The 228,413-nt window shown below is 70.9% G+C and carries 195 protein-coding genes, 5 tRNA genes, 1 other RNA gene and 4 pseudogenes (1 of these 205 running past the window's edge); 113 read left to right on the forward strand and 92 right to left on the reverse strand.

Translation table 11 applies throughout. The annotated features are described in order from the left end of the window. On the reverse strand, positions 1 to 190 hold a 190-nt coding region (locus BMZ82_RS41630; RefSeq protein ID WP_256251788.1), incomplete at its 3' end, for a transposase. 160 nt (positions 191 to 350) lie between these two features. Then, the gene (locus BMZ82_RS06110; protein WP_093772920.1) at positions 351 to 1,202 is read right to left on the reverse strand and encodes a GNAT family N-acetyltransferase; all 852 of its coding nucleotides are present in this window, start codon (positions 1,200 to 1,202) and stop codon (positions 351 to 353) included. Positions 1,203 to 1,387: 185 nt separating this feature from the next. Here BMZ82_RS06110 and mtrA point away from each other — a divergent pair, with 185 nt between their 5' ends. From mtrA to BMZ82_RS06125, 3 genes are read left to right on the forward strand one after another with little or no spacing between them, the layout of a single operon-like run. Then, positions 1,388 to 2,077, forward strand: a complete 690-nt coding sequence (gene mtrA / locus BMZ82_RS06115; RefSeq protein WP_218159018.1) for a two-component system response regulator MtrA — start codon at positions 1,388 to 1,390, stop codon at positions 2,075 to 2,077. A 1-nt stretch (position 2,078) separates the two neighbouring features. Beyond that, positions 2,079 to 4,316: an MtrAB system histidine kinase MtrB gene (gene mtrB / locus BMZ82_RS06120; RefSeq protein WP_256251789.1), complete on the forward strand. Its 2,238-nt coding sequence runs from the start codon at positions 2,079 to 2,081 to the stop codon at positions 4,314 to 4,316. Continuing rightward, positions 4,306 to 6,201, forward strand: a complete 1,896-nt coding sequence (locus BMZ82_RS06125; RefSeq protein WP_256251790.1) for an LpqB family beta-propeller domain-containing protein — start codon at positions 4,306 to 4,308, stop codon at positions 6,199 to 6,201. Before mtrB ends, BMZ82_RS06125 begins: the two co-directional genes overlap by 11 nt. Before the next feature lie 62 nt (positions 6,202 to 6,263). Here BMZ82_RS06125 and BMZ82_RS06130 read toward each other — a convergent pair whose 3' ends face one another. After that, positions 6,264 to 7,409, reverse strand: coding sequence for an RNA polymerase sigma factor (locus BMZ82_RS06130; protein ID WP_093772922.1), 1,146 nt, complete (start codon positions 7,407 to 7,409; stop codon positions 6,264 to 6,266). Between the two features lie 14 nt (positions 7,410 to 7,423). After that, positions 7,424 to 7,831, reverse strand: a complete 408-nt coding sequence (locus BMZ82_RS06135; protein WP_093772511.1) for a YciI family protein — start codon at positions 7,829 to 7,831, stop codon at positions 7,424 to 7,426. 267 nt (positions 7,832 to 8,098) lie between these two features. Between BMZ82_RS06135 and BMZ82_RS40580 the strand changes: the two genes are divergently transcribed. The 3 genes from BMZ82_RS40580 (at position 8,099) to BMZ82_RS06155 (ending at position 11,203) form a co-directional block, all read left to right on the forward strand. Then, on the forward strand, positions 8,099 to 9,076 hold the full coding sequence (locus tag BMZ82_RS40580; protein ID WP_177244412.1) for a ComF family protein: 978 nt from the start codon (positions 8,099 to 8,101) through the stop codon (positions 9,074 to 9,076). Between the two features lie 314 nt (positions 9,077 to 9,390). Then, positions 9,391 to 10,083 carry a ribosome hibernation-promoting factor, HPF/YfiA family gene (gene hpf, locus BMZ82_RS06150; protein ID WP_093772517.1) on the forward strand — a complete coding sequence of 231 codons (693 nt, stop codon included), beginning with the start codon at positions 9,391 to 9,393 and terminating at the stop codon, positions 10,081 to 10,083. A 373-nt stretch (positions 10,084 to 10,456) separates the two neighbouring features. Continuing rightward, on the forward strand, positions 10,457 to 11,203 hold the full coding sequence (locus BMZ82_RS06155) for a response regulator (RefSeq protein WP_093772519.1): 747 nt from the start codon (positions 10,457 to 10,459) through the stop codon (positions 11,201 to 11,203). Positions 11,204 to 11,225: 22 nt separating this feature from the next. On the opposite strand, the gene BMZ82_RS06160 is transcribed toward BMZ82_RS06155, so the two are convergent. Together BMZ82_RS06160 and BMZ82_RS06165 are read right to left on the reverse strand one after the other, a co-directional pair. Beyond that, positions 11,226 to 12,398 carry a winged helix-turn-helix domain-containing protein gene (locus tag BMZ82_RS06160; RefSeq protein WP_093772521.1) on the reverse strand — a complete coding sequence of 391 codons (1,173 nt, stop codon included), beginning with the start codon at positions 12,396 to 12,398 and terminating at the stop codon, positions 11,226 to 11,228. Between the two features lie 123 nt (positions 12,399 to 12,521). Continuing rightward, the gene (locus BMZ82_RS06165; RefSeq protein WP_093772924.1) at positions 12,522 to 13,157 is read right to left on the reverse strand and encodes a GNAT family N-acetyltransferase; all 636 of its coding nucleotides are present in this window, start codon (positions 13,155 to 13,157) and stop codon (positions 12,522 to 12,524) included. A gap of 279 nt (positions 13,158 to 13,436) precedes the next feature. On the opposite strand from BMZ82_RS06165, the gene secA reads away from it, so the two are divergent. Continuing rightward, positions 13,437 to 16,256, forward strand: coding sequence for a preprotein translocase subunit SecA (gene secA, locus BMZ82_RS06170; RefSeq protein ID WP_093772523.1), 2,820 nt, complete (start codon positions 13,437 to 13,439; stop codon positions 16,254 to 16,256). A 185-nt stretch (positions 16,257 to 16,441) separates the two neighbouring features. Here secA and BMZ82_RS06175 read toward each other — a convergent pair whose 3' ends face one another. Continuing rightward, positions 16,442 to 16,966, reverse strand: coding sequence for an Rv3235 family protein (locus BMZ82_RS06175; RefSeq protein WP_093772525.1), 525 nt, complete (start codon positions 16,964 to 16,966; stop codon positions 16,442 to 16,444). Between the two features lie 336 nt (positions 16,967 to 17,302). On the opposite strand from BMZ82_RS06175, the gene BMZ82_RS06180 reads away from it, so the two are divergent. Continuing rightward, positions 17,303 to 17,818: a DUF6912 family protein gene (locus BMZ82_RS06180; protein WP_093772527.1), complete on the forward strand. Its 516-nt coding sequence runs from the start codon at positions 17,303 to 17,305 to the stop codon at positions 17,816 to 17,818. A 100-nt stretch (positions 17,819 to 17,918) separates the two neighbouring features. Then, positions 17,919 to 18,593 (forward strand): HAD family hydrolase, encoded by a 675-nt coding sequence (locus BMZ82_RS06185; protein WP_093772529.1) that lies wholly within the window; start codon positions 17,919 to 17,921, stop codon positions 18,591 to 18,593. A gap of 61 nt (positions 18,594 to 18,654) precedes the next feature. Here the strand turns inward: BMZ82_RS06185 and BMZ82_RS06190 are convergent, their stop codons facing one another. Next, positions 18,655 to 19,221 carry a DJ-1/PfpI family protein gene (locus BMZ82_RS06190; RefSeq protein ID WP_093772531.1) on the reverse strand — a complete coding sequence of 189 codons (567 nt, stop codon included), beginning with the start codon at positions 19,219 to 19,221 and terminating at the stop codon, positions 18,655 to 18,657. A 1,216-nt stretch (positions 19,222 to 20,437) separates the two neighbouring features. On the opposite strand from BMZ82_RS06190, the gene BMZ82_RS06195 reads away from it, so the two are divergent. Next, complete coding sequence (locus BMZ82_RS06195) at positions 20,438 to 25,411, forward strand: NAD-glutamate dehydrogenase (RefSeq protein WP_093772533.1); 4,974 nt, start codon at positions 20,438 to 20,440, stop codon at positions 25,409 to 25,411. 79 nt (positions 25,412 to 25,490) lie between these two features. On the opposite strand, the gene BMZ82_RS06200 is transcribed toward BMZ82_RS06195, so the two are convergent. Both BMZ82_RS06200 and BMZ82_RS06205 read right to left on the reverse strand, forming a co-directional pair. Further along, positions 25,491 to 26,321 (reverse strand): ABC transporter ATP-binding protein, encoded by an 831-nt coding sequence (locus BMZ82_RS06200; RefSeq protein WP_093772535.1) that lies wholly within the window; start codon positions 26,319 to 26,321, stop codon positions 25,491 to 25,493. Next, the gene (locus BMZ82_RS06205; protein ID WP_093772537.1) at positions 26,314 to 27,231 is read right to left on the reverse strand and encodes an ABC transporter permease; all 918 of its coding nucleotides are present in this window, start codon (positions 27,229 to 27,231) and stop codon (positions 26,314 to 26,316) included. The genes BMZ82_RS06200 and BMZ82_RS06205 overlap by 8 nt, the downstream gene beginning before the upstream one ends. 175 nt (positions 27,232 to 27,406) lie before the next feature. Between BMZ82_RS06205 and BMZ82_RS06210 the strand changes: the two genes are divergently transcribed. Continuing rightward, on the forward strand, positions 27,407 to 28,054 hold the full coding sequence (locus BMZ82_RS06210; protein WP_093772539.1) for a TetR/AcrR family transcriptional regulator: 648 nt from the start codon (positions 27,407 to 27,409) through the stop codon (positions 28,052 to 28,054). On the opposite strand, the gene BMZ82_RS06215 is transcribed toward BMZ82_RS06210, so the two are convergent. Next, positions 28,003 to 29,043, reverse strand: a complete 1,041-nt coding sequence (locus tag BMZ82_RS06215) for an ADP-ribosylglycohydrolase family protein (RefSeq protein WP_093772541.1) — start codon at positions 29,041 to 29,043, stop codon at positions 28,003 to 28,005. The genes BMZ82_RS06210 and BMZ82_RS06215 overlap by 52 nt on opposite strands. A gap of 72 nt (positions 29,044 to 29,115) precedes the next feature. On the opposite strand from BMZ82_RS06215, the gene BMZ82_RS06220 reads away from it, so the two are divergent. Beyond that, positions 29,116 to 30,648 (forward strand): glycosyltransferase family 39 protein, encoded by a 1,533-nt coding sequence (locus BMZ82_RS06220; RefSeq protein ID WP_371271158.1) that lies wholly within the window; start codon positions 29,116 to 29,118, stop codon positions 30,646 to 30,648. Positions 30,649 to 30,735: 87 nt separating this feature from the next. On the opposite strand, the gene BMZ82_RS06225 is transcribed toward BMZ82_RS06220, so the two are convergent. Then, a complete protein-coding gene (locus tag BMZ82_RS06225; protein ID WP_093772545.1) occupies positions 30,736 to 31,278 on the reverse strand; it encodes a MarR family winged helix-turn-helix transcriptional regulator in 543 nt (180 codons plus the stop codon). Positions 31,279 to 31,399: 121 nt separating this feature from the next. On the opposite strand from BMZ82_RS06225, the gene BMZ82_RS06230 reads away from it, so the two are divergent. Further along, on the forward strand, positions 31,400 to 31,813 hold the full coding sequence (locus tag BMZ82_RS06230; protein WP_093772547.1) for an organic hydroperoxide resistance protein: 414 nt from the start codon (positions 31,400 to 31,402) through the stop codon (positions 31,811 to 31,813). A 77-nt stretch (positions 31,814 to 31,890) separates the two neighbouring features. On the opposite strand, the gene BMZ82_RS06235 is transcribed toward BMZ82_RS06230, so the two are convergent. From BMZ82_RS06235 to BMZ82_RS06270, 8 genes are all read right to left on the reverse strand, one after another. Next, on the reverse strand, positions 31,891 to 32,619 hold the full coding sequence (locus BMZ82_RS06235) for a hypothetical protein (protein WP_093772549.1): 729 nt from the start codon (positions 32,617 to 32,619) through the stop codon (positions 31,891 to 31,893). A 30-nt stretch (positions 32,620 to 32,649) separates the two neighbouring features. Further along, positions 32,650 to 34,977: a bifunctional glycosyltransferase/CDP-glycerol:glycerophosphate glycerophosphotransferase gene (locus BMZ82_RS06240; protein WP_093772551.1), complete on the reverse strand. Its 2,328-nt coding sequence runs from the start codon at positions 34,975 to 34,977 to the stop codon at positions 32,650 to 32,652. Between the two features lie 5 nt (positions 34,978 to 34,982). Beyond that, on the reverse strand, positions 34,983 to 37,226 hold the full coding sequence (locus BMZ82_RS06245) for a bifunctional glycosyltransferase/CDP-glycerol:glycerophosphate glycerophosphotransferase (protein ID WP_093772553.1): 2,244 nt from the start codon (positions 37,224 to 37,226) through the stop codon (positions 34,983 to 34,985). Positions 37,227 to 37,278: 52 nt separating this feature from the next. Then, the gene (locus tag BMZ82_RS06250; protein WP_093772555.1) at positions 37,279 to 39,555 is read right to left on the reverse strand and encodes a bifunctional glycosyltransferase/CDP-glycerol:glycerophosphate glycerophosphotransferase; all 2,277 of its coding nucleotides are present in this window, start codon (positions 39,553 to 39,555) and stop codon (positions 37,279 to 37,281) included. A gap of 192 nt (positions 39,556 to 39,747) precedes the next feature. Further along, positions 39,748 to 40,599, reverse strand: a complete 852-nt coding sequence (locus tag BMZ82_RS06255; protein WP_256251791.1) for a carbohydrate ABC transporter permease — start codon at positions 40,597 to 40,599, stop codon at positions 39,748 to 39,750. Then, a complete protein-coding gene (locus BMZ82_RS06260; protein ID WP_177244413.1) occupies positions 40,596 to 41,888 on the reverse strand; it encodes a carbohydrate ABC transporter permease in 1,293 nt (430 codons plus the stop codon). The genes BMZ82_RS06255 and BMZ82_RS06260 overlap by 4 nt, the downstream gene beginning before the upstream one ends. A gap of 7 nt (positions 41,889 to 41,895) precedes the next feature. Next, complete coding sequence (locus tag BMZ82_RS06265; RefSeq protein ID WP_093772559.1) at positions 41,896 to 43,266, reverse strand: ABC transporter substrate-binding protein; 1,371 nt, start codon at positions 43,264 to 43,266, stop codon at positions 41,896 to 41,898. 309 nt (positions 43,267 to 43,575) lie between these two features. Continuing rightward, on the reverse strand, positions 43,576 to 47,097 hold the full coding sequence (locus BMZ82_RS06270; RefSeq protein ID WP_093772928.1) for an FHA domain-containing protein: 3,522 nt from the start codon (positions 47,095 to 47,097) through the stop codon (positions 43,576 to 43,578). Positions 47,098 to 47,496: 399 nt separating this feature from the next. Between BMZ82_RS06270 and BMZ82_RS06275 the strand changes: the two genes are divergently transcribed. From BMZ82_RS06275 to BMZ82_RS06290, 4 genes are all read left to right on the forward strand, one after another. Then, a complete protein-coding gene (locus tag BMZ82_RS06275) occupies positions 47,497 to 49,233 on the forward strand; it encodes a serine/threonine-protein kinase (protein ID WP_093772561.1) in 1,737 nt (578 codons plus the stop codon). Positions 49,234 to 49,357: 124 nt separating this feature from the next. Beyond that, entirely contained in the window at positions 49,358 to 50,611 is a 1,254-nt protein-coding gene (locus tag BMZ82_RS06280; protein WP_093772563.1) for a serine/threonine-protein kinase, read from the forward strand. Positions 50,612 to 50,725: 114 nt separating this feature from the next. Beyond that, positions 50,726 to 51,832 carry a peptide chain release factor 2 gene (gene prfB / locus BMZ82_RS06285; RefSeq protein ID WP_093772930.1) on the forward strand — a complete coding sequence of 369 codons (1,107 nt, stop codon included), beginning with the start codon at positions 50,726 to 50,728 and terminating at the stop codon, positions 51,830 to 51,832. A gap of 270 nt (positions 51,833 to 52,102) precedes the next feature. Next, the gene (locus BMZ82_RS06290) at positions 52,103 to 53,086 is read left to right on the forward strand and encodes a hypothetical protein (protein ID WP_093772565.1); all 984 of its coding nucleotides are present in this window, start codon (positions 52,103 to 52,105) and stop codon (positions 53,084 to 53,086) included. A gap of 116 nt (positions 53,087 to 53,202) precedes the next feature. On the opposite strand, the gene BMZ82_RS06295 is transcribed toward BMZ82_RS06290, so the two are convergent. Continuing rightward, the gene (locus BMZ82_RS06295; RefSeq protein WP_057574411.1) at positions 53,203 to 53,397 is read right to left on the reverse strand and encodes a hypothetical protein; all 195 of its coding nucleotides are present in this window, start codon (positions 53,395 to 53,397) and stop codon (positions 53,203 to 53,205) included. A 345-nt stretch (positions 53,398 to 53,742) separates the two neighbouring features. Here BMZ82_RS06295 and ftsE point away from each other — a divergent pair, with 345 nt between their 5' ends. The 5 genes from ftsE (at position 53,743) to ssrA (ending at position 57,783) form a co-directional block, all read left to right on the forward strand. After that, a complete protein-coding gene (gene ftsE, locus BMZ82_RS06300) occupies positions 53,743 to 54,432 on the forward strand; it encodes a cell division ATP-binding protein FtsE (protein ID WP_093772567.1) in 690 nt (229 codons plus the stop codon). Positions 54,433 to 54,492: 60 nt separating this feature from the next. Beyond that, positions 54,493 to 55,410, forward strand: coding sequence for a permease-like cell division protein FtsX (gene ftsX, locus BMZ82_RS06305; RefSeq protein ID WP_093772569.1), 918 nt, complete (start codon positions 54,493 to 54,495; stop codon positions 55,408 to 55,410). Positions 55,411 to 55,477: 67 nt separating this feature from the next. Beyond that, a complete protein-coding gene (locus BMZ82_RS06310; RefSeq protein WP_093772571.1) occupies positions 55,478 to 56,659 on the forward strand; it encodes a S41 family peptidase in 1,182 nt (393 codons plus the stop codon). Between the two features lie 57 nt (positions 56,660 to 56,716). Next, positions 56,717 to 57,253: an SsrA-binding protein SmpB gene (smpB, locus tag BMZ82_RS06315; RefSeq protein WP_177244417.1), complete on the forward strand. Its 537-nt coding sequence runs from the start codon at positions 56,717 to 56,719 to the stop codon at positions 57,251 to 57,253. 141 nt (positions 57,254 to 57,394) lie between these two features. Next, positions 57,395 to 57,783, forward strand: a transfer-messenger RNA (tmRNA) gene (gene ssrA, locus BMZ82_RS06320). 370 nt (positions 57,784 to 58,153) lie between these two features. Here ssrA and BMZ82_RS06325 read toward each other — a convergent pair. Continuing rightward, positions 58,154 to 59,164 (reverse strand): LacI family DNA-binding transcriptional regulator, encoded by a 1,011-nt coding sequence (locus tag BMZ82_RS06325; RefSeq protein WP_093772575.1) that lies wholly within the window; start codon positions 59,162 to 59,164, stop codon positions 58,154 to 58,156. Beyond that, the gene (gene yicI, locus BMZ82_RS06330; protein ID WP_093772577.1) at positions 59,158 to 61,464 is read right to left on the reverse strand and encodes an alpha-xylosidase; all 2,307 of its coding nucleotides are present in this window, start codon (positions 61,462 to 61,464) and stop codon (positions 59,158 to 59,160) included. The genes BMZ82_RS06325 and yicI overlap by 7 nt, the downstream gene beginning before the upstream one ends. A gap of 888 nt (positions 61,465 to 62,352) precedes the next feature. Here yicI and BMZ82_RS40585 point away from each other — a divergent pair. The 12 genes from BMZ82_RS40585 to BMZ82_RS06390 all read left to right on the forward strand — a co-directional run bounded on the left by BMZ82_RS40585 (position 62,353) and on the right by BMZ82_RS06390 (position 78,346). Continuing rightward, complete coding sequence (locus BMZ82_RS40585) at positions 62,353 to 63,186, forward strand: hypothetical protein (protein WP_177244414.1); 834 nt, start codon at positions 62,353 to 62,355, stop codon at positions 63,184 to 63,186. A gap of 725 nt (positions 63,187 to 63,911) precedes the next feature. Further along, entirely contained in the window at positions 63,912 to 65,990 is a 2,079-nt protein-coding gene (locus BMZ82_RS06340; protein WP_256251809.1) for a bifunctional polysaccharide deacetylase/glycosyltransferase family 2 protein, read from the forward strand. Next, positions 65,990 to 67,249 (forward strand): acyltransferase family protein, encoded by a 1,260-nt coding sequence (locus BMZ82_RS06345; protein WP_093772581.1) that lies wholly within the window; start codon positions 65,990 to 65,992, stop codon positions 67,247 to 67,249. The genes BMZ82_RS06340 and BMZ82_RS06345 overlap by 1 nt, the downstream gene beginning before the upstream one ends. Positions 67,250 to 67,356: 107 nt before the next feature. Beyond that, positions 67,357 to 68,178: a hypothetical protein gene (locus tag BMZ82_RS06350; protein ID WP_093772583.1), complete on the forward strand. Its 822-nt coding sequence runs from the start codon at positions 67,357 to 67,359 to the stop codon at positions 68,176 to 68,178. Positions 68,179 to 68,316: 138 nt separating this feature from the next. Then, on the forward strand, positions 68,317 to 69,726 hold the full coding sequence (locus tag BMZ82_RS06355) for a nitrate/nitrite transporter (RefSeq protein ID WP_093772585.1): 1,410 nt from the start codon (positions 68,317 to 68,319) through the stop codon (positions 69,724 to 69,726). A 106-nt stretch (positions 69,727 to 69,832) separates the two neighbouring features. Continuing rightward, positions 69,833 to 71,008 carry a uroporphyrinogen-III synthase gene (locus BMZ82_RS06360; protein WP_093772587.1) on the forward strand — a complete coding sequence of 392 codons (1,176 nt, stop codon included), beginning with the start codon at positions 69,833 to 69,835 and terminating at the stop codon, positions 71,006 to 71,008. Between the two features lie 173 nt (positions 71,009 to 71,181). Beyond that, positions 71,182 to 71,757 (forward strand): CGNR zinc finger domain-containing protein, encoded by a 576-nt coding sequence (locus BMZ82_RS06365; RefSeq protein WP_093772589.1) that lies wholly within the window; start codon positions 71,182 to 71,184, stop codon positions 71,755 to 71,757. Between the two features lie 354 nt (positions 71,758 to 72,111). After that, the gene (locus BMZ82_RS06370) at positions 72,112 to 72,633 is read left to right on the forward strand and encodes a sigma-70 family RNA polymerase sigma factor (protein WP_010039908.1); all 522 of its coding nucleotides are present in this window, start codon (positions 72,112 to 72,114) and stop codon (positions 72,631 to 72,633) included. 50 nt (positions 72,634 to 72,683) lie between these two features. Then, positions 72,684 to 73,466, forward strand: coding sequence for an anti-sigma factor family protein (locus BMZ82_RS06375; protein WP_093772591.1), 783 nt, complete (start codon positions 72,684 to 72,686; stop codon positions 73,464 to 73,466). Between the two features lie 60 nt (positions 73,467 to 73,526). Then, on the forward strand, positions 73,527 to 75,911 hold the full coding sequence (locus tag BMZ82_RS06380) for a HelD family protein (protein ID WP_093772593.1): 2,385 nt from the start codon (positions 73,527 to 73,529) through the stop codon (positions 75,909 to 75,911). A gap of 388 nt (positions 75,912 to 76,299) precedes the next feature. Beyond that, entirely contained in the window at positions 76,300 to 77,718 is a 1,419-nt protein-coding gene (locus BMZ82_RS06385) for an NAD-dependent malic enzyme (RefSeq protein ID WP_093772595.1), read from the forward strand. 346 nt (positions 77,719 to 78,064) lie between these two features. Beyond that, on the forward strand, positions 78,065 to 78,346 hold the full coding sequence (locus BMZ82_RS06390) for an HU family DNA-binding protein (protein WP_004000874.1): 282 nt from the start codon (positions 78,065 to 78,067) through the stop codon (positions 78,344 to 78,346). A 105-nt stretch (positions 78,347 to 78,451) separates the two neighbouring features. On the opposite strand, the gene murA is transcribed toward BMZ82_RS06390, so the two are convergent. Continuing rightward, a complete protein-coding gene (gene murA, locus BMZ82_RS06395; protein WP_093772597.1) occupies positions 78,452 to 79,798 on the reverse strand; it encodes a UDP-N-acetylglucosamine 1-carboxyvinyltransferase in 1,347 nt (448 codons plus the stop codon). 323 nt (positions 79,799 to 80,121) lie between these two features. Between murA and BMZ82_RS06400 the strand changes: the two genes are divergently transcribed. From BMZ82_RS06400 to BMZ82_RS06445, 11 genes are all read left to right on the forward strand, one after another. After that, on the forward strand, positions 80,122 to 80,694 hold the full coding sequence (locus BMZ82_RS06400) for a YqgE/AlgH family protein (RefSeq protein ID WP_093772599.1): 573 nt from the start codon (positions 80,122 to 80,124) through the stop codon (positions 80,692 to 80,694). 97 nt (positions 80,695 to 80,791) lie between these two features. Next, entirely contained in the window at positions 80,792 to 81,091 is a 300-nt protein-coding gene (locus BMZ82_RS06405) for a DUF3039 domain-containing protein (protein WP_093772932.1), read from the forward strand. Between the two features lie 227 nt (positions 81,092 to 81,318). Then, positions 81,319 to 82,626, forward strand: a complete 1,308-nt coding sequence (locus BMZ82_RS06410) for an extracellular solute-binding protein (RefSeq protein WP_093772601.1) — start codon at positions 81,319 to 81,321, stop codon at positions 82,624 to 82,626. Between the two features lie 38 nt (positions 82,627 to 82,664). Beyond that, positions 82,665 to 83,609 carry a carbohydrate ABC transporter permease gene (locus BMZ82_RS06415; protein WP_093772934.1) on the forward strand — a complete coding sequence of 315 codons (945 nt, stop codon included), beginning with the start codon at positions 82,665 to 82,667 and terminating at the stop codon, positions 83,607 to 83,609. Continuing rightward, the gene (locus BMZ82_RS06420) at positions 83,606 to 84,451 is read left to right on the forward strand and encodes a carbohydrate ABC transporter permease (RefSeq protein WP_093772603.1); all 846 of its coding nucleotides are present in this window, start codon (positions 83,606 to 83,608) and stop codon (positions 84,449 to 84,451) included. The genes BMZ82_RS06415 and BMZ82_RS06420 overlap by 4 nt, the downstream gene beginning before the upstream one ends. Before the next feature lie 2 nt (positions 84,452 to 84,453). Beyond that, complete coding sequence (locus BMZ82_RS06425) at positions 84,454 to 86,094, forward strand: beta-N-acetylhexosaminidase (RefSeq protein WP_093772605.1); 1,641 nt, start codon at positions 84,454 to 84,456, stop codon at positions 86,092 to 86,094. 259 nt (positions 86,095 to 86,353) lie between these two features. Then, the gene (locus tag BMZ82_RS06430; protein WP_093772607.1) at positions 86,354 to 87,247 is read left to right on the forward strand and encodes an FAD binding domain-containing protein; all 894 of its coding nucleotides are present in this window, start codon (positions 86,354 to 86,356) and stop codon (positions 87,245 to 87,247) included. Next, positions 87,244 to 88,977, forward strand: a complete 1,734-nt coding sequence (locus BMZ82_RS06435) for a 2Fe-2S iron-sulfur cluster-binding protein (RefSeq protein ID WP_093772609.1) — start codon at positions 87,244 to 87,246, stop codon at positions 88,975 to 88,977. The genes BMZ82_RS06430 and BMZ82_RS06435 overlap by 4 nt, the downstream gene beginning before the upstream one ends. After that, positions 88,974 to 91,283, forward strand: coding sequence for a xanthine dehydrogenase family protein molybdopterin-binding subunit (locus tag BMZ82_RS06440; RefSeq protein WP_093772611.1), 2,310 nt, complete (start codon positions 88,974 to 88,976; stop codon positions 91,281 to 91,283). Before BMZ82_RS06435 ends, BMZ82_RS06440 begins: the two co-directional genes overlap by 4 nt. Further along, positions 91,280 to 91,432, forward strand: coding sequence for a hypothetical protein (locus BMZ82_RS40590; RefSeq protein ID WP_177244415.1), 153 nt, complete (start codon positions 91,280 to 91,282; stop codon positions 91,430 to 91,432). The genes BMZ82_RS06440 and BMZ82_RS40590 overlap by 4 nt, the downstream gene beginning before the upstream one ends. Positions 91,433 to 91,548: 116 nt before the next feature. Continuing rightward, positions 91,549 to 92,841 (forward strand): SUKH-4 family immunity protein, encoded by a 1,293-nt coding sequence (locus BMZ82_RS06445; protein WP_093772613.1) that lies wholly within the window; start codon positions 91,549 to 91,551, stop codon positions 92,839 to 92,841. A 29-nt stretch (positions 92,842 to 92,870) separates the two neighbouring features. On the opposite strand, the gene BMZ82_RS06450 is transcribed toward BMZ82_RS06445, so the two are convergent. Then, positions 92,871 to 93,332 (reverse strand): pyridoxamine 5'-phosphate oxidase family protein, encoded by a 462-nt coding sequence (locus tag BMZ82_RS06450; RefSeq protein ID WP_093772615.1) that lies wholly within the window; start codon positions 93,330 to 93,332, stop codon positions 92,871 to 92,873. 217 nt (positions 93,333 to 93,549) lie between these two features. Between BMZ82_RS06450 and BMZ82_RS06455 the strand changes: the two genes are divergently transcribed. Continuing rightward, positions 93,550 to 94,002: a hypothetical protein gene (locus BMZ82_RS06455; RefSeq protein ID WP_256251792.1), complete on the forward strand. Its 453-nt coding sequence runs from the start codon at positions 93,550 to 93,552 to the stop codon at positions 94,000 to 94,002. Positions 94,003 to 94,025: 23 nt separating this feature from the next. On the opposite strand, the gene BMZ82_RS06460 is transcribed toward BMZ82_RS06455, so the two are convergent. Both BMZ82_RS06460 and BMZ82_RS06465 read right to left on the reverse strand, forming a co-directional pair. Continuing rightward, positions 94,026 to 94,751 carry a dienelactone hydrolase family protein gene (locus BMZ82_RS06460; protein ID WP_093772617.1) on the reverse strand — a complete coding sequence of 242 codons (726 nt, stop codon included), beginning with the start codon at positions 94,749 to 94,751 and terminating at the stop codon, positions 94,026 to 94,028. Positions 94,752 to 94,932: 181 nt separating this feature from the next. Then, a tRNA-Cys gene (locus BMZ82_RS06465) sits at positions 94,933 to 95,007 on the reverse strand. Between the two features lie 215 nt (positions 95,008 to 95,222). On the opposite strand from BMZ82_RS06465, the gene BMZ82_RS06470 reads away from it, so the two are divergent. The 5 genes from BMZ82_RS06470 to BMZ82_RS06490 all read left to right on the forward strand — a co-directional run bounded on the left by BMZ82_RS06470 (position 95,223) and on the right by BMZ82_RS06490 (position 99,693). Then, the gene (locus BMZ82_RS06470) at positions 95,223 to 95,438 is read left to right on the forward strand and encodes a hypothetical protein (RefSeq protein WP_093772619.1); all 216 of its coding nucleotides are present in this window, start codon (positions 95,223 to 95,225) and stop codon (positions 95,436 to 95,438) included. After that, positions 95,435 to 95,833, forward strand: a complete 399-nt coding sequence (locus BMZ82_RS06475; RefSeq protein WP_093772621.1) for a type II toxin-antitoxin system death-on-curing family toxin — start codon at positions 95,435 to 95,437, stop codon at positions 95,831 to 95,833. Before BMZ82_RS06470 ends, BMZ82_RS06475 begins: the two co-directional genes overlap by 4 nt. A gap of 113 nt (positions 95,834 to 95,946) precedes the next feature. After that, positions 95,947 to 97,746, forward strand: a complete 1,800-nt coding sequence (locus tag BMZ82_RS06480; protein WP_093772623.1) for a DEAD/DEAH box helicase — start codon at positions 95,947 to 95,949, stop codon at positions 97,744 to 97,746. Between the two features lie 340 nt (positions 97,747 to 98,086). After that, positions 98,087 to 98,728, forward strand: a complete 642-nt coding sequence (locus BMZ82_RS06485) for an IclR family transcriptional regulator (RefSeq protein WP_093772625.1) — start codon at positions 98,087 to 98,089, stop codon at positions 98,726 to 98,728. Between the two features lie 170 nt (positions 98,729 to 98,898). Next, positions 98,899 to 99,693 (forward strand): YlbL family protein, encoded by a 795-nt coding sequence (locus tag BMZ82_RS06490; RefSeq protein ID WP_093772627.1) that lies wholly within the window; start codon positions 98,899 to 98,901, stop codon positions 99,691 to 99,693. Positions 99,694 to 99,746: 53 nt separating this feature from the next. Here BMZ82_RS06490 and BMZ82_RS06495 read toward each other — a convergent pair whose 3' ends face one another. The 5 genes from BMZ82_RS06495 to BMZ82_RS06515 form a co-directional block, all read right to left on the reverse strand. Continuing rightward, a complete protein-coding gene (locus BMZ82_RS06495) occupies positions 99,747 to 100,628 on the reverse strand; it encodes a glycine betaine ABC transporter substrate-binding protein (protein ID WP_093772629.1) in 882 nt (293 codons plus the stop codon). Between the two features lie 77 nt (positions 100,629 to 100,705). After that, the gene (locus tag BMZ82_RS06500) at positions 100,706 to 101,461 is read right to left on the reverse strand and encodes an ABC transporter permease (protein WP_256251810.1); all 756 of its coding nucleotides are present in this window, start codon (positions 101,459 to 101,461) and stop codon (positions 100,706 to 100,708) included. 425 nt (positions 101,462 to 101,886) lie between these two features. Further along, a complete protein-coding gene (locus tag BMZ82_RS06505) occupies positions 101,887 to 103,134 on the reverse strand; it encodes an ABC transporter ATP-binding protein (protein WP_093772631.1) in 1,248 nt (415 codons plus the stop codon). Further along, a complete protein-coding gene (locus tag BMZ82_RS06510) occupies positions 103,127 to 103,774 on the reverse strand; it encodes an ABC transporter permease (protein ID WP_093772633.1) in 648 nt (215 codons plus the stop codon). The genes BMZ82_RS06505 and BMZ82_RS06510 overlap by 8 nt, the downstream gene beginning before the upstream one ends. A 6-nt stretch (positions 103,775 to 103,780) precedes the next feature. Beyond that, the gene (locus BMZ82_RS06515; RefSeq protein ID WP_093772635.1) at positions 103,781 to 104,287 is read right to left on the reverse strand and encodes an Lrp/AsnC family transcriptional regulator; all 507 of its coding nucleotides are present in this window, start codon (positions 104,285 to 104,287) and stop codon (positions 103,781 to 103,783) included. A gap of 124 nt (positions 104,288 to 104,411) precedes the next feature. Between BMZ82_RS06515 and hppD the strand changes: the two genes are divergently transcribed. Then, the gene (gene hppD / locus BMZ82_RS06520) at positions 104,412 to 105,557 is read left to right on the forward strand and encodes a 4-hydroxyphenylpyruvate dioxygenase (RefSeq protein WP_093772637.1); all 1,146 of its coding nucleotides are present in this window, start codon (positions 104,412 to 104,414) and stop codon (positions 105,555 to 105,557) included. Positions 105,558 to 105,586: 29 nt separating this feature from the next. On the opposite strand, the gene BMZ82_RS06525 is transcribed toward hppD, so the two are convergent. Next, positions 105,587 to 106,993 carry a tetratricopeptide repeat protein gene (locus tag BMZ82_RS06525; protein WP_093772639.1) on the reverse strand — a complete coding sequence of 469 codons (1,407 nt, stop codon included), beginning with the start codon at positions 106,991 to 106,993 and terminating at the stop codon, positions 105,587 to 105,589. A 92-nt stretch (positions 106,994 to 107,085) separates the two neighbouring features. Here BMZ82_RS06525 and BMZ82_RS06530 point away from each other — a divergent pair, with 92 nt between their 5' ends. Further along, positions 107,086 to 108,501 carry an FAD-binding oxidoreductase gene (locus BMZ82_RS06530; protein WP_371271159.1) on the forward strand — a complete coding sequence of 472 codons (1,416 nt, stop codon included), beginning with the start codon at positions 107,086 to 107,088 and terminating at the stop codon, positions 108,499 to 108,501. 52 nt (positions 108,502 to 108,553) lie between these two features. Here the strand turns inward: BMZ82_RS06530 and BMZ82_RS06535 are convergent, their stop codons facing one another. Continuing rightward, positions 108,554 to 109,030, reverse strand: coding sequence for an SsgA family sporulation/cell division regulator (locus tag BMZ82_RS06535; RefSeq protein ID WP_093772641.1), 477 nt, complete (start codon positions 109,028 to 109,030; stop codon positions 108,554 to 108,556). A gap of 274 nt (positions 109,031 to 109,304) precedes the next feature. On the opposite strand from BMZ82_RS06535, the gene BMZ82_RS06540 reads away from it, so the two are divergent. Together BMZ82_RS06540 and BMZ82_RS06545 are read left to right on the forward strand one after the other, a co-directional pair. Further along, complete coding sequence (locus BMZ82_RS06540) at positions 109,305 to 110,825, forward strand: RDD family protein (RefSeq protein ID WP_093772643.1); 1,521 nt, start codon at positions 109,305 to 109,307, stop codon at positions 110,823 to 110,825. Positions 110,826 to 110,939: 114 nt separating this feature from the next. Next, on the forward strand, positions 110,940 to 111,623 hold the full coding sequence (locus tag BMZ82_RS06545) for an RDD family protein (protein WP_093772645.1): 684 nt from the start codon (positions 110,940 to 110,942) through the stop codon (positions 111,621 to 111,623). 38 nt (positions 111,624 to 111,661) lie between these two features. Here BMZ82_RS06545 and BMZ82_RS06550 read toward each other — a convergent pair whose 3' ends face one another. Next, positions 111,662 to 112,024 (reverse strand): hypothetical protein, encoded by a 363-nt coding sequence (locus BMZ82_RS06550; protein WP_093772647.1) that lies wholly within the window; start codon positions 112,022 to 112,024, stop codon positions 111,662 to 111,664. A 383-nt stretch (positions 112,025 to 112,407) separates the two neighbouring features. Between BMZ82_RS06550 and BMZ82_RS06555 the strand changes: the two genes are divergently transcribed. Continuing rightward, a complete protein-coding gene (locus tag BMZ82_RS06555) occupies positions 112,408 to 114,762 on the forward strand; it encodes an immune inhibitor A domain-containing protein (RefSeq protein ID WP_093772649.1) in 2,355 nt (784 codons plus the stop codon). A 169-nt stretch (positions 114,763 to 114,931) separates the two neighbouring features. Further along, positions 114,932 to 115,297 (forward strand): hypothetical protein, encoded by a 366-nt coding sequence (locus tag BMZ82_RS06560; protein WP_093772651.1) that lies wholly within the window; start codon positions 114,932 to 114,934, stop codon positions 115,295 to 115,297. A 15-nt stretch (positions 115,298 to 115,312) separates the two neighbouring features. On the opposite strand, the gene BMZ82_RS06565 is transcribed toward BMZ82_RS06560, so the two are convergent. From BMZ82_RS06565 to clpS, 4 genes are all read right to left on the reverse strand, one after another. Next, positions 115,313 to 115,735 (reverse strand): M67 family metallopeptidase, encoded by a 423-nt coding sequence (locus BMZ82_RS06565; protein WP_093772653.1) that lies wholly within the window; start codon positions 115,733 to 115,735, stop codon positions 115,313 to 115,315. Between the two features lie 167 nt (positions 115,736 to 115,902). Beyond that, entirely contained in the window at positions 115,903 to 117,309 is a 1,407-nt protein-coding gene (locus BMZ82_RS06570; protein ID WP_093772655.1) for an amino acid permease, read from the reverse strand. A gap of 335 nt (positions 117,310 to 117,644) precedes the next feature. Continuing rightward, positions 117,645 to 118,265, reverse strand: a complete 621-nt coding sequence (locus tag BMZ82_RS06575; RefSeq protein ID WP_093772657.1) for a DUF2017 domain-containing protein — start codon at positions 118,263 to 118,265, stop codon at positions 117,645 to 117,647. A gap of 21 nt (positions 118,266 to 118,286) precedes the next feature. Continuing rightward, positions 118,287 to 118,604: an ATP-dependent Clp protease adapter ClpS gene (gene clpS, locus BMZ82_RS06580; protein WP_093772659.1), complete on the reverse strand. Its 318-nt coding sequence runs from the start codon at positions 118,602 to 118,604 to the stop codon at positions 118,287 to 118,289. 57 nt (positions 118,605 to 118,661) lie between these two features. Between clpS and BMZ82_RS06585 the strand changes: the two genes are divergently transcribed. Both BMZ82_RS06585 and BMZ82_RS06590 read left to right on the forward strand, forming a co-directional pair. After that, positions 118,662 to 120,008, forward strand: a complete 1,347-nt coding sequence (locus BMZ82_RS06585; RefSeq protein ID WP_093772661.1) for a nicotinate phosphoribosyltransferase — start codon at positions 118,662 to 118,664, stop codon at positions 120,006 to 120,008. An 86-nt stretch (positions 120,009 to 120,094) separates the two neighbouring features. After that, entirely contained in the window at positions 120,095 to 120,679 is a 585-nt protein-coding gene (locus tag BMZ82_RS06590) for a nicotinamidase (RefSeq protein WP_093772663.1), read from the forward strand. A 108-nt stretch (positions 120,680 to 120,787) separates the two neighbouring features. Here the strand turns inward: BMZ82_RS06590 and BMZ82_RS06595 are convergent, their stop codons facing one another. Beyond that, entirely contained in the window at positions 120,788 to 122,104 is a 1,317-nt protein-coding gene (locus BMZ82_RS06595; protein WP_093772665.1) for a helix-turn-helix domain-containing protein, read from the reverse strand. 457 nt (positions 122,105 to 122,561) lie between these two features. Here BMZ82_RS06595 and BMZ82_RS06600 point away from each other — a divergent pair, with 457 nt between their 5' ends. The 5 genes from BMZ82_RS06600 (at position 122,562) to BMZ82_RS06620 (ending at position 129,381) form a co-directional block, all read left to right on the forward strand. Continuing rightward, positions 122,562 to 123,638, forward strand: a complete 1,077-nt coding sequence (locus BMZ82_RS06600; RefSeq protein ID WP_143098833.1) for a cytochrome P450 — start codon at positions 122,562 to 122,564, stop codon at positions 123,636 to 123,638. A 61-nt stretch (positions 123,639 to 123,699) separates the two neighbouring features. Further along, positions 123,700 to 125,106: a preATP grasp domain-containing protein gene (locus tag BMZ82_RS06605; protein ID WP_093772669.1), complete on the forward strand. Its 1,407-nt coding sequence runs from the start codon at positions 123,700 to 123,702 to the stop codon at positions 125,104 to 125,106. Positions 125,107 to 125,121: 15 nt separating this feature from the next. Beyond that, positions 125,122 to 126,099 carry an aspartyl/asparaginyl beta-hydroxylase domain-containing protein gene (locus tag BMZ82_RS06610; protein WP_093772671.1) on the forward strand — a complete coding sequence of 326 codons (978 nt, stop codon included), beginning with the start codon at positions 125,122 to 125,124 and terminating at the stop codon, positions 126,097 to 126,099. Between the two features lie 34 nt (positions 126,100 to 126,133). After that, on the forward strand, positions 126,134 to 127,285 hold the full coding sequence (locus BMZ82_RS06615) for a glycine amidinotransferase (RefSeq protein ID WP_093772673.1): 1,152 nt from the start codon (positions 126,134 to 126,136) through the stop codon (positions 127,283 to 127,285). Continuing rightward, on the forward strand, positions 127,282 to 129,381 hold the full coding sequence (locus BMZ82_RS06620; protein WP_093772675.1) for a methyltransferase domain-containing protein: 2,100 nt from the start codon (positions 127,282 to 127,284) through the stop codon (positions 129,379 to 129,381). The genes BMZ82_RS06615 and BMZ82_RS06620 overlap by 4 nt, the downstream gene beginning before the upstream one ends. Positions 129,382 to 129,420: 39 nt before the next feature. Here BMZ82_RS06620 and BMZ82_RS06625 read toward each other — a convergent pair whose 3' ends face one another. From BMZ82_RS06625 to BMZ82_RS06635, 3 genes are read right to left on the reverse strand one after another with little or no spacing between them, the layout of a single operon-like run. Then, positions 129,421 to 130,407: a phosphotransferase family protein gene (locus tag BMZ82_RS06625; RefSeq protein WP_093772942.1), complete on the reverse strand. Its 987-nt coding sequence runs from the start codon at positions 130,405 to 130,407 to the stop codon at positions 129,421 to 129,423. A 56-nt stretch (positions 130,408 to 130,463) separates the two neighbouring features. Further along, positions 130,464 to 130,697 carry a DUF397 domain-containing protein gene (locus BMZ82_RS06630; protein WP_093772677.1) on the reverse strand — a complete coding sequence of 78 codons (234 nt, stop codon included), beginning with the start codon at positions 130,695 to 130,697 and terminating at the stop codon, positions 130,464 to 130,466. A 2-nt stretch (positions 130,698 to 130,699) separates the two neighbouring features. Continuing rightward, positions 130,700 to 131,581 (reverse strand): helix-turn-helix domain-containing protein, encoded by an 882-nt coding sequence (locus BMZ82_RS06635; RefSeq protein WP_093772679.1) that lies wholly within the window; start codon positions 131,579 to 131,581, stop codon positions 130,700 to 130,702. 202 nt (positions 131,582 to 131,783) lie between these two features. On the opposite strand from BMZ82_RS06635, the gene BMZ82_RS06640 reads away from it, so the two are divergent. From BMZ82_RS06640 to BMZ82_RS06670, 7 genes are all read left to right on the forward strand, one after another. Next, entirely contained in the window at positions 131,784 to 132,212 is a 429-nt protein-coding gene (locus BMZ82_RS06640) for an ATP-binding protein (protein WP_093772681.1), read from the forward strand. Positions 132,213 to 132,552: 340 nt separating this feature from the next. Next, positions 132,553 to 132,774, forward strand: a complete 222-nt coding sequence (locus BMZ82_RS06645) for a hypothetical protein (RefSeq protein ID WP_143098834.1) — start codon at positions 132,553 to 132,555, stop codon at positions 132,772 to 132,774. A gap of 24 nt (positions 132,775 to 132,798) precedes the next feature. After that, entirely contained in the window at positions 132,799 to 133,485 is a 687-nt protein-coding gene (locus tag BMZ82_RS06650) for a DUF899 family protein (RefSeq protein WP_093772685.1), read from the forward strand. A 63-nt stretch (positions 133,486 to 133,548) separates the two neighbouring features. Beyond that, complete coding sequence (locus BMZ82_RS06655; RefSeq protein WP_093772687.1) at positions 133,549 to 134,604, forward strand: LacI family DNA-binding transcriptional regulator; 1,056 nt, start codon at positions 133,549 to 133,551, stop codon at positions 134,602 to 134,604. 107 nt (positions 134,605 to 134,711) lie between these two features. Then, positions 134,712 to 134,807 carry a putative leader peptide gene (locus BMZ82_RS42645; protein ID WP_319180349.1) on the forward strand — a complete coding sequence of 32 codons (96 nt, stop codon included), beginning with the start codon at positions 134,712 to 134,714 and terminating at the stop codon, positions 134,805 to 134,807. Positions 134,808 to 134,963: 156 nt separating this feature from the next. Then, positions 134,964 to 135,242, forward strand: coding sequence for a MoaD/ThiS family protein (locus BMZ82_RS06665; RefSeq protein WP_057574449.1), 279 nt, complete (start codon positions 134,964 to 134,966; stop codon positions 135,240 to 135,242). Between the two features lie 15 nt (positions 135,243 to 135,257). Next, positions 135,258 to 136,208, forward strand: a complete 951-nt coding sequence (locus BMZ82_RS06670; RefSeq protein ID WP_093772691.1) for a PLP-dependent cysteine synthase family protein — start codon at positions 135,258 to 135,260, stop codon at positions 136,206 to 136,208. Positions 136,209 to 136,246: 38 nt separating this feature from the next. Here the strand turns inward: BMZ82_RS06670 and BMZ82_RS06675 are convergent, their stop codons facing one another. Then, the gene (locus BMZ82_RS06675; protein WP_093772693.1) at positions 136,247 to 136,729 is read right to left on the reverse strand and encodes a type II toxin-antitoxin system PemK/MazF family toxin; all 483 of its coding nucleotides are present in this window, start codon (positions 136,727 to 136,729) and stop codon (positions 136,247 to 136,249) included. Between the two features lie 282 nt (positions 136,730 to 137,011). Here BMZ82_RS06675 and BMZ82_RS06680 point away from each other — a divergent pair, with 282 nt between their 5' ends. Beyond that, positions 137,012 to 137,764 carry an MBL fold metallo-hydrolase gene (locus BMZ82_RS06680; protein WP_093772695.1) on the forward strand — a complete coding sequence of 251 codons (753 nt, stop codon included), beginning with the start codon at positions 137,012 to 137,014 and terminating at the stop codon, positions 137,762 to 137,764. A gap of 128 nt (positions 137,765 to 137,892) precedes the next feature. On the opposite strand, the gene BMZ82_RS06685 is transcribed toward BMZ82_RS06680, so the two are convergent. Beyond that, positions 137,893 to 139,146: a PTS transporter subunit EIIC gene (locus BMZ82_RS06685; protein ID WP_093772697.1), complete on the reverse strand. Its 1,254-nt coding sequence runs from the start codon at positions 139,144 to 139,146 to the stop codon at positions 137,893 to 137,895. 193 nt (positions 139,147 to 139,339) lie between these two features. Further along, positions 139,340 to 139,658, reverse strand: a pseudogene (locus tag BMZ82_RS06690) (hypothetical protein); the annotation flags it as partial. Between the two features lie 241 nt (positions 139,659 to 139,899). Here BMZ82_RS06690 and BMZ82_RS06695 point away from each other — a divergent pair. The 4 genes from BMZ82_RS06695 to rdgB all read left to right on the forward strand — a co-directional run bounded on the left by BMZ82_RS06695 (position 139,900) and on the right by rdgB (position 142,168). Continuing rightward, positions 139,900 to 140,133: a PTS sugar transporter subunit IIB gene (locus tag BMZ82_RS06695; protein ID WP_093772699.1), complete on the forward strand. Its 234-nt coding sequence runs from the start codon at positions 139,900 to 139,902 to the stop codon at positions 140,131 to 140,133. A gap of 88 nt (positions 140,134 to 140,221) precedes the next feature. After that, positions 140,222 to 140,959: a ribonuclease PH gene (gene rph, locus BMZ82_RS06700; RefSeq protein WP_093772701.1), complete on the forward strand. Its 738-nt coding sequence runs from the start codon at positions 140,222 to 140,224 to the stop codon at positions 140,957 to 140,959. A 133-nt stretch (positions 140,960 to 141,092) separates the two neighbouring features. Continuing rightward, positions 141,093 to 141,509, forward strand: a complete 417-nt coding sequence (locus BMZ82_RS06705) for a hypothetical protein (protein ID WP_093772703.1) — start codon at positions 141,093 to 141,095, stop codon at positions 141,507 to 141,509. Positions 141,510 to 141,565: 56 nt separating this feature from the next. Beyond that, positions 141,566 to 142,168, forward strand: a complete 603-nt coding sequence (rdgB, locus tag BMZ82_RS06710) for an RdgB/HAM1 family non-canonical purine NTP pyrophosphatase (RefSeq protein WP_093772705.1) — start codon at positions 141,566 to 141,568, stop codon at positions 142,166 to 142,168. Positions 142,169 to 142,221: 53 nt separating this feature from the next. Here the strand turns inward: rdgB and BMZ82_RS06715 are convergent. The 3 genes from BMZ82_RS06715 to bcp form a co-directional block, all read right to left on the reverse strand. After that, positions 142,222 to 142,306, reverse strand: a tRNA-Leu gene (locus tag BMZ82_RS06715). A 53-nt stretch (positions 142,307 to 142,359) separates the two neighbouring features. Continuing rightward, positions 142,360 to 143,382, reverse strand: coding sequence for an HNH endonuclease signature motif containing protein (locus tag BMZ82_RS06720; RefSeq protein ID WP_256251794.1), 1,023 nt, complete (start codon positions 143,380 to 143,382; stop codon positions 142,360 to 142,362). Between the two features lie 135 nt (positions 143,383 to 143,517). Then, positions 143,518 to 143,985 carry a thioredoxin-dependent thiol peroxidase gene (gene bcp / locus BMZ82_RS06725; RefSeq protein ID WP_093772707.1) on the reverse strand — a complete coding sequence of 156 codons (468 nt, stop codon included), beginning with the start codon at positions 143,983 to 143,985 and terminating at the stop codon, positions 143,518 to 143,520. A 94-nt stretch (positions 143,986 to 144,079) separates the two neighbouring features. Between bcp and BMZ82_RS06730 the strand changes: the two genes are divergently transcribed. Together BMZ82_RS06730 and BMZ82_RS06735 are read left to right on the forward strand one after the other, a co-directional pair. Further along, on the forward strand, positions 144,080 to 144,409 hold the full coding sequence (locus BMZ82_RS06730; RefSeq protein ID WP_093772709.1) for a DUF3618 domain-containing protein: 330 nt from the start codon (positions 144,080 to 144,082) through the stop codon (positions 144,407 to 144,409). A gap of 78 nt (positions 144,410 to 144,487) precedes the next feature. Next, positions 144,488 to 144,790, forward strand: a complete 303-nt coding sequence (locus BMZ82_RS06735; RefSeq protein ID WP_371271164.1) for a GroES family chaperonin — start codon at positions 144,488 to 144,490, stop codon at positions 144,788 to 144,790. A 107-nt stretch (positions 144,791 to 144,897) separates the two neighbouring features. Here BMZ82_RS06735 and BMZ82_RS06740 read toward each other — a convergent pair whose 3' ends face one another. Beyond that, positions 144,898 to 147,372 carry a transglycosylase domain-containing protein gene (locus BMZ82_RS06740; protein ID WP_093772713.1) on the reverse strand — a complete coding sequence of 825 codons (2,475 nt, stop codon included), beginning with the start codon at positions 147,370 to 147,372 and terminating at the stop codon, positions 144,898 to 144,900. 285 nt (positions 147,373 to 147,657) lie between these two features. Between BMZ82_RS06740 and BMZ82_RS06745 the strand changes: the two genes are divergently transcribed. From BMZ82_RS06745 to BMZ82_RS06760, 4 genes are all read left to right on the forward strand, one after another. Next, entirely contained in the window at positions 147,658 to 148,458 is an 801-nt protein-coding gene (locus BMZ82_RS06745; protein WP_093772715.1) for an ABC transporter permease, read from the forward strand. A gap of 70 nt (positions 148,459 to 148,528) precedes the next feature. Then, positions 148,529 to 149,293: an ABC transporter permease gene (locus tag BMZ82_RS06750; RefSeq protein ID WP_093772946.1), complete on the forward strand. Its 765-nt coding sequence runs from the start codon at positions 148,529 to 148,531 to the stop codon at positions 149,291 to 149,293. Positions 149,294 to 149,328: 35 nt separating this feature from the next. After that, a complete protein-coding gene (locus BMZ82_RS06755; RefSeq protein WP_093772948.1) occupies positions 149,329 to 150,360 on the forward strand; it encodes an ABC transporter ATP-binding protein in 1,032 nt (343 codons plus the stop codon). Between the two features lie 9 nt (positions 150,361 to 150,369). Then, positions 150,370 to 151,227 carry a DUF1707 SHOCT-like domain-containing protein gene (locus tag BMZ82_RS06760; protein WP_093772717.1) on the forward strand — a complete coding sequence of 286 codons (858 nt, stop codon included), beginning with the start codon at positions 150,370 to 150,372 and terminating at the stop codon, positions 151,225 to 151,227. A gap of 3 nt (positions 151,228 to 151,230) precedes the next feature. On the opposite strand, the gene BMZ82_RS06765 is transcribed toward BMZ82_RS06760, so the two are convergent. Next, positions 151,231 to 152,511: an SGNH/GDSL hydrolase family protein gene (locus BMZ82_RS06765; RefSeq protein ID WP_256251795.1), complete on the reverse strand. Its 1,281-nt coding sequence runs from the start codon at positions 152,509 to 152,511 to the stop codon at positions 151,231 to 151,233. Positions 152,512 to 152,805: 294 nt separating this feature from the next. Here BMZ82_RS06765 and BMZ82_RS06770 point away from each other — a divergent pair, with 294 nt between their 5' ends. Next, positions 152,806 to 154,119 (forward strand): DUF445 domain-containing protein, encoded by a 1,314-nt coding sequence (locus tag BMZ82_RS06770; RefSeq protein WP_256251796.1) that lies wholly within the window; start codon positions 152,806 to 152,808, stop codon positions 154,117 to 154,119. A gap of 126 nt (positions 154,120 to 154,245) precedes the next feature. Here BMZ82_RS06770 and BMZ82_RS06775 read toward each other — a convergent pair whose 3' ends face one another. Together BMZ82_RS06775 and BMZ82_RS06780 are read right to left on the reverse strand one after the other, a co-directional pair. Continuing rightward, positions 154,246 to 155,769, reverse strand: a complete 1,524-nt coding sequence (locus tag BMZ82_RS06775; RefSeq protein WP_093772722.1) for an alginate lyase family protein — start codon at positions 155,767 to 155,769, stop codon at positions 154,246 to 154,248. 132 nt (positions 155,770 to 155,901) lie between these two features. After that, positions 155,902 to 156,351 (reverse strand): hypothetical protein, encoded by a 450-nt coding sequence (locus tag BMZ82_RS06780; RefSeq protein ID WP_093772724.1) that lies wholly within the window; start codon positions 156,349 to 156,351, stop codon positions 155,902 to 155,904. Between the two features lie 244 nt (positions 156,352 to 156,595). Between BMZ82_RS06780 and BMZ82_RS06785 the strand changes: the two genes are divergently transcribed. After that, a complete protein-coding gene (locus BMZ82_RS06785; RefSeq protein ID WP_093772726.1) occupies positions 156,596 to 157,588 on the forward strand; it encodes a GlxA family transcriptional regulator in 993 nt (330 codons plus the stop codon). Between the two features lie 154 nt (positions 157,589 to 157,742). Continuing rightward, on the forward strand, positions 157,743 to 158,543 hold the full coding sequence (locus BMZ82_RS06790; RefSeq protein WP_093772728.1) for a hypothetical protein: 801 nt from the start codon (positions 157,743 to 157,745) through the stop codon (positions 158,541 to 158,543). 340 nt (positions 158,544 to 158,883) lie between these two features. Here the strand turns inward: BMZ82_RS06790 and BMZ82_RS06795 are convergent, their stop codons facing one another. From BMZ82_RS06795 to BMZ82_RS06810, 4 genes are all read right to left on the reverse strand, one after another. After that, positions 158,884 to 159,186, reverse strand: coding sequence for a hypothetical protein (locus BMZ82_RS06795; protein ID WP_093772730.1), 303 nt, complete (start codon positions 159,184 to 159,186; stop codon positions 158,884 to 158,886). Positions 159,187 to 159,370: 184 nt separating this feature from the next. Continuing rightward, on the reverse strand, positions 159,371 to 160,501 hold the full coding sequence (locus tag BMZ82_RS06800) for a CU044_5270 family protein (protein WP_093772732.1): 1,131 nt from the start codon (positions 160,499 to 160,501) through the stop codon (positions 159,371 to 159,373). Beyond that, on the reverse strand, positions 160,498 to 161,154 hold the full coding sequence (locus BMZ82_RS06805; RefSeq protein WP_093772950.1) for an RNA polymerase sigma factor: 657 nt from the start codon (positions 161,152 to 161,154) through the stop codon (positions 160,498 to 160,500). Before BMZ82_RS06805 ends, BMZ82_RS06800 begins: the two co-directional genes overlap by 4 nt. A 158-nt stretch (positions 161,155 to 161,312) precedes the next feature. Beyond that, entirely contained in the window at positions 161,313 to 162,059 is a 747-nt protein-coding gene (locus BMZ82_RS06810; protein WP_093772734.1) for an SDR family NAD(P)-dependent oxidoreductase, read from the reverse strand. A gap of 102 nt (positions 162,060 to 162,161) precedes the next feature. On the opposite strand from BMZ82_RS06810, the gene BMZ82_RS06815 reads away from it, so the two are divergent. From BMZ82_RS06815 to BMZ82_RS06860, 7 genes are all read left to right on the forward strand, one after another. Beyond that, positions 162,162 to 163,022, forward strand: coding sequence for a helix-turn-helix transcriptional regulator (locus BMZ82_RS06815; protein ID WP_093772736.1), 861 nt, complete (start codon positions 162,162 to 162,164; stop codon positions 163,020 to 163,022). A gap of 442 nt (positions 163,023 to 163,464) precedes the next feature. Beyond that, on the forward strand, positions 163,465 to 164,448 hold the full coding sequence (locus tag BMZ82_RS06825; RefSeq protein WP_093772740.1) for an HNH endonuclease: 984 nt from the start codon (positions 163,465 to 163,467) through the stop codon (positions 164,446 to 164,448). A 1,553-nt stretch (positions 164,449 to 166,001) separates the two neighbouring features. After that, complete coding sequence (locus BMZ82_RS06840) at positions 166,002 to 167,531, forward strand: ATP-binding protein (protein ID WP_093772742.1); 1,530 nt, start codon at positions 166,002 to 166,004, stop codon at positions 167,529 to 167,531. Beyond that, positions 167,531 to 168,559, forward strand: coding sequence for a PD-(D/E)XK motif protein (locus BMZ82_RS06845; protein ID WP_093772744.1), 1,029 nt, complete (start codon positions 167,531 to 167,533; stop codon positions 168,557 to 168,559). Before BMZ82_RS06840 ends, BMZ82_RS06845 begins: the two co-directional genes overlap by 1 nt. Positions 168,560 to 168,611: 52 nt before the next feature. Continuing rightward, a complete protein-coding gene (locus BMZ82_RS06850) occupies positions 168,612 to 171,575 on the forward strand; it encodes a Z1 domain-containing protein (RefSeq protein WP_093772746.1) in 2,964 nt (987 codons plus the stop codon). A 117-nt stretch (positions 171,576 to 171,692) separates the two neighbouring features. Then, the gene (locus tag BMZ82_RS06855) at positions 171,693 to 172,724 is read left to right on the forward strand and encodes a DNA cytosine methyltransferase (RefSeq protein ID WP_093772748.1); all 1,032 of its coding nucleotides are present in this window, start codon (positions 171,693 to 171,695) and stop codon (positions 172,722 to 172,724) included. 65 nt (positions 172,725 to 172,789) lie between these two features. Then, positions 172,790 to 174,001: a DNA cytosine methyltransferase gene (locus BMZ82_RS06860; RefSeq protein WP_093772952.1), complete on the forward strand. Its 1,212-nt coding sequence runs from the start codon at positions 172,790 to 172,792 to the stop codon at positions 173,999 to 174,001. A gap of 19 nt (positions 174,002 to 174,020) precedes the next feature. Here BMZ82_RS06860 and BMZ82_RS06865 read toward each other — a convergent pair whose 3' ends face one another. The 6 genes from BMZ82_RS06865 to BMZ82_RS06890 all read right to left on the reverse strand — a co-directional run bounded on the left by BMZ82_RS06865 (position 174,021) and on the right by BMZ82_RS06890 (position 181,331). Continuing rightward, a complete protein-coding gene (locus BMZ82_RS06865; protein ID WP_256251797.1) occupies positions 174,021 to 174,983 on the reverse strand; it encodes a DUF6339 family protein in 963 nt (320 codons plus the stop codon). Beyond that, complete coding sequence (locus tag BMZ82_RS06870) at positions 174,983 to 175,960, reverse strand: hypothetical protein (protein ID WP_093772750.1); 978 nt, start codon at positions 175,958 to 175,960, stop codon at positions 174,983 to 174,985. The genes BMZ82_RS06865 and BMZ82_RS06870 overlap by 1 nt, the downstream gene beginning before the upstream one ends. Then, positions 175,957 to 178,068: a helix-turn-helix transcriptional regulator gene (locus tag BMZ82_RS06875; protein WP_093772752.1), complete on the reverse strand. Its 2,112-nt coding sequence runs from the start codon at positions 178,066 to 178,068 to the stop codon at positions 175,957 to 175,959. Before BMZ82_RS06875 ends, BMZ82_RS06870 begins: the two co-directional genes overlap by 4 nt. A gap of 147 nt (positions 178,069 to 178,215) precedes the next feature. Further along, entirely contained in the window at positions 178,216 to 178,647 is a 432-nt protein-coding gene (locus BMZ82_RS06880; protein WP_371271166.1) for a very short patch repair endonuclease, read from the reverse strand. A gap of 92 nt (positions 178,648 to 178,739) precedes the next feature. Then, on the reverse strand, positions 178,740 to 179,756 hold the full coding sequence (locus tag BMZ82_RS06885) for a hypothetical protein (protein WP_093772754.1): 1,017 nt from the start codon (positions 179,754 to 179,756) through the stop codon (positions 178,740 to 178,742). A gap of 99 nt (positions 179,757 to 179,855) precedes the next feature. Continuing rightward, positions 179,856 to 181,331, reverse strand: a complete 1,476-nt coding sequence (locus BMZ82_RS06890; RefSeq protein WP_093772756.1) for a glycoside hydrolase — start codon at positions 181,329 to 181,331, stop codon at positions 179,856 to 179,858. 254 nt (positions 181,332 to 181,585) lie between these two features. On the opposite strand from BMZ82_RS06890, the gene BMZ82_RS06895 reads away from it, so the two are divergent. Then, complete coding sequence (locus tag BMZ82_RS06895) at positions 181,586 to 182,404, forward strand: class E sortase (protein WP_256251799.1); 819 nt, start codon at positions 181,586 to 181,588, stop codon at positions 182,402 to 182,404. On the opposite strand, the gene BMZ82_RS06900 is transcribed toward BMZ82_RS06895, so the two are convergent. Then, complete coding sequence (locus BMZ82_RS06900) at positions 182,401 to 182,784, reverse strand: GntR family transcriptional regulator (RefSeq protein ID WP_093772758.1); 384 nt, start codon at positions 182,782 to 182,784, stop codon at positions 182,401 to 182,403. The two genes, BMZ82_RS06895 and BMZ82_RS06900, sit on opposite strands and share 4 nt — an antisense overlap. Continuing rightward, positions 182,777 to 183,556 (reverse strand): hypothetical protein, encoded by a 780-nt coding sequence (locus BMZ82_RS06905; protein WP_256251800.1) that lies wholly within the window; start codon positions 183,554 to 183,556, stop codon positions 182,777 to 182,779. The genes BMZ82_RS06900 and BMZ82_RS06905 overlap by 8 nt, the downstream gene beginning before the upstream one ends. 189 nt (positions 183,557 to 183,745) lie before the next feature. Here BMZ82_RS06905 and BMZ82_RS06910 point away from each other — a divergent pair, with 189 nt between their 5' ends. From BMZ82_RS06910 to BMZ82_RS06920, 3 genes are all read left to right on the forward strand, one after another. Further along, a complete protein-coding gene (locus BMZ82_RS06910; RefSeq protein WP_093772762.1) occupies positions 183,746 to 184,063 on the forward strand; it encodes a DUF6412 domain-containing protein in 318 nt (105 codons plus the stop codon). Positions 184,064 to 184,184: 121 nt separating this feature from the next. Then, entirely contained in the window at positions 184,185 to 184,892 is a 708-nt protein-coding gene (locus BMZ82_RS06915) for a YidC/Oxa1 family membrane protein insertase (RefSeq protein WP_093772958.1), read from the forward strand. 143 nt (positions 184,893 to 185,035) lie between these two features. Then, positions 185,036 to 185,893 carry a fumarylacetoacetate hydrolase family protein gene (locus BMZ82_RS06920; RefSeq protein WP_093772764.1) on the forward strand — a complete coding sequence of 286 codons (858 nt, stop codon included), beginning with the start codon at positions 185,036 to 185,038 and terminating at the stop codon, positions 185,891 to 185,893. Positions 185,894 to 185,988: 95 nt separating this feature from the next. Here the strand turns inward: BMZ82_RS06920 and BMZ82_RS06925 are convergent, their stop codons facing one another. Continuing rightward, positions 185,989 to 186,495 (reverse strand): heme-degrading domain-containing protein, encoded by a 507-nt coding sequence (locus tag BMZ82_RS06925; protein ID WP_093772766.1) that lies wholly within the window; start codon positions 186,493 to 186,495, stop codon positions 185,989 to 185,991. After that, on the reverse strand, positions 186,495 to 187,598 hold the full coding sequence (locus BMZ82_RS06930; protein WP_093772768.1) for a Gfo/Idh/MocA family protein: 1,104 nt from the start codon (positions 187,596 to 187,598) through the stop codon (positions 186,495 to 186,497). The genes BMZ82_RS06925 and BMZ82_RS06930 overlap by 1 nt, the downstream gene beginning before the upstream one ends. A gap of 110 nt (positions 187,599 to 187,708) precedes the next feature. Between BMZ82_RS06930 and BMZ82_RS06935 the strand changes: the two genes are divergently transcribed. The 6 genes from BMZ82_RS06935 to BMZ82_RS06960 all read left to right on the forward strand — a co-directional run bounded on the left by BMZ82_RS06935 (position 187,709) and on the right by BMZ82_RS06960 (position 193,507). Next, on the forward strand, positions 187,709 to 188,971 hold the full coding sequence (locus tag BMZ82_RS06935; protein ID WP_093772960.1) for an ROK family transcriptional regulator: 1,263 nt from the start codon (positions 187,709 to 187,711) through the stop codon (positions 188,969 to 188,971). A 68-nt stretch (positions 188,972 to 189,039) separates the two neighbouring features. Further along, on the forward strand, positions 189,040 to 189,960 hold the full coding sequence (locus BMZ82_RS06940; protein WP_177244419.1) for a hypothetical protein: 921 nt from the start codon (positions 189,040 to 189,042) through the stop codon (positions 189,958 to 189,960). Between the two features lie 234 nt (positions 189,961 to 190,194). Further along, a complete protein-coding gene (locus tag BMZ82_RS06945) occupies positions 190,195 to 190,974 on the forward strand; it encodes an HAD-IIA family hydrolase (RefSeq protein WP_093772770.1) in 780 nt (259 codons plus the stop codon). 103 nt (positions 190,975 to 191,077) lie between these two features. Continuing rightward, a complete protein-coding gene (locus tag BMZ82_RS06950) occupies positions 191,078 to 191,692 on the forward strand; it encodes a hypothetical protein (protein ID WP_093772772.1) in 615 nt (204 codons plus the stop codon). A 3-nt stretch (positions 191,693 to 191,695) separates the two neighbouring features. Beyond that, complete coding sequence (locus BMZ82_RS06955) at positions 191,696 to 192,355, forward strand: class F sortase (RefSeq protein ID WP_093772774.1); 660 nt, start codon at positions 191,696 to 191,698, stop codon at positions 192,353 to 192,355. A 99-nt stretch (positions 192,356 to 192,454) separates the two neighbouring features. After that, complete coding sequence (locus BMZ82_RS06960; protein WP_093772776.1) at positions 192,455 to 193,507, forward strand: glycoside hydrolase family 6 protein; 1,053 nt, start codon at positions 192,455 to 192,457, stop codon at positions 193,505 to 193,507. Positions 193,508 to 193,565: 58 nt separating this feature from the next. Here the strand turns inward: BMZ82_RS06960 and BMZ82_RS06965 are convergent, their stop codons facing one another. From BMZ82_RS06965 to BMZ82_RS06975, 3 genes are all read right to left on the reverse strand, one after another. Further along, positions 193,566 to 195,512, reverse strand: coding sequence for a radical copper oxidase GlxA (locus tag BMZ82_RS06965; RefSeq protein ID WP_093772778.1), 1,947 nt, complete (start codon positions 195,510 to 195,512; stop codon positions 193,566 to 193,568). Beyond that, complete coding sequence (locus BMZ82_RS06970) at positions 195,509 to 197,392, reverse strand: glycosyltransferase family 2 protein (RefSeq protein WP_371271161.1); 1,884 nt, start codon at positions 197,390 to 197,392, stop codon at positions 195,509 to 195,511. Before BMZ82_RS06970 ends, BMZ82_RS06965 begins: the two co-directional genes overlap by 4 nt. Before the next feature lie 244 nt (positions 197,393 to 197,636). Continuing rightward, positions 197,637 to 197,710 (reverse strand) — tRNA-Lys (locus BMZ82_RS06975). A 216-nt stretch (positions 197,711 to 197,926) separates the two neighbouring features. Here BMZ82_RS06975 and BMZ82_RS06980 point away from each other — a divergent pair. From BMZ82_RS06980 to BMZ82_RS06995, 4 genes and pseudogenes are all read left to right on the forward strand, one after another. Then, entirely contained in the window at positions 197,927 to 199,339 is a 1,413-nt protein-coding gene (locus BMZ82_RS06980; RefSeq protein ID WP_093772782.1) for a peptidoglycan-binding protein, read from the forward strand. Between the two features lie 66 nt (positions 199,340 to 199,405). Beyond that, positions 199,406 to 200,512 (forward strand): SPFH domain-containing protein, encoded by a 1,107-nt coding sequence (locus BMZ82_RS06985; protein WP_093772784.1) that lies wholly within the window; start codon positions 199,406 to 199,408, stop codon positions 200,510 to 200,512. A gap of 112 nt (positions 200,513 to 200,624) precedes the next feature. Then, positions 200,625 to 201,089, forward strand: coding sequence for a DUF3592 domain-containing protein (locus tag BMZ82_RS06990; protein ID WP_093772786.1), 465 nt, complete (start codon positions 200,625 to 200,627; stop codon positions 201,087 to 201,089). A gap of 111 nt (positions 201,090 to 201,200) precedes the next feature. Continuing rightward, a pseudogene (locus BMZ82_RS06995) lies at positions 201,201 to 202,938 on the forward strand (AMP-binding protein). Here BMZ82_RS06995 and BMZ82_RS07000 read toward each other — a convergent pair. From BMZ82_RS07000 to BMZ82_RS07040, 9 genes and pseudogenes are all read right to left on the reverse strand, one after another. After that, positions 202,904 to 202,977, reverse strand: a tRNA-Lys gene (locus BMZ82_RS07000). The pseudogene BMZ82_RS06995 and the gene BMZ82_RS07000 overlap by 35 nt on opposite strands. Before the next feature lie 124 nt (positions 202,978 to 203,101). Continuing rightward, positions 203,102 to 203,860 (reverse strand): IclR family transcriptional regulator, encoded by a 759-nt coding sequence (locus tag BMZ82_RS07005; RefSeq protein WP_093772790.1) that lies wholly within the window; start codon positions 203,858 to 203,860, stop codon positions 203,102 to 203,104. 121 nt (positions 203,861 to 203,981) lie between these two features. Further along, positions 203,982 to 204,764, reverse strand: a complete 783-nt coding sequence (gene ehuA, locus BMZ82_RS07010; RefSeq protein ID WP_093772792.1) for an ectoine/hydroxyectoine ABC transporter ATP-binding protein EhuA — start codon at positions 204,762 to 204,764, stop codon at positions 203,982 to 203,984. Between the two features lie 10 nt (positions 204,765 to 204,774). Further along, positions 204,775 to 205,425: an ectoine/hydroxyectoine ABC transporter permease subunit EhuD gene (gene ehuD, locus BMZ82_RS07015; protein WP_093772794.1), complete on the reverse strand. Its 651-nt coding sequence runs from the start codon at positions 205,423 to 205,425 to the stop codon at positions 204,775 to 204,777. After that, complete coding sequence (ehuC, locus tag BMZ82_RS07020; protein WP_093772796.1) at positions 205,422 to 206,114, reverse strand: ectoine/hydroxyectoine ABC transporter permease subunit EhuC; 693 nt, start codon at positions 206,112 to 206,114, stop codon at positions 205,422 to 205,424. Before ehuC ends, ehuD begins: the two co-directional genes overlap by 4 nt. Then, the gene (gene ehuB, locus BMZ82_RS07025) at positions 206,111 to 207,049 is read right to left on the reverse strand and encodes an ectoine/hydroxyectoine ABC transporter substrate-binding protein EhuB (protein ID WP_093772798.1); all 939 of its coding nucleotides are present in this window, start codon (positions 207,047 to 207,049) and stop codon (positions 206,111 to 206,113) included. The genes ehuC and ehuB overlap by 4 nt, the downstream gene beginning before the upstream one ends. 108 nt (positions 207,050 to 207,157) lie before the next feature. Beyond that, a complete protein-coding gene (locus tag BMZ82_RS07030; RefSeq protein ID WP_371271167.1) occupies positions 207,158 to 207,535 on the reverse strand; it encodes a DUF6228 family protein in 378 nt (125 codons plus the stop codon). A 40-nt stretch (positions 207,536 to 207,575) separates the two neighbouring features. Then, positions 207,576 to 207,891, reverse strand: a pseudogene (locus tag BMZ82_RS41640) (amidase); the annotation flags it as partial. A gap of 35 nt (positions 207,892 to 207,926) precedes the next feature. After that, positions 207,927 to 208,922 carry a D-2-hydroxyacid dehydrogenase gene (locus BMZ82_RS07040; RefSeq protein ID WP_093772800.1) on the reverse strand — a complete coding sequence of 332 codons (996 nt, stop codon included), beginning with the start codon at positions 208,920 to 208,922 and terminating at the stop codon, positions 207,927 to 207,929. A 289-nt stretch (positions 208,923 to 209,211) separates the two neighbouring features. Between BMZ82_RS07040 and BMZ82_RS41645 the strand changes: the two are divergent. The 3 genes and pseudogenes from BMZ82_RS41645 to BMZ82_RS07055 form a co-directional block, all read left to right on the forward strand. Next, a pseudogene (locus BMZ82_RS41645) lies at positions 209,212 to 209,400 on the forward strand (decarboxylase); the annotation flags it as partial. Next, positions 209,397 to 210,128: a maleate cis-trans isomerase family protein gene (locus tag BMZ82_RS07050; RefSeq protein ID WP_093772802.1), complete on the forward strand. Its 732-nt coding sequence runs from the start codon at positions 209,397 to 209,399 to the stop codon at positions 210,126 to 210,128. The pseudogene BMZ82_RS41645 and the gene BMZ82_RS07050, both read left to right, overlap by 4 nt. 173 nt (positions 210,129 to 210,301) lie before the next feature. Then, complete coding sequence (locus tag BMZ82_RS07055; RefSeq protein WP_093772966.1) at positions 210,302 to 211,393, forward strand: LLM class flavin-dependent oxidoreductase; 1,092 nt, start codon at positions 210,302 to 210,304, stop codon at positions 211,391 to 211,393. Here BMZ82_RS07055 and BMZ82_RS07060 read toward each other — a convergent pair. Continuing rightward, positions 211,372 to 213,204 carry a putative bifunctional diguanylate cyclase/phosphodiesterase gene (locus BMZ82_RS07060; protein ID WP_093772804.1) on the reverse strand — a complete coding sequence of 611 codons (1,833 nt, stop codon included), beginning with the start codon at positions 213,202 to 213,204 and terminating at the stop codon, positions 211,372 to 211,374. The two genes, BMZ82_RS07055 and BMZ82_RS07060, sit on opposite strands and share 22 nt — an antisense overlap. A 379-nt stretch (positions 213,205 to 213,583) precedes the next feature. Here BMZ82_RS07060 and BMZ82_RS07065 point away from each other — a divergent pair, with 379 nt between their 5' ends. Then, positions 213,584 to 214,834 (forward strand): M6 family metalloprotease domain-containing protein, encoded by a 1,251-nt coding sequence (locus BMZ82_RS07065; RefSeq protein ID WP_093772968.1) that lies wholly within the window; start codon positions 213,584 to 213,586, stop codon positions 214,832 to 214,834. A 77-nt stretch (positions 214,835 to 214,911) separates the two neighbouring features. Here the strand turns inward: BMZ82_RS07065 and BMZ82_RS07070 are convergent. The 7 genes from BMZ82_RS07070 to BMZ82_RS07100 form a co-directional block, all read right to left on the reverse strand. Beyond that, positions 214,912 to 214,985: transfer RNA gene (locus BMZ82_RS07070), tRNA-Lys, on the reverse strand. Then, on the reverse strand, positions 214,976 to 215,563 hold the full coding sequence (locus BMZ82_RS07075) for a bifunctional DNA primase/polymerase (RefSeq protein ID WP_093772806.1): 588 nt from the start codon (positions 215,561 to 215,563) through the stop codon (positions 214,976 to 214,978). The genes BMZ82_RS07070 and BMZ82_RS07075 overlap by 10 nt, the downstream gene beginning before the upstream one ends. Positions 215,564 to 215,677: 114 nt before the next feature. Further along, on the reverse strand, positions 215,678 to 216,049 hold the full coding sequence (locus BMZ82_RS07080) for a hypothetical protein (protein ID WP_093772808.1): 372 nt from the start codon (positions 216,047 to 216,049) through the stop codon (positions 215,678 to 215,680). Positions 216,050 to 216,329: 280 nt separating this feature from the next. Then, positions 216,330 to 217,697: an AAA domain-containing protein gene (locus BMZ82_RS07085; protein WP_256251802.1), complete on the reverse strand. Its 1,368-nt coding sequence runs from the start codon at positions 217,695 to 217,697 to the stop codon at positions 216,330 to 216,332. After that, on the reverse strand, positions 217,694 to 219,310 hold the full coding sequence (locus BMZ82_RS07090; protein ID WP_093772810.1) for a hypothetical protein: 1,617 nt from the start codon (positions 219,308 to 219,310) through the stop codon (positions 217,694 to 217,696). The genes BMZ82_RS07085 and BMZ82_RS07090 overlap by 4 nt, the downstream gene beginning before the upstream one ends. Further along, positions 219,301 to 220,476: a hypothetical protein gene (locus BMZ82_RS07095; RefSeq protein ID WP_371271162.1), complete on the reverse strand. Its 1,176-nt coding sequence runs from the start codon at positions 220,474 to 220,476 to the stop codon at positions 219,301 to 219,303. The genes BMZ82_RS07090 and BMZ82_RS07095 overlap by 10 nt, the downstream gene beginning before the upstream one ends. After that, entirely contained in the window at positions 220,373 to 221,329 is a 957-nt protein-coding gene (locus BMZ82_RS07100; RefSeq protein ID WP_093772812.1) for a phosphatase PAP2 family protein, read from the reverse strand. The genes BMZ82_RS07095 and BMZ82_RS07100 overlap by 104 nt, the downstream gene beginning before the upstream one ends. A gap of 248 nt (positions 221,330 to 221,577) precedes the next feature. Between BMZ82_RS07100 and BMZ82_RS07105 the strand changes: the two genes are divergently transcribed. Continuing rightward, on the forward strand, positions 221,578 to 222,171 hold the full coding sequence (locus BMZ82_RS07105) for a histidine phosphatase family protein (protein WP_093772814.1): 594 nt from the start codon (positions 221,578 to 221,580) through the stop codon (positions 222,169 to 222,171). A gap of 39 nt (positions 222,172 to 222,210) precedes the next feature. Here BMZ82_RS07105 and BMZ82_RS07110 read toward each other — a convergent pair whose 3' ends face one another. Then, complete coding sequence (locus BMZ82_RS07110) at positions 222,211 to 223,647, reverse strand: NsdA family TPR-like regulatory protein (protein WP_093772816.1); 1,437 nt, start codon at positions 223,645 to 223,647, stop codon at positions 222,211 to 222,213. A gap of 256 nt (positions 223,648 to 223,903) precedes the next feature. Between BMZ82_RS07110 and BMZ82_RS07115 the strand changes: the two genes are divergently transcribed. Together BMZ82_RS07115 and BMZ82_RS07120 are read left to right on the forward strand one after the other, a co-directional pair. Next, positions 223,904 to 224,293: a hypothetical protein gene (locus tag BMZ82_RS07115; protein WP_093772818.1), complete on the forward strand. Its 390-nt coding sequence runs from the start codon at positions 223,904 to 223,906 to the stop codon at positions 224,291 to 224,293. A gap of 58 nt (positions 224,294 to 224,351) precedes the next feature. Further along, the gene (locus tag BMZ82_RS07120; protein ID WP_093772820.1) at positions 224,352 to 225,221 is read left to right on the forward strand and encodes a spermidine synthase; all 870 of its coding nucleotides are present in this window, start codon (positions 224,352 to 224,354) and stop codon (positions 225,219 to 225,221) included. Here BMZ82_RS07120 and BMZ82_RS07125 read toward each other — a convergent pair. The 4 genes from BMZ82_RS07125 to BMZ82_RS07140 form a co-directional block, all read right to left on the reverse strand. Then, positions 225,166 to 225,693, reverse strand: a complete 528-nt coding sequence (locus tag BMZ82_RS07125) for a hypothetical protein (RefSeq protein ID WP_256251803.1) — start codon at positions 225,691 to 225,693, stop codon at positions 225,166 to 225,168. The two genes, BMZ82_RS07120 and BMZ82_RS07125, sit on opposite strands and share 56 nt — an antisense overlap. A gap of 73 nt (positions 225,694 to 225,766) precedes the next feature. After that, positions 225,767 to 227,197, reverse strand: coding sequence for a GH1 family beta-glucosidase (locus tag BMZ82_RS07130; protein WP_093772822.1), 1,431 nt, complete (start codon positions 227,195 to 227,197; stop codon positions 225,767 to 225,769). 223 nt (positions 227,198 to 227,420) lie between these two features. Then, positions 227,421 to 228,290: a carbohydrate ABC transporter permease gene (locus BMZ82_RS07135; protein WP_093772974.1), complete on the reverse strand. Its 870-nt coding sequence runs from the start codon at positions 228,288 to 228,290 to the stop codon at positions 227,421 to 227,423. A gap of 65 nt (positions 228,291 to 228,355) precedes the next feature. Continuing rightward, positions 228,356 to 228,413: the final stretch of a carbohydrate ABC transporter permease gene (locus BMZ82_RS07140; RefSeq protein WP_093772824.1), read on the reverse strand. Its footprint extends 953 nt past the window's final position; the window shows 58 of its 1,011 coding nt (coding positions 954–1,011); its start codon lies off the right edge, out of view — the gene reads right to left on this strand; it ends in the stop codon at positions 228,356 to 228,358.

Consider the following 228,413-nt stretch of genomic DNA (forward strand, 5'->3'; position numbering starts at 1 on the left):
CCGGCTGTCCGCCCCGCCCTTCGAGCCAGGCCGGGACCGGCATCGCGTCGCGCACCACCTGCCACTCGGCGTCCGTCATGTCGGAGGGGTACTGCCGCACCCGGTCGGGTCGGTCGGCCGCGTTCCCGAACCGGTGAGCGAGGCAATCGCACGCCGACACGCGCGAGTTGGACGGGAACAACGTCGTCACGCAAGACTGGGACAACAGGGCCTCCTGGTGAACGAGTTGGCTTCGCAACCCTCGTGCTGCACCGGAGGCCCTGCTTTCATGCGCCCGCGCGGCCAAGATCACCCGACCAGGGAACCCGTTCGATCAGAACCGTCCTCGTGATCGATAGGAATACGGCTTCTTATGAGCGGGCGGGCTGGTTGGTGATCAGGAGGGTTGTGGTGGTGGGGCGGAAGCCGAGGCGGGTGTAGATGCGGGCGGTGGTTTCCTGCGCGTAGGCGAGGAAGATCGTGTCGACGTCGTGGTCGCGGGCGTGGTCGGCCAGGGTCGCTGTCACGGCTGCGGCCAGACCCTGGCGGCGGGCGGAGGGCAGGGTGCCGATGCCGCCGATCTCCGTGGTGCCGGTCGCCGGGTGGTAGTGGCCGGTGGCGAGCGGGGTGCCGTCCGGGGCGAGGGCGGCGACGAGCGTCTTGTGTCCGGCGCGGAGCGTGGCGCGTACGGCGGCCACCGTGCCGTCCTCGGTCAACTCCGCGGCCAGCCTCGACAGTTCCGTACGGTCCGACGCGGCGGCCGGCGGGGTGGGCCGCTGGGCGAAGGCCAGGCGGGGGAGGGCGAGGGCGGCGGGGAGCGCGGGGTCGTCCTCGGTCAGCACGCGCAGTGTCACACCGTCCGGCAGGGGCTGCGGAGACAGCGGGGGGTGGGCAGGAGGGAGGAGCATGAGGGGGCGTCGTAGGACCAGGAGGCCTGCGGCCTCGATACGGGCGCGCAGCGTCGGCGCCGACTCGGCGAGCCATTCGAACGCCTCCGGCACCCCGAGTTCGCGCTGGCGGGCCCGCACCCGGGCGATGTCGGCGGAGCCGACGGCTGCCGCGCCCGCCGCGGTGGGCCGGGCGTGACCGGGGCCGCCGTAGTACGGGGCGCCCGGCTCCCGTCGTACGAACAGACGCAGCGGGCCGAAGTCCTCGGCGTCGGCGAAGAGGAGGGGCACAGTGGCGTAGTACTGCTCGATACGGTCGCGCGACGGGTCGCTCATGCGGTGCATCCCACCACCGGACGGCGGTACCGCGCACCGATGTTTTCCGGTCGGTGTGGTGCCCGGTGGTGGTCGTCGGGGGCGGTGTCCGGGGGGTCGGGGCAGACAGTGACCGGCGCGTACGACTATCGTCACGGGCCAGTGACCCTGCTCACCAGCGCCTCTGTCACTGTTACGAGAATGGGATGATGTCGTTTATGAAGGGACGAGTCCTCGTCGTCGACGACGACACCGCACTGGCCGAGATGCTCGGCATCGTGCTGCGTGGTGAAGGTTTTGAGCCGTCTTTCGTGGCCGACGGTGACAAGGCGCTGGCTGCTTTCCGTGAGGCGAAGCCCGATCTGGTGCTGCTGGACCTGATGCTGCCCGGTCGGGACGGTATCGAGGTGTGCCGCCTGATCAGGGCGGAGTCCGGGGTGCCGATCGTGATGCTCACGGCGAAGAGCGACACCGTCGACGTGGTCGTAGGCCTGGAGTCCGGCGCCGACGACTACATCGTGAAGCCGTTCAAGCCGAAGGAGCTGGTCGCCCGGATCCGGGCCCGGCTGCGCAGGTCGGAGGAGCCGACGCCCGAGCAGCTCGCCATAGGCGACCTGGTCATCGACGTGGCCGGGCACTCCGTGAAGCGCGACGGGCAGTCGATCGCGCTGACGCCGCTGGAGTTCGACCTGCTGGTCGCGCTCGCGCGCAAGCCCTGGCAGGTGTTCACCCGCGAGGTGCTCCTCGAGCAGGTGTGGGGTTACCGGCACGCCGCCGACACGCGCCTGGTCAACGTGCACGTCCAGCGGCTGCGCTCCAAGGTCGAGAAGGATCCCGAGCGGCCCGAGATCGTGGTGACCGTCCGTGGCGTCGGATACAAGGCAGGGCCTAGCTGACATGTCCGGGGACAGTGCCGCTTCGGCCCCCGGTCGGTCCGGGGCCCGTCCGGAGCGGCCTGTCGGCCGCCGTGAGATGACATCAGGCTCGCAGGGGCCACGGCGGCCCCGTGGGGCGCGGGGGTCGCGCTTCGCACGTCTGCTCGAAGGCGGGCTCCTTCAGGGTGGGGTGCAGGGCAGTCCGGTCCTGAGGCTGCTGCTGCGCTGGGTGCGCCGGCCGCTGCTGCCCGTCATGCGGCTGTGGCGGCGCAACATCCAGCTCAAGGTCGTCGCCACGACCCTGCTGATGTCGCTGGGCGTCGTCCTGCTGCTCGGCTTCGTCGTCATCGGGCAGGTCCGCAACGGGCTGCTGGACGCCAAGGTCAAGGCCTCCCAGAGCCAGGCCACCGGCGGCTTCGCCGTCGCCAAGCAGAAGGCCGACGAGGCCGCCAGCGCCGTCGCCGCCGACGGCACCCCGGCCGACGGCCGCGCCTCGCAGAACGTCATCGAGTGGATGAGCGAGCTCGTGCTGTCGCTGTCCAGCGGCGGCCAGGGCGCCTTCGACGTGGTCACCCTGCCCCCCGGCGACGACAGCGGCGGCGGACGCGGACCGCGTGCCTCCGGCTTCGTCGACCCCAACAAGAGCGTCCCGGCGAACCTGCGCGAACGGGTCAACACCGGCACCGGCGCGGTCCAGAGCTACTCCCGCATCGTCTACCTCAGCGACAAGGACTCCCAGCCGGCCCTGGTCATCGGCAAGCAGGTCAACGACCCCAACGGCGAGTCGTACGAGCTGTACTACCTCTTCCCGCTCACCCAGGAGGAGAAGTCGCTGAGCCTGGTCAAGGGCACGCTCGCGACCGCCGGACTCTTCGTCGTCGTCCTCCTGGGCGCGATCGCCTGGCTCGTGGTGCGGCAGGTCGTCACGCCCGTGCGGATGGCCGCCGGGATCGCCGAGCGGCTGTCCGCCGGGCGGCTGCAGGAACGGATGAAGGTCACCGGCGAGGACGACATCGCGCGCCTCGGCGAGGCCTTCAACAAGATGGCCCAGAACCTCCAGCTCAAGATCCAGCAACTGGAGGACCTGTCACGGATGCAGCGGCGGTTCGTGTCCGACGTCTCGCACGAACTGCGGACGCCGCTGACGACCGTCCGCATGGCCGCCGACGTCATCCACGACGCCCGCGTCGACTTCGACCCCGTCACCGCACGGTCCGCCGAGCTCCTCGCCGACCAGCTCGACCGGTTCGAGACGCTCCTCGCGGACCTGCTGGAGATCAGCCGCTTCGACGCCGGCGCCGCCGCCCTCGAAGCCGAGCCGATCGACCTCAGGGACGTCGTGCGGCGCGTCGTCAGCGGGGCCGCGCCGCTCGCCGAACGCAAGGGGACGACCGTCCACGTCATCGGCGACCAGCAGCCCGTCGTCGCCGAGGCCGACGCCCGGCGCGTCGAGCGGGTGCTGCGCAACCTGGTCGTCAACGCCGTGGAACACGGCGAGGGCAAGGACGTCATCGTCAAACTCGCCGTCGCGGGCGGGGCCGTCGCCATCGCCGTGCGCGACTACGGCGTCGGCCTCAAACCCGGCGAGGCCACCCGCGTCTTCAGCCGCTTCTGGCGCGCCGACCCGGCACGCGCGCGTACCACCGGCGGCACCGGCCTGGGGCTGTCCATCGCCCTGGAGGACGCCCGACTGCACGGCGGCTGGCTACAGGCCTGGGGCGAGCCCGGCGGCGGCTCCCAGTTCCGGCTGACGCTGCCCAGGACCGCCGACGAGCCGCTGCGGGGCTCGCCGATACCGCTCGAACCCAAGGACTCCCGCCGCAACCGGGGAGAACGCGACGACGCCGGCCAGCCGCGCACCGGCGGCGAGAAGAGCGCCACGGCCACGGCGCCGGTCCGGCCCGCCGGCGAGCAGCAGTCCGCCGCCCGCACCCCGCTCACGCCCCGCACGGCCGGCGCGGCCCCCACGGCCGACCCGACGGCCTTGCCCGGCAACGGCGCGCGTGTCGTGTCCCGGCCCGCGTCCACGCCCGCGCCGGGGTCGGGGCCTGGGCAGGGGCCTGGTGGCGGTGGGCGGCCGTCGGAAGAGCCGCCTGGGGCCGCTGGTACGGCTGATGCTGGTGATGCGGCTGATATGAGTGATACGGCTGACGCCGGTGCTACGAGTGCTACGAGTGCTACGGATGGTGCGGCGCGGCGGGGAGCCGGGGCCGGGGCGGTGGGCTCGGACGAGCAAGGGGAGGCATTTCGTGGGCGGTGAACGGCGCACGGGGACGACCCGGCGCACGCCGGAGCGCACGGTGGCGTACGCCGCCTGTGGCGTCGTACTGCTGGCGGGGTGCGCCTCGATGCCCGACAGCGGAGACCTGAGCGGCGTCGAATCCACCCCCCGCCAGGACACCCAGGTACGGGTCTTCGCCATGCCGCCCCGGGACGACGCACCGCCCCAGGAGATCGTCCAGGGCTTCCTCGAGGCGCTCACCAGCGACGACCCCGGCTACGCGACGGCACGCCAGTACCTGGCCGCCAAGGCCGCCCAGAAATGGCAGCCCGAACGGTCCACGACGGTCCTGGCGGACGGACCCGCCACCGAGACCGTGCCCGCCGGGAGCCGCGAGGACGGCGACGACTACTCGTACATCCTGACCGGCACCAAGGTCGCCACCGTCGACGCCCAGCAGTCGTACGCGCCCGCCTCCGGCACCTACGGGCAGACGGTCCACCTCACCCGCGACAAGAAGACCCGGCAGTGGCGCATCGACGCGCTCCCCGCCGGCGTCGTCATGGGCAAGTCCGACTTCCAGCGCAACTACATGTCCGTCAACAAGTACTACTTCGCCTCCAACACCACGGCCGACGGCTCCGGGCAGCCCATGGCCGTCGCCGACCCCGTCTACGTACGGGAACGCGTCGACCCCATGACACAGATGGTGCGCTCCGTGCTCACCGGACCCACCAGTTGGCTGCGCCACGTCGTCAGATCCAGCTTCCCCACGGGCACCGCGCTGCCCAAGGGCGTCACCTCGCTCGCCCCCGACGACCAGAACAAGCTGACCGTGCCGCTCAACGACAAGGCGGCCCACATCGGACAGAGCAAGTGCGACGAGATGGCCGCACAGCTCCTGTTCTCCCTGCAGAGCCTCACCCCCACCATCGACGAGATCGCGCTGCGCGCGGGCGGCGCCCAACTGTGCTCCCTCACCGAGGACCGGGCCGTCGCCGTCGCCGCCCGCGGCTCCCAGAGCAACCCCGGCTACCTGTACTTCATCGACGGCCAGCACCGCCTCGTCCGCATGACCAGCGGCAGCGGCAACACCAGGGCCGAACCCGTGCCCGGAGCGCTCGGCGACGGCGCCAAGGCCCTGCGCTCGGTCGCCGTGGCCCGCGACGAACACAGCGCGGCCGGCGTCGCCCTCGACGGCAAGGCGCTCTACGTCACCTCCACCGTCGCCGGCAGCTCCATCGGCGACCCCGTCCTGCAGAGCAAGGGCAAGACCGAGACCGACCGGCTCACCACGCCCAGTTGGGACGCCCAGGGCGACCTGTGGGTGGCCGACCGCGACCCCGACAACCCCCGGCTGCTCCTGCTGGCGAAGGGCGGCGGCCAGCCGCTGGAAGTCCTCACACCGGGCCTGGACGGCCGGATCAACGCCGTACGCGTGGCCGCCGACGGGGTGCGGATCGCGCTCGTCGTGGACAAGGGCGGCAAGCAGTCCCTGCTCATCGGGCGCATCGAACGGGGCGAACGGGGCGAGCAGGCGGAAAAGGTTGAACAGGGCGACCAGGGCGAGCGGAGTGCGGGTGGCGGCGGGCAGTCGTCCGGGCCGGTCTCGGTTCAGGAACTGCGCTCCGCCACACCCGAGTTGGAACAGGTCAGGACCATGTCATGGGCCGGGGACAGTCGGCTCGTCGTCGTCGGGCGCGAGGCCGGCGGCGTGGAACAGGTGCAGTACGTGCAGTGCGACGGCTCGATCCCCGAGGCCGGCACCCTTCCCGGCCTCACCGAAGTCACCAGCATCGCCGCCTCCGAGGACAGCGACACCCCGCTCTTCGCGACCTCCAAGGACGGGCTGCTGTGGCTCCCCGGCGGGAGCGGCTGGCGCACGCTGAAGGAAACCGCTTCCGTCGCGTTCTATCCGGGGTGATGTCCGTGGTGACACCCGGGTGATACCCGGGGTGACATCCGGGGGGCTTTTCCTCCGGTCCGTCAGTGTCGTCGGCGGGCGTTGAGGCGGGCCGCCTGGCGGGTCAGGTGGTCGCGTTCGGCGAGGTTGGGGGCCTCTCGGGCCGCCTCGACGTACAGCCGCGCCGCCGTCTCCAGGTCGCCGTCGCGCTCGTGGAGGTACGCCGCCACCGCCGTGTGACGGGGCAGCGCGTCGTCCAGCGCCGCGAGCGCGGCCAGGCCCGCGCGCGGACCGTCCGCCTCGCCGACCGCCACCGCGCGGTTGAGCCGGACGACCGGACTGTCCGTCAGACGCACCAACTCGTCGTACCACTCCACGATCTGCACCCAGTCCGTCTCCTCGGCGGCGGGCGCATCCGCGTGGAGAGCGGCGATCGCGGCCTGCGCCTGGAACTCGCCCAGCCGGTCGCGGGCCAGCGCGGCCTGGAGGATCGAGACGCCCTCGGCGATCGACACCGTGTCCCACCGGCCGCGATCCTGCTCGGCGAGCGGTACCAGGCTGCCGTCGGACGCCGTCCGCGCGGCGCGCCGCGCATGGTGGAGCAGCATCAGCGCGAGCAGCCCCGCCACCTCCGGGTGATCGATCGCGGCGGCGAGCTGCCGGGTGAGCCGGATGGCCTCGGCCGCGAGATCGACGTCACCCGAATAGCCCTCGTTGAAGACCAGATAGAGGACACGCAGCACGGTCGCGACGTCACCCGGCCGGTCGAAGCGCACGCCGGACACAGTGCGCTTCGCCCGGCTGATGCGCTGCGCCATGGTCGCCTCGGGGACCAGGTACGCCTGGGCGATCTGGCGGGTGGTGAGCCCGCCGACGGCACGCAGCGTGAGCGCGACCGCCGACGACGGCGTCAGCGACGGGTGCGCGCACAGGAAGTAGAGCTGGAGCGTGTCGTCCACCGCGGGCGCGGGGCCCGGCGCCGGTTCCTCGTCGACGCGGTCCTCCCGACTGCGGCGCGCGGAATCCGCCCGGGTCGCGTCGAGGAAGCGCCGCCAGGCCACGGTGACCAGCCAGCCCTTCGCATCCCGCGGCGGGTCCGCCGGCCAGACGCGGACCGCCTCCACGAGCGCGTCCTGCACGGCGTCCTCGGCCGCCGCGAAGTCCGCTCCGCGACGGACGAGGATCCCGAGCACACCCGGCGTGAGACTCCTCAACAGGAACTCGTCCACCTCGAACCCCGAGGTCACTCCGTGACGGTGGGGTGCGCGCCCAGGAACGGCCGCAGCTCCAGCCACTCGTGGATCGGCTTCCCGCCCGCCCCGGGCGCCGCCGACAGCTCACCGGCCAGCTCCACGGCACGGTCGTAACTGTCCACGTCGATCACCATCCAGCCGGCGATGAGGTCCTTGGTCTCGGCGAACGGGCCGTCGGTGACCGGCGGGCGACCCTCACCGTCGTACCGGACGAACGTCCCCTCCGGGGCGAGCGCCTGACCGTCGACGAACTCGCCGGTCTTCTCCAGCCGGGCCGCGAAGTCGTTCATGTACTGGATGTGGTCCGAGATCTCCTGCGGCGTCCACTGGTCCATCGGTACGTCGTTGACCGCGGCCGGCGCGCCACGGTAGTGCTTGAGCAGCAGATACTTGGCCATTGCGTTTCTCCTCGTGCCGATGCGAGCCATTCTGGTCGCGTTCAATGCGGGGACGGAGCCGGGCACGCGTTCTCGACATCGCCGGCCGGATCGCCGTCCGAATCTTTTTCGGATCCATGCCTTCCCATCGAGCTTCCTACCCCCTCCTCCTTCGTTGCCTCTTCCCTGCGCCTTCCGGGGCCTCCCCGTCGGTGCGCTCACGAGTTGTCCACAGGCAGTTATCCACAGGGGTGGTGAGCCGCTCCCGCCCTTGGCAGAGTCATCCACGTGGAAGGCGTTCGCAGGTGGTGGCAGGAGCTCGCCGGTCTGGTGCTGCCCGCCGACTGCGGGGGCTGCGGAAGCACACGTACGGTGCTCTGCCCGCAGTGCCGTGCGGCGCTGAGCGGGACCGAGCCGTTCCGGGTACGGCCAGTGCCGCCACCACCCGGGCTGCCCGCCGTGCACGCGGCGGCCCGATACGCGGACGAAGTCCGGGCCGTGCTGCTGGCCCACAAGGAACGCGGCGCGCTGCCGCTGGCCCGACCACTGGGCGCGGCGCTGGCGGGGGCGGTGCGGGCGGGGGTGAGGGAGGGGTGGGAGGGGGAGGGGGAGGGGGAGGGGCCCCCACCCCCCGGAGGCGTACTCCTCGTCCCCGTCCCCTCCGCCCGTGCCGCCGTGCGGGCCCGGGGTCATGATCCGGCGCGGCGGATCGCGCTCGTGGCGGCCGGTGAGCTGCGGCGGGCCGGGATGCCGGCGAGGGTGGCCGCGGTGTTGCGGCAGCGGCGGGCGGTGGCCGATCAGGCGGGGCTCGACTCGCGGCAGCGGCTGGACAACCTGGTGGGGGCCTTGGCGGTGGTGCCCGGGGGCGCGCGGGTGTTGCGCGGTGCCGCGGTGGTGCTGGTCGACGACCTGATCACGACGGGCGCTTCGCTGGCGGAGGCGGCGCGCGCGGTACGGGCGGCAAAGGCGGCGGAAGCCGGGCAGCCGGAACAGCCGGGGCGCGCACTGACTGAGGAGAGGCGGCCGAAGCAGCCGGAGCGAGTGTCGGCTGAGGAGGGGCAGCCGGAACAGTCGGAGCAGCCGGACCAGCCCGGGCGCGCGTCCGGTGGGAAAGGCGGGTCGGCCGTGTACGTGGGTGTCGCCGGGGAACGCGGGGAGGTGAAGCCGTTCGGAGCAAGGGAGGCGGGCGGTGCCGGTGCTGGTGACGTGCTCTGCGCGGCCGTGGTCGCGGCGTCGCCGGACTCTTTCGAAATAAACCGGAACTGACGAAGAACTTGTGTCGTTGCAGGTAATGAGAGGGCCAATTCACCTGAACGGAGGTACGCCGCAGTAGAGGGTGACGACATCCGTCCGGGCGAGATATGTTCGGTTGTGAGGGAAAGCCGCAGGCCACACCTCTCATATCCGAATGCCGTGCTGCGGTTCGCGTAAACGTCCGCGGCGCCGGGGGTGTAGATCTCGCCCATGGGGGAGGAGGAGGTGGAAGTCACCGAGTCAGAGGTTCCGGTGCTCACCGGGGCCTGGTGCAAAAGGGAGATGCTCCGCCACTGAAGCGGAGTGATCCGGGAACGGAGTTCTGCGTGGACATCGTCGTCAAGGGCCGCAAGACCGAAGTGCCCGAGCGGTTCCGCAAGCACGTGGCCGAGAAGCTGAACCTGGAGAAGATCCAGAAGCTCGACGGCAAGGTGATCAGCCTCGACGTCGAGGTCTCCAAGGAGCCCAACCCGCGACAGGCCGACCGATGCGACCGGGTGGAGATCACGCTCCGGTCCCGTGGTCCGGTGATCCGGGCGGAGGCGGCGGCCAACGACCCGTACGCGGCACTCGACCTGGCGGCGGAGAAGCTCGACGCCCAACTGCGTAAGCAGCACGACAAGCGATACACGCGCCGCGGCGCGCGCAGGCTCTCCGCGGCAGAGGTTCCCGACCACGTCCCGGGAGTGGCGACGCTCAACGGCAACGGTCACCCCGTCCAGGCCGACCAGGCGGGCAGTGTGCCGACCAAGAGGATCGGCTCGCTGGAGGTGCAGGGCGACGGCCCCCTCGTGGTCCGCGAGAAGACGCACGTGGCCGCTCCGATGACCCTCGACCAGGCCCTCTACGAGATGGAACTGGTCGGACACGACTTCTACCTGTTCGTCGACTCCGAGACGAAGCAGCCGAGCGTCGTCTACCGGCGTCACGCCTACGACTACGGCGTGATCTACCTCGACACCGACCCGATGGTGGCCCAGGCGCACTCCCCCGAGGCGGGCGGCGCGCTGGGCGGCTGACGCTGCCCGGCACCGGGCGCATCGGCCGCATCCGACGCAGGTCGAATCCGGTGCCGACCGATTCCAACGCCGACCGCATCCGATGTCGGTCGCATCCGATGCCGACCGACTCCGATACCGATCGAATCCGGTGCAGGCCGCGTCCGGTGACGGTGTGAATGGTGACGGCGGGCGTGGTGACAGTTGAGCGATGTGCCCCTGGGAGCGCGGTGTGCGCCCCCAGGGGCACCTGTGCGCGACCCCTTCGGGCAGCGCTCTGTCACCGCGTTGTCGTCCGGGCATGGAATCATGGCAGGGCGGCTCAACCGGTGGGCCGTTGCCTTGGGTTGGCGATGGCTCGGGACCACGGCCAAAGCCTTCAGGGGGAGGAACGATGGCGGACAGCTTCGGACCGATGCGGGACGAGGACGCCGACGACGGCGTCGTCGGCATGGGCCCGGAAGCGGGCACTTCACGCAAGGAGCCGATCAGAGTCCTTGTCGTGGACGACCACGCCCTGTTCCGTCGCGGACTGGAGATCGTGCTCGCGGCCGAGGAGGACATCCAGGTCGTCGGTGAGGCGGGGGACGGCGCCGAGGCCGTGGACAAGGCGGCCGACCTGCTGCCGGACATCGTGCTGATGGACGTACGGATGCCCAAGCGCGGTGGTATCGAGGCGTGCACCTCCATCAAGGAGGTGGCCCCCAGCGCGAAGATCATCATGCTGACGATCAGCGACGAGGAGGCCGACCTCTACGAGGCGATCAAGGCGGGCGCGACCGGATACCTCCTGAAGGAGATCTCCACGGACGAGGTCGCCACCGCGATCCGCGCGGTCGCCGACGGGCAGTCGCAGATCAGCCCCTCCATGGCGTCGAAGCTGCTCACCGAGTTCAAGTCGATGATCCAGCGGACCGACGAGCGTCGGCTCGTGCCCGCGCCGCGGCTGACGGACCGGGAGCTGGAGGTGCTCAAGCTGGTCGCCACGGGGATGAACAACCGTGACATCGCCAAGGAGTTGTTCATCTCCGAGAACACCGTGAAGAACCATGTGCGCAACATCCTGGAGAAGCTGCAACTGCACTCCAGGATGGAGGCGGTGGTGTATGCGATGCGGGAGAAGATCCTCGAGATCCGCTGACTTTCCGGATCGCTGACTCCGGTCAGGCGAGTGCGCGCGTGAGTTCTCTGGCGAGCGGCTCGCGCAGGTCGGGGGTGTCCACGCGCTCCACGCGGACGTCCGTGCAGTCCACCCAGGTCGCCGCTTCGAGCAGGGCCTGTGCCACCGCCGGGACCGCCTTCGGGCCGTCCAGGGTGACCTGCCTGGCGACCAGGGTGCGGCCCTCGCGGGCCGGGTCCACGCGGCCGACGAGGCGGCCGCCGGCCAGGACCGGCATCGCGAAGTAGCCGTAGACCCGCTTCGGCTTGGGGACGTAGGCCTCCAGGCGGTGGGTGAAGCCGAAGATCCGCTCGGTGCGCGCCCGTTCCCAGATCAGGGAGTCGAACGGGGACAGGAGCGTGGTGCGGTGACGCCCGCGCGGGGGCGTCACCAGAGCCGTCGGGTCGGCCCAGGCGGGCTTGCCCCAGCCTTCGACCGTGACCGGGACCAGGCCCGAGTCGGCGATCACCGCGTCGACCTGTTCGCCCTTGAGGCGGTGGTAGTCGGCGATGTCCGCGCGCGTGCCCACGCCGAGGGACTGGCCGGCCAGGCGGACGAGGCGGCGCAGGCACTCGGTGTCGTCCAGCTCGTCGTGCAACAGGTCGGCGGGTACGGCGCGTTCGGCGAGGTCGTAGACGCGCTTCCAGCCGCGGCGTTCGACGCAGACCACCTCGCCGTACATCAGCGCGCGTTCCACGGCGACCTTGGTGCCGGACCAGTCCCACCACTCGCTGGTCTTCTTCGCGCCGCCCAACTCGGTTGCGGTGAGGGGGCCTTCGGTGCGGAGCTGCTTGATGACCTGGTCGTACGTGCCGTCCGGGAGGGCGTGGTTCCAGTGCGGGCGGCCACGGTAGGCGCGGCGACGGAACGCGAAGTGGGGCCATTCCTCGATGGGGAGGACGCACGCGGCGTGGGACCAGTACTCGAAGGCGTGAGTGTCGCTCCAGTAGGCGTTCTCGACCGTCTTGCGGTCTACGGCGCCCAGGCGGGCGTAGGGGATGAGTTCGTGGGAGCGGGCCAGGACGGAGATGGTGTCGAGTTGGACCGCGCCGAGGTGGCGGAGGACGCCGCGGACGCCGGACTTGCGGTCGGGCGTGCCGAGGAAGCCTTGCGCGCGGAGGGCGATGCGGCGGGCCTCGTCCGCGGAGAGCTCGGTGGAAGGGCGCGGGGTCGTCATGGTTCGCACGATAGGGGGTGGGTCTGACAGTGCGGGCTGAGCTGGGGTTTTGGCGTCCTGAAGGGCACTGGAGGGCACTTGAGGGTGCTGGAGGGTCGCTCTCCGCCTTCGTCCTCTTCGCCCTCACTCGCCGGGCGGGCTGTGCGGTGCCGGCACGTACGGTGCCGCCGACGGCAGTCCCAGGTCCGACGGGAGCAGGGAGGCGAGCCAGCAGTCTCGTCGTACGCCCTTGTTGTTGATGGCCGAGCGTAGGGTGCCCTCCAGGGTGAAGCCGGCGTTTTCGGCGACCGCGCGGGAGGCGGTGTTGCCGACTTCGGCCCGCCATTCGACGCGGTCGACGGAGAGGGCGGTGAACGCCCAGCGGACGGCGGCGAGGGCGGCCTCGGTGGTGTAGCCGCGGCCCCGGTGTTCCTTGGCGGCCCAGAAGCCGATCTCGGCGGTGCCCAGGGAGCGCATGGTGAGGCTGACGACGCCGGTGAGGGTGCGCGGCCCGGCATCGGGCACACCGGGGAGGTCAGCGAGGTCGGGATGGTCGGGGAGGAAGATGCCGAAGGTGAACATCGAGCTGGTCGCCCAGCCCTCCGGGGCGAGCAGTTCGGTGAAGGTCTCGGCGTGTTCGGGGAGGTAGGGGGAGGGGATCGTGGTCCAGCGCTGGATGTCGGGGTCCTGGGCGGCGGTGTACACGGCGTCGGCGTCCCGGGGGTCGAGGGGGCGCAGGACGAGGCGGGGGGTGGTGAGGGTGACGGGCTCGGGCTCCATCGGCCGATTCTGCTCGGGGTGCGCGGCGGACGCCATTGTTTTCGCGGTGCGTGAGCGCGTGATCACAATTCGCGCAATTCGTTCGGTGGACGCGGCACCATCGGCGGGGCCCGGCCGTTGTCCTCTTTGAAGAAGATTTTGGAGCAGGTGCGCAGCAGTGTGCGGTCCTCGTCGCGGCAGGCCTCCCGGCGTGGCGGGGTCCTCGCATACGATGGCCGTTGCTCAGTGAGTCAAAAGAAACCGACCGTCCCGGCCCGACCGGCAAGGAGACCACCCCCCGTGTCCGTCCTCTCGAAGATCATGCGTGCAGGCGAAGGCAAGATCCTGCGCAAGCTGCACCGCATCGCGGACCAGGTCAACTCCATCGAAGAGGACTTTGTCGACCTCTCCGACGCCGAGCTGCGGGCCCTCACCGATGAGTACAAGCAGCGGTACGCCGATGGTGAGAGCCTGGACGACCTGTTGCCCGAGGCGTTCGCCACCGTGCGCGAGGCCGCCAAGCGCTCGCTGGGGCAGCGCCACTACGACGTGCAGATCATGGGCGGTGCCGCCCTCCACCTCGGTTATGTGGCCGAGATGAAGACCGGTGAGGGCAAGACCCTCGTCGGCACGCTGCCGGCGTACCTCAACGCCCTCTCCGGCGACGGCGTGCACCTCATCACGGTCAACGACTACCTGGCCGAGCGCGACTCCGAGATGATGGGTCGCGTCCACAAGTTCCTGGGCCTCGAGGTCGGCTGCATCCTGGCGAACATGACGCCGGCCCAGCGCCGTGAGCAGTACGCGTGCGACATCACCTACGGCACGAACAACGAGTTCGGCTTCGACTACCTGCGCGACAACATGGCGTGGTCGCAGGACGAGCTGGTGCAGCGCGGCCACAACTTCGCGATCGTCGACGAGGTCGACTCGATCCTGGTCGACGAGGCCCGTACGCCGTTGATCATCTCCGGTCCGGCGGACCAGGCGACCAAGTGGTACGGCGACTTCGCCAAGCTCGTCACGCGCCTGAAGAAGGGCGAGGCGGGCAACCCCCTCAAGGGTCTCGAGGAGACGGGCGACTACGACGTCGACGAGAAGAAGCGCACGGTCGCCATCCATGAGGCGGGTGTCGCCAAGGTCGAGGACTGGCTGGGCATCGACAACCTCTACGAGTCGGTGAACACGCCTCTGGTGGGCTACCTGAACAACGCCATCAAGGCGAAGGAGCTCTTCAAGAAGGACAAGGACTACGTCGTCATCGACGGCGAGGTCATGATCGTCGACGAGCACACGGGCCGTATCCTCGCCGGCCGCCGGTACAACGAGGGCATGCACCAGGCCATCGAGGCGAAGGAAGGGGTGGACATCAAGGACGAGAACCAGACGCTCGCCACGATCACCCTGCAGAACTTCTTCCGCCTCTACGGCAAGCTGTCCGGCATGACGGGTACGGCGATGACCGAGGCCGCCGAGTTCCACCAGATCTACAAGCTCGGCGTGGTCCCGATCCCGACGAACCGGCCGATGGTCCGTAAGGACCAGTCGGACCTGATCTACCGGACCGAGGTCGCGAAGTTCGAGGCGGTCGTCGACGACATCGCCGAGAAGCACGAGAAGGGCCAGCCGATCCTCGTCGGTACGACGTCGGTCGAGAAGTCCGAGTACCTGTCGCAGCAGCTCTCCAAGCGCGGCATCCAGCACGAGGTGCTGAACGCGAAGCAGCACGACCGTGAGGCGCCGATCATCGCGCAGGCCGGCCGCAAGGGCGCTGTGACGGTCGCGACGAACATGGCCGGCCGTGGTACGGACATCAAGCTCGGCGGCAACCCCGACGACCTCGCGGAGGCGGAGCTGCGGCAGCGCGGCCTCGACCCCGACGAGCACATCGAGGAGTGGGCGGCGGCTCTGCCGGCCGCCCTGGAGAAGGCCGAGCAGGCGGTCAAGGCGGAGTTCGAGGAGGTCAAGGACCTCGGCGGGCTGTATGTCCTGGGTACCGAGCGGCACGAGTCGCGGCGTATCGACAACCAGTTGCGCGGTCGTAGCGGTCGTCAGGGTGACCCGGGCGAGTCCCGGTTCTACCTGTCGCTGGGTGACGACCTGATGCGGCTGTTCAAGGCGCAGATGGTCGAGCGCGTCATGTCGATGGCGAACGTGCCGGACGACGTGCCGATCGAGAACAAGATGGTCACGCGCGCGATCGCGTCCGCGCAGTCGCAGGTGGAGCAGCAGAACTTCGAGACGCGTAAGAACGTCCTGAAGTACGACGAGGTCCTCAACCGTCAGCGTGAGGTCATCTACGGTGAGCGGCGTCGCGTCCTGGAGGGCGAGGACCTTCAGGAGCAGGTCCACCACTTCATGGACGACACGATCGACGCGTACGTCGGCGCGGAGACCGCCGAGGGCTTCCCGGAGGACTGGGACCTGGACCGGCTGTGGGGTGCTTTCAAACAGCTCTACCCGGTGAAGATCACCGTCGAGGAGCTGGAGGACGCGGCCGGTGACCGGGCCGGTCTGACCGCCGAGTTCCTCTCCGAGTCCATCAAGGACGACATCCGCGAGCAGTACGAGTCGCGGGAGACGCAGCTCGGCTCGGAGATCATGCGTGAGCTGGAGCGGCGGGTCGTGCTGTCGGTCCTGGACCGCAAGTGGCGCGAGCACCTCTACGAGATGGACTACCTCCAGGAGGGCATCGGTCTGCGCGCGATGGCGCAGAAGGACCCCCTGGTCGAGTACCAGCGCGAGGGCTTCGACATGTTCTCCGCGATGATGGACGGCATCAAGGAGGAGTCCGTCGGCTACCTGTTCAACCTGGAGGTCCAGGTCGAGCAGCAGGTCGAGGAGGTTCTCGTCGAGGACGCCGAGCCGGTCGACATGGAGAAGCAGGACGTGGTGCCGGCGCAGTCGGGCGGGCGTCCGGAGATCCGCGCCAAGGGGCTGGACGCTCCGCAGCGTCGTCAGCTCCACTTCTCGGCGCCGACGGTTGACGGCGAGGGCGGCACGATCGAGGGCGACTTCGACAGTGACGACGACGAGGAGCCGGTGCGCTCCGAGGCCGACGGCCTCACGCGCGCGGAGCGGCGCAAGCAGGCGAAGGCCGGGCGGCGTCGCAAGAAGTAGGGATTGATTCCAGGAAGTCTCGCTGGTGTGGGGCCGGGTCACCTTGGGTGGCCCGGCCCTTCGGCGTGGGTGGGGGTCCGCTGGGCGGCGGTCCTTGTAGGGGCCTATGGGGCTCTTGGGGCCGTTCCGTGGCGTGTCGGGTCTCCTTGGGTCTTGGTGGTCGTTTCGGGGGCTGTGGGGGCTGTTCAGTCGTTCTGTGGGTGGGGCCTGCGGGGGCCGTCGAGTTCCACGGCGGTGCAGCGCCAGCGGTGGTCCGTGCCGAGTTCCAGGCGGAAGGCCATCGCGCGCAGGCGGTCGCCGGCGCTGATGCGGGCGAAGGCCTCGATGGCGCCGGCGCGGGGGACGAAGTAGCCGATGTCGCGGACGACGGGGCGGGTGCCGTGGGCGGTGGTGCGCAGGGGGCCTCGTTCCGCGAGGTGGGCCAGGTCGTCGTAGGCGTGGCCGCGGGTGTGCCGGAGCATGAAGTGGACGGGGCGTTGGCCGGTCAGGACGGCGAGGAGGCGGTCGGCGAAGAGGTCGGTGGGGCGGGGCGGGGAGACGGGGCGGTGGGGGATCTGGGCGGGGGCGGTCGGGGGCGGGGGTGTCGTGCGGGGGCGGTGGGTGGCGCTGTTCGGGGTGCGGGGTGGGGTGCCGGTGGGGCGGCGGGTGTCGCGGCGGCCGGGAGGGCGGGTGCCGGGGTGGTGCTGCGTCCTCGTCATGACCTTGTTCATGGGTGTCCCCGTTCGGTGGGCCCGGCGCATACCAGGCGGTAACTTGCCGTTGCGGATCTTGTACGGGGTTGCGGTCCGTGGCGGCAAGGAAGCGGGGAGTAGTGGGCGAGGGGGAGGGGAATTCACCTATCCGGGGTGGCCGAGGGGGTGGCGGGCCCGGTGTTGCGGGGGTGGGGCGGGTGAGTTGTGGGGTGCGGGGTTGACGGCTGTCGGGGGGTGGGCGGGGACCCGAAGGGGGACGGCCCGCACGTATCCTGAAGGCCCTCGGGGAGGCGTCGAACCGCTCTTCCGGGGCATCGAGTCCGAGTCTGCGACCACGAAAGAAAGCGGCCAGCCATGCGCGTCTACGTCCCTCTGACCCTTCCCGGTCTCGCCGAGGCGCACAAGACGGGGGAGCTGGGGTCCGGGCCGCTCGTCGCTTACGCCGTCACGCCCGGGTTGCGCGAGTGGTATCTCTCCGACGACATCGAGGAGCTGGAGTACGCGGCGCTGAGCAGGGCCGCGCTGGCCTCGCTGCGGCTGCTCGCGGCGGACCCGGGTGCCCCGCGGAGGCGGGTCGTCGTCGCCGTCGACGTGGCTGACCGGATGGCCGTCGCGGACCCCGACCGGGGGCTCGATCCGGCGGCGCTGGGCGAGGTGCGGGTGAGTGGCGCTGTGCGGCTGGGCAAGGCGGCGGCGGTGCACGTCGACGCGGGGGACGCGGAGGCGGACGTGACCGCCGCGGCGGGGGCGCTCGCGGCGGCGGACGGCGGGGACGACGACGCGCAGTTCGTGGTGGACGGGGCCGAGGACCACGAGCTGCTGTGGTTCGCCACGCAGGAGATTCCGAACCTGGTGGGGTCGGGGGGCTGAGACTCCCGTCCTCGTCCTGCCTTTGCCCTCGGCCCGTCTGCTGTGGGGCGGTTTCTGGTCGGTCACTTGATTGTCAGTGGTGGCGGGTACGTTTTCCGGTATGGGGATGCAGCAGGAAGCGGCGCACATCGTCTGGGACTGGAACGGGACGCTGCTCGACGACAATGACGCGATCATCGGGGCGACGAACGCGGCGTTCGCGGAGCTGGGGCTGGAGCCGCTCACGTTGGAGCGGTACCGGGCGCTGTACTGCGTGCCGGTGCCCAAGTTCTACGAGCGGCTGATGGGACGGCTGCCCACGGATGCCGAGTGGGAGGCCATGGACGAGGTGTTCCACCGGTACTACGCGGAGCACCGGGTGCGGTGCGGGCTCACCGAGGGGGTGGTGGAGCTGCTCGCGGGGTGGCGGTCGGCGGGGCACAGCCAGTCGCTGCTGAGCATGTACGTGCACGAGGAGCTCGTGCCGTTGGTCCGGGGGTTCGGGATCGAGCCGCATTTCGTGCGGGTCGACGGGCGGACCGGGCCGTCCGGGGGCAGCAAGGCCGAGCACATGGTGCGGCATCTGCGGGCGCTGGGCGGGGTCGCGCCGGCGCACACGGTGGTGATCGGGGATGCCGCCGATGACGCGGTGGCCGCGTTGCATGTGGGGGCGCGGGCCGTGCTGTACACCGGGGGGTCGCACAGTCGGGCCAGTCTGGAGGGGGTGGGGGTGCCGGTGGTGGACACGTTGGGGGAGGCGGTGGAGGTCGCGGGGCGGTTGGCTGCGGCTGCGTAGGCGTCGTCGCCGGGCGGGCGGGGTGGTGCGGCGTCCTGGGGCGCCGCACCTGTGGGGGCTGTCAGGTCACCGGTGCCTTCGCGCGCAGGATCGTCAGGAATTCGCGCATCCAGGCCGAGTGGTCCGGCCAGGCGCGGGCGGAGACCAGGGTGCCGTCGACCACCGCCTCGGCGTCCTGGAAGACGGCGCCGGCCGACTGCATGTCGAGCTCCAGCGCCGGGTACGCCGTGACGTGGCGGCCGCGGAGGGCGTCGGCGGCCGCGGTGAGCAGGGGGCCGTGGCAGATCTGGGCCACCGGCTTGTCGGCGTCGAAGAACGACTTGAGGATCTTGCGGAGTTCGGGGTCGTTGCGGAGGTACTCGGGGGCGCGGCCGCCGGGGATGACGACGGCGGCGTACTGGCCGGGGTCGACCTCGGAGAAGGCGAGGTCGGCGGGCCAGGTGTAGCCGGGCTTCTCGGTGTAGGTGTCGAAGCCGGGTTCGAAGTCGTGGACGACGAACTGGAGCTTCTTGCGGGTGGGGGCGGCGATGTGGACCTCGTAGCCTTCCTCGCGCAGGCGCTGGTAGGGGTAGAGGACTTCCAGGGATTCGGCTGCGTCGCCGGTGACGATGAGGATTTTCGCGGTCATGGTGGGCGGCTCCTCTCAGGAGGGCGCTGTCCTGGGCAACGTGCCTGATGGGGGCGGGCTTGCCAAGGGCCGGCGCTCTTAGCGTCCCGCGGCGGGGAGTCAACGTCGACTTTTCTCGCCCCCGCCGCCCCTACCCATCCCATCCCCAGGGGCTCCGCCCCTTCAACCCCACCAGGGGCTCCGCCCCTGCACCCCAGCGGGGACTGCGTCCCCTGCACCCCAGCGGGGACTGCGTCCCCTGCACCCCTCCTGGGGCTCCGCCCCTGTGCCGCGGGTGAGTCCCGGCCCCTTCGCCCAGCGTGGGGCTGTGCCCCTTCGCCCTGCCAGGGGCTCGGGCCCCTGCACCTCCGCCGGGGACTGCGTCCCCTGCACCCCGCCTGGGGACTCCGCCCCTCCGCCCGGCTAGGGGCTCGGCCCCCTGCACCCCCGCTGGGGACTGCGTCCCCGTGCCGCACCAGGGGGCTCCGCCCCTTGCGCCCACCTGCGGCTCCGCCCCTTCGCCACGCTGGGGAACTACATCCCCTGCCCCCTGCGGGCCCTCGCGGGGCACCCGCCTCACTCGGCCCCGGCGAAGGGCACGTTGCCCCGCCCACCCCAGGCCAGTGCACCTCACCCTGCATCGCCCCCGGTGCGTCTCGTCACGCCCCCACCCCACCCCAACAGTCCCCGCGCCCATCACCCCGCCCAGCCCACCCATCCCCGCGCCCATCACCCCACCCCACCCCGACCAGCCTCCGCGCCCATCCCCCCGCCCCCCCGGAGGGCCCTGCACGTCACCCCCGCCCCCACCCTGTGCAGAACGTCAAAGTTGTGGCCCTTGTTTTGTACACATACGGCTCATGACGTGGGGGTCGGGAGGGGCGATAGCCTGGTTGCGTGATCAGCGCGATAGTTCGCGGGGGTTTTGTGGCCCCTGCTCTGCGCCCGGTGTGTGCGGATTGTTTCCGTGGCCGGGCGGTGGGCGCTGGTCGGCGCGGGCGGGACGGGGGCGCAAGGAGCCCCTGGACGTCGTATTCGCCCCGGATGTCGGTGGCACGGAGAGCAGTGTCACATCCCGGGATTGTGTCGAACATGGCCGATAACCCCCCGCTCATCTCGCCTTGCGGCATAGCGTCGGAGCAGCCCGGAGACCTCGGGCCGTGGCGGCGAGCCGCAGGGGAAGAGACCGTACTTCCTTCTACGTCACGCAACGGCGCGCGACAGGAGCCAGAGGACAATGCAGACCAAGCTGGACGAAGCCAAGGCCGAGCTGCTCGAGAGGGCGGCGCGGGTCGCTGAGAACAGCCCGGTCGGGGGGCACCTACCGACTGGGACGACGGGTGAGGGCGCGCCGGGCACCCCGGATCATGCCGCCCTCCTCGCGTTCCTGCAGCGTTACTACCTGCACACCGCCCCGGAGGACCTGAGCGACCGGGACCCGGTCGACGTCTTCGGTGCCGCACTCTCGCACTACCGGCTGGCCGAGAACCGGCCACAGGGGACGGCCAACGTCAGGGCCCTCACCCCGACCGTCGAAGGCAACGGGTGGACGTGCAGCCACTCCGTCGTCGAGGTCGTCACCGATGACATGCCGTTTCTCGTCGACTCCGTCACCAACGAGCTGTCTCGGCAGGGGCGGGGGATCCATCTCGTCATCCATCCGCAGATCGTGGTGCGGCGTGATGTGACCGGGCGGTTGATCGAGGTCCTCGGCGCGCCGCCCGCCACCGCCGCCACCGACACCGGCAACGCCGTCGGCGATCTTCCGCATGACGCGCACATCGAGTCCTGGATCCATGTCGAGATCGACCGGGAGACCGACCGCGCCGATCTGAAGCAGATCACCGCCGACCTGCTGCGCGTGCTGTCCGACGTGCGGGAGGCCGTCGAGGACTGGGAGAAGATGCGGGAGACCGCGCTGCGGGTCGCCGACGAGCTCCCGAAGGAGCCCGTCCCCGGTGATCTGGCGCGGCCCGACGTCGACGAGGCCCGTGAGTTGCTGCGCTGGCTGGCCGCCGACCACTTCACGTTCCTCGGCTACCGCGAGTACCAGTTGCGCGGCGACGACTCCCTTGCCGCCGTTCCCGGCACCGGGCTCGGCATTCTGCGCGCCGACCCGCATCACACCGAGACCGACAGCCACCCCGTCAGCCCGTCCTTCGAGCGGCTGCCCGCCGACGCCCGGGCCAAGGCGCGCGAGCACAAGCTGCTGGTGCTGACCAAGGCCAACAGCCGGGCCACCGTGCACCGGCCGTCCTACCTCGACTACGTCGGGGTGAAGAAGTTCGACGCCGACGGCAATGTGGTCGGTGAGCGGCGGTTCCTCGGGCTGTTCTCGTCCGCCGCCTATACCGAGTCCGTGGGGCGGGTTCCCGTGGTGCGGCGCAAGGTGCAGGCCGTGCTGACGGGCGCCGGGTTCTCGCCGAACAGTCACGACGGGCGCGACCTGATCCAGATCATGGAGACGTACCCGCGCGACGAGCTGTTCCAGACGCCGGTGGATGAGCTGCGGGCCATCGTCACCAGCGTGCTGTATCTGCAGGAGCGGCGGCGGCTGCGGCTCTACCTGCGGCAGGACGAGTACGGGCGCTACTACTCGGCGCTGGTCTACCTGCCGCGCGACCGCTACACCACCGGTGTGCGGCTGCGGATCATCGACATCCTCAAGGAGGAGCTGGGCGGCACCAGCGTCGACTTCACCGCCTGGAACACCGAGTCCATCCTGTCCCGGCTGCACTTCGTCGTGCGCGTCCCGCAGGGCACCGAGCTGCCGGAGCTGTCCGACGCCGACAAGGATCACATCGAGGCGCGGCTCGTCGAGGCCGCCCGCTCCTGGGCGGACGCCTTCGGCGAGGCGCTGAACGCCGAGTGCGGCGAGGAGCGGGCCGCGGAGCTGCTCCGGCGCTTCAGCAACGCCTTCCCCGAGGGCTACAAGGCCGACCACTCCCCGCGCGCCGCGGTCGCCGACCTGGTCCACCTGGAGCGGCTCACCGGCGAGCAGAGCTTCTCGCTGAGCCTGTACGAGCCGGTGGGCGCCGCGCCCGACGAGCGCCGTTTCAAGATCTACCGCAAGGGTGACGCGATCTCCCTGTCGGCGGTGCTGCCGGTGCTGAACCGGCTCGGCGTCGAGGTGATCGACGAGCGGCCGTACGAGCTGCGCTGCACGGACCGCAGCAACGCCTGGATCTACGACTTCGGGCTGCGGATCCCCAAGTCGCTGGCCGGTCCCGGCGGCGACTTCCTCGGGGACGACGGGCGCGAGCGGTTCCAGGAGGCGTTCTCGGCGACCTGGACGGGCAAGGCGGAGAACGACGGGTTCAACGCGCTGGTGCTGGGCGCCGGGCTGAACTGGCGGCAGGCGATGGTGCTGCGCGCGTACGCGAAGTACCTGCGCCAGGCCGGGTCCACGTTCAGCCAGGACTACATGGAGGACACCCTCCGTACCAATGTCCACACCACCCGGCTGCTGGTGTCGCTGTTCGAGGCGCGGATGTCGCCCGACCGGCAGCGCGCCGGGCTGGAGATCGTCGACGCGTTGCTGGAGGAGCTGGACGCGGCGCTCGACCAGGTGGCCTCGCTCGACGAGGACCGGATCCTGCGGTCCTTCCTCACCGTCATCAAGGCGACCCTGCGCACGAACTTCTTCCAGCGGCGCGCGGACGGCGCTCCGCACGACTACGTGTCGATGAAGTTCGATCCGCAGGCCATCCCCGACCTGCCGGCGCCCCGGCCCGCGTTCGAGATCTGGGTGTACTCGCCGCAGGTGGAGGGCGTGCACCTGCGGTTCGGGAAGGTCGCGCGCGGTGGTCTGCGCTGGTCGGACCGGCGGGAGGACTTCCGTACCGAGGTGCTCGGCCTGGTCAAGGCGCAGATGGTGAAGAACACCGTGATCGTGCCGGTCGGCGCGAAGGGCGGCTTCGTCGCCAAGCAGTTGCCCGACCCGGGCGTGGACCGGGACGCGTGGCTGGCCGAGGGCATCTCCAGCTACAAGACGTTCATCTCGGCGCTCCTCGACATCACCGACAACATGGTCGGCGGGGAGGTCGTGCCGCCGTCCGACGTCGTGCGGCACGACGAGGACGACACCTACCTGGTGGTCGCCGCCGACAAGGGCACGGCGACGTTCTCCGACATCGCCAACGAGGTCGCGCAGTCGTACGACTTCTGGCTCGGGGACGCGTTCGCCTCCGGCGGTTCGGCCGGCTACGACCACAAGGGCATGGGCATCACCGCCCGCGGCGCGTGGGAGTCCGTGAAGCGGCACTTCCGGGAGCGGGGCGTGGACACGCAGGCCGAGGACTTCACGGTTGTCGGCATCGGCGACATGTCCGGTGACGTGTTCGGCAACGGCATGCTGCTGTCCGAGCACATCCGCCTGGTCGCCGCCTTCGACCACCGGCACATCTTCATCGACCCGACGCCGGACGCGGCGACCTCGTACGCCGAGCGCCGCCGCCTGTTCGAGCTGCCCCGCTCCAGTTGGGCCGACTACGACACCAAGCTGCTGTCGGCGGGCGGCGGGATCTTCCCGCGGACGGCGAAGGCGATCCCGGTCGGCGCGCACGTCCGGGAGGCGCTGGGCATCGAGGCGGGCGTCAACAAGCTGACGCCGGCCGACCTGATGAAGGCGATCCTGCGGGCGCCGGTGGACCTGCTGTGGAACGGCGGCATCGGCACGTACGTCAAGTCCGGTACGGAGTCGAACGCCGACGTCGGCGACAAGGCCAACGACCCGATCCGGGTGGACGGCGCCGACCTGCGGGTCAAGGTCGTCGGCGAGGGCGGCAACCTGGGGCTGACGCAGCTCGGGCGGATCGAGTTCGCCCGCAGCGGCGGCGGCATCAACACGGACGCCATCGACAACAGCGCGGGCGTGGACACCTCCGACCACGAGGTGAACATCAAGATCCTGCTGAACGGGCTGGTCGCCGAGGGCGACATGACCGTCAAGCAGCGCAACAAGGTCCTCGCGGAGATGACCGACGAGGTCGGCGCGCTCGTCCTGCGCAACAACTACGCGCAGAACACGGCGATCGCCAACGCCCTCTTCCAGTCCAAGGACATGCTCCACGCCCAGCAGCGCTTCATGCGCCACCTGGTCAGGGAGAAGCACCTGGACCGGGCCCTGGAGTTCCTGCCCACCGACCGGCAGATCCGTGAGCGGCTCGGCGCCGGCCAGGGCCTGTCCAGCCCGGAGACGGCCGTCCTGCTGGCCTACACGAAGATCACGGTGGCGGACGAGCTGCTGCACACCTCGCTGCCCGACGACGACTACCTGCGCGGGCTGCTGCACGCCTACTTCCCGACGGCGCTGCGCGAGCGGTTCCCCGAGGGCATCGACAGCCACCCGCTGCGCCGTGAGATCACCACGACCGTCCTGGTCAACGACACGGTCAACACGGGCGGTACGACGTATCTGCACCGGCTGCGGGAGGAGACCGGCGCCTCGCTGGAGGAGATCGTGCGGGCCCAGACCGCGGCCCGGGCGATCTTCCGCGCGGCCCCGGTGTGGGACGCGGTGGAGGCCCTCGACAACCGGGTCGAGGCCGCCGTGCAGACCCGGATCCGGCTGCACTCGCGGCGGCTCGTCGAGCGCGGCACGCGCTGGCTGCTCAACAACCGGCCGCAGCCGTTGCAGCTCGCGGAGACCGTCGAGTTCTTCGCCGAGCGCGTCGAGCAGGTGTGGTCGCAGCTCACGAAGCTGATGCGGGGCGCGGATCTGGAGTGGTGGCAGAAGATCTACGAGGAGCTGACCGAGGCGGGCGTCCCGGACGAGCTGGCGACCCGGGTGGCCGGGTTCTCGGCGGCGTTCCCGGCGCTGGACATCGTCTCGGTGGCCGACCGGATGGGCCGCGACCCGCTGGACGTCGCCGAGGTGTACTACGACCTCGCCGACCGGCTGCGCATCACCCGGCTGATGGACCGCATCATCGAGCTGCCGCGCGCCGACCGCTGGCAGTCCATGGCCCGCGCCTCCATCCGCGAGGACCTGTACGCGGCCCACGCGGCGGTCGCCGCGGACGTCCTGGCCGTCGGCAACGGCACCTCGACGCCCGAGCAGCGGTTCAAGGCGTGGGAGGAGAAGAACGCGGCGATCCTGGGCCGGGCGCGCACCACGCTGGAGGAGATCCAGAGCTCGGAGACGTTCGACCTGGCCAACCTGTCGGTCGCGATGCGCACGATGCGGACGCTGCTGCGGACGCATTCGTAGTCATGTACGACGAGAAGGGTGCCCCCCGATGGTTCGGGGGGCACCCTTCTCGTCGTACCCGGGAGATCGGGGCCGTCGGCTACTTCTTCTTGCCGGAGGTGAACTCCTCGTAGGCCTGGAGGACCTCTTCGGTGGGGCCGTCCATGCGCAGTTCGCCGCGCTCCAGCCACAGCACGCGGTCGCAGGTGTCGCGGATCGCGGCGTTGCTGTGGCTGACCAGGAAGACGGTTCCGGCGTGCTGGCGCATCTCCTGGATGCGGGCCGCCGAACGCGCCTGGAACCGCGCGTCACCGGTGGACAGCGCCTCGTCGATGAGGAGCACGTCGTGGTCCTTGGCGGCGGCGATGGAGAAGCGCAGCCGGGAGCCCATGCCGGAGGAGTAGGTGCGCATGGGCAGGGAGATGAAGTCGCCCTTCTCGTTGATGCCGGAGAAGTCGACGATCTCCTGGTAGCGCTCCTTGATCTGCTCGGGCGTCATGCCCATGGCCAGGCCGCCGAGGTAGACGTTGCGCTCGCCGGTCAGGTCGCCCATCAGGGCCGCGTTGACGCCGAGGAGGGAGGGCTGGCCGTCGGTGTAGATCTTGCCGTTCTCCACCGGCTGGAGGCCCGCGATGCCCTTGAGCAGGGTGGACTTGCCGGAGCCGTTGGTGCCGATCAGGCCGACCGCCTCGCCCTTGTAGGCGACGAAGGAGACCTTCTTGACGGCGTGCACGATGCGCATGCCCGAGGCCTTCGCGGCCTGCTTGGGGCGCATGATGCGGTTGAGGGCGGCGGTGGCGCTGCCCCGGCCGCTGCCGGTGCCGTTGATCCGGTAGACGATGTCGACGCTGTCCACGATGACGGTGGGGGCCCGCTCGTCGACGGGTTCGGCGGGCGCGGTGGGCGTCTTGGTCTCGGTGTTGTCAGCCACGGCCGTACGTCTCCTCAGCCTTCCAGAAGTAGATGAAGCCGCCGACGCCGGCGAGCAGCGCCCAGCCGGTCGCGACCAGCCACACGTGCGGCGGGAGCTGGCTGGCGTGGAAGCTGTCGATCAGCGCGAAGCGCATCAGGTCGATGTACACCGCGGCGGGGTTGGCCCGCAGCAGGTCCGCCAGCCAGGATGGCATGCCGTGGTGCTTGCTGATGAGGTTGTCGATGCTCCACATGACGCCCGAGATGTACATCCAGGTGCGCAGGATGAACGGCATCAACTGGGCGATGTCCGGGGTGTTCGCGCCGAGCCGGGCCAGGATCATCGAGACGCCCGCGTTGAACACGAACTGCAGGGCCAGCGCGGGGAAGACCAGGAGCCAGGACAGGGCCGGCGGCACGCCCACCGCGAACAGGATGATCAGCAGGGCGCCCATCGAGAACAGGAGCTGCTGGAGCTGCTGGAGGCAGAACGAGATCGGCAGCGCGGCCCGGGGGAAGTGCAGGGCCCGCACCAGGCCGATGCTGCCGCCGATGGCCCGGGTGCCCGTCATGATCGAGCTCTGCGTGAACGTCCAGACGAACACGCCTGTGACCAGGAAGGGGATGAAGTCCGCCACGCCCTTCTTGGTCTCCAGCAGGACACCGAAGATGAAGTAGTACACCGCCGCGTTGAGCAGCGGGGTCATCACCTGCCAGACCTGGCCCAGCTTCGCCGCGCTGTACTGGGCGGTGAGCTTGGCGGTGGCGAACGCGGTGATGAAGTGGCGGCGCGCCCAGAGCTGGCGGATGTACTCCGGCAGGGGAGGACGGGCGCCGCTGACCGTGAGGCCGTACTGCGCGGCCAGGGCAGCGAGATCGCCGTGGCCGTCGGCCGGTGTCCTGGGCGGTGTGTGGAGGACCTGACTCACATCCGCTGCTTTCACTCGGGGGGAGGGGGGTGCGGGCGCCGTTTCCCTAAGCAGCCCGACGCGTTCTTACTCTGCTCTTAACGTTCTCTTACTACGTCGGGACGGGACCGTATCGTCGCAACGTGAGAGTAGGCCGAGTTGACGTCGGAACGCAACCGTATCGTCGTAACGCCCTATGCTGGTCGGCATGACGACGAACGCGACGAACGCCGAAGGACCCCAGGTGCGGGCGCGCCGCCGGGCGCCGGCGGGTGCGGCCGTGCTGCGCGAGGACGTGACGGAGGCCATCCGGGCGGCCGTGTTCGAGGAGCTCGCGACCGTCGGCTACGCCCGGATGTCCATCGAGGGCATCGCCCGCCGTGCCGGGGTGGGCAAGACGGCCGTGTACCGGCGCTGGCGTTCCAAGCTGCACCTGGTCCTCGACATCGTCTCGGCGATCGCCGTGCAGGGCCTGCCGGCCCCGGAGACGGGCAGCCTGGAGGGCGACCTGCGCATGCTCTACGAGGTGACCTCACGGGCCCTACGACACCCCGTGGCCTCGCAGATCATCCCGGACCTCCAGGCCGAGGCGGCCCGCAACCCCGACATCGCCGAGGCCCTCCAGAAGGCACTGAAGGAGGGGCAGGAGGGCGTAGCCCTGAAGATCGTGGCAGCGGCCCAACAGCGCGGCGAGATCCGCGCGACCGTCAACGAGGAACTGGCCCTCGACCTCATCTCGGGCCCCCTCTACTGGCGCTCGGTGGTCATCCGCAGCCCGAAACTACCCAAGGGCTACCTGGCCGCACTGGCCCGGGCTACGGCGGAGGCGATCAAGACGCTGTAGCTGTCGCGGGGGGTAGAGCCCCCCCAGAACGCGGGGGACCCGGCCGCCGGGCCGTGGGTCAGGGCGTGGGCCAGGGTTGTGAGTTCCGGCAGGCGCAGGACGCGGTGGTCGGCGGAGCCCGGTAGCGGGACGTGCAGGGCGGCCGTCCAGCGGCGCGGGATGTCGTCGATGCCGTACACCGCCCCGGCGAGGCCGCCCGTCACGGCCGCGACGGTGTCCGTGTCGCCGCCGAGGTCGACGGCCGCGCGGACCGCGTCCTCGAAGCAGGACGTCGTGCGCAGCGCCCAGACGGCGGAGCCGAGGCAGGGCCACACCGCGCCGTTGAACTCCGTCGCCAGGTCGGGGTGCCAGTCCGGGGCGAGGACGGTCGCGTAGCGCTCGCGGTGGTCGGCGTGCACCTCGGCGAGGGTCTCCGGGAGCGCGGCCAGCGGGTCGGCGCCGGTGAGGGCGATGCGCACCAGCTCGTGGAAGACGGCCGTGCCCTCCCAGGCGGCGCGGTCCCCGTGGGTGAGGGCGGCGAGCCGGCGGGCCGCGTCCATGGTGGCGTCGCGGCCGTGCGGCGCGAAGTACACGGCGGAGGTGGCCGCCCGCATCAACGCGCCGTTGCCCGCCGCCCGTTGACTGCGCTGGAAGTGCCGGGCGGCGGCGGTGTCCCAGGGGTCGCCGCTGGTCAGGACGGCCTCGGTCTGCAACCCGATGTCCTTGGGGTCGGCGGCGGCCCAGCGCTGGAACCGCCGGAAGACGTCCGCCGGTTCCAGTCCGCCGCACTCCAGCAGGGACTCCCCGACGAAGACGGCCATCTGCGTGTCGTCGGTCGCCTCCCCCGGGTCCCAGCCGCCGCCCCCGCACATCTCGCCGCCCTGCCCGGCGGACGGGAAGCGCGCGGAGAACGCCCCCTCCGGCCCGAACTCGAAGGGCGCGCCCAACGCGTCCCCCACGGCGGAGCCGACGACACAGCCGAGGGCGTGTGAGTACTGCTTTTGGCACATTGCGTGAATATTAGATGCCTGATGTGCCGTCAATGGCCGGGCCGGGTGGGCGTGCGTCGCACAATCGGCGGCGTGGTGTGTGTACGCGCAGCCGTCCCCGTCGCCGTCCCTGTTGCCGTTCCCGCGGCCGTCATGCTCGCCGTCGGGCTGTGGGGGATCGACCGTGGCGGTATATGGCGTGACGAGGCCGTCACCTATCAGGTCGCGGGGCGGACGGTGCCGCAGATCTGGCGGCTGCTGCACGGGGTGGACGCGGTGCACGGGCTGTACTACCTCCTCATGCACGTCGTGCTGGCCCTCCATCCGGGCGAGGTCGTCCTGCGTCTGCCGTCCGTCTGTGCGGCCACCGTCACCGCGGGGCTGGTCGCCGCGCTCGGTGTGCGGCTGGCCGGTCGCCGGGTCGGGCTGTGGGCGGGTCTGCTGTACGCGGTGACCCCGCTCGCCGGTCACTACGCCCAGGAGGGCCGTTCGTACGCGCTGGTCGCGGCCGGGGCTGCGGGGGCGACGCTGCTGCTGGTGCGGGCGGTCGAGGAGCGGCGGCTGTGGTGGCGGTACGGCGGTGTCGTCGCCGTGACCTGCCTGCTGCACGAGCTGGCGGTGTTCATGCTGTGCGCCCACGCGGTCACCCTCGCGCTGCTGCGGGTGCCGAGGGGCGTGTGGTGGCGGTGGGGGCGTGCGGCCGGGGCGGCGGTCGTGGTGCTGCTGCCGTTGGTGCTGGTCTCCCACGGGCAGTCGCGGCAGGTGGAGTGGTTGCCGGTGCCGGACCGGGGGAGCGCGGAGAGGTTGCTGCGGAGCTTCGCGGTGGGCCCGGAGGGGGTGGTGTTCTGGGGGTGCGTGATGCTGATGGTGGCGGGGCTGTGGGCCGGGCGGACGGCGGCCGTCATGGCACCGCTGATGGTGGTCCCGCCGACCTTGCTGATACTGCTTTCGCAGGTCAGGCCCCTGTATCACGAACGCTACGTGCTGTACGCCCTGGCGGGGGCGCCGCTGCTGATCGCGGCCGGGGCCGACCGGTTGGCCCGCCTCGCGCGGCGGGCCGGCCGACCGCGCTCATGGACGATCACCCCGGCGGGCGTCCTGCTCATCGCCGTCGTCTTCGTCGACCTGCTCCCGCTGCACCGCCAGTACCGCACCCTCGCCCACCGCCCCGACAACCTCGCCGCCATCTCCGCGCTGGCCACGCGCGAGGTCCGCCCCGGCGACCCGGTGCTGTTCCTGCCGTCCCTCGGCCGCCGCGCCGCGCTCGCTTACCCGAAGGGGTTCCAGGGGGCGCGGGACCTGGCGCTGAAGGTGCCCGGCGCCCAGTCCGGCACGCTGTACGGCCGCGAGGTCGGCCCCCGTGAGCTGCGGCGCAGACTGGCCGGGGTGAGCCGACTGTGGATCGTCGCCGAGCCGTACACCCTGCGCTCACACTGGCTCCCGGGCGACCCGACCGAACGCGCCAAACTCCTCACCGTCGAGGAACGCTTCACCCCGCGCCGAGAGTACGACCGCCCCGACATCGCCCTCCGCCTCTACACCCGCCGCCCACCGGCCGGGCCCTCGGCCGCCGGCACCCGGGCCACCGGATCTCCGACCGCCGGCACCCGGCAGCCGCTTCCCTGACTGCCGACGCTCAGGCCTCCCTGGCCTCCCTGGCCTCCCGGCCACAGCGCCCTGCCCCCCACTCAACCTCACCCCGGCTACCGCCCCCTACGTCTCCTCCGTCGCCGCCATGTCCAGCGCCGCCGTGAGTTCGTCCAGGCGTTCTCGCAAAGCGCCGATCTCGGTGGGGTCGAAGCCGGTGGCGGTGAGGATTCTGCGGGGGACCTCCTGGGCTCGGGCGCGTAGGGACGTGCCCTTCTCGGTCAGGCGGATCTCCACCGAGCGTTCGTCGCGGGCGCTGCGCTCGCGGCGTACCAGACCGGCCGTCTCCAGGCGTTTGAGGAGGGGGGAGAGCGTGCCGGAGTCCAGGCGCAGGTGTTCGCCGAGCTTCTTGACGGGCAGCGGGCCCTCCTCCCAGAGGACCAGCAGCACCAGGTACTGCGGATAGGTGACCCCGAGGTCCTTGAGGATCACGCGGTAGACGCCGTTGAAGGCGCGCGACGCGGCGTGCAGGGAGAAGCAGATCTGGGTGTCCAGCCGGAGCCAGTTCTCCGTTGCGTTCTCCGTTGCGTTCTCTGTGGCGTCCTCTGTGGCGGTTTCCACGGGATTCTCCGGGCCGACAGGTGGCGGCGGGGCGGTCATGTCGGTCATGTCTCCAGAGTAGCTCGTACCCGCAACTTAGTTGTGCCCAATTGAATTGTGTGCTCTACTTATCTCCGTCAGGCGGCCGGACCGGGCCGCCGGAACGTGATTCTGAGAGGGATGGTTTTCCATGGACGCGCTCTACACCGCTGTCGCCACCGCCACGCACGGCCGCGAGGGCCGCGCCGTCTCCTCCGACGGCAAGATCGACCTCGCGCTGGGCATGCCCGCGGAGCTCGGCGGCAACGGGCAGGGCACCAACCCGGAGCAGTTGTTCGCCGCCGGTTACGCCGCCTGTTTCGGCAGCGCCCTGGGCCTCGTCGGCCGCGCCGCGAAGGTGGACGTCAGCGACGCCGCGGTGACCGCCGAGGTCGGCATAGGCAAGCAGGGCGAGGGCTTCGGTCTCAAGGTCACGCTGCGCGTGGAGCTGCCCGACGGCGTGGACGAGGCGGCCGGCCGCAAGCTCGTCGAGCAGGCCCACCAGGTCTGCCCCTACTCCAACGCCACCCGCGGCAACATCGAGGTCGACCTCGTCATCGAGTAGTCCCTCCAGCCCCCCTGGTTCCTGTAGTTCCTGTAGTTCCTGTAGTTCCTGAGCGCGGCATCCGGCGGGACGTGTGGTCAGTGTCCCGCCGTTCGCTTTGCCCGCCAGGCCCGCAGCCACAGCGCGGGCACGCCCAGCAGCACCAGCCAGAAGTGCCCAGGCATCCCCAGAGGCAGCCGCTCGGGGGTGAGTCCCGCACCGGGGTCCCCGGCCGTCAGGGCGAGCGCGTCGACGTACGGCCGGACGTACGCCGCCGTCGACGGCACCGCGGCCGTCAGCGCCCACCGGCCCAGTACGGCCGCCCGCCGGTCCCGTTCCCACCCGGTGACCAGCGCCACCGCCCCGACCGCCGCCGCGGCGAACGTCACCGGGTGCAGCAGCAGGATCAGCGCGTACAGCGCCCCCAGCCACCCGTACCCCCAGGAGCTGCGCAGGCCGCTCGGACCGACGTACCGCACCGGGCAGCGCACCGCCCCCGCGCGGGTGGCCGTCCCCGCCCAGGCCCAGCAGGTCAGCCCGACGGCCAGTGTCGACGGATGGCCGAGGTCGCCGTTGGACCAGGACGGGTCGCCGCCCCACAGCAGCGCCAGGGTGAGCAGGACCAGCACGGCGGCCCGGCGACGGTCCGTCAGGACGCGCGTGAAGCGGCCGATCCCGGTCAGCAGCACCAGCAGATTGACCGGGCCGGTCAGCGCCGCGCGGCACAGCGGGTCGCGCCAGTACGCGAGGGACATCGCCAGCCAGACCAGGGCCCCGAAGAACTGGTACGGCGTCGGATGCCGAAAGAGACGGACAGTGGGGAGCATTCCACGCATTTTGCCCCCCGTGGTGTCCTGTCAGCGGTACTCCGGCAGGCGCGCCGAACGGTCGACGGCCGCCGGGATCCGGACGACCGCACCCTCACCGTCACCCACACCCGCACCGTCACCCGCACTCTTACCGTCACCCGCGCCCGTGCCGTTGACGACCCCGCCGCCACCATTCGTGTCAGGCGCCTCGCCCAGCAGGATCTGCCGGACGACCCGCTCCGCCGCCCGCCCGTCGTCGTACTCGCAGAACCGCTCCCGGAACGCCGACCGCAGCCGGGCCGACTCGGCGTCGCGCCACGCGCCGGAGGCGAACACCTGCGCCAGTTCCTCGTCGGAGCGTGTGACGTGGCCCGGCGGTTCGGCGGTGATGTCGAAGTAGGCGCCCCGGGCCGCCCGGTAGGCCGCCCAGTCGTCGGCGTGGATCACGATCGGCCGGTCCAGGTTCGCGTAGTCGAACATCAGCGCCGCATAGTCGGTGATCAGGGCGTCGGCGGCCAGCAGGACGTCCTCGACGTGCGGCTCGTCCGTGACGTCGGTCAGCACGCCCCGCCGGTGCAGGTCGCGCAGCAGCAGTGCCCGTTCGTGATGGCGGGCCAGGCTGGGGTGCAGGCGCACCAGCAGCCGGTGCCCGCCGCCGAGCGCCGCCGCCAGCGCCTCCAGGTCGACCCGCCCGACATGGCGGCCCTTGCGGTAGTCGCGCGGCGTCGGCGCGTACAGCACGACCGTCTCGGCCGGACCGACCCCCAGCCGCTCCCGGACCTGAGCCGTCCGAGCCGCCCGCGCGTCCCCGCCCCGCACCAGGACGTCGTTGCGCGGGCTGCCGCTGCGCAGCGACGTGAAGTGACAGGGGTAGGCCCGCTGCCAGATCTCCTCCGAGTACCGGTTCGCGACCAGGCTGACGTCCCACCGGTCGCTGCGCCGCAGCATGCCCCGGACGTTGGTGCCGTGCCGCGCGCCCGGCCGGTCCAGCAGGTCCAGGGCCATGTACTTCAGCGGTGTGCCCCGGTGTGTCTGGACGTGCCGGGAACCGGGGCGTTTCACCAGGTCACCGGCCCAGTTGCAGTCGTTGATCCAGTGCCCGGCGCGGGCCATCACCCGGTAGTAGCGCCAGGATCCCGTGGTCACGTACTCCGTGCCCGGCGGAACCAGCCCCACCGCGTCGGGCCGCACCACCCACACGCCCCGCACCTGCGGCGCGAGTTCGGCGGCCCGGGCGTGGATGGCGTACGGGTCGCCGTTCACGGCGCGGCTGTGCCCGGCGGAGTACACGGCGAGCCCAGGGTCCAGGGGCCGCCGCAACTGGAACCGGTACCAGCCCCGCTTCAGTCGCCGGGCGATCAGGTCGCGCGTCCTGCGCGTCCTGCGCGCGGCGGTCCGGCCCGCGCCGCGCAGCGCGCCGAGGCCCAGGTGGGCGGAGTAGGGGGCGAAGGACAGCAGCCGGATCTCCGTACGGCGCGACTCCGGCGGCGGGGCGAAGCCGGCCGGGACGTGGGCGCGGTAGAAGGCCCGGATCCGCCGGTGGAACTCCCGTCGGTCGCCCCGCAGCACGCGCTCCGGGCGGGCCACGGTGAACAGCATGTGGTCCAGGGCCCGTTCGAACAGCAGCGGCCGGGCCCAGTCCAGGGCGGGCCGCTCGGCGAGGAACGCGAAGAGGCCCTCGTACTGGTCGAAGATGTCGAAGTGCTTGCGGCCGGGGGTGCGGGTGATCGCGCCCTGCCGCCGCTGCCGGTACTCGACGCCCACCCGGTCCAGACAGGCGATCCGCTCCGCCGTGACCATCGTCTGGTACGTGACGGGGGCGTCCTCGTACAGCCCCGGCCGGTACTGGAAGCCGTGCCCGACGAAGAAGTCCCGGCGGTAGGCCTTGTTCCAGGCGACCAGGAACAGCCCCAGGTACTCGGGGTGCGTGCGCAGGTCGAAGGTGTCGGTGCCGGCCTGTTCGAAGAGGTGCGCGGCGTCGCTGCGGCCCGCGCGGCCCCACCAGTGGGTGCGGACGTGGTCGAAGACCAGGATGTCGGGGTCGCCGGTCACCTCCAGCCGGTCGGCGACCGCCCGCAGCAGGCCGGGCGTGTAGCGGTCGTCGCTGTCGAGGAACAGGACGTAGTCGCCGGTGGCGTGCGGCAGACCGGCGTTGCGGGCGCGGCCCAGGCCCACGTTCTCCGGCAGGTGGACGGCCCGCAGCCGGGGGTCGCGGGCCGCGTACTCGTCGAGGATCGCTCCGCAGCCGTCGGGTGAGCAGTCGTCGACGGCGATCACCTCGACGTCGTCGAAGGACTGGCCGAGCACGGAGTCCAGGCACTCGCGAAGGAACCCCTGGACCTTGAAGACAGGGACGATGACGCTGAAGCGGGGCACGAAGGTCAGCTCCTCGAAGAGGTCACGGCGGCGGGCGCGGGCGTCCGCCGGGCGAGCGGGACGGCGGGCTCGATCTGCTCGGCCGGTTCCCCGAGCAGCACCCGGCGTACGACGCGCTCGGCGGCCCGCCCGTCGTCGAACTCGCAGAACCGGGCCCGGAACCGGGCCCGCAGTCCGGCCGCCTCGGCCCCGGCCCAGCGGCCGGAGCGGAAGACGGCGGCCAGTTCGTCGGCGGTGCGGGCGACCGGGCCGGGCGCCGAGCCCAGGAAGTCGAAGGTGACCCCGCGCGTCTCGCGGTACACGTCCCAGTCGTCGGCGTACACGACGATCGGCCGGTCGAGGTTGGCGTAGTCGAAGACGATCGACGAGTAGTCGGTGATCAGGGCGTCCGCCGCCAGACACACGTCCTCCGACGAGCGGTGCCCGGTGACGTCGATGATCCGCTCGTCGCGCGGGCGGTCGCGGGCGTCGTCGTAGAAGTAGTGGGCGCGCAGCAGGATCACGAAGTCGTCCCCGAGGGCCTCGCACAGCGCCTCGACGTCGAGCTGCGCGTGGAAGCCGCTCTGGTGGTCGCGGTGCGTCGGCGCGTACAGCAGCGCCGTGCGGCCCGCCGGGATCCCGAGCCGCTCGCGGACCCGGCGCACGTCGTCCGCCGTCGCCGTGTAGTAGACGTCGTTGCGCGGATAGCCGTACTCGAGCATCTCGTACGAGGCCGGGAAGGACCGCTCCCACACCTCGGTGGAGAGCCGGTTGGAGCTGAGGTTGAAGTCCCAGCGGTCGACTCGGCCCAGCAGCCGGTCGAAGCTTCCGGTGGCGGCGGCGACCACCGGGTACTCGGCCTGCTCGACGCCCATCTTCTTCAGCGGCGTGCCGTGCTGCGTCGACAGGTGGACGCTGCCGGGGCGTTTGACGACCGCGCCCTCGAAGTTGGCGTTGTTCACCAGGTACTTGGCGCGGGCCAGCACCTGCCAGTAGCGGCGGCTGCCGATCACCGCGTGGTCGATGCCCGCGGGCAGCGCGTGCACCTGGTCGGACTCGACGAGGAACACCGACCTGATGTGCGGGGCGAGTTCGGCGGCCTTGGCGTGGATCGCGGCCGGGTTGCAGGCGTAACCGCGGCCCCAGTAGGCGCAGAACACCGCGAGGTCGGGGTCGATACGGCGGCGCAGTTGACGCCGGTAGTACAGGCGGGTGCGCAGGCCTCGCGCGCGCGGGACGCGCCGGCCGGCCGCCGACGCCCTGCGGTTGGCGTCGCGCAGCGTCCGGAACGCGGTGTACGCGCCGGCCGCCAGCAGCCGGTGCTGCACCCCGAGACTCCCGCCCGGTCTGCGGAAACCGTCCGGCCGGTGCCGCCGGTACAGCCGGCCCGCGCGCCGGAAGAAGGCCCGGCGGCGACGCCCGGACAGCCGGGCCGGATGCGCGGCGGTCTTCAGGACGGCCGCGAAGAGCTGCTCGAACAGCGGCCCCGACCGGTCTTCGGACAGCGCGACCTCACCCGCCCGGGTCAGCACCTCGTCGGCGCGGTCCAGCAGCTCCATGTGATGCTCGCCCGGCAGGTTCAGCGGATCGCCCTGCCGCCGCAGCAGATGCCGTACGACGACCGACCGCAAGGTCGCGACCCGCTCCGCGTACACCGTGACCAGACCGCCGAACCCGACGTCCGTGAAGTTGCCGTCGGGGAAGGCGAGTTGGTGCTCGGCGAGGAAGGAGCGCCGGTAGGCGGTGCCCCACACCGGCAGGTGCACCCCGGTCACCTGCGGGGCCTCGAACGGGGAGAACGCGCCCTGCGGGGTCTTCGCCAGCAGCGGGGCCGCCGGGTTGGCCGGCGCGCCCTCCCACCAGGGCACGCGCTCGTGCTCGGTGTACAGGACGTCCACGTCGCCGGTCTCGGTCAGCCGCGCGTCCAGCGCCGTCAGCGCGCCAGGGGCGAGGGTGTCGTCGCCGTCGAGGAACAGCACGTACCCGCCGCTCGCCGCCCGCAGCCCCGCGTTGCGCGCCCCGGCGAGACCCGCCGCGGGCGGCGACTGCGCGGGCCGCACCCGGGAGTCGCGCAGCGCGTACCGGTCGGCGACGGCGCCGGCCACGGCGTCGGGCGCGTCGCCGACCGGGATCAGCTCGAAGTCGGCGAAGGACTGGGCGAGGACGGAGTCCAGCGCCAGGGACAGCCGGCCCTCCCCCAGTCTCGTGGCCACTCGACCGGGGGGACCCCCGTCCCCATGGGACGCGACGATGATGCTGAAGCGGGGCATGCTGCTCTTTCTCCGTCTGTGTCTGGTTTCTCTGCCGGAAGGCGAACGGCGGTCAGTGGCTGTCGGTGACGGGGCGGGAGCCGGACGGCCGTGGCACGGTGGCGAGCGGCGGGCGTCCCGACTGCGCCTGCGCCGCCGTCTGCGCCGCCGACGCCGCCGGGCAGCGCTCGGCGAGCGGCACCACGGCGGGCAGGTCGGTCTCGCCCAGGACGACCCGCCGGACGACCCGTTCGGCGGCGCGCCCGTCGTCGTGGGCGCAGAACCGCTCACGGAACGCGGTGCGCAACTGGGTCGAGCGGGAGCCGCGCCAGTGGCCGGTGCCGAAGATGTCGATCAGCTCGTCCTCGCTGCGCGCGACCGCGCCCGGCGGGAACGCCCGCAGGTCGAAGTAGGTGCCGCGGGCCGCCTCGTACGCCTCCCAGTCGTCGGCGTGGATGACGATCGGGCGGTCCAGGTTGGCGTAGTCGAACATCAGGGACGAGTAGTCGGTGACCAGGGCGTCCGAGGCCAGGCAGAGGGCCTCCACGCTGGGGTGGCCGGTGACGTCGATGACGCCGGGCAGTTGCCGGGCCAGCGGGGCGTCCTGCCAGTAGTGGGCGCGGGCCAGGATCACGAAGCGCGGGCCGAGGCGGCGCAGGACGCGCTCCAGGTCGAGGTGGGAGCCCTGCACGCGCCGGTAGTCGCGGTGCGTGGGCGCGTACAGGACGGCGACCGTGTCGCGCGGGATGCCGAGGGTCTCGCGCAGCCGGGCCACGTCCGCCGCCGTCGCCTTCTGGTAGACGTCGTTGCGCGGGTAGCCGTACTCGAGAGTCTCGTAGCGGCCCGGGTAGACGCGCTCCCAGGTGAGGGTGGTGTGGCGGTTGGCGGACAGTACGAAGTCCCACTTGTCGACGCCGTCCAGCAGCCTGCCGAAGTCCATGTCACGGGCGGCGGCCGGGCGTTCCTGGAGGTCGAGGCCCATGTGCTTGAGGGGCGTGCCGTGTTGGGTCTGTACGAAGACCTGGCCGGGCCGCTTCACCAGCCGCCGGTCGAAGTTGACGTTGTTCACGAGGTACTTGGAGCGGGCCAGCGCCGTCCAGTAGGCGGCCGTGCCGGGGCGCACCTGGCGCGGGCCCGGCGGGACGGACGCCTGGTGCTCGGGGCGGGCGATCCACGCGGTGCGCACCTGCGGCGCGAACGTGCGGAACGCCTCTTCCAGCGCGCCCGGGTTGCAGCCGTGCCCACGGCCCCAGTACGCGGCGAACACGGCCCGGTCGGCGCGCAGCGGCAGCCGCAACTGGACGCGGTAGTGCGCCTGGAGGACCGCCGCGCGCAGGGCGCGGGTCAGTTTCGAGGCCGCTTTCTGCGTGCGCCGGCGCACGGTCATGGAGACCTGCAACACGCGGTAGGTGCGGTGCACGCCGAAGTGGACGAGGGTGTGGCGCAGCCGGGAGCGCAGCGGGACGGATGCGCCCGGGACGCGGTAACGGCGGTAGTGGGCGCGGGCCCTGCGCAGGAACTCGGCGCGCGAACCGCGCGGCAGCCGGTCGCGCTTGGTGAAGACCGTCGACAGGTGGTCGACCATGCGGCGGAACAACACCGGCCGCCACTCGGCGAGTTCGGGCCGCTGCTCGACGAACGCGAAGACCCGGTCGTACTGTTCGAAGACGTCGAAGTGGCCCCGGCTGGTGGTCGACAGGATGCTGCCCCGGCGGCGCTGGCGGTAGTGCACGCAGACCCGGTCCAGCGTCGCCAGCGTCTTCGCCGCGAGCAGCGCCGGGTACGTCCACGGCGTGTCCTCGTAGTAGCCGGGCGGGAAGGTCAGGCCCACGCTCTCGACGAACTCCCGCCGGTAGGCCTTGTTCCAGGCCACCATCAGCACCCGCAGCAGCCCCGGCCGGTCCGCCAGCGTGAAGGGCGCCGGGCCCTCCTCGCCGAGCTGGTCGGCGAACTTGTTGCGGACGGCCTCGCCCGACCAGTACGTGCTCGCGTAGTCGTAGACCAGGACGTCCGGCTCGCCCGTGTCCTTCAGCCGGTCGGCGATCGCGCGCAGCGCGTCCGGGGTGAGCGTGTCGTCGGAGTCGAGGAACAGCAGGTAGTCGCCCCGGGCCTGCGCCAGCCCCGCGTTACGGGCCAGCCCCAGACCGACGTTGTGCGGCAGGTGCACGGCGCGCACGCGCGCGTCGCGGGCCGCGAACTCGTCGATGATGTCGCCGCAGGCGTCCGGCGACCGGTCGTCGACGGCGATCAGTTCGAGATCGGCGTACGACTGGGACAGCACCGATTCGAGGCACTCGTGCAGGTACGCCTGAACCTTGTACGCGGGGACGATGACACTGAACCTGGGCAAGGGACATCCATGGGTCGGCGCGGGCGGGGCAGGGCCTTGCCCGGGAACGGCCGAAGGAGTGAATTGGTTACGGTTTCCGAGGCATACGGGGGATTTCGGGTTAACGGAGAGGGGCGAGCCGATGACCCGGCCCGCCCCCTGTTTTCCCGGTTCTCCGGCTGGTCTCCGGCTGTTCTCCGGTGACTTGTCCGGCTACTTGACCGCGCCCGCCATCACGCCGGACACGAACTGCCGCTGGAACGCGAAGAACACGGCCAGCGGGATCACCATCGAGATGAACGCGCCGGGCGCCAGCACGTCGATGTTGTTGCCGAACTGCCGTACCTGGGTCTGGAGGGCGACCGTGATGGGCTGGCTGTCGGCGTTGGTGAACACCAGCGCGACCAGCATGTCGTTCCACACCCACAGGAACTGGAAGATGCCCAGGGACGCGATCGCCGGTCCGCCCAGCGGCATCACGACCCGTGCGAACAGGCGCAGTTCACCGGCCCCGTCGAGGCGGGCGGCCTCCAGCAGTTCGCGGGGGATCTCCGCGAAGAAGTTCCGCAGCAGGAACACCGCGAACGGCAGTCCGAACCCGACGTGGAACAGGATCACGCCCAGGATGTTCCCGAACAGGCCGATCTTGCCGAACAGTTCGGCGATCGGGATCAGCGCCACCTGCACGGGCACCACCAACAGCCCTACGACGCCCAGGAACCACCAGTCCCGGCCCGGGAACTCCATCCACGCGAACGCGTACCCCGCCAGCGAGCCGATGACGACGACCAGGACCGTCGCCGGCACCGTGATCAGCACGGTGTTGACGAGCGAGCTGGTGATGTCGCTGTTCTCCAGCAGCTTCCGGTAGCTGTCGAAGGTGAGTTGGGACGGCTGCGAGAACACCTTCCACCAGCCGCTCGCGCTCATGTCCTCGGGGGAGCGCAGCGAGGAGATCAGCAGCCCGATCGTCGGGACCAGCCAGAACACCCCGACGACGAGCAGGAAGACGCGCACCAGACCGCCGTTGAGCTTCTCCGTCAGCCACTTGGCCGCCGCCGTCATCGCCGCACCTCCCGCCGCAGCCTGCGCACGTTGAACCACATCACCGGGATCACCAGCAGCAGCAGGAACACCGCGATCGCGCTGGCGATGCCGGGCTGGTCCTCGGAGAACCCCTTGCGGTACAGCTCCAGGGCGAGCACGTTCGCGTCGTCCTGCGAGGAGCCAGGGGCGATGATGAACACCAGGTCGAACACCTTCAGCACGTTGATCATCAGGGTGACGGTGACGACCGCGAGGACCGGCGCGAGCAGCGGCACGGTGATCCGCCGGAACACCTGCCACTCGCTCGCGCCGTCCACGCGCGCTGCCTCCAGCAGCTCCCGTGGCACGCCCGCCAGACCGGCCGCGATCAGCACCATCGCGAAGCCCGCCCACATCCAGATGTACGAGCCGATGATGGACGGCGTGACCAGCGCCGGGCCCAGCCAGTCCACGCCGTTGTACGCCTCCTTGAAGTTGCTTGCGGGGAGCCGGAGTCGGGCCCCGTCGGCGCTGGCGGGGAGGGTGAAGGTGCCGTCGGCGGCGGCCTTCGTCGACGCCACCACCTTGCCGTCCTTGACCGCCTCGACGCGCATCCCGGCGTAGCCCAGCTCGGACGGGTCGGGCGCGCCGAGCGTGCCGACGCCCTTGCCGCGCGTGAAGTCCTGCCACGCGGTGCCGGTGATCTTCCCGGGGTCCGCCGGTGCTCGTACGGCCTTCTTCGCGCTGTCCGGCATCTGGTCGGGGGCGACGCCGACCAGCGGGAGGGCGACCGGGGTGCCCGCCCGGACCGGGGCCTTGGTGACGAAGCCGCCCTGGTCGGGGCTCAGCGGCGAGTCGCGGCCCGGGTGGGCCTTCGGGAACGCCGACGCCTCGGCGAACGTGTCGTGCACGCCCACCCACACCGCGTTGGCGACGCCCTTGTCCGGGTCCTGGTCGTAGACCAGCCGGAAGATGATGCCGGCCGCCAGCATCGAGATCGCCATCGGCATGAAGACGACCAGCTTGAACGCGGTGCCCCAGCGCACCCGTTCGGTCAGCACCGCGAAGACCAGCCCGAGCGCGGTCGCGATCGTCGGCGCGAACACCACCCAGATCACGTTGTTCTTCAGCGCGGTGCGGATGCCGGCGTCGGTGAAGAGGGCCTTGTAGTTGTCGACGCCGGCGAAACCGTCGCCGGACTGGTCGTAGAAGCTGCGTATGAGCGAGTACCCGATCGGGTAGACCACGAGCGCGCCGAGCAGCACCAGGGCGGGCAGCAGGAACAGCGCCGCCACGCTCCTGCGCGTGCCGGTCACGGACTGTTTCATCGCCGGGTCAGTTCCCGTACGCCGCCGCCGCGTCCGACTCCAGTTTCCGCTGGATGCCGGCCACGTCGGTCGGGTTCTTCAGGAAGTCCTGGAGTTCCTTCCACTCGCCCTTGCCGGGGGTGCCGCCGAAGGCCTGCGGGGCCTGGTCGGACATGTCGAACCGGAAGTCGTCGCCGGCCGCGATCAGCGCCTTGGCGATCTTCCGCTGGACCTCGTTCGGGTACGCGGACAGGTCCACGTTCTTGTTCGGCGAGAGGTAGCCGCCCAGCTTGGCCTGGATCTCCGCCGCGTCCGGCGAGGCCAGGAAGGTGGCCAGCGCCTGCGCGCCCTTGGAGTCCTTCAGGATGACGGCCGCGTCACCGCCGGAGACCACCGGCGCGGTGGAGCCGACCTTCGGGAACGGGAACACCTTGGCGTCCGTGCCCACCTTCGCCTTGGTGTCGGCGATGTTGACCTGCACGAAGTCGCCCTCGTAGACCATGGCGGCCTTCGGCTGGTCGCCGCCGGTGAAGGTCTGCGTCACCGAGGCCGGGAACTCGGTCTGGAGCGCGCCGTTCGCGCCGCCCGCGATCCAGTCCTTCTTGCCCCAGATCTGGGCGAGCGTGGTCAGGGCCGCCTTGACGGACGGGTCCGTCCACTTGATCTTGTGCTGGGCGAGCTGGTCGTACTTCTCCGGGCCCGCCTGGGAGAGGTAGACGTTCTCGAACCAGTCGGTGAGGGTCCAGCCGTCGGCGCCGCCGATCGAGAACGGGGTGACGCCGGAGTCGTAGACCGTCTGCGCGGTCTTCAGCAGGTCGTCCCAGGTGGCGGGGTCACTCGCGCCCGCGTTCGCGAAGACCTTGGCGTTGTACCAGATCAGCGACTTGTTCGCGGCCTTGTAGTAGACGCCGTACTGGTGGGCGCCGACCTTCCCGATGTCCTGCCAGCTCTGCGAGTAGTTCTTCGCCAGTTCTGCCTTCGCCTCGGCGCCCAGCGGTTTGGCCCAGCCCTTCTCGGCGGCCTGTTTGATCGCGCCGGGCTGCGGAAGCATCGCGATGTCCGGCGGTGAGCCGCCCGCGATCTTCGAGCCGAGGAAGTTGATGATCGGGTCCTGGGCGGGTACGAAGGTGATCTTCGCGCCGGTGCGCTTCTCGAACTCGGCGAGGACCTTCTTGAAGTTCGCCTGTTCGGTGCCGGTCCATACGGCGGCCACCTCGAGTTGGGTGCCGTCGAGCTTGGGGAGGGTGAGAGTGCTGCCGGAATCTTTGGTTCCGGTGCCGCTGCCGGTGCCGCTGCTCTTCTCGTCGTCGTTGCCGCAGGCGGTGAGCGAGAGCGCGAGGGCTCCCGCCAGGAGGGCGGCGGCTGCTCGGATGGTGGTGCTGCTGCTTGTGCTGCGCATCACTGGCCCCGTTCTTCGTTCCTCGTCGAACGTTGAGCGTTGTCCCGTGGGCACTGGTCTACGCCGGGTGTACTGGCTCGGCAAGAGCGCCCACGCGGGGGGCCGGGGGATCGTGATCGCGTTGTGATCGGTGCGGGTGTTGGTGTGGGCCTTGCTGGGGGCTGCCGCCCCCAGGCCCCCGCTATCGGCCCTTAAGGGGCCTCGTCCTCAAACTCCCCCAGAGGGGGGACCCCCAACGGGCTGGGTTGCCCTGACTGGTGCTTTGGCAGTGGACGCCGGACAGGCCGAGATGGCCTGCCCCCGTGTTCGTCAGTGGACGGTTGATGGGCTCGGTTGGCGGGCTGCTCGTTCCAAGGCGCTGGCCAGTAGGGCCAGGTCTGTGGGGCCGTTGCCCAGTTCTCGGACTGGTCTGCGGGTGGGGGGGTCGCCCATGCGGGGCCATTCGAGGGGGACGACCGTGGGGCGGAGGGTTGCCGTGCGGGGGATGCGGCCGGTGACTCGGCCGGCCTGGAGGGGGGTGAGGCGGCCGTCCGCGCCCCTGAGGCGGCCTCGGCCCGGGGACGGTTCGTCCGCGCCGGAACCCGGGGGTTCGAGAGTGATCCGAACGGTGGAACGGCGGGCCGGCTCCGACTCCGCCGTACGGCCGCCGGGGCCGGCCGCCGCCACCAGGTGCACGCCGAGCCGCTCGCCCTCGCGGGCCACCGACTCCAGCGCCCGCATCACCGAACCGGCGGCGGGCCGGCCCGGGGAACCGAGCGCGGGGGAGACCAGGGCGTCCAGGTCGTCGACGACCACGATCAGGCGCGGCAACGGAGCCGCCGTCTCGGTCCGCTGGCGGGCCGCCGCTCCCGGGCGCAGCCGGATGGTGGTGCTCGGCGGGGTGTCGAGGTCGGCGGCGCCCGCCGCCGAGGGCGAGGGGTTCGGGGTGCGTTGCGGGAGGATGCGGCCGGACACCTCGCGGTGCGTGTGCCACTCCGCGAAGTCGGAGCGGCCCAGCAGCTCCGCCCGCCGCTTCAGCTCGGCACTCAGCGACTGCGCGAACTCCCGCATCCGGACCGGGTCGTTGGCGGTGAGGTGGGTGGTGACATGCGGGACGTCCGTACAGACCTGGAGGCCGTCGACCGGGCCGCCGCCACCGCCGCCGCTGCCCTTGCCCACGGTGTCGCGGCCGTCCAGCAGGATGATGCCCAGCCGGTCCGGGCGCTCGGCCGCCGCCAGCGACGCGACGACCGCCCGCAGCAGCTCCGTACGCCCGCTGCCGGGCGGGCCCTCGATCAGCAGGTGGGGGCCCTCGGCGGCCAGGTCCACCCCGACCGGGCCGCGCGGACCGGCGCCGAGCACCGCCCACGCCCGGCCGCCGAGCGCCTCGGCGTCGTCCGCCGCGTCCGCCCAGCGGGCCATCAGGGAGGCCGGGGTGGCCCGGGCCAGGCCCAGTTCGTCCAGGAGGCGGGCCGACTGGGGGAGCGGTGCCGACACGCGTGTGTGCCGCTCCGCACCGCCGCCCGCGGTGTCCGGGCGCAGCGGTGCGAGGGCGCGCGCGAAGCGTTCGGCCCAGGCCAGGGAGACCGCGTCCACCGCGCCCACCGTGCCGGCGCCCACCGGGCCCGGCCGTTCCGGGTCCGTCCCGGACCGGGCGACCCGCAGCAGCCGCAGCGCCGTCGCCACGTCCCCGCTGAGCAGCGCGACCGCCCCGCACGCGCGGAACGTGGGCACCGCCGCACAGGCCGCCTCGTACGTCCGCGACGCCGGTGCGGAGAGGGCGGCGGCGGGCGTCTCGGCCAGGCACACGACGTGGATCCCGGCGCGCGGACCGGTCACCGCCAGCCTGCTCACCGCGTCCCGCAGATCGGCGCCGCCCGGGTCGCCGTCCACGACGACCACCGTGTACGGGCCGGGGTGGTCGCCGCCCGTGTCGTCGGCCACGGCCCACGAGGGGCGGTGGGCGGTGCCGCGCGGCGGCGGCACCTGCGCCGGGCCCGGGCCGCTCGCGCTGTCGGAGACGTGGTCCTCGAGGCGGCGCAGGAGTTCGTCGGTGCGGGCGGTGGCCTGGTCGCGGTCGTAGGCGAGCAGGAGCCGGCAGTCCTGGCCGTGTCCGGGGCGCAGTTGGGGCAGCCAGCCCAGCCAGGACCACTCGGCGGCGCGCTCCTCCTCGGAACGCGCCCGGTCCGTGCTGATCAGGACGATCTCCAGGGCGTCCGGCGAGTGCAGCGCGGCGAGCTGGGCCAGCACCGCGCGCGCCAGCCCGGACAGCCTCGGGCGCGGCCCGGCCAGACCCAGCGCGCCGACCTCGCGCAGCCCGGCCGTCACCGGGACGGCGGGCAGCAGACCCGAGCCGTCGGGGGCCGCCCGGTCGGCCGTGCCGAGCCGCACGGTGAGCGCCTCCGGGTGCCCCGGACCGCGCTCCCACAGCCGGGGGCCCGGCCCCAGCGCCGTCAGCAGCAGCGCCGCCGGGTCCGGCCAGGTCTCCGGTGCGGGGAGCGGGACGGCAGCGGCGGCCGACGGCACCGGCTCGACACCGGCCACCGCCTCGCCGCCGCTCCCGGGGACGGCCGCGTCCTGGTCGTCCCCCCGCCCTCCGGCCAGCCGCCGCGCCCACGCGGACAGGCCGCCGCGCTTGCGCACGCCCGGCGGGACGTCCGTACCGCGCAGGGGGGTGCCTTTACGGCGGGTGCCTCCGCGCGGGTCGGCGTCGGTGTCGGTGTCGATGTCGGACGTGTCGTCGTACGAGGAGGTGTCGGGGGTGTGGGCGGTGTGCGGGCCTCGGACCTCGTCGTCGTACGCCGTCGTGAACGAGCCGAGGCCCGAGCGTCCGCCATGGGTGGCCGTCGTGACGGTCACGGAGCCGGACAGGGAGTCGGACAGAGAGCCTTCGCCCGCTGCGGGCGTGCTCTCGATGCGCGGTGCCGTGCTCTGGCCCGGCACCTGGCCCGGCAGCACCTGACCCGGCACCGCGCCCGGCATCTGGGGAGGCGCTGTGCGACGCACCACGGGAGGCATCCGAGGCCCCCGCTCGGCCCTCTCGCCCCGGGCGTCGTCGCCCGCGCCGGTCCAGTCCACCGTGCCGTAGGCGTGGCCGATGGGGCCGGCGGGGCCGCCGTCCCCCGCTTTCCGGCCTTCCCCTTCTTCCTGCTCTTCCCGTGAGTCCTCGTCCGTGCCGCCGCACGGCACCCGTACATGGCCCTCGCCGTCCGGTGTCGTCGGCATGCGGGGGCCCGGGCCGCCAGGTGGAGCCAGGCGCAGGGCCGACTCGCCGATGCGGAGCAGGGCGCCGGGGGTGAGGCGGACGTGGCGGGTCTGTACGCGCGTGCCGTCCAGCGTGGTGCCGTTGGTGGAGCCGAGGTCGGCGACCGTGACGCGGCCGTCGGGCGAGAGCGTCACCGCGCAGTGCAGGCGGGAGACGTCCGGGTCGTCGAGAGGCACGTCGGCGTCGGCGGAGCGGCCGACGCGGACCTGCCCGCCGTGCAGCAGATGGACGCCGCCCGCGTCGGGTCCGGCCACCACGTGCAGGCGCGCCGGGGCGTCGTCGACCTCGGGGTGCGGCTCGGGGTCGGCCGGAGCGCCCAGGGACAGCACCGCGCCGTCGATCAGCGGCGGCTCGCCGAGCGTGCAGCGCTGGGTGTCGAGCCGCTCCACGCCCGCGTACAGCACGACCGCCGCCGTCGACGAGGACGAGCCCGCGCCCTCCCCGGAGACCGCCGCGGCCAGCGCGGAGGCCACCGCCGCCAGGGCGGTGCCGGCGGGCGCCGTGACCAGCACGTCGCAGCTCGCGGCCCGGGCCCGTGCGTCGGCGGGCGGGCCCGTCGGGTCTACGACGGTCAGCCGGATCTGCATCGCCGTCAGCGGTCCCTTCTGCACGGGCGCGGACTTCCCCCCACCCCACACGAGCACAGCGGCCAGTACTGCCAGCACCGGAAGTTCCACAGCAGTTTCTGCGGTAGTACTGCCAGTACTGAAGGCATCCTCGCACCTGTCACTGACAACGCGCCCGCCCCCCGATGGCAAGTGATCTTGATTGGTCGGCTCTGCCCGCAAAAGTGCCGGACAAGTACGTCACCGGCGATCAGTTGAGATCGGTCACGTCCGGCTCCGGCAACCAAGGGGACCGGGCCACGCGTCTTTCCTTCGCATAAAGACGACAGCCCGGTGTCCGGACGGCGGCATTACAGTGGGGCGCGACAGTGGGTCGGAACCCGGACAGCACAGGCAAGCAAGCAGCAGGGAGCGCGTGACGTGCGGCCAGTCGGCAGCAAGTACCTGCTCGAGGAGCCGCTCGGACGCGGCGCCACGGGCACCGTCTGGCGAGCCCGCCAGCGCGAGACCGCGGGCGCCGAGGCGGCCGTGGCCGGCCAGCCCGGCGAGACCGTCGCGATCAAGGTCCTCAAGGAAGAGCTCGCCAACGACCCCGACGTGGTGATGCGCTTCCTGCGCGAGCGGTCGGTGCTGCTGCGGCTGACCCACCCGAACATCGTCCGGGTCCGCGATCTGGTCGTCGAGGGCGATCTGCTGGCCCTGGTCATGGACCTCGTCGAGGGCCCCGACCTGCACCGCTACCTGCGCGAGAACGGCCCCTTCACGCCCGTCGCCGCCGCCCTGTTGACCGCCCAGGTCGCCGACGCGCTCGCCGCCAGCCACGCCGACGGCGTCGTGCACCGCGACCTGAAGCCCGCCAACGTCCTGCTGAAGCAGCAGGGCGGCGAGATGCACCCGCTGCTCACCGACTTCGGCATCGCCCGCCTCGCCGACTCCCCGGGCCTGACCCGCACCAGCGAGTTCGTCGGCACGCCCGCGTACGTCGCCCCGGAGTCCGCCGAGGGCCGCCCGCAGACCTCCGCCGTGGACATCTACGGCGCGGGCATCCTGATGTACGAGCTGGTCACCGGCCGTCCGCCGTTCTCCGGCGGCTCCGCCCTGGAAGTCCTGCACCAGCATCTCAGCGCCGAGCCGCGCCGCCCCTCCACGGTCCCCGACCCGCTGTGGACGGTCATCGAGCGCTGCCTGAGCAAGAACCCCGACCACCGGCCGAGCGCCGAGAACCTCGCGCGCGGGCTGCGGATCGTCGCCGAGGGCATCGGGGTGCACGCCAACTCGATGCAGATCGCCGCCGCCGACGGCGTCGGCCACATCCTCGCCCCCGACCCGGCGCCCGCGACCGTACCGGGCGCGCCCGCCGGGGCCTACGACCCGAACGCCGCGACCAGCGTCCTGCCGCACACGGCCGGCCCGGCCGGTGCCGCGGACCCCACCGCCGTCCTGCCGCACGCGGGCGCTGCGGCGGGCGCGGCCGACGCGACGGCCGTCCTGCCGCCGGTGCCGCCGCACCAGCAGGGGCAGCAGCCCGAGCAGCCGCACCCCTGGCAGAGCCAGATGCGCGCCGCCCGCGACCGCAACGAACCGACACAGGTCCAGCCCTACCTCGACCCCGGCCAGGACCCACTGCGCCGCCGCCCCCAGCGGCAGGTCTCCCGCCAGCAGCCCCCGCAACAGCCGCCCCAGCAGCAACCGCAGCAGGGGTATCCGCCCCAGCGCCGCCCGCAACAGCAGCAACCACAGCAGCCCGGCTACGGGTACCAGGGCCAGCCGCAGCAGCAGTACGCCCCTCCGCAGCACCAGCAGCCGCAGCAGCAGCCCCAGCGGTACGCGCCGCAGCCACAGCAGCCACAGCAGCCGCAGCAGCGGCCCGCGCCGGAGCCCCGGCAGCCGCGCGAGCCTAGGCAGCGCAGCGCCAACCCGATGCGCATCCCCGGCCTCGGCTGCCTCAAGGGCTGTCTGTTCACGATCGTCATCCTGTTCGTGGCCGGCTGGCTGGTCTGGGAGTTCAGCCCGCTCCAGGGCTGGATCGGCACGGGCAAGAGCTATTGGCAGTTGGTCAGCGGCTGGGTCGGGGACGTCACCGGCTGGATCAGCGACCTGGGCAACAGCGGCAGCGGCTCGGGTTCGGGCGGCGGCTCGGGCGGCGCCGGGAACTGAGACACCGGCGCCGACCGCGAGTTTGTGGACTTGTCGACATCTGGCGGGTGATTTCCGTCTCCGCGGTGAAGGTTGGCGCTTCGGACGCGTAGTTTGATGGCAACACGCGTCTGTAGGAGCAGCCTTGGCACGGAAGATCGGCAGCCGGTACACCGCCCACCAGATCCTCGGACGGGGCAGCGCCGGCACGGTGTGGCTGGGCGAGGGACCGGAGGGGCCCGTCGCCGTCAAGCTGCTGCGCGAGGACCTCGCCTCCGACGAGGAGCTGGTGGGCCGCTTCGTGCAGGAGCGCACCGCCCTGCTCGGCCTGGAGCACCCGAACGTGGTGTCCGTACGGGACCTGGTGGTCGACGGCAACGACCTGGCGCTGGTCATGGACCTGGTCCGCGGCACCGACCTGCGCACCCGGCTCGAACGGGACAGGAGGCTCGCCCCCGAGGCCGCCGTCGCGATCGTCGCGGACGTCGCCGAGGGCCTGGCCGCCGCGCACGCGGCCGGGGTCGTCCACCGGGACGTCAAGCCGGAGAACGTGCTCCTCGACATGCAGGGCCCGCTCGGCCCCGGCGGCTCGCACCGCGCGCTGCTGACCGACTTCGGCGTCGCCAAACTCATCGACACCCCCAAACGGACCCGCGCCACGAAGATCATCGGCACGCCCGACTACCTCGCCCCGGAGATCGTCGAGGGCCTGCCGCCGCGCGCCTCGGTCGACATCTACGCCCTGGCGACGGTGCTGTACGAGCTGCTGGCGGGCTTCACGCCGTTCGGCGGCGGCCACCCGGGCGCGGTGCTGCGCCGCCATGTCACGGAGGCCGTCGCCCCGCTGCCCGGCATCCCGGACGAGCTGTGGCAGTTGCTCGTGCAGTGCCTGGCGAAGGCCCCGGCCTCCCGGCTGCGCGCCTCCGAACTGGCGTGCCGCCTGCGCGAGCAACTGCCAACCCTGGCGGGCATGCCCCCGCTGGACGTCGACGAGCCGGACACCGAACCGGAGACCGAGGCGGACGGCGCAGCCGAGCCGGGCACCGCCCCCGCGCCGCCCGCGCCCTCCGGCGGGCGCGAGCGCCGGGGCTCGGTCCCGCTGGTGCCGGGCGCCAAACCGGACTCCAACCGCGACACCCACACCTCGATGCGCGTCCCCGCGCCGGACGAACTGGCGGGCGGCGCGCACGGCACCGCCCGGGTGCCCAGAGCGGCCGGCGCCCCCCGCCCCGGCTCGGCCCGCAACCGCTCCGCCACCCGACGGCGCCGGATCACCCTGGGCGTGGCCGCGGCGGCCCTGGTGGCGGCGGTCGGCGCCGGCACCTGGGCGGCCACCTCGGGCGACGACGCGGGCGCGACGCCCCAGGACACGAAGAACTCGGCCCCGACGACACCGTGACGCCGTAACTCTGTGACTCTCTGGCGTCACGGCCGCGTGACTCCGTGACGTCATGACGCCGTGATGCCGTTACGCCGGACGGGCCGGGATGCCGGGTCCGTTAGGCTGGTGGGCGTGGCAGTCGTCGATGTATCCGAAGAGCTCAAGTCCCTCTCCTCGACCATGGAGTCGATCGAGGCCGTTCTGGACCTCGACAAGCTGAGGGCAGACATCGCCGTGCTCGAGGAGCAGGCGGCCGCGCCGTCCCTGTGGGACAACCCGGACGAGGCGCAGAAGATCACCAGCAAGCTGTCCCACCTCCAGGCCGAGGTCAGGAAGGCGGACACGCTGCGCGGCCGGATCGACGATCTCGTCGTGCTGTTCGAGATGGCCGAGGAGGAGGACGACCCGGACACCCGCGCCGAGGCCGAGTCCGAGCTCACCGCCGTCAAGAAGGCGCTGGACGAGATGGAGGTCCGCACCCTCCTCAGCGGTGAGTACGACTCCCGCGAGGCGCTCGTCAACATCCGCGCCGAGGCCGGCGGCGTCGACGCCGCGGACTTCGCGGAGAAGCTGCAGCGCATGTATCTGCGGTGGGCGGAGCAGAAGGGCTACAAGACCGAGGTCTACGAGACGTCGTACGCCGAAGAGGCCGGCATCAAGTCGACCACCTTCGCCGTCCAGATCCCGTACGCGTACGGGACGCTCTCCGTGGAGCAGGGCACGCACCGTCTCGTGCGCATCTCGCCCTTCGACAACCAGGGCCGCCGCCAGACCTCGTTCGCGGGCGTCGAGATCCTCCCCGTGGTGGAGCAGACCGACCACATCGAGATCGACGAGTCCGAGCTGCGCGTCGACGTGTACCGGTCCTCCGGTCCGGGCGGCCAGGGCGTGAACACCACCGACTCCGCGGTGCGCCTCACCCACCTCCCCACCGGCATCGTCGTCTCCTGCCAGAACGAGCGGTCGCAGATCCAGAACAAGGCGTCGGCGATGAACGTCCTCCAGGCCAAGCTGCTCGACCGGCGCCGCCAGGAGGAGCAGGCCAAGATGGACGCCCTCAAGGGCGACGGCGGCAACTCCTGGGGCAACCAGATGCGTTCGTACGTCCTGCACCCGTACCAGATGGTCAAGGACCTGCGCACCGAATTCGAGGTCGGTAACCCCGAGGCCGTGTTCAACGGTGAGATCGACGGATTCCTGGAAGCCGGAATTCGCTGGCGCAAGCAGCAGGAGAAGTAGGTTTGTCGACAAGGCAACCGCCCCTGAAACGGTGGCGGTTGCTTTTTACGTCACATTCACAACACCAACGTCGCGCAAAGCGCCCCGACTTGGACATTGCGTACGCAACGACCTTGACGACGCTTTGAAAAGTGGGGAAGGTGCAGTGTGGCATGCGTATCTCTGGGGCGCATGTGAACCGGGGGCTTCGGCTGCATCTCAGCTACCTCCGTCGATCACGGCCCCGGGCGCGGCCTCATCGACGATTCAGCTACTGGGGGTAGCAACTATATGACGAAGAAGACGCGGATCAGGGTCGCGCGCATAGCCGCGGGCGCCGTGATCGCCGCGGGCGCCTCTCTGACGATCGCCGGCGTCGCCTCGGCCACCGGCGGCGACGGCCTTGTCGACACGAGCACCACCACGCAGGACGGTCCCGCCGCCTCGGGCGACGGCGACTGCCCGATCATCATCGTCTGCACCGACGGCGGCACGTCCACCGGCACGTCGGAGGGCACGTCCTCCGGTACGTCGGAGGGCACCTCGTCCGGCACGTCCGAGGGCACGTCCACGGGCACCTCGGAGGGCACCTCCACCGGTACGTCCGAGGGCACCTCCACGGGCACCTCGGCCGGTACGTCGGAGGGCACGTCCACGGGTACGTCCGAGGGCACGTCCACCGGTACCTCGGAGGGCACGTCCACGGGCACCTCCGCCGGTACGTCCACCGGCACGTCGGAGGGCACCTCGACGGGCACGTCGGCCGGTACGTCCACCGGCACGTCGGAGGGCACGTCCACGGGCACGTCCGCCGGTACGTCCACGGGCACGTCCGCCGGTACGTCCACGGGCACCTCGGCCGGTACGTCCACCGGTACCTCGACGGGCACGTCCGCCGGTACGTCCACGGGCACGTCCGCCGGTACCTCGGAGGGCAACACCTCCTCGGGTTCCGCCTCTGAGGGCAACACCTCCTCGGGGTCGTCCTCCGAGGGCAGCACCTCGTCCGGCTCGTCCTCGCAGGGCAGCACCTCCGCCGGTACCGGCACCGGCACCGACGGGACGTCCACCCAGGAGGAGGGCAGCTCCGCGCTGACCGACACCTCGGACACCCCCGCCGACGCCGTCGCCCAGGGCGGTGGCAAGCAGTTGGCCGAGACCGGTGCCGGGCAGACCACGTTCCTGATCATCGGCGCCGCCACGATGATCGCCGGCGGCATCGGCTTCCGGGTGCTGCCGCGCCTCGCGGCCGGCCGCGGCGGGGCCGCTGCCTGACGGTAGGCAGCCGCACCCGTACGTGACGTACACGCGAAGGGGCCCGGAGCGATCAGCTCCGGGCCCCTCTGCGTGCGTGGCTGTCCCAGCGGTTACGCGGTCGATTGCGCGATCGGTTACGCGGTCTGGTGGGCCAGCAGCGCCAGCGCCGCCACCAGCACCGCCAGCAGCGCGATCAGCGCCATCGGGTTCAGCCCCGCGAAGAAGTTCTCCTGTTGCTGCAGCCGCTCGCGGTTCGCGCGGCACACCGGGCACCGGCCCTCGCTCACGGGCGCGGCGCAGTTAGCGCACACCAGCCGGTCGTACGTCATGCGCTCGCCCTCCTTGCACCGGTTCCATGTACACAACGCCTGGGGGAACGCGAACGTTCCCCATACCACTGTGCCAGGTTCCTCCGGAGGTTGCGCGGGTCGCTCCCTTTGAGGGGCCTGGGCTTGTATCGCGGCTGTGCGCCGGTGGGGGCTTGTCGCGCCCCGCGGCGGAGCCGCATATCGATACAGCCCCGCGCCCCTGGAGGGCGGGCCGGGGGCTTCGCCCCTGCCCGCCCTCCAGACAAAAGACCACAAGGCCTGCCCAAGTCTTCCCCTCGCCTGCGGGGTGCTGCCTGGTTCGCGTATGGTCACGCTCATCTACCCCCGGCGACCCGTGGTGCATCCGTGATCCGATTCGACAACGTCTCCAAGGTCTACCCCAAGCAGACCCGCCCCGCACTCAGGGATGTCTCCCTCGAGGTGGAGAAGGGCGAGTTCGTGTTCCTCGTCGGGTCCTCCGGCTCCGGGAAGTCCACGTTCCTGCGGCTGCTGCTCCGCGAGGAGCGGTGCAGTCACGGTCAGGTCCACGTGCTGGGCAAGGACCTCGCGCGCCTCTCCAACTGGAAGGTGCCGCAGATGCGCCGCCAGTTGGGGACGGTCTTCCAGGACTTCCGGCTGCTGCCGAACAAGACGGTGGCGGAGAACGTCGCCTTCGCGCAGGAGGTCATCGGCAAGTCGAAGGGCGAGATCCGCAAGTCCGTGCCGCAGGTGCTCGACCTCGTCGGGCTCGGCGGCAAGGAGGAGCGCAGGCCCGGTGAGCTGTCCGGTGGTGAGCAGCAGCGCGTCGCCATCGCGCGCGCCTTCGTGAACCGGCCCAAGCTGCTGATCGCCGACGAGCCCACCGGCAACCTCGACCCGCAGACCTCGGTCGGCATCATGAAGCTGCTCGACCGGATCAACCGCACGGGCACGACCGTCGTGATGGCCACGCACGACCAGAACATCGTGGACCAGATGCGCAAGCGCGTCATCGAGCTGGAGCAGGGCCGCCTCGTCCGCGACCAGGCGCGCGGCGTCTACGGCTACCAGCACTGACCGCACCCGCCATCGCACCCGCCCTCGCGGACGTCCCCGGAAAGGCCTGAACAACTCGCCATGCGCGCCCAGTTCGTACTGTCGGAGATCGGCGTCGGTCTCCGCCGCAACCTGACGATGACCTTCGCCGTCATCGTCTCCGTCGCCCTGTCCCTGGCGCTGTTCGGCGGGTCGCTCCTGATGAGCGACCAGGTCAGCACCATGAAGGGCTACTGGTACGACAAGGTCAACGTCTCGGTGTTCCTCTGCAACAAGAGCGACGCCGAGTCCGACCCGAACTGCGCCAAGGGTGCGGTCACCGCGGACCAGAAGAAGCAGATCAAGTCCGACCTGGACAAGATGGGCGTCGTCGACAAGGTGACGTACGAGTCGCAGGACGACGCCTACAAGCACTACAAGGAGCAGTTCGGGGACTCCCCGCTGGCCAGCTCGCTCACGCCGGACCAGATGCAGGAGTCGTACCGGATCAAGCTGAAGGACCCGGAGAAGTACCAGGTCATCGCGACCGCCTTCGACGGGCGTGACGGTGTGCAGTCGGTGCAGGACCAGAAGGGCATCCTGGACAACCTGTTCGGGCTGCTCAACGGCATGAACTGGGCGGCGCGGGCGGTGATGGCGCTGATGCTGGTGGTGGCGCTGATGCTGATCGTCAACACCGTGCGCGTCTCGGCCTTCAGCCGTCGGCGCGAGACCGGGATCATGCGGCTGGTCGGCGCTTCCGGCTTCTACATCCAGGCGCCGTTCATCGCCGAGGCGGCGGTCGCCGGGCTCATCGGCGGCACGGTCGCCTGCGGATTCCTGGTGGTCGCCCGGTACTTCATCATCGACCACGGGCTGGCCCTGTCCGAGAAGCTGAACCTGATCAACTTCATCGGCTGGGACGCCGTGTTGACGAAGCTCCCGCTCATCCTCGCCACCAGCCTGCTGATGCCGGCCCTGGCCGCTTTCTTCGCGCTGCGCAAGTACCTGAAGGTGTGACGCACGCCCCGAGGGTCGTACGGTCAACCGACCGTGCGGCCCTTCGCGTTCCCCTAGACTCGCCGCCATGTCAGGCCGAGACCTGTTCTGCCAGCCCCGCCGTTTCGGCCGCGGGGCCGCCCTGACATTGGTGTTCGCGAGCGTGCTCGTCGCCGGTGCCGCGACCGGTTCGCTGCCGCAGGAACTGGGCGGCGGCCGCCGCGACGCCCCGGACCGGGCCGCCCCCGCGCCCGCCGGTCACGTCGAGGACGTGACGCGGGCCGCCGAGGAGGCCGCCGCGGACGGCAAGTCGCCGCTGGAGGCCGCCGAGCGCGCCGTCAGCCGCAGCGGGGACCGCTGGGCGGCCGTCTACTCCGAGGGCGAGTACGAGCAGTTCGAGGAGTCCCTCGACGGCCGCTACACCGGCGTCGGCCTGGAGGCGCGGCGCGAGCGGGACGGCCGGATCGAGGTGACCCGGGTGCAGCCGGGGTCACCGGCGGCCGGCGCGGGGCTCCGGGCGGGCGACCGGCTGCGCAGCGTCGACGGGCGGCCCGTGGACGGGCTGCCGGTCACCGACGTCGTCTCCTTACTGCGCGGTGACGCCAAGGACGCGGCCGCCGGCACCACCGTCCGGCTCGGTCTTCAACGCGGCACGCGCGCGTGGAGCGAGACCCTGCGCCGGGCCCTGCTGTCCACGGACTCCGTCACCGCCCGCAAGCTGCCCGACGGCATCACCGTGATCACCGTCGCCGCGTTCACCAAGGGCGTCGGCGACAGCGTGCGCGGCGCCGTCCGGCGGGCCCCGGCGGGCGCCGGGATCGTGCTGGACCTGCGCGGGAACTCCGGCGGCCTGGTCACCGAGGCCGTCTCCGCCGCCTCCGCCTTCCTGGACGGCGGGCTCGTCGCCACCTATGACGTCGACGGCGTCCAGCGCGCCCTGCACGCCGACGCCGGCGGCGACACCGCCCGCCCGCTGGTCGCGCTCGTCGACGGCGGCACGATGAGCGCCGCCGAGCTGCTCACCGGCGCCCTCCAGGACCGTGGGCGCGCGGTCGTCGTGGGGTCGCGCACCTTCGGCAAGGGCTCGGTGCAGATGCCGAACCGGCTGCCCGACGGCTCCGTCGCCGAACTGACCGTCGGCCACTACCGCACCCCCGCCGGCCACAGCGTCGACGGCCGTGGCATCACCCCCGACCTGGAGGCGGACGACGGGGCGCTGGCCCGGGCCGAGACCGTGCTGAGCGGGCTCGGGGACGCGGAGCCGAAGTAATCGGCTTTCCCTCAGGCCCCTGCGAGGTGCGAAACTGGCGGGACTATGAGCAAGGGAATGTACGTACCGAAGGAGTCCCAGCCGAAGCAGGGCGGGGCGGCCGCGTCCGGCAAGGTCAAGGACGGCAAGCGCAAGATCGTCGCGCAGAACAAGAAGGCCCGGCACGACTACGCGATCATCGACGTGTACGAGGCGGGTCTCGTCCTCACCGGCACCGAGGTGAAGTCGCTGCGCGAGGGGCGTGCCTCGCTGACCGACGGCTTCGTCCAGATCGAGGGGAACGAGGCGTGGCTGCACGCCGCGCACATCCCCGAGTACTTCCAGGGAAGCTGGACCAACCACTCCGCGCGCCGCAAGCGGAAGCTGCTGCTGCACCGCGAGGAGATCGACAAGCTGTCGGTGAAGTCGGAGGAGACGGGTCACACGATCGTGCCCCTCGCCATCTACTTCAAGGACGGCCGGGCGAAGGCCGAGATCGCGCTGGCGCGCGGCAAGAAGGAGTACGACAAGCGCCAGACCCTGCGCGAACAGCAGGACCGCAGGGAGACGGACCGGGCGATCGCGGCGGCCAAGCGGAAGCAGCGGGGCGCGTAGCCGCCGGTCCCGCACGGGTGGCCGCCGGGAATACGGTGGCATGGGTGCGCGTTGGTCACGTACGATGGCGTAAGCGCCCCACAGCGGGTGCGAAACCTCTTCGCTTGGAGAAGTTCCGGAGAGGCCTTGAAAAATCAACATGGGGATGATCGGTTTCGACAGCGGCTGTCGAAGCAGGGGAAGCGTGTCGAGAAAGCGGCAATGATCTCGTTAACCATATGTCGCAACCAATAATCGCCAATTCCAAGAGCGATTCCCAGTCCTTCGCCCTCGCTGCCTAATAAGCAGTGAGTGAGGGACCCATAATGGGTGTCAGCCCGGGAGTGTTCCCGACCCGGACCCTGGCATAATCTAGGGGACTAAACCATTCGGCCCGGTCACGGGGTCGGATGGGAAACCAAACAGTGACTGGGCCCGTCGGCGACTTGTTCGCGTGATCACCGGGGCCGAGAAAATCACAGCGAACTGCACACGGAGAAGCCCTGATTCTGCACCGTTGGACGCGGGTTCGATTCCCGCCATCTCCACTTCACCCCATGTGAACAAAAACCCCGTCGCTCCCGAGCGGCGGGGTTTTTGCGTGGTCCCGGGACCTGGTGATGGCCGCCTCGCGTCGAAGGGAGGACGCCCCCAGATGGGCTGTTACGAGGAGCAGAAGCCGACTCTCGTCATGCGGCTGATCCGGCTGTTGCCGGAGCGGATCGCAAGGCACGCGAGGAGGTGGCTGCTCTGGTGACTCAGCAGGTAGCCGGATGTCCCCTAACTAGGCGGGGGCATCCGACAAGCTCCTACTGAGCTTGGGCCTCCGCCCGGTGCTTCCGGCTCGGGCGGGGGCCCTCCTTGTGTCCAAGTACAGCACAACTGGTGCCTGGAAGGCACGGGGATCTGGTGCTCGGCGGCTCACCCGATGGTGCGTGGGGCCGTGCTGGCTCGGGGGGTCAGGTGGGGTGGGAGGAGGGTTGCTTCTGGGACTGGGGTGGCTGTCAGTTTTTGCATCAGGAGGGTTACTGCCTGCTCGCCTACTTCTGTGGAGGGGAGGGCTATGGAGGTGACCGGGACGCGGAGGGTCGAGGCGAGTTCGTCGGGGCAGATCGCGGTGATCGAGAGGTCGGCGGGGATGCGTAGGCCGAGGTGTTCGAAGGCGTCGATCAGGGGTTCCAGGATCGCTTCGTTGTGGACGACCACGCCCGTCAGCGCCGGCTGTTCGCGCAGGAGCCGTTCCGCCATGCGGCGGGCCGCGGCCGGGGTCGCCTCGCAGGGGTGGACCGCGGAGGTGAGGCCGGCGCGGTCGGTGGCCTCGGTGAAACCCTGGACCACGCGCTGCGCGAACGCCGTCCCGCGCACGTACACCTCCGGCGGCGACCCGACCAGCGCCACCACCCGGTGCCCGAGCTGCGCCAGATGCTCCACGCACCGCTCGCCCGCCGCCCGGAAGTCGAGGTCGATGCAGGTCAGCCCGGCGGCCTCGAGCGGGAAGCCGATCATCACGGACGGCCGGTCGAGGGAGCGCAGCAACGGCAGCCGGGGGTCGTGGAGTTGGACGTCCATCAGGATCAGCGCGTCGACCAGCGCCGTGTCCGCGACCCGGCGCAGGCCGTCCTCGCCCTCCTCCTGGGTGAGCAGCAGCACGTCGTGGTCGTGGCGGCGGGCCGCCGTCACCACCGACACCGCGAACTGCATGACGACCGGGACGTGGATGCCGGCCCGCAGCGGGGCGACCAGCGCGAGCACGTTGGAACGGCTGCTGGCCAGCGCGCGGGCGCCCGCGTGCGGGCGGTAGCCCAGTTTCCGGGCGGCCTCCTCGACCCGCCGCCGGGTCGCCGCGGAGATCGGCCGCTTGCCGCTCAGCGCGTACGACACCGTGCTGGGGGAGACCCCGGCATGCCGCGCCACATCGGTGATCTTCACCATCGGTCCGCCTCCACGATGTCCAGCGTCAGAAACCCGGTGCCCGCCTCCGCCCACGCGACCCGGTCCCCTGCGGCCAGCGCCCACGGCGCCGCCGGATCGCTCGCGCACGCCCGCAGCGTGTCCCCCTCCCGGACGACGGTGAAGGTCACGCCCCCGGCCCGTACCGTCACCTGCGCGCCGCGCTCCAGGCCGTAGGTGCGCAGGGTGACCCCGTCGGCGTGCGGGTAGTCCGGCCGGTCGGAGTGGGAGCCCACCGGGAGCACCGCGCCCGGCCGCACCAGCAGCGGCAGGCCGAGGAAGCCGTGCCGTTCCCGGGTCCAGCGCGGGCCGGTCACCGTCCGGCCGGTGAGGTAGTGGGTCCAGGTGCCCTCGGGGACGTAGTACGCCACGTCCCCGTCGTCGCTGAAGACCGGCGCGACCAGCAGGTCCGGGCCGAGCATGTACTGCCGTTCCAGATGCGCGCACCCGGGATCCGCCGGGAACTCCAGGACCATCGCCCGCATCACCGGCACGCCCTCCTCGTGGGCGACGCGCGCGGCCTCGTACAGGTACGGCATGAGGCGCAGCTTGAGGCGGGTGAAATGGCGCAGGACGTCCACCGACTCCGCGTCGAACAGCCACGGCACCCGGTACGAGGAGCTGCCGTGCAGCCTGCTGTGGGAGGAGAGGAGGCCGAAGGCCAGCCAGCGTTTGAACAGGGACGGGGTCGGGGTGCCCTCGAAGCCGCCGATGTCGTGGCTCCAGAAGCCGAACCCGGACAGGCCGAGGGACAGGCCGCCGCGCAGCGACTCGGCCATCGACGCGTACGTCGCCTCGCAGTCGCCGCCCCAGTGCACCGGGAACTGCTGGCCGCCGGTGGTCGCCGAGCGCGCGAACAGCACGGCCTCGCCCTCGCCGCGGTGCTTGCGCAGCACGTCGAAGACGGTCCGGTTGTAGAGGTACGTGTAGTAGTTGTGCATCCGCTCCGGGTCGGAGCCGTCGGACCACGCCACGTCGAGGGGCACCCGCTCGCCGAAGTCGGTCTTGAAGCAGTCGACGCCCTGCGCGAGCAGCGCCTCCAGTTTCGCCGCGTACCACTCGCGGGCGGCGGGGCTGGTGAAGTCGACCAGGGCCATGCCGGGCTGCCACATGTCGCACTGCCAGACGCTGCCGTCGGGACGGCGCAGGAGATGCCCGAGGGCCCGGCCCTCCGCGAACAGCGGCGAGCGCTGCGCGATGTACGGGTTGATCCACACGCTGACGCGCAGGCCCTTCGCCTTCAACCGGGCCAGCATGCCCTCCGGGTCGGGGAAGACCCGCGGGTCCCAGCGGAAGTCGCACCAGTGGTGCTCCCGCATCCAGAAGCAGTCGAAGTGGAAGACGGAGAGGGGGAGTTCGCGTTCCCGCATGCCCTCGATGAACGACGTCACCGTCTCCTCGTCGTAGGAGGTGGTGAACGACGTGGACAGCCACAGGCCGAAGGACCAGGTGGGCGGGAGGGCGGGGCGGCCGGTGAGGGCGGTGTAGCGGCGGAGGATGTCCTTCGGGGTGGGGCCGTGGATGACGTAGTACGTCAACTCCTGCGTCTCGGCGCTGAACTGGACCTTGGAGACCCTCTCCGAGCCGACCTCGAAGGAGACCTTGCCCGGGTGGTCGACGAAGACGCCGTAGCCCGCGTCGGTCAGGTAGAACGGCACGTTCTTGTAGGCCTGTTCGGTGGAGGTGCCGCCGTCGGCGTTCCAGATGTCGACGCTCTGGCCGTTCCTGACCAGCGGGCCGAAGCGTTCGCCGAGGCCGTAGACGGCCGTCCCCACGCCCAGGTCGAGCTGTTCGCGCAGGTAGTGGCCGCCGGTGGCCGCGTCCCGCATGATGCCCATGCCCTGGGGGCCGCTGGCGGTGAGCGGGCGGCCGTGGGCGAGGAACTCCACGCGCCAGGGGCCGGTACGGGCGACCCGCACGCTGAGCGCGCCGGAGGTCAGGGTCATGTGCTCGGCGTCGTAAGCAAGTTGGGGGGTGGGGGACGGGCCCGGGGGTGGGGCGGTGAGGTCGAAGGCGGGCTCGTGGGGGTGGCCGCCCGTGAGGTGGGTGAGGGTGAGGCCGATGACGTCGGGCATCGGGGTGTGGGCTCGGATCGTCAGGACCGGGCCCGCCATCAGGTCGCCGCGACCGCGGACGGGCCGGGTCGGCGCGTGGATCTCCAGGGCGCCGTCGCCGTCGCCGTCGCCGTCGCCGTCGTCCGGCTCGGTGACGTCGAGCACGTCGGCGGGGTGCGCGGCCGTGACGCCCTCGCGCAGCAGCCAGTAACCGTCGGAGAACTTCACGCGGACACACGGTTTCGTGCCGTCGACATCCTGTGCCTCTCGGAGAGCCGGATGGAGCGGTGCGGTCGTCGAAGCGGTTGGCGTCGAATCGATTCGACGCGGGACGTCGAAGCGGTTCGACGGGGGAAGGTATGTGGCCGCTCCGACCGAGTCAATGGCGTCTGCGGGAAATGGCCGCCGGGCGCGGCCACTCGTTCGAGTGGTGTTGGAGAGGTCTTGGAGTGGTCCCGGAGTGGTCCCGGAGTCGCATTGGGGTGGCATTGGGGTGATCTTCGAGAGGTCTTCGCATGGTTTTCGACGGGTCGTGCTCCGTCTCATTGCGGATTAAGCGGGCAATTCGCCGTCCGTGAACCCGAGCTTTCCGGCCATGCCTGGAAGGGGCTCCGTAATCCTGTTCGCCCGGGTCTCTTTGTCCTCTGTGTCGCCGGTGTGACGAAAGGGGCTGGTCCCTTCGGCTCCTGATGCGCTTCGACGGGGCGAGGGGCGGGAGCGGGTGGTGAGGACGTGATTCTGATGGGCCGTCAAGGGGTGAATTCCGGCCATAGACATGAACATGACTTCTGTCAATAAATGACACATCGCGAACACAGGGCCCAAGCCTGCGCTAGATTCGTCGAACCGAGCGCAGTGGGGTAAAAGGGGCGCAGGAGCTGGGTGGGGGCCCGGTTCCGTCGACGCGTGCTCGGGGTCGCGCGCACCCAGAACAGTTCTGTGGGGGGAAGTAGGCACGTGAAGAATTGGCGAGAAGACGCCCAACCGGAGTGGCCGGCGGCGGCAACGCCGACCCGGGACGTACCGGTCGTGGGGGCAGGATCTCAGAGCTTTTCCGGGGCGGTGGGGCAATCCCTGACGTCCATGGCGGGAGAAAACGCAAGATACGGCTCATTGATGGACGTACCGCGTGAAAGCGGTGTGCTGTCGGCCCCGAAATCGTCGAACGGCCTTTCTGAAAACGAACGGTCGAGCGATCTCCGGGATCCGTGGGGAGAGGAGCCCGGCGGGGCGGACGGCAAGGGCGGCGAACCCGGCGAGGTGACCGTCCAGCTCGACCCCCTCAAGAAGGGGCGGCCCGACGGTTCGGACGCCGGCGCCTCCGACGTCCCGGTGTTCGTCGACGAGTCGGGGCGGCGCAGCCGGACGTTCCGCCGTATCGGCATCGCGGTGGGGACCGCGTGCGGGGCGTACGCCGTTCTCATCGTGGCCACGCTGCTGTCGGGCAACGCGGGCGCGCCCTGGCTGCCGGTTCCGGTGCCGGGCGCACCGGACGACAAGCCGGCGGCCGGCAAGGTCGACAGCTCGTCCGCGCCGGACGACTCCACGACGCCGCGGCCCGGCGAACCCGGCGGCCTGTTCCCGGGCGGCACCGGCAGCACCGCCTCCGTGTCCGGCACGATGTCGGGCAAGCCGGGGGCGAGTGCGGTGCCCGGCGCGTCGGGGAGCGCGGCGGCTTCGCCGGGCGCTGCGTCGGCGTCGGCCCGGCCCTCGGCGAGCGGGACGGCCCGTCCCAGCACGGGTCCCACGGCCGCGGTCTCGCCGCCGCCCGGCCCGAGCAGCCCGGTGGTCGCACCGCCGGCGTCCACGCCACCGCCGCCGGCGTCCTCGCCCGCGACGACCCCCGATCCGCCCGCCGCCTCCCCGTCCCCGGCCGGCGGAACCACCACCACGGTCGCCAACGGCCCGCCCGACCCGGCCCCGGCCGCGTCGTCCAGCCCGGCGGCCTGAGAGAGCAGGGGCGTCACCCGGTGGGGGCCGTGAGGCGCGTCGGCCTCGGCGGTCGGTCCGGCCGGGCGTCTCCTGCCGGGGTCGGCGGGTCCGGACCGCTCAGAACGGTGCCTTCCCGGCGGCCCACACCGCTCAACCCGTCACCCGACCGCACCTGACAGAACCTGAACGCGCCTGACCGCACCTGAACCTGGCGGGCCCGCTCCGCAGTTCGCCCTCTCGCAGTCAGATGCCCGGAATGCCCGGAGTCCGCGCCGCGTGGGCCGTGGGCCGTCCAACCCTCTGCCCCGGGCGGCCGATGCCCGTAGCTCGCCCCTTGTCGTCAGAACCGGGCGCCCCCACTCCGCGCCCGCTACTTCGCACGCCCCGCCCCCTCCCCACGCCCCTCCACGCCTCGCTACCCACTCTCGCCGCCCGAAGCCGCGCGGTGAGCCGTTCTCGGAGAAACAGTTCTCATGGCACCACGTACCAGTCGGCGTACGACTCGACGGTCCGCTGTCGGGCAGTCCGCGTATGCGTCCGGCGGCCAGGCCGCCTCCGTTTCCGCCACTGCGTCCGGGTCCGCCTCCTCGGCGTCGGGCGGTGGGCGCAGGACGCGGCGGGGGCGGGCCGCCGGGCACGGCGGGGGCGGTGGCGGGGGCGCGCACGGGGCGGCGCCGCCCGAACGGAAGCGTTTCGTGCCGCTGCGGCTACGGCATCTGCTGCCGCTGCTCGTGCTCGGCGCGATGATGGCGATGCTGATGCTGCGCGGCTACGTGCACAGCGAGATCCTCGCCGACTACCGCATCCACCCCGAGGCCGCCACCGACAAGGTGCCGGAGAAGATCCTCGACGGCGGGCCGGTCGTCGACACCCGCAGCGGCCGGCAGACCAGCCTCGACGTGCCGGACCACAAGATCGTGCTCACCTTCGACGACGGCCCCGACCCGAAGTGGACCCCCGAGGTCCTCGACATCCTGAAGAAGCACCACGCGCACGCCGTCTTCTTCATCACCGGCACCATGGCCTCCCGCTACCCGGAACTGGTCCGGCGGATGGTCGACGAGGGGCACGAGATCGGGCTGCACACCTTCAACCACCCCGACCTCTCCTACCAGTCGACGAAGCGCATCGACTGGGAACTCACCCAGAACCAACTGGCGTTGGCGGGCGCGGCGGGCATCCGCAGCTCCCTCTTCCGGCCGCCGTACTCCTCCACCGCCGACGCCCTCGACGACGACTCCTGGCCGGTCACCGAGTTCGTCGGCAGCCGCGGCTACCTCACCGTGTTCACCACCGCCGACAGCGAGGACTGGCGCAAGCCGGGCGTGCGGCAGATCATCCGCAACGCCACGCCGAAGGGCGACAAGGGCGCGATCGTCCTCATGCACGACTCCGGCGGCGACCGCCACCAGACGGTCCAGGCCCTCGACACCTACCTGCCCGAACTCCAGGCGAAGGGCTACACGTTCCAGAACCTCACCGAGGCCCTGCACGCCCCCAGCGCGCACACCCCGGTCACCGGGGTCGAGCTGTGGAAGGGCAAGGCCTGGATCTTCCTGGTCGAGGCGTCCGACGACATCACCGGCGTCCTGGTCGTCGGCCTCGCCGTCATCGGCGTCCTCGTCTTCGCCCGCTTCGGCCTGATGCTGCTGCTCTCCGCGATCCACACCCGCCGCACCCGCCGCGAGGGCTTCGTGTGGGGGCCCGACGCGCCCGTCACCGAACCCGTGTCCGTGCTCGTGCCGGCCTACAACGAGGCCAAGTGCATCGAGAACACGGTGCGTTCGCTGATGCAGAGCGAGCACCCGATCGAGATCCTCGTCATCGACGACGGCTCAAGCGACGGCACCGCCCGCATCGTCGAGGACCTCGGCCTGCCCGGCGTGCGCGTCGTCCGGCAGCTCAACGCGGGCAAGCCGTCCGCGCTCAACCGGGGCATCGCCAACGCCTCGCACGATTTGATCGTGATGATGGACGGCGACACCGTCTTCGAACCGGCCACGGTCCGCGAACTCGTCCAGCCGTTCGCCGACCCGCAGGTCGGCGCCGTCGCCGGCAACGCCAAGGTCGGCAACAAGGACACCCTCATCGGCGCCTGGCAGCACATCGAGTACGTGATGGGCTTCAACCTCGACCGCCGTATGTACGACGTCCTGCGCTGCATGCCGACCATCCCGGGCGCCGTCGGCGCGTTCCGCCGCACCGCGCTCGACCGGGTCGGCGGCATGAGCGACGACACCCTCGCCGAGGACACCGACATCACCATGGCCATCCACCGCGACGGCTGGAAGGTCGTCTACGCGGAGAAGGCGCGCGCCTGGACCGAGGCGCCCGAGTCCGTCCAGCAACTGTGGTCCCAGCGCTACCGCTGGTGCTACGGCACCATGCAGGCGATCTGGAAGCACCGGCGCGCGATCGTGGAGAAGGGGCCGTCCGGGCGGTTCGGGCGGGTCGGACTGCCGCTCGTCTCCCTCTTCATGGTCGTCGCCCCGCTCCTCGCCCCGCTCATCGACCTCTTCCTCGTCTACGGCCTGCTCTTCGGCCCGACCGGCAAGACGATCGCCGCCTGGTTCGGCGTCCTCGCCGTCCAGGCGGGCTGCGCGGCCTACGCCTTCGCCCTCGACCGCGAACGCCTCACCCCGCTCATCTCCCTCCCGCTCCAGCAACTCCTCTACCGCCAGCTCATGTACATCGTGCTGCTCCAGTCCTGGATCACCGCTCTCACCGGCGGCCGGCTGCGCTGGCAGAAACTGCGCCGCAAGGGGCAGGTGGCGGCCCCGCCCGGCACGGCCACGCCCGCCATGGACGGGGGAGCGGTCTGATGAACACCCAGCCGACGGAGACCACATCCGGGACGACCGAGTTCCCCGTACCCACACCCGTACTGCCGACGCAGAACCAGAGCCCGGAGAACGAGGCGGGCGGGGCAGTCGCGCCAGGGCAGGAGAAGAAGCGCGGTGGCGGGCGGGACCGCTACTTCGACCTGCTCCGTGCCGTCGCCCTCTTCCGTGTCGTCCTCTACCACCTGATGGGCTGGGCCTGGCTGCCCATCGTCTTCCCCTCCATGGGCGTGATGTTCGCGCTCGCCGGCAACCTCATGGCCCGCTCGCTGGCGAGCCGCCCCGCGCTGGACGTCGTACGAGGACGGCTGCGCCGGCTGCTGCCCCCGCTGTGGCTGCTGGGCGCGGTCGGTGTGACGGGCATGGTGCTGGCCGGCTGGAGTCCGGACGACGAGGGGCACCCCGGCTGGTGGTGGCTCCACCTCGGCTACTGGATCCTGCCGCTGAGCGACCCGCCGTACGGCGACGGCCTGCCCGGGGTGTCCGGGTGGATCGGCGCCGACTGGGGCACCGACCTGGGCGTACCCCTCTGGTACATCCGCGCCTACCTGTGGTTCGTACTGCTCTCCCCGCTCCTGCTGCGCGCCCTGCGCCGGCTGCCCTGGCCGACGATCCTCGCGCCGGTCGCGCTGTCCGCCGCCCTGGAGTTCGGCGCGCTGTCGGTGCCCTACTGGCGGCTGGAGGCGAACGCCAGCGACTTCGGCGCGTTCGGCGCGTGCTGGCTGCTGGGCATGGCGCACCAGGAGGGCATCCTGCGCCGGCTGCCCCGCTACGTCGTCCCGTCGCTGGCCCCGGCGGTCGGCGCGGTCGGCCTCTGGTACGCCCTGAGCCACCACATCACGGAGGGCCACGACCTCGACGACATGCCGTTCGCGCAGTCCCTGTGGTCGTTCGCGGCGGTCCTGCTGCTCCTGCACATCAGCCCGTCCTGGACCGAGTGGCCGGCCCGGCTGCGCCGCTGGGACCGGCTGATCACCCTCCTCAACTCCCGTGCCGTCACGATCTACCTGTGGCACAACGTGTGCATCGGGATCGTCGAGGCGATGTGGGACCGGCTGTGGAACGTCCCGTGGCTGGAGGCCGACACCCCCTGGCTGCTCCAGAGCCCGTGGCCGCAACTGCCGGTCATCTGGCTCCTCACCGCGCTCTGCGTCGTCTCCTTCGGCTGGGTCGAGGACCTGGCGGCCCGCCGCAGGCCCCGCCTGTGGCCGGACGGCCGAGGGGGGACGCGGCGGGCCTGAGGGCCTGTGGGAGACTGCCGGGCGTTGCGCGAGTGAACACGCAAGCGAACAGCGGTGGTTCGGTAGGCCAGGGTCCGGTGGCCCGGCTCGTGGGGAGATGAGTGCCGGTGAGCAAGCGGCAGATGCAGAACATGCTGCGGTCGATGGCGGGGGGCGGGCCCGTCGAGCTCACCAGCCTCATGGCGTCCGTGAAGAAACTGGCCCGGCTGGCCTTCGTGGCCCAGCAGTTCGGCTACGAGTACGCGGACGCCCGGCAGGGCGGCGGGTCGCGGGGCAGCGCGCTGAAGATGGTGATCGTCCCCGACCCCGCCCCGCAGGCACGCGCGCGTGCCGCGCAGACCTGGGCGCAGTACCCGAACGCCTCCGACGGCGTCTCCCTGCCGCCGCTGATACCGGACGCCGTCGAGCTCCTCAAGGCCCGCATCAACTTCGACCTCACCGGCAAGAACGCCGAGAAGCGCATGGCGTACGGCGCGCTGGGCGTCACCGTCGGCTGCGTGATCCTCGGCGTCCGGCTCGGCGGCACGAGCACCGACTTCGTCGCCGCCATCGCCTGGGTCGTCTTCATGGTCATCCTCGGCATCGGCTTCGTCGTCACCCGGCACCGCAACGCGAAGTTCGCCGCCCGCCTCCAGGCCGCCGGTTTCACCCCGGTGCCCGACGAGACCGGCCGGCTGCGCTACCTCCCGCCGGGCGCGCTACCCGGATACGGCCAGTACCCCGCCCCTCCCCACGGTCAGCACCCGTACGGCGGCGGGTACGGACACCCGCAGCAGCACCAGGCCTACCCGCAGCAGCCGCCGTACCAGCAGCAGCCGTATCCCCAGCAGTACCCGCAGCAGTACCCTCACCCCCAACCCCAGCCCCACCCGTCCCAGCCGTACCCGCCCCAGGCCCCCAACCCCTACGGGCAGGCACCCCCGCGCTGAGTTCGTCCCGGAACCTCTCACCGGGCCGCGGCGCAAGGTGAGAGCAACGTTCCTTTCCGGTCACCCGCAGGCACAGCCCGGTAACGCGCTCTCCCTACCTTCGGGACTACCCGAGTCCCGGACCATCGTGGAGGCGTCATGACAGCCCCGAACACAGCCCCCGCACCCCCGTCCCCCACCAGCAGTACGAAGAGGAAGGGGAGCCGCTGGATCGAGGAGTGGGACCCGGAGGACGAGGTCTTCTGGAACGCGAAGGGCGAGCGGATCGCCCGCCGCAACCTGCTCTTCTCCGTCCTGTCCGAGCACATCGGCTTCTCGGTCTGGACCATGTGGTCCGTGCTGGTGCTCTTCATGGGCCCGGAGTACGGCCTCACCCCGGCCGACAAGTTCCTGCTGACGTCGATGGTGACGCTGGTCGGGGCCGTCGTGCGGGTGCCGTACACCTTCGCCGTCGCGGTCTTCGGCGGCCGGAACTGGACGATCGTCTCCGCCGCCCTCCTGCTGATCCCCACCGTCGCCGCGTTCACGGTGATGGAACCCGGGACCTCCTTCGGTACGTTCCTGCTGGTCGGGCTGCTCGCGGGCATCGGCGGCGGCAACTTCGCCTCCTCCATGACCAACATCAACGCCTTCTTCCCGCTCCGCAAGAAGGGCTGGGCGCTCGGGCTCAACGCGGGCGGCGGCAACATCGGCGTGCCGGTGATCCAGCTCATCGCCCTCGGCGTCATCGGGGCGAGCGGCGGGCCGCGCGTGCTGCTCGGGATCTACATCCCGCTGATCGTCGTCGCCGCGACCCTCGCCGCGCTGTTCATGGACAACCTCGCGGCCGTGCGGAACGACACCGGCGCCGCCGTCGACGCGGCGAAGGACCGCCACACCTGGATCATGTCGTTCCTGTACGTCGGGACGTTCGGCTCGTTCATCGGGTACTCCTTCGCCTTCGGCCAGGTGCTCACCAACCAGTTCGGCCGGACGCCCCTCCAGGCCGCCTACCTCACCTTCATCGGCCCGCTGCTCGGCTCCCTCATCCGGCCGGTCGGCGGCTGGCTCGCCGACCGCTACGGCGGCGCCCGCATCACCCTGTACAACTACGTCGGCATGGCCGCCGCCACCGCCGTCCTGGTCTTCGCCAGCATGCAGAAGTCGCTGCCGCTGTTCGTCGCCGTCTTCGTGGTGCTGTTCGTCCTCACCGGGCTCGGCAACGGGTCGACGTACAAGATGATCCCCGGCATCTTCCAGGCGAAGGCGGTCGCCAAGGGGCTGACGGGCGAGGAGGCGGCCCGCTACGGGCGTCGGCTGTCCGGCGCGTCCATGGGGCTCATCGGGGCGGTCGGCGCGCTCGGCGGGGTCGGCATCAACCTGGCCTTCCGGCAGTCCTTCCTCTCCTACGGCTCCGGGACCGGCGCGTTCGTCGCCTTCCTCGCCTTCTACGCGGTGTGCTTCGTGGTCACCTGGGCCGTATACCTTCGCCGCCCGGCCGCCGGCCGTGTCACCGCCGCCGGTACCGCGTCGCAGGCCGAGCCGCAGCTCAGCTATGCCGAGGTGTGACGTAACACTAGCGACATGAAGTCGAACCGAGCCTGTCATGCACCGTTGACAGGCTCGCTCGGCATGTAGGTCCATGCAGTGCGAGCCAGAGCGTGGGACGAGTGGTATGCACCAGGAACAGCAACGACCGGACACCGGGCCCGAGACCGCCGTCGAACACGGGCCCCTCGCGGGCTTCACCGTGGGCGTGACGGCCGCGCGCCGGGCCGAGGAGCTCGGCGCGCTGCTCCAGCGGCGTGGGGCGGCGGTGCTGCACGCGCCCGCCCTGCGCATCGTGCAGCTCGCCGACGACGGCGAACTGCTCGCCGCCACCCAGGGCCTCATCGACCGCGCGCCGGACGTCGTCGTCGCCACCACGGCCATCGGCTTCCGCGGCTGGGTCGAGGCCGCCGACGGCTGGGGGCTCGGCGAGCGGCTGCTCGACCGGCTCGGCGGCGTCGAGCTGCTGGCCCGCGGGCCCAAGGTCAAGGGCGCCATCCGGGCGGCGGGGCTGACAGAGGAGTGGTCGCCGTCCAGCGAGTCCATGGCCGAGGTCCTCGACCGGCTGCTGGAGGAGGGCGTCGAGGGCCGCCGGGTCGCCGTCCAACTGCACGGCGAGCCGCTGCCGGGGTTCGTCGAGTCGCTGCGGGTCGCGGGCGCGGAGGTCGTGGGGGTGCCCGTCTACCGGTGGATGCCGCCGGAGGACATCGCCCCGCTCGACCGGCTCCTCGACGCCGCCGTCTCCCGCGGACTGGACGCCGTCACCTTCACCAGCGCGCCCGCCGCCGCGTCCCTGCTGTCGCGGGCGGAAGAGCGCGGGCTGCTGCCCGAACTGCTCGCCGCCCTCCAGCACGACGTGCTGCCCGCCTGCGTCGGGCCGGTCACCGCGCTGCCGTTGCAGGCGCGGGGCGTGGACACCGTCGCCCCGGAGCGGTTCCGGCTCGGGCCGCTCGTGCAGTTGCTGTGCCGGGAACTGCCGTCGCGGGCGCGGGCGCTGCCGGTCGCCGGGCGCCGGATGGAGATCCGGGGGCACGCGGTGCTGGTGGACGGGTGCCTGAAGCCGGTGCCGCCGGCCGGGATGTCCCTGCTGCGGGCGCTGGCGCGGCGGCCGGGGTGGGTCGTGCCGCGCGCCGATCTGCTGCGGGTGTTGCCGGGTGCGGGGCGGGACGAGCATGCCGTCGAGACGGCGATGGCTCGGCTGCGGACCGCGCTCGGGGCGCCGAAGTTGATCCAGACGGTGGTGAAGCGGGGGTATCGGCTGGCGCTCGATCCCGCCGCCGATGCGAAGTACGCGGACGCGTAAGCGTGTTTCGCCCCCGCCGCCCCTACCCGTACCCATCCCTGGGGGCTGCGCCCCCAGACCCCCGCTTCGGCCCTGAACGGGCCTCGTCCTCAAACTCCCCCAGAGGGGGGACCCCCAGACGGGCTGGTTAATCGGGCTGGTGATTAGAGCCCTTCGCTGGCAGTGTGAAAGGTATGGATGAGCTTCGGTTCGATGCCGGGCGGGTCTGTCTTGATCTGCTGGCGACCGCGCATCCCTTCGAACGGCTTGATGCCGTCGGGCCGTTGGGGGTGTGGATCCGGGGGTGCGGGCTCGTCCCGCCGGGCACCCCGCTCGCCCATGCCGACGGGACCTGGCCGCCGGCCTTCCGGGAACTGCGGCGGGACGTCGGACGGTTGGTGCACGGGTGGCTGGTCCGCGGCGATGCCGGGGGGTACGACCTCGCCCTCGCGCGGGTCAACGACGTCGCCCGCGCCGCGCCCCCGACCCCCCGTGCCGTACGCGGCGAAGACGGGGCGCTCGTGCGGGCGTTGGACGGGCCGCCGGAGTGTGCCGCGCTGCTCGCCGCCGTGGCCCGGGACGCGGTGGAACTGCTCACCGATCCCGTCGTGCGGGCCGGGCTGCGGCAGTGCGCGGGGGACAACTGCCCGATCGTGTACGTCGACACGTCCCGGGGACACCGCAGGCGCTGGTGTTCCAGTGAGGTCTGCGGGAACCGGGAGCGGGTCGCGCGGCACCGGCGGCGCGCGGCGGCACTCGCGCGCGGGTGAGCCGCTCGACGGTCCCTCAACTGCCCTGTCTGGTATGCGGCTTTCGTGAGGGCGGGCCAGGTCGGCGGTCGAAGTGATTTCGATTACACGTCGTTTACTCGCGTCACGTCTCGGGCAGTCGGCGAGATCTTGTCGGTGTGGCGGAAATGTAAAGAAAGCGGGGTGGGAATGTGCCGCCATGTCCCCCTCGTCATGACACCCCGAAGAAAACTGTCGCCTCGCTTTGAACATCCGTCACTCCGCTTGCGTACCCGTCATCGAGCGACCGACTGGGGGAACCCCCGGACACCGGAGGTGGGCGTGCGCAAGGATGCGGCCGTGGCCAATGAACGTGGATCGAGGGCCCGACATCGCATGTCCCAGCCCTCGGAGCCTGACGAGGAGCTGATGCGTGCTCTGTATCGGGAGCATGCCGGACCTTTGCTTGCGTATGTCCTGCGCCTGGTTGCCGGAGACCGGCAGCGTGCCGAGGACGTCGTACAAGAGACGCTCATCCGTGCCTGGAAGAACGCCGGTCAGCTCAATCGGGCGACCGGATCGGTACGCCCCTGGCTGGTGACGGTCGCACGTCGCATCGTCATCGACGGCCACCGCAGCCGGCAGGCCCGGCCGCAGGAGGTCGACCCGTCGCCGCTGGAGGTCATTCCTGCGGAGGACGAGATCGACAAGGCGCTGTGGCTGATGACCCTGTCCGACGCTCTCGACGACCTGACCCCGGCCCACCGGGAGGTGCTCGTCGAGACGTACTTCAAGGGGCGTACCGTCAACGAGGCTGCCGAGACGCTGGGCATACCCAGCGGCACCGTTCGCTCTCGGGTCTTCTATGCCCTGCGGTCGATGAAGCTGGCTCTGGAAGAGCGTGGGGTGACGGCGTGATGAGCGGTTACGGGGGATTCGGCGCGGGTGGTTCGGGTATGTCTGGTCCCATGCAGGGATCAGTGGGATCTCCGAGCCCCAGTGAACACGAGACCGTCGGCGCCTACGCCCTGGGCATCCTCGACGACGCCGAGGCGACCGCCTTCGAGATGCATCTCGCGGGCTGCGAATGGTGCGCCCAGCAGCTCGACGAGCTCGCCGGCATGGAGCCCATGCTGGCCGCCCTCGCGGACCTGCCGGGCACCGGCACGCCCGCGATCGGCGAGTCCCTGTCCGCCCGCCCCAGCCCGCGCCTCGCGGAACGGCTGGTCGACGAGGTGTCCGAGCGCCGCGCGGTGAAGCGCCGCCGCTCGTTCTTCCTGGTGGCGGCCGCGGCCGCGCTGATCATCGGCGGCCCGCTCACCGTGCTGGCGGCGACCGGCGGCGACAGCGGCACCAAGGGGACCGAGGCGAGCGCCGTCAAGTCGGCAAGCTCTGCCAAGTCGACCTTCGAGACGCTCTCCGACCGGGTCACCGCGACCGACTCCACCTCCAAGGCGACGGCGACCGTCGCCATGGGCCAGAAGGCCTGGGGCACGGAGATCGGCGTCGAACTGAAGAACGTGACGGGCCCCGAGAAGTGCTCGCTCATCGCCGTCGGCAAGAACGGCGAGCGCGAGACGGTCTCCTCCTGGGCGGTCCCGCCGCAGGGCTACGGCATCCCGAACGCCACGACCGAGCAGGCCAAGAACCCGCTCTACGTGGTGGGCGGCGCGGCCTTCGCCCCGGACGAGATCGACCACTTCGAGATCATGACCTTCGACGGCAAGAAGATCGTCCAGGTCGACGCGTAGCTAGAGCGGGTCCCCTTCGCGTACGGTTGACGGCTGCCCAGCACGTCAGAAGGGGGCCCGGTGGCCGCTCAGGCTCAGCAGGAAACCGCGGTCGGATCGGTCCGGCACATGACGCCGGATTCGGTACGGGACCGCGAGATCAGCGTCGAACAGGAACACCTCGACCGGGTGTACCACCGGCTCGAGGAGAAGATCCACGAGGCCGAGTTCCTCATGAACGACGCGGCCAAGCGCGGCCAGGTCGGCACGCCCGGCGCTCTCGCCGAGCGGGACGCGCAGGTGTTCCGCGCCGGCGTCCACCTCAATCGGCTCAACAACGAGTTCGAGGACTTCCTGTTCGGGCGGATCGACCTGCTCCTCGGGAAGGACGGCAAGAAGGGCCCCGACGGCGCCTACACGGCCGTCGAACCCGCGGAGGGCTCGGTCCGGCCCGACGACACCGCCGACATCGCCGAGACGCTCCACATCGGCCGGATCGGCGTCCTCGACTCCGACTACGCCCCGCTCGTCATCGACTGGCGGGCGCCCGCCGCGGCACCCTTCTACCGCTCCACCCCGGTCGACCCGGGGCGGGTCGTACGGCGCAGGGTGATCCGCTCCAAGGGCCGCCGCGTCCTCGGCGTCGAGGACGACCTGATGCGTCCCGAGCTGAAGGCGTCCCTGGCCGGCGACGAACTCGCCGTCATCGGCGACGGCGCGCTGATGGCCGCCCTCGGACAGGCCCGCAGCCACACCATGCGGGACATCGTCGCCTCCATCCAGGCCGAACAGGACCTGGTCATCCGCGCCCCCGCCGCCTCCGTGACGTACGTCGAGGGCGGCCCGGGGACCGGCAAGACGGCCGTCGCCCTGCACCGCGCGGCCTACCTCCTCTACCAGGACCGGCGGCGGTACGCGGGCGGCATCCTCATCGTCTCGCCCACCCCGCTGCTCGTCGCGTACACCGAGGGCGTGCTGCCGTCCCTCGGCGAGGAGGGTCAGGTCGCCATCCGCGCCATCGGCTCCCTCGTCGACGGCGCGGAGGCCACCCTGTACGACTCCCCGGCCGTCGCCCGCGCCAAGGGCTCGTACCGGATGCTGAAGGTGCTGCGCAAGGCCGCACGCGGAGCGCTGGAGTCCGGCACCGGCGGCCGGCCCGCGGGCCGGAGCGGCGCGGGCCAGTTGAGCTTCGACGAGCCCCCGGCCGCCAGCGGCACGCCCACCCGGCTGCGGGTCGTCGCCTTCGGGCGCCGGCTGGAGCTGGAGGCCGCCGACCTGGACCGGGTCCGGCAGAACGCCCTCAGCGGCACCGCCCCGGTCAACCTGCTGCGCCCGCGCGCCCGCAAGCTGCTCCTGGACGCCCTGTGGGAGCGCTCCGGCGCGGCCGGCCGGCACACCGACCCCGAACTCGCCGCCGAGCTGCGCTCCTCCTTCGACGAGGACGTCACCACCGAGGACGCCTTCATCGCCTTCCTCGACGCCTGGTGGCCCGAGCTGACCCCGCAGGCCGTGCTGGCCGCCATGGCCGACGAACGGCGGCTCGGCCGCTGGGCGAGACGCATCCTCAACCCCGGCGAGGTCCGCAAGGTCGCCCGCGCCCTCAAGCGGGACGGCCGCTCGGTGCACGACATCGCCATGCTGGACGAACTCGAGTCGATCCTCGGCGCGCCGCTGCGCCCGAAGAAGCGCCGCGAACTCGACCCGCTGGACCACCTCACCGGCCTGGACGAGCTGATGCCGGTGCGCGAGGAGTCGCAGCGCGAGCGCGCCGAGCGGCTCGCGCAGGAGCGCACCGAGTACGCGCACGTCATCGTCGACGAGGCGCAGGACCTCACCCCGATGCAGTGGCGGATGGTCGGCCGCCGCGGCCGGCACGCCACCTGGACGGTCGTCGGCGACCCGGCCCAGTCCTCCTGGTCCGACCCCGACGAGGCCGCCGAGGCCCGCGACGAGGCCCTCGGCACCCGCCCCCGCCGCCGCTTCCAGCTCACCGTGAACTACCGCAACCCGGCCGAGATCGCCGAGCTGGCCGCCAAGGTGCTGGCGCTGGCCATGCCGGGCGCCGAGTCCCCGTCGGCGGTCAGGTCGACGGGCGTCGTGCCCCGCTTCGCGGCCGTGACCGCACCCGCGACCCTGGCGTCGGCCGTCCGGACCGAGGCCGCCCGGCTCCTCGACCAGGTCGACGGCACCGTCGGCGTCGTCGTCGCCATGAACCGCCGCGAGGAGGCCAGGCGCTGGCTCGCCGGGCTCGGCGACCGCGTGGTGGCCCTCGGCAGCCTGGAGGCCAAGGGCCTGGAGTACGACGCCACGGTCGTCGTCTCCCCGGCGGAGATCGCCGACGAGAGCCCGGCCGGCCTGCGCGTGCTGTACGTGGCCCTCACCCGGGCCACCCAGCAGCTCACGGTCGTCTCCGGGGACCGCGACGAACCGGACGCGAACGGCGTCCCCGACCTCCTCAGGGACTGACATGTTCCTCGGGAGCCGACTGTTTCCTGTGAAGGGGCCGGACGGGAATGGCGTTCGGCGATCCGTTTGTTAGCCTGGTCGTGACACCGGCTCGATCCAAGCCCCCGGGCTCAACCTTCGTCGCTACGAGCGACCACTTGCCGCGAGGCGAGCATGGCGGGTCGGTGTCACCTACGTGAGAGAGGCCCACGTCACATCAGTGACGTGGGCCTCTTTCGTTGCCCGGCCGACTCTCGTATGGTGGAAGTCGTTTTCCGAAGTCGCAGTGACTTTCCGTGCCGTGAACAAAACGTCCGCAATACCAGGGCGGCTACCACGTACTCGGGGGTAGGTGCGACGATCGGACGGCAAACCCGCGACCCACCCAGCAGTGCAGAGGAAGTCGGCCATGGCAACGGCGCCCAGCGTCTCCTACTCGATGACGGTCCGGCTGGAGGTGCCCGCGAGCGGAACCGCGGTCTCCCAGCTCACCGGAGCCGTCGAGTCCCACGGAGGCTCGGTCACCGGCCTCGACGTCACCGCCTCCGGGCACGAGAAGCTCCGCATCGACGTCACCATCGCGGCCACCTCCACCGCCCACGCCGACGAGATCGTCGAGCAACTGCGCGGCATCGAGGGCGTCACCCTCGGCAAGGTCTCCGACCGTACGTTCCTGATGCACCTCGGCGGCAAGATCGAGATGCAGTCCAAGCACCCCATCCGCAACCGTGACGATCTCTCGATGATCTACACGCCGGGTGTGGCCCGCGTCTGCATGGCGATCGCCGAGAACCCCGAGGACGCCCGCCGCCTCACCATCAAGCGCAACTCCGTTGCGGTCGTGACGGACGGCTCGGCCGTGCTGGGCCTGGGCAACATCGGCCCCAAGGCCGCCCTGCCGGTGATGGAGGGCAAGGCGGCCCTCTTCAAGCGGTTCGCCGGCATCGACGCCTGGCCGCTGTGCCTGGACACCCAGGACACCGACGAGATCGTCGCGATCGTCAAGGCGATCGCCCCGGGCTTCGCGGGCATCAACCTCGAGGACATCTCGGCCCCGCGCTGCTTCGAGATCGAGGCCCGGCTGCGCGAGGCCCTCGACATCCCCGTCTTCCACGACGACCAGCACGGCACCGCGATCGTCGTCCTCGCCTCCCTCACGAACGCCCTGCGTGTCGTGGGCAAGGGCATCGGGGACGTCCGGGTCGTCATGTCCGGCGCGGGCGCCGCCGGCACGGCCATCCTCAAGCTGCTGCTCGCGGCCGGCGTGAAGAACGCGGTCGTCGCCGACATCCACGGCGTCGTCCACGCGGACCGCGCGGACCTCGTCGACGCGGCCCAGGACTCGGCGCTGCGCTGGATCGCCGACAACACCAACCCCGAGAGCCTCACCGGCACCCTGAAGGAGGCCGTGCGCGGCGCGGACGTCTTCATCGGCGTCTCCGCCCCGAACGTCCTCGACGGCACCGACGTGGCCGCGATGGCCGACGACGCGATCGTGTTCGCACTCGCGAACCCGGACCCCGAGGTTGACCCGGCGATCGCCCGCCAGACGGCCGCGGTCGTGGCCACCGGCCGCTCCGACTTCCCCAACCAGATCAACAACGTGCTGGTCTTCCCGGGTGTCTTCCGCGGCCTGCTGGACGCGCAGTCCCGCACGGTCAACACCGACATGATGCTGGCGGCTGCAAAGGCCCTGTCCGAGGTCGTCAGCGACGACGAGCTGAACGCGAACTACATCATCCCGAGCGTCTTCAACGACAAGGTCGCCGGCGCGGTCGCGGGCGCGGTGCGGGAGGCCGCGAAGGCGGTCGGCGCGTCGGCCTCGTAGGCTCTGACACGCAGGCTCTCTACGCAGGACGCGGGGGCTGTGGGTGGCGCGAGTGCTGTCGCGAGTGTTTCGCGAGGGTTGTGAGGATCGCCACGGCAGCCTTCGCGACGGCGCGTCGCGGAACGTCGCGCCGTGAGCGGCACTCTAGGGTTGCGCCCGAGCTAAGCGCTCTCGCGTGACACACAAGGGTTGTCCCACCACTCCGAGCGGGTGCCGGATTGGCTTTCCCGCCGCTGGTAGGGGCAGGATGCGTCCCTGGGCGCGAGCACAACGACTTCGCTGTGCCCCACAGGCGGCTCCGCCGCGTGGCACGCCTCAACGGCAAGAAGAACACGGGAGTAACAACATGAACCGCAGTGAGCTGGTGGCCGCGCTGGCCGACCGCGCCGAGGTGACCCGCAAGGACGCCGACGCAGTGCTGGCCGCGTTCGCCGAGGTCGTCGGCGACATCGTCTCCAAGGGCGACGAGAAGGTCACCATCCCCGGCTTCCTGACCTTCGAGCGCACCCACCGTGCCGCTCGCACCGCGCGCAACCCGCAGACCGGCGACCCGATCCAGATCCCGGCCGGCTACAGCGTCAAGGTCTCCGCGGGCTCGAAGCTCAAGGAAGCCGCCAAGGGCAAGTAACGCTTCGCTTGAAAGCGCCGTGGGTGATGCGGCGCCGTGGGCAATACGAGGGGGCGGCACCCGGACTTCGGGTGCCGCCCCCTCGTGGTTGCGCTTACCGACGGGCTAGCCGAGTGCCTTGCCCGGGAGTTCTACCTTTGCGCCCAGTTCCACGAGCTTTTCCATGAAGTTCTCGTAGCCGCGGTTGATGAGGTCGATGCCGTGGACGCGGGAGGTGCCCTGGGCCGCGAGGGCGGCGATCAGGTACGAGAAGCCGCCGCGCAGGTCGGGGATGACCAGGTCGGCGCCCTGGAGCTTGGTGGGGCCGGAGACGACCGCCGAGTGCAGGAAGTTGCGCTGGCCGAAGCGGCAGTTCGAGCCGCCCAGGCACTCGCGGTAGAGCTGGATGTGGGCGCCCATCTGGTTGAGCGCGGAGGTGAAGCCGAGGCGGGACTCGTAGACCGTCTCGTGGATGATCGACAGGCCCGTGGCCTGGGTCAGCGCGACCACCAGGGGCTGCTGCCAGTCGGTCTGGAAACCGGGGTGGACGTCCGTCTCCAGCGCGATCGACTTCAACTGGCCGCCGGGGTGCCAGAAGCGGATGCCCTCGTCGTCGATCTCGAAGGCGCCGCCCACCTTGCGGTAGGTGTTCAGGAACGTCATCATCGAGCGCTGCTGGGCGCCGCGGACGTAGATGTTGCCCTCGGTCGCCAGCGCCGCGCTCGCCCAGGAGGCGGCCTCCAGCCGGTCCGAGAGGGCCGCGTGGTTGTAGCCGCCGAGCTTGTCCACACCGGTGATGCGGATGGTGCGGTCGGTGTCCATCGCGATGATGGCGCCCATCTTCTGCAGGACGCAGATGAGGTCCTCGATCTCCGGCTCCACCGCCGCGTTCGCCAGCTCGGTGACGCCCTCGGCCAGGACGGCCGTCAGCAGCACCTGCTCGGTCGCGCCGACCGACGGGTACGGCAGCACGATCTTCGTGCCGCGCAGCCGCTGCGGGGCCTCCAGGTACTGGCCGTCCTCGCGCTTCTCGATCTTCGCGCCGAACTGCCGCAGCACGTCGAAGTGGAAGTCGATCGGCCGGCCGCCGATGTCGCAGCCGCCCAGACCCGGGATGAACGCGTGCCCGAGGCGGTGCAGCAGCGGCCCGCAGAACAGGATCGGGATCCGGCTGGAGCCCGCGTGGGCGTCGATGTCGGCGACGTTGGCGCTCTCCACGTAGGTCGGGTCGAGCACCAGCTCGCCCGGCTCCTCGCCCGGACGGACCGTCACCCCGTGCAGTTGCAGCAGGCCGCGCACGACCCGCACGTCACGAATGTCCGGAACGTTGCGCAGCCGGCTCGGCTCACTGCCCAGCAGGGCGGCGACCATGGCCTTGGGTACGAGGTTCTTCGCACCGCGGACACGGATCTCGCCCTCGAGCGGGGTTCCGCCGTGGACAAGCAGTACGTCGTCAGAGCCGTTGACGGTCATGTATCTCGCGTTCCATGGATGGTGGATGGGGCAGCGGGCCTTGAATCGGCCTCGGGTCGGCCTTGAGTCGGCCTCGGGTCGGGGCAGTGGCCAGATGAGACAGAGTAATCGCCGTCGCCCCCTGTCCCGTAAGCCCACGGGCGACCCGGGATCGTCATAGCCCTGTCACAACACGAACCGTTCCCCGGCGGGCACGGGGGGTCACCACCGGCCGTCCCCCTTCGTCCGTGCGCCCCGACCGCCCCCGTGCGCCCGACCTGCCGCGCCTTCCGATGCCCGCATTGCCTCCCCACTTCCCGGGAATGTGCGGGATCATGTCTGGCATGACCGAGGTGTCCTCGCTCACAGGACGGCTGCTCGTGGCAACGCCCGCCCTGGCGGACCCGAACTTCGACCGCGCGGTGGTGCTGCTTCTCGACCACGACGAGAAGGGCTCCCTCGGCGTCGTCCTCAACCGGCCCACCCCGGTGGGCGTGAGCGACATCCTGGAGGGCTGGGCGGACTTCACCGGCGAACCCGGCGTCGTCTTCCAGGGCGGCCCGGTGTCCCTCGACTCCGCCCTCGGGGTCGCCGTCATCCCGGGCGGCCCGGCCGTCGACGGGACCCCGCTGGGCTGGCGGCGGGTGCACGGCGCGATCGGCCTCGTCGACCTGGAGGCCCCGCCGCAGCTCCTCGCCCCGGCCCTCGGCTCCCTGCGGATCTTCGCCGGATACGCCGGCTGGGGCCCCGGCCAGTTGCAGGACGAACTGGTGGACGGCGCCTGGTACGTCGTGGACTCCGAGCCCGGCGACGTCTCCTGCCCGTGCCCGGAGCGGCTCTGGCGCGAGGTGCTGCGCCGCCAGCGCAGCGAACTGGCGATGGTGGCGACGTACCCGGACGACGCCTCGCTCAACTGACGCGGCGAGTGACGCCGGTGAGTGATGCCCGCGAGTGACGTCCGCGAGCTTCTGACGCGGGTGAGTTTCGGTGCGCGGCTTCAGTACCCTGGACGGCATGAGCACTCTTGAGCCTGAGACCCAGCCCCAGCGAGGCACTGGGACGGGGACCCTCGTGGAGCCGACGCCGCAGGTGTCGCACGGCGACGGGGACCACGAGCGCTTCGCTCACTACGTCCAGAAGGACAAGATCATGGCGAGCGCCCTGGACGGCACGCCCGTCGTGGCGCTCTGCGGCAAGGTCTGGGTGCCCGGCCGCGATCCGAAGAAGTATCCGGTGTGCCCGATGTGCAAGGAGATCTTCGAGTCCATGGGCGCGGGCGGCGACGACAAGGGCAAGGGCGGCGACAAGAAGTAGCCCTGTTCGAAAGCCCCCGCTGCGGCGCCTGACGCGCAGCGGGGGCTTTTGGCGTCTTCTGGCGTGTTCTGGCGTCTTCTGTCGTTGCGTGGGGTGCGTCAAGTGGTCACAGAGTGGTTGAGGCCTCTTGTCGTCGTGTTCATGTAGTCCCTAGCCTCCGGTGTGTTGTGCAGAGCAAAACAGTCATTGCACATGGCGCAACGCTCGCTCGCTCGGAGGATCGCCCGATGAAGCTCCCCACCAGGCTCCCCACCCGACTGGCCGTGCTCGCGGCCGCCGCCCTGGTCGCCACCGCCTGCGCCCCCCAGACGTCCGGCAACTCCTCTTCCGACACGGACGCGAAGACGGGCACCCTGCGTGTCTGGCTCTTCCAGGAGGTCGGCAACAAGCCGAAGGAACAGGTCGTCGACTCGGTCGTCGCCGCCTTCGAGAAGGCCCACGACGGCGCGAAGGTCGACGTCGAGTACATCCCGATCGACACCCGCGCCCAGCGCGTCAAGGCCGCCTTCAACGACCCGAAGTCCGCCCCGGACGTCATGGAGTACGGCAACACCGACACGGCCGGTTACGTCCATGACGGCGGACTCCTCGACGTCACCGAGGACTTCGGCGACTGGAGCGAGGCCAAGGACACCGACCCGACCGCCAGACAGTCCGTCACCGTCGACGGCAAGGTCTACGGCGCCCCCTTCTACGTCGGCGTCCGCGCCCTCTACTACCGCACGGACGTCTTCGAGGCACTCGGCCTGGACGTCCCGAAGACCATGGACGAACTGGCCGCCACCGCCCGCAGGATCCGCGCCGCCAAGCCGGACCTGTACGGCCTGGTCGTCGGCGGCGCGTACACCTACGGCGCGCTGCCGTTCGTGTGGGCCAACGGCGGCGAACTCGCCGACGGCAAGAACGGCTCGTACGCCTCCGCCATCGACAGCGCGGACGCCCGCACCGGCATCACCGCGTACACCTCGCTCTTCTCCGACGACAACTGTCCCGCCGCCAAGTGCGCAGGCATGGGCGGCAACGACACCATCAGCGCGTTCGCGGCCGGCAAGGCGGGCATGGCGATCGGCGGCGACTTCAGCCACACGGCGGTGGAGGCGGGCGCGGTGAAGGGCAAGTACGCGGTCGTCCCGCTGCCCGGCGTCACGTCCGGGTCGGTCGCGCCGGCCTTCGCGGGCGGCAACAACATCGGCGTCCTGAAGAGCACCACGCACCGGACGCTCGCCGTCGAGCTGATGGAGGCCCTCGCCGCCAAGAAGACGCAGGCGTCGCTGTTCGACGCGATGGGGTTTCTGCCGACGTTCACGGACGTCCGTGAGCAGGCTGCCGCGCGGGAGCCGTTCGTGAAGCCGTTCGTGCGGACGCTGGCTGCCGGGACGAAGTTCGTGCCCGCCTCGCCCGCGTGGTCGCAGATCGACTCGTCCCTCGTCCTGCCGACCATGTTCCAGGAGGTCGTCAGCGGCAAGGAGGGGGTTGCGGCTGCTTCCACCGAGGCGGCCAAGAAGATGGACGCGGCGTTTGGCTCCGCCGGGTGACGGCGCCTATTGAATCGGGGGCTGGGGAGCGTTTGCGGCTGCGGGCCGGCCGTGGCTGGTCGCGCCCACGCGGCGGTAGCCGCAGATTCAACACAGCCCCGCGCCCCTTGGGGGGTCGCAGTGCACCCTGGTTGTATCTCGCACCCGCCCTCGTCGTACTCGCTGCCCTGCTCGCTTATCCCGTTTATCAGCTTGGGCTGATATCGCTGTTCAAGTACACCCAGGCGCAGGTCAGTGGTGGGCAGCCGACGGTGTTTCGGGGGGTCGGGAACTACGTCGACGTCTTCTCGGACGGGCAGTTCTGGCAGGTGTTGCTGTCGACGGTCGTGTTCGCGGGGGCCTGTGTGGTGTCCACGCTCGCCGTCGGCTGTGCGCTCGCCGTGCTGCTCACGCGCGTGCGTGCCGTGCCTCGGCTCGCGCTGATGCTGGCCGCGCTGGGCGCGTGGGCTACTCCGGCGGTCACCGGTTCCACGGTCTGGCTGCTGCTGTTCGACCCCGACTTCGGGCCCGTCAACCGGATGCTGGGCCTCGGCGACCACTCGTGGACGTACGGCCGTTACAGCGCCTTCCTCCTCGTGCTGCTCGAAGTGGTGTGGTGCTCGTTCCCGTTCGTGATGGTCACCGTCTACGCCGGGATCCGCGCCGTCCCGACGGAGGTGCTGGAGGCCGCCGCGCTCGACGGCGCTTCGCAGTGGCGGATCTGGCGGTCCGTGCTCGCGCCGCTGCTGCGGCCGATCCTCGTGGTCGTCACCATCCAGTCGGTCATCTGGGACTTCAAGGTCTTCACCCAGATCTACGTCATGACGAACGGCGGAGGCATCGCCGGGCAGAACCTCGTCCTGAACGTCTACGCCTACCAACAGGCCTTCGCGTCCTCGCAGTACGGCCTCGGCTCGGCGATCGGCGTCGTGATGCTGCTGATCCTGCTCGCCGTCACGCTCGGGTACCTGCGGCTGCTGCGCGGGCAGGGGGAGGAACTGTGAACGCGCTGCGGGGCCTTGTGGCCCGTCCCGGGCGGCTCGCCGCCGAGGCGGGCGCGCTGCTGGTCGCGGCCGTCGTCGCGTTCCCGCTCTACTGGATGGTGCTCAGCGCCTTCAAACCGGCCGGGGAGATCGAGTCCGACGCGCCGCGGCCATGGACGCTCGCGCCCTCGCTGGATTCCTTCCGGCGGGTGTTCGGGCAGCAGGAATTCGGCCGTTACTTCCTCAACAGTCTTGTCGTCGCGGGCGCGGTGGTGATCGCCTCCGGAGTGATCGCGTTTCTCGCCGCGACCGCCGTGACCCGATTCCGGTTCCGCTTCCGGACCACCCTGCTGATCATGTTCCTGGTGGCTCAGATGGTGCCGGTGGAGGCCCTGACGATCCCCTTGTTCTTCCTCATGCGGGACTTCGGCCAGTTGAACACCCTGGGGTCGCTGATCCTGCCCCACATCGCCTTCTCGCTGCCCTTCGCGATCTGGATGCTGAGGGGGTTCGTGAAAGCGGTTCCGGAGGCGCTGGAGGAGGCCGCGTACCTCGACGGGGCGAGCCGCGGACGCTTTCTGTGGCAGATCCTTTTTCCGCTCGTCCTGCCGGGGCTGGTGGCCACGAGCGTGTTTTCCTTCATCTCCGCCTGGAACGACTTCCTCTTCGCCAAGTCCTTCATCATCAGCGACACTTCCCAGTCGACGCTGCCGATGGCTCTCCTGGTCTTCTACAAGCCGGACGACCCGGACTGGGGCGGCGTGATGGCGGGCTCCACGGTGATGACGATTCCGGTGCTGGTGTTCTTCGTACTCGTACAGCGACGACTGGTCTCCGGGCTGGGCGGAGCGGTTAAGGACTGACCATGACGTCACTCATTCCGGCGCCCCGCCGGGTCGTCGCCGGTTTTGGCGAGGTACGGCTGACAGGGGACTCCCGGCTCTGCGCCGGTCCCGGGACGGAGGGCGTCGGCCGCTGGCTGAGCGCCGTCCTCCAGCAGGCCACCGGCCTGCCGCTGCGCGAGGGGCGGCAGCCCGACGACACCGGCGACACCGGCATCGGGCTCCGGCTGGACCCCGAGCTCGGCCCCGAGGAGTACCGCCTCGTCAGCGACCCGACCGGCGTCCGCGTCGAGGGCGGCAGCGCGGCCGGTGTCTTCCGGGGCGCTCAGACGCTGCGGCAGCTCCTGGGCCCCGACGCGTACCGCAGGGCCCCGCTGAGCCGCGACCGCGCCTGGGCCGTACCGCACGTCACGATCGAGGACGCGCCCCGATTCCGGTGGCGCGGCCTCATGCTCGACGTGGCCCGGCACTTCATGCCCAAGGAAGGCGTCCTGCGCTACCTGGACCTGATGGCGGCGCACAAACTCAACGTCTTCCACTTCCATCTGACGGACGATCAGGGCTGGCGCGTCGAGATCAGGCGGCACCCCCGGCTCACCGAGGTCGGTTCCTGGCGCGCACGGACGAAATTCGGTCACCGCGCCTCACCGCTCTGGGACGAGAAGCCGCACGGTGGCTACTACTCCCAGGACGACATCCGGGAGATCGTCGCGTACGCCGCCGAGCGGCATATCGCCGTCGTCCCCGAAATCGACGTACCCGGCCACTCGCAGGCCGCGATCGCCGCGTATCCGGAACTCGGCAACACCGACGTCAACACCGCGTCGAGCAAGGGGGACACCGCCCTCTCCGTCTGGGACACCTGGGGGATCAACCCGAACGTACTCGCACCCACTGACAACACCCTGCGCTTCTACGAAGGGGTCTTCGAGGAAGTCCTCGAACTCTTCCCGTCGGAGTTCGTGCACATCGGGGGCGACGAATGCCCCAAGGACCAGTGGCGGCACTCGCCCACCGCACAGGCCCGCATCCGGGAACTCGGACTCGCGGACGAGGACCAGTTGCAGTCCTGGTTCATCGGCCACTTCGACACGTGGCTCTCCGCGCGCGGGCGTCGGCTCATCGGCTGGGACGAGATCCTGGAGGGCGGGCTCGCCGAGGGCGCGGCGGTGTCGTCCTGGCGCGGGTACGCGGGCGGGATCGCCGCCGCGCGCGCGGGACACGACGTCGTCATGTGCCCCGAGCAGCAGGTGTACCTGGACCACCGGCAGGCGCCGGGTCCGGACGAGCCGGTGCCGATCGGCTACGTGCGCACCCTGGAGGACGTCTACCGGTTCGAGCCCGTTCCCGACGAGTTGACGCCCCGGGAGGCGGCGCACGTGCTCGGCACGCAGGCCAACCTGTGGACCGAGGTGATGGAGGACCACGCGCGCGTGGACTATCAGGCGTTCCCCCGGCTCGCCGCCTTCGCCGAGGTCGCCTGGAGCGCCCTGCCCGCCCCGGCGGAACGGGACTTCGCCGGTTTCGAGGAGCGGATGACGGCCCATTACGCGCGCCTCGACGCCCTGGGCGTCGGCTACCGGCCGCCGTCCGGACCCCGGCCGTGGCAGCGGCGGCCCGGTGTCCTCGGGCGGCCGATCGACGGCCCGCCCCCGAACCGGTAGTCGCGGTCCGTCCGGATACACGTCATACACGTCACGGATAAACCCTGGCAGGACCACCGAAGGGTGGCAATTCGCCCGCTCCGGTGATGACGTACGAAAACGGGCCATCCGCGCGGTGAGGTGGGCGAACGTCTCCTGGCGGACCCCCGCGTTCGGGTGTTGCGAAGATGTGCCAGAGTTGCCACGTCCGCCCTGTCAGCACGTACCGTACGGCAGCACAGGTGGGACCAGGTGGGGTAGCGGGAAGGGGCAGCCGGTTTTGAGCACGCACGCACCGCAGGCGGCGCAGGCCGTCACGCTGCCCACGACACTGGACGAGGCCGTGGCGGCGCTGGCGGCCATGCCCGCGGCCGTACCGGTGGCCGGTGGCACCGACCTGATGGCCGCCGTCAACTCCGGGCAGCTCAGGCCCACCGGGCTGGTCGGCCTCGGCCGGATCAGCGAGATCCGCGGCTGGCAGTACCAGGACGGGCACGCGCTGCTCGGCGCCGGGCTCACGCACGCGCGCATGGGCCGCCCCGACTTCGCCGCCCTCATCCCGGCGCTGGCCGCCGCCGCCCGCGCCGCGGGACCGCCGCAGATCCGCAACGCGGGCACCCTGGGCGGCAACATCGCCTCGGCCGCCCCCACGGGCGACGCGCTGCCCGTGCTGGCCGCGCTGGAGGCCACCCTGATCATCGCGGGCCCGGGCGGAGCCCGCCGCGAGATGTCGGTGTCGCATCTGCTGGCCGGCATGGAGATGCTGCGCGGCGGCGAACTCATCGGGTACGTGCGCGTGCCGCTGCTGCACGCCCCGCAGGTCTTCCTGAAGGCCACCGGCCGCACCGGACCGGGCCGCGCGGTCGCCTCCGTGGCCCTGGTCCTGGACCCCGCCCGGCGCGGCGTGCGGTGCGCGGTGGGGGCCATAGCGCCGATGCCGCTGCGGCCGCTGGACGCCGAGCAGTGGGTCGCCCGGCTCATCGACTGGGACAACAACCGCACCATCGTCCCCGAGGCCCTGACCGCCTTCGGGGAGTACGTCGCCGCCGCCTGCATCCCCGACCCGGTGCCCGGCATGGACGGCTCCGTACCGGAACTTCCGCCCGCGGTACTGCACCTGCGGCGCACCGTCGCCGCGCTGGCCCGACGAGCACTGGGGAGGGCGCTGTCGTGACCGACGACCAGCAGGGACACGGCCACGGCCAGGAGACCGAGGAGGTCCAGGGCGCGCCGCAGGGCGGCGGCCGCTGGGACCCGCTGCCCCAGGGGGACTACGACGACGGCGCGACCGCCTTCGTGAAGTTCCCCGAGGGCGGCATCGACGCCCTCCTGGCCGGACGCGGCGACAGCCCGCTCGCCGCGCCGGGCCACGGCTACGTGCCGCCGCAGATAGCGGTGGCGCCCGAGCCGGACACCACCGGAACCTGGGCCGCCCCGGCCGGCGGCGGCGACTGGCCCGCCCCGCAGGGCACCCCGCAGACGGTGGGCGACGACCGGTTCACGTACCACCCGGGCGCGACCGGCCAGTGGTCCTTCGACGACACCTCCGCGGCCCAGGGCGCACCGCAGTCCGCGCCCGCTCCCGGTCACGACGTGACGGGCCAGTGGTCGATCCCCGTCGCGGGCGGCGACCTGCCCGACGAGTCGGGCGAGTTCACCACGTCGGCCCTGGTCGAGCAGTGGGGCGGCACGCCCCCGGCCACCCTGCCCGGCGGCGCGCCCGCGCCCTGGGCGACCGACCCGACGGCCACGTCCGGCCAGGGGTGGGCGCTGCCCACGGACGAGGCCGGCCCGGCCGCGCACCAGGGCCAGGCGGCCACGGAGGCACCCGCGTTCGGCCACGCGCCGGAGCACGGGCACGAGCATGCGCACGGGCATGAGCACGGCCACACCGGGACGTTCGCCCCGGAGGTCTCCGCCGAGGCGTACACGGTGTCCCCGGACGGCCCCGCGGAGGCCGCTGGACGGCCCTCTGAGGCCACGGGAGTCGCCGAGGCTTCCGGAGATCCGGAGCGGGCCCACGAGGCCGCTCACGAGCTTTCTGAGCCCGCCGGGCCCGCCGAGCCCGTCGGGGCCGCGCACGAGGCCGCCCTCGACGGCGCTTCACAGGACCCCGAGCCGGAAACGGAGCCGACGGCGGACACGGCTCCCGACGCTGCCCCAGTCGCCGACGCAGCGGATGTAGCCGATGCAGTCACTGACGCCGTTGCCGGCACCGATGTCGTAGAGGCGTCGTCCGAGGACGCCCCGCCGCCGTTCCACGAGGAACACCCCCTCGCCGCCTACGTGCTGCGCGTCAACGGCTCCGAGCGGCCCGTCACGGACGCCTGGATCGGCGAGTCGCTGCTCTACGTGCTGCGCGAGCGCCTCGGCCTCGCGGGCGCCAAGGACGGCTGCTCGCAGGGCGAGTGCGGGGCCTGCAACGTGCAGGTGGACGGCCGTCTCGTCGCCTCCTGCCTGGTGCCCGCCGTGACCACCGCGGGCAGCGAGATCCGCACCGTAGAGGGCTTGGCCGTCGACGGGCAGCCCTCGGACGTGCAGCGGGCGCTCGCCAGGTGCGGGGCCGTGCAGTGCGGTTTCTGCGTGCCCGGCATGGCGATGACCGTGCACGACCTGCTGGAGGGCAACCCCGCGCCGTCGGAACTGGAGGCCCGCCAGGCCCTGTGCGGCAACCTGTGCCGCTGCTCCGGCTACCGGGGCGTCCTCCAGGCCGTCCAGGACGTCGTCGCCGAACGCGAGGCGCACGCCGCCGCCGACGCTGAGACGGACGGCGACGAGGCCCGTATCCCTCACCAGGCGGGTCCGGGCGCGGGCGGCATCCACGCGTCGGCGTTCGAGAACCCGGCACAGCCCCACCCACATGACCCGGCGTACGGACAGGGCCAGGACGGAGGCCAGGCGTGAGCAACGAAGCAGCCACCGCGACGACCACCGTGGCGGCCGCCCAGGCCCCCGAGCCGATCCCGCACGGCCTCGGCGTGTCCCTCCAGCCCGCCGACGCGCGCGCGAAGACCGAGGGCACCTTCCCCTACGCGGCCGACCTGTGGGCCGAGGGCCTGCTGTGGGCGGCCGTGCTGCGCTCCCCGCACGCGCACGCGCGCATCGTGTCCATCGACACGTCCCACGCGCGGGAGATGCCCGGCGTACGCGCCGTCGTCACCCACGAGGACGTCCCCGGGCGTCCGTTGCACGGCCGGGGCAAGGCCGACCGGCCGGTGTTCGCCTCCGAGGTCGTGCGCCACCACGGCGAGCCCATCGCCGCCGTCGCCGCCGACCACCCGGACACCGCGCGGATGGCCGCCGCCGCCGTCATCGTCGAGTACGAGGTGCTCGACCCGGTGATCGACCCGGAGCAGGCCTTCGAGGCGGAGCCGCTGCACCCCGACGGCAACCTGATCCGGCACATCCCGCTGCACCACGGCGACCCGTCCGCGGCCGGCGAGGTCGTCGTCGAGGGCCAGTACCGCATCGGCCGCGCGGACCCCGCCCCGATCGGCGCGGAGGCCGGCCTCGCCGTGCCCCGCCCGGACGGCGGCGTGGAGCTGTACCTCGCCTCGACCGACCCGCACACCGACCGCGACACGGCCGCCGCCGTCTTCGGCCTGGCGCCCGACCAGGTGAAGATCGTCGTCACCGGGGTGCCCGGCGCGACCGCCGACCGCGAGGACCAGGGCTTCCAGCTCCCGCTGGGCCTGCTGGCCCTGAAGACCGGCTGCCCGGTGAAACTGACGGCCACGCGCGAGGAGTCCTTCCTCGGCCACGCCCACCGGCACCCCACCCTGCTGCGCTACCGCCACCACGCCGACGCCGACGGCCGGCTCGTGAAGGTCGAGGCGCAGATCCTGCTGGACGCGGGCGCGTACGCCGACACCTCCGCCGAGGCCCTGGCCGCCGCCGTCTCCTTCGCCTGCGGCCCCTACGTCGTCCCGAACGCCTTCATCGAGGGCTGGGCGGTCCGCACGAACAACCCGCCGTCGGGCCATGTGCGCGGCGAGGGCGCGATGCAGGTGTGCGCCGCCTACGAGGCGCAGATGGACAAGCTGGCGAAGAGACTCGGCGTCGACCCGGCGGAGCTGCGGCTGCGCAACGTCATGGCGACCGGGGACGTCCTGCCGACCGGCCAGACGGTGACCTGCCCGGCCCCCGTCGCCGAACTCCTCCAGGCCGTCCAGGAGTTCCCCCTCCCGGAGCTGCCCAAGGACACGCCCGAGGCGGACTGGCTGCTGCCCGGCGGCCCCGAGGGCGCGGGCGAACCGGGCGCGGTGCGCCGGGGCGTGGGCTACGGCCTGGGCATGGTGCACATGCTGGGCGCGGAGGGCGCGGACGAGGTCTCCACGGCGACCGTGAAGGTCCAGGACGGCGTCGCGACGGTCCTGTGCGCGGCGGTGGAGACCGGCCAGGGCTTCACGACGCTGGCCCGCCAGATCGTCCAGGAGACGCTGGGCATCGACGAGGTGCACGTCGCCCCCGTGGACACCGACCAGCCCCCGGCCGGCCCCGGCTGCCGGGGCCGCCACACCTGGGTGTCCGGCGGCGCGGTGGAGCGGGCGGCCAAGATGGTCCGCACCCAGCTCCTCCAGCCCCTGGCGCACAAGTTCGGCATGTCCACGGAGCTGCTCCAGATCACCGACGGCAAGATCACCTCGTACGACGGCGTCCTGTCGACGACCGTCACCGAGGAGCTGCACGGCAAGGAGCTGTGGGCGACGGCCCAGTGCCGCCCGCACCCGACCGAGCCGCTGGACGGGGCCGGCCAGGGCGACGCCTTCGTGGGTCTGGCGTTCTGCGCGATCCGCGCGGTGGTGGACGTCGACATCGAGCTGGGCTCGGTGCGGGTCGTGGAACTGGCGATCGCCCAGGACGTCGGCCGGATCCTGAACCCGGCGCAGCTCGCCGCCCGCATCGAGGCCGGTGTGACGCAGGGCGTCGGCATCGCGCTCACCGAGAACCTCCGCACCCCGCGCGGTCTGCTCCGCCACCCCGACCTCACCGGCTACGCGCTGCCCACGGCCCTGGACACCCCGGACATCCGGATCGTCAAACTGGTCGAGGAGCGCGACGTGGTCGCCCCCTTCGGGGCGAAGGCGGCCAGCGCGGTCCCCGTGGTGACGTCCCCGGCGGCGATCGCCTCGGCCGTCCGCGCCGCGACGGGCCGCCCGGTGAACCGCCTGCCGATAAGGCCCCAGGCGGCGGTGGTGACGGACCGATGAGCGAGCCCGAGCCTCAGCAGTACGAGCCTCAGAGCCACGAGCCTCAGCAGTTCGAACCTCCGCCGAGTGTGGGGAAGCTGCTGGTCTGGATCCTGGTGTTCGTGCTGGCGGCGGTGGTCGTGGTACTCGGTGGCGTGTACCTGACCTGAGCTGACCTGACCTGGTGTGACGTCAGGTGATCTGACGGGGCGGGGCGTTGTCAGTGGTGCCGCGTAGGCTGCGAAGCAGTGGGACGGCGCACGCAACTTTCCGCACGGGGGACCCGATGAGCACGACCAGGACCACCACCGGCACGACGAAGATCACGACGACGATCAAGAAGATCACCTTCACCGAGGACCAGCTCGACCCGTACGTCACGCACGCGCCGACGCGCCGCTGGCTCACCGGCCCCGGCCTGCCGGGACTGCCGGGCGACGGCGGCCTGCTGACGTTCGAGGCGCTGCGCACGGACGGCCTGCGCACGGTCGCGGACTCCACGGGCGACCCCGAGGGCCGCCTGGCGGCGGAGCTGCGCGACCGCCTGGTGATAGGCGGCATCCTGGGCGCGGACGGCCGGTCGCGGGAGTCGGTCCTGCTGGACGGCATGACGGGCGAGATCTCCACGACGTACTTCCTGCACGACCGCCCCGACCTGATGGACACCCGCCCGCTCGCCCCGTCCCTGGAGAAGCTGGTGCGCTGCGCGACGGCGGTGGACGAACTGACGGCGCTGCGCGGCCAGTTCGCCTCCTACGCGGGCCGGCTCGGCCCGCAGGCGGTCACGGAGGCGACGCGGCACCTGCTCGCGGTGTTCGAGGACAGCGCGGCGGGGGAGGCGGCGAAGGGGGCGGACGGCGCGTCGGCCGGCCTCTTCTGGAAGCTGGCGGCGGTGATCCGCCCGCTCGCCCTGGTGGCCGGCCCGGGCACGCGGTCCGGCCTGGCCCTGGACCTGCCGGTGCGCCTCCTGGACGAGGAGTTCGGCTCCGGCGAGATCGTCCGCTTCGAGGACGTCGACTTCCCGAAGGCCCTCACCCACGCCCCGACCCGCGACTTCCTGCGCGAGGTGGGCCTCCCGGAAGAGGCCGTCTGGTTCACCCTGGAGACGGACATGCCGCTCCAGACCCTCGCCGAGTACGGCACGGACGACCGAGCAGACGACCGCGCCGGGGACCCCTCCGGCGAACACCGACTCCCCGCCGCCGCTGCCGACGCCGACCGCCTGATCCGCCTGGGCCACCTCCTGGAGGACACCAGCCTGGTCGTCGACGGCACCACGGGCGCGGTCCTGACCTGGAGCGAGCCGGACCAGGCCCTGCGCCCCCTCAACGCCGACATCTCGACCCTGGCGTTCACCCTCTGGCTGATCCGACGCGAACGCGCCCTGGACGCCGTACACGAACTGACCGATGCCTACGGCCAGTTGGCCGACACCATGTCCCGCACCCTGGCCGCCGTGGACCCGCTGGCCTGCGCCCCCACCCCCGACGGCCTGCCCTACTGGCCGACCGTGTTCGAGGACGAGACGGGCGGCGGGCTGTGCGCCGAGTACGCCGAGTACGCGGGCCGTAGACCGTGATCTGCCAGGCCGTCAGCGAGAGACGGCCGCTATTCCAGCCACGTCCCGTCGCGCATGATGACCCTGCCGCGTAGTTCCGGCTCGCCGCGCCAAGCGCGCACACTCTTCGGCACCACGCGCACGTACAGGAAGGAACCCTCTTCCGCGCGCGGGTCCCACCCGAACTTGGCGGCGAACGCCTCCGCTGCGTCCGCGGGTACATCCCGGTCCGGGAAACACTCCGCCTCGCCCTGGACGAGCACCACATCGAAGGTGTCCGGCAGCGCCAGCCGCACGCGCGGTTCCTCGCGGACGTTCCGCGCGGTCGCGGAAGCGGCGCTGGTGCACATCCACACAGCTCGCCCGTCCCACAGGAACCACAGCGGCACCTGGTGCGGCCCGTGATCGGGATGCGCTGTCGACACCCATACGTCCCGCTCGCTGACGAGCCGTTCCAGAGTGTCCCGCTTACGCTCCGTCGCCTGGCGGCGAACAACCTCCGTGATCTCCATCAACGCCGACCCTAGCCAGCGGTCGCACAGCGCGCATGGGGCGAGAGACCTACTCCCGACGACTGATGACGCCTCAACTCCCGGCGAGGGCACGGCCGACGGGGGCGCTCGGCAACCGCACCAGGTGGCGGGGGGACGTCCACGTAGCACACTCCCGAGGGGGCGAATACGCTGGTCGCAGGGGGTCGACACGGTTTCGAGCCGAGGGGAGCCACCCATGAGGAAGCAGCGGACGCAGCGCAAGCGGCGGATGCAGATGCAGCCGAAGAGCGGGAACGGTGCCTGGTGGCGCGTGACGGGAGTCGTCACCGCACTCGCCACGGCCGCCGCGATCGCCTCCGTCGCCCCGGCCCAGGCTCAGTCCACCGCTCAACTGTCCGCGTGGGTCAGCGACGGCTGGGGCGGCGGCACCATCACCAGCCAGCCCGCCGGGATCAACTGCCACCAGTCGGCGTGGGACCCGTACGCGACGAACGAACCGCAGCCGTACCCGACCGGCACCTGCACCGCGACCTTCGAGGTCGGCACGAGGGTCACCTTCACCGCCACCCCCGACACGGGCTCCTACCTGAACGACGGCCCCACCCCGAACCCGGCGACCATCCGAACCGGCTACAACTTCACCTGGGTCATGTTCTGCCCGACGGACGGCCTCTGCTCCGCAGGCTGAGGCCGGCCGCCGGTGTCCTGGCCTTACTTCAGGTGGCGGTCCAAGAACCGGCACCCGTCCTCGAGTTCGAACCACGGGGTGCCGGTGTGCCCGCCCAGGTTGGCGTGCAGCGTCTTCTCCTTGCTGCCGAAGGCGTCGAACAGGTCAAGGGCCCGTTGCCGGGGGTTCCCTTCGTCGTCCCACTGCAACAGGAACAGCAGCGGAATGGTGACCTGCCGGGCCTCCTCGCGCTGGACACGGGGCACATACCCCCCGGCGAAGAAGCCTGCGGCCGCGATACGCGGTTCGGCCACCGCCAGCCGGATGCCGAGGGCGGTCCACCCGCCGGAGTACCCGACCCGGCTGCCGATCTCGGGCAGTTCAAGGAGGGCGTCCAAAGTGGTCTGCCATTCCGGGACCGCGTTCTCGACCAGCGGGCCGATGAAGGACTCGAAGATCTCGTCGACCTGCTCGCCGGCCTGCATCGCCCGCCGGATTTCGGCGCGGGCCTGCTCGGCGGCGGCGGAACGGGGCCGGTCACCGCACCCGGCGGCGTCGATGGTGGCCACCGCGTAGCCGCGCGCCGCGGTGTACCGGGCCCGCGCCACCAGCCGGGGTTCGGCCTTCGGCAGGCCGTTGTTGTGGGCCATCAGGATCAGCGGGGCCGCCGCCGCGGACTCAGGCGTCCACAGGGTGCCGGGGATCTCGCCGAGGGTGAACTCGCGCTCGAGGACGCCGTCGTCGAAACGCTGTTCGGAAGTGAAATGCATGGTCGTGCCTTTCGGGAGTGCACGCGAACGGCGCTCCCGGACGACCTATCGCCCGACCGTGACCCCGGAGGAGAGCACCCATGTCGATACAGCGTTCACGGGTACCACCTCCTCGTTCTCTCGCACGGCCTCCGTCAGGCTAACAACGGCCACCGCGGCCCGCCAACGGGTTTTCACACTCTGGAGGCCATGGCGGGAATCGAACCCACGTAACTCGCTTTGCAGGCGAGCCCCTAAACCACTCGGGCACACGGCCAGGTCGGGGGTGGGGGGTTTGAAGGCCCCGTCCGAACTTGGTGTCTTGACCGTAGGGGTGGGGTGGGGAGGGGTTCAAGGGGGGCGGGCGCGCTGCAACGGGACTGCCATGTGCCGTTCATGAAAGGGGGGTGTCGGGGTGTGGGTGGCCGGTGCCCGGGCCTCGTGGTCGAATCCTCTCGCCGGTGAGTTCGTCGGGCCCCTACGCTTGCTCGCATGCGGCCCGATCCCTCCCTCGCCCTCACTCTCCCCCTTGACCCCGATCTTCGGCGTGCCCTGGACGACCTCGCGGATGCCACCGGGCGTCGGCCGGAGGACGTCGCGTTGGACGCCGTACGGGTCGGGCTGCGGGTGGAGGAGGCGCGGGTGCGGGGGGTGGCCGAGCGGCTTGCGGGGGCTCATGGCGGGCTGTTGCGGAGGTTGGGGGAATGAGTCGCGATGCCGGACAGCGGCCTACCCGGTATCTCACTCTCGCCGATGTCACCGGCATCGCGCGGATCGCGTTCGGGGGGCGGGCTCCTGAGGCGCGGGAGCCCGGGCTGCTCGCATCCGCCGTGCATCGGCCCCGGGCCCGGATGTTCGGTACGGCCGCGTACGACGACCTGCACGAGCAGGCGGCCGCCCTGCTGCACGCGATCGCCACGAACCACCCCCTCGTGGACGGCAACAAGCGCGCCGCCTGGCTGGCCACCGTGACGTTTCTCGCGCTGCACGGCGTGGATCTCGCCGCCTGTGACCAGGACGCGGCGTACGACCTGGTCATCGACGTGGCGTCCGGTACGGAGTCGGAGGTCGCGGTGATCGCGCGGCGACTGCGGGTGCTGTGACGTGAGTCCCACCCACCGGCGACCCGGCCTCGTTCGCCCATCGGTGCCGTCGGGCCGCCGGTAGGGTGGCCCGGTTGTCATACGCAGCCGCCCGACCCACGAACCCGGAGACCGTGACTACCACCGCCGCCACCGCCACGTCCTCCCACCACCTGTCGCCCGCCTTTCCCGGCCGCGCGCCCTGGGGCACCGCCAGCAAGCTGCGTGCCTGGCAGCAGGGGGCGATGGAGAGGTACCTCCAGGAGCAGCCACGCGACTTCCTCGCCGTCGCCACGCCCGGCGCCGGCAAGACGACGTTCGCGCTGACCCTCGCCTCCTGGCTGCTGCACCACCACGTCGTGCAGCAGGTGACCGTGGTCGCGCCGACCGAGCACCTGAAGAAGCAGTGGGCGGAGGCGGCCGCGAGGATAGGGATCAGGCTCGATCCCGAGTACAGCGCCGGACCGCTGAGCAAGGACTACCACGGCGTCGCCGTGACGTACGCGGGCGTCGGCGTGCGGCCGATGCTGCACCGCAACCGCTCCGAGCAGCGCAAGACCCTCGTCATCCTTGACGAGATCCACCACGCCGGTGACAGCAAGTCGTGGGGCGAGGCGTGTCTGGAGGCGTTCGAGCCGGCCACCCGCCGTCTCGCGCTCACCGGTACGCCGTTCCGGTCCGACACCAACCCCATCCCCTTCGTGACGTACGAGGAGGGCAACGACGGGATCCGGCGGTCGTCGGCCGACTACACCTACGGGTACGGGTCGGCGCTCGCCGACAACGTCGTGCGGCCCGTCATCTTCCTCTCCTACAGCGGCAACATGCGCTGGCGCACGAAGGCAGGCGACGAGATCGCGGCCCGGCTCGGCGAGCCGATGACGAAGGACGCGATCAGCCAGGCCTGGCGCACCGCGCTCGACGCGCGCGGGGAGTGGATGCCGAGCGTGCTGCGCGCCGCCGACCAGCGGCTCACCGAGGTCAGGAAGGCCATCCCGGACGCCGGTGCGCTCGTCATCGCCTCCGACCAGGACTCCGCCCGCGCCTACGCCAAGCTGATCCGGGAGATCACCGGCGACAAGGCGACCCTCGTCCTGTCCGACGACAACGGCGCGTCCAACCGCATCGACGAGTTCAGCGCGAGCAACGACCGGTGGATGGTCGCGGTGCGGATGGTGTCGGAAGGCGTCGACGTGCCGCGCCTCGCCGTCGGCGTGTACGCGACGACCATCTCCACGCCCCTCTTCTTCGCGCAGGCCGTCGGGCGTTTCGTGCGGTCGCGGCGGCGCGGCGAGACCGCGTCCGTGTTCCTGCCGACCGTGCCCGACCTGCTCGGCTTCGCCAACGAGATGGAGGTCGAGCGCGACCACGTCCTCGACAAGCCGAAGAAGGACGGCGAGGAGGATCCGTACGCCGAGTCCGAGCAGGAGATGGACGAGGCGAACAAGGAGCAGGACGAGGACACCGGCGAGCAGGAGCAGTTCTCCTTCGAGGCGCTGGAGTCCGAGGCCGTCTTCGACCGGGTGATGTACAACGGCGCCGAGTTCGGCATGCAGGCCCACCCCGGCAGCGAGGAGGAGCAGGACTACCTCGGCATCCCGGGGCTGCTGGAGCCCGACCAGGTGCAGATGCTGCTCCAGAAGCGGCAGGCCAAGCAGATCGCGCACAGCAAGAGGAAGCCGGACACTGTGGCCGACCTGATCGAACTGCCCGCCGAGCGCCGGCCGGTCGTCTCGCACAAGGAGATGATGGAGCTGCGCAAGCAGCTCAACACGATGGTCGGCGCGTACGTCCACCAGAGCGGCAAGCCGCACGGCGTGATCCACACCGAGCTGCGCCGGGTGTGCGGCGGACCGCCGAGCGCGGAGGCGACGGCGGGGCAGTTGCGGCAGCGCATCGCCAAGGTGCAGGAGTGGGCCACGCGGATGAAGTGACGCCCACGGCTGCCGCCCTGCGAGGTCCGAGGGGGCTGAGGGGGCGCGCACTACGGCGTCATGCTCCGTACGTATCGGGATAAAACCCGGTAGTCCATACCGGCCCATGCCCGGATTCTGGACTGAGCCTTCCGCTCAGCGAACCTGCTTCGCTACTGTCCCGCCTACGCACACGCCCCGTGGCAGCGCCGCCGCGGAGCGCAGCCGTGAAGCGACTGGGCCCGGACACGCCGGGCCCGTCTGTCGATCGGCGGCCTCTGTAGCGCGTCGCCGACGGGACTCGGTGACGCATCCGTCGCGATGGGGGCCTGCCGACCTCACCACTTAAGGAGTGGGAGTCGTGACCGCGGAGACCTCCCAGACGCTCGATCGAGGACTGAAGGTTCTCAAGCTGCTGGCCGACACCGACCACGGACTGACCGTCACCGAGCTTTCCAGCAAACTGGGCGTGAACCGGACCGTCGTGTACCGGTTGCTCGCCACCCTTGAGCAGCACGCACTCGTACGGCGTGACCTGGGCGGACGAGCCCGGGTCGGCCTCGGAGTGCTGCGGCTCGGCCACCAGGTGCATCCGCTGGTGCGGGAGGCCGCGCTGCCCGCGCTGCGTTCGCTGGCCGAGGACATCGGGGCGACCGCGCATCTGACGCTGGTGGACGGTACGGAGGCGCTCGCCGTCGCCGTCGTCGAGCCGACCTGGACGGACTACCACGTGGCGTACCGGGCCGGGTTCCGGCACCCGCTGGACCGGGGCGCCGCCGGGCGGGCGATCCTCGCCGCGCGGCAGCAGTTGCCGGACCAGCCCGGCTACACCTTGACCCACGGGGAACTGGAGGCGGGCGCGAGCGGGGCCGCGGCGCCGCTGCTCGGGGTGCTCGGGGTCGAGGGCAGCGTGGGCGTGGTGATGCTGGCGGACGCGGTGCCGGAGCGGGTGGGGCCACGGGTGCTGGACGCTGCGCGGGAGGTCGCGGAGGCGCTGCGCTGACGTCGGCCGGACGGCGGCCGGACGCCAACCGGACGGCAGCCGGACCGTAGCCGGACGGCGGCCCGGGGCACGGGGGCTGCCTGTGCCTACGCGCTGTACCTGTGCGCTGTGCTGCCTACGTGCTGTACCTGCGCAGTCGTGTGCGTGCCCCCGACCGTTACATTGGCCCCGTGCTCTCTCGTCTCTCGCGCCCCAAGGCCCTCACCGTCTGCGCCCTGCCCGTCGTGGCGCTGCTCGTCACGGCCGCGTTCGCGCCGCTGCCGTTCTCGGTGGCGCAGCCGGGCATGACGGCGAACGTCCTCGGCGAGAACAAGGGCGACCAGGTCATCACGGTCTCCGGCGCGCCCACCCGGGACACCAGCGGGCAGTTGCGGATGACGACGATCGAGGCGACCGGGCCCGACACGGACGTCTCGCTCGGCGATGTGATCGACGGCTGGTTCCGCGCCGACCAGGCGATCATGCCGCGCGACTCCGTCTACCCGAGCGGGAAGAGCACCAAGGAGATCGAGCGGCACAACACCGAGCAGATGCAGCAGTCCCAGGACGCCGCCGCCGAGGCCGCGCTGAAGTACCTCGGCCGGACCGGCGACGGCATCAAGGTCACGCTGAAACTGTCCGACGTGGGCGGTCCCAGCGCGGGGCTGCTGTTCTCGCTCGGCGTCGTCGACAAGCTCGACGGCGACGGCAGCGGCGGCGACCTCACGGGCGGCCGCACGATCGCCGGTACGGGGACCATCGACGCCGACGGCAAGGTCGGCGCGGTCGGTGGCGTCGCCCTGAAGACGCAGGCCGCCCGGCGGGACGGGGCGACCGTGTTCCTCGTACCGAAGGAGGAGTGCGGCGACGCAAAGGCCGAGTTGCCCAAGGGGCTGCGGCTGGTCCCGGTCACCACGCTCAAGGGCGCGGTCGGCGCGCTCGTGGCGCTGGAGAAGGGCAAGGGCGGCGCGGTACCGAGCTGTTGACCCCGTCCGCAAGCAGCCGGAAACCGGGGGAAGCAACTCCCGGGAAACTCGGGCTACTTGACGAACCCCTCGTCCTTCATCCACTCCAGCGCGACCTGATGCGGATCCTCCCCCTCGACGTCCACCTTGGCGTTCAACTCCTGCGCCACCGTGTTGTCGAGCTTCTTCGTGATCGGGTCGAGCAGGCCCGCGATCGCCGGCCACCTCTTCAGGGCCTTGGAGTTGACGACGGGGGCCGCGTTGTAGTTGGGGAAGAAGTCCTTGTCGTCGTCCATCACCACCAGGTTCATCGACTTGATGCGGCCGTCGGTGGTGTACACCTCCCCGTACGTGCAACTCCCCTTCGCCGCCTGGGTGTAGATGATCCCGGTGTCCATCTGCGTGATCCGCGACGACGCCACGTTCATCCCGTACGCCCGCTCCATCCCCGGCAGGCCGTCCGCGCGGTTGGCGAACTCGCCCTCCACGCACAGGGTTACGGCGCTCGGGTTCGACTTCGACAGCGCGGCCACCTGTGACAGCGTCGTCGTGCGGTACTTCTTGTGGTTGGCCTGGTTCATGGCCAGCGCGTAGGTGTTGTCCAGCCGGGACTGCGGCAGCCAGGTCACCCCGTTCTTCAGGTCGGCGTCGCGGACCGCCCGCCACTGCGCCTGCGGGTCGGTGACGGGCTCGCTGTTGCCCATGTACGTGATCCACGCCGTGCCCGTGTACTCGTACATGGCGTCGGCGTCGCCCTTGCGGACCGCCTCCCGGCTGCCGATGGAACCCTGGATGCCGGTACGGTCCAGCACGTCCGCGCCGGCCGCCTGGAAGGCGATGCCGATCATCGCGCCGAGGATGAGGTTCTCGGTGAACGACTTGGACGTCACGGTCAGTTGAGCGCCCTTGAGGGGCTCGCCCTGTCCGATCGAGCCGGGGGAGACGTCGTCGACCATGGGGGAGCCGCTGCTCAGTCCGCAGCCGGAGGTCACCGCAAGCACCAGCAACCCGGCCAGAGACCGCGCCCCTCTTCTCACTTCCCCGCCTCCAGTCCCCGGGGGCGCAGCAGCACCTCGGCGAGGGAGGCCAGCCAGTCGACCAGCAGGGCCAGGGACACGGTGAGGATCGAGCCCAGGACCAGGATCGGCATGCGCTGGTTGGTGATGCCGGCTGTGATCAGGACGCCCAGGCCGCCGCCTCCGCCGAAGGTCGCCAGGGTCGCGGTGCCGACGTTCAGCACGAGCGCCGTGCGGACGCCGGCCAGGATGAGCGGGACCGCCAGCGGCAGTTCCACCCGGGACAGCACCCCGGTGGGGGACATGCCGATGCCACGGGCCGCTTCCAGCAGCGTGGGGTCGTTGGCCTTCAGGCCTGCCACGGTGTTGGAGAGCACGGGGAGGATGGCGTAGGCGATGATGCCGATCAGGGCCGCCCGGCGGCCGATGCCCAGCCAGATCACCAGCAGCGCCAGCAGGCCGATCGCGGGGGTCGCCTGCCCCATGTTGGCGAGGGCGAGCGCGACCGGGGTCGCCTTGCGGAACCTGCGCCGGGTGAGCAGGATGCCCAGCGGAATCGCGATGATCAGCACGAAGAAGGTGGAGATCACGGTCAGTTGGACCTGCTGCCACAGAGCCTTGGACACCTGCCCGTGGGACAGCGCGTTCTCGGAGATCGTGTCCAACTCCGCCTGCTGAAACCACACCCAGGTAGCCACCAACAACACGACCAGAAACCCAGGCAAAAAAGTCAACTTCCGCCAACCAAGACGCCGTTGCCGCAGCACAGACACCGAAGCCGGGAAATCCCCAGCGCCCCCGACGGGGTCCCCCGTCCGCCCGCCTGGCAACGCGTCCAACCGCCCGCCCGGCAACTCCTCCGGCCGCCCGCCCGGCAACTCCTCCGGCCGCCCGTCCGGCAACTCGTCCGACCGCCGGTCGGCCCGCTTCTCCGGCCACCCGTCCGGCTGCTCCAGCGGCTGCCCGTCCGGCAACGCGTCCAGCCGCCCACCCGGCCGCTCCTCCACTCGGTCGCCGTTCACTCGTTTGCCGCCCCACCGGTGACCGTCTACCGGGTTGCCGTCCACGTGGTTGCCGTCCACCCCGACACCATCCCCCCGCTCCCCATCCACCCAGCGCCCGCCCGCCCAATGACCCCCCACCCGCTCACCGCCCCGCCCCTCCCCATCCCCCCACTCGCCGTCGACTTCAGGCGTGTTCATGTCGTCGTCTCCCCGCTCGCGCCCTCCTGCTCCGCGTGCGTCTGCGTGGTGCGGGCCTCCTCCAGGCGGCCCTGGGACTCCAGGGCCTCCAAGCGGTCGGCGTCCAGGAGGTCGTGGACGGAGTTCAGGAGGGTTTCCATGTCGACGACGCCCGTGTACTCGCCGCGTCGCCCGGTGACCGCGACGCGCCCCGTGCTGTCGATCAGTACCGCCTCCAGGGCGTCGCGGAGGGTGGCGTCGCGGGTGACCGTGCCGTGGACCAGGGTGCCCGCGCGGGCCAGGGAACCCCTGGCTCGCATCAGGTCGCCGCGGCGCAGCCACTTGTAGGGGCGCCGCCGTCGGTCCAACAGCAGGATCTCGTTCGTGCCGCTGGTGCGGAGCTTGTTGAAGATGGTCTGGAGCGGGTCGTCCACGGTCACCGTCGGACAGCCGGTGATCTCCACGTCCCGCACCCGGCTGAGATTGAGCCGCTTCAGGGCCGCCCCCGCCCCCACGAACCCGGACACGAAGTCGTCCGCCGGGTTGGTGAGGATCGCCTCCGGGGTGTCGAACTGGGCGATGTGCGAGCGCTCGCGCAGCACCGCGATCCGGTCGCCCAGCTTGATCGCCTCGTCGAAGTCGTGGGTGACGAACACGATCGTCTTGTGCAGCTCGTGCTGGAGCCGGATCAGCTCGTCCTGGAGGTGATCGCGGGTGATCGGGTCGACCGCCCCGAACGGCTCGTCCATCAGCAGCACCGGCGGATCGGCCGCCAACGCCCGTGCCACGCCCACCCGTTGCTGCTGCCCGCCGGACAACTGGCGCGGATAGCGGCCGTGGAACTCGCCGGGATCGAGGCCGACCAGGTCGAGCATCTCCTCCACCCGGTCCCGGATCCGCGTCTTCGGCCAGCCGGTCATCCTCGGCACGAGCGCGATGTTCTGCGCGACCGTCATGTGCGGGAAGAGCCCGGACGACTGGATCGCGTACCCCACCTTGCGGCGCAGCTTCACCGGGTCGATGTCGGTGACGTCCTCGCCGTCGATCCGGATCCGCCCGCCGCTCGGCTCGATCAACCGGTTGATCATCTTCAGCGTCGTCGACTTCCCGCAGCCGGACGGCCCCACGAAGACGACGGTCTCGCCCGCCTTGATCTCCATCGTGACGTTGTCCACGGCCGGGTTGGGATTCCCCGGGTACCGCTTGCTGAGGCTCTCCAGCTCGATCGACGCCCCGTGCGAACGGCCGGCAGACACGTCAGACACGGATCCCCCTGGGAATCGTCAGCCGTCCGATCAGGACGTACGCGGCGTCGAACAGCAGGGCCAGCACGATGATCCCGAGCGTGCCCGCGAGCACCTGGTTGAGCGCGTTCTTGCTGCCCAGCGAGGCGAGGCCGCGGAAGATCTCGTTGCCGAGCCCGGGCCCGGAGGCGTACGCGGCGATCGCGGCGATGCCCATCAGCATCTGCGTGGAGACCCGGATCCCGGTCAGGATCGGCGGCCAGGCGAGCGGCAGCTCGACCCGCGCCAGCCGCATCGGCCGGGACATCCCGATGCCCGTCGCCGCGTCCACCAGCGCCGGATCGACGCCGCGCAGCCCGACGATCGCGTTCCGCACGATCGGCAGCAGCCCGTACAGCGTCAGCGCGATCACCGTCGGCGGCACGCCCAGCCCCACCAGCGGGATCAGCAGACCGATCATGGCGAGCGACGGGACGGTGAGGACGGTGGCGGTGGCGGTGGTGGCGAGGTCGCCGCCCCAGTCGCTGCGGTAGGTGACGACCCCGATCAGCACGCCCAGCAGCGTCGCCACGACCATGCACTGGAAGACGACACTGGCGTGTTGGTACGCGTCGGTGAGCAGTTGCTGGTGCCGGTTGCCCAGGTACTCCCAGAAGCTCACACGCCCTCACCCCACAGGTCTGCCAGGCCCTTCCCGGTCGTCCAGGGCCTGTGCGGCCGCCTGCTCCACCAGCGGGATGATCCGCAGCGGAACGGGGTTCTCCATCACGATCGCGGTGGAGGCCCGGACAATGCCATCAAAACCGACGACCAGGTCGATCACCCGCTGGAGATCGGCGTTGGACCGGGCCACCAGCCGGCACAGCATGTCCCCGCCGCCGGTGGTGGTGTGCAGCTCAAGCACCTCCGGGACGGACCCCAAGTGCGCCCGTACGTCCGCCCCTTGGCCCTGCCGGATCTGCAGCGTGGCGAACGCGGTGACCGGGTAGCCGAGCGCCGCCGGGTCGACCTCCGGGCCGAACCCCCGGATGACTCCATTCGACTGAAGCCGGTCGAGCCGCGCCTGCACCGTCCCCCGGGCCACCCCCAGCCGCCGCGACATCTCCAGCACTCCGAGCCGCGGCTCCCGGGCCAGCAGCACGATGATCCGCCCGTCCAGATGATCGATCGCCATACGCCCGCCTCCGAGATGGTCACCCTGTACAGAAAGTGCGCCTGAACCCTCGTACCACTGCGCACATTGCCCAGCGATGGAGCGAACTATTGCGCACCTTGCCGACCGGCGCGAGGCTTTCGTCATGACCCAGACCACACACCTCACTCCCGACACCGCCCGGCAGGCAGACCCCTTCCCGGTCAAGGGAATGGACGCGGTCGTCTTCGCCGTGGGCAACGCCAAACAGGCGGCGCACTACTACTCCACCGCCTTCGGCATGACGCTGGTCGCCTACCGCGGACCGGAGACCGGCAGCCGCGAGACCGCCTCGTACGTGCTCACGAACGGCTCGGCCCGCTTCGTCCTCACCTCCGTCGTCAAGCCCACCACCCCCTGGGGCCACTTCCTCGCCCGGCACGTGGCCGAGCACGGCGACGGCGTCGTCGACCTCGCCATCGAGGTCCCGGACGCCCGCGCCGCGTACGCCTACGCGATCGAGCACGGCGCCCGCCCGGTCACCGAGCCGTACGAGCTGAAGGACGAGCACGGCACGGTGGTGCTGGCCGCGATCGCGACGTACGGCGAGACCCGCCACACGCTCGTCGACCGCTCCGGCTACGACGGCCCCTACCTGCCCGGTTACGTCACCGCCGCGCCGATCGTCGCACCGCCCGCCCACCGCACCTTCCAGGCCATCGACCACTGCGTCGGCAACGTCGAACTCGGCCGGATGAACGAGTGGGTCGGCTTCTACAACAAGGTCATGGGCTTCACGAACATGAAGGAGTTCGTGGGCGACGACATCGCCACCGAGTACAGCGCGCTGATGTCCAAGGTCGTCGCCGACGGCACGCTCAAGGTCAAGTTCCCGATCAACGAGCCCGCCGTCGCCAAGAAGAAGTCCCAGATCGACGAGTACCTGGAGTTCTACGGCGGCGCGGGCGTCCAGCACATCGCGCTCAACACCGGCGACATCGTGCAGACGGTACGGACCATGCGCGCGGCGGGCGTCGAGTTCCTCAACACCCCCGACTCCTACTACGACACCCTCGGCGAGTGGGTCGGCGACACCCGCGTCCCCGTCGAGACCCTGCGCGAGCTGAGGATCCTCGCCGACCGCGACGAGGACGGCTATCTGCTGCAGATCTTCACCAAGCCGGTCCAGGACCGGCCGACCGTCTTCTTCGAGATCATCGAACGGCACGGCTCGATGGGCTTCGGCAAGGGCAACTTCAAGGCCCTCTTCGAGGCGATCGAGCGCGAGCAGGAGAAGCGCGGCAACCTGTAGCCGCCGTAGCCGCCCGTCGGGTGCGACGGCTACTCGGGCAGGTCCGCCGGGGCCGGTTCCGCGCCCAGTTCCGTCAGGGTGGCGCGGGCCGCCGGGGCGAGCAGCGGGGAGAAGTACGGGTTGATCCGCAGCGCCTCCTGGAGGTGCCGGCGGGCCGGCCCGTCCTGCCGCAGCCACCGCTCGATCATGGCCCGGTGGTAGAGGTACGGCGCGCTGTGCACCGCGCCCCCGTGCACCCGGTCGGTGGCGATCGCGGCGAACCGCAACGCCTCCTTGTCGTCACCGGCCCGGTGCAGCGCCCAGCCCAGCGCGTCCGCGACCGGGATCCCCGGCTGCCGCCGCCACTCGGCGCGCAGCAGCCGCACCGCCGCCGCCGGATCCCCGTGGTCCGCCTCGAAGAGGCCCAGCACCACATTCCCGTCGACCCCGCCCGCCGCGTCCGCCCGGACCCGCTCCCGCAGCAGGTCGTACTGCACGCGCGCCGCCTGCGTGAGCCCCAGCGACTCGTACAGCTCGCCCAGCTCCAGCGCGTACTGCGGCAGCGGCTGCCGGGCGAGCGCCGCCCGGTACGCGCTCAGCGCCTCCGACGTCCGCCCGAGCGCCGCCAGCGCCCGCCCCTGCCCGGCCTGCGCGGCCCGCTGGTCGGGGTCGAGCCGCACCGCCTCCTGGAAGTGCCGCAGCGCGTCCTCGCGCTCACCGCGCTCCCAGGCGAGCTGCCCGGCCCGCTCCAGCCAGGCCGCCTGCTCGGCGGGGGCGCGGGCCCCGGCCGCCGCGTCGGCCAGCGCGGCCTGCGCGTCCTCCCGCAGGCCCTGCTCCCAGTAGACGCCGGCCGCCCGCGCCCGCACGGCGGGACCGGAGTGCAGCGCGGTCAGCCGCTCGAGCGCCTTGCGGGCCTTCTTGTAGTCGCCGAGCCCGGTGTACGCGTCGATGAGCTGCGGATACGTCGTCCAGCGGGCCGGCGCCAGCTTGCGCGCGGCCTCGCCGTAGGCCAGGGCGGCGCGGAAGTCGCGGCGCGCGTTGGCCAGCGCGGCAAGCCCGTCGAGCGCCTCGGCGTTGTGCTTGGGGCGCACCTTCAGCGAGGTCCGCAGCGCCTGCTCGGCCTTGGGGTAGAGGACGGCCGCGTCGGCGGTGCGCCGGCCCTGTTCGACGTAGGCCGCGGCGAGCACCGTCCAGGACCGCGCGTCCTTCGGATGCGCCCGCACCCGGCTCTCCCGCTCGTCGATCAGCACCGCGAGATCGGGCAGCGCGGCCGGCACCCCCGCCAGGACCGCCGTGCCCGCCTGCGCCCCCGCCGCAGGCCCGGACGCCGACCGGACCGCGGACCCGTCGCCCGGCAGACACAGCAGCACCACCCCGCCGCCCAGTACGAGACACCCCGCGAGCGAGCCGACGAGCAGCCGCCGCCGACGCCACCAAGACACCTTCTCCCTCTCCATGGCGCTCACTGTGCGTCAGTACGACGACCGGAGGACGTCAGCCGAAGGGTCCGGCGGACGGGGTTCACACCGATGGCCCCGGGTGCGAACCTGTGATCATGAGCCGTTCGGAAGCACGACACCCCGCCGCGACCGTAACGTCGGCCGACCTACTCGACCGGCTCCGGGCCGGGCTGCCCGCCGACGCCGTCCTCACCGACCCGGACGTCACGCTCTCCTACGCCAACGACATGGCGAGCTTCTGTCCGGCCGGCACCCCGGCCGTGGTCGTGCTGCCGCGCACGGTCGAGGAGGTCCAGCACGTCATGCGCACGGCGAGCGAGCTGCGCGTCCCGGTCGTCCCGCAGGGCGCGCGCACCGGCCTGTCCGGCGGCGCCAACGCCTCCGAGGGCTGCGTCGTCCTCTCCCTGACGAGGATGGACCGCATCCTCGAGATCAACCCCGTCGACCGGATCGCCGTCGTCGAACCGGGCGTCGTCAACGCGACCCTCTCCCGCGCGGTCGGCGAACAGGGCCTGTACTACCCGCCGGATCCTTCCAGTTGGGAGCAGTGCACGATCGGCGGCAACATCGGCACCGCCTCCGGCGGCCTGTGCTGCGTGAAGTACGGGGTGACGGCCGAGTACGTCCTCGGTCTGGACGTCGTCCTGGCCGACGGCCGCCTCATGTCCACCGGCCGCCGTACCGCGAAGGGCGTCGCCGGGTACGACCTGACCCGCCTGTTCGTCGGCTCCGAGGGCTCGCTCGGCATCGTCGTACGGGCGACCCTGGCGCTGAAGCCGCAGCCGCCGAAGCAGTTGGTGCTGGCGGCCGAGTTCGCGTCCGGGGCCGCCGCCTGCGACGCGGTGTGCCGGATCATGGCGGACGGGCACGTCCCGTCCCTCCTCGAACTGATGGACCGTACGACGGTCCGCGCCGTCAACGACCTGACCCGCATGGGCCTGCCGGACACCACCGAGGCGCTGCTGCTGGCCGCCTTCGACACCTCCGACCCGGCCGCCGACCTCGCCGCCGTCGGCGCGCTGTGCGAGGCGGCCGGCGCCACGCAGGTCGTCCCCGCCGACGACTTCGCCGAGTCCGAACTCCTGCTCCAGGCACGGCGGTCGGCGCTCGTCGCGCTGGAGGCCGTCAAGGGCACCACGATGATCGACGACGTGTGCGTGCCCCGGTCGCGGCTCGCCGAGCTGCTCGACGGCGTCGAACACATCGCGGAAAAGCACCAGTTGACCATCGGGGTCGTCGCCCACGCAGGGGACGGCAACACCCACCCCACCGTCTGCTTCGACGCGCAGGACGCCGACGAGTGCCGGCGCGCCCGCGAGTCCTTCGACGAGATCATGGGCCTCGGTCTGGAACTCGGCGGCACCATCACCGGCGAGCACGGCGTGGGCGTGCTGAAGAAGGAGTGGCTCGCGCGCGAACTCGGCCCGGTGGGCGTGGAGATGCAGCGCGCGGTCAAGGCGGCCTTCGACCCGCAGGGCATCCTCAACCCCGGCAAGCTGTTCTGACGCCGGTCGCCGGGAATCTGTCGGCGGTCGCCGGGGGCACCCTTCTTCGAGGTCACTCCCCGTCCCTCGACTCGTCCGACGGCCACGGGTCGCGCAGCCACGCGTCGTCGGCGGGGGTGGGGGCGAGCAGTTCGGCCAGACCGTCGTCGATGCCGAGCTGGTCGCCCTCGGTCCCCGGCGGCACCACCCGCAACGTCCGCTCCAGCCAGGCCGAGACCTGGGCGGCGGGCGCTTCCAGTAGCGCGTCGCCGTCCGGCGAGGTCAGCGCCATCAGCACGACGCTGCGCCCGTTCACCTTCGTCGGCCACACCCGCACGTCCCCGTGCCCGCACGGCCGGAACACGCCCTCCACCAGCAGCTCGCGGGCGAACGTCCAGTCGACCGGCTGCTCGGAGTTGATGTGGAAGGCGACGTGGATGGCGAAGGGGTCGTCGCTGCGGTAGCTGAGCCGGGCCGGGACGGGGATGCTGCGCTCCGGCGACAGGATGAGCTTGAGCTCCAGCTCGCGCTCCACCACGGTGTGATGCATGTCGTTCTCCTCTCGATACGGACCTCGTACGGGCACCCGTTGGGCCCTTACGAGTGGAGAGGGGGTGGAGCCGGAACCATTACGCGGGTTCGGAGAACTTTTTTCGGCGGGTTCCGGAGACAGCTTCCGGCGACGGGTTCCGAACGTGTGAAGAGCGTGCACGGGGTTGCCCGGAAAAGGGCGGGTCCGACGGGACTGGCGGTGGTGGCCGCGCCGGTCTGATAGATGTGGAGGTTCCCATCCCACCCCCGAGCAGATACGGGACGACGGAGACATGAGCGCCCCAACCCCGGCACCCGGCGACGACCGGCCCCGCGAAGGGTATTACCCGGACCCGTCCATCCCTGGATACGTCCGGTACTGGAACGGTGCCTCCTGGGTACCGGGCACCAGCCGGCCCGCCCCGTCCGACGGCGGCCCGCTCACGCCCCCGCCCGCCGTCGAGGAGACCGGCCCGCACTTCTTCGACGAGGACCCGGCCCCGGCCCCGGCGGACCCCGACACCGGCCGTCCCGAACCGGCCTCGGCGTGGGGCGCCGACCGCGCCCACCAGTCCGGCTTCGGCGGCGACGCCGACCGCCGGGTCTCCTGGGGCGGCGGCCCGCAGGCCCCCGACCCGAGGCTCCCGTCACCGGCGCAGCCCGGCGGCCAGTCGGCGAGCACGGACGGCACGGCGACGATCCCGCCCGCCGACCCGGAGGACGTCGTCTCCGAGGGCACGTTCGTCTTCCGCCGCCCGACGGCGGCCGACGGGGGAGCGAGGCCGCCCGGATCACCGTCCGGCACGACCCCGCCCGGCCCCGGAACCCCCACCCCTGACAAGGGCACGGTCACCTTCCGCACCCCGGCCACCCCCGGCACCACGCCCGCCCCGGCCCCCGGCACGGGCTTCGGGCCGCCCGGCTCCGCAGGCGTCGCCCCCGCCGCCCCCGTCGCCGCCAAGCCCGGCTTCGGGGCCGGGAAGGCGGCTGCCGAGCGGGCGGCCGCCGCTCAGACGCCCGGTGTCCCCGCCCCGCAGGGCCCCGCCGGGTTCCCGGCCGCCCAGCCCGGCGGGCAACCCGCTCCCCAGCAGGCCGCCGCCCCCCACGTGCCCCAGCAGGCCGGTGCTCCCGCCGTGCCGCAGCCTCAGCCCGCCGCAGTCGCCGCTCAGGGGGTTGCGCAGGCACCGGTTCCGGCGGCCACCGGGCTCGGCGGTGGGCAGCCGTCCTGGGCGCAGCAGGTGCACCGGCTCGCGGGGGCCGAGGACGGGCCCGTCGCGCCCTGGAAGCCGCCGGTCGAGGACATCTTCCAGGCGGCGGCCCGGCGGCAGGCCTCGGCCCGCCCCGCAGGCCTCGGCAAGCGGCTCGCGGCCCGCCTGGTCGACACGCTCGTCCTCGCGGCCGTCACCTCCGCCGCCGCCGTACCGCTCGGCGTGAAGGCCCTCGACCACGTCAACGCGAAGATCGACGCGGCCAAGCTCACCGGCGAGACCGTCACGGTCTGGCTGCTGGACGGCACGACGTCGGTGTACCTCGGGATCGTCCTCGGCGTCCTGCTGGTCTTCGGCGTCGTCTACGAGGCGCTGCCGACCGCCAAGTGGGGCCGCACGCTGGGCAAGAAGCTGTTCGGTCTCGAGGTGCGGGACATCGGGGGCGGCGAACCCCCGTCCTTCGGGGCGGCCCTGCGCCGCTGGCTCGTGTACAGCGTGCCGGGGCTGCTCGTGATCGGTGTCGTGGGCGTCGTCTGGGGGGCGTTCGACAAGCCGTGGCGGCAGTGCTGGCACGACAAGGCGGCGCACACGTTCGTCGCCGGGTAACCGGTACCGACAGCGCCGCCGATACCGCCACCGGTACCGCCGTCGCCGTCGCCGGTACTCCGGACGGCCGCTCGCCGGATGCGGAGCCGTGGGGTTCGGGGTCGACTCGGGGGCATGACCACCGAACCGCCCCCCGGCTCCGGCGGCGGCGAGCCGCCTGAGGACGACCCGTTCAAGAAGCGGCCGCCGCAGCAGCCCCCGCAGGGTTCGCCGTACGACACCCCGCAGGGACCCGAGGATCCGTACCGCGGCGGTCCCATCGGCGGTGACCCGCACGGCGGCGGTCCCTACGGCGGCGGTCCCTACGGGGGCGACCCTTACGGGGGCTACCCCGCCGACCCGCTCGCCGGGATGCCGCCGCTCGCCGACAGCGGACGGCGCACGCTGGCCCGGATCATCGACATGATCATCGTCTTCGTCGTGGTGCTGCTGCTGTCGTGGGCCTTCGGGGTCGCCCAGTACACGACGGACACGGACAAGCTCGAGTTCGGCAAGACCTTCGGCCGGGAGCTGGTCGCCGCGATCCTGTACGTCGCCTACGACACGATCCTCACCGCCAAGGCAGGCCAGACGCTCGGCAAGAGATGGCTCGGCATGCGCGTGGCCAACCTCGACAACGGCTCGACGCCCTCCGCGCAGACGTCACTGGCGCGGGCGCTGGTGCTGTGGCTGCCGTTCGCGTTCTGCTGCGCCTGCCTGTGGACGGCGATCTGCGGCGGCTGGAGCTACTTCGACAAGCCCTACAAGCAGGGACTGCACGACAAGGCGGCCAAGACCGTGGTGGTCAGCACGAGTTGACGTACGACCGGACGCAACTCCCGTCGTACCGCAGCGTCTCAGGGTGCCGTGTGCTCCCGGACGGGCTCGGGCGCGGCGACGGAGACCGGGACGGAGGCCGGGACGGAGACGGGAACGGGGACGGCGACCGGAGCAGCGGCAGGCGCTGAGACGGCGACGGGCTCGGGCCGACTCCCGGGCGGGCCTGCGGAGTTGCTCGGCACGGAGTGGGCCACGAGGGTCCGGGACGACTTCGGCGTCGGCACCGTCATGGCGACGAGCACGCCGAGCGCGACCGCGGCGACGACGATGACGGCGATGCCGGGGCCCGAACTCGTCTGTGACAGCAGCAGCATGGCGAGCGTCGAGAAGATGACGGTGCAGGAACCGTACGTGAGCTGTGCGACAGTCGGACGAGGCATGGCAATCGTGTCCTCGGAAGCGGGGGCGGTCTCGACTCTATTCGGCTGCATGCCCGACCGGACCGAACGGTAAGCGTGACCTAACCCACGGTGCCGGTGCACAGGGGGCGCACGGAGTCATGGCGTCCACTAAGTGGACGGCCCCGCGCGCCCGTTGGGCCGCGCCCCGGATCTCGCCCCGGACTCGGTCACGTAACGGTCATGTGTCCGCAATGCGAACAGCGCCTCCCGATAATGCATTTGACTTGTCCAAGTCAAGACCTGTCTTTTCTTGCAAACCAGTAGTCAAATGGCGGCACTTGACTACACGCGTAGAAGCCGCGGACCTTCCTTGACCGGGATCCCCCGTTCCGCGAGCAGGCGCGTGCGTGGGAGGACATCAAGTGACCAGTAGATCTTGGACGTATCGGACTGCCGCGACGGTCGTCGCCCTTGCGGCGGCCTCGGCGACGTTCACGACGTTCGCAGTGGCGCAGGCCGCCGAGTCCAACTCGGCCCAGGCCCCCGCGGCGGACGGGCACGACCCGCAGCCGGCGAAGGCGCACGAGCACGACTTCGACGGGCCGCTCAGCAAGACCCAGGACGCCCAGCGCGAGGAGGCCCTGAAGCAGGTCATCTCCGGCGAGGCGGCGGTGAAGGACCGCAACGGTTCGAAGGTCGTCCAGCTCAAGAGCGGCAAGGGCGACAAGAGCAAGTACGTCGAGCTGGGCCGCGAGAAGACCGACAAGATCTTCACGATCCTCGTCGAGTTCGGCGACCAGGTCGACCCCCGCTACGGCGGCACGGCCGGCCCGCTGCACAACCAGATAGCCAAGCCGGACCGGGCCACCAACAACTCCACGGCCTGGCAGGCGGATTACAACCAGAAGCACTTCCAGGACCTGTACTTCGGCACCGGCGACAACACGGAGTCGCTGAAGAAGTACTACGAGAAGCAGTCCTCGGGCCGCTACTCGGTCGACGGCGAGGTCACCGACTGGGTCAAGGTCCCCTACAACGAGGCCCGTTACGGCTCGAACGACGCCAACACCGGTGCCTGGTACGCGGTTCAGGACGGCGTCAACGCCTGGGTCGCCGAGCGCGAGGCCGCCGGCGCGACCGCCGCCCAGATCAAGACCGAGCTGGCCGCGTTCGACCAGTGGGACCGCTACGACTTCGACGGCGACGGCAACTTCAACGAGCCCGACGGCTACATCGACCACTTCCAGATCGTGCACGCCGGCGAGGACGAGTCCGCGGGCGGCGGCGCGCAGGGCGCGGACGCCATCTGGGCGCACCGCTGGTACGCCTTCGGCACCGACTCCGGCGCCACCGGCCCCGACACCAACAAGCTGGGCGGCGCGCAGATCGGCGACACCGGCATCTGGGTCGGCGACTACACCATCCAGCCGGAGAACGGCGGGCTCGGCGTCTACGCCCACGAGTACGGCCACGACCTCGGTCTGCCGGACGAGTACGACACCTCCGGCGGCGGTGACAACTCCACCGGCTTCTGGACCCTGATGTCCTCCGGTTCGTGGCTGGGCACCGGCAAGGAGTCCATCGGCGACCTGCCCGGCGACATGAACGCCTGGGACAAGCTGCAACTGGGCTGGCTGGACTACGACGTGGCCAAGGCGGGCGTCAAGTCCACGCACACGCTCGGCGTCGCGGCGTACAACACCAAGAACGCCCAGGCCCTCGTGGTCAACCTGCCGGAGAAGAAGGTCACCACCGAGGTGGTCGCCCCGGCGCAGGGCGCGACCCAGTGGTGGAGCGGCAGCGGCGACAACCTGCGCAACACCCTGACCCGCACGGTCGACCTGACCGGCAAGTCCTCCGCCGCGCTGTCCCTGGACGCCTGGTGGGACATCGAGAAGGACTTCGACTACCTGTACGCCGAGGTCTCCACCGACGGCGGCGCCAGCTACACGCCGGTCGACGGCACGCTGGCCGACGGCTCCGCTATCCCGCGTGACGGCAGCGGCAAGCCGGCCCTCACCGGCACGGTCGACGCCTACCAGAAGCTGACGTTCCCGCTGGACGCCTACGCGGGCAAGAAGATCAGCCTGCGCTTCCGCTACGCCTCCGACGGCGGCGTGGCCCAGAAGGGCTTCACGGCCGACGAGATCACGCTGACGGCGGACGGCGCCCCGCTGTTCTCCGACAACGCCGAGACCGCGGACGCGGCGTGGACGGCGAACGGCTTCTCGCGCATCGGCGCGTCCATCACGGACGACTACGCGCAGTACTACATCGCCGAGAACCGCCAGTACGTGTCGTACGACAAGACCCTCCAGGTCGGCCCGTACAACTTCGGCTTCTCGAACACCCGCCCCGACTGGGTGGAGCACTACGCCTACCAGAACGGTCTGCTGATCTGGAAGTGGGACACCTCGCAGGCGGACGACAACACCAGCGTCCACCCGGGTGAGGGCCTGATCCTCCCGATCGACGCGCACCCGACCCCGCTGAAGTGGGCCGACGGCACGGTGATGAACAGCCGTCTGCAGAGCTTCGACTCGCCGTTCAGCCGGCACCGCACGGACAAGATCAGGCTGCACCAGGCGGGCGTCGCGGTGACGATCAAGCCCCGCTCGGGCGTCTCGACCTTCGACGACGGCGCGTCGACGTACTACGACGCGGCGACCCCGCTGGCCGGTGTCAAGGTCACTGACACCAACACCTCGATCAAGATCCTCAGCGAGCCCGAGAACGGCTCGACGATCAAGGTCCAGGTCGGCCCCTCGGCGAAGTAGCCCACGTTTTCGCAGGTCAGACACACATCGGCGGCGACCCCCTGGCGGGTTGCCGCCGATCGTGTTTAGGTGCGTCCTGTGGACTTCTTATTGACACCGACCCGGACACCGGCACCGGAACAGATCTCGACACCGACCTTGATAACGACTCGCACGGGGGTGTGACCGCATGGCCGCAGGAGGCTTCTGCAAGTTGCCCGACGGCATGGTGGTGGTGGCGCTGAACCTGCCCCGCCCCGCCGCCCGCGAGGGCCTCCCGGGCCCCGTCCCGGGCCCCGCCACGGACGTCCGATTCCTCGTCCTCGCCCAGAACCGCGCCCGAGCCCTGACCAGGCTGCGCAACCTGGGCCTGCGCGCCGTCTACCTGCGCGGCAACGCCGCCCCGCCCACCCCGGACGAGATCACGGCCGTCCTCCACCACCCCGACGGCCTCATATGGCGCACCGCCCCCGACAACGGCGTCCCCGTCGGCGTGGTGGCGGTCCCGGAGCTGTGGCGCCCGATCCGGGCACTGCCGCGCCGCGCGGCGGCGTAGCGGCTTCGCCTCGGCTCAGTACGCCTCGACGGTCTTCACGTCTTCCTCCGTGACCACACCGTCCACGATGCGGAACGAGCGGAACTGGAAGTCGCCGAGGGCGTCGGTGTCCGCCGTGGAGACCAGGACGTAGTGGGCGCCGGGCTCGTTGGCGTAGGAGATGTCGGTGCGGGAGGGGTAGGCCTCGGTCGCGGTGTGGGAGTGGTAGATGATCACCGGCTCCTCGTCGCGGTCGTCCAGCTCGCGGTAGAGCTTGAGCAGGTCGCCCGAGTCGAACTCGTAGAACGTGGGCGACATGGCCGCGTTCAGCATCGGGACGAAGCGTTCGGGGCGGTCCGTGCCCGCCGGGCCCGCGACGACGCCGCACGCCTCGTCCGGGTGGTCCCTGCGCGCGTGCGCGACGATCTGGTCGACGAGGGCCTGCGTGATGGTCAGCATGGACGCCAGGATAAGCAAAGGGACCGCCCGTACCGAGGGACGGTACGGGCGGTCCACATGCCGGACGTTCTCGATCGGCGGTCGGGACAGCGCCCTAAGGGGCGCGGGGAACCGCGCGACCGGCCACGACGGCGCCGCAGCCGATCAACAGCCCCCCGGCGGAGCGTCTAACCGACCTTCTCGAACTCCTCCGCACCCCGGCCGGCGACCTGCGGGTTGCGCCGCTTGAGGATCGCCCAGCCGATGCCGAGACCCGCCGCCCAGACCGCCATCACGTAGAGGCAGATGCGGGAGTCGGCGTCGTAGGCGATCAGCCCGGTGACGAAGAGCAGGAAGGCGATGGCCACCCAGCTGAACGTCGAGCCGCCCGGGGCCGGGAAGCTGGACGCGGGCAGTCGGCCGGCGACCACCTCGCGGCGGTAGCGAACATGGCTGACCAGGATCATCAGCCAGGTCCAGATGCCGGCGGCGGTGGCCACCGAGGTGACGTAGCCGAAGGCCTTCTCGGGGACGACGTAGTTCAGGATCACGCCGATGCCCATGAAGAGCACCGAGACGGTGATGCCGAAGGCCGGCGTCTTCGTCGAGGAGAGCTTGCGGAAGACCGCCGGGGCCTCGCCGCTGTCGGCCAGGTTCCGCAGCATGCGGCCCGTGGAGTACATGCCCGAGTTGCAGGACGACAGGGCCGCCGTCAGCACGACGAAGTTGACGATGCCGGCGCCCGCCGGGATGCCGATCTTCGCGAACGCCTCGACGAACGGCGAGACGCCTGGCGCGAACTCGGTCCACTTCACGACGCAGAGGATGACGGTGAGCGCGCCGACGTAGAACAGCGCGATGCGCCACGGCAGCGTGTTGATGGCCTTCGGGAGCGTCTTCTCCGGGTTCTCCGACTCGCCGGCCGTGACACCGACCAGCTCGACCGCGAGGTAGGCGAACATGACGCCTTGCAGGGTCATCAGGGACGAGCCGATGCCCTTGGGGAACAAGCCGTCGTAGGCCCACAGGTTGGAGACGGCGGCCGTGTCGCCGGCGCTGCTGAAGCCGAAGGTGAGCACGCCCAGGCCGATCACGATCATGCCGATGAGCGCGGTGACCTTCACCATCGAGAACCAGAACTCCAGCTCACCGAAGAGCTTCACGGAGATCAGGTTGACCCCGAAGAGGATCACCAGGAAGACCAGCGCCGTCACCCACTGGGGGACGGCCGGGAACCAGTAGTTGACGTAGATCGCGGCGGCCGTCAGCTCGGCCATGCCGGTGACCACCCACATCAGCCAGTACGTCCAGCCGGTGAAGTAGCCGAAGAACGGGCCGAGGAACTCACGGGAGTACTCCGCGAACGAGCCCGAGACCGGGCGGTAGAGCAGCAGTTCGCCGAGCGCCCGCATGATGAAGAAGATGATCACGCCGGCCAGGGCGTACATGAAGATGAGGCTGGGGCCGGCCTTGGCGATGTTCGCCCCGGCCCCCAGGAACAGGCCGACGCCGATGGCGCCGCCGATCGCGATCATCTGGACCTGGCGGCTGCCGAGTCCGCGCTCGTACCCCTCTTCGGGGGCCTTCTCCGACATGGGTGGTGCGCCTTTCTCCGAATCCCCCGGATGTACTGGAGTGCCCGGCCGACGGTCCGTCGGCCACACGGCGCACCCGGCGGGCCATGGGTGGTGTCCGCCGGGCGATCGTGAAGATTTATCACGCCCGGAACACTCGTCACGGACTGATCACCGGCGGAACAAGTGGCGCACACCACAGGAAGAAGCGGACAAAACGCACCCGGGAACGGCATAACCGGCCGCCGGGTTAATGAGATCGTTATCCGGATTTGAGCGTCCGCTGAGCGACCACCGAACCCCCGCGGACCTGGGCCGGAGCGTCAGGATCAGGGCCGGAGGTCAGGGCCGGAGGGTCAGGGCAGGAGGGTCGTCACGAGCGTCTCCTGGAGCCCGCCCAGCCACAGGTACGCCATCACCATCGGCTTGCGCGGGTCCTCGTCCGGCAGCCGGTAGAGGAGGTCGGTGTCGTCCTCGTCGGTGATCTCCAGCCGGGCGCCGATCGCGAGCCGCAGATCGTTGAGCGCGCGCAGCCACGCCTGGGACTCCTGAGGCGTCAGCTTGAGTACCGCCCCGCCGCCGGAGTCGCCCGTCCCGCCCGTCTCGGCGGTCAGCGCGTCCAGTGAGCGGACCACGGCGAGGGCGTTCTCGCGCTTGCCGGCCCGCAGGTCGTTCTCGGTGTAGCGGCGGAACTCGGCGGAGTACGCCTTCTGCTCGTCCGCCCGCTTCGGCCCCGGAGTGCCCTCCGGGTCGGTGTAGGCGTCCGGGAAGAGGCGGCGCAGCACCGGGTCGGACGGGGGTTCGCTCGGACCCTCGGCGAAGAGCTCGGCGAGCGGGTCGTCGGGCGCGTCCTCGGCGGGTCCGGGGCCGATCAGCTCCAGGAGCTGCACGGCCAGCGACCGGATGATGGAGATCTCGACGTCGTCGAGCGCGACGGCCGCGCCGCCGCCGGGGAGCGGTTCGAAGTGTCCAGGCATCGGTGAGGTCTTTACTCCGGTCTACTTCCGGTCCTGCTGGAGGGTGGCCCACAGGCCGTAGCCGTGCATGGCCTGTACGTCGCGTTCCATCTCCTCGCGCGAGCCGCTGGAGACGACCGCCCGGCCCTTGTGGTGGACGTCGAGCATGAGCTTGGTGGCCTTGTCCTTGGTGTAGCCGAAGTACGACTGGAAGACGTACGCCACGTAGCTCATGAGGTTGACGGGATCGTTGTGCACGATCGTGACCCAGGGGACGTCCGGCTCGGGTACGGCGAAGACCTCCTCCGCCGACTCGGTGCGTTCGATCTCAAGGGGAGCGGGTGACGTCACAAGCCCCATGCTGCCACGCTTCCGGGAAATCGTCACACCGACGAAAAGGGAGTACGATGCGTTGCCATGAACACAGCGGACCTCGGGCTGCCGGTGGATGTTCCCTCTACGGCGCTCTTCACGGACCAGTACGAACTCACGATGTTGCAGGCCGCCCTGAAAGCGGGCACGGCCGAGCGGCGCAGCGTGTTCGAGGTCTTCACCCGGCGGCTGCCGGAGGGGCGGCGCTACGGCGTCGTCGCGGGCACCGGGCGGGTCCTGGACGCCGTCGAGAACTTCCGTTTCGACGCGGGCGTCCTCCGCTTCCTGCGCGAGCGCGGCATCGTCGACGAGGCGACCTCGGACTGGCTGGCCGGATACCGCTTCTCGGGTGACGTCTGGGGCTACCCGGAGGGCGAGGTCTACTTCCCGGGCTCGCCGATCATGCGGGTCGAGGGCTCCTTCGCCGAGTGCGTGCTGCTGGAGACCGTGATCCTGTCCATCCTCAACCACGACTCCGCGATCGCCGCCGCCGCGTCCCGCATGTCCTCGGCGGCCGGTGAGCGCCCGCTGATCGAGATGGGCGCCCGCCGCACCCACGAGCTGGCCGCCGTCGCCGCCTCGCGCGCCGCGTACGTCGGCGGCTTCACCACCACCTCCGACCTCGCCGCAGGCTTCCGCTACGGCATCCCCACCGTGGGCACCAGCGCCCACGCCTTCACCCTGCTGCACGACAGCGAGCGCGACGCCTTCCGGGCCCAGGTCGACTCCCTCGGCCGGGGCACCACCCTGCTCGTCGACACGTACGACGTCGCCGAGGCCGTCCGTACGGCGGTGGAGGTGGCCGGCCCCGAGCTGGGCGCGGTCCGCATCGACTCCGGCGACCTGCTGCTCGTCGCCCACCGGGTCCGCCAGCAGCTCGACGCGCTCGGCGCGACCGAGACCCGCATCATCGTCACGTCCGACCTCGACGAGTACGCCATCGCCTCACTGGCGGCGGCGCCCGTGGACGCGTACGGCGTCGGCACCCAACTGGTGACCGGCTCCGGGCACCCGACCTGCTCGATGGTCTACAAGCTGGTCGCCCGCGCCGAGTCCGCCGACCCGGGCGCCCCGCTGGTGTCGGTGGCGAAGAAGTCGTCCAGCGGCAAGACGTCCGTCGGCGGCCGCAAGTGGGCGGCGCGCCGGCCCGACGCGTACGGCGTCGCGGAGGCCGAGGTCGTCGGCACCGGGCCCGTCCCCGCCGACCTGGCCGACCGCCAACTCCTCGTCGAACTGGTCAAGGGCGGCGAGGTCGTCGCCCGCGAGCCCCTGGACGTCGTACGCGACCGCCATGCGACGGTCCGCGCCCGCCTCCCGCTCTCCGCGACCCAGCTCTCCCGGGGCGAACCGGTCCTCCCCACGGAATACATGCTCCCCCAGGAGGCCCCCTAGGGGGCTTCGAGGGGGCAGGCCCCCTCCCGAACCGCCGACAAAGTCTCTAGGCTCAATTACTTCATCCACAGTCGAAGGACACCGCCATGCGCCGCGCCTTGATCGTCGTAGACGTGCAGAACGACTTCTGCGAGGGGGGCAGTCTCGCGGTGTCCGGCGGCGCCGACGTCGCCGCCGCGATCACCGAGCTGATCGGACAGGCCCCCGCCGGATACCGGCACGTCGTGGCCACCCGCGACCACCACATCGCCCCCGGCGGCCACTTCGCCGACAACCCCGACTACGCCCACTCCTGGCCCGCCCACTGCGTCGCCGGGACCGAGGGCGTCGGCTTCCACCCCAACTTCGCCCCGGCGGTCGCCTCCGGCGCCGTCGACGCCGTCTTCAGCAAGGGCGACTACGCGGCCGCCTACAGCGGCTTCGAGGGCGCCGACGAGAACGGCGTAAAACTCGCCGACTGGCTCCGCGCCCGCCACATCGACGAGGTCGACGTCGTAGGCATCGCCACCGACCACTGCGTCCGCGCCACCGCCCTGGACGCAGCAACAGAGGGCTTCCACACCCAGGTCCTCCTGGACCTCACGGCGGGGGTCGCGAAGGAGACGACGGACCGGGCGCTGGAGGAAATGCGCGAGGCGGGCGTGACACTCACGGGCAAGCCGGTGGTTTAGTACCTCTTCCGGTGCGGCTGGGCAGCGCCTCGACTGCATCCCCAGACCTCATCCCTGCGCCTGCACGTCGATCCTCTTTGAGTCCGGGGTGGGCCGGGCGATGGAGCTTCAGCCGATGGCTCGGAGCCGTTCGAGCAGCTCGGCGACGGGAGCTGTCTGCCTGTATTGCGACAGCTCCGGTTCGAGGTCGCGCACCATCGTCACGCACCTGGGCGCGTCGATGCGGCCGGCCAGGTCGAGGGAACGGGTGGCCGTCGCTGCGGCGATCTCCGGTTCGCCGTCCCGGAGGTAGGTCTCGGCCTGGTAGGTCAGGAACACGGACTTGGTCTTGGAACGGGTGGCGGTCAGCAGGGCGATGCCCTCGTCCATCAGAAGGTGGGCCTGGTGCCGCTGGCCGAGGTCCGCGAGACAACGACCGCTGTCCGCTGCAAGGTCGGCGTGCGACATCCACGAGCACCATGCGGGGGCGGGGTCGTACGACGGGGTGTCCAGGGCCTTTTCGGCGGCGGTGAGCGCCCGGCGGCACAGGCCGCCCTCGTCGAGCACGGCAAGGGCGCGGGCCTGGCGCAGGTGGAGGAGGGACTGCGCGGCGGGGTGCTGGGTGCGGGGGATGGCGTGTTCGAGGATGTCGGCCGCCGCGCGGGCGTCCTTGAGCCACAGCAGTTGGTACGCGAGGTCGGAGAGGATGCCCGCGCCGAGGTCGCGCTGGTGCGCGGTGTGGGCGTTGTGGAGCGCCGCGTGCCAGAAGCGGCCGGCCGAGGCGTGGCGCCGTTCGTCGAAGTGCTGCCAGGCGATGGCCTGCGAGAGGGAGGCGGCCAGGGTGTGCAGCCGCTGTCCGGCGGTGGGGGTGTAGCGGGACTCGCTGATTGATTCTGTGACGGTGGTCAGGTGCGCGTTGAGCAGATGGCGGGTGCGGTGCCTGCGTTCGGTGGCGAGACGGATCAGTTCTGCCCCGGTCTCCTCCAGCCAGTCGAGCATCTCGGCGTCGACTTCGCCGGGCACGGTGGAACGCGCGAACCGGCCGGGCTCGGTGACCGCCCACTGGTGAGCGAGAACGGCCAGCGAGCCGCTGGTGTAGGCGATGAACGACCGGCGGTCCAGGGAGGACATCAGGGCCTCTTGGAGTGACGGAACGGCATTCGGACCGAACGGCAGAGGTCTGTCCTGGCTGGGGAGCCAATAGGGCCAGCCGAGATGGGCGACGGCCGCGTAGTCGATGCCGAAGACCTCTGCGATGAGCGGCTGAGACTCGTCTTTGTCGGGGGTGGCCCAGCCTGTCTCCCACTTGGAGACCCGTGACCCCCGGGTGCCCGAGCGTAGGCCGCGGCGCTTGGCGGCCTGCCGGATGCGGCGGGCCAGCTCCTCCTGCGGCCATCCGCGCTCGTTCCTGGCGTGTGCGAGGGGGTGGCGCGTTTCGTCATCCACCCGCCCATTGCACCACCCGATCCGCGCCCGGGAGAGCTGTTCGAGGAGACCGGGGATAGGGCGGGGACAGGGATCTCCTCTGTGCACCGCGACCTGTGGCCGCTGTACTCGTAGTGTTCCGCCCGACACCCTGCGTGATCGGGTGGAGCGCGGCGACGACCGTTCGCTATGGCCTTGTCCGCCCGCCGGGCTGCGTCTCCCGTCCGTGGGGCGAGGGCCGACCTGAGCTGTCACCACCGCCGTACGCCCGTCGTCACCGGTGCACAGGGAGGGGTTGCCATGTCGTACGACCACTGAGCCCGCGAAGTCCTGGGCGGGCCCGTCCGATGAGGCGGGCCCGCCCTCCCGCTCCGGAAGGAACCGCGATGCCATCCGTGACCGACCGTTACGACCCCTTGGACGCGGAGATCCTGCGCGACCCTACCCGGTGCTGGCCGAACTGCGCGAGTGTGAACCGGTGTTCTGGCACGCGGGCATGGGCTCGTGGGCGCTGACCCGGTACGCGGACAGCGTGCGGGTGCTGCGCGACCACGAGACGTTCGCCCGCGACCCGCGCCGCACCGGGGGCACGGTGCCCGAGCCGTCCTTGAGCGTCCAGACGCTCGACCCGCCCCAGCAGAACGCGGTGCGCTCCCTGTTCATGACCGCGCTGCGCGCCCAGGACCTGACCGGAGTCGAGGACCGTGCCCGCCTCCTGGTGCGCGAGCGGCTCGACCAGTTGGCAGGTGGGGGCCCGTTCGATGTGGTGGCCGAGATCGCGGTGCCGCTGTCCGTGGCGGTTGTCGCGGATCTGCTGGGTGTCGAGCCTCCGCCGTACGGGGAGTTCGCCGCGGTGTCGGACGCGATCATGAGGAGCATGGACGGCGGCCTCGATCCGGCGCTCGTCGAGCCGGGCCGAGTCGCCCGCCAGCAACTGAGCGACCTGGTCGACTCCTGGTTCGCGGCCTCGGCCCGGCCCGGCCTGCTGGCCCGGGTACGACAGGCCACGGCGCCCGACGCTGACGCGCTGACCCGGCTGTACGTGAAGAACACGGCGCGGGTGATGTTCCAGGGCGGCTACAGCACGATGGCGGCCGCCATCGGCAACGCCGTCCACACCCTCCTCACCCACCCCGGGGAGTTCGGCCGGATGCGGGACCGGGAGCTGCTGGCCACGGGGGTGGACGAGTTGGTGCGCTTCGACGGTCCTGTCCAGGGCACCACGCGCACGGCGGTGCGCTCCTGCCGGATCGGCGGCGTCGACATTGCCCCCGGGCAGAAGGTCGTCCCGCTGTTCGCGGCGGCCAACCGCGACCCCGCCGCCTTCCCCGGTGCGGACGAGCTGGTGCTGGACCGCTCTCCGAACCGTCACCTCGGCTATGGCTGGGGTCCGCACTCCTGTATCGGGACGACCGTCGCCCAAGCCGGGCTGCGGGCCCTGGTCACAGCCATCAACGACCACCCGGCCCGGCCGGCCGCCGCCGGCGACGGCGTCCGGCGCCGGACGGCGACCATGCGGGCCTTCGACACTCTGCCCGCCACTCTCCTCGTCTGATCCCTCGCCCGTCAGGGCTGCACCGCCAGGGGCTACCGCCCCCCGTCTTCAGGAGTCCGCTGTGCGCATCCTCATCGGCAACCACATCGATCCGTCCATCCGCGAGCGCGGCGACATGCGGGCCTGGACACAGCGTCTGTTCTGGTTCGCACGACCCGGTGACCTGCTGATCCTGTGCTGCGAGCCGGACGCGGCGTTCGTCGACCACGCCCTGGCCCACACCGGTGTGAAGGGCGAGGAGCTGACCGTACTGGCGGCTCCGGCAGGAGCGTGGGGTGATCGGCTGCTCGATCCCGCCTCCCTGACCGAGGCCATGTTCGTGAAGCAGGTGCGTGCCGCGCTCGGTCCGGCCGGGGCCGGCGCGGTGAGCGAGGTGTTCGCGCTGTGGCCGTCCGCCGCCGTGGCACGGCTCGCCGATGCCTTGGGCGTGGCCGACCGCTTGCCGGGCGCGGCCTTCTTCGGGCAGGGTGGTGGGGAGATCGGGAACAACAAGGCGAACTTCCGAGCTCTCGCGGCGGCGGCCGGGGTGCCGACCCTGCCGGGCCGCATCTGCCGCAGCCGCACCGAAGCGACGGAAGTAACCGGAGCACTGCTGGATCACTCCGCATCGGGGGCGGTTGTGGTCAAGCAGGCCCACAACGGGGCCGGGGTCGGCAACCAACTGCTCGTCCGCGAGCCGGAGATGGCCGTGGACCACGTCGGGGCCCGGTATCTGCACCACCTGGCCCCGGGCCCGGACGGCATCGCCGCGTACTGGGCCGAGCGGTGGCTGTGGGCGAGCGGGAACGACCGGTGGCCGGTCGTCGTCGAGGAGTTCGCGCCCGGCGCCGACGCGGTGTACTCCGAGCACTACGCCGCAGACGGCGGCACCCGGGCCACCGAAATGGGCCGCCTGCTGTACGTGGGGCGGCGACTGAGCCACCAAGTCGTGCCGCTGGACGGCGTCACCGCGCCGGTACGGGCGGCGCTGCTGAACGGCGGCACCCGACTGGCCGACGCCTACCGGGCATTTGGCTACCGCGGACACCTCAGCGCGGACGCCCTTGTCCTGCCCGACGGCGCTGTGGTGTTCACGGAGGTCAACGCCCAGGTCTCCGGGTCGTTGCACATCTACCAGTCGATCGCCCACGGCATTGTCGACGTCGCCGCCGCCCCTGCCCGGCAGGTGGTCGAGTACCACGTCCCACCCACTTGGGCGGTGCCCTCGTTTGCCGCCTTCCTGGCCGCGCTCGACGATCTGGGCCTGGCGTACGACTCCGCCACCCGGATCGGAGTGATCGTGTCGATGCCCGCCATCCCCCTTGCCCCGGGGGAGCCGGTGCAGTTCGTGTTCTGCCTCGCCTACGACCCCGCCGAAGGCTCCGCGGGCACGTTCGACCGGCTCGACGCGCGGTTCGCGGCCGTGCCCGCCGGCACCCACGACGCCCGTCGGCACGTCGCCACCGGCGCTGTTTCCTTCTCCTCCTGACCCGGGAACCTCACCATGACCACCTCCCTCACCGCGGCCACCGAGGCCGCCCAGCTCTCCCCTGTCTTCGACTCCGGTCGGCTCGCCGCCGAACTCGCCGCCGTCACCGCCCACACCTGGAACGTGCAACGCACCCACACCTACGGCGGGCAGGTCGGCCTGCCCGCCGCGATCGACTGGCGGGTCCTGCCCCTGCGCAGCCTCGGCGGCGATCCGGAACGCACCGATCCGGGCGGCCCCGGGCCGCAGCCGTTCGCGCCGACGCGCTGGCTCTCCCAACTGCCCTACCTCGGGGAGATCCTGGACTCGGTCCCGGCCCCGCTGAACGCGGTGCGGCTGATGGCGCTGGGGCCCGGCGCCGTCTCGGACCCGCACCGCGACCCCAAGTACCGGCTGGACCGCGGCATCGTCCGCCTGCATGTCCCGATCGTCACCGACCCGGCCGCCGTGCTGGTCCTGGACGGCGTCGAACACTGCTGGCAGCCGGGCGCCTGCTGGTACGGCGACTTTTCCCGCGAGCACCTGGTGCGCAACACCGGCACGACGGTGACCCGGGTCCACGTCGTGATCGACGCTCTGCTCACCGCTGATCTCGCGGCCTGGTTCCCGGACGCCTGGCAGGAACTCCTCACCCACGGCGAGGTCCTGTTCAACCGCACCGGCCCGGCCGGGGCTCCCGCCTGGCCCGGCGGGCTGCCGTACGAGGCGCTGCTGCCGTCCGGGTTCGCGGACTTCGACTCACCCGCCCCGCTGGACGGCTCCCTCATCCCCGCCCGCATCGTCCGCGACACCGACGACGTCCTCGCTCTCACGGTCGCCGGGCGCACCTTCGCGCTTGTCCCGGTCGACAGCGCCGGGGAGTTCCGGTTTTCCGGCTGGAGCGAGCAGCGCACCCTCCAGCCGGACCGCGACGGCGGCGGTCTGACCCTGCGGGTCCGCCGCGGCCGCGCGCTCGCCGACCGGCACGTGACCGCCGCACCCCGCGCCTCCTGACCCGCCCCGCAGACCCGAGAGAAGAGGAACGCCCATGCCAGGCCTGAACAGTCACGACGACTTCACCCCGCTCAAGGAGGTCGTCGTCGGGTCAGCCGCCAACTACGTGGGACATGACCGCGACGTCAGCTTCGAGTTGTTCCACCACGAGAACCTGAGCGGCTTCAGGTCGGACTGGGCCTATCCGCGCCTGATCCGGACGGCAGCCGGCCACCGGGAGAGCTGGGCCGTCAAGGAGCGGTACGCCGAGGAACTGCACGAGGACGTGGAGGCACTGGCCGCCGTGCTCGCCGGGCTCGGGGCCGTCGTGCACCGGCCGCTGCCGTTGCCGCCGGACGCTGCGCCCATCGCGGGCCTGGGCTGGGAGGCCGCCCCGACCCCGGCGCTGAACATCCGTGACAACACCCTGATCCTCGGCGACGAGATCATCGAGACGCCGCCCGCGATCCGCTCCCGCTACCTGGAGACCCGCCTGCTCGCCCCCGTCTTCACCGCCTACTGGGAGGAGGGCGCGCGGTGGACGACGATGCCCCGCCCCACCCTCACCGACAACAGCTTCGACCTGTCGTACGCGCGCGACAGCGCGACCACCCTGGGCGGGCCGACCGAAGCCGTCGACGACCCGCAGCCCAGCCCGTACGACGTCGGCGTGGAGATGATGCTGGACGGTGCGCAGGTGCTGCGGTTGGGCCGCGACCTGGTCGTCAATGTCGCGCAGGCCAACCACGCCCGGGGCGCGGAGTGGCTTCAACGGCACCTGGGCGACCGGTACCGCGTCCACCGGGTGTGGCGGATGGCGGACAACCACATCGACAGCATGGTCCTCGCCCTGAAGCCGGGGGTGTTCCTGGCCCGGCACGACGGCATCCGGGACCTGATGCCCGAACCGCTGCGCTCGTGGCGCTACATCGTGCCGCCGGAGCCGGACGCGGGCGGGTTCCCGGTCTACGACGACTACGAGGACCTGATCCTCACCAGTCCCTACATCGACCTCAACGTGCTGTCCGTCGACGAGAACACCGTGCTGGTCAACGAGGACTGCACCGGCCTGGTCAAGACCCTTGACGCGGCGGGCTTCACCACCGTGCCGGTACGCCACCGCCACCGGCGGCTGTTCGGCGGAGGCTTCCACTGCTTCACCCTCGACACGGTCCGCGAGGGCACCCGCGAGGACTATCTGTCGTGAAAGACCCACGCGTCCTGCTGCTGGAGGCGGCCGGCCCCGAGTCCGGCGCGATCGCCCGTACCGCGCCCGCCGCCGGCTACCAGGTCCACGCCGCCACCGACCGCGCCACACACTCCGCCTACGGCGCCGACCTCCGACGACTCCTGTCCGGCTGCCTGCTGGTCGACTTCTCCCGCCCCGACCGCGCCCTGAAGGACATCGTCGGCTACGCCCGCCGGATCGGCGCCGACGCGGTGCTCACCGCCAACGAGTACCTCACACCGCTGCTCGCGCAGGTATGCGCCGAACTCGGCCTGCCGGGCAACGATTCGGTCCGTGCGACCACGGCCCGCGACAAAGCCGCCATGAGCGAAGCGTTCGCCCTCCACGGTGTCACCGCGCCCCGCACCCGCGTCCTCGGCAGTGAGGACGAACTGCGCCTGCTCCGTGCCGCCGGGGAGATTGCCCTCCCGTGCGTCATCAAGCCCGCCGACGGCGCGGGCTCCGCCGGCGTCACCGTCGTCACCGACCCCGACCGTGCGGCCGGTGCCTGGTGGGCGGCGGCCCGCTCCCCACGTGGCATGTACGGCCTGCCGCCCGACCCGCGCGTCTTGGTCCAGGACTACGTCGAGGGCACCGAGTACAGCGTCGAATCGATCACACAGCACGGGACGACCACGCACCTGTGCGTCACCCGGAAGACCGTCACCCCGGGCGCCCACCGCGTCGAAGTCGGTCACAGCCTGCCCGTCGACCTGTCCCCGGGCACCGAACGGGTCGTGCACCGGGAGGTGGAGCGGGCGATCGCCGCGGTGGGCATCCGCAACGGCGCCTCGCACACCGAGGTCATCATCGGCGGGGACGGGCGGTGCTCGGTCATCGAGATCGGCGCCCGCCTCGGTGCCGGACACATCGGCGTCCTCCTCTGGCACGCGCTGGGCATCGACCCGTGGACGGCACTCCTGGACACCGCACTCGGCCGCCCCGCGCGCCTCACCCCGGCCCACCGCGTGTACGCGAGCGTGCGGTTCCTGACCAGCCCGCGCACCGGCCGCCTGGCCGCGGTGACCGGCCTGCCCCAGGAGGGTCCCGGGGTGCCCGCCGTCCACCTGCGCACGGCCGTCGGCCAGACCGTAGGACCGGCACAGGCCAACCGCAGACGCCTCGGCCACTTCATCGTCACCGGTCCTGATCCCGCCGCCGTCGAGCATCAGGCCGAGCAGATACTCGCCCGGATCACCGTCGTGGTCGACCCAGATCGCGCGCCGATCACCCGCCGGGCCCGGAAAGAGACGCAACCGACGCAACCCGTGCACAGTGAACCGAGCACCCCCCACATCCGGCGAGAGGACCCTCCGGCGATCGCGCCGGGCGAGTTCGACGCGCTGTTCCACGGCGAAGCCCGCACCGGAGGCTTCAGCCGGGTGGCCCGGACCGTCGACCCGGCGTTGCCGCCGGAGGCCGAACCGTTCTCCTTCCTCTGCGCCGATCTGCTGCACCACATAGTCGCCGAACTGGCCTTGGAGGAGGGCGAGGTACTGGCCGATCTCGGATGCGGCCGCGGCGGCCCCGGTCTGTGGCTGGCCCGCGCGGCACACGCCGACCTGGTCGGTGTCGACTTCTCGCCGGTCGCGGTGGCCCAGGCCCGGCAACGGGCCAACACCTACGCGATGAAAGGCACGGCGCACTTCGTGGTGAACGACCTGACCACCACCGGGCTTCCCCGTGCGAGCGTGTCGGCGGCCCTCTCCATCGACGCTCTCCAGTACGCCGACGACCGCGCGGCAGCCGCCCAGGAGGCCCGCCGAATCCTCCGCCCGGGCGGACGTCTCGTCGTCACCGGCTGGCACCCGCTCAGGCCCGGCGACCCACGACTGCCCGAACGGCACCGACACAGCGACTGGCCCGCGGTGCTGCACGCCGCCGGGTTCACCGCCGTGCACTGCCACGCCCGTCCAGCCTGGACCGACACTTACCAGAACATTTATCGCGTCGCGCTCCAGCTCGGCGACCCGGGCCCGGACACCGCGCTCGCCGGACTGCAAAGCGAAGCCCGCCGACGCCTGCCCACCGCTCACCTCCTGCGCCGGGTCGCCGTCACCGCCGTATCCGGCTGAGCCCTCCGACCGACCCAGCGCAGAAGTGGGGTGCGAACGTCAGGTCAAATCGGCCAGAACGGCGGCCATGGCGTCGTAGGTGTTCTTCACCCCGGCGGCGTTGCCCAGCCGGTGGCGCTCCAGACGGACGGCGCCGAGGTGCCGGACCTCGTAGATCAGTGAACGCCATACCGCGGCGGGAGAGAGGTCCCGCTCCCCGTATGCCTCCCAGAACGCCACGCGCTCGTCCTGCTTCGCCAGGGCCATGCGGATCGTCCAGTCCGCGGCCGGGTCGCCGAACCAGGTGCGGTCCATGTCGAGCACCCCGGTGATCGTGGGCTGCGCGGCCTCGGCGTCGAGCATCACGTTGACCGTCCACAGGTCACCGGTCGTCAGCCGGGGCTCGGTGATCTCGTCCAGTACGGCGCGGTCCTGGGCGGTCACTGCGGCGACCTTGCGCATGTCGGTGGAGTCCAGGCCTACGCGGTCGAGGTCGGTGGCGATCTCCTCCAACGACGCGAGCACCGCGTCACTCCATGTTCCGTACCCCGGGCCGTTGACGGGGCCGAAATGCGGGCCGCGCACCCCGTGCACGGACCGGGTGATGCTGCCCAACTGCTCGAAGAACATCGGCCACGCCGAACGGGGATAGTCACCGAGACGCTCGGGAGCCGGGACGCCGTCGAGGAGACTCTGCACCATCCAGTCCCGGCCGATCACCTCCTGCGACCAGTCCGCGGCGATGACCCGAGGCATCAGCGGGGCGATCACGGCGAGGTAGGGCAGGCTCGCGAACTCGTTCCTCATCAGGTGCCGCTCGCTGCGGAACTGACGGCTGTCCTGCGGCGCGACTCGCAGGATCACCGCCCGGGCCCGCTCGGCCAAGGTGACGCGATACACGTTGTTGTACATACCCGCGCCCAGTTCGACGGCGGACAGCGGAGCGGCGTCACCTCCGAAGGCCCGCAGGCAGACTCTCTCGATTTCCTCCGCGGTCAGTGACTGCTGAAACGCTGCTGAGGCGCGCTCAACCGGCTGGAAGTCCATGCGCATATGGTGCTACGCCGGAAGATTGATCTCCGCCCCCCCGGCGGGGTGTCCCGTCAGCGGTCGTGGGTGAAGCGGCCGAACTCGCCTGCCTTGATACCGGCGATCAGGGCGGTGATTCCGGTGCGGGGGTAGAGGATCGCCGGGCCGTGGGGGACCTTGCTGTCCCGGACTGCGATGACGTCTTGGTAGGGCGCGAGTTCGACGCAGTCGCTGTTATGCCCGGAAGCCGAAGACTTCTGCCATGAAACGTCTATCGTGGAAGCGTCCGCGATTATGGACTGCGACATTCCTACATGTCCTTACGGTATTGATCGAGGTGACGCTCGATCAGTTTCAAGGATTCCGGTCCTCTGAGCGAGTCCGTCATCATCAAACGCATGAACAGACTGCTGTACTCCTGCACTTGATCTGACTCCTCCAGGAACCGGGTGCTGGTGAAGCCGTCCAAGTAGACGATGTCAGGCTCCCAGCGCTGAGGGAACGAGAGGATGACGAACGGGCCGAACAGGGCTCCGTGCGACTCCGAGGCCTCCGGCAGCACATGAATGTTGATCGTGCGCGGGTAATCTCTCGACAGAGCCAGTAGGTGTTCAAGCTGATCAGCCATCGCCCTGGGTCCACCGATGACATGCCGAAAAACTGACTCCGAGATGACACCCCAGAAGACCAGGGGACGTGGACGGTCGAAAACCTCTCGCCGCTTGTCTCGGATCTCGAGTTGTTGCTGCCGATCGGTCACTCCCGGCCGCTGCTGATCGAAAATGGCTGCCGCATAGTCGTGTGTCTGCAACAGGCCGGGGATCAGAGTCGTTTGGGCGCTGTACATCTCTGCGGCATCCGACTCGTAACCGATGTAGTCGGCATACACGGCGCTCATGTCCGAGCGGACGCGAGTTTCCCAACCACGGACGTTGCCGCGCCGGCGCAGGTCGACGACATAACCACGCAGACTCCGGTCCTGGATGTCATACCGGTCGAGCAACAGTTGCAAGTCGCCTTCGCTGATCCCCAAGCGCCCCGACTCGATACGGCTCAACTTGGACTCGGACCAGCCAAGCTCGCTGCAAACAACACCCTGACTGCCTCGTTTACCTTCCTCCCGTAGGCCACGAAGGATGGACCCCAGTCGGACCTGGCGGGCAGTTGGCTGCAACATCCGGCGCGTTGCCATGAGTTGACCCCCTTTCCTGGTCTGACCAGCGATAGCAGGCTGCCGGGACGCCCACACACCTTACAACTCGGCATCCGCTCGAACGGGCGAATTTTTCCTGCACGGTTGCGCTGGGTAGCAAAAGTAAGCAACCTTGCATGTGACTGTCCGTTGTTGGACGCTCACCAACCGCCCTGCCGTGCCCTCCGAGGGGATGTCAGCCATGCCTGAAACGTTCGCCACCTACAAGTACCCCACCGCGAAGCAGTCCGTAAGCCGAGCCCGAACCGACTGCCGAGCCTTCCTCGCCGCCTGCGGCATCCCCGTCACCGACGACTTCGCCGACGAACTCGTCCTCGTCGTCGACGAGTTGGTGACCAACGCCGTCACCCACGGCCGCGTCCCCGGCACCTCGGGCCGGCAGGTCCGGCTGAGCATCGGGAAGACCGGCGACCTCCTCCGCGTCGAGGTCCGCGACACCCAGAGCGACAAGGTGCCGCAGCTCCGCAAGGTCGACGGAGACGAGGGCAACGGCCGGGGTCTCTTCCTCGTCGACGCCCTTGTCGGTACCTGGGGTGTCACTGGGGAAGACATCGGCAAGACCGTGTGGGCCGAGAAGGCACTCCCGGCCCTTCCCGCCCCGCGACGGTGAAGCACGTCATCGGCCGGCTGCTCGCCCGACTCTGCCGACGCAAGCCCGAGGTTCCCCGGCGAGACCCACACACTCTGCCCCGGACCCCACGCGTCCACATCCACGACCCGTACGTCTCTCCCCTCCCCTCCCCCTACAACGCCCGCTGGCGGCGTTGGAGCAAGAGCGCGCAACGGGCCCGCGCCGAGGGATGGATGCTGCCGCCCCTGCGTGAGGAGCCCTGCTGGGGGTCGCCGACCGCGCGCGTTGCCCATGCGGAGGCGGACCGGTCACTCGAAATCGGCGCCTTGGTCCGCTCCTACGTCCTGGAGAGGCACCCCGACAGGCAGGAGGAGCAGTGATGAGCCAGAGTGGGAGCGAGAGGGAGACGCCGGCCTCGGCGCGACCGGAGGAGACCGCGCGGGAGCGCGAGGCTCGTGTGTACGTCGAGTGGCTGGACCACACGGCCGGCTGCAAGGGCGCGTGCCGTCTGCAAGGCATCGACTGCCATCACGCGAAACGCCTCCGCGAGGAGTACCGCGCCGCGCGCAAAGCCGTACGCGCGCAGAGGAAGACAAGCTGACGGCTCAGGCTCCTGGAGGGTGCGATGGTGTGGCGGCAGACCCGGCTGGGTGGGGAAACGGCCGAGTATCTCGAGGCTCGCGAAGAGTTGCGGCTCGCCGAGGTCGAGCTCATGCGGCACGGGGAGCGGGTTGCCGCCATGCGGCGGGCGCTTCCGGTGGGGGCGGCGCTCGGCGACTACACCTTTGTCGAGGGGCCCGTCGACCTCGACGCCGGTGACAGCCCGCTTCGTGAGGTCGCCCTCGGAGGGCTCTTCTCCGGCCCCGACCGGCCGCTGATCGTCTTCCACCTGATGTACGGCAAGGCGCAGACCAAGCCGTGTCCGATGTGCACGCTGTGGCTCGACGGGTTCAACGGCGTCGCGCATCACGTCGCCCGCAACGCCGACCTCGTCGTCGTGGCCGCCGCCGACCCGACCGCCCTGCGCCGCCACGCCCGCGCCCGGGGCTGGCACCGGCTGCGGCTGCTGAGCTGCGGCGACAGCACGTTCAAGTACGACCTGGGCAGCGAGGACGTGGACGGCGCCCAGGACTCCACCGTCTCCGTCCTCACCCGCGACGCCGACGGCACCGTCCGCCATCGCTACTCCGCCCACCCCCGCATGGCCGACGACATCGCCGAGCGCGGCATCGACCTGCTGGCCCCCGTGTGGCATCTCCTCGACCTGACGCCACGCGGCCGGGGCGACTGGTACCCGACCCTTTATTACTGACCCGCGGCTACTGACCCGCGTTACCGTTTCCGCAAGGTGCAGGTCCAACTCGCCCCCACGGAGATGGCGTTGACGCAACGTTCGCACGGCTCGCAGTTACGGCGGCCCACGCTGGAGGACGTCGCCCGGCGGTCGGGGGTCTCCAAGTCGACCGTGTCGCGGGTGGTCAACGGGGAGCCCCGGGTGCGGCCGGAGGTCGTCGAGCGGGTCCGTGAGGTCGTGTCCGAGCTGGGGTACGTCCCCAACCAGGGCGCACGGCAGCTCGTCACCCACCGCACGGGCGCCGTCGCGGTCGTCGCCGCGCACCCCGCCGACCGGCTCTTCCTCGACCCCTTCTTCGACTGCCTCCTGCGCGGCATCCGCCGCGAACTCGCCCGCCACGGCGCTCAGGCCGTCCTGCTCTTCCTCGACGAGCCCGACGACTACGCGCGCGTCGCCGACTACCTGGGCGGCGGCCACGTCGACGGCGCGCTGCTGTTCTCCCTGCGCCCCGGCGACCGCCTGCCGGAGATGGCCGACCGCCTCGGCCTGCCCACCGTCTTCGGCGGCCGTCCCCTCCTGCGCGACGGCGACACCGTGCACGGCCACGCCTACGTCGACGGCGACAACCGCGGCGGCGCCCGCCAGGCCGTCCAGCATCTGGTCGCCCTCGGACGGCAACGCATCGCCACCGTCGCCGGCCCCTACGACCAGGAGAACTCCGCCGCCGACCGCCTCGCCGGCTACCACGACGTGCTGCTCGACGCCCCGGCCGACCTCGTCGAGAAGGCCGACTACACCCGGCAGGGCGGCGCCGACGCCATGGCCGTACTGCTGGACCGCCGCCCCGACCTGGACGCCGTGTTCGTCGCCTCCGACCTCATGGCGTCCGGCGCGCTCCAGACGCTGCGCGAGCGCGGTCGCCGGGTTCCGGAGGACGTGGCCGTCGTCGGTTTCGACGACATCGTCTCCATCGCCGAGTCGACCGACCCGCCCCTGACCACCGTCCACCAGGACGTGACGGAGATGGGCCGGCTGATGGCCCACCTGCTCATGCGGGACGACGGGGCACGGGACGCGACCCCGGGCGGGTCCTCCGTGGTCGTCCCGACCCGGCTCGTCCGACGGGGCTCCGCGTAAGCCATCAGGCAGGCCGCCCGGCCGCCGATCTCACTCCCCGAACCCAATACGTCCACCATGTGGAATCCCACTCCAGAGCGCGGACCGGGAATCGATACGATGAGCCCATGGTTTCCCATGACGTGAGCGAGAAGACGCCGGGCGCACTGCTCGTGGCGCGGCTGCACGTCGACCTGTGCAGGCTCGCCAGCGCCATCTGTTGACGCCGCCCCGGCCGCCGTACGGCCGTGTGCCGCGGCGCTCAGCCGCATGCGACCCGCTCCGACCCGTTCCGAAACGAGCCGCCCGCACCCGCCCCGCACCTGCCCACCCCGCACCGCCCCGCACCTTCCTCTTCCTCCCGACAGGAGCCCTGACCCATGGCCATCGAGGTCCGCATCCCGACCATCCTCCGCCAGTACACCGACGGTCAGAAGGCGGTGGAGGGCAGCGGTGAGACCCTCGCCGACCTGTTCACCGACCTCGAGACCCGGCATGCGGGAATCCACGCCCGCATCGTGGACGACGGCAAGCTGCGCCGCTTCGTCAACGTGTACCTGAACGACGAGGACGTCCGCTTCGTCGACGGCATCGACACCAAGCTGACCGACGGCGACACCGTGACCATCCTGCCGGCCGTGGCCGGCGGCATGGCCTAGGCCGGCAGACCGGCGATGCGTTACGACTCCCCGCTGGCCGCGGTGGGCAACACCCCTCTGGTGCGCCTGCCGCGGCTCTCGCCGTCCGCCGACGTCCGCATCTGGGCGAAACTGGAGGACCGCAACCCCACCGGCTCGATCAAGGACCGCCCCGCCCTGCACATGGTCGAGCAGGCGGAGAAGGACGGCCGCCTCACCCCCGGCTGCACCATCCTGGAGCCGACCTCCGGCAACACCGGCATCTCCCTCGCCATGGCGGCCCGGCTCAAGGGCTACCGCATGGTGTGCGTGATGCCGGAGAACACCTCGCAGGAACGCCGCGAGCTGCTCGCCATGTGGGGCGCCGAGATCATCCCCAGCCCCGCCGCCGGCGGCTCCAACACCGCCGTCCGCGTCGCCAAGGAGCTCGCCGCCGAGCACCCCGACTGGGTGATGCTCTACCAGTACGGCAACCCCGACAACGCCGGCGCCCACTACGCGACGACCGGCCCGGAGATCCTCGCCGACCTCCCGTCGATCACCCACTTCGTGGCCGGGCTCGGCACCACCGGCACCCTCATGGGCGTCGGCCGCTACCTGCGCGAACACAAGCCGGACGTCAAGATCGTCGCCGCCGAGCCGCGCTACGACGACCTGGTGTACGGCCTGCGCAACCTCGACGAGGGCTTCGTACCCGAGCTGTACGACGCCTCCGTCCTCACCACCCGCTTCTCCGTCGGCTCGGCGGACGCGGTGACCCGTACCCGGGAACTCCTCCAGCAGGAGGGCATCTTCGCGGGCGTCTCCACCGGCGCGGCCCTGCACGCCGCGATCGGCGTCGGCCGCAAGGCGCTGAAGGCGGGGGAGAGCGCCGACATCGCGTTCGTCGTGGCCGACGGCGGCTGGAAGTACCTCTCGACGGGCGTCTACACGGCGGCCACGACGGAGGAAGCGATCGAGACCCTCCAGGGCCAGCTCTGGGCGTAGCAACTTCTACGGCGTAGGGCGTCGGGCGGTGCAGGGCTTCAGGTAGCCAGGTGACGGACCTGGTCCCACAGGACCGGGTCCACCACACCCACCCGGCGCCGGAAGTCCCGCACCCGGACCTGGCGCAGCTCGTCCGTCTCCAGGAAACTCGGCCGCCCCTGCGCGTCCCCGACCGCGCCCGGCGGCAGCGGGATCACCCCGGCCCGCTCGTCGTGGTACTTGCTGGTGATCTTCGCGACGGTGACCCGGTCCCCGCGCACCATGAGCACCAGACAGGGCCGGTCCTTCGCACCCGGCCCGTCCTCGAACGGCACGTTCGCCCACCAGATCTCGGCGGGCCGCGGATGCCCGCCGACGCCGTACCGCTGCGTCGTCCGGCCCGGCGCCCGCCCCGGTGGCCGGCCCGGCGGACGGGTCCGGCGCTCCCGCTGCCGATGCCCCCGCCCCCAGCCGTCCACGAGCGTGGCGACGAGCGCCAGCAGTATCACCGCCGCGAGCGCGAGCCACCAGGACGTGTCCATACGACGACGTTACCGGCGCGCGACAACCAGTGCGCGCCCTCTCGCGCACCGCACACGCCCCCAGTCCAGCCGAACCGGTGACACCACAGGTGAGTTCGCCCACAACGGCCCCTGGCGGAGGAGCGACCCGGGGTTTCGCGCCTTACGCTCGACGGACCGCACGACACCTGACGACACCTGTCGTCCCGTTCGACGATCACTCGCTCCACGACCCGTCCCCCGGATCCTTCCCGGTACTTTCTCGGTACTTCCGGGTTTCCCGCCAGCGGAGGTTTCTGTTTCATGAAGCTCACCGTCGTCGGCTGCTCGGGGTCGTTCCCATCCGCGGAATCGGCCTGCTCGAGCTACCTCATCGAGGCCGACGGCTTCCGGCTGCTTCTCGACATGGGCAACGGCGCCCTGGGCGAGTTGCAGCGCCACTGCGGTCTCTACGACCTCGACGCGATCTTCCTGAGTCATCTGCACGCCGACCACTGCATCGACATGTGCGCGTACTTCGTCGCGCGCTACTACCGGCACGACGGCGGGCGCTGCGACCCGCTCCCGGTCTACGGCCCGGAGGGCACCGAGCACCGCCTGACCACGGCCTACGCCGACACGCCCTCGGCGTCCTCGATGAGCGAGGTCTTCGACTTCCACACGGTCAAGCCGTCCACCTTCGACGTCGGCCCGTTCACCGTGCACACGGAGCGCGTGGCGCACCCGGTGGAGGCGTACGGCATCCGCGTCGAACACGGCGGCAGGTCGCTGACCTACTCCGGTGACACCGGCGTCAGCCCCGCGCTGGAGGAACTCGCCCGCGACACCGACCTGTTCCTGTGCGAGGCCGCCTTCACGTACGGCAAGGAGAACATCCCCGACCTGCACCTCAACGGCCGCGAGGCGGGCGAGACGGCGAGCCGGGCGGGCGCGCGCAAGCTCGTGCTGACCCACATCCCGCCGTGGACCGACCCCCAGATCAACCTGGCCGACGCCCGAGCGGTGTTCGACGGCCCGGTGGAACTGGCGGCGCCGAGAGCGACGTACGAGATCTAGGCCGAGCCCAGGCCGAGCCCAGGCCGAGCCGAGGCCGAGCCCGGCCACGCAGGTCATGCGAAGGCCCCGGAGCAGTTCAGGGCTCCGGGGCCTTTCGTGTGCGTATCGCGTGTTGCTTGCCGTATGCGCTACGCCTTGGTGAGGTCCTCGAGCTCTTCCTCGGGTTCGCGGCCCGGGGTGGGGATGTTCCACCTGACGATGGCGAAGCGGAAGACGGAGTAGTAGATCGCCGCGAACACCAGGCCGATCGGGATGATCATCCAGGGCTTGGTGGCGAGGTTCCAGTTGAGGAAGTAGTCGATCGCGCCGGCCGAGAAGCTGAAGCCGTGGTGGACGCCCAGAGCCCACGTGACGGCCATGGACAGGGCCGTCAGCACCGCGTGGATGACGTACAGCACCGGGGCGATGAACATGAACGCGAACTCGATCGGCTCGGTGATGCCGGTGACGAACGAGGTCAGCGCGAGCGAGAGCATCATGCCGCCGACGGCCTTGCGGCGCTCGGGCCGGGCGGTGTGCGTGATGGCGAGGGCGGCGGCCGGCAGCGCGAACATCATGATCGGGAAGAAGCCGGTCATGAACTGGCCCGCGGTCGGGTCGCCGTGGAAGAAGCGCGGGAGGTCACCGTGCCAGACGGCGCCGGAGGAGTCCTTGAAGCTGCCGATCTCCTGCCAGGCCACCGTGTTGACGAACTGGTGCATGCCCACGGGCAGCAGCGCGCGGTTGACGGCGCCGAAGATGCCCGCGCCCACCGCGCCGAGGCCGGTCATCCACTCGCCGAAGTTGGTGATGACGTCGCCGACGGGCTCCCACACCAGGCCGAAGAAGACGCCGACGCCGGTGCCGATGAAGGCCATCAGGATCGGGACCAGCCGGCGGCCGTTGAAGAAGCCCAGCCAGTCGGGGAGCTTGGTGCGGTGGAACCGCTGCCAGGTGACCGCGGCTATCAGGCCCATGATGATGCCGCCGAAGACCTTGGGGTCGTTGTAGGTCGCGGCCACGTCCGCGCCCTTGGTGATCTGCGCGTCGCTGATGGGGAACGCGGTCAGGACGTTCTTGTAGACGAGGAAGCCGACCAGCGCGGCGAGGGCGGTCGAGCCGTCGGCCTTCTTGGCGAAGCCGATGGCGATACCGACGCAGAACAGCAGCGGCAGGTTCGCGAAGACGGCGTCGCCGGCGGTCCCGAACACGGCCGCGACCTTGTTCCAGCCGAGGCCGTCCTTGCCGAAGACGTCGGGCTGGCCGAGTCGTAGCAGGATGCCCGCCGCCGGCAGCACGGCGATCGGGAGCTGCAGGCTGCGGCCGACCTTCTGCAGGCCCTGGAACAGGCCGGATCCCCACTTCTTCGCGGGGGCCGCCGTGGGCGCGGTGGCGGTGGTCATAGACTTCCTCCAACGTGGTGGTCTACACCACTCAGTGGTGTAGACCATGTTCTAGCACGATGAAGGCGGCATAAGGAACCCATTGGGGGCCTATGCCTTTCTGACGTCCTGTCGCTCGTCCTCCGGCTCCCGGCCCGGCGTCTTCAGGTCGAACTTCGTGATCGCGAAACGGAAGATCACGTAAGAGAGGGCGCAGCGCGAACATCGCGATCGGGAAGAAACCGGACGTGAACTGCCCCGCCGCCGGGTCGCCCGCCGGGAACATGTTGATGTCACCGTGCACCACCATCCCGTCCGGCTTCGTGTAGCCGCCGAACCGGAACCGGATGGGCACGTTCAGGAACCGTCGGCCTTCTTCGCCATGCCGATGGCCACGCCCACGCAGAACGGCATCGGCAGCCCCAACTCGGCGTTGAGCAGCGCCCGCCCGCGTCGGCCATCACCTTCGAGACGTCCGTCCAGCCGAGCCCTTCGTCCCCGAACACATCAGGCCGGCCGAGCCGGTTGAGGATGCCGGCAGTCGGCGCCGCCGGGCCGGGCCGGTCTCGCTCTCGGCGCTCGCGGCGCTCCCTGCACTCATCGTTTGGCGACCGCCTGTCAGGTGGTGTAGACCAGCTACGGACGATTGGGCTGCTGTGAGGTCATCCTTCGGCACACGCACCGCAATCGCTCGCGAAGTTGGGCCAACTGTGGGTTACTGCGACAAAGCCGTTCATATGGCGGTTCGCATCAGGGAATTCAGGGAGACGGAACATGGCCAGCAAGGCTGAGAAGATCGTCGCCGGGCTCGGCGGCCTCGACAACATCGAAGAGATCGAAGGCTGCATCACGCGGCTGCGCACCGAGGTCGTCAACCCCGATCTGGTCGACGAAGCCGCCCTGAAGGCCGCCGGCGCCCACGGCGTCGTCAAGATGGGCACCGCCATCCAGGTCGTCATCGGCACCGACGCCGACCCCATCGCCGGCGAGATCGAAGACATGATGTGAACTGAGAGGCGAGCCGCACGCTCACTCTCGAGGGGCTCCTCCCGCCGCGGGAGGAGCCCCTCGCGCCGCTACGGCTAGGCTCAGCGTCATGTCTCGAATCGACGGCCGCACCCCCGAACAGCTCCGCCCCGTCACCATCGAACGTGGCTGGAGCAAGCACGCCGAGGGCTCCGTCCTCGTCTCCTTCGGCGACACGAAGGTCTTCTGCACCGCCTCCTTCACCGAAGGCGTCCCCCGCTGGCGCAAGGGCAGCGGCGAGGGCTGGGTCACCGCGGAGTACTCCATGCTTCCGCGCGCCACCAACTCCCGCGGCGACCGCGAGTCCGTGCGCGGCAAGATCGGCGGCCGCACCCACGAGATCTCGCGCCTCATCGGCCGCTCCCTGCGCGCGGTCATCGACTACAAGGCGCTCGGCGAGAACACCATCGTCCTCGACTGCGACGTCCTCCAGGCCGACGGCGGCACCCGCACGGCCGCCATCACCGGCGCGTACGTGGCACTCGCCGACGCCATCTCCTGGGGCCAGGGCCGGAAGCTGATCAAGGCCGGCCGCCGGCCGCTCACCGGCACGGTGTCCGCCGTCTCGGTCGGCATCGTGGGCGGCATCCCGCTGCTGGACCTCTGCTACGAGGAGGACGTCCGCGCCGAGACCGACATGAACGTCGTCTGCACCGGCGACGGCCGCTTCGTCGAGGTCCAAGGCACCGCCGAGGCCGAGCCGTTCGCCCGCGACGAGCTCAACTCCCTGCTGGATCTGGCGGTTTCCGGCTGCAAGGAACTGACTGTCGTGCAGCGCGCGGCACTTGATACGGTCCTGGAAAAGTAAAGGGAACGCCAAGCGGGGCGGCGGGCGCGAGCAACCGCCCCGCCGGTCCCGGCGTCTTGGCCGGTACAAGGCGCGGCGCGAGGCGCGTCACCAGGACCTGTCTCCTGGTCCTGCGAAGGGGAGGAACCCAGTGATGTCCACGGCCGAGAGCCGACGTCCGCACCGGCGTCGTCGTACCGTCATCGCCACCGCCACGGTGGCCGTCGCCCTCACCCTGGGGCTGACGACGACCGGATGCGACGCGGTCAACAAGGCCCTGGACTGCGTCCAGACCGCCGACTCCATCGCCGACAGCGTCACCGACCTCCAGCAGGCCGTGGAGAACGCCGCGAACGACCCCACGCAGACCGAGAAGTCGCTGACCTCCATCGAGAACAGCCTCGACAAGATAGGCGACAAGACGGACAACACCGACGTCAACAAGGCGGTGGACGACCTCCAGACGGCCGTCGGCAACGTCCGTACGGCCGTCAAGGCCGGCGACAACACCCCCGACCTCAGCCCGGTCACGGACGCGGCGGGCGAACTGACGAAGGTCTGCACCCCGTAAGACCCGTAAGGGCAGGGAGATGAAGGCGGACGGACGAGGGCGGGATACTGAACCCCATGACCCGCCTGATCCTCGCCACCCGCAACGCCGGAAAGATCACCGAACTCAGGGCGATCCTCGCCGACGCAGGCCTGCCCCACGACCTCGTCGGCGCGGACGCCTACCCCGACGTCCCCGACGTCAAGGAAACCGGCGTGACGTTCGCCGAGAACGCCCTCCTCAAAGCCCACGCCCTGGCCCAGGCCACGGGCCTCCCGGCGGTCGCCGACGACTCGGGCCTCTGTGTGGACGTCCTGAACGGCGCCCCCGGCATCTTCTCCGCCCGCTGGTCCGGCACCCACGGCGACGACCGGGCCAACCTGGACCTGCTCCTGGCCCAGCTCTCCGACATCGCCGACGACCACCGCGCCGCCCACTTCGCCTGCGCGGCGGCCCTGGCCCTCCCGGACGGCACGGAACGAGTGGTCGAAGGCCGCCTACACGGCACCCTCCGCCACACCCCAACGGGCACAAACGGCTTCGGCTACGACCCGATCCTCCAACCGAACGGCGAGACCCGCACCTGCGCGGAACTGACGGCAACGGAGAAGAACGCGATCAGCCACCGGGGCCAGGCGTTCCGGGCGTTGGTGCCGGTGGTGCGGGAGTTGCTGGGCTGAGCCGGTCACGGCAACGGCCTGCGAATCAAATTCGATTCGCAGGCCGTTTGGTGTGCGGCCGGAGGGATTCGAACCCTCACGGGATTTCTCCCACGGGCTTCTAAGGCCCGCGCGTGCTGCCTATTTCGCCACGGCCGCTGAAAACGGTCATCGTGCTCGACCGGCGGCACTCATTGTACGGGGCTGCCGGGTCACCCGGCGAGTGGCACTCTGCCCTTCTGGCGACACCACGTCTCCGTCAGCGCATGGCAATTGGGGCACAAGTAGCGCAGGTTCTCTTCGCGATTGTCCCGCCAGTCGCCGTTGACGTGGTCGATCTGCAAGGTGATCGGGCGACCCCGCCACTCACCGCGGTTGCCGCACTCCGCACACGTGTACGGCACCCCGATCTCGGTCAGGGCCTGATGAAGCCGGGTCCTGTTCGTTCGTCCGGCTTGCTCCGGCAGGATGACCAGCACTCGATGCGCAGTCGGTGGCGGTGCCGGACGCTCGGGCCGTCCCCAGGACCGGCGCTTGAAGTGGCTGGTGTCGAGATCGAGACGAGAGGCGGCGCGTCGTACGCGCCGGTGATTGGTGTCGTTGACGTCCATACCGAGACCGCGCATGACATCGGCATAGCTGGTGGAGGTCCGTACGAGGCTCCGCAGCATGTCCTCGGGAATCGTCGCCCGGCGATGGGAGAAGTGGCCGATGTCGATGCGTTGGGTCGCCAGCATGCGACTCAACGTTGCCCGCGATCGGCTGTCATCGGGAACACCGAGTGCGCGCGCCACGCAGCGCACACTCGTGGCGGCAACTGCGGCCGCCCGGAGCTCTTCCGGAGTGAAGGGCAGCTCCACGTCGGGGCGATCGATGCCGGGGAAATGGCTGATGTCGATGCCGGCCGCATCGATGCGGCGTCGGATGTGGGAGAGAGTCCCTGTGGCCGGGGTTGCACCCAGTTTCAGGGCCACTTCCCGCAACGAGGACGACGAGATCGCGGCTTCCGCGATGGCGGCGTCGGGGTACTTACTCCATGGGCTGCGCTTGGTGAAGTGGCACGTATCAAGGCCGTGCCGCGTTACGTGCTCTTGCAGCACCCGCCGTTGGCCGCCACTCGGCTTGAGACCGAGCCGCCGCATCAGATCAGCCCAGTTACGTGCCTCGGCGACCTCCGGCGTGAGCCTGTCCTTGCTGTATGCGTCCGATCGTTCGGCTGCGTTCGGCATACCCATGCCCCCCGTTCCCCGGCCACCCGTTCGTGGCTCGTACGGAGTAACGAACCGCTTATCGGACAGTCACGCCCGGGACGGGAAGCGGCCCGCGGCGGGTGTGTTTCCGCGCGGGCCGCATGGTGGGGGAGGTGGGGGTCAGATGCCCAGGTCCTTGATGATTTTGGCTACGTGGCCGGTGGCGCGGACGTTGTACAGGGCGTGTTCGATCTTGCCTTGCTCGTCTACGACGAACGTCGAGCGGATGACGCCCATGTACGTCTTGCCGTAGTTCTTCTTTTCGCCGAAGGCGGCGTATGCGTCGAGGGTGGTCTTGTCGGGGTCGGCCAGGAGGGTGACCTTCAGGGACTCCTTGTCGCGGAACTTGCCCAGCTTCTCGGGGGTGTCGGGGGAGATGCCGATGACGTCGTACCCGGCGCCGGTCAGCAGGTCGAGGTTGTCGGTGAAGTCGCAGGCCTGCTTCGTGCAGCCGGGGGTCAGGGCGGCCGGGTAGAAGTAGACGATGACCTTGCGGCCCTTGTGGTCCGACAGGGACACCTCGTGGCCGTCGGCGTCGGGGAGGGTGAAGGCGGGGGCCACGTCCCCGGGCTGGAGTCGCTCGCTCATCGGGCCAGCGTAACCGGGGGTCCTGACAGTGCGGCGACGGGCAGAGCTGACAGACTGTCCGGAACAAGACACACCTGACTTCGGAGGCCTTACCGTGGCGGAGACGTCGGACACCAGAACCCCGGCGCAGATCGAGGCGGACATCAGGGCCCGCCGCGAGGTGCTGGCGGAGACGCTGGACGAGATCGGGGTGCGGGTGCACCCGAAGACCATCGTCGGGGACGCCAAGGCCAAGGTCGTCGCCAACGTCGATCACACCCTCGGGAAGGCCTACGTCCAGGCCAACCGGGTGGTGAGTGAGGTGAAGGCGCAGTTCGTGGACGAAGAGGGTGCGCCTCGGCTCGAGCGGGTCGTGCCTGTCGCGCTGCTCGTCGTCGGCGTCGTGGGGCTGCTCGCCGTCGGCCGGCGGCGGCGCGAGCGCTGATCCCGCTCAGGTAGGTTCAGTGCTGTGAGCGCCAACAGAAACGACCACGGTTCCCAGCACGACAAGCTGCCCATCCGGATGCTGCACGACCGTGTGCTCGTACGGCAGGAGGCCGGCGAGGGCGAGCGGCGTTCCGGTGGCGGCATCCTGATCCCCGCCACCGCGGCCGTCGGCCGCCGGCTGGCCTGGGCGGTGGTCGTCGCGGTCGGGCAGAACGTACGGACCGTGGAGCCGGGCGACCGGGTGCTGTACGACCCGGAGGACCGCGCGGAGGTCGAGGTGCGGGGCGTCGCGTACGTGCTGATGCGCGAGCGGGATCTGCACGCGGTGGCCGCCGACCGGTTCGAGGGGTCCGAGGACACCACCGGCCTGTATCTGTAAGCAGAGACAGCGAAGACTTTACGGACAGCGGGAAGGGCCGGTGACCATCGTCACCGGCCCTTCCCGCTGTCCGTTCCTGCCTGTTCCCGTCTGTTCCCGTAGGTCCGTCAGTCCCAGCCGGTGGCTGTCAGTTGGGGGCCCGCTGTCGTGCCCGTCGAGTTGCCCGGGTCGCCTGTCGCGCCGTCGGTGGTCGTGCCGCCGTCCGTGGTGCCCCCGTCCGTGGTGCCGCCGTCGGTCGTGCCGCCGTCCGTGGTCTGGCCCGTGGTGCCGCCGTCGGTGGTGGGGGTGCCGCCTGTCGTCGTACCGCCGGTGGTGCCCCCGTCCGTGGTGCCGCCGGTGGTCGTGCCGCCGGTCGTCTGGCCCTGGGTCTGGCCCTGCGCCTGGCCCGGGGTGCCGTCGTCGCTCGGCGTGGCGCCGCCGGTCTCGTCGGCGCTGGGCTCGTCCTGGGAGGCGGCCGGGGCCGACGGGGAGACGCTCTCCTCGCCGCCCGACTGGATCTCGAGGTCGAAGTCCTTGGCGGGGGTGCCCTTCAGCGCGGTCTTGGTGAACTGGGCCCAGATCTCGGTGGGCGCGCCGCCGCCGTTGATGCGCTCCAGGCCCATCACGCCCTTGAGGGACTTGTGGTGGGCGGTCTCCGGGTCCTGGCCCATGACCGCGACGACCGTGGCGAGGTCGGGGGTGTAGCCGGCGAACCAGGCGGCCTGGTCCTCCTCGGCGGTGCCGGTCTTGCCGGCGGCGGGGCGGTCGGCGGCCTGGGCGGCGGTCGCGGTGCCGTTCTCGACGACGCTGCGCAGGATCGACGTCGTGGTGTCGGCTGCCTTGCGGCTGACGACCTGCGAGGACTTACGGTCGGGCAGCTCCATGACGTCGGAGCCGTCCTTGGTGACCTTGCCGACCAGCGTGTACACGCCGTGCTTGCCGTGGTTGGCGAGGGTGGCGTACGCCTCGGCCATGTCCAGGACGCTGGCGTTGGCCGTGCCGAGGGCGATCGAGGGGTACGGCTGGAGGTCGGGGGTGTCGGACGGCAGGCCGAGGGCGATCGCGGTCTGCTTGACCTTGGTGGGGCCGACGTCGACGGCCATCTGCGCGTACACCGAGTTGACCGACTTGTCGGTGGCGGTACGCACGTTGATGTTGCCGTAGTTGACGTAGTCCTCGTTCTCGGGCGCGTAGGTGCCGCCGGACCAGCCCTGGATGGGGCGCTTGTTGGTGCCGTCGTAGATCGTGTTCGGGGTGATCGTGCGGTTGTCCTGGGTGGTGGAGTCGTTCTCCACGGCCGAGGTGAACACGAACGGCTTGAAGGTGGAGCCGACCTGGAAGTCCCGGCGGGTGGCGTTGTTCGTGTACTGCTTGATGTAGTCGATGCCGCCGTACAGGGCGAGGACCTCGCCGGTCTTCGGGTCGACGGCGGCGCCGCCCGCGCGGACGTAGGAGTCGACCTTGCGCTGCTTCGGGTCGAGCTTGTCCATCAGCTTGTCGTTGACGGCGTCGACGAACGCGTCCTGCTTGGCCTTCTCCAGGGTGGTGGTGATGCGGTAGCCGCCCGCCTCCAGTTCGTCGGAGGTGACGATCTTGTTGTCCTTGAGGTAGTCCTTGATCGCCGTGACCAGGTACCCGCGCTGGCCGGACATGCCGGTGTCGGCGCCCGAGGTCTCCTTGGGCGTGGGGAACTTCATGCCGGTGCGCTCGGCCTGGCTGAGCCAGCCCTTGGTGACCATGCCGTCGAGGACGTAGTTCCAGCGTGCCTGGGCGGCGGCCTTGTTCTCGGGGTGGGCGATGATGTCGTACTCGCTGGGCGCGTTGACGAGCGCGGCGAGGTAGGCGCCCTGGGCGGCGGTCAGCTTGCCGGCGTCGACGCCGTAGTAGGCCTTGGCGGCGGCCTGCATGCCGTAGGCGTTGCGGCCGAAGTAGCTGGTGTTGAGGTAGCCCTCGAGGATGTCGTCCTTGGACTTCTCGCGGTCCAGCTTGATCGAGATGAAGAACTCCTTCACCTTGCGGGTGACGGTCTGCTCCTGCGCGAGGTAGTAGTTCTTCACGTACTGCTGGGTGATCGTCGAGCCGGACTGCTTGCCCTTGCCGGTCGCGGTGTTCCAGCCGGCCCGCAGCATCGCCTTGGGGTCGATGGCGGACTCGGTGTAGAAGTCGCGGTCCTCGGCGGCGAGGACGGCGTGCTGGGCGTCCTCGGAGATCTGCGAGAGGTCGACGTTCTCGCGGTTGACGGTGCCGTCGCGGGCGATCTCGGTGCCGTCGGCGTAGAGGTAGACGTTGGACTGCTTGGTGGCGAGCGCGTTGGCCGGCGGGATCTTGACCTTGGAGTAGCCGAGGAAGAACAGGCCGACGACCACCGCGACGCACAGGACGAACAGGGCGAGCACCATCCGCCAGGTCGGCAGCAGGCGGCGCCAGCCGGTGCGCTTGGGCCGCTTCACCTTCTTGCCCTTGCCCTTGCCCTCCTGGCCGCCGTCGCCGTCCTGGGCCGGGCCGCCGTTGCCTTCCTCGCCACTTCCTCCGTCACCCGCCTCGGGCTTTCCTGGTGCTGCCCAGCCCTCGGTCGGCTGCTGCGGCTGTGGCTCGTCACTCATGTGTTGCAGGACTCCTGTGTCGCCTCGTACGTTCCCGTACGCCTGTAACGCCTCTTACACCCCGTACGTCTCTTACAACCCGTACGTCTCTTACGCCTCGTACGCGTTCCGCGCCCCCTGCTGAAGACTCTCGCACCGAGTGTTCCGTTCCCGACAATCGGCGCGTGTTCCGTCACACGCCGTGCCCGGAAAACACGTGGCACGCGGCCGGGTCGGCGCACTAGGCTCGTGCGTTTCGGTGCCGAGGGCACCAAGGGTGACAAGCGGGCGAGGAAGAAGGTTGCCTTGGGATCGGCGCGGTTGTACGTGGCCGTCGCGGCGGGGGGTTTCAGAAGGTACGCGACCTACCGGGTGGCGACGGCGGCGGGGGTGTTCACCAACACCGTTTTCGGCCTGATCCTCGTCTACACATACCTGGCGTTGTGGGACGAGCGGCCGCACCTCGGGGGCTACGACCAGGCGCAGGCGGTCACCTACGTGTGGCTGGGGCAGGCGCTGTACGCGACGTTGGCGATCCAGGGCGGCGGTTTCGAGACCGACCTCATGGAGCGGATCCGCACGGGTGACGTGGCCATCGACCTGTACCGGCCGGCCGACCTCCAACTGTGGTGGCTGGCGGGCGATCTGGGGCGGGCGGCGTTCCAGTTGATCGGGCGGGGGGTGATCCCGTTCGCGGTCGGGACGCTGCTGTTCCCGACGGCGCTGCCGGACGATCCGGTGGTGTGGCTGGCGCTGCTGGTGGCGATCGTGCTGGCGATGGTGGTCAGTTTCGCGATCCGGTTCCTGGTGGCGATGAGCGGGTTCTGGCTGCTGGACGGCACGGGCGCGTTGCAGATGCTGATGGTCATGGGCATGTTCTGCGGCGGGATGGCGCTGCCGCTGAACGCGTTCCCGGGGGCGCTCGGCGACGTCGTACAGGTGCTGCCGTGGGCGGCGCTGCTGCAACTGCCCGCGGATCTGCTGATGGGGGAGGCCGATCCGCTGCCGGTGTTCGCGTTCCAGGCGGCGTGGGCGGTGGCGCTGCTGGCGCTGGGGCGCCTGGTGCAGGGCGCGGCGACCCGACGGGTGGTGGTCCAGGGTGGCTGAGGGCGACCGGCTCGTCGGGGAGGACAACCGGGTGTGGGAGGGGCTGCGGGCCTACCGGCTGATCTCCGGGATGTGGATCCGGTCCACGCTGGCCTACCGGCTGTCGTTCGTGCTGACGGCGCTCGGCGGGCTGCTGGTGACCGGGCTGGACTTTGTCGCGATCTTGCTGATGTTCTCGCAGGTCGACGCGCTCGGCGGCTACTCGCTGCCGGAGGTCGCCTTCCTGTACGGCCTCTCGGCCACCGCGTTCGGCATCGCGGACCTGGCGATCGGCTCGATGGACCGGCTGGGCCGCCGGGTGCGGGACGGCACGCTCGACACGCTGCTGGTGCGGCCGGCGCCGGTGCTGGCCCAGATCGCCGCGGACCGGTTCGCGCTGCGCCGGGTCGCCCGGATCACGCAGGGGGCGCTGGTGCTGGGGTACGCGCTGGCGACGATGGACGTCGCGTGGACGCCGGTGAAGGTGCTGCTGCTGCCGTTGACGGTGGTCAGCGGTGCGGGGATCTTCAGCGCGGTGTTCGTGGCGGGCGCCGCGTTCCAGTTCGCGGCGCAGGACGCGTCGGAGGCGCAGGCGGCGTTCACGTACGGCGGCCAGACGATGCTGCAGTACCCGCCGACGGTGTTCGGTCACGAGCTGGTGCGCGGGGTGACCTTCGTCTTCCCGCTGGCCTTCGTCAACTGGGTGCCCGCCGCCTATGTGTTGGGGCGGCCGTACCCCCTGGGGCTGCCCGGGTGGGCGGCGTTCACACCGCCGCTGGTGGCGGTCGCGTGCTGCGCGCTGGCGGGACTGGCGTGGCGGGCGGGCCTCAGGTCGTATCGGAGTACGGGGAGTTGAGCGTGACCGACAGGGAGTTCGACGTGGATGCGGGCATGGAGTCCGACATGGGGTTCATCGAGCTGGACCGTGTCGAGAAGGTCTTCGACGTGCGCCGCAGGACCGGCTTCCTGAAGCGGGAGGTGCGGCAGGTGCGGGCGGTCGACTCGATCTCCTTCACCGTGGCGCGCGGCGAGATGGTCGGCTACATCGGGCCGAACGGCGCCGGGAAGTCGACGACGATCAAGATGCTGACGGGGATCCTGACCCCGAGCGGCGGCCGACTGCGGGTCGCGGGCATCGACCCGTCCCGCGAGCGGACCCGCCTGGCGCACCGGATAGGGGTGGTGTTCGGCCAGCGGACGACCCTCTGGTGGGACCTCCCCCTCATCGACTCCTACCGGCTGATGCACCGCATGTACCGCATCCCGGACGGCCGTTACCGCGAGAACCTCGACCGGCTCGTCGAACTCCTCGACCTGTCCGCCCTGTTGGACGTCCCCGTACGCCAACTGTCGCTGGGCCAGCGGATGCGCGGCGACATCGCGGCGGCGCTGCTGCACGATCCCGAGGTGCTCTACCTCGACGAGCCGACGATCGGCCTGGACGTGGTCTCCAAGTCCCGAGTGCGGGAGTTCCTGCGGGAGTTGAACGCCGAGCGCCGTACGACGGTGCTGCTCACCACGCACGACCTCCAGGACATCGAGCAGTTGTGTTCCCGGGTGATGGTCATCGACCACGGCCGCCTGGTCTACGACGGTGCGCTGGCGGGGCTGCACGAGGCGGGCGAGAGCGAACGGACCCTGGTGGTGGACCTGGCGCGGGAGTTGCCGCCGATCGAGGTGGGGGAGGCGGCGCGGGTGGTGAAGGTGGACGGTCCGCGCCAGTGGCTGGCGTTCCCGGCGTCGGAGTCGGCGGCTCCGCTCGTCGCGCGGATCGCGGAGCGGTATCCGCTGGTCGACCTGTCGGTGCGGGAGCCGGACATCGAGGCCGTCATCGCGAAGATGTACGCGGACCGGGAGGCGGGGCGGGAGGCCGGTCGGGAGACGGGCCGGGAGGCCGTAGTGCCCGGGGCCGGGACCTCGTAGGCTGGTGACATGACCGACGACGACGCAGTCCCGGGTCTCCCCGACGCGGTCCCGGGTCCCGCTGATCTCCGTGCCTCCGACGCCGACCGTGAGCGGGTCAGCGAGGTCCTGCGGGACGCCCTCGCCGAGGGCCGGCTCGACATGGTGGAGTTCGAGGAGCGGCTGGACCAGACGTACAAGGCGCGCACGTACGGGGAGTTGGCGCCGATCACGCGGGACCTGCCGGCCGCCGGGGCCGTGCCGCCGTCGCCGGTGGTGTCGTTGCGCAAGGAGCCGGTGGAGGAGGGGAGTTGGGCGGGGCGGATCGTGGGCGGCGAGGGGTCGTCGACCTGGGCCGTGGCCGTCCTGTCGGGCTTCCAGCGCAAGGGCCGCTGGACGGTCCCCCGGCGCTTCAACTGCTTCGCCTTCTGCGGCGGCGGCGAGATCGACCTGCGCGAGGCGGACTTCACCGCCGGTGAGGTCGTGATCAACTGCGTGGCGATCATGGGCGGGGTGCAGATCACCGTGCCGCCGGGCGTCGAGGTAGACGTCCGCGGGATCGGCGTGATGGGCGGCTTCGACCAGGGGGACACGGGCGTCCGGGAGGACCCGGACGCGCCGCGGGTGGTCGTCACCGGGTTCGCGTTCTGGGGCGGGGTCGGGGTCGAGCGCAAGAAGACGCGGGCGGCGCGGCGGCAGGAGAAGCTGGACCGCAAGGCGGCGATGCGCGAGGCGCGCTCCAACTTCCGGGACGAGATCCACGGCGCGCACCAGCGGATGCTGGACAGCCACAAGGACCTGCTGCGGGGCATCGGACATGGGCACGGACACGGGCACGGGCACGGGAACGAGGTTCGGGAGGAACGGCCGGAGCGCCGTTACGAGTAGCGGCTACGGCTCGGCGCGCGCCGAGCCCTTCAGCGCCGTCAGGTCGACCGTCTCGGCCATCTTCCGGTAGCCGCGGTCGCTGGGGTGCAGGTGGTCGCCCGAGTCGTACTCGGCGCGCAGGCCGCGTGGGTCGTACGGGTCGCGCAGGGCCTTGTCGAAGTCGACGACGGCGTCGTACACCCCGTCCGCCCGGATCGCCGCGTTGACGCGCTGCCGTACGGCCTCGCGGGCGTCGGTGTAGCCGCGGTGGCCCCGGAACGGGGTGAGGGTCGCGCCGATGACCTTGACGCCGTGGGCGTGGGCGCGGTCGGTGAGGTCGCGCAGGCCGTCCACCACCGCCTGCGGGTCGGCGGGCCGTCGGCCGCGCAGGATGTCGTTGATGCCGAGGTCGATGACGACGGCCCGCACGTTCGGCCGGTCGAGGACGTCCCGTTCGAAGCGGTCGAGGCCGGCGGGGCCGCGCAGCGGGTCGTCGACGAGCAGCCGGTTGCCGCTGATGCCCGCGTTGACGACGCCGTAGCGGGGCGGGTGGCTGACGGCCGGGGCCGTCGACCGCAGCCGGCCGGCGAGGACGTCGGGCCAGCGGCGGTTGGCGCCCGGGGTGGAGGTGACGCCGTCGGTGATGGAGTCGCCGAGGGCGACGACGGTGCCGTCGGCCGCGCCGCCCAGCACGTCCAGCGCGGTCAGGTAGCGCCAGTACGGGCTGGTCCCGGTGAACGCGGCGCCGGTGACGTCCGCGGTGGCCTCGCCGTCGGCGACGTAGCTGGTCTGCCGGGCGCGCGGGTGGAAGGTGACGGGGCCCGCGGAGGTGGGGGAGTAGGTGCTGACCAGGACGTCGGCGTCGGGCGGGACGGGGACGGCGGTCGCGTCGCTGACGGCCTGCCCGCCGGCCGGGACGACGACGGTCGTGGCCCCGCCGAAGGTCAGCCGGCGCAGGGTGGCGGGGTCGACGGCCGCGCTGTGGCCCGTGGTGTTGCCGGTGGCGGCGATGGCGAGGGTGGCGTGGGTGAGGGTGAGGGGGCGGGTGCCGTAGAGGTTGGAGAGGGTGACGCGGGCGCTGGTGCCGCCGACACTGGTGTGCACGACGTTGCGGACGGTGCGGCCCGCCATGCCGTCGGTCCCGGTGCCGGGTTCCGCGCCGGCCGGGGCGGCGGCCCAGGTGCCGACCCAGACGCCGGTCGAGACGCCGGTCGAGACGGGGGTGGCGGGGACCGTGGCGGGGGTGGCGTCGCCGGTTCCGGCGTATATGGCGGCGGACAGGGCGACGACCAGGGCGGTGATCATGGAAAGCACCCCATAACCGCGCTGTCGGCTACGGATATGGCTAGGGGTACGGGTACTCGCATTTGTACTTGTACTTGTACTTGCACTTGCACTGGTCGCGGCCCTGGTCATGCGGGTGGGTCTCTTCTCGGGCGAAGGGGAGCTGGGGGCTCCGGAACGGTGCGGGAATTCACCCTGAAGATCGGTTTATCTCTCGTCGGTCTCCCGTCTTGGAGACGCCGGGAACTCTTGTTCTGTTCCAGGAGTCGGTCATGCAGGGACAATGTGCGCGGGATCACCGAACGGGTGGAGCAGATGGAACGTACCGAAGCGACGGCGCCGGAGGGGACGGCGTCCTATCGCGCCATGAACTCCTTCACCCCGGCGGACGAGGAGCGGCAGCGCGGGGTGCGCCGGATGAAGATCACCGCGGTCGGGCTGCTGCTGTTCGTGGCCGTGGTGTACGTGCTGGCCGAGTGGGCGGCCCATGAGGGCGCGGGCCCTTGGGCGGGCTATGTGGCGGCGGCTGCGGAGGCGGGCATGGTCGGCGCGCTCGCCGACTGGTTCGCGGTCACGGCCCTCTTCCGCCACCCGCTGGGCCTGCCCATCCCGCACACCGCGATCATCCCGAACAAGAAGGACCAACTGGGCGTCTCGCTGGGCGAGTTCGTCGGCGAGAACTTCCTCTCCGAGGACGTCGTACGGCAGCGGCTGCGCTCGGTGGGCATCGGCACCCGGCTGGGCGTCTGGCTCGCTGAGCCGGAGCACGCCGACCGGGTGACGGCGGAGCTGGCGACGGCGCTGCGGGGCGCGCTGACCGTGCTGCGCGACTCGGACGTGCAGGCGGTGGTGGGGGAGGCGATCACGCGCCGGGCGGACGCGCAGGAGATCGCGCCGGGCATCGGGAAGATGCTGGAGAAGGTCGTGGCGGACGGCGGCCACCGGCGGGCCGTGGACCTGGTGGTGACCCGGGCGTACGACTGGCTGGTGCTGCACGCGGACTCGGTGATGGACGCGGTGGAGGGCGGCGCGCCCGGCTGGACCCCGCGGTTCGTCGACAAGCGGATCGGCGAGCGGGTCTACAAGGAGCTGCTGCGGTTCTGCGCGGAGATGCGGGACATGCCGTCCCACCCGGCGCGCGGGGCCCTGGACCGCTTCCTCGGCGACTTCGCCTCCGACCTGCAGTCCGACACCGACACCCGGGCGCGGGTGGAGCGGCTCAAGGGGGAGGTGCTGGGCCGGGGCGAGGTCCAGGACCTGATCGCGTCGGCGTGGACGGCCGTCCGCTCCATGATCGTCGCGGCGGCGGAGGACGAGCGCAGCGAGCTGCGGCTGCGCGTGCGGGCCTCGCTGCTGTCGCTGGGGGCCCGGATGGCGACCGAGCGCAAGGTCCAGGAGAAGGTCGACAGCTGGGTCGAGGGCGCGGCGGTGCACGTCGTGACGACGTATCGGCGCGAGATCACCTCCCTGATCACCGACACGGTCGCGGGCTGGGACGCGGAGCACACCACCCGCAAGATCGAGGCCCACATCGGCCGTGACCTGCAGTTCATCCGGATCAACGGCACGGTGGTGGGGTCGCTGGCCGGGTTGCTGATCTATACGGCGGCGCGGGCGCTGGGGGCGTGAGCGGCGCGGTGTTTCTTTTTGCCGATGCTGACGCCGACCTCACCGGGGTGGGCGAGGTCGGCGACATGCGGGTCTTGGGCAGTCCGCTGCGTACTCCGTTGCTTACTTCGCTGTCTACTCCGCTGTTTACTCTGCTGCGGCCCGGGTCCGTCCCCGGCGGCGGAGCAGGAGCAGGCCGCCGGCCAGGGCGGTGAGGCCGGTGGTGGCGGTCCAGGCGACGAGGTCGGTGGAGCCGGTGGAGGCGAGGTCGCCGTGCTTCCCGGCGGGGGAGGCGGCGTTGGCCGGGGTGGTCGGGGACGGCGAGGCTGACGAGGCCGTAGAGCTCGACGGGTCGGAGGGCGCCGCCGATGCGGCCGAGCCGCCGGAGTTGGTGGAGCCGCTCGAACCGCTCGAACCGCTCGAACCGCTCGAACCGTTGGAACCGCCGGAGGTCGTCTTCGCGGCGTCCCGGGTGAACGCCAGGGTGCCGAAGCCGAGTTGGTCGAAGCCGCCGCTGTTGGGGCCGTAGTCCCCGCCGCCGCCCTCGGGAGCGGCCTTGGCAGCGATGCGGGTGAGGTAGGGGGCGGACAGTCCCCGGCGCTTGGTGTAGTGGTTGGCGATCATCGCCCAGATCGGGCGGGTCATCGTCGGGTCGACACCGGCGGCGGCGACGGCGGTCTCCTTGCCCGACCAGCCCCCGATCGCACCCTTCCTGCGGGTGTTGGCGGTGTAGGTCACGTCGCCGCCGAGGCTCCACTTGGCCACGTACTGGGCGCCCTTGAGGAAACGGTTGTCGTCGTAGCCGTAGAGGTCGATGCCCTGGTTCCAGGCCATCTCGCAGAAGGTGCCCATGAGGCCGACGCCGAGGAGCGCGTGCCCTTGGTCGCGGCCGGCCTCGAGCCACTCGGCGAGACCGTTGTCGTTGCCGTTGCCTTCGCCGTCGTGCACGACGGGGATGGCGTTCTTGATCGCGCCGAGTCCGGCGCCGTTCTTGAAGTACTCGACGGCGCGCTCGACTTGGGCGCGGTCGTCGCAGAAGATGCCGATGGCGAGGACGCAGGCCATGGCCGTGAGGTCCCAGTTGGGCCAGTAGTTGGTGACGACGGCGTTGTTGTGGTTCGTGAGGAAGCTTTCGCTGATCGGGGTGAAGACGGTGGTCAGCATCTTCTGGAACCGTTCGAGCTCGAACCCGGCGTGGTCGCGGACGAGTTCGGCGGCGTTGGCGAACTGGTAGCCGTACAGCCCCGCCGCGAGGAACCGGTCGGCGGAGCCCTGCACCGAAGTCAGCGTCGCGGACCAGGCGTTGAGGATCGCGACGGCCGTGTCGGCGTACGCGCTCTCGCCGCTGACGTGGAAGCGGAGGCCGTTCTGGTAGGCGGCGTGGATGTCGTTGTAGAGGGTGCGGTAGTTCTGGGGCGCGCCCGAGCCCCGGTACACGATCGCCTGCGGGTTGGCGATCCAGCCGCTCTGGGCGTGCCGGTTGGCGGTGAGTTTGGCGTACCCGGCCGTGTAGGGCGCGGCGCCGGCCTTCACCTTGGCGGCCATGCGGGCCAGGTCGGCGCCGGTGTGCAGGAGACCGGGGTGCGCGTAGCCGGCGGCGGCGGTCGCGGGCGGGGCCGCGGCGACACCGATGGCGGTCGCCCCGGCGGCCACCCCCGCGGCCTTCAGCATGCTGCGGCGGCTGAGGCCGGTCTGAAGGGGGCGGGGCAGGGATCGGGGGCGGGACGGAGTCAGGGGCGCAGTCAGGTCCATGCCCGGGAGACGGACGCGGGGCGGGACCGATAACGAAAAAACCCGGGCCGGCTACGCCCCGGTCGTCGACCCCGGCCGCACGATCATCAGGACCGTCACGGTCGCCCACAGCAGGTTGAACACCCCGGTGAACATGGCGAGTCGGACCGTGGTCTCCCGAGTGCCCTGCCCCTCGACGAGCACTTCCTGCCGGGGCAGGACGAGGACCAGCAGCACCCCTGCGGCCACAACGGTCAGCACGATCGACACGATGAGCCACGGGTCGCCCATCACCCCCATCGCGCCCGCCGTGGCGAACCCGAAGACGGGCACGGCGATGCCGACGGCCGCGTACACCTGACAGATGCGATGCAGCAGCCGCAGGGTCTCGCCGGCCCGCACGTCGTCGGGCGCGCCCAGAGCCCGACGCGCGGCAGGCGGAAACATACTGGCGGCAACGGTGACGGGCCCCACCGCGACGATCGCGGCAAGAACATGCACGGCGAGAAGAAACTTGATCACCCCCCGACGCTAGGCGGCCCGGGGACCACACAGAAGTGGCGGAAATGCCATGGGGCGACGGGTTCTGGCCAGTGGGTGGGTGGGTGGGTGCGTGCGTGTGAGGGGGCGTGTGTGTGGGCGGGAGGCGGTATCCGGGGGTGGCGGGAATCCGGGCTCGTGGGCATCCGGAGCCGATGGGCACCCAAGGCCTGCTTGCTTGCCACCCAGGTCCGGCAGGAACCCGTCGTATGCCTACGCTCTCGCCATGCATACCGTCGCCGTACTGGTCCTGGACGGGGTCGTCCCGTTTGATCTGGCTGCCCCGATCGATGCCTTCGGGTGGGCGCGGTTGCCCGATGGGCGGGCGGCGTACCGGGTGCGGGTCTGTTCGCCGGTCGCCTCCGGGGAGGTCAGCGCGGGGGCGTTCACCGTGCGGGCGCCGTACGGGCTGGAGGCGCTGGCCGAGGCGGACACGATCATCCTGCCCGGGGTGGCGAGCCCGCCCGAGACGCTGCCGGACGGCGTCGCGCAGGCGCTGCGGGACGCGGCGGCGAACGGCACCCGGATCGCGTCGGTCTGCGTCGGGGCGTTCGTCTTCGCGGCGACGGGCCTGCTGGACGGGCTGCGCGCGACGACGCACTGGGTCGCCGCGCGGGACCTGGCCGAGCGCTACCCGAAGGTGACCGTCGACCCGAACGTCCTCTACGTCGACAACGGCCAGTTCCTCACCTCGGCGGGCGCGGCGGCGGCGCTGGACATGTGCCTGCACATGATCCGCCACGACTACGGCTCGGCGATCGCCGCCCAGGCGGCCCGGCTGTCGGTCATGCCGCTCGAACGGGAGGGCGGCCAGGCCCAGTTCATCGTCCGGGACCTCTCACCGGCGCCCGCCGGCGCGACTCTCGAACCCCTGCTGACCTGGCTGGAGGACAACTGCGGCAGCGATCTGACACTGGACCGGATCGCCGAACGGGCCGGCCTCAGCACCCGCACCCTCAACCGCCGCTTCCGCGAACAGACCGGCACGACGCCGCTGCGCTGGCTGCACCGCGCGCGGGTGCGGCGCGCGCAGTACCTGCTGGAGTCGACGGCGCACCCGGTGGAACGGATCGCCGCCCAGGCGGGTTTCGGCTCCCCGACGGCGTTCCGGGAACGGTTCCGGAGCGTGGTGGGGACGAGCCCGCAGGGGTATCGGCGGGCGTTCCGGTCGAGGGTCGAGGACGGACGGGGTTCGGCCGCAGGGGTGACGCGAGCATGATCGCCGATGGTGAAGATCGGATAAGGTGACCCGCCGTGCCGTAGACAGTGGCGCGCACAGCGGCAGGCTCCGCAGCACGCACCGTGGCACGCGCAAACGCTTGGACGCGCAAACGCGTGAACCGTGACACGTACGTACTCGGGGAGATCTGCACGTGAACACCGGCCACCCGGGCCGCACCGGCGCGCTCCGCGCCCTGCCCAACCCGTTCGCCGTCGCCTCGGCGCTGGCCGCACCCTCCCGCGCCGACCGGGTGGACGACCCCACGGTCCGCGTCCTGCAGTGGGCCCGGACGGCGGTCGGGGCCGCCGCGACGGCCTGGCTGCTGATGGCGTACCCGCTGCGCAAGGGCGGCGAGAAGTTCGTCATGGACAAGCTGGAGGACCTGCTGACCGGCTGCGGGATCACCTTCGGCACGGCGCTCGTCGCCGTGACGGCGTTCATCTCCGCGGCCCGCTCACCGCTCGGCCGCGTCTACGCGCGCCGTCTGCTGGGCCCGCTGCTGACGGTGTTCGCGATCGTGCTCGGCGCCGGGGTGTGCTGGTTCCTGGTCCTGCTGCTGAAGGGCGAGATCATCACGCTGTCCGACTTCGGCGACACCGGCATCTTCTTCGGCATCCTGCTGATCGTGGCGTTCGTCCTCGGCACCCTCGCCTGCGCCGCCGCGCTGCTCCTCGCGATCCCCGTCACCGTGGCGGCCCTGGTCTACGCCTTCAACTCCTGCTTCCGCCTCGGCGACGTGCACGACCTGCTGCCGGCCTTCATCTCCCCGCTCCTGGTCTGGTCCCTCTTCGGCCTGGGCCTGCTCGACGACCCGGAGGTGGCCGCCCCACCCCTGGTCCTCTACGGCTTCCTACTGGGCGGCCCCCTGTCGGTGACCCTGCTCTCGACATGGGAAATACGACGCCTGCACCACAGACACGGAGTGACACTGCGCTCGGCACTGGGCCGATAGCCATGGGCAGCACCAGCACCAGCACCAGCACCAGCACCAGCACCAGCGCCAGGACCAGAGCCAGGACCAGAGCCAGAGCCAGAGCCGGGCCCGGGTCCGGCTCGAAGCCCGGGGTCCGGTTCCAGGCCCGGTCCGGCATTCAGGCCTGGGTCCGGATCCGGGTCGGGCCCGGTCGGGTTCCATGCCGGGTCCGGGTTCCAGGCCCGGTCCAGATCCATGCCAGGTCCGGATTCAGGCCCGGAACCGGAACCCGGCCCTGGTTCAGATTCAGGCCCGGATCCGGTTCCAGCCCCGGTTCCGGATTCAAGTCCGGTCCTCCAGACCCATGCCCGGCCCGTTGTCAGGCCCGCCGGTCGGCGACCGCCCACGACGCGACCGCGACCGCCCCCGCCACGCCGAACACCGACGGCCAGGCGCCCACCTTCTTCGCCAGCGGATGCGACCCCGCGAAGGCGGCGACGTACGCCACGGTCAGCGCCCCCGCGGCCGCCCCGCCCGCCTGCCGCCGCCACTGCTGTGCGGCAGCGGCCCCCGCGACGGCGAGCACGACCCCGCCCAGCGGCCGCTGCTTCGTCCACCGGGCCACCCCGTACCCACCGACCAGCCCACCCGCCGCGATCACCGCACTGGGAACCGTCACCATGTCCGCCTGCCTCCTGCCCTGATACGTCTACGCCCGTCTCCTGAGCCGCTACGAGGCTAACGCGCAGGAGAAAACCGACCGCAAGGCACCATGACGCACCCCCACCCCGCAGGACGGACCCCGACGTGCCCACCCTCACCACCCCCAGTCCGTTGCCCCACTGCCCAGCTCACCCCGAACCCCCCTAACTCCGCCCCGCCCGACGCCGTTCACCGGGCTCCTGCCCCCGCTTGTCCACAACGGCCCGTTCCAGCACCGCAGTGGTGTGATAGACCGTCCCCGCCTTGGCCCGCTCGGTGTCCCGGCTGAAGACGACGCGTTCGCCGAGGTACTCGAGGGTGGTGCGGTCGAAGATCCACTCCCGGCGGGTCCCCTCCGCCGTGTCCTCGTGGGCGATGCCGATCCCGTGCCGTCCCGCCGCGTCGACGGCGTCCGGCACCTCGGTCACCCCGGGGATCCGGGCCGTGGCCTGGTAGAACGCGGCGGCGATGGCGGACGGCATGATCTGCTCGCCGATGAGATCGCCGATCCGGATGAAGACCTCCTGGTCCTTGTCCTCCCCCTGCTCGACATGCGTATCGGCGTAGAGCAGCTTCAGCAGGGCGGCGGGATCGGTGGGCAGCGCGGCGAGCCAGGCGTAGGTGGGCCGGTCGTACCCGGCCGGATTCCCGGCGCCCGTCGGATCCTCGCCGTCCGGCACGCCGACCTCGATCGGCCAGTCCTGCCCGAACTCGCGGATCAGCCCGACGTCGATCACGGGCCCCTGCCGCTGCGAGAACCACACCTGCCGCTCGTGCGGCTCGCCGAGCTTGACGGGCCCGTCGAAGACGCCCTCGTTCCCGGCGACCTTGGTGCGCACGTACACGAACTGACCGTCGTCCACGGGCTTGACGTCCGTCCGCATGGCGACGGCGGCGATCCGCCCGAGCGTCGCGACGGCGCTACGACCGTCCCCGCCTCCCGCACTGCTCACACCGGACCGCCCCGTCCCCGTACGGCCGCCGTGCTCCCCGGATCCCCCGATCCCGACGGTGAGCCCGGCGACGACCGCGGCCGCGACGGCGACGGCACCGGCGACGAGCGCGGGCCGCAAGAACCGACGGGTCTGCCGGACCCGAAGGTCACGATCAAGGTCGCGATCACGATCACGGTCTCGGTCGATGAGCTGCATCAAAACATCCTGGTGATGGGAGTGACGCCCGGAAGGCAGCCCCCGCTCGACGGGAGGAACGGGCAACAGCCGCGCCAGCTCCCCGAGTTCGTCGAGTCCATCGGGGTCGTCGAGTCCAACGAGTTCCTCCGGAGTGGAGTTCATCGGGCTTCCTCCTGAATGGGCAGGACCGCGAACGCGGCCTCACTCTGTACCTCTCCGCGACGTGGGTGAGGTTCCGTACGTGCCACACGAGTTGCACGCCCCGTACCTGCCGTACCCCCCGTCCCCGCCCCCCGCTCGACGATCCCCCGAAGCCGCGCCCGAGCCCGCGACAACCGCGACCGGACGGTCCCCACGGGCACCCCGAGCGCCTCGGCGGCCTGCGCGTAGTCGAGCCCGCCCCACACGCACAGCGCGATGACCTCCCGCTCGTGCCTCCTCAACTGCCCCAGCACCCGCCGCACTTCGGCGAGCCGCCGAGTGTCGTCCAGCCGCCCGACGACGTCCTCGGCGAAGTCGTCCACCGTCTCGGCCTCGGACCGCCGGGCAAGAAAGGCGAGCCGCCGCCGCAGACTCCGGTCGGCGTTGCGCGCCTTGTTGGTGGCGATCCCGAACAACCAGGGCCGCAACGACCCCCCTTCGGCGGCCACTTCCCCCCGCCCCCGCCAAGCGGCGAGAAACGTCTCGGACATGACCTCCTCGGCGACCGACCAGTCCCCGGTGAGCCGAAGCGCATGGTGGTAGACGGCCGTCGCATACGACGCGTAGAGCTCGGCGAACGCGGCCCGCTCCCCACCACGCACCCGCCCCCGCAGGCGACGACCGTCATCGGCACCGTCATCGCCACCCTCGTCCGCACCGTCACCGGCACCCTCGTCCCGCTCGACTTCTTCGCTCTCTCCGCTGGACCTCACACCTCTACCTCTCCGGACGGAGGGAGGCGGTTCCCGTGGCGTGGATCACAGTCGCGCGTCTACCAGGGCAGCGGCCCGGCCGCGTCGAAGAACCCGCCGGTCGGACCGTCGGAGCCCATCCGCGCCATCCGGACGATGATCTCGGCGCCCTCCTCGACGCTCTGGACGCCGGTGTTCCCGTTGATGTCGGTCTTGGTGAAGCCGGGTTCCACCGCGTTGATCCGCATCTGCGGGAACGCCTTCGCGTACTGCACGGTGACCATGTTGACGGTCGTCTTCGAGGCCGGGTAGGCGACGCCCGGAAAGGCGTACGCCGCTTCGTCCGGGTCGCTGACGCGGCTCAGCGAGCCCAGGCCGCTGCTGACGTTGACGACGACCGGCGCGGCCGAGCGCCGCAGCAGCGGCAGGAACGCGTGGGTGACGCGCACCATGCCGAAGGCGTTCGTCTCGAACACCTGCCGCATGTCCGCGGCGGTCACCTCCGCCGCCCCGATCGCGGAGTTGTCGGCGCCCCAGCGCTCGATGCCCGCGTTGTTGACCAGCACGTCCAGCCCGCCGCCGTCCGCCGCGACGACCTCGACCGCGCCCGCGACGGAGTCGTCGTCGGTGACGTCCAGCAGCACCCACCGCGCCCCCAGCAGCTCGGCGGCCCGCCGCCCGCGCTCGGCGTCGCGACTGCCGACGTAGACGATGTGCCCCGCACCGACCAACTGCCGTGCGGTCTCGAACCCGAGCCCCTTGTTGGCCCCGGTGATCAGAGTCGTGGTCGTACCCGCGGTCCTCTTGCCCGAATCGCTCGTTGTCATGACTCCAGGCTGCGGCGGCCGGCGGGGCGACAGCCAGGAGCCCCCCCTTCCTGGGACTGCCAGTACCAGGAAGACCCGCGCCGGCCGGTGCACAGTGGTGACATGGCGAGTACGGACTTCGGGCGGACGGTACGACGATGGCGCGACCGGGTCTCCCCGGCGGCGGCGGGACTCCCCTCGGGCGGCCACCGCCGCGCGCCCGGCCTGCGCCGCGAGGAACTGGCGATGCTGGCGGGCATCTCGGTCGACTACGTGACCCGCCTGGAACAGGGCCGGGCGACGAACCCCTCGGACCAGGTCGTGGAGGCCCTCGGACGAGCCCTGCGCGTGTCCCCACCCGAACGCGAGCACCTGTTCCTCCTCGCCGGCCTCGTCCCGCCCGGCCAGGGCACGGTCCCGGCGTACATCGCACCGAGCGTGCACCGCATGCTGGACCGCCTGACGGGAACCCCGGTGGCCGTCTCGGACGCGGCCTGGACACTCCTGCTCGCCAACCCGCTCTACACGGCGCTGATGGGCGAACGCCACGGCCGCGAACGCAACGGCGTCTGGCGCGCCTTCCTGGGCTCCGACGACCGCGTCCGCCACACCCCGCAGACCCGCCAGGCGATGGAGACCGCGGTCGTCGCCGACCTGCGCACAGCCCGGACCCGCTACCCGGCGGACCGACGCCTGCACGACCTGATCGCCGAACTACGCACGAACAGCCCCCGCTTCGCCACCCTGTGGAACTCCGGAGCCATGGGCCACCACGACACCTCCCGCAAAACCATCGACCACCCCCAGGTCGGCCCCATCACCCTGGACTGCGACGTCCTCACGGTCGCCGGCAGCGACCTCCACATCATGCTCTACACCCCAGAACCAGCCACAGAAGCCGCCACCCGCCTAGAACTCCTGACGGTACTGGGCCCACAGCCCCTGACGGAGGAGGGGCACCAGCCGACAGCCGAATCAACCTGACACCTATGGATCTACTAGATCTACGCGTCCCAGCATCTCGGCAAGAGGCGTGCCGGTTCGTGCTGCTGCGATTCGATGTGCGCGCAGTTGGGCTCGAGTGCGGGGGCGGAACTTGGGTTCCCTGCCGCAGCCGCACGGTTCGTGCCCCTCGTAACGCAGTCCGGCGCCGAGGACCGCAGCCACGACGGTCCACGCCCTGCTGTTCCGGCGCCGCGGTGCCGCGAAGTCGCGGCCGGCACAGACCATCGCCCCTGAGCACCGAGGGCAACGATGCCCGCCGGGCCCGGGATGCCGCTTGAACGCCACACGGCAGGGCAGGCACGCGTAGTGCAGCTTGTAGGACTTCTCGGCGTAATGACATACGAGGCGAACGTACCCGGCGGGGCAGGGGCCGGCGAGATGATTCGGGCTCGATGTCAGTGCGGGCTCATATGCTCGTGTCATGGACGAGGCAGGGGTGGTCACGGGGGAAGCGGTCGGCAGGGCTTGGTCGTTCCTGATCGCGGGCGAGGACCGACAGTTCCAGGGGAACGCGGGCTACGAGGACGTCGTCGAGGAGTCCTACAGCTACGACTCCACGGTCGGCAACCATCGACGCGTCGCGCTGGACGACCTGGTCGTGGTCCGAAGCGGACGCGAAGCCCTCGGTATCGGCTACGTCGAGCAGTTGGAGACCTTCCCGAACCAGGAGAAACTCCGGAGCCGATGCCCGGGCTGCGGAAGCACCGGCTTCAAGGAACGGACCTCGACGCTTCCCCGATTCAGGTGCAGTCCCTGCGGAAACGCCTTCGACCACCCTTCGACCGAGACGATAGAGGTCACTTCGTACCGGGCCCACTACGGAGGAACCTGGCAACCTCTCGAAGGCTGCCTCGAAAAGGCCCTGCTCTCCGAACTCAGCCTGAGCAATTCCGACCAGCAGTCGATCAAAGCCATAGACTACTCCAGGGTCCTTGCGGCCGTCGCCTCCAAGGGCGTCCGGCTTCCCCGCAGGAGATGGGCATCCGCCGGCACGGGGCCTCGTCCTTTCGAACTGCCCGGCGGCCGACGGCGGGCAACGGTGGCAGTGCGGCGGGGGCAGGACGCGTTCCGCCGGGCGCTCGTCCGTCGATACGGGATGATCTGCGCGGTCACGGGCCCCGCCCCCGCGGAAGTGCTCCAGGCCGCCCATCTCCGTGCCTTCGCGATCACGGAGCAGCACAGAGTGGAGGAAGGCCTCCTCCTCCGCTCGGACATCCATCACCTCTTCGACAGCGGCCTCCTGGCCATCCACCCCGACGACTTCACCGTCCAAGTCGCCCCGAGCCTCGACGGCTACGCCACCTACAGCGACCTGCACGGCACGTCACTACGGATCCCGAACACGGACCTGATAGACCGCCACGCCCTGGCAGAGCACCATGCGTCAACTGTCGCCACCTGGTGACGGCAACCCGTCCTGCGAGGAGAAACGGACGCGTCGCGCATCCTTATGACGCCGCACCCGCCGCGTTCAGCGACTTGGCACGGAGATCCGCCGATCGGGCCGGTCATCAGGACTTCATGGTCCGTCTGTGTCTCGCGCACCTCGGGAACGGAGGCAGGCCAGGGCGGAGGCGAGGGCGGCGACCGCCCCGGTGTGCGGCGCACACCACAGGCGCGCCGCGTCCGTAGAACCTTTGCCACCCGCCTGCAGCCTGGAGATCGAGCCGGGAGTCGTACGGGCGGACTCCGGCGACCTCCTGCACGAGACCCTCGACACGATCGGCTTGCCGAGGCAGTACGCCTCCGCGGTAAGCGGCCACCTGTACGCCCAGAACGTCCTGCGCGCGTCCAACCGTCTGTGGACTACCTCGGCACCGCCGAGGACACGGCTCCCGGTGAACGCACGGGCCGCTTCCGCATCGGCACCGACCAGCCGTCCTCGAAGCTGCCGGACACAGCCGCATCTCCATGGAAGACGTTGCCACCGGTGGGAACAAGTCGTACACCCGGCTCCACGGTCCGTACTCAGTGGACAGGTCTCGCCACGGGATGCGGGCGTTGACCCGGTACCGTACGCCATCGATCAGTTGCTGGCTGGCCTACGCCAGCGGCCGTACGGGCTTCTTACCCAAGGCAACAGCGGTTTCAGCACAGCCCATTGTGCGTCCGTCAGATCTCCACGTACCACAAACCAAGATCATCTCTCGCCTGAGATCCACTTTCGGTACACGCTCTTGACGACCCACGCTCGGTGGACTCATGCCGCGCTTGCCGGACGGTCCGGGAAGTACTCCCGCGACCAAGAGTTCGAGGCCCGCTGTCGGCGCGGCTCGCCTGCTGCCCGATCACCCGCCGACAGGTGGTTTTCCCTCATCTGGTGGAAGGTTCCGACAGACTGGACCGCATGAACCGGAACGATCTGGAGTTCGCACCCGATCGGGACGGCGGCGCCTTTGCGCGTGCCGCCCGGGCCGTGCTCAGGCGGGCGCAAGCTTCGAGCTGTTCCGAAGCCAAACCGCCTCTGCGAGCGCCGGTCGACGTGGACAGGCTCCATGTCGCAGGAACAGCACGGATCCACCTGGCGACGATTACCGGCTCACGGTTGGCGGTTCGCCGTCTTCATGTCGGATGGCCTCAGGCTCTGCCGTGGCCTGCATGTCGTGGTTCGTCTCATGGCTTCAGCAGTAGGGCCGTTGCGAAGGAAGGTTGGCTGTGGCTGATCGCCTCGCGTGGCGAACAGCCGGTGGTCTGGCTGGAGTTCTTGTCGCCGCGAGGTATCGAGCCAAGCCGTCCGCTGGGGTGGAGTCGGTTGATCAGGGCCTCGGATGTCCCTGGGGCAGACTGGCAACAGAGTTTCAGAGGAGAGAATCCGGGTGCTTGGGCACGGCCCCCTCCACATCCGGGGGACCGTTTCCCGAGTCACTGTCGGTGCTGTCGACTACGGTCGTTGCGACATTGCATCATGGGGATGCTTTGCATCCGTCCGTGAGCGGGCACCCACTGAAAAGGCAGGTCATGGTCAGCGAGTGGCAGTTCGAGGTCCCCACGGCCGGTAGCAAGCACCTGCCTCCGGATGGGCGCTATATGGAGGCGCTCAGCAGCCAGGGGTACGGCTTCGAGGTTGCCATTGCCGACCTGGTGGACAACTCCATCGACGCCGGAGCGGGCAATGTCGTCGTCCACTTTCTACGTGACGGGGACCAACTCGTCAGCCTGGTCGTCGTCGACGATGGCAAGGGCATGGATGAGAACGAGCTTGATGTCGCCATGACCGTCGGCGGTCGCCGCGGGTACGACAAGAAGTCACTGGGTATGTTCGGCACCGGCCTGAAGTCCGCGTCGCTCAGTCACGCCAACTCTGTCACCGTGGTGAGCCGGACCAAGCGGACCCGGCCCGCGGGCAGGCGCTGGCTGATGGAACGCGCGAAACACGGATTCGAATGCGACATCATCGACCCGAACTACGCTCAGGATTTCGTCGACTTCTACCAGGGGCGTCCGATCGCCTTTCAAGGCACCATCGTTCGGTGGGACGATGTCAAGGACTTTCCAAATGGCGGTGCCGGTGGCCAGACGGATCGCTACCTACAGCGCACCGTGAACAAACTTGGGTTGCACCTCGGGCTCCATTTGCATCGCTTCCTCGCCCGAGACGATTTCCATATCACTATTTCGGTCCAGGATGTCCGAACCGGGGTCGAATACGCGAACTACGGCGTGGAGTCGCTCGACCCCTTCGCTTACCCCGTCTCCGGAAATTCCGCTTATCCGAGCACTTTCACCGCCGAAATCCCCGCTCTCGGGCAGGTCCACCTCGACGCCCACGTCTGGCCGCCACGTTCCTCTCTCGACGAGTACAAGGCTTTCGGAGCGGTCGTGGAGCGGAGCGGGTTCTACTTCTATCGCAACGACCGTCTCGTTCAGGCGGGCGGTTGGAATAACTTCCGGCAGCCTGAACAGCATCTCGCACTGGCTCGTGTGGCCGTTGACCTGCCAGACGATCCCGAGGCCAAGATCTTCCGACTGACAGTGAAGAAAGACGGGGTGCAGGTGTCCCCGGAGTTCGTCGGCTCGTTGGAGGGTGCCGAGAACGAGCATGGCCGAACCTTCGCCCAGTATGTGGTGGAGGCAGAACACGTCTACAGGGAGGCCCGCAGGCACGTGGGTGTCGCGCGCAAGGCCGCTGTCCCGCCAGGGCGCGGTATCGATCCACAGGTTCGTCAGGTGATCGAGGAGGAATTGCCGGTACTTGTGCATGAGGAACCATTGCAATTCCGATGGCAGAAGCTGGCCAACGACAAATTCTTCGAGATCGACCAGGATGGCCACGTCCTCCTGCTCAATCAGCACTATCGGGCGGCCTTGCTCGGCGGTCGCGATGGTTCGCTGAACGACGCTCCGATGGTCAAGTCCCTCATATTTCTACTCATGCAGGATGCCTTCCAGCGTGAACGCATGGGAAGCCGTCTCAAGGACAACATCGAGTTGTGGCAGTCAGTTCTCGTCGCCGCGGCGCGCGCCGAGCTCGATCGGGTGGCCGATTGATGAGCGCACGTGAGGGCAACGACGCGGATCCGTCGTACACCGGGCCCGCATCCTCGCCGCATCAACCGGTCGACCTGCCGTGGACAACGGTCGAGCACTATCTCGGTCGCGGTCTCGGCGCGAGCTATCGGCTCTCCGCCGCCGGTAGGCCCCTCGTGTCATACGAGATCGCGGACGGCGGGCGTGGCATCGCCCTCCACGTGGAGCTCGGAGGTCGTCACCGTCCTCTCCGCTCGACATTGCCCGCCGTACGCATCGATCAAATCGCTCACGGTGGACGACGTATGGCACGTCTCACCACGCCCGAACCGGACCTCCTTCGCGACTTCCACGACCTGCTGCTGGCGGTGGCGGACCGTATCGTCGTCGATGGTCAGGACTTGGATCATGCCTTCGACGAGACCGTGCACGGCTGGAGCGCTCTACTCGGCAGACCCCGGGGCATGTCGTTGCAGAAACGTATCGGCCTTCACGGTGAACTAGCCGTTCTCGGACGGGTGGCGCAACTCGTCGGATGGCAAGCAGCGCTCGACTCGTGGGTGGGACCGGCGGGGGAGGAACACGACTTCGCCCTGGGCGAAGCCGACCTGGAAATCAAGACAACCACCTCCGAACTCCGGAGCCACACCATCCACGGTCTGGGGCAACTGGCGGAGACTCCCGGGCGCCCGTTGTGGTTCGCGTCCCTTCGTCTCACTCGAGGGGGTGTGGGAGGTCGCACGTTGGGCGATTCGGCAAAGGCCACCCGCGACGCGGCCGCCGCCGAGAACATCGCGCTGGGAAGGCGCGTGGATCGGCTTCTCGCTGCCGCGGGCTGGGACCCGGACCAAACCGAGGACGAACGCTGGACGCCCCGTGACAGCCCGCTGATGTTGCGAGCATCGGACATGCCCCGCCTCACCGCCGAGGGCCTGCCCGGCGGTTCGGTCGGGCGGATCGGTCACGTTACTTACGTCGTCGATGTCACCGGGCTCCGGCCGGATGAGCACCCTCCGATCGTTGATCTGTCCGACCTCGCGCTTCCCTGACGAACCCGACCCTGCAAGCCCTTCGCCAACCGTTCGGCACCCGAGGAACAACATGACCAGCAGCCCCATCGACGAACTCCTCCTGCAGTTGCACAACGCCGCTCTCTCGGACATGCACACCAGCCGCCCAAAGAAGCTCGCGCGAGCGCTCGTGTATCAGGCGGAGGATCTGGGGACCGAAGCCGAGGGGTTGGCCACCGAGGACGCCCTGCGGGAGGCACTGGAACGCGCCCTGCCCACGGACCGATTGGTCGAGATGTGGCGCAAAAAGCTCACCGACTGGGATTTCGCTCCGAATCCTTCCTGGTCGGAGAGCATGGAGCGTACGGAGTCACGACGCGCGCACGTCTACGACCTCCTCGACCTGACCGAGTCGACCCGCAAGCTCCTGGACAATCTCATCCCCGTGTCCAAGGTCGAGGCGCCTGTCGTCATCACCGACGACTTCACGCCGTGGTACACCCCTGAGTCACAGCAGGGCCGTCCCTGGTACTGGCCGTCGTATCGCGCCTATCTGGAGAACAAGGGGTGGGCTCCAGACGCTGTCGCCGGCCTCGACGTGGCGACGGACGCCGTCGTTGAGCGGCTGGCCGACCCCACTCAGGTGGCGGCCTACCAGGCGAAGGGGTTGGTCGTCGGCTACGTGCAGTCGGGCAAGACCGCCAATTTCTCCGGAGTGATCGCCAAAGCGGTGGATGCCGGCTATCGACTGGTCATCGTCCTCGGCGGCACGCTCAACATGCTGCGCGCCCAGACCCAACGACGTCTCGACATGGAGCTCGTCGGCCGAGAGAACATCCTGCGGGGAGCGAGCGAGTACGAATCCGATTACGCGTCAGACCCTGCCTGGAGCCAGGGCCGGTTCGTGACTTTCGGATCGTTGCCGTCATCTCGCGGCGCGTTCGACATCGTGCGTCTCACCACCCGTGCCGACGACTACCGGAGTCTCCTCCAGGGGATCACCGCTCTGGAATTCGAGAAGCAGGAACCCGCGCTGCCCCTGTTCGACCCTCGAAACCTGCACCGCTCGTCGGCCCGTCTGATGGTTGTCAAGAAGAACAAAGGCGTCCTCACCAAGCTCGTGAAGGACCTCAAGAAGATCAAGACGCCGCTCGCCGAGATTCCCGTATTGATCATCGACGACGAGTCCGACGAAGCTTCCGTCAACACCTCCAATCTTGCCAAGCCCGATGCCGAGCGCACCGCGATCAACCAGAAGATCTCAGAGCTTCTTCGGATGCTTCCGCGCGCTCAATACGTGGGCTACACCGCCACTCCTTTCGCCAATGTCTTCATCGACCCCAGCGACGCGGAGGACATCTTCCCGAAGGACTTCATCGTCTCGCTGCCCCGCCCCGAGGGGTACATGGGGGCTCGTGACTTCCACGACCTCGACTCGGCCGTTCCGGACGAGGGTCCCACCGTCGCCAACTCCAATGAACTGGCGCACATGCGCAGCATCACGGTGGATGACGAGGACGGCGACGACCTCTGCCTTCAGCGGGCCATGGACACGTTCGTCCTCACCGCGGCCATGAAGCTGTACCGGGAGGCGGAAGGCGGCCTCGGTGACCGGTACTTCCAACATCACACCATGCTCATCCACGAGTCCGTTCGCACGGAAGTCCACCGCGAACTTCTGGCCAAGGTGACCCGGATCTGGTGGAACGCCGGATATATGGGGCCGAGCGGTCACGAGCGCCTGCGTGAATTGTTCGAGTCCGACATCGCCTGCGTGTCGGCGGTGCGCGCCGACGGCCATGCCGTCCCTGCTTCGTACGACGAGTTGGCTCGCTACGTCGGGCCGGCAGTCACTCGCATCGGCGGGGACGACAATCCGATCATCGTCGTCAACGGCGACAAGGACATCGAGACGGGCGAGGCCGATTTCGACAAGCGTTCCATCTGGAAGATCCTCATCGGCGGCCAGAAACTGGCACGAGGGTTCACCGTCGAGGGGCTTACCGTCTCCTACTTCCGTCGCCGTGCCGGGAATGCCTCCGCTCTGATGCAGATGGGCCGCTGGTTCGGCTTCCGCGAGGGCTATCGAGACCTCGTACGTCTCTATCTCGGGCGCGCCGAGACCGTGGGCGCCAAGGAGATCGACCTGTACGCGGCGTTCGAAGCCATCTGCCTGGACGAGGAGAACTTCCGCACCGAACTGAAGCAATACGCCACGATGGTCGACGGAAAGCAGCAGGTTACTCCGGCTCAGGTGCCTCCGTTGGTCTCCCAGCACCTGCTCAAGCCGACCAGTCCCAACAAGATGTACAACGCGCGGCTCGTCGAACTCCACTCGCCGGGTCAATGGCAGGAGCCCACGGCCTACCCGACCAAGGTCGGCGACCTTCGGCACAACACCAACCTGTGGACGCCTGTTCTCGACGCGCTGCCCACCTCGGTCACGTCGCTTGCCTACCACTTCCCCGCCGAGGACGGCCGGGCGGCTGTCACTCACAAGTACGACGCTTTGGTCGGCCGGCTCGACCCGGCGGAGTTCCTCGACCTGGTTCGCGAGGTGCGCTGGGGGGCGCCCTCCCAGTTCGCGCCCAACCTTGCCTACCTCGAGGAGATCACCGCCTCATCGCAGGTCGACGATTGGTTGCTTGTCGCACCGCAGCACACGAAGCGCGGACAGCGGCTGGCTCTGGGCGGCGATGGACGGACCCTTGCCTGGTTTGCCCGAGAACGTCGGCGCAGCCCGCTCTTCGGCGCGATCAGTGAGCCCAAGCACCGTGCGGTTCCGCTGCGTATCGCCGGTGCCCTCGCCGACTCCGGCGACGCCGCCACCGAGATCCTGGTCACCCCTCGCAGGGGTGTCGTGATTGTCTACCCGATCGTCGAGGCAAAGCACCACTCCGACATCGCCGGGGACGGCCGTCTCGCATCGGAGAAGATCGTCATGGCTTTCTCCTTCGTGGCTCCCGCCACGGCGCGCCGGACCGACGGCCGTGTTCTACGTTTCACGACCATCGATTCGGCGAAGGAGGGCGAGGCGATCATCGACGCGCAATGAGCCCGAACGCCCAGCCGTTCCGCCCGGCCTGCTACTACCCTCGACGAGGGTAGATCTTGCGGGGCGGGCCGGGCTCGCCGCTGCTGCACTTGGGGACGACGGGAGAACATCACCGAGATGACCTGGGGGAACGCGGCATCCGCCGCCGTGCGGGGGGACATCGATTCACGGTTTCGGCTTACCTCGCTCGAGGTCTGCGCGGGTGCGGGTGGTCTTGCCGTCGGGCTGGAGCAGGCAGGGTTCGACCCTGTGCTGGTACTCGACAATCGACCGGTCGCGTGTGAGACGCTGCGCGCCAATCGCCCGCAGTGGGACGTTCGTGAAATCGATGTTCTCGACTTCGACCCTGTCGACGAGAAACAGGTATACGACGTTCACCTGCTCTCCGGCGGCCTACCCCGCGTGAAGTCTCCCGCTGCGGCCGGGCGTACGCGTGGAGACGACGCCGAGTTGTCTGTGCTGAAGGCCACGGTCGATCTGATCTATGGCGTACAGCCACAGGCGATCCTTCTGGAGAACGTTCCCGACCTTGTTCGGAAGCCCGACTACCAACTGGTGCGCAAGGTCATCGCCGAGGAACTCCGTCACCTTGGCTATCGGTTCCAATGGCGCGTCGTGAACGCCAAAGATCACGGGGTGCCACAGAGCCGAGAGGTCGGACTGCTGGTCGCCTTCAAGGGCGATCTGATCGACCGATTCGAATGGCCGCACTCGTATGCCGGTCCGCGCCGAAGTGTGGGAGAGACGCTACGGGCGTCGATGGGCGTTCGCGGTTGGCATGATGCCGCGAAGTGGGCCGCTCAGGCCGACACGATCGCACCGACCATCGTCGGAGGTTCCTGGGACCGTGGCGGAGCCGACCTCGGGCCCACGGGCGCCAAGCGGAAGTGGGCACGGATCGGGGTCGACGGCGGGACCGTTGCCGATCAGGTTCCGGACGCCGAATTCGTCTGGGACCCGGCCTTGGGACGCCATGGCCTCGTTCCGCTCACCGTCGCTCAGGTGGCGTTGTTGCAGGGCTTCGATCCGGAATGGCGGATCGCCGGGCGTAAGACGGCGCAGTACCGGCAGGTGGGAAACGCCACCCCGCCGCCGCTGGCGCGGACGTTGGGGGAGGCGATCGCGGCCGCCTTGCGTTCCGCGCGGTGATGGTCCGCTACAGGGAGGCCGGAAGGCAACCGCGCGGTACGTCGCGGCCGATAGACTTCCGCACCATGAGCAACGCGCCGTCCGACCAGCCACAACGTGGACGCTTCCACCTTGTCGATCTTTTCGCGGGGCCTGGGGGCCTGGATCTGGCGGCCGAAATTCTGGACATTCCTTCGATCGGTATCGAGTGGGACGACGATGCGGTGGCCACGAGGCTGGCTGCGCGGCTGAAGACCGAACCGGGTGACGTGCGGCTCTTCGGGCCTGGCAACCTGGGGTTCGAGGAATGCAATGTACTGTCCGGGGGCCCTCCCTGCCAGACGTTCTCCATCGCGGGCAGTGGCAGCGGGCGCAAGGCACTCGACCTCGTCACGGGTTTCATCCATCGCATGCACGCCTGGTACGAGCGGGAGAAGGCAGGCGAAAGGGGGGAGAACTGGGAGGACATCCAGCGGGAGCTGGACAAGCTCGACGATGAACGTACGGGTCTTGTCCTTCAGCCACTCCGCTGGATCTTCGAGGCGATGCTCCGGCCTCGCCACGGGGGGACCGCCCCCGAACCGTTCGAGGTGATCGTCCTGGAGCAGGTACCCGCCGTCATCGAGGTCTGGCACGAGTACGAGAAAGTGCTGCGTAAGGTCGGTTACAAGACGTACGCGAAGGTTTTCCACACGGAGCAGTACGGCGTCCCGCAGACGCGTCGTCGAGCCGTGCTCGTGGCTCGACACGACGATTTCCCCAAGGACTTCCTGTCGCCCACCCATCAGCAGTACCGCAAGGGTGTGGCACCTGCGGAGGCGCTCTTCGGCGGCCGTGCGGCGTGGGTCTCCATGTCAGACGCCCTCAACGACGTGTACAGGCATGTGGGGGTGAAACAGGCCGATCGGCGTGCCAAGCGGTTCTGCGTCGTGTCCAACTACGGAAGCGGTGGTGATCCGAAGGCCCGCGGCCGTCGCGAGTCCAACGAGCCTTCCGCGACCGTCACCGGCAAGTGGAAGCGCAACCGCATCGTCAGCGCCGACGCTCGAGAGACGGAAATGGAGCGCCTGAGCAACGAGGAAGCCGGAGTGTTCCAGAGCTTCCCCTACCGCTATCCCTGGCGGGGGAACGATCAGGCCCAGCAGATCGGCAATGCCGTACCGCCGCGGTTCGGCGTACACGTGCTGAGCGCGGCACTCCAACTCGATCCGCCTGGCGACGACGTATGGGAGAAGCTCCTGCGCTGGAAGCCCCGGCAGACCGAGACACAGGATCTCGACAACGACCAATCGGCCTGACTACGAGCCACCTGATCGGTTACCTCATCCAGGCGGGCAGGTTCTTCTCCAAGCTGACTCCCCGCCGAGGTGCCGGGACGGCGGGCGACGTGGGGGAGTCGGCCTCCTCTTCCGGGGTGCGGCCTCGGCGGCGTAGCGGGGCCTCGGCGAGGAGCTTGTCGAAGAGGGGGAGGAGCGCGTCGACGGAGGCGGTGGGGACGCGGCCGTCGTCCGGACCTTCGGGCAGGCCATCCCAGCGGACGGGCGGTGCCCCTTCCGCCTCGGCGATCCAGTCCTGGAGATCCTCGACGAGCTGGGCAGAATCGGGGGCGAGGACGTCGTAGACGAGCGTGCTGCCGGCCGTGTTGACCGCCGAGGAAAGGGTGTTGACGTGGTCACCGAGGCGCGGTCTACCGGTTGAGATCAAGTTTTCCAGGACGCGCAGCAGAGCCTGCGCGGTGGGGCGATGATCGATGACGTCCAGACGGAGGGTGGTGTTGAGGACGTCCTGGACGCTGCATGCGATCTCGACGGGGCGGTAGTCGGGCCCGTCGCGGAACAGTTCGGCGACCCACCACAGACGTGAGAAGCACTGGGTGTAGTGGGGACCTGAGAAGCGGGAACTCTGCGCGATCTCGGCGCCCTTGTGACGCCAGACCACGTAGTCGGGGGCGACGAGCATCGAGAGGTGATTCCACAACCTGCTGTCGCCGGCCTCGGAGCGCGTCATGCGCAGTGTGGCGTGCAGCCGTGGGGCGAGCCAGCGGTCGGCAGCCGTGTGCTCCCCGTCGAAGCGTGTCATCGCCTGGTCGAGAAGCTCTCTGATGGGTGCGGTCCGCCACCGCGCCCCGTCCTCCGACAGAATGGTGCTCGCCTTACGGAGGGCGACCTGCGGTGGATTTTCCCGGCCGGACTGCATTCCGCGGCTCAGATACTTGGCGACAGCGGAATCGGGGAGCAGGCCGATCAGGGGAGGGAAGTCGAACGGCGCACGGTGCGGCATCAGTCGTCGCTCCTCTCGAGGCGGTCGACGGCTCGTACCGCGTGGGTCAGCTTCTTCGTGGTCTGTGCGCGCCGGCCCGCCGCGTACTGGATGCCGGTCTGTAGTTCCGACCAGCCGAAGCCTTTCTCGCGGCGCTCGTTGATCTCGTACAGTGCGTCGGTGAGCTGCCGCCCGGGCAGGACATCGGGCAGCATGGAACGCAGGACTGCCTCGCGCCAGCCGGTCGGCATCACCGGGGTGCCGTCCTCGTCGGTGTCGAGATCACCGGCAGCCGAGTGGAACATGGCTGTCCAGGCGTCTTGCGCGATCTGGGAGGTGGTCATCTCCCGCAAGACCTTTTCGGTCGGGTTGCCACCACGACCGCCGAGGATCTCCAAGAGGCCCTCGACAGAGGTGGTGTTGAGGTAGACGGTCGGCATGTCGCCGGACGTCTCGACGATCCACGGCGACTCCTTGTACTGATGTAGCCACTCGTGCGGCCCGTCGCGGAAGTCGATCTCGACGATCTCGATTTCGCGCTGGCGGACAGGTGTGGCCTCCTCGAGGTCGACGTACCAGTCCTGTTCGTCGGAGCCCACGAGCCGGCCGGGAACTTCGTCCACGGTTGCGACGACCAACAACGAAAGCGTCGCCCGCCGCAGGTGGGCCGCCCGGATCAGCGTGATCGAGCCGGTCCGGGAGCCGTCGGGTGCGCGGCGGAGGTGGGCTGTCGTCCGCGTGTTCGTGGACTTCCCGGTCAGTACCGCAAGACAGGTCGTGTCCTGCCACGGCCCGCTCTCCAACTCGTCCTCCGGGAGGATCGCGCGAAGGTCCAGGACCGCTTCCTCCCATTCCGCCCGCCCGGACTGGTGTAGGGCGACCACCCGCTCGGCGGACGACACCTTTGTGTACGGCAGCGGCTTGCCGTCGACGCGGACCGAGACGACATCGCATACGACGTCGCCGAGGAGCGTCGCGTACGGGAACACCGGCTTCACGCCACACCTCCGCGGGCCTTGGGCACGTCCACCGTCAGTCGGGCGTAGCCGCCCCGGACCGGATGCGTCGCGGGATCGGTCACGCCGCTGAACACGGCGGAGCGCACGCCCGGTTCGACGATGATCGTGCCGCTGTCGGCGCGACACGTCTCGGAACCGACGAGCGACTCCCAGCCCACGGACGGACGACCCCCTGAACGTACGTCGAACTTGGCAACCGGTGAAAGCACCCACGCGTCGTCCGCGTGCGGCAACCTCAGATGGACGGTGACATGCCAGGCACCGCGGTCGTCGACCCGGGCCTCCACGTTCCTGACGGTTGGGAACGACTGGGATCTGCGGCCGCCGGCGCCCGCACCGGTGTCGAGCTTCAACAGCTCCCGCAAGGCTGCGGGGCCGCCGCTGCGAGTGCTCTCGCGCTTGCCGAGAAGCGAACGGACCGTCTTGTCGATCTCGGCCCGGAAGTCTTTCAGCCTGGTCAGCGAGCCCCGTTGATAGGTAGTCGTCAGTTCTTCGGTGCGATCCCACCGGTCGTGTTCGGGAGGCTCGGAAGCGCGCAGAAACGCCTCGGCAAGCGCCACGTCTTCGCCGTCCCGCCCAGTCGCGTACCCGGCGAGCAGGACAGCCCGGAACGGGGGCGTGCCCAGAGGCAGATCGCGCGGGCGTTGTTCGGTGATGGTCATACGGTTTCCGCGCATGCACGTCACGTGATTGATCTGCCCGTCGTCGTCATCGGCGGGCGTGAGTAGAAGGACGGCCAGGTGTTCGCGCCCCTTGTCACGAGGGCGGCCCTGATCCTTCAACGGTGTGACGACCAAGGGGACATCGGCACGGACCACTTGGTTCGCAGAGGTCAACTCGTCGACCGTGTCCCCGTCGAGGTAAGCCTGGAGGGCTCGACTGAGAGCGGCGTGGTGTGCGTGCGGATCAACCTGATCCTGGAAGCGGACGTCGCCGTTGAGCAGAGTGGTGACGTGTGCTTCGAGCAGCGGTCCGGCGGTTCGTCCCCCGATCATCGCTGCCCAGAAGTCGTTCGCGAGTGACTGCACCAGCTTGTCGTGCATCTCCTGCAAGGACTCGGCGGCCCCGGAGGCGTCGTATGCGCCGACGATGAGGAACGACGTGCCGGGATCGGTACCACTGCGCTCCAAGTGCAGGCCGCGCAGAGTGTCATCGTCCGCCCACCAGGATCGGGAGACGCCTTCGTGCTCCGGCTCCGTGTCCGGTTCGCCGAGCCAGGCGGGGCCCGCGTAGGCTTCCCCACCCACCTCGTGCCAGGGCAGGTCCAGGCGCCCGATCACTCGACCGACGGTGCGCCCCTCGTAGGGTTCCGAGAGCGTCGAGTTGATCAGTACGAGGCCGAAGCGGCTCGTCGCCCAAAGGGTCGCCTTGCCCAGACCGTAGGAGCCTCCGGCCCGCCCGCCCGTAACCTTGTGGCTGTCGAGCTGGCGGCGGACCACGGCGGCGAATCGACCGTCGCTGTACTCGGGTCCGGTCAGGCCCGCGGCGTTGTAGTCGTCGACACGCAAGAGGCGGAGGCGGCGCTCCTGGGAGAGGTCGCTCAATGCGGAGCGGAGACTGCGGGAGACTTTCTGGTTTCCTCGGGAGGCTTCCTCGTAGTGGGGCACGAGCTCGTGCCACCGCAGAGCGTCGAGAAAGGCGTCGAGGTGCTCGCCGTCCAGCTCGTGGAGCGTGTAACGGACACGTACGGGCGAGTGGTCACTGCACCGCTCGTCCAGGGAATTCTGGGTCGCCTCGCGCGCGAGTACCGACAGATCGGCGTCGAAGGCGAACGCGGCGGCGTTGCCGTACTCGCGGCCACCGTCGGCGTGCGCGGGGCGATGGTGCCAGGACACGGGCCGGCCGGTCGGCACGTCAACTGTGCGCGTAACGACGGAAGCGAGGTCGGTGCCCAGGATCTCGGCGATGCGTGCCTTGGTCTCCTCGCGCGGTTCGGCGCGACCGGTGATCCACGCGGAAACAGCGGCGCGCGTCTTGCCCAGTTTGAGGGCCAGGTCGGCTTGCGACATTTCCGCTCGACGCAATTGACGCTTCAGCCAAGGACCAAAGGCTTCACCGTGGATCGTGGGATTCGGAGATTCGGGCATCGAGAGTCGTGCCTCCTGTCGCAGGAGCAGCCCTGGGAGGTGTGCGGCAGTGTTGATCGCTCAGGCTAGCAGGCACCTTTGACTGAGAAGAGAGGTGTCAAAAAAGATCTGACGCCGGCGGTCGGCGTAGTGCAGACGCCGGATTTCTCACGGACTGGCACCCTTCGGGACCTTCGTGCGTCGCGCCATCACCAGCCGTTGCACACGAGTGGCAGCCTCGATTGGATCTTCGTGCTCCCACACCCGCACCGCCAACCAACCAGCCGAGGTCAGTAGCTCGTCCGTGTTCCGGTCCCGCAGCCGATTGCCCTCGATTTTCGTACGCCAGAAATCGGCGTTGTTCTTGGGCCACGTCGCGTGCTCTGGACACCCATGCCAGAAGCACCCGTCTACGAACACGGCGACCTTCGCCGGCCCGAAAAGGACGTCGGCTTCCCGCCTCACCTTCTTCAGTGGCCTACGGTGTACCCGATATCGCAAGCCTGCCGCGTGCAGGGCCCGCCGCAACGCCATCTCGACGTCCGTGTTGTGGCTCTTCTGCTTGCTCATCCGCGCACGAGTCTCGGGGGTGGTCTGCACCGTCCGTTGCGCCTTTCGTTCTTCATGGGCTCCGTTGCCGTAGCTGGCAACCTCGCTCACCTGGTTCCAAGCGGACGGCACATCTCCATCTGCTACGCCCGCACCCCGTGGCACCCCTCATAAGCCGCCCCCGACCCACACCAACACCCCGCCCCCCGCTCCGGAGGCCACCCCACAGCGCGCCCCCTCGCTGCCAAAGTCGTCGCATACTGCGGCAGCAGGTCCGCGGCGCCCGGTGATGCCGCCTCCGACGCCGCGAAGGCCTCGTACGACGGGACCGTGCCGGTCACGATGCCGACGTTGGGTGTGCCTGACGCGGACAGTTCGCGCAGGGACGCTTCTATCGTCGTGAGGTGGGTCTCGTGGGAGGGGTATTCCGTGGCCAGGGTCGGGTAGGCGGTCAGGAGTTCGGTCAGTTCGTGGGGTGGCCAGTGCAGGACCGCTACCGGGAACGGGCGGGACAGGGCCTCTCGGTAGGCGCCCAGTTCCGCTCGGAGGCGGGAGATCTCGGCCTCCAGTTCCGCCGGGTTGTCGGAGCCCAGGGACCAGACGCGTTTCGGGTCGTGGAGTTCGTCCAGGGAGACGGCGGAGGAGTGGAGCGTGTCCGCGAGGACGTCCCAGTCGTCGTGGGACGCGCCCAGCATCCTGCGTACGCGGTGGCGGCCGAAAAGCAGGGGGTGCGAGGCGTGCGGGGGGTGCGGGGCGTCCGTCAGGAGCAGGGTCACGCCCTCCGTGAACGTCTCCTGCGCCGCTTCCAGCTCGTCGTGGGATTCCAGGGACTCCGCGACGATCACCCAGGGGGCCGGGTCGCGGGGGGCCGCGGCGCGGATGCCGTCGATGATCGCTCTGGCCTCGGCCTCGTGGCCGTACTCCCAGAGGTTCGAGGCCTTCAGGGCGCGGATCAGGTGGGGGGTGTCCAGGTCGGCCGGGGACGACAGCAGGCGGTCGTACAGGGCCGTCGCGGCGGGGCGGTCGCCGGCCAGTTCCAGGTGGGCCGCGGCCTGCAGCAGCAGGGCCTCCGCGTCCTCGGGATACCGGCCGGCGGTCCGCTCCAGGCGTGCCGCTTCGGCGGTGTGGTCGACGTTCTCGGCAGGCGTGTCGGGGCGCATGCGTGACACCGTACTGCCCGCCGATGACAAAAAGGAGATAGCTGCAGGCCAGAGGGCGGCCCGAGGTACGTACCCCTGGCATCCCCTGGCCTACGGCTCCTAGATCGTCACTCCGTCCACCTGAAGTGTCTGTACCGCGCCCGCCGCGAACGGCACGCTGATCGTCTTGCCGGACAGGCGGATGTCCGAGTGGGAGGCGTAGAGGTCGCCGGAGCCGTTCGTCGCCGTGTTCCAGCGGGGGACCAGGCCGCCCGAGCCGCCGCTCACCGTCGTGAAGCGGGAGAGGTCGAAGGTGAGGGTCTGGGCCGAGGACGAGGTGTTCGCGGCGACTATCACCAGGCGCTTCGCCGACTTGTCCAGCGCCGCCGCCGCGTAGCTCACGCCCGTGTCGAGGATCGTCATGCCCGGGCGGATGTGCCGGCTGAACTGGGCCATCACGTAGTACTTCATGGTGACCGCGCCCGCCGCCAGCGTGTTCGCGTCGTAGGCGATCATCGCCCAGTTCGACGACGGGTCCATGACCTGCCAGTAGACCCAGGCCGTCGGGTGCAGCCAGCGGAAGTCGCTGAGCAGGTTGCTCGCCATCGACAGGCCCGTGCCGTCGTTGTCGCCCGTCTCCGAGTTCCACAGCGCCTTGCCGGACCTCGTCACGACGTCCGTGTAGAGCAGGTCCCGGCGGCCGCCCGAGCCCTGGTAGCCATGGACGTTGACCCGGTTCACGAGCCCCTTCGTCGTCGACGAGAAGGAGTTCCACGTCGTACGCGCCAGGTCGTAGTTCGTCTCGTCGCTCGCCGAGATCTTCGTCGACGTCAGGCCGCGCTTGTCCAACTCGCTGCGCATGTACGGGAGTACGGCCGACTGGACGGTCGCGTCCATGTGGCAGCCCTCCTGCGTGCCGGTCGCCGTCCACCAGGAGGACGACGGCTCGTTGAAGGGGTCGACCGTCGCGAAGTTCACGCCCCAGTTGTTCTTGGCGTAGAGGGCCACCGCCGCGAGGTGGGAGGCGTGTTGGCGGTAGTTCCAGGACTGGAGGTTGTTGCCGCCGTCCGCGGCGCCCGACGGGTTGTGGTTCGAACACATCCACCACATGGGGGAGTTGGCGAACAGCTCCGTCGTCGCGCCCCGCGAGGTCGCCTTCTGCAGCATCGCGCGCTGGGTCGCGTCCGCCGTCCAGTCCCAGGCGGAGGACGTCGGGTCCTCGTTGCCCCAGTCCTGCCAGTAGCCCTCGATCTGCTTGAACGCGGGGATGTTGGCGGACGCCGTCATCGACGCGCCGCTCACCGAGTTCCAACTGCACGCGCCCAGGTTGTAACGGGCGATGTTGAGGCCCAGGCCGGGGAGCGTCTTGCCGTTGTAGGACACCGACTTGGTGGTGAAGAAGATGTCGGCGAAGTCGTCCCGGCCGCCGAAGACGTTCGCCCACCAGGCCAGGGAGGTGCCCCAGCCCTCCCAAGTGCCGTACGTGGTCGACGGGTTGACGGAAATCGTCGCGTCGGCGTGGGCGGTGCCGGCGGCGAGGGCGCTTCCGAAGAGTGCGCCGCCCGTGGCGGCCAGCAGTGTCCTGCGTCGGATCATGGCTTCTCCGCTTCGAATCGTGGCCGGTCCCGTTCGGATCCTGCTCGGCTCCCGTTCGGCCGACACGAAGCATCGGGTGTGACACACGGGGTTGTCGAGAGTTCTGGCAACCCTTCACCAAACCTGTGGAAAAAGGGTGCCGAGGGGTTCGACGGGGCGAACAGGACAGGTTCCGGGGGCGACCGGGACAGTCCCGTCTGTACGGTTCTTGTACGACTCTGGAGACCTCGTCCCGCACGCCTTATCGTGCCCGCGTGATCGTGCACCGCGCGCGGATTCCCCTCGTACAGCACAGCACCCGGCGACGGCACGCCCGGTACCGGCGGGTGCTCTGGAGCAGCGCCGAACTGCTCGTCACCGCCGGGGTGTTGGCGCTGCTCCTCGTCGCGCACCAACTGTGGTGGACCAACCGGGAGGCGAGGGACGGTGCCGAGCGGAGGGTGGCGGCGCTGGAGCGGGAGTGGGAGCGGGGGGCTGCCGACACACCCACGGGCCCGGGCACAGACACCGGCACCGGCGCAGGCGCGGACACCGGTGACGGCGGCCCCGGCTCCGGCGGTACGTCTACACGGCCCGGAAACGGTACGAACGAGGCCTCGTCCACCCCCGCCGCCTCCCAGACCTACGCCGTCCTCCGCATCCCCCGCCTCGGACTCCGTGTCCCCGTCGCCGAGGGGACCGGCAAGGCGCGCGTGCTGAACAAGGGGTACGTCGGCCACTACGCGGGCAGTCAACAGCCGGGCCAGGAAGGCAACTTCGCGGTCGCCGGGCATCGCAACACCCACGGCGAGCCTTTCCGGTACCTCAACCGGCTCAGGAAGGGCGACAAGGTGGAGGTGGAGACGCGGACCGCGACCTACACCTACACCGTCGACAAGATCCTGCCGCAGACCTCACCCCGCGACGCGGGCGTCATCCGGCCCGTGCCCCGCTCCCTCACCCGGCCCGCCTACGGCTACGACGCCCCCGGCCACTACCTCACCCTCACCACCTGTACCCCCGAGTACACCTCCCGGTACCGCCTGGTCGTGTGGGGCGAGTTGACCGCGACGGTCCCGAGAGGGCAGGGCTAGGCCCCTTCCTCCAGCGCCTCTCGTACGGCGGTCAGGACGGCCTCGGTGCCTGCGCCCAGGGCGCGCGCGGAGGCGGTGAAGTCGCGGGCCAGGGTGGCGAGTTGGTCCGGGTCGGGGTGGGCCGGTTCGGACGGGGGAGCGGCCACCCGGGTGCCCGCGCCGCGCCGGGTGCGGATCAACTCGGCGGCCTCCAGCTCCCGGTAGGCGCGGGCTACCGTGCCCGGCGCGAGGCCGAGGTCGGAGGCGAGTTGGCGTACGGTCGGCAGCCGTTCGCCCTCGGTCAGCCGGCCGGTGACGATCAGCGCGCCGAGCTGGGCGCGGATCTGCTCGTACGGCGGTACCTGGCTGGTGGTGTCGACGCGGACGGCGGGCTCACTCATCGCCGACGGCCCGGGGCATCACGATCGTGAACAGGCACCAGCCCAGGCTGAACAGGCTCAGCAGGACCAGCGGGTAGACCACCAGCGCGGTGACGTTGCCCAGCATGCCGGCGCACTTCGAGTAGAACAGCACGCGGGCGATCATCCCGACGACGAGCAGGAGTTGGCTGGAGGCCAGCAGTCCCCAGGCCGCGGTGATCGCCCAACTCCGGTCGTGGCGGCGCAGGTTGTCGCCGGGGCGGTGGGCGATGCGGCGCAGGGACCAGACGCAGGCGGCCGTGCCGAGGGTGAGGGAGACGAGGACCGGGGCGGCGTAGTAGAGGCCGGGCCACGGGCCGAGGTGTCTGGTCGTACGGCCGCAGGTGACCGCGAGGGCGCGGCCCGTCCGCCCGATCCTGTCGGGGGAGGCCGCGGCGGCCCCGATCGTCAGCAGGACGACGACGCAGGCCGCCTGGAAGACGAGCAGCGGGGCCATGCGCGGCGGTACGTGGTCCCGGACCCGGCGCGGGGCGAGGCCGGCGGTGCGGACCGCTTCCTGCGGGGCGGGGGTGAGGGAGTCGCCGAGCAGGACCCCGCCGACCGCGCACAGCCCGAACGCGGTGACGGCGGACACGAAGGGCATGGCCATGTCGTCGCCGCCCGTCGTGGCCAGCGCCTGCGCGACCACGGCCCCCAGTGCCAGCCCGGCCCAGCGGGCGCAGAGATCGGCGCGGGCCAGGAGTCTTTCGGGCGAGACGGTGTCGATCATGTCGAGCCCCCGGAGATGAGTCATGCTTGTACCAAGGGGTGAGTACAAGTGGTGGTTACAAGATGCCGTCGGCCGGATCTTGTGTCAAATGCTTGATACAAGTGCGCTGTGTGGTGAACTCCCCGCCCGGGGAACCTGGGGAACCGGGAACCTGGGGAACCTTCGTGGCGGTCCGGACGTCATCATGGTCAGGAGAGGGAGGGGGGGCGGGGCATGACAGGCAGTCGGCTGGCGTCGCGCCGTGCCGCCCCCGTGCTGCTCTTTCTCCTGTTCCTCGACGTCCTCCTCCTCGACGCCGGCAGCCTCTTCGCGACCGTCGCGCTCGCCGCGACCGCCGCCGCCGGTTCCGCGCTCGCCGTCTGCACGCTCGTCGCCGCGCGCAGCGCCCCCGCCGTCCCGCCCACCCGGGTGCGTACGGCCATCAGGGACCGGGCCCGCCGTACGGCCTTCCTGCCGCAACGCGACCCGGACGCCTCCGGCCGGCCCCGCCCCCGCGCGCCGGGCCACGCCCTCCCGACGACCGCCGCGTAGGGCACCCCTCCCCGCATCTCTCGCCACATCCGGGTGACCCCGCGCAAGTCGTCATGCCGTCAACCGCGTTGTCCTCGGCACGACGAGACCCCCGGAGGGCTCCTCACCCATGTCCACACTCATCTCCCTTTTCGCCGGCCTGGTCGAGCACCTCGCCGACCTGCTCCAGCCCCTGTTCGGCGCCGCCGCAGCGGCCGCCGCGATCGTCCTGTTCACCGCACTCGTACGACTCCTCGTCCATCCCCTGTCCCGCGCCGCCGCCCGCGGCCAGAAGGCCCGTACGGCGTTGCAGCCGAGGATCGCCGAACTGCGCAAGAAGCACGCCAGGAACCCCGAGAAGCTCCAGCGGGCGGTGCTGGACCTGCATGCCGAGGAAAAGGTGTCGCCGCTGTCCGGACTGCTGCCCAGCCTCTGCCAGTTGCCCGCCTTCTTCCTCCTCTACCACCTCTTCTCCAGCTCCTCGATCGGCGGCGAGGCCAACGGGCTGCTCGGTCACCAGCTCTTCGCCGCGCCCCTCGGCGACCGCTGGACGGACGCGCTGACCGGGACCGGGGGCGGGGTGTTCGGCGCGGCGGGACTGGTCTACCTCGGGCTGTTCGCCGTCGTCGCGACCGTCGCGTCCTTCAACTTCGTACGGGCGAGGCGGCAGCCGTTGCCGCAGGTCGCCGCAGGTGAGCCGGTGCCCGGGCTCGGCGCGGTCGCCAAGGCCGTACCGTTCCTGTCCTTCTTCACGCTGGTCACGGTGGCCGTCGTACCGCTGGCCGCCGCGCTGTACGTCATCACGAGCACGACGTGGAGCGCGGTCGAACGGGCGGTTCTGTACTCGTAACTCGTAGCACCGGGTCCGATGCCGGTGCCCGGTGGGTGAACCGGGTATTGCGGAGCGGGCGTTCAGCTTGGAGGATCGACCAGTCGTCCGATGGCTGCACCCGTCGGCGGACGCTCCGCGATCGAGGGAGATGGTGACGGACCATGAAGCTGCTGCGAGTCGGTACGGCGGGCGCGGAGTGCCCCGCACTGCTGGACGCCGACGGAACGCTGCGGGACCTGTCGGACGTCGTGGACGACGTCGACGGCGCGCTGCTCGCCGACGACGCGGCGCTCGGCCGGGTCCGGGCCGCCGCCGACTCCGGTGAGCTGCCCGCCTTGGACCCGGCCGGGCTGCGGATCGGGCCGCCGCTGGCCCGGATCGGCAAGATCGTGTGCATCGGGCTGAACTATCACGACCACGCCCGGGAGACCGGGGCCGAGCCGCCCGCCGAGCCCGTCATCTTCTTCAAGGCGGCGGACACGGTCGTCGGGCCGTACGACACCGTGCTCGTGCCCCGGGGGTCCGTGAAGACCGACTGGGAGGTGGAGTTGGCGGTCGTCATCGGGCGTACGGCCCGCTATCTGGGGTCGGCGGAGGACGGGCTCGCGCACGTCGCGGGGTACGCCGTCGCGCACGACGTGTCCGAGCGGGAGTTCCAGATCGAGCGGGGCGGGACCTGGGACAAGGGGAAGAACTGCGAGACGTTCAATCCGCTCGGGCCGTGGCTGGTCACGGCCGACGAGGTGCCCGACCCGCAGGGGCTCTCCCTGAGGCTCTGGGTCAACGGGGAGCTGAAGCAGGACGGGACGACGGCCGAGCAGATCTTTCCCGTGGGGGAGGTCGTGCGGTACGTCAGCCAGTTCATGACGCTCTATCCCGGGGATGTCATCAACACCGGGACGCCTGCGGGCGTGGCGCTGGGCGCGCCGGAGCCGAAGCCGTTCCTGCGGAGCGGGGACGTGGTGGAACTGGAGATCGAGGGGTTGGGCAGGCAGCGGCAGGAGTTCAAGGACGCGTAGACGCTCCGCTCGGGGCAGGGGAACTGCGGTAGTTCGTCGGCGGCAGGCCGTCGGCGGTTGCTCGCGCAGTTCCCCGCGCCCCTTAGGTGGGACACCTACAGGTACTTCTCCAGGAACTGGTGGAGTGCCTCCACCACGAACCGGTGGTCGTCCAGTTGCGGCAGGCCGGACACCGTCACCGCGCCGATGATGCCCACGCCCTCCACGTTGATGGGGAAGGAGCCGCCGTGGGCCGCGTACTCGTCCTGGTCCAGGCGGGCGGAGTCCTCGAACGTCGTGCCCTTCGCGCGGTAGCGGGCGCCCACCAGGTAGGAGGAGGCGCCGAAGCGTTCCACGACCCGGCGCTTACGGGCGATCCAGGCGTCGTTGTCGGGGGTCGAACCGGGCAGGGCCGCGTGGAAGAGCTGCTGGCCGGCGCGGTGGATGTCGACGGCGACCGGCGCTTGGCGCTCGCGGGCCAGCTCCACCAGCAGTGAGCCGAGCGCCCACGCGTCGTCGTTCGTGAACTGGCGGAAGATCAGCCGCCGTTCCTGACCCTGGAGCTCCTCCAGGGTCGGGGTGATCTCCGGGGTGAACTTCGGGGTGATCTCGTGGGTGCCCATTACAGCGTCACCGCCACCTTGTCTCGTGCCGAACGGCGGGCCGCCTCCAGGACGTCGAGGGCGGCGGCCGCCTCGACGGCGGTCACCGGATTGGGGCCGCCGTCGATCAGTGCCTTGGCCACCGCAGCGTAGTAGGCCGGGTAGTCGCCGGGGAGGGTCCGTACGGGTCGTCCGCCGCCGGTCGGCGGCGACTCTCCGGCGCCGACCCGCCCCCACAGCTCCGCCGGCTCCGCACCCCAGCCGTCGGAACCGGAACCGGAACGGGATCCGGAACCGGAGCCGTCGGGTCGCTCGCCCGCCCGCAGGGCCGCCTCCTGCGGATCGAGGCCGTACTTCACATAGCCCGCCGTCGAGCCCAGCACCCGGAAACGCGGGCCGAGCTGGGCGGTCGTCGCGGACACGTGGAGGTGGGAACGGACGCCGTTGGCGTGCGTCAGCGCGATGAACGTGTCGTCGTCGGTCTCCGCGCCCGGACGGCGGACGTCCGTCTCGGCGTAGACGCAGACCACCGGGCCGAACAGGACGAGCGCCTGGTCGACGACGTGACTGCCGAGGTCGTACAGCAGACCTCCGATCTCTGCCGGATCGCCGGACTCCCGCCAGCCGCCCTTCGGCAGCGGCCGCCACCGCTCGAACCGGGACTCGAAGCGCCATACGTCGCCCAGCTCGCCGTCCGCCAGCAGCGCGCGCAGGGTCAGGAAGTCGTTGTCCCAGCGGCGGTTCTGGAAGACGGAGAGGAGCAGGCCGCGCTCCTCGGCGAGGGCGGCCAGCTCACGCGCCTCGGCCGCGGTGCCGGCGACCGGCTTGTCGACGACGACCGGCAGACCGGCCTTCAGGGCGGCGGTCGCGAGCGGGACGTGCGTCTTGTTCGGGGACGCGATGACGACCAGGTCCAGCTCGTCGGCGCGGGCCAGCAGGTCTTCGGGGGTGGCGGCGACGCGTACGTCCGGGAACTCGGCGCGGGCCTGCTCCTGCCGCTCGGGGTTCGAGGTGACCACCGTGTCGAGGACGAGGCCCTCGGTCGCGGCGATCAGCGGGGCGTGGAACACGGAGCCGGCGAGACCGTAGCCGATCAGGCCCACGCGGAGAGGAGTACCTGTCATGCGGTCCACTTTCGCAACGCTGTTGCCAAAGCGCAAGCGCGGGTGAGAATGGAGGCGTGAACAGGACGAACGGCGCGGGCGGCAGCACGGGTGCGGGTGGGGGCAAGGGCATGGGTACGGGTACGGGGGCTGGCGTGGGCCCAGTCACCGGCGGAGGCGCAGGCATCGGCACAGGCACCGGCGCGGGCGTCAACCTGCTGGCCCTGCGCAACCACAACGCCGCGCTCGTGCTCGACCTGCTGCGCACGGCCGGTCCGGACGGCATCAGCCGGCTCGAACTCGCCGAGCGCACCGGGCTCACCCCGCAGGCGGTCAGCAAGATCACCGCCCGGCTGCGGCAGGAGGGGCTGGCGGCGGAGGCGGGCCACCGCGCCTCGACCGGCGGCAAGCCGCGCACGGTCCTGCGGCTGGTCCCCGAGGCCGGCCACGCCATCGGCGTCCACCTGGACCGGGACGAGCTGCGGGTCGTGCTGGCCGAGCTCGACGGGCGCGTGGTGGCGGAACGGTGCGTTCCGCTGTCGCTGGGCGCGGGGGCGGAGACGGTGGTGGGAGCGGTGGTGCGGGTGGTGCGGGAGGTGATGGAGGCGGCGGAGCCGGTGGTGGTGAGCCCCGCACCCCCCACAACCCCCACCCCCATCTCCAGCCCCACCCCCATCTCCAGCCCCACCCCCATCTCCAGCCCCACCCTCCTCGGTGTCGGCGTTGCTCTCCCCGGTCCCCTCGATCACGCGCACGGCGTGCTGCACCGCGTCACAGGCTTCCCCGAGTGGGACGGGTTTCCGTTGCGGGAGGTGTTGGCGGCGCGTCTCGGGGTGCCGGTGATCGTGGACAAGGACACCAACGCCGCCGCGCTCGGCCTCGCCGTCGGCGGCGAGCGCGGCTCCTTCGCCTGTCTCCACCTCGGGACGGGCCTCGGCGCCGGTCTGGTGATCGGCGGGACCGTGCACCGGGGCGCGCGCACCGGCGCGGGGGAGTTCGGGCACCAGGTCATCCAGTTGGACGGGCCGCCCTGCACCTGCGGCAACCGGGGCTGCGTCGAGGCGCTGTGCCTGGCGGCCATCGGCCGGGGGGACGTGGCCGAGGCGGCACGCGTGCTCGGCGAGGCCGCCGCCAACCTGGCCGGACTGCTCGACATCGACGCCGTACTGCTGGGCGGCCGTACGATCGCGGCCGACCCGGAGCCGTTCGTCGACGGAGTCGCCGCCGTCCTCGCCGCCCGCGCCCGCCGCGAGGGTTCCCCGGAGGGCGCCGTCCCGGTCCGCCTCGCCCCCGGCGGGGCCCGGGCCGTCGCGGCGGGCGCGGCACAGTTGTCGCTGGCACCGGTGTTCGGCCGGAGGGACGGTCGGCTCTCCCCTGAACGAGGGGATTCGTAGGGGATTCGTACGGTCGTACGGTGTGCCGTGGCTCCTCGCGCCGCGGCCTCGTGCAGGCTCACGTGTTCATGCGACTGTGCCCGCCTGTCTCCCTCTGCCTCGCCGTCGCCGCCGTCCTCCTCCCCGCCCCCGTGCCCGCCTTGGCGCACGCGGAGGCCGGTCCGAGCTGCGCGGGCCCCGACGCCGGTGACTTCCCCCTCACCACCCGCCTCCGCGGCGGCCCCGACTCCTACCGGGCCGGGGGCGGATTCGGCACCTGGTATCTCGACCTCACCAACACCACCCGCCGCACCTGCGACGGCGTCCACCCCGTCGTCGTCCTGGTCGACGCCAGGCGCGCCCTGAAACCGTCCCAGCCGCACCTGGAGTTCTACGCCGACGGACGACCGCACCCGGTGCGCTTCGAAGCCACCGACGACGCCGAACTGGTCGGAGCGTTCACCGACGAGAACGCCGACGTCCAGGCCGACGAAGCGGCCGAAGCCGACGACTTCCCCGGTTTCACCGTCGGCCCCGGCCGCACCGTCACCGTCAAGCTGCGCCTCGCGCTCGGCTCGGACGCCGTCCGCAACACCGTCACCGCCAACGCGGCGGTCGTCCAGCGGCACGGTGACGACGGCGACTGGATCGGCCAGTCGAACGACTACCGCTTCACCGTCGAGTCCGACGCCAACCCCGACGCCACCCCTGACCCCGACCCCGACCTCGACCCCGACCCCGACGGCGATGCAGCCACCGCCCCCACCTCGACCCCCACCTCCGCCCCTGACTCGTCCCCCCGAACGCCCACCCCCACGACCGCCACGCCCCCCACCCCGCACCCCTCCGCCACCGACACCGGCCCCTTCTCCCTCGCCGACCAGGCCGAGGAACTCGCCCGTACCGGTCTCGCCTCGCCCACCGTCCTCGCCGCCGCTGCCGGCGCCTGCTTCCTCGCCGCAGGAGCGGCCCTGCTGCTGGCCCGACGACTGGCCCGCCGACGCCGCTGAACCGGAACCATGTCTCTGCTGAACCGGAACCATGTCTCTGCTGAACCGGGACCACGTCTCGGCTGAACCGGGATCGCATCTCAGCCAGCGAACGCCCCGAAACCGGCCATTCCCTCAAGATCGGGCTTGTGGCTAGGCTGGGGCGCGCGCAGCAACGGCGCACCCGCGCAGCAACCGCGTATCCACGCGGAACGGCGTACTCGCGTACTCGCGTACGGCAGGGAGATCCCGCACATGGCAGACCGCAAGCCCATCGAGTCGTGGCTCACCGACATGGACGGTGTGCTCATCCACGAGGGCGTGCCGATTCCCGGCGCCGACGCCTTCCTGAAGAAGCTGCGCGAGTCCGGCAAGCCGTTCCTGGTGCTCACCAACAACTCGATCTACACCCCGCGCGACCTGCACGCCCGCCTCCAGCGCATGGGCCTGGACGTGCCGATCGCGAACATCTGGACCTCGGCGCTGGCCACCGCCCAGTTCCTCGGCGACCAGCGGCCGGACGGCACGGCGTACGTCATCGGCGAGGCGGGGCTGACCACCGCGCTGCACGACATCGGCTACATCCTCACCGACCACGAGCCCGACTACGTCGTCCTCGGCGAGACCCGCACCTACTCCTTCGAGGCGATGACGAAGGCCGTCCGGCTCATCAACGACGGCGCCCGTTTCATCTGCACCAACCCGGACGAGACCGGCCCCTCCGCCGAGGGCCCGCTCCCGGCCACCGGGGCCGTCGCCGCGCTGATCACCAAGGCGACCGGCAAGAACCCGTACTTCGCGGGCAAGCCCAACCCCCTGATGATGCGCACCGGCCTGAACGCCATCGGCGCGCACTCCGAGACCAGCGCGATGATCGGCGACCGCATGGACACCGACGTGCTGGCCGGCATGGAGGCCGGCATGCAGACGTTCCTCGTGCTCACCGGCCTGACCCGGCCCGAGCAGGTCGAGAACTTCCCGTACCGCCCGTCGAAGATCGTGGACTCGATCGCGGACCTCGTCGACCGCATCTGAAACCCGTGGCATCCCGGAACCCACCCGGACGGAGCAGCGAGAACCCCCAGGGGATGCGCTCCGGGTCCGGGCGGGGGACTCTCCAGATAGCTGGAGGTTCACGATGGGTTCATGGAAAGTAACTCTCTGTGCGGGCGTCGCGGTCGTCGCCGCGGTGCTCATCCCCACGGCCTATGCCTCGGACGAGGGCGGCAGCGTCACCATGACGCCGTCCGCGCCCACCCCCGGCGCCGAGGTCACGCTGAAGGTCGGCGGCTGCGGCGGCAGGACCGCCACCGCGACCTCGGACGCCTTCGTCACGGACGCCCGACTCGTCACCACGGGCGGCGGCACACTCGCCGGCGACACCCGGGTCCGCACCTCGATCGGTCCGGGCATCTACGACGTGAAGATCACCTGCGTCGACTCCGAGGTACGGGGCCGGATCACGGTCGTGGCATCGACGCGGACCCGGCCGGGCGAGTCGACCACACCCACCTGGCCCGCCTCTCCCGACTCCCCCGACTCACCCCCCTCTCCCATCGCCCCCGTACACGCGGGCGGCGGCGGCACAGCCCCGCTGGCCCCGGTCGCCCCGCTCGCCTCGGCCGACGAGGCGCGCGTGGGCGAAGGCGGAGGCCCAGGCACCGCGCAGACGGTGATCGGGCTGGTGCTCGCGGGTGTCGCCGCGACGGTCGTCGTGTTCCGTGGCCTGCGCCGCAGACGTGCGACGGACTGAGCCATGTCCGAACGAGAACGTTCCGGCGGTCGTCTCCTCACCGGTCTGGCCTGGGCGGTGCTGCTGCTCGGGCTGTGGCTGTGGGGCCGCGAGGTGACCGACGTACGGCACGGCACATCCGCCCCGGCCACGGGTGACATGGCCGCGGTGGGCCGTCCCCCGGACGCCGAACTCCCGCCCGCTGCCAAGCCGTTGGGGCAGGCGTTGCCCCAGCGCATCGACATACCCGAACTCGGCGTGCAGGCCCCGGTCGTCGCGCGCGGTCTGGACACCGAGGGGGCCATCGACCCACCGCCCTTCGACCAGGCGGGCGTCGTCGGCTGGTACGCGGCCGGCGCGAAACCCGGCGCCAAGGGCACGGCCCTGCTGGTCGGGCACGTCGACACGGAGACCCGGCCCGCCGTCTTCTACAAGCTCAGCACCCTCAGGGCGGGCGAGACGGTACGGGTGGTGCGGGACGACGGGAAGGTCGCCGAGTTCACCGTCGACGACGTCGAGGTCGTCCAGCGCGACCACTTCGACGCCCAACAGGCCTACGGCACCCGCCAGTCGGACCGCGCCGAACTGCGCCTGATCACCTGCGGCGGCACCTACGACCGGGCCAGGCACAGCTACACGGCCAACGTGATCGTCTCGGCGTACCTGACAGGCACAGCCGTCTGACACTACGTCACACCAGGTCACGGCACATCGCGTGACGTGAGGTCCTATGTCAGGATTGGGGCCGGGGTAGGCAACTCCGTGCACCCAAGGGGGATTTGGATGTACGTCAGGAGCAAGACCGCGTGCCTGTTGGGCGCGGCACTGCTGCTCACCGGATGCTCGGCGGGCAACGGCGGCGGCAACGGCAACGGCGGTGGCAAGGGCGAGAAGCCCAGAAATCCCACGAGCGCCCCCGCCCCCACCCCCGAGCCCGTCACCCAACTACCCCAACAACCCAAAGAATCCGACCCCTTCTGGGTCAACCCGGACGGCGCGGCGGCCCGTCAGGCGGCGGCGTACGAGAAGGCCGGAAAGACGGCCGAGGCCGCCCAGGTGCGGGAGATCGCCGAGCAGCCGACCGGCCAGTGGCTCGGCCCGGAGAACCCGGAACAGGAGGCCCGCGGCTTCACCGAGGCCGCCGACCGGGCGGACCGCACCCCGCTGCTCGTCCTCTACAACATCCCGCACCGCGACTGCGGCCAGTACTCCCAGGGCGGCGCGGCCGACGGAGCCGCCTACCGCGACTGGATCGCCGCGGTGGCCCGTGGCATCGCCGACCGCCCGGCGCTCGTCGTCCTCGAACCCGACGCCCTCCTCCACCTGGTGGACGGCTGCACCCCGCAGGAGTTCCACGAGGAGCGCTACGACCTCCTCGACGACGCCGTCACCGCCCTCAAGTCCCTGAAGAACACGAAGGTCTACCTGGACGCGGGCAACGCCGGCTGGGGCCACCCCGACCAGATCTTCGAGCCCTTGCGACGCGCGGGCCTGGAGCGGGCCGACGGCTTCGCGGTCAACGTCTCCAACTTCTACTCCACCGAGACCTCCGTCGACTACGGCAGGCAGCTCTCGGCGAAGCTCGGCGGCAAACACTTCGTCATCGACACCAGCCGCAACGGCAACGGCCCCTACGAGGACGGCGACCCGGCGGAACGCTGGTGCAACCCGCCGGGCCGCGCCCTCGGCCCCACCCCGACGACCACGACGGCCGACCCCCTGGTGGACGCCTACCTGTGGGTGAAGCGCCCGGGCGAGTCGGACGGCGAGTGCAAGGGCGGCCCGAAGGCGGGCGATTGGTGGCCGACATACGCACTACAACTCGCCCGCGGCTGACCACACCGAGAAGCCGCCGCACCGGAAGCCGCCGCACCGAGAGCTGAGGCACCGAGGGCTACGACACCCTCACCCACCGAGCCTCGCTGGGCACGCCCCGCCCGTCATCCGCGAACACCATGTACCACCCGGACGGAACCAGGTTCCGATTACCAGGCACGGTCACCGTCACCTTGTCTCCCGCCACCCGGAATCCCAACGCCACCGACCGCTGATCCACATCGGTGACATGCGTCGACGCGCTGGGCCGTATCAGCCGCACCTTCCGGATACGCGCCGCGTCCTTGGAAACAAAGGTCCCCGAAGCCCCCCGGGCGATACTCCTCGGCCCCCCGGAAAGATCGGGCCGCTCCCCCCGATAGAGATAGGGCGGCGAATAGACCTCGATCCGCTGCTCGAACTTCCCCGGCTTCGTGTTCGCCGCGTCCCCGTACAGCGAGTCGGAACCGAAGAACATCACCCGCCCGTCGGGCAACAGCAGTGACCCGGAATGGTAGTTCCTGCCCACCAGCGGATCGGCGACCCGCTCGAAGGAATTACGCTCCGGATGATAAAGACGGGCCTGCCGGATATTGGAGTCCCCGCGCCCCCGATAGTCCTCCGAGCCGCCCGACACCAGCACACTGTCGTCGGGCAGTACGGAGACCTGCGGATACCGTGTCCCCTTCGCCAGCGAGGGGCCGTTCACGAAACGCGGGCTCTCGTCGAGCAGGTCCACGAGCCGCGTCCGCGCACTGGACCGTGGCGACTCGCCGACGCCCCCACCCCCGACGACCATGTACCGCTCGTCCTGCGCGGGCGGCAGCAGCACGGTCGCCGAGGTCTCCATCAGGTCCGGATCGCTCAGACCCGGCAGCTTGGTGAACCCGTTGCCGGCCACGTCCCAGATCCCGGGATCGCGCCCCACGTCCGCCGGCCCGTACCCCGCATTGGACCCGGAGTAGAAAATCTTCCCGTCCTGCGTCAGAAACAGCGCGGGATACGTGGGAAACTGCCGTGTCTTCTTCGTGTACGTCCATTTCCGGGTCGCCGGATCGAACACCTCGTTCTTCCCCGGCACCAACTGCCCGATGTCGTCCAGTCCCGAGACGCTGAGGATCTTCCCGTCGCCCAAGGTGGTCAGCGTCGGATACCAGCGGGCCTCGTTCATCGGATCGACCTTGATGTACTTCTCGGCGACCGGATCGAATTCGTACGCGTCCCGGATCCCCTGGAAGTCCTTCTTGTCGAGGGCGAGTTTCTGCGCAATACCGTACGTATTGCGCCCGTCGACGCCGTTCAGCCCCCCGATCCGGTAATTGTCCTGCGTACCGGTCTCGTATCTCGTCCCCGATTTCTGCGCCTCGACGTAGATACGGCCCAGCCCCGGATCGTTGCGCAGGAACTTCCCGGTCTTCTTGTCGAACACCTTCGTCGCGCGCGGCACGAGCACCGGGTCCTTCGACACGAACGTCTTCCGGTTCTCGCGCCCGGTGAACCTCGTGCCCGCCGGCAGCGTGATCGGCCGGTCCGGGTTCTCGTTGTGGACGATCATCAGCCCGCCGGCCTTGGTGACGTCGCCCTTCAGTTTCTCGTACCGCTTGGTGCCGCCCGCGATGAGGACGGAGCCGTCCGCGAGCTGGGTGTGGCCGGTGCAGAACAGGTCGTTGGGCGTCGGCACCTTCTTGATCGTGCCCCGCGCCGGGTCCCAGATCCGGGTGTCGAACCTCTTCGCGTCGAAGTTGTCCTGGTTGTTGCCCGAGCCCGCGACCAGCAGCACCTTCCCGGTGTGCAGGAGCACCGCGTGGATGGTGTCCTGGCGGTACTCCTTGGGGAACTCGACGATCTGCCAGTGCCCTTCGGCCGCCTTGTACTCGGGCCGGTTGATCGCGTACTGGTGGTAACTCTCCGTCCCGAAGCGGTAGAGCCAGGGCCCGTTCATCCCGGCCAGCACGGCGACGACCGCCGTGGTGATCGCGAACCTGCGGGCCCGCCGACGGGCGAACCGCCCGACCTCGTCCGTCATCCCTCACGTCCCCCCGCCCGTCCGACGGGCAGCCCCACCGGCACCCGCCCCCCTGCCGTGCCCGCCGCTCCCGCCGCACCCGGCTTCCGGGGTTCGCTCGACGGCCCGCACTCCCGCTCCCGCTCCCGCTCCCGCTTCCGCTCCTGCTCCCGCTCCTGCTCCCGCCGCCCGGCCGCCTCCCGCGCCACGACCCGCCACGCCACGATCGGCGAGGCCGTGACCAGCAGCGCGAACGACGCCCAGACGATCATCGCGGGATGGGCGTGCCCGAACACGAACCCGGCGACGATCGACGCGGCGAAGACCAGCACGAAGAACAGATGGATCCGGAACGTCCCGAACAGCGTGTCCGGGCTGGCGGAGTCCCCCTTCGGCGTCACCACGAACCGGCTCTTGCGCCGCAGTACGGCGTCCATGAGCGAGCGGGCGTACACCGGCGCCGACAGCGCGGACATGACCATGCCCGCGATCCCGCCCGACCCCTCCGGCTCGTGCGGGGAGACGTTGTGCCGCCGGTTCCACAGGTACAGGCCGATCTGCAGCGCCGAGGCGTTGCCGTACAGCATCAGCCACACCGCCGGGTCGATGTTCACGCCCGAGGCGCCCAGCCCCAGGAACAGCGCGCAACTCAGCGCCGCCAGAATCCAGTTGAGGGCCGACATGGGGTAGAAGACGATCATCAGCGTGTAGTTGAGAAGCTTGCCCGGCGGCATGCTGTAGAAGCCCTTCCAGTACTGCTTGAGGATCGTCTCGTACGTCCCCCGGGACCAGCGCAGTTGCTGTGTGAAGAAGTCCGTCCAGGCGGCCGGCCCCTCACCGACCGCGAGCACGTCCGGGGTGTAGACCGACCGCCACTTGCGTCCCGTGGCCGGATTGCGCGCACGGTGCATCTCGAATCCGGTGGCCATGTCCTCGGTGATCGAGTCGTACAGCCCGCCGATCTGCCGGAGCGCGCTGATCCGTACGGCGTTGGAGGTGCCGACGAACATCGGCGCGCCGTAGCGGTTGCCGGCCCGCTGGATCAGGGCGTGGAACAGGAACTGCTGCGACTCGGCGGCCTTGGTGACGAACGTGTCGTAATTCCCGTACACCTGCGGGCCGATGACGAAGCCGATGTCCGGGTCGCGGAAGTAACCCAGCATCCGTTCCAGGTAGTTGGGCAGCGGTACGTGGTCGGTGTCGACGGAGGCGAAGTAGTCGTAGGCGTCGCCGTGGGCCTCCAGCCAGGCGTTGTAGTTGCCGTGTTTGGTCTTCGCGCGGTGCGGGCCCGACGGCCGGTTCCAGCGCTCGACGCCCTTGCGGCTGAAGTGGTGCACGCCCAGGCGCGCGCAGACCTGCTTCACCTCCGGGTCGTCCCCCTCGTCGAGCAGCCAGACGTGCAGCAGACCCTGGTGGCGCAGCCGGACGGCCGCCTGAAGGGTCTTCGTCACCATCTCCAGGGGCTCCTTGCCGGGCACGAAGGAGGTGAGGAAGGCGACGCGGGTGCCGGTCTCGGGCACCACCGGGACCGGGTCGCGGGCGACCAGGGTGGCGTGCGCGTTCGACAGCACGTTCAGACAGCGGAAGAACTCGATCAGCCCGATCGACACCAGCATCACGATGTCGAGGGCCGGCAGAAAGTCGTGGGCGGGATGGTCGCGCTCGGTCCAGTGCGCCGGCCTCAGCAGCCACACCAGCAGCACCACCGACAGCAGCGGCGCCGCACAGAGCATCAGCGAGGCCCGGATCCGATGCGGCTCCCGCGCCAGCAGCGAACGGTAACGGACGGTGTACGGTCTGCCCGGCTCCGGCTGGGTGAGGGGTCCCGCCAGCCGGCTGTAGTGCTCGTAGTCGTACCTCGGAAGAGACCCTGAACCATCAGCCCACACGCGGAGAACCACGTGTAATTCCCCCCAACTGCCGCGTATCCGCAGCATCTTGAGGACTAGGGTTCTATGGGGATCAGCTTGATCGCAAGACACGAAACGCGCTGTTTACCGGTCATACGGGCGCATTGTGGCGTATGTGGGAGTGTTGTGGTTTTGGTGGAACCGATGTGCGAAATCGCACGCAGATACGAAACTCGGATGCGGGCGCGGATACGAACGAAGGCCCCTCGCTTTCGCGAGGGGCCTTCGGTGTCTGTGCGCCGCCAGGGACTCGAACCCCGGACCCGCTGATTAAGAGTCAGCTGCTCTAACCAACTGAGCTAGCGGCGCCTGCTGACGAGAGAACTCTACAGGACTTCCGAGGGTGCCCCGGACCATCCGGCCCGCCAAGGCCGTCACCCGTCCCCGCGGCGGGCCGGGGCATTGGGCCGGCCCGGTCCCGCGTACATCATTCGGACCGTCAGCATGCGCGTCGGGAAGACAGTTGAGAAACTGGCGTACGTGCACAGTCGCGGACATTTCCAACTGGAGTGTGAGGGGAATCGCATGGAGGCTCCGGTATTCGAGGAATTCGATCCCGCGAGCGATTGCGACTGCCCCGGATGCGTATCCCGGCGGCGGGCGGTCCTGAATTCCCCGTCCGCCCGGTTTGGCGGTCACCCGCCTGCCCATCGCGCCCTGATCGTCGCCACCGCGACGGCCGCCGCGCTCGGCGCCGCCCACGCGCTGCCCGCCGTCGCCGCCCCGCAGGCCCCCGAGCGGCCCGGCGTTCCCGCAGGTGACGAGCCCGACACCCCGCAGGGCGGCAAGGCGCCGCTGCACGGACCGGCCGGGCGGCCGGCGCACCCCGGGGGAGTGGCGGGACCGGTCAAGACGCCCGCGACGACCCGGGCGGACATCATCAGGCGGGCCAAGGAATGGGTTTCGGCGCAGGTGCCGTACAGCATGAGCACCTACTGGTACGACGGTTACCGGCAGGACTGCTCGGGCTTCGTGTCCATGGCCTGGAACCTGCCCCGGAACGAGTGGACGGGCAGCCTCAACCAGTACGGGACGCGGATTTCCAGCGAGGAACTCCAGCCCGGCGACATTCTCCTGTTCCACAATCCGACCGACCCCGAGAAAGGCTCGCACGTCGTTGTCTTCGGCGGCTGGACGGACTACACGCACAGCTACTACATCGCCTACGAGCAGACCCGTCCGACCACCCGCCGGCAGGCCACCCCGTACGCCTATTGGAGCAATTCCGACCGCTATGTGCCGTACCGCTACAAGGGGCTCACGGCGACCCCACCGGACACCGGCACGGGTGTCGCGGAACCGGTGGGCAGTGGTGAAGGGACCAAGGGGGAGAGCGGGGACGTCGCCGCGACGCCGTTCCCGGGGCGGATGGCCTTCGGGCCGGGTGCGAACAACAGGTACGTCACGCTGCTGGGCCGGCTTCTGGTCGAGCGCGGGGGCGCGCGCTTCTACGCCTCGGGCCCCGGCCCGCGCTGGTCCGCCTCCGACGGCTGGGCCACCCTGGCCTTCCAGCGCGCCCAGGGCTGGACCGGCGCCGACGCCGACGGCATCCCCGGCCCCAGGACCTGGTCGCTGCTGGTCAGCGGGAAGGGCAGGAACATCGACGACGCCCCGCTGCCCCCCGGCACGGGCACCGGCACCGGGACCGGTGCGGCCCCCGTGACCGGCGCCGCCGGACCGCCCGCCTCGGCGCCCCGGATCCCCGCGTACCCCGGCCGGGGCGTGTTCCGGCCCGGCGCGCGGAACGCGTACGTCACCCAGTTGGGGCGGCAGTTGGTGAAGAAGGGGTTCGGCAGGTACTACACGACCGGGCCGGGACCGCGTTGGGGCGAGGCGGACCGGCGCGCGGTCGAGGCCTTCCAGCGCGCCCAGGGCTGGCGCGGCGGCGCGGCCGACGGCTACCCGGGCCCGGAGACCTGGCGGCGGCTCTTCCCGTAGACGGCGTGAACCACAACGACAACCCCACTGTCATGGCGTATCTGGCGCGGAGGCTGGAGGCACGCAATGCACACGACCACTTCACAGACACCCGAGTCCGAGGGACCGTCCAGGCCCACTCGGCTCATCCAGAACGAGGCGACCACCGAGATCCCCGTCCACCTGCTGTTCCGCGACGAACCCGAGCCGCGGCCGGTGCCGCTCGGGCCGGCCGTGGTGGGGAGCCGGGCGGGCACCGGCGAGCAGCCGCGGCTGCGCAGGCCGACGCCGGCCGGGCCGCGGCCGGTGGCGCAGGTCGACCCCGACCTGGTGGAGCGGCCCGCGCGGGTGCTGCCGGGCGCGGCGGGCGTGTTCGCCGGGACCTGCGGGGCGGCCGGGTGCGTGGCCGCCTCGTGGTGGGCCGGGGTGCTGCCGCCGCTCGCGGCGCAGGCGCTGCGGCTGCCGGAGTTCGCGGGCGCCGGGCTCGGCCCCGCCCAGTGGGCCGCGTACGCGGGTGCGGGCGCCCTGGGCCTGTTCGGCTTCGGCGGCCTGGCCCGGGGGCGGACCGGGCGGGCCTGGGTGCTCGGCCTGTTCGGCCGCTACCGGGGGACCGTCCGGCGCACCGGCCTGCTGTGGGTGAACCCGCTGCTGCTGCGCCGCCGGGTGGACGTACGGCTGCGGCACTGGCGCAGTGAGCCGATGCCGGCCGCCGACGGCAGCGGGGTCGCGTTGCGGGTGGTGGCGCTGGTGGTGTGGCGGGTGCGGGACACCGCGCGGGCCACGCTCGGGGTCGACGACCACGAGACGTATCTGCGCGAGTGCGTCGAGGCGGCCCTCGCCCGGATCCCGGTGGAGACGCCGGGCGCGGGGCGGGGGTCGGTGGAGGCGGCGGGCGAGGCGCTGACCCGGCTGGTCGCGCGGGACGCGGGCGCGATCGGTCTCGAGGTGTTCTCGGTGCAGCCGGTCCGGGTCGAGTACGCCCCCGAGGTCGCCCCCGCGATGCACCGTCGCCGGATCGCCGCGCTCGACGCCCAGCACCGGGCGACCGTGCTGACGTCGGTCGTCGACTCGGTGGAGGACACGGTGACCCGGCTGACCATGCGGGGACTCGTGGAACTCGACGACTACGAGCGCAAGGCACTGGTGAAGGACCTGACGGTCGCCTTCTGCGCGGGCCGCGGAGAGCAGGGCTGACGGGCCACGGGCACGTTCTGAGCTTGGCTTGAGCTCTCCCGGGCCCGCGCCCGGGTACGTTCCCTGCACGCCGACACGACCAGGTCGGCGGCCTGGAACATCGGGGGAGCTCATGGAAGCCTTCTTCTACATCGTGCCGTCGCTCATGATCGCCGGTCTGCTGTTCGGCGTGCTCAACATCGTCCGCCGCTCCCGGCGGGTGGCCCGGGCCTGGGGCGGCGGCCTGACGGCAGAGGCGCGCTGTCTGCGGTCGTACACGACGACGAGCGGCGGTGCCGGCGACACCTCGGTGCACACGACCCTGCACCACGTCTACGAGTTCACCACCCGCGAGGGCCGCACCGTCCGCTTCGAGGAGGAGAACGGCCCCGGGACGATCATCGAGGGCGACATCGTGGTCGTCCACTACGCGGCCGACCACCCCGAGGAGGCCACGGCCAAGGCCCCCGCGCGGGGCAGGCTCCTCGCCGAGTCGGGATGCCTGCTGTTCTTCCTCGGCGCGGTCATCGCCTTCTGCGTCTTCTTCATGGTGACGGCCCACTGGATGTTCGACGAAAGCGACGGCCTCCTGCCATAGCCCTCAAGCCCCCAACCCCTCAAGCCGCCAAGCTCTCAAGCCGCCAAGCCCTCAAGCCGCCAAGCCCTCAGGTCTCCACATCTGACGATGCGTCAACTATCGTGCGCAGCCATGGAGTTCACGGAGTCCGGGGAGTTCAGGAAGTCCAGGAAGTCCAGGGAGCCCGCCAGGGGTACCGTCGCCGAACTCGTGGCGGCCCGGTGGGGCGACCACCGGCCGGGGCTGTGGTGCGCGGACCCCGAGGGCACGGGCCTCACGGTCCTCACCCATCACGAGGTCGCCGCCGGTGCCGCCGCGCGGGCGGCGCTGCTGGCCGACCTGCTGCCGCCGGACGGGCCGCCGCACATCGGGGTGCTGTTGGACAACACCCCGGAGTTCCCGCTGTGGCTGTCCGGCGCGGCGCTCGCCGGTGCGGCGGTCGCGGGCGTCAACCCCACCCGGCGGGGCCCCGAACTGGCCCGTGACATCCTGCACACCGAGTGCCGGCTCCTCATCACCGAGCCCACCCACCTCCCGCTCCTCAGGGGCCTCGACCTGCCCGGAGTCCGGCTGCTGAGCACCGGCACCCCGGAGTACGACGCCCTGCTCGCGCCGTATACGGACGCCCGCCCCGACCCCTCCCGCGCCACCCCCACCGACCACCTCCTCCTCTACTTCACCTCCGGTTCGACCGGCGCTCCCAAGGCCGCCCTGTGCAGCCAGGGCCGGCTGGCCGCCGCCGGGCGTGCGCTGGCCGGGCAGTTCGGCGTCCGTCCGGACGACGTGCACTACGTCTGCATGCCGATGTTCCACGGCAACGCGGTGATCGCCGACTGGGCGCCCGCGCTGGTCGCCGGGGCCGGGGTGGCGCTGCGGCGGCGCTTCTCGGCCTCCGGTTTCCTGGCGGACGTACGGCGCTACCGGGCGACGTACTTCACCTACGTGGGCCGGGCGATCCAGTACGTCCTGGCCACCGAGCCGCGCCCCGACGACCGCGACCACGCGCTGCGGCTCGGCTTCGGCACCGAGGCGGGGGCGGTGGACGCGGCGGCCTTCGCGCGGCGCTTCGGGGTGCGGCTGGTGGAGGGGTACGGCTCCTCGGAGGGCGGGGCGGCGGTGCAGTGGTCGCCGGGGACACCGGCGGGCGCGGTCGGCCGGGCGGGGCCCGGGCTGGTCGTCCTCGACCCGCGGACGGGCGCGGAGTGTCCGCCGGCCGAGTTCGACCCGGCCGGCCGGCTGCTGAACGGCGACGCGGCGATCGGGGAGCTGGTCAACCGGGGGCCGAACCCCTTCGAGGGCTACTGGCGCAACCCGGCGGCGGAGGCGGAGCGCCGCCGCGCGGACGGCGCGTACTGGACCGGCGACCTCTTCTACCGCGACCGCGCCGGCTTCCTCTACTTCGCGGGCCGCACCGACGACCGGCTCCGCGTCGACGGCGAGAACCTGGCCGCCGCGATGATCGAGAACATCCTCGCCCGGTACGAGGGGGCGGCGGCCGTCGCCGTCTACGCCGTCCCGGACCCGGTGACCGGCGACCAGGTGATGGCGACGCTGGCCGGCACCTTCGACCCGCTCGACTTCGCCGAGTTCCTGCTCGCCCAGCCCGACCTGGGCACGAAGATGGCACCCCGGTTCGTGCGGGTGGTGGAACGCATGCCCGTCACCGCGACGAACAAGATCCACCGTGCGCTGCTGCGGAGGGAGGGCGTCCGCTGCGCCGACCCGGTGTGGTGGCGACCGCAGGGCCAGGCGACGTACCGCAGGCTGACGGCCGACGACGAAAGCTGAGGGGAAAGGCGAAGGGCCCCTCGTGTTCACGAGAGGCCCTTCCACTGTGCGCCGCCAGGGACTCGAACCCCGGACCCGCTGATTAAGAGTCAGCTGCTCTAACCAACTGAGCTAGCGGCGCATGACCCTCGCCTTCCGCCTTCGGCGGCTGGCGACGGAGAAAATACTACCTGGTCCGCGGGGGTGCTTCCGACCAGTTTCCGGGTGGCCGCGGATGACGCCCGGATCACCCGCCGGCCCGGCTGCTAGATCGCGAGGGAGAGCAGGACCGGTGCCGCGTTCCTGTTCAGGGCGTCGGCGGCCTGGCGGAGGCGGTGGGCGTGGGCGACGGGGAGGGACAGCGCGAGGCAGCCGGCCGTGGCGCCGGCGGTGATCGGGACGGCCGCGCAGACCGTGCCCACCGCGTACTCCTGGAGGTCGAGCACCGGGACCGTGGGCGGCTGCGCCTCCAGGCGGGAGAGGAGCAGCGTGTCGTTGGTGATGGTGCGGGAGGTGAGCCGGGCCATCTTGTGCCGGGAGAGGTGGTCGCGCCGGCCGTTGTGGTCGAGCTGGCCGAGCAGGCTCTTGCCGAGGGCGGTGGCGTGCGCGGAGGAGCGGAAGTCGAACCATTCGTTCACGGACGGTGTGCCGGGGCCGTCGGCGTACTGGGTGATGGTGACCTCGCCGTCGACGTACCGGCTGATGTAGACGGCGGCGCCGACGCAGTCGCGGAGCCGGTCGAGGGTGTGCTGGAGTTTGTCGTGCAGGGCCTGCTCGTGCTGGTGCGCGGAGCCCAGCCGGGTGAGGGCGTCGCCCGTGACGTACGCGCCGTCGGCGATCTGCTCGACGTAGCCCTCGCGGCGCAGCATGCGCAGCAGTGTGGTCAGCCGGTCGGCGGTGAGGCCGGTCTGGCGGGCGAGTCGGGCGTCGGTGACGCCGGTGGAGTGCCGTGCCACCGTCTCCAGGACGCGCAGTGCTTCCTGGGCCGAGTGGTACGGCGCGGTCGGCTCGTGCTTCAGCGCCACGGTTTCCCCCCTGGTCGCTTTCTGGCCGTGATCCGTGATCCGTGAACCGAGATCCTGACAGCGAATCAGCTTCCACGATAACGGCCAGGGGGTCGCGGGGGAGGGGTTGTGGAGGAGAACCTCACAGCACCGCGCCGAGAAACTCCCGGGTCCGTTCCTGTTCCGGTGCGCCGAAGATCTGCTCCGGTGGCCCCGACTCGACGACCCGGCCCGAGTCGAACATCAGGACCTGGTCGGAGATGTCCCGGGCGAAGTTCATCTCGTGGGTCACGCAGAGCATGGTGATGTCGGTGGTGCGGGCGATGTCCCGCAGGACGTCGAGGACGCCCGCGACCAGCTCGGGGTCCAGCGCCGAGGTGACCTCGTCGAGGAGCAGCACCTGCGGGCGCATCGCCAGCGCCCGTGCGATCGCCACGCGCTGCTGCTGCCCGCCGGACAGCCGGGTGGGCCGGGCGTCGCACTTGTCGGCGAGGCCCACCAGGTCGAGCAGTTCCCGGGCGCGCTGCTCGGCCTCGTCCCCGGACAGGCCGAGGACGGTCATCGGGGCCTCGGTGATGTTGCGCAGCACGCTCATGTTCGGGAACAGGTTGAACTGCTGGAACACCATGCCGATCTTCTTGCGGACCTCGCGGACCCGCTTCTCGGGGGCGGGGAACAGCTTCTCGCCGGCGACGGTGATCGTCCCCTCGTCCGGCTTGGTCAGGGTCATCAGCAGCCGCAGGATCGTCGTCTTGCCGGAGCCGGACGGGCCGATCAGCGTGACGTGTTTGCCGGACTCCACGGCGAAGTCGAGCCGGTCGAGCACGGTGGTGGACCCGAACCGCTTGCTGACCTGCTCCAGGCGGATCAGCTCGCTGCCGTCCACCGGCGGATTGCCGCCCGCGTCGGCATCGGCTTCTTTCATCAGGGGGGTGTCAGTGGACAAGTCGTCGCTCCAGGGCTCGTAGGAGGAGGGAGGCCAGGTAGGAGATGAGGATGAAGGCCACGCCGATCACGGTCAGCGGCTCGGTGAACTGGAAGTGCTCCTGGGAGAAGAGCCGCGCCTGCCCGAGCATGTCGAGGACGGTGATCGCCATCAGCATCGGCGTGTCCTTGAGCATGGAGATCACGTAGTTGCCGAGCGCCGGGACGACCCGCCGGATGGCCTGCGGCAGGATGACCACCCGCCAGGTCCGGCCGACCGGCAGGTTCAGCGCCGTCGCCGCCTCCCACTGCCCGGCGGGCACCGCCTCGATGCCGGCCCGGTAGACCTGCATCGTGTACGTCGAGTAGTGCAGGCCGATCGCGAAGACGCCGGTGGTCAGCGCCGAGAAGGTCAGGCCCCACTCGGGGAGCACGTAGAAGAGGAAGAACAACTGCACCAGCAGCGGGGTGTCGCGCACGAACTCCGTGACCACGCCCACCGGCCAGCGCACCCACCGCGACGGCGTCCGCATCAGCAGCGCCCAGAGCAGTCCGAGGGCGAAGGAGATCAGCGAGCCGAGGGCGAGGGCTCGCAGGGTGATCAGCAGCCCGTCCCGGAAGTGCGGCATGAAGTCGGCGACCGCGCCCCAGTCCCACGTCATCGGGCACCCCCTCCGGCGACGGCGCCGGCTCCGGGGCTGACCGCGGTGCCGACGCCCGCCTTGAGCCGCTGTTCGAGGCCGCGCATCACCCGGGTGAGCAGGAACGCGATCACGAAGTAGACGACCAGCAGATACGTGTAGATCTCCGCGCTCTCCTGGAGCGCGAGCCGGACCAGGTTCCCGCTGAACGCCAGGTCGCCCATGCCCATGACCGACACCAGGGCGGTGCCCTTGAGCAGTTCGATCAGCAGGTTGCAGAACGGCGGGATCATCTCCGGCACCGCCTGCGGCAGCAGGATCAGCCGCGTCCGCTGCCAGGGCGTGAAGCTCAGCGCGATCCCGCTCTCCTGCTGCGCCGGGTCTACGGCTTTCAGCGCGCCGCGCACGATCTCCGAGCCGTACGCCCCGTAGGTCAGGCCGAGCGCGAGCGTGCCCGCCCACATCGGCACCAACTGCCAGCCGAACGCCGGGGGCAGCACGAAGAACACCCAGAAGATCATCACCAGCGCGGAGGTCCCGCGGAACACCTCGGTGTAGAACCCGGCGAGGAAGCGGACGATCCACAGCCGGTGGGCGCGCGCGACGCCGGCCACGAAGGCGACGGCCGCGGCCAGCAGCGCGCTGCACACGAGCAACTGGACGGTGACCCAGATCCCTTGCAGCACAAGCCCCCAGAGCCCGGCGGTCATGAGGTGCCCCCCAGGGTCCCGCCGCCGCACAACTCCTTCGCTGTCAGAGAGGTCGTCTCGGCCTCGCTGAACCCGAACGGCGTGAGGAGGCGGAGCAGTTCCCCGCTCTTCTTCATCTTCCGCAGCTCGGCGTTGAAGCCGTCCCGCAGCCGTGTCTCGGTCAGCCGGAAGGCGAACGCGCCCCCGTCGACATGCGGTCGGCCGTCGACGAGGGGCTTGAAAGGCTCGGTCGCCTCCGCCTTGGCCGACTTCCGCACCACCTCACGGGTGGTCAGCGCGGTACCGGCGAACACGTCGACCCGCCCGGCCTCTACGGCGTTCAGCCCCGCGACCTGGTCCGGCACGATGAGGATGTCGCTCTCCTCGTACCCGGCGTCGACGACGTACCGGATCTCCGCGTAACCGGTCCCGGTTGCGAACCTGGCCTTCTTCTCGACGACGTCCTGGTAGTCGTGCAGCCCCTTCGGATTGCCCTTGCGGACGATGAAGGAGTCGAGCATCTGGTAGTCGGGGTCGGCGAAAAGCACCTGCTCGCAGCGCTCGGGGGTGATGTACATCCCGGCGGCGACGACGTCGAACTGCTGCGAGGCGAGCCCCGGAATGAGCGACCCGAACTCGGTGGGCACGGGCTGGACTTTCCCGATCCCGAGCCGCTCGAAGACGACCCGGGCCAGCTCAGGGGCCTCCCCGGTCAACTTCCCGTCCCTGTCGATGTACCCGAACGGGATCTCCCCGGCGATGCCCAGCCGTACGACACCGGCCGCCTTCAGCCGGTCGAGGAGGTCGCCGCCGCTCTCGGCCGACGCGGTCGCCACCCGGGAGCAGCCGGCGGCACCCAGCACGCCGGCCGCCGCCACCCCCGCGAGCAGCGACCGACGGGTGGTCCCGGTCCCAGGTATGTGTTCGCGTTCGCGATGTTCCAGTGGTGGAGCCATGGCGGCGCGGCTACCCGGGGAGATGCGACTTATGCAGCGCGCTTTCCGCCCCGTTTCCCTCCAATGGCCGAACGCGGGGTCACCTGCACGGCAGTCCTGCTGTTTCGGTTAGTCGGCCACGCTCGTGAGGAACGTACGGATCTCACCGGCAAGGCTGCGCATGTCCTCGCCTGCCGCGTGCACCGTGGTGACTTCGAAGTGCCATTCCTCGGAGGGTGCGCGGTCGTGGATGCCCCAGGTCAGATGGACGTGGCCGCCGGGGTGGTGCTCGGCCGAGAGGGTCAGGTCGTAGGAGAGGGAGTGCCAGGTGCGCGCCCCTGCCCAGCCTCGGAAGTCCTCGGCGAGCGAGGCGAAGAAGGCGTCGAGCCCGTCGCCGTTCCAGGTCCGTACCGAGGTCTCGACGCTCCCCCAGGGCCCGTCGGCCCTGACGAGGAAGTCGAGAGTCGGCTCGTCCTCGTACGGCTGCGTCGGCCCCGAGAGCGACAGGCGGGCGGGGCCGGGCCCGGCCCCGGGCTTTCCCAGCCGGACGACCGGGCCGTCGGAAACGTCGTCGTCGATCACCTGAACAGGCTAGAAGATCCAGGCTCGGCGACCGGCCGCACCAGCGCGTGACCATACGCGCCCGGAGACGCCGGGTCACCCGGGCCGCCCCGGCGAACCGCAGGGTGTGGAAGGCGGCCACCGGGTCGGTGAAGTCGGGGTCGGTCTCCTGGACGTACGCGCCGAGTGCCGCCAGCCGCTCCACGGCCCGTCGTACCGCCGCCGCGACCCCCGCCCGCACCGCGACCTGCCCGCCCGCCCAGCGACGGCGAGTACGGCACCCGCAGCGCCCGCATGCCCCCGCCGTGAACGACCCGCCCGCCGGCCGGCCGGGGCGTCAGTGTCCGGGCACGTATCCGCGTTGTTTGTCGACCACGTTCTTCAGGGGCCGTCCCGCCGCCCACCGCTCGAACAACTCGACGAACTGCACGCCGAGTTCGTCCCGCCAGCCGACCGTGTCGCCGCTCATGTGCGGCGAGATCAGCAGTCCCGGTACCTGCCACAACGGGCTGTCCGGGGGCAGGGGTTCAGTGGTCAGGACGTCCAGTGCCGCGCCCGCGATCCAGCGGCGCTCCAACGCCCGTACGAGCGCGTCCTCGACGACCAACTGCCCGCGTCCGACGTTCACGAAGCACGCGGACGGCTGCATCACGCCGAACCGCCGGGTGTCGAACATGCCGTGGGTCTGCGCGGTGAGGGGGGCGGCGGCGATCACCCAGTCGGCGCGGGCGAGTAGGCGGTCGAGGTCGTCGGGGCCGTGGATGCCGGTGCGCGGGACCCGGCCGACGACGGACGTGGTCATGCCGAGCGCCTTCAGCACACGGGCGATCGCCCGCCCGATCGGCCCCGACCCGACGACGACGGCCCGCGTCCCGGCGACCCGCCGGCTCTCCCGGTGCCGCCACTCGCCCCGCCGCTGGAACTCCCAGGTGCGCGGCAGATCCTTCGCCATCGCCAGGACCAGCGCGGCCACGTACTCGGCGATGGGCTGGTCGAACACCCCGCGCGCGTTCGTCACGACCGTGTCCGACGCGGTGAGTTCGGGGCACAGCAGATGGTCCACGCCCGCGCTCGCCGTGTGCACCCAGCGCGGTCTGGGCCCCTCGCCGGGCCAGGCGGCGCGCACCGCGTGCGAGGTGAAGTCCCAGACCAGCAGGGCGTCCGCCGCCGGGAGCAGCGCGCCGAGCGAGTCCTCGTCGGCGTGCAGCACCCGGACCTGCCCGGTGAGCCGCCCGAGCCGGGGCAGCGGATCGGCGTCCAGGACGAGCAGCGTGGGGAGAGCGGGCACGGACCTGGCCGCGGCGGCGGAGCCGGAGCCGGAGGCGACGGTCATCACGTGCTCCCTCTCGCTCGTGACCGACAGACCCGCTTGTGACCCACGGGCCCGCTCGTGACCCACGGGCCCACTCGTCACCACGGTCTGACGTGCGCGGATTGACCACGTTCGCACCCGAACCTACCGTCGTCAACACGGCGTTCCCTACGGCTCGTTGAGCATCCTGTCTCCCGGTGCGGGCGGTGCCGCCCCGCACGCCGTACGTCCCGGTCGAGGGCGGTCTCGATCTCGACCGCCGGGTGCGCGGGCACGAGACGCTCCGGACGCCGTCCGCACACTGGTCGCGGTCGCGCCCGGGGTCCTGGCCGAGCCGCGCATCCCCGTCGTCTCGGCCAACCAGGTGACCATGTGGGCGGCGCTGCGCCGACTGGGTACCCGGGCGGTGGGACCGTATCAAGCGCTGCTGGACGCCTCGGCGCGTGTACGGCCGCCCCCCGTACTGCCGGAAGAAGAGCAGCAGGAAGGCTGGACATGACCGCACTCGGTTTCCTCTACCCGGGCCATTCGGGCGAGGACGACTACCCCCGTATCGAGCAACTCCTCGGCAGCGACGTCCGCTTGGACGTGGTCCACACCGACGTTGGAGAGGACGCGCACCGGGTCGACGCGCTGCGCCGGCTGGGCGCGCCCGAGCGGCTGGCGGACGGCGTGGGACAACTGCGGCTCGCGGGCGCGGAGGCGATCGTGTGGGCCTGCACCGGCGGCGGCTTCGTGCACGGCTGGGACGGCGCGCAGCAACAGGTGCGGGCGCTGGCCATGGCCGCCGGGATGCCGGCCTCGTCCACCTCCTTCGCCTTCGTACACGCGGCCAAGGAGATCGGCGTCGGGCGGGTCGCCGTCGGGGCGACGTATCCGGACGACGTGTCCGGGCTGTTCGTCGAGTTCCTGCGGGCGGGCGGGGTGGAGGTGACGGCGCTGAGCAGCGCCGGGATCGTCACCGCCGCCGAGGTCGGCACCTGGGACGAGGAGCGGGTGCTGGCGCTGGCCCGGGCGGCCGACGGGCCCGGGGCGGAGGCGGTCCTGCTGCCCGACACCGCCCTCCACACCGCCGCGTATCTCCCCGTCCTGGAGAAGGAGCTCGGCAAGCCGGTCCTCACCGCCAACCAGGTCACCGTCTGGGAGGCGCTGCGGCTGACGGACCGCCGGGTGAACGCGCCGGGCCTCGGCACCCTGTTCACCCGCGAGCCGCTCGTGCAGGTGTGAGGCCGGTCCCGGACCCGGAGCCCCCTCCCGGCACCCGGGGAATAAGCGGGGACACTCTCCTGTTGGTCGTCCGAGGACAGCACACGGCCGACAACAGGAGGACCCCCGTGGCGGCAGGCGAGACGGCGGCACGCGAGACGGCGACCGAGGCGACGGACGCAACGGCGACCGAGGTGACGGCGGCGGACGACATCCGCGGCGTGGCGCAGGGCAGTGCCCCGGCCCCCCTCTCCGTCCTGGACCTGGTCACCGTCGGTTCCGGCCGTACCGCCACCGACGCGCTGCGCACCAGCGTCGACCTCGCGCGGTTCACCGAGTCGCGCGGCTTCCACCGCTACTGGGTCGCCGAGCACCACTCGATGCCCGGCGTCGCCTCGTCCTCGCCCGCGGTGATCCTCGCCCACCTCGCCGCCCACACCGACCGCATCCGGCTCGGCTCGGGCGGTGTGATGCTGCCCAACCACGCGCCGCTCGTCATCGCCGAGCAGTTCGGCACCCTGGAGGCGCTGGCCCCGCGCCGCGTCGACCTCGGACTCGGCCGCGCCCCGGGCACCGACGGGGCGACGGCCGCCGCCCTGCGCCGCACCGACGGCCTGCGCGACGGGGCCGACGACTTCCCCGAGCAACTCGCCGAGCTCATCCGCTTCCTGGACGACGACTTCCCCGACGGCCACCCCTACCGCCGTATCCACGCGATCCCCGGCCCCGTCCAGGGCACGACCCCGGGCGGGGTGCAGTCGGCGCACCGGCCGCCGGTCTGGCTGCTGGGCTCCTCCGGCTTCAGCGCCCGGCTGGCCGGCGTGCTCGGTCTGCCGTTCGCCTTCGCGCACCACTTCTCCGCGCAGAACACCGTTCCGGCGCTCGACCTGTACCGGGAGTCGTTCCGGCCGTCCGCGGTGCTCGCCGAGCCGTACGCGCTGATCGGCGTCTCGGTGCTGGCCGCCGACGACGAGCGGGAGGCGCGCCGGCAGGTGGTGGCCACCGGTCTCAACATGGTCCGCCTGCGTGGCGGGCGGCCCGGTCTGTTCCCCTCTCCCGAGGAGGCGGAGGCGCATCAATTCAGCTCGCTGGAGCGGGAGTTCGTCGACTCCTGGGGCGCGAACATCATCCACGGCACCGCCGACGAGGTCCGCGCCGGCCTCGACCTTCTCCACAAGCGCACCGGGGCCGACGAGTTGATGCTCACCAGTCACGCCCACCGCGGCGAACTGCGGCTGCGCTCCTACGAACTGGTCGCGGACGCCTACGGGTTGCCGACCGCGTAGGACTCGGTGTTCAGCAGCTCCGAGATCCGGTCCGGCGACACCGGGCGGGAGTACAGCCAGCCCTGCCCGGTGTCGCAGCCGATGCTGCGCAGCCGGGTCGCCTGCGCGGACGTCTCCACGCACTCGGCGGTCACGGTCAGCCCGAGCCGGTGGGCGAGGTCGATCATCGCCTCGACGACGACCTCGTCGGCCGGGTTCGGCGCGCCGCCGCCCTCGTACTGGAAGCCGCGCACGAAGGACCCGTCCAGCTTCAGCACCGACACCGGCAGCCGGCTCAGATAGGCGAGGTTGGAGTAGCCGGTGCCGAAGTCGTCGATGGCGATGCCCACGCCCATGTCGCTGAGCGCCTGCAACGCCTGCAACGGCCGCCCCGCCGACCCCATCACGGCCGACTCGGTGAGCTCCAACTGCAGGAGATGCGGGGCGAGTCCGGTCTCGGCGAGGACTTTCGCGACGTCCGCCACCAGGTCGGAGTCCCACACCTGACGGACCGCCACGTTAACACTGACGAACAGCGGAGGTTCGTCCGGATTGTCCACCTGCCACTGCCGTGCCTGGCGGCAGGCGGTGGCCAGAATCCATCGGCCGAGCGGCACGATCGAGCCGTCCTCCTCGGCCAGTGCGACGAACCGATTCGGCGACAGCAGCCCGAACCGGGGGTGGTCCCAGCGGACGAGCGCCTCCACCCCGCGCAGCCGGCCGTCCGACATGCCGACCAGCGGCTGATAGTCGAGCCGGAACTCTCCGCGTTCGATCGCCGGCCGCAGCGTGGAGGCCAGGGCCTGGCGGGTCATCAGATGGGCGTTGCGCTCGGGGTCGAACAGCGTCCAGCGGTCCTTGCCGTCGACCTTCGCCCAGTACAGCGTCGTGTCGGCGGCCTGCATCAGCCCGGTCGCGGTGGTGCCGGCCGCGTGCCGCTCCACGACACCGATCGACGCCGACACGTTCAGCCGGTGCCCGGCCAGGTCGAAGGGGGCCTGGAGGGCCTTGAGCACGGACTCGGCGAGGTCGGCGAGCTGCTCGGTGCCGGTGGAGTCCTCCACCAGCAGCGCGAACTCGTCACCGCCCAGCCGCGCCACCAGTGGCACGCTCGGCCGGGTCCGCCCGGCCTCCTCGGCGCACTCCGTCAGTCGGTCGGCGACGGCGGCCAGCAGCCGGTCGCCCACCCGGTGACCGAGGGTGTCGTTGACGGCCTTGAAGCCGTCCAGGTCCAGATAGCACAGGCCGATCCGGCCGGTGCCGCTCTGCTCGTAGGCCTCCGCCTCCAGCGCGGCCGACACCCGCTCGAAGAACAGGGTGCGGTTGGGCAGCCGGGTCACCGGGTCGTGCATCTGCAGATGCCGCAGCCTGGCCTGGAGATCGCGGTGGGCGCTGACATCGGCGACGGACAGCAGCACGCCGGGCGTGTCGGCGTCCAGCGGGGAGACGGTGACCTGCGCCCACAGCGAGCGCCCGTCGGGCTGCTTCAGCCGCCGGGTGCAGCGCAGTTTCGCCTGCCGGCCGCGCAGCACCTCGCGGTAGGCGTGCCAGGTCCGCACGTCGGAGGCCAGGTCCAGCAGGTCGGCGGCGACCCGCCCGACCAGCCGCGCACCGCCGCCGCCGAGCAGCGCGCCGAGCGCGTCGTTGGCGTCGACGATCAGACCCTCGCGGTCGACCACGGCCATGGCCAGCGGCGCAGCCGCGAACACGGAACGGTAGGCCGGCGGCCGGTAGGCCCCGGGCCCGCTGTCCGTACTGTAGATGTCACTCTCTGTGACGGCTGACCGGTCGAGGTCTGCCGCGGGCGTCGGCCCTTCGGACGTTCCGCTCACCGCTCGCTCCCGCAGTGCACTCGATCGCTGTCCGTGCAGGAAAGTGTGTCGATCATAGAGGCTGCCCCCGGACCCGCGCAGCCACTGCCCAGTGTCCCCGAACAACCCACCCTTCTGACAGATCGTTTCTGCCCGCACCTGGCCCGGTTCTGTGGCAGGACGACCGCTTGTGACGTTCCGTGAGAATTCCGGGGGTGTCGAAGTGATGCCCGCTTTCCGGCTCCTCACTCGTCTGGGGCAGACAAACAGGGCGTAGTACGACAAATTCACACAGGCTGGGTGGCGGTGTCCCGTGAACCGCCCCCGGAGGTCCGAAGTGCCGCGACTGCCGCGACGTCCGCGCCTGCTCCAGCGCCCCCGACTGCGCAGTACCGCCGCCATGTTCACCACCCTCTCGGCACTCGCCGCGAACTCCCTGATCGGCGGCCCGGCGATCGCCGAACCCTTCTCCGTCGCCCCCTGCGCCCTGACCCGCACCACCGCCCACCACTCCGAGGGCCTGGACGCCTGGAACCCGGCGTACCCCCGCCCGGCCCGCGCCCTCGACGCGGTGATGATCTTCCTGTCCTTCCCGGACGCGGCCCCCCTGACCACCCCCGCCGAACTGGCCGCCGACCACTTCCCCGCCACCACCCGCTTCTTCCGGCAGGCGTCCTACGGCCGCTTCACGCTGCGCCCGCATCCGCTGAAGCACTGGATCCGGATGCCGAAGCCGTCCACCGCGTACGCCATACAGCGCGACTGGCGGCCCGAGAACCGGGCCGCGTACCTGCACGACGCGCTGGCCGCCACCGACCCCCAGGTCGATTTCTCCCGCTATGACCTCGTCTACTTCGTCGCCGACCCGGACGCGCCCGGCGTCGACTCGGACGCGACGAAGGTCGTCAACCTGGACACCCCGCTGCGGGCCGACGGCACGGACATCCGGCGGGTCGTCACGGTCTTCGAGAAGCATCCCCCGGACCGTCTCGTCCTCGCCCACGAGACCGGCCACGTCTTCGACCTGCCCGATCTCTACCACCGCCCCGCCGACGGCAAGGGCGACTGGGACACCTACGTCGGCGACTGGGACCTGATGGGCAGCCAGTTCGGACTCGCCCCCGACCTGTTCGCCTGGCACAAGTGGAAGCTGGGCTGGCTGCGACCCCGCCAGGTGGCGTGCGTACGGGGGCCGGGGCCGACCCGGCTGACCCTGGAGCCGCTCGGCGCGGGACCGGGCGTACCGGTCGCCCGCGCCTCCGGGGCGCCGGCCTTCGGGCTCGGCCACGGCATCAAGCTCGCGGTGGTGCGCACGGGCCCCGACAGCGTGCTGGCCTTCGAGGCGCGCGGCCCGGTGGGCGACGACCACGCGGCCTGCCGGGCCGGCGTCCTCGTCTACCGCGTGAGCAGCGGCGCGCGGTCCGGCCGCGGCCCGGTCGAGGTGATCGACGCTCATCCGCGCACCGAGGCCTGCTGGGAGAACTCCGTCTACCCGCCCCTCGCGGACGCCCCGGTCGCCCTCGGCGAGAGCTTCACGGTGCCGGGGAGCGGAGACGGAGACGGGGACGGGGGCGGGGTGCGGGTGGCGGTGGAGGGGCGCACGGTGTCGGGGGAGTGGACGGTGACGATCACGCCGAGGGTGAGGGGCTGAGTAGGGGAGTGGGGGAGTCTTTTTGGGGGAGGGGTACGCAAAAGGCCCCTCGCTGATGCGAGGGGCCTTGCCGTCTGTGCGCCGCCAGGGACTCGAACCCCGGACCCGCTGATTAAGAGTCAGCTGCTCTAACCAACTGAGCTAGCGGCGCTTGGTGACGTCGTAGACCTTAGCATCCTGATCCTGGGGAGGAGAAATCGAAATCCGCACGGCCGAACGGGCCGCCCGGACCGCCGCCCACAGCAGGATCTCGGGCCCCGGCAGCCAGGGGTGACGGGTGTCCGGGGCGACCATCCAGCGCGTCGAGGCACCCTCCAGCGCCGGGGCGAGCGCGGGCACGGTCACCGCGTCCCCGGTGCCGTGGCACAGCAGCGGCGGCACGGTGGCGGCCCGGCCGTCCCGGCGGCCGTCGGCGCTCCACTCCTCCCACTCCAGCAGCGAGGGCAGTCGCTGGGCCGTCCCCGGCGCCGCGAACAGCAGCGTCCGCCCCCGGAACGCGGCCACCGGGCCGGAGCCCGGCCCCTCGCTCCACAGCCGGTCCAGCATCAGCCGCCCGAACATCGCCGGCGCGCTGACGATGTCGAACACCGACCCGCAGGGCAGGACCACCGGGGCCTGCGGCCGCTCCTCCCAGAGGGCGAGCGTGCTGCGCGGATACGTTCCGGCGGAGGCCAGCCAGGTGGCGCCGTCCGGGGTGACGCCGATGGTTTCGTCGCATGCGCTGCTCATACCGACATGTCTACCGGCAGTGAGCGCCCGAATTCACAGGGTTGCGGGAAACGGGTACGGACCCGCACCGGACCGGGTATCTTGCCCACCCGGCATATGCCGGCAGCCCCTTGTTCACGCCGACGGGTCGGCGTGCCCCCGCCCCTCGGCGTCGCCGCGCAGCAGATCCCGGCCGAACTCGACCATCTTCTTCGCGTAGTCCTCGGTCCACTCGGCCCGTACGGCGATGTCCGCCGACGTCAGCCGGTCGAAGCGGCGCGGATCGGCGAGCTGCGCCGCCGCCATCGCCTGGAACTCCACCGCCCGGTCGGCCGCCGCCCGGAACGCGAGCGCCAGCTCCGTCGCCCGGGTCAGCAGCGCGCCCGGATCGTCTATCGACTCCAGGTCGAAGAAGTGCTCCGGATCACCGGCCGCCTCGGCGGGCTCGAAGAGCAGGGGCGCGGGGCGTAGCCGCGGTTCGTTCCGACGCGGCGTGGGCTCCGCCATATCTCGGCCTCCTCATACGGTTCGGATGCGGACCACCCCCCATTCTCCCCCGCCAACGCAAGAGACCAGCGGCCCGCACCTTCAAGGCTCCCGGGCCTCCCGATGTTCCCGGCACATCAGGGCCGCCAGGTCACCCGGTGTTCCGCAAGATGCGCCAGCACCGCGTGGTTCGCTTCCCAGCCGTCCGGGGCTGTGTTCATCGGCCGCCTTCGGCGGCGTGCCGGACTCCGTCCGGCGGGAGGTGGTGTCGTGGTCGGTGTGCTTTGCCGGGCGGTGAGTCTCACGGCTTCCAGGTCACCCGGTGTTCCGCAAGATGCGCAAGCACCGCGTGATTGGCCTCCCAGCCGTCCGGGAATTTGACGACGGTGCCGAGCTGGATCGGTTCTGTTGAGGGGTAGTCGTCCAGGAGGTCGGTGACGCCTGCGCGGCAGACGACCACGCAGGCGTGGCGGTGGCGGGAGGCCAGGACGCACAGGCGGCCCGTTTCCAGGTGGAAGGCGGTGGCGTCGGGGCGGCCGGAGAGCGGGTGCAGGATCACCGTGACGTCGAACTCCATGCCCTGGAGGCGGTTCGCCGTGTCCACGGTGACGTCTGTGACGCCCAGTTCCGCCAGCGCCGCTCGGACCGCCGCCGCCTGGTCGCGGTGGGCCGTGCCGACGGCGATCCGGTCGGGGGTCAGGGGGGTCGGGGCCGGGGAGCGCTCCGACACCGCCTCGCCGGCTCGGTCCAGCAGGCGTCGGACGACCGTCGCGACCGCCCGTACCGCCTCCGGGTCGGTGCGCGGGGTGTGCCGGGCGGGCAGCTCCAGCAGGCCCCAGCCCGACTCCGCGGCCTCGTCGATCACCCGGTCGGCGCCCGAGCCGTCCGAGGCCACGGCGAAGGACAGCCGGCGGTCGCCGTGCCCGGTGCCGCTGCGGAACGGCGTGAAGGGGTAGAAGGCGTCCGAGACCAGGGGCGCGGCCGACGCCGGGAGCCGCCAGGACACCGGCAGCCGGTGCTGCGGCAGTTCCGGGTTGTGCGCGAGGAGCGTGCTCACCGCCGAGGCCGACGGGTCGTACGACAGGCCCGCCCACTGCTCGCCGCCCACGATCGAGAACGGGTCGAGCTGCCCCGGGTCGCCCACGAACAGCGCCCGCTCGAACAGCCCGGCCACGGCCAGCAGCCCGTCCGACCGCATCTGGTAGGCCTCGTCCACGATCGCGTGCCGCCACGGCTCGTCGACCTTCACGTGCGCCCACTTGGCGGCGGTGGAGATCACCACCGGCAGCCCTGCCAGCTCCGCCGCCTTCGCCGACTTCCGGACGTTCGGCAGCTCGTCCAGCACCTTGTCGTACGGGTCGGCGTCGCTGCTGTGCAGCCGGCCCACCGGCAGCTCGGGGTTCTTCTCGGCGAGCCGTACGACCAGGTCGTCGACCTGTGCGTTGGTCTGCGCGACGACCATCAACGAGCGTCCCGCGTCGGCCAGTTCAAGCGCCGCGCGGACGACGAGCGTGGACTTCCCGGCGCCCGGCGGGGAGTCGACGACCACCCCGCGCGCGGTGCCGTGCAGCGTGTCGCGCAGGATCGCGTCGGTGGCCCGGCCGGCGGCGGCACCGGGATCGAACACGGCCGTGCCGGTCTGGGCGGTCTGGGTGGCCTCGGCGGTCACAGGGTGTCCTCCTGGGTCACGGAGTCGGGGGCTTCGGGCGTCTGCTCGCCGGGCGGTCCGCCGTGCGTCCACGGCGTGTCCTCCGGGTCGGGCAGCTTCGCGCCGCCGCGCTGTTCGTGTTCGAAGAGCGTGAAGCAGAGCCGGTCGCCCTTCTCGGGCACGGACCCCGCCTCGGGCTCCTTGCCGCGGCCCATCTTGTCGACGATCCGCAGCACCAGCAGCCCTTCACCCCCATCGCCCTCTTCGCCCGCCTCGTCGTCCCAGCGCACGAACTCCGCCGCCTGCGGCTTCCCGCCCAGCGAGCGGAACACCCGCGCCCGCTCGCCGAGCCGCGGCCGGTCGTCCGTCCGCACGGTGACCAGCGGGCGCGGGCTCGGCCGCTTGCCCTCGCTGTACGTCATCACGACGTCGACGACCTCCCCCACGAACGCCTCCCCGGCCAGCCGCCGCCCCGCCATCACCAGCGGATCGTCCAGCGCCTCCTGGGCCTCCAGTCGGGCCTGTTCGCGCTCGCGCGTGGCGAGCTTGTTGGCGGCGGTCACCGCGTCGTCCCGGCGCGGCTGCGGGGGCTCGCCGGCGACGACCCGGTCGCGGTGGCCGGTGAACGACCAGCGGTCGCGCGTCCACCGCTCCTCGACATGCGCGCCCTCGGGCAGCGCCCGCAGCAGCTCCAGGCCGTCCCACACCTTCTCCCAGGTGGGGAGCGTACGGCTGCGCACCAGCTCGTGGATCTCCCGCTCGGCGGCGGTGAGCGCGCCCAGCCGGTCGTCGGCCTGCACGCCGTCCTCGGCGGCGGCCAGGGCGGTCCGCGCGCGGTCGTAGCGCTCGATGGCCGGGGCGAGCAGCTTGTTGTCGAACGCCGGGTCGGTCGCCGGACCGGCCGGCGGGCACTCCAACTGCCCCTGCGCGTCCCGCGCCAGCTCCGCCCGCAGCGCGGCCCGCGCCCCCGACTCGCCCGCCGGCGGGGCGAGCCAGGCCAGCAGCGCGCCCAGATGCTGGTCCTCCAGGCTGGACTGCCCGGTCGCCCAATGCCGGCCCAGCACCTCCGTCAGCGCCAGCAGCAGCGACGACCCCGGCACCCGCGACCGCTCCCCGAAATGCGTCAGCCACCGCCCGAGCAGCGGCACGCGCGGCGGCGCGGGATACGGCGTCTGCGGGTCCTGCTCCGCCGTCCGCCGAAAGCGCATGGAGCGCCCCAGGAGGCGTACGAAGTCGACGCCCGCGCGGCTCGGCACGATCAACTGGGGTGCGTCCGCGCACAGTTCGACTTCGACCTTGACGCGCTTGCCGGTCTCCGGGTCGCTCTCGCTGCGCTCGGCCGCCTCCACGGCGTCGGCGTAGCCGTCGATGTAGGGCAGGACGACGTCGGCCAGTTCGGCGAGGAACGCGAACCTGAGGTCGCGGTCGCGCGGCTGCGCCACGACCAGCAGCCGTGGCGCGTCCCGGTCGGTGCCGACCAGCGCGCCCAGCGGCGCGCCGGCCTCACCGGCGGTGGTCAGCGGCACGAGGACCAGCGGCCGCGCGGAGAGGTGCCGGTGGCGGACGGTGGCGGTGGGCTGGGCGCGGCCGGTGGAGACGGCCTCCAGACGGGCGAGGGTGGCGATCAGCGACACATCGCCTCCAGGGCTTCGGCACGCAGTCGCGCGGCCCTGCGCAGGGCGGCCACGGCCGGGTCCGCCGGGTCCCCGGCCTCGCCGTGCGCCGCCGCGAGGACGCCGTCCACGGTCGTCAGCCCGCCCAGTTCGGCGCGCACCGACCGGCCCAGCGAGGTGACCGCGCCGGCCGCGCGGGAGCGGTCGCGGCAGTGGAAGGCCAGCTCGCAGGCGGCCAGGCACTCGGGCGCGTACGTCGCCGGGACGGCCTCGACGGCGGCCGTGAGCTGCTCGGCGGGCAGTCCGGGGGAGAAGCAGGTGCCCTCGGGGAGGGCGTCGGCGATGTCCTGGATGCGGGTGAGGCGGGCCAGTTGGCGGCTGGTGACCGCGCGCTGCTTGCGTACGTCCACGGCGGAGGCGGTGGGCAGGTTGGAGAAGTCCTTGGGGCAGACCAGGAGCACCCGGTGGCGCACGCGCGGGGGAGGGTCGAGGCGGGCGGCGACCTGCTCGAGGGCCAGCACGTAGACGGCGGCCTGGCGGGCGGCCGCGCCGACCTTCGCCGGGTCCGCCGAACCGTCCAGCATCGGGAAGGACTTGATCTCCACGACCGTCCACCCGCCGTCCGGGTGGACCACCACCGCGTCGGGCTCCAGGAAGGCGGGGGAGCCCGCGACGTCGAGGGCGATCATCGGGTGGTCCAGGAGCGTCCAGGTGCCGCTCGCCGCGGTGGCCTCGCGCAGTGCCAGCGCCGTGCGCGCGGTGCGGCCCTCGGGGCCGATCGCCGACAGGTCGGGCACCGCCGCCCGGGTGGGCGGTTCGGCGCCCGGGTCCAGCCGCTCGTGCACCAGCCGCAGCAGCTCCGCGCCGCCGTCCGCCTTCACCTTCGCCTCGAACGCGTTGCCGCGCGTGAGGGCGAACTGCGACTGTCCGAACGCCGACGGCGAGCCCAGCGCACCGGCCAGCGCCGCTTTGTCCACCCCTGCGCCGTCGAGGATCGCGCGCCGCTTGCAGCCAGGGTTCGCGGCGAGCGCCGCGAGGGCGCGGGCGTCCAGCGCCTTGGCCGGTACGTCTGGCCCGCGCAGGTCAGCGAGCCGCTGCCGGAGCGCCGTCCCCCGCGTCCGAGGGAGAGGCGTCCGGCTCGGCTCCGGGCCGGGGCCGTGACTCGCGCTGCCGTGGAATTCGCTCACCCGGGGAAGTCTGGCATCCGCCACTGACAATCGGGTCCGATGTGCCGGGAGAGTCCGCCGGGAGCAGCGGGACCCGGGCCGTGAACCACACCCGCGCCCGGTCCGCGCCGCGCATCACCAGCGGGGTCAGCAGCAGCCCGACGCCCATCACGGCCGCGCCCGCGACGGCGTCGAGGAAGTAGTGGTTGGCGGTGCCCATCACCACGATCGTCGTGACCAGCGGGTAGCCGACGGCCGCCGTCCTCGCCAGTCGGCTGCCGCTGCCGTACCGCCACAGCATGACGCCGCACCACAGGGCCCAGCCGACGTGCAGGCTCGGCATCGCCGCGTACTGGTTGGTCATGCCCCCCATGCCGCGCGGTGCGCTCGCCTCGCCGCCCCACCAGCCGTACGAGCTGTACTGGGCCATCGTGTCCACGAAGCCGTGGCCCGCCGACAGCAGCCGGGGCGGGCAGGTCGGCAGCAGCGTGAAGCCTATGAGGCCCATGAACGTGGACGTCATCAGCCAGGTGCGGGCCGCCCGGTAGAGGTGGGAGCGGGACCGGAACAGCCAGACCAGGATCGCGGGTGTCACCAGGTAGTGCAGCGACGCGTACCAGAAGTCGGCCGGCACGCCGATCCACGCCTCGCTGCGGAACAGCCGGTTCAGCGGGTGTTCGGCGTTGATGTGCAGGAACTTCTCGACGCGCAGGATCGCCAGGCCGTGGTCGACGGCGGTCGTGACATCGCCCCGCGCGAGCAGCCGGCCCGCCGAGTAGCAGGCGTACACGAGCAGGATCAGGGGCAGCTCGGTCCACCAGCGCAGCCGTGTCCGCGGGACCGCCTCGGTGCCTGGTGTCTCGGTCTGCGGCATCCGATCGCCTCCCCCTTCGTGTCGCTGTCTCGTGGCCGTCTGCTGGCTGGTGTCCGGTCGCCGCGGCGCCCGGTGGCGCGGGACGTGCCACTTTACGGCGTATGTGCGCGCCTCTCATGGCCGCCCCGGATGTCAAAGACGCCGGGATCGCCCGCCGGGTTGCCCCTTTTCAGGGTGAGCGATGATGGAGGTGATCCGCCTCTGATTTCCCCCTGATCGCTCCCAGGGTTTCCCCGGAAAGGTCCCCCATGGCACCGCGCATCCTGCTGGCCCGGCACGGACAGACGCAGTGGTCGCTGTCCGGAAAGCACACCGGCAGGACCGACATACCCCTCCTGGAGGAGGGCCGCCGGGGGGCCAAGCTGCTCGGCGAGCGGCTGCACCGGGCGCCGTTCGACGGTCTCGCGGACGTCGAGATACGCACCAGCCCGCTGGTCCGCGCGCGGGAGACGTGCGAACTCGCCGGCTTCGGCGACCGGGCCACCACCTGGGACACCCTCATGGAGTGGCACTACGGCGCGTACGAGGGCCTGACCCCCGCCGAGATACAGGCCGTCCGCCCCGGCTGGCTCATCTGGCGCGACGGCGTCCCCGAGGGCGAGACCCTCGCCGAGGTGACCGCCCGCGCGGACGAGGTCGTCGCCTGGGCCCGCGCGGCCGACCGGGACGTGCTGGTCTTCGCCCACGGGCACATCCTTCGCTCCATAGGAGCCCGCTGGCTGGGCCTGCCGCTGGACTTCGCGGCCCGCATCCGCCTGAACCCGACGTCCCTGTCGGTCCTGGGCTGGGCCTACGGCGAACCGGCGATCGAGAGCTGGAACGACCTGGGGCACCTCGCCTGAGGCCTCAGGGCCTCAGGACCTCAGAGCCCTAGGGCGGGTTCACATCGTCCTTGGTGTGGAGGCGTGCCGTTCCAGGAACGTCGACACGCCGCCCGCCCGCCGGTGCGGCAGCAGGACGCGTGCCGTGCCGGCCAGCATCGTCTGGATCCGGGACGACTGGACCTGGCCCAGCAGGTCCAGGACCCGCATCCCGGCCACCGCCGCCTCGTCGGGACGGCCCCCGCGCGCGAGGTCGTCCGCCAGTTGGGCCGTGTACAGGGCGATGTTCCGGGTGAAGTGCGGGTCCTGGAGGTCCGCCGCCCGGCCCGCGTGCCGGGCCGCGCGCGGCCAGTCGCCCAGCGTCGACCAGCACTGCGCCTTGAGCCCCTCCAGCTCGGCCGCGCCGTAGAAGCTCATCCACTCGGGGTCGTCGTCGCAGGGACCCCGCTCGAAGAGGGCCTGCGCGCGGACGAGGGCCTGTTCGCAGCCGGTGCGGTCGGCGAGCCCGGCCCAGCCGCCCGCCTCGCGCAGCGCGAGCAGCGACATCAGGCGGGGCGAGCCCAGCGGGCGGGCGACGCGCTGGGCGGCCTGGGCGGCGCGGACGGCCTCGCGGGGGCGGCCCGCGTCCCGCGCGAGGAACGCCGTGTTGCAGAACGCGTGCGCCTCCAGCGCCTCGTCCCCGGTCATCCGGGCGGTCGCGAGGGCCTCCGCGTAGTGCGAGCGCGCGTCGTCGAACCGGCCCGAGTCGTGGGCCAGCCAGCCCACCGAGATGGCGAGTTCACCGGCGCCGGAGTGCAGCCGGTCGGCGGTCGTCTGGCGGGTCGTCCCGGCGTCCAGCAGCGCGAAGGCGGCGCGCAGCGGAGCGGCCGCGCGCCGGTAGAGGCCGTCCGCGCCGTGCCGGTCGTCCAGCAGCCGGATTCTGCGGACCGCTTCTTCGAGGGCGCCCGCCTCGGTCGTCCCCGCGCGGCCCACGGGCCGTGCGGCCGACGACGCGTCGCGGGCGAGCGCGAAGGGGCCCAGGGTGGCGGCGGCCATCGTGGCGCCTCCGCCGGTCATGAATGCGCGACGCAGCACGTCGCTCTCCTCGTGGTCGTGGTGGTGCGTGTCGTACGGGTCCTGCGTGTCATACGGCTCGTGCGTTGCGCCCGTCTCACCTGTCTCACCCGTCTCCCCCGGGCCCGGGCTGTCACCGGCGGTGCGCGCCGCCCGGCCGCGAACGGACGCGCGGGGCGCGAACCCCAGGTCGGTGAGCGTGCGGCCGGGGAACATGTGCAGGAACACCCGTTCGTACGCGTAGTTGGGGCAGCGGATCTCCCCCGCCTCGACCCGCCCGATGTAGCGCGCGTCACAACTGACCCGCTCGCCGATCTCGCGCGCGGCCCGTCGTACGAGCGCGGCGAACTCGGCCGGTGAGCGCGGTCCGCGCACCTGCCGGAAGGCGAGGTTGGGCCGGGCCGGCCGGTCGGGCCGAAGGGGGGGAACCGTTGACGACGCCATGGCCGGGTCCTCTCGTGCGAACCGTCGAACCATGCCGGATTTGGGGTGAGTTGTCCGTGTGGCACCCTTGTTCCCGGCGGGCAAGAACGTACCTGCTGTGGCCCGGTCGTCACACGGTGTTTGGCTACAAACCGGATATCTCATCCGCGATCTGCCATGAACTGCCATCCTTTGCGGCGGACTTCCGCCGTAGCCCTTGACGCCGTGCCGCGTTGAGCCTTGCGGAGTACAGGCGGGCTGCGCGGTGGAGGTCGGGATGGAGACCAGCCAGAGCAACGATCCTTGTATGCCGTCGGTGGCGGCGTGCGACCTAGTGACGGTGCCCACCCGTCAGGGGCTGGAGGCGGTGGACATCCTGCGGCGGGGGCCGGCCGCGGACGGAGTGGGGCCCGTCCTGCACGACGACGGCTGCGGCACGCTCGGCTTCGTGGTGCCGGCCGGGACGGCGGCGGCCTGGGACGTACCGGGCAGCACCTGCACGGAGACCGACGGCCGCGGCCTGCGGCTCGCCCCCGAGCCGCCGGTCGAGGGCTCGGACTGGCTGGTGCCCCCCGGCGAGGCGGACCTCGCGACGGACCCGGCGGTGCTGCGGCGGGCGCTGGGCGAGGCGGCCCGCCTGATCGAGGCGGCGGACAGCCACCGCTGAGCCCGCGGCCGGCCGGCCGGGCGCGCGGGGAGCGCTCGCGGCCTGCGAAAATGCGGGTATGGCAAAGTCCAGGAACACCCGGCGCGAGCGGGACGCCGAAGCCGCCGTCGTCGAGACCGTCGACGGCGGCCTCGCCCAGCTCGTACCCGACCGGGACCGCGCGCGGGCCTGGACGCTGCTCATCGACGGAGCCCCCCAGTCGCACGTCGACCTGGACGACCCCGCCCACCTCTCCTTCGAGTACCAGCGGCGCATCGGCCACGTCATCGACCTCACCGCACCGCCCGGCAAGCCCGTGCACGCCGTGCACCTCGGCGGCGGCGCCTTCACCCTCGCGCGCTACGTCGCCGCCACCCGCCCCCGCTCCACCCAGCAGGTCGTCGAACGGGACGCCGCCCTCGTCCAACTGGTGCGCCGGGAGCTGCCGTTGGACCCGGGGGCGCGGATCAGGGTCAGGTCGCTCGACGCGCGCGAGGGGCTCGCCAAGGTGCCCGACGGCTGGGCCGACCTCGTCATAGCCGACGTGTTCGGCGGCGCCCGCACCCCCGCCCACCTCACCTCGACCGAGTTCCTCGACGAGGTCCGCAGGGCGCTGAAGCCCGGCGGCCGCTACGTCGCAAACCTCGCCGACGGCCCGCCGCTGGCCCACCTGCGCGGCCAGATCGCCACCGCCGCCGCCCGCTTCCCGGAACTCGCGCTGCTCGCCGACCCGACCGTGCTGCGCGGCAGACGGTTCGGCAACGCCGTACTCGTCGCCTGCGACCTGCCCCTGCCGATCGCCGAACTGACCCGCCGGGCCGCCTCCGACCCGCACCCCGGCCGCCTCGAACACGGCCGCGCCCTCACCGACTTCACCGGCGGCGCGACACCGGTCACGGACGCGTCGGCGGTGGCGTCCCCGGCCCCGCCGCCGTCGGTGTTCCACTAGCTCCCGGTCGGCTGTCGGTGGCCTGTTCCCACAGGTCAAGACCCGTGCGCAACAGTTCGCGCACGGCCGTCGTCTCGTCCTCCGTCCAGTCCTCGCCGCCGAAGACCTTTTCGTAGGCGCTGTCGTGGACCGGTCCCTGCACGGGAAGGGGCGGGCCGGCCGGCAGGCTGCGTGCGAGGTCCTCGAAGAAGTTCCACGCCTCCAGCAGCAGGCCCGCCGACGCCGAGTCGCCGTGCGGGCACTCGACCCACCGCTGTACGGCGTCCAGATCGAGCGTGCCCTCTCCGTCCGGGACGAGCTCCCAGCGGTTGCGGTCGCACTGCTCCCGCAACGCCTCGTGGCCGGGGAACGTCAGCAGCCGCCCCCGCTCGTCGACGGCCACCACGTCAGGGGCGTCGCCCTCGCCGGGGCGCCAGATCAGGAGCAGGTCCGCCGTCCTGCTCGTGATGCGGTACGGATAGTGATCGGTCATGCGGTGTCTCCCGAGGCAGGCGCGGCACGCCCCCACGGCGTGCCGCGCCCTGTTCCCATGGTGGCAGTCGGTGTCAGTGCGTCGCGACGTCCGGCAGTGTGCCCGTGCGGGCCGCCTCGCCGTACCAGTGGGCGCTGGACTTCGGGGTGCGGGTCTGGGTCGCGTAGTCCACGTACACCGCGCCGAAGCGCTTCTCGTAGCCGTACGCCCACTCGAAGTTGTCCAGCAGGGACCACAGGTAGTAGCCGCGGACGTCCGCGCCGTCGGTGATGGCGCGGCGGACCGCCGAGAGGTGGCCGTGCAGGTAGGCGACGCGCTCCGGGTCGTGGACGCGGCCGTCGGGGTCGGGCTTGTCGTCGTAGGCCGCGCCGTTCTCCGTGATGTAGAGGGGCAGGCCCGGGGCCTCCCGGGTGTAGCGCATGATCAGGTCGTGCAGGCCCGTCGGGTCGATCGTCCAGCCCATCTCCGTGCGCTCGCCCGGAGTCTGGTGGAACGCCACGTCGTCGGCGGCCGGCCACGGGGAGTGGGCGCTCGCGCCGTGCCCGTCCGAGCGCGGGCCCTGCGCCGTGGTGTCCGCAGCCGAGACCAGCGTCGGCGTGTAGTAGTTCAACCCCAGTGCGTCCAGCGGCTGGTTGACGGCGCGCAGGTCGCCGTCCAGGACGTACGACCAGTCCGTCAGGGACGAGGTCGCCGCGAGCAGGGTCTCCGGGTACGCGCCCCGCAGGATCGGGTCGTGGAAGACGCCGTTCGCCAGGTCGTCGATCTTGCGGACCGCCGCCAGGTCCGCCGGGTCGCCCGGTGAAAGCGGGCGCACCACCGAGGAGTTGAGGCTGATCGCCACCGAGTTGCGGGCCGGCATCGCCGCGCGCAGCGCCGAAGTGCCCAGGCCGTGCGCCAGGTTGAGATGGTGGGCCGCCTTCAGCGAGGCCGCCGGGTCGGTCCGGCCCGGCGCGTGCACGCCGGACGCGTAGCCCAGGAACGCGCTGCACCAGGGCTCGTTGAGCGTGATCCAGTTCTCCACGCGGTCGCCGAGCGCCTCCCCGACGATCTGTGCGTACTCGGCGAACCGGAACGCCGTGTCCCGCTCCGGCCAGCCGCCCGCGTCCTCCAACTCCTGGGGCAGGTCCCAGTGGTAGAGCGTGACGGCCGGCTTGATGCCCTTCGCCAGCAGCTCGTCCACCAGCTTGCGGTAGAAGTCCAGGCCCACCTGCACCGCCGGACCGCGGCCCGTCGGCTGGACCCGCGACCAGGAGATCGAGAAGCGGTACGCCGACAGGCCCAGGTCCGCCATCAGCGCCACGTCGTCGCGGTAGCGGTGGTAGTGGTCGACAGCGATGTCACCGGTCTCGCCGCCGGCCGTCTTGCCCGGCGTATGGCTGAAGGTGTCCCAGATCGAAGGGGTACGGCCGTCCTCCCGCACCGCCCCCTCGATCTGGTACGCGGAGGTCGCCGCGCCCCAGAGGAAGGCGGGAGGAAAGGTGACCGGAGTAACGGGCTCAGGCATGGAAGCGCTCCCATGAAAGGTCGTCGCAGGTCATCGAGACGACGGGGTTGAGGGGGGTGGTGGTGCGAGGTGACACGAGGGGGCCGGGGCGACGGTGACCCGGCCCCCCTCCGAGAACGCGAAGAACGTACAGAACGCGCTGGACACGCTGGACACGATGGACGTGAACGACGCGCTGGACGTCGTGGAACCGCAGGACAGGGCGGGCAGGCACCGCAGGGCCTCAGCCCTTCACCGCGCCCTGCATGATGCCGCCCACTATCTGCTTGCCGAAGACCGCGAAGACCAGCAGCAGCGGCAGGGTGCCCAGCAGCGCGCCCGCCATGATCAGGGACTGGTCCGGGGTGTAGCCGCGGCCCAGGCCCGCGACCGCGACCTGCACGGTCGGGTTGCCGGTCTGGCTCAGCACCAGGAACGGCCACAGGAAGTCGTTCCACGTCTGGACGAACATCAGCATGCCGAGCACCGCCATCGCGGGGCGCGCCGCGGGGAACACCACGTGCCACACCACGCGCCAACTGCTCGCGCCGTCCATCCGGGCCGCCTCGATGATCTCGTCCGGCAGCGCCTGGATCAGGTACTGCCGCATGAAGAACACCCCGAACGCGCTCACCAGCGACGGCAGGATCACCGACTGCAACTGGTCGGTCCACTCCAGCTTCGCGACCAGCATGTACAGCGGGATGATGCTCAGTTGCGGCGGCACCATCATCGTGCCGATCACGATCAGCATCAGCGCGCCCCGGCCCCGGAAGCGGAGCTTGGCGAAGGCGAACCCGGCGATCGTGGAGAGGAAGACGATCGTCGCCGCCGAAGTCCCCGCCACGATCGTCGTGTTGACGAACGCCTTGCCCAGATTGGCGTCGTTCCAGGCCACATCGAGGTTGTGGAAGAGGTTCGAGCCGAACACGAACGGCGGCGGGTTCTGCGCCAGCCGGTTGTTGTCCCGGGACGCGGCGATCGCCGTCCACACCAGCGGGAACAGCGAGACGATGGTGAACACGCCCAGGATGAGATAGGCGACCGGGCCGCCGTGCATCTGCCCGCCCGCCCGCGCGGACTTGGGCCGCCGCACCCGGCGGGCCGTCGGCACGGTGTCCTCGGGTCGTACGGACGTCTCGGTCGTTGTCGTTGTCGTCGTCGTCACGGCCGGTACTCCTAACTACTGGCGCGCAGCCGGCGCGAGATGACGTAGTTGACGATGCCGATGACGATC

This window comes from Streptomyces sp. yr375 (genome assembly GCF_900110755.1).
Taxonomy (GTDB): domain Bacteria; phylum Actinomycetota; class Actinomycetes; order Streptomycetales; family Streptomycetaceae; genus Streptomyces.

Excerpts from the sequence above, each read along its gene's own strand:
- BMZ82_RS06825 (WP_093772740.1), top strand. The coding sequence starts at position 163,465 with ATGGACGAGGCAGGGGTGGTCACGGGGGAAGCGGTCGGCAGGGCTTGG.
- BMZ82_RS06840 (WP_093772742.1), top strand. The coding sequence starts at position 166,002 with ATGGTCAGCGAGTGGCAGTTCGAGGTCCCCACGGCCGGTAGCAAGCAC.
- BMZ82_RS06755 (WP_093772948.1), top strand. The coding sequence starts at position 149,329 with ATGGAGTCCGACATGGGGTTCATCGAGCTGGACCGTGTCGAGAAGGTC.
- BMZ82_RS06615 (WP_093772673.1), top strand. The coding sequence starts at position 126,134 with ATGCCAGGCCTGAACAGTCACGACGACTTCACCCCGCTCAAGGAGGTC.
- BMZ82_RS06540 (WP_093772643.1), top strand. The coding sequence starts at position 109,305 with ATGAGCGCCCCAACCCCGGCACCCGGCGACGACCGGCCCCGCGAAGGG.
- BMZ82_RS06390 (WP_004000874.1), top strand. The coding sequence starts at position 78,065 with ATGAACCGCAGTGAGCTGGTGGCCGCGCTGGCCGACCGCGCCGAGGTG.
- BMZ82_RS06665 (WP_057574449.1), top strand. The coding sequence starts at position 134,964 with ATGGCCATCGAGGTCCGCATCCCGACCATCCTCCGCCAGTACACCGAC.
- BMZ82_RS06260 (WP_177244413.1), bottom strand. The coding sequence starts at position 41,888 with ATGAAACAGTCCGTGACCGGCACGCGCAGGAGCGTGGCGGCGCTGTTC.
- BMZ82_RS06470 (WP_093772619.1), top strand. The coding sequence starts at position 95,223 with ATGCGGCCCGATCCCTCCCTCGCCCTCACTCTCCCCCTTGACCCCGAT.
- BMZ82_RS06460 (WP_093772617.1), bottom strand. The coding sequence starts at position 94,751 with ATGCATTTCACTTCCGAACAGCGTTTCGACGACGGCGTCCTCGAGCGC.
- BMZ82_RS06965 (WP_093772778.1), bottom strand. The coding sequence starts at position 195,512 with ATGACGGACGAGGTCGGGCGGTTCGCCCGTCGGCGGGCCCGCAGGTTC.
- BMZ82_RS06910 (WP_093772762.1), top strand. The coding sequence starts at position 183,746 with ATGACAGGCAGTCGGCTGGCGTCGCGCCGTGCCGCCCCCGTGCTGCTC.
- BMZ82_RS06340 (WP_256251809.1), top strand. The coding sequence starts at position 63,912 with ATGATGGCGATGCTGATGCTGCGCGGCTACGTGCACAGCGAGATCCTC.
- ehuA (WP_093772792.1), bottom strand. The coding sequence starts at position 204,764 with ATGAAAGAAGCCGATGCCGACGCGGGCGGCAATCCGCCGGTGGACGGC.
- BMZ82_RS06980 (WP_093772782.1), top strand. The coding sequence starts at position 197,927 with ATGGAGGCTCCGGTATTCGAGGAATTCGATCCCGCGAGCGATTGCGAC.
- BMZ82_RS07105 (WP_093772814.1), top strand. The coding sequence starts at position 221,578 with ATGGCACCGCGCATCCTGCTGGCCCGGCACGGACAGACGCAGTGGTCG.
- BMZ82_RS06685 (WP_093772697.1), bottom strand. The coding sequence starts at position 139,146 with ATGACCACCGCCACCGCGCCCACGGCGGCCCCCGCGAAGAAGTGGGGA.
- BMZ82_RS06950 (WP_093772772.1), top strand. The coding sequence starts at position 191,078 with ATGGGTTCATGGAAAGTAACTCTCTGTGCGGGCGTCGCGGTCGTCGCC.
- ehuD (WP_093772794.1), bottom strand. The coding sequence starts at position 205,425 with ATGACGTGGGACTGGGGCGCGGTCGCCGACTTCATGCCGCACTTCCGG.
- BMZ82_RS06650 (WP_093772685.1), top strand. The coding sequence starts at position 132,799 with ATGGTGTGGCGGCAGACCCGGCTGGGTGGGGAAACGGCCGAGTATCTC.
- BMZ82_RS06450 (WP_093772615.1), bottom strand. The coding sequence starts at position 93,332 with ATGGAGATCACGGAGGTTGTTCGCCGCCAGGCGACGGAGCGTAAGCGG.
- BMZ82_RS06475 (WP_093772621.1), top strand. The coding sequence starts at position 95,435 with ATGAGTCGCGATGCCGGACAGCGGCCTACCCGGTATCTCACTCTCGCC.
- BMZ82_RS06400 (WP_093772599.1), top strand. The coding sequence starts at position 80,122 with ATGACCGAGGTGTCCTCGCTCACAGGACGGCTGCTCGTGGCAACGCCC.
- BMZ82_RS06525 (WP_093772639.1), bottom strand. The coding sequence starts at position 106,993 with ATGGAGAGGGAGAAGGTGTCTTGGTGGCGTCGGCGGCGGCTGCTCGTC.
- BMZ82_RS06235 (WP_093772549.1), bottom strand. The coding sequence starts at position 32,619 with ATGCTCCCCACTGTCCGTCTCTTTCGGCATCCGACGCCGTACCAGTTC.
- BMZ82_RS06325 (WP_093772575.1), bottom strand. The coding sequence starts at position 59,164 with ATGGTGAAGATCACCGATGTGGCGCGGCATGCCGGGGTCTCCCCCAGC.
- BMZ82_RS06160 (WP_093772521.1), bottom strand. The coding sequence starts at position 12,398 with ATGACGACCCCGCGCCCTTCCACCGAGCTCTCCGCGGACGAGGCCCGC.
- rph (WP_093772701.1), top strand. The coding sequence starts at position 140,222 with ATGTCTCGAATCGACGGCCGCACCCCCGAACAGCTCCGCCCCGTCACC.
- BMZ82_RS06265 (WP_093772559.1), bottom strand. The coding sequence starts at position 43,266 with ATGCGCAGCACAAGCAGCAGCACCACCATCCGAGCAGCCGCCGCCCTC.
- BMZ82_RS06925 (WP_093772766.1), bottom strand. The coding sequence starts at position 186,495 with ATGGGCACCCACGAGATCACCCCGAAGTTCACCCCGGAGATCACCCCG.
- BMZ82_RS06610 (WP_093772671.1), top strand. The coding sequence starts at position 125,122 with ATGACCACCTCCCTCACCGCGGCCACCGAGGCCGCCCAGCTCTCCCCT.
- mtrB (WP_256251789.1), top strand. The coding sequence starts at position 2,079 with ATGTCCGGGGACAGTGCCGCTTCGGCCCCCGGTCGGTCCGGGGCCCGT.
- BMZ82_RS06760 (WP_093772717.1), top strand. The coding sequence starts at position 150,370 with ATGACCGACGACGACGCAGTCCCGGGTCTCCCCGACGCGGTCCCGGGT.
- BMZ82_RS06565 (WP_093772653.1), bottom strand. The coding sequence starts at position 115,735 with ATGCTGACCATCACGCAGGCCCTCGTCGACCAGATCGTCGCGCACGCG.
- BMZ82_RS06535 (WP_093772641.1), bottom strand. The coding sequence starts at position 109,030 with ATGCATCACACCGTGGTGGAGCGCGAGCTGGAGCTCAAGCTCATCCTG.
- BMZ82_RS06405 (WP_093772932.1), top strand. The coding sequence starts at position 80,792 with ATGAGCACTCTTGAGCCTGAGACCCAGCCCCAGCGAGGCACTGGGACG.
- BMZ82_RS06775 (WP_093772722.1), bottom strand. The coding sequence starts at position 155,769 with ATGCTGAAGGCCGCGGGGGTGGCCGCCGGGGCGACCGCCATCGGTGTC.
- BMZ82_RS07080 (WP_093772808.1), bottom strand. The coding sequence starts at position 216,049 with ATGGCGGAGCCCACGCCGCGTCGGAACGAACCGCGGCTACGCCCCGCG.
- BMZ82_RS06185 (WP_093772529.1), top strand. The coding sequence starts at position 17,919 with ATGGGGATGCAGCAGGAAGCGGCGCACATCGTCTGGGACTGGAACGGG.
- BMZ82_RS06310 (WP_093772571.1), top strand. The coding sequence starts at position 55,478 with ATGTCAGGCCGAGACCTGTTCTGCCAGCCCCGCCGTTTCGGCCGCGGG.
- BMZ82_RS06695 (WP_093772699.1), top strand. The coding sequence starts at position 139,900 with ATGGCCAGCAAGGCTGAGAAGATCGTCGCCGGGCTCGGCGGCCTCGAC.
- BMZ82_RS06515 (WP_093772635.1), bottom strand. The coding sequence starts at position 104,287 with ATGGCGATCGATCATCTGGACGGGCGGATCATCGTGCTGCTGGCCCGG.
- BMZ82_RS06800 (WP_093772732.1), bottom strand. The coding sequence starts at position 160,501 with ATGAACTCCACTCCGGAGGAACTCGTTGGACTCGACGACCCCGATGGA.
- BMZ82_RS06885 (WP_093772754.1), bottom strand. The coding sequence starts at position 179,756 with ATGCGCCCCGACACGCCTGCCGAGAACGTCGACCACACCGCCGAAGCG.
- BMZ82_RS06675 (WP_093772693.1), bottom strand. The coding sequence starts at position 136,729 with ATGGACACGTCCTGGTGGCTCGCGCTCGCGGCGGTGATACTGCTGGCG.
- BMZ82_RS06920 (WP_093772764.1), top strand. The coding sequence starts at position 185,036 with ATGAAGCTGCTGCGAGTCGGTACGGCGGGCGCGGAGTGCCCCGCACTG.
- murA (WP_093772597.1), bottom strand. The coding sequence starts at position 79,798 with ATGACCGTCAACGGCTCTGACGACGTACTGCTTGTCCACGGCGGAACC.
- BMZ82_RS07115 (WP_093772818.1), top strand. The coding sequence starts at position 223,904 with ATGGAGACCAGCCAGAGCAACGATCCTTGTATGCCGTCGGTGGCGGCG.
- BMZ82_RS06245 (WP_093772553.1), bottom strand. The coding sequence starts at position 37,226 with ATGCCCCGCTTCAGCATCATCGTCGCGTCCCATGGGGACGGGGGTCCC.
- BMZ82_RS06550 (WP_093772647.1), bottom strand. The coding sequence starts at position 112,024 with ATGCCTCGTCCGACTGTCGCACAGCTCACGTACGGTTCCTGCACCGTC.
- BMZ82_RS06930 (WP_093772768.1), bottom strand. The coding sequence starts at position 187,598 with ATGACAGGTACTCCTCTCCGCGTGGGCCTGATCGGCTACGGTCTCGCC.
- BMZ82_RS06765 (WP_256251795.1), bottom strand. The coding sequence starts at position 152,511 with ATGATCACCGCCCTGGTCGTCGCCCTGTCCGCCGCCATATACGCCGGA.
- BMZ82_RS06155 (WP_093772519.1), top strand. The coding sequence starts at position 10,457 with ATGGCGGACAGCTTCGGACCGATGCGGGACGAGGACGCCGACGACGGC.
- BMZ82_RS06295 (WP_057574411.1), bottom strand. The coding sequence starts at position 53,397 with ATGACGTACGACCGGCTGGTGTGCGCTAACTGCGCCGCGCCCGTGAGC.
- BMZ82_RS06590 (WP_093772663.1), top strand. The coding sequence starts at position 120,095 with ATGCGCCGCGCCTTGATCGTCGTAGACGTGCAGAACGACTTCTGCGAG.
- BMZ82_RS06735 (WP_371271164.1), top strand. The coding sequence starts at position 144,488 with ATGCTGCACGACCGTGTGCTCGTACGGCAGGAGGCCGGCGAGGGCGAG.
- BMZ82_RS06955 (WP_093772774.1), top strand. The coding sequence starts at position 191,696 with ATGTCCGAACGAGAACGTTCCGGCGGTCGTCTCCTCACCGGTCTGGCC.
- BMZ82_RS07130 (WP_093772822.1), bottom strand. The coding sequence starts at position 227,197 with ATGCCTGAGCCCGTTACTCCGGTCACCTTTCCTCCCGCCTTCCTCTGG.
- BMZ82_RS06850 (WP_093772746.1), top strand. The coding sequence starts at position 168,612 with ATGACCAGCAGCCCCATCGACGAACTCCTCCTGCAGTTGCACAACGCC.
- BMZ82_RS06855 (WP_093772748.1), top strand. The coding sequence starts at position 171,693 with ATGACCTGGGGGAACGCGGCATCCGCCGCCGTGCGGGGGGACATCGAT.
- BMZ82_RS06375 (WP_093772591.1), top strand. The coding sequence starts at position 72,684 with ATGCAGGGATCAGTGGGATCTCCGAGCCCCAGTGAACACGAGACCGTC.
- BMZ82_RS06960 (WP_093772776.1), top strand. The coding sequence starts at position 192,455 with ATGTACGTCAGGAGCAAGACCGCGTGCCTGTTGGGCGCGGCACTGCTG.
- BMZ82_RS06795 (WP_093772730.1), bottom strand. The coding sequence starts at position 159,186 with ATGGTGACGGTTCCCAGTGCGGTGATCGCGGCGGGTGGGCTGGTCGGT.
- BMZ82_RS06940 (WP_177244419.1), top strand. The coding sequence starts at position 189,040 with ATGCGACTGTGCCCGCCTGTCTCCCTCTGCCTCGCCGTCGCCGCCGTC.
- ehuB (WP_093772798.1), bottom strand. The coding sequence starts at position 207,049 with ATGGCTCCACCACTGGAACATCGCGAACGCGAACACATACCTGGGACC.
- BMZ82_RS06210 (WP_093772539.1), top strand. The coding sequence starts at position 27,407 with ATGCTGGTCGGCATGACGACGAACGCGACGAACGCCGAAGGACCCCAG.
- mtrA (WP_218159018.1), top strand. The coding sequence starts at position 1,388 with ATGATGTCGTTTATGAAGGGACGAGTCCTCGTCGTCGACGACGACACC.
- rdgB (WP_093772705.1), top strand. The coding sequence starts at position 141,566 with ATGACCCGCCTGATCCTCGCCACCCGCAACGCCGGAAAGATCACCGAA.
- BMZ82_RS06215 (WP_093772541.1), bottom strand. The coding sequence starts at position 29,043 with ATGTGCCAAAAGCAGTACTCACACGCCCTCGGCTGTGTCGTCGGCTCC.
- BMZ82_RS06640 (WP_093772681.1), top strand. The coding sequence starts at position 131,784 with ATGCCTGAAACGTTCGCCACCTACAAGTACCCCACCGCGAAGCAGTCC.
- BMZ82_RS06455 (WP_256251792.1), top strand. The coding sequence starts at position 93,550 with ATGAGGAAGCAGCGGACGCAGCGCAAGCGGCGGATGCAGATGCAGCCG.
- BMZ82_RS06355 (WP_093772585.1), top strand. The coding sequence starts at position 68,317 with ATGACAGCCCCGAACACAGCCCCCGCACCCCCGTCCCCCACCAGCAGT.
- ftsX (WP_093772569.1), top strand. The coding sequence starts at position 54,493 with ATGCGCGCCCAGTTCGTACTGTCGGAGATCGGCGTCGGTCTCCGCCGC.
- BMZ82_RS06425 (WP_093772605.1), top strand. The coding sequence starts at position 84,454 with ATGACGTCACTCATTCCGGCGCCCCGCCGGGTCGTCGCCGGTTTTGGC.
- BMZ82_RS06345 (WP_093772581.1), top strand. The coding sequence starts at position 65,990 with ATGAACACCCAGCCGACGGAGACCACATCCGGGACGACCGAGTTCCCC.
- BMZ82_RS06630 (WP_093772677.1), bottom strand. The coding sequence starts at position 130,697 with ATGTCGCAGTCCATAATCGCGGACGCTTCCACGATAGACGTTTCATGG.
- clpS (WP_093772659.1), bottom strand. The coding sequence starts at position 118,604 with ATGGGGCTTGTGACGTCACCCGCTCCCCTTGAGATCGAACGCACCGAG.
- BMZ82_RS06180 (WP_093772527.1), top strand. The coding sequence starts at position 17,303 with ATGCGCGTCTACGTCCCTCTGACCCTTCCCGGTCTCGCCGAGGCGCAC.
- BMZ82_RS06770 (WP_256251796.1), top strand. The coding sequence starts at position 152,806 with ATGGAACGTACCGAAGCGACGGCGCCGGAGGGGACGGCGTCCTATCGC.
- BMZ82_RS06945 (WP_093772770.1), top strand. The coding sequence starts at position 190,195 with ATGGCAGACCGCAAGCCCATCGAGTCGTGGCTCACCGACATGGACGGT.
- BMZ82_RS42645 (WP_319180349.1), top strand. The coding sequence starts at position 134,712 with ATGGTTTCCCATGACGTGAGCGAGAAGACGCCGGGCGCACTGCTCGTG.
- BMZ82_RS06165 (WP_093772924.1), bottom strand. The coding sequence starts at position 13,157 with ATGGAGCCCGAGCCCGTCACCCTCACCACCCCCCGCCTCGTCCTGCGC.
- BMZ82_RS07065 (WP_093772968.1), top strand. The coding sequence starts at position 213,584 with ATGTTCACCACCCTCTCGGCACTCGCCGCGAACTCCCTGATCGGCGGC.
- BMZ82_RS06875 (WP_093772752.1), bottom strand. The coding sequence starts at position 178,068 with ATGCCCGAATCTCCGAATCCCACGATCCACGGTGAAGCCTTTGGTCCT.
- BMZ82_RS06270 (WP_093772928.1), bottom strand. The coding sequence starts at position 47,097 with ATGCAGATCCGGCTGACCGTCGTAGACCCGACGGGCCCGCCCGCCGAC.
- BMZ82_RS06860 (WP_093772952.1), top strand. The coding sequence starts at position 172,790 with ATGAGCAACGCGCCGTCCGACCAGCCACAACGTGGACGCTTCCACCTT.
- BMZ82_RS06705 (WP_093772703.1), top strand. The coding sequence starts at position 141,093 with ATGTCCACGGCCGAGAGCCGACGTCCGCACCGGCGTCGTCGTACCGTC.
- BMZ82_RS06865 (WP_256251797.1), bottom strand. The coding sequence starts at position 174,983 with ATGCCGCACCGTGCGCCGTTCGACTTCCCTCCCCTGATCGGCCTGCTC.
- BMZ82_RS06655 (WP_093772687.1), top strand. The coding sequence starts at position 133,549 with ATGGCGTTGACGCAACGTTCGCACGGCTCGCAGTTACGGCGGCCCACG.
- BMZ82_RS06495 (WP_093772629.1), bottom strand. The coding sequence starts at position 100,628 with ATGGTCGACGACGTCTCCCCCGGCTCGATCGGACAGGGCGAGCCCCTC.
- BMZ82_RS06890 (WP_093772756.1), bottom strand. The coding sequence starts at position 181,331 with ATGATCCGACGCAGGACACTGCTGGCCGCCACGGGCGGCGCACTCTTC.
- BMZ82_RS06190 (WP_093772531.1), bottom strand. The coding sequence starts at position 19,221 with ATGACCGCGAAAATCCTCATCGTCACCGGCGACGCAGCCGAATCCCTG.
- BMZ82_RS07040 (WP_093772800.1), bottom strand. The coding sequence starts at position 208,922 with ATGACCGTCGCCTCCGGCTCCGGCTCCGCCGCCGCGGCCAGGTCCGTG.
- BMZ82_RS06905 (WP_256251800.1), bottom strand. The coding sequence starts at position 183,556 with ATGACTCATCTCCGGGGGCTCGACATGATCGACACCGTCTCGCCCGAA.
- BMZ82_RS06195 (WP_093772533.1), top strand. The coding sequence starts at position 20,438 with ATGCAGACCAAGCTGGACGAAGCCAAGGCCGAGCTGCTCGAGAGGGCG.
- BMZ82_RS06360 (WP_093772587.1), top strand. The coding sequence starts at position 69,833 with ATGCACCAGGAACAGCAACGACCGGACACCGGGCCCGAGACCGCCGTC.
- BMZ82_RS06225 (WP_093772545.1), bottom strand. The coding sequence starts at position 31,278 with ATGACCGACATGACCGCCCCGCCGCCACCTGTCGGCCCGGAGAATCCC.
- BMZ82_RS06110 (WP_093772920.1), bottom strand. The coding sequence starts at position 1,202 with ATGAGCGACCCGTCGCGCGACCGTATCGAGCAGTACTACGCCACTGTG.
- BMZ82_RS06365 (WP_093772589.1), top strand. The coding sequence starts at position 71,182 with ATGGATGAGCTTCGGTTCGATGCCGGGCGGGTCTGTCTTGATCTGCTG.
- BMZ82_RS06810 (WP_093772734.1), bottom strand. The coding sequence starts at position 162,059 with ATGACAACGAGCGATTCGGGCAAGAGGACCGCGGGTACGACCACGACT.
- BMZ82_RS07100 (WP_093772812.1), bottom strand. The coding sequence starts at position 221,329 with ATGCCGCAGACCGAGACACCAGGCACCGAGGCGGTCCCGCGGACACGG.
- BMZ82_RS06410 (WP_093772601.1), top strand. The coding sequence starts at position 81,319 with ATGAAGCTCCCCACCAGGCTCCCCACCCGACTGGCCGTGCTCGCGGCC.
- BMZ82_RS07120 (WP_093772820.1), top strand. The coding sequence starts at position 224,352 with ATGGCAAAGTCCAGGAACACCCGGCGCGAGCGGGACGCCGAAGCCGCC.
- BMZ82_RS06585 (WP_093772661.1), top strand. The coding sequence starts at position 118,662 with ATGAACACAGCGGACCTCGGGCTGCCGGTGGATGTTCCCTCTACGGCG.
- BMZ82_RS07125 (WP_256251803.1), bottom strand. The coding sequence starts at position 225,693 with ATGACCGATCACTATCCGTACCGCATCACGAGCAGGACGGCGGACCTG.
- BMZ82_RS06935 (WP_093772960.1), top strand. The coding sequence starts at position 187,709 with ATGGGTACGGGTACGGGGGCTGGCGTGGGCCCAGTCACCGGCGGAGGC.
- ehuC (WP_093772796.1), bottom strand. The coding sequence starts at position 206,114 with ATGACCGCCGGGCTCTGGGGGCTTGTGCTGCAAGGGATCTGGGTCACC.
- BMZ82_RS06900 (WP_093772758.1), bottom strand. The coding sequence starts at position 182,784 with ATGAGTGAGCCCGCCGTCCGCGTCGACACCACCAGCCAGGTACCGCCG.
- BMZ82_RS06625 (WP_093772942.1), bottom strand. The coding sequence starts at position 130,407 with ATGGACTTCCAGCCGGTTGAGCGCGCCTCAGCAGCGTTTCAGCAGTCA.
- smpB (WP_177244417.1), top strand. The coding sequence starts at position 56,717 with ATGTACGTACCGAAGGAGTCCCAGCCGAAGCAGGGCGGGGCGGCCGCG.
- BMZ82_RS06370 (WP_010039908.1), top strand. The coding sequence starts at position 72,112 with ATGTCCCAGCCCTCGGAGCCTGACGAGGAGCTGATGCGTGCTCTGTAT.
- BMZ82_RS06985 (WP_093772784.1), top strand. The coding sequence starts at position 199,406 with ATGCACACGACCACTTCACAGACACCCGAGTCCGAGGGACCGTCCAGG.
- BMZ82_RS06750 (WP_093772946.1), top strand. The coding sequence starts at position 148,529 with ATGTGGATCCGGTCCACGCTGGCCTACCGGCTGTCGTTCGTGCTGACG.
- BMZ82_RS07110 (WP_093772816.1), bottom strand. The coding sequence starts at position 223,647 with ATGGCGTCGTCAACGGTTCCCCCCCTTCGGCCCGACCGGCCGGCCCGG.
- BMZ82_RS06990 (WP_093772786.1), top strand. The coding sequence starts at position 200,625 with ATGGAAGCCTTCTTCTACATCGTGCCGTCGCTCATGATCGCCGGTCTG.
- BMZ82_RS06670 (WP_093772691.1), top strand. The coding sequence starts at position 135,258 with ATGCGTTACGACTCCCCGCTGGCCGCGGTGGGCAACACCCCTCTGGTG.
- BMZ82_RS06230 (WP_093772547.1), top strand. The coding sequence starts at position 31,400 with ATGGACGCGCTCTACACCGCTGTCGCCACCGCCACGCACGGCCGCGAG.
- BMZ82_RS40590 (WP_177244415.1), top strand. The coding sequence starts at position 91,280 with ATGAGCGAGCCCGAGCCTCAGCAGTACGAGCCTCAGAGCCACGAGCCT.
- BMZ82_RS06740 (WP_093772713.1), bottom strand. The coding sequence starts at position 147,372 with ATGAGTGACGAGCCACAGCCGCAGCAGCCGACCGAGGGCTGGGCAGCA.
- BMZ82_RS06635 (WP_093772679.1), bottom strand. The coding sequence starts at position 131,581 with ATGGCAACGCGCCGGATGTTGCAGCCAACTGCCCGCCAGGTCCGACTG.
- BMZ82_RS06255 (WP_256251791.1), bottom strand. The coding sequence starts at position 40,599 with ATGACGGCGGCGGCCAAGTGGCTGACGGAGAAGCTCAACGGCGGTCTG.
- BMZ82_RS06385 (WP_093772595.1), top strand. The coding sequence starts at position 76,300 with ATGGCAACGGCGCCCAGCGTCTCCTACTCGATGACGGTCCGGCTGGAG.
- BMZ82_RS06645 (WP_143098834.1), top strand. The coding sequence starts at position 132,553 with ATGAGCCAGAGTGGGAGCGAGAGGGAGACGCCGGCCTCGGCGCGACCG.
- BMZ82_RS06680 (WP_093772695.1), top strand. The coding sequence starts at position 137,012 with ATGAAGCTCACCGTCGTCGGCTGCTCGGGGTCGTTCCCATCCGCGGAA.
- BMZ82_RS06135 (WP_093772511.1), bottom strand. The coding sequence starts at position 7,831 with ATGGCCAAGTATCTGCTGCTCAAGCACTACCGTGGCGCGCCGGCCGCG.
- BMZ82_RS06445 (WP_093772613.1), top strand. The coding sequence starts at position 91,549 with ATGAGCACGACCAGGACCACCACCGGCACGACGAAGATCACGACGACG.
- BMZ82_RS06845 (WP_093772744.1), top strand. The coding sequence starts at position 167,531 with ATGAGCGCACGTGAGGGCAACGACGCGGATCCGTCGTACACCGGGCCC.
- BMZ82_RS06290 (WP_093772565.1), top strand. The coding sequence starts at position 52,103 with ATGACGAAGAAGACGCGGATCAGGGTCGCGCGCATAGCCGCGGGCGCC.
- BMZ82_RS06570 (WP_093772655.1), bottom strand. The coding sequence starts at position 117,309 with ATGTCGGAGAAGGCCCCCGAAGAGGGGTACGAGCGCGGACTCGGCAGC.
- BMZ82_RS06175 (WP_093772525.1), bottom strand. The coding sequence starts at position 16,966 with ATGAACAAGGTCATGACGAGGACGCAGCACCACCCCGGCACCCGCCCT.
- BMZ82_RS40585 (WP_177244414.1), top strand. The coding sequence starts at position 62,353 with ATGGACGTACCGCGTGAAAGCGGTGTGCTGTCGGCCCCGAAATCGTCG.
- bcp (WP_093772707.1), bottom strand. The coding sequence starts at position 143,985 with ATGAGCGAGCGACTCCAGCCCGGGGACGTGGCCCCCGCCTTCACCCTC.
- BMZ82_RS06785 (WP_093772726.1), top strand. The coding sequence starts at position 156,596 with ATGCATACCGTCGCCGTACTGGTCCTGGACGGGGTCGTCCCGTTTGAT.
- BMZ82_RS06575 (WP_093772657.1), bottom strand. The coding sequence starts at position 118,265 with ATGCCTGGACACTTCGAACCGCTCCCCGGCGGCGGCGCGGCCGTCGCG.
- BMZ82_RS06560 (WP_093772651.1), top strand. The coding sequence starts at position 114,932 with ATGGCCGCAGGAGGCTTCTGCAAGTTGCCCGACGGCATGGTGGTGGTG.
- BMZ82_RS07075 (WP_093772806.1), bottom strand. The coding sequence starts at position 215,563 with ATGAGCAGCGCATGCGACGAAACCATCGGCGTCACCCCGGACGGCGCC.
- BMZ82_RS07050 (WP_093772802.1), top strand. The coding sequence starts at position 209,397 with ATGACCGCACTCGGTTTCCTCTACCCGGGCCATTCGGGCGAGGACGAC.
- hppD (WP_093772637.1), top strand. The coding sequence starts at position 104,412 with ATGACCCAGACCACACACCTCACTCCCGACACCGCCCGGCAGGCAGAC.
- BMZ82_RS06815 (WP_093772736.1), top strand. The coding sequence starts at position 162,162 with ATGGCGAGTACGGACTTCGGGCGGACGGTACGACGATGGCGCGACCGG.
- BMZ82_RS06720 (WP_256251794.1), bottom strand. The coding sequence starts at position 143,382 with ATGGGTATGCCGAACGCAGCCGAACGATCGGACGCATACAGCAAGGAC.
- BMZ82_RS06545 (WP_093772645.1), top strand. The coding sequence starts at position 110,940 with ATGACCACCGAACCGCCCCCCGGCTCCGGCGGCGGCGAGCCGCCTGAG.